Origin of the sequence: Roseobacter sinensis, from assembly GCF_025755255.1 — a bacterium.
GTDB lineage: Bacteria > Pseudomonadota > Alphaproteobacteria > Rhodobacterales > Rhodobacteraceae > Roseobacter > Roseobacter sinensis.
In genome coordinates, this window is record NZ_JALIEB010000007.1 from 1 (window position 1) to 206,145 (window position 206,145).

Below are 206,145 nucleotides of genomic sequence, written 5' to 3' on the forward strand. Positions count from 1 at the left end.
CATCGGCAAACCAGTTGATCGACACGCCGCCCAGGCTGAAATCCACGTCCCGCACCCGGCTGAACGGCTTCATCCACTCCAAACGACAACCATGAACACCCCAAAAACCATCAGGGTCCTCAATCGACTGGGCGTACATTCTTGTGTAATCTTCCGCTGTCACATGGGGCCGGCGAGGGGCCTCCGCAGCGGGTGAAACGTCTACTGCATCTAGCAACTCTTCTGTCGTCATGATGTCCTCCTCATGCTGCGCCCAGAGCGATCCCAACCCATGGAGATTTCTAGAGCTTGCAGAAGGATCATAGCTGAAATTGTAAATAGATGCGCTTTCTAGCTGGTTTGATTGACATTTTTTGTAAACTCATTTTCGATTTTGCGCCGAGCTTGTAAATACATTCTCAAATTGCAAAATTTTCCAATGTTTACCTTTCAGTAACTTTTTCACTTCCTAGCCTGCCAGGCTCTATCGGTATGCAATTGTATACGATCTGGTCCAGGCATTCGCATGCCACGACCTGCGACAAACTGTCAATCGGAGTTGACGCTTCCCGTTTTTGGCGAATCGATCTTCTTGATCAACCGCCCATCACGCGCGTGCTGCAGGGGTCGGTCTGCGGTCTCCGGCAGGGGCTAGAGCGCACTCGCCCATTGTCCCAAATCTGCCGGCTCAGGGATGCGACCAAGCCGCCGCCGCGGCATTGGGGGTGAGCCACGGGGACGTTGCGCGAGCGGACGATCGGCGCAGAACCGCCGCGCGCAGCTGTTCCAGACCGCTGTCATAGGACGGTCATCGAAGCGTCAGCAATACTTCATGCCAGATGCCGACTGGTGTCACAGACCCGTGCGAGGCTCGACGGCAATCAACCGAAGGAGATCTGAATGCTGCGTTTTCTCATCACACCGACCGCGATGGCCTTGGCCGGCGCCGCTTTGGCCAAAGACACCAGCTATATCGGTGCCGTCGAAACCATCGCCGGCGAAGCGGATGGGCAGGCGCGCGGAACGGTGTTTCTCGATACCAATCGCAATTCGGTGCTCGACGCGGATGAGACCGGCATCGCCGGAGTGATCGTCTCGAACGGGCGTGAGGTTGTCGTCACCTCGGACGATGGGACCTATGCGCTCCCGGCCTACGGCGACATGAACGTCTTCATCACCAAGCCGGCGGGATATGTCACGCCGGTGAATGCCCAGATGGTGCCCCAGTTCGCCTATGTCCATAAGGAGACTGGATCCCCTGATCTGCGCTTTGGCGGGCTTGAACCCACCGGTCCGCTGCCTGCGGCGATCAACTTTCCGCTGATCGAGGATGCCCAGGACGGCGTCTTCGACTGCCTCGTCTTCGGCGATACCCAGCCCTATACCAACCGCGAGGTCGGCTATGTGCGCGACACCCTGGGCACCATGCTGGCGCAGCGGGATATGAGCGACACCGAGTGCCTCATCTTCGCGGGCGACGTGATGGGCGACGACCTCTCGCTCTATGATCGGTTCAAGCAGATCATCGCCGTGGGCCAGACGCCGCAGTACTTCGTGGGTGGCAACCACGACGTCGATTTCGATGCGGCGTCCGATGCGGACAGCTTTGACACCTTCCGCCGCGAATGGGGGCCGGAGTATTGGGCCGCAGAGATCGGCGAAGTGATGTTCCTCGGTCTCGACAACGTCCGTTACCCCTGCAATGGCGTCGATCCACATCCCTTCTGCTCGACCGACAAGACCCACACCTACAATGGCGTGATCAGCGAACGACAGCTCGAATGGCTGGCGAACTTCCTACCAAATGTGCCCGAGGACCGTCTGATCGTGATGACGGCGCATATTCCGTTCCAGACCTTCACGGACAACACTGCCGCCAAACACCAGACGGACAATCTTGACGAGCTCGCCGATCTTCTGGAGGGTCGGCGCGTCCTGGCCTTGGCGGGACATACGCATACCACCGAAAACATCGAAGAGGGCGAGCATTTCCATGGCTGGGAGGAGAACACCAACGTCGCGGGCGCGCCCTTCCACCAGATCATAACGGGTGCGGTCTCGGGCTCGTGGTGGGCGGGTGATCTCAACGATCAGGGCGTGCCGCGCAGCACGCAGCGTCTCGGCAGCCCGCGCGGTTACTATCAGCTGTCCTTCGATGGCAATGAATACGTCGATACCTATCACGTCTTTGGCGAGGCGGGCGCACAGCTGCACGCCAGCTTCAACTCACCGCGGTTCCGGGAGTGGGCGGCGCGGCTGATTGCCTATCGCGATCTCTACCCGCGCACCTTCGATCAGGAGCCGCCGGTGATCAATCGCGATCTTGGCGATCTCTACATGCTGACCAAGGCCGATCTTGCCGAGGGCACCTGGGTTGCGGTCAACGTCTGGAACGGCTCCAAGAGCTCGACAGTCGCTGTCTCGATCAACGAGGCCACGCCGATTGCCGGCACGCGGACCCAGGCTGGTGAAGGCGAAGAGAAGCTGACAGGTCTGGATTACGCCGACCCGCTCGCGATCTGGCAGCAGTCGACGATCAGCTCTGTTTCGGCGCGATCCGTCGACGGCGGCTCCGATACGCAGGGCTACACGACATGGCAGGGCACCGAGTGGTACGGCAAGGCCGGGCCTTATCAGCGCTGGATGCTGACCGACAACAGCCAGCATCTCTGGCGTGCTGACCTGCCTGAGGACCTGCCCGTCGGGGTGCACATGCTGGAGGTGTCGACGACGGACCGCCACGGACGGACCTTCACCCGGAGCTATGCCTTCGAGGTTGTGGAAGAGCTGCCCAATCCGGATTGGCAGGCGGAATTCTGGGAGTAGAAGCCGCCTGTGGCCGCCGTATCCGGCCGCAAAAACACATCACTGGCGCGCTCAGGCGCCGCCGGTGATGTTCACCTTGCCGACGACCTTGGCACCGCTTTCGGTCGTCATGGTCTGGGCTGTCACATCCGCCTGCACATGAGACGAGGCCGCGAAGGTGAGGTCCTCGCACTTGAGGCTGCCCTTGTGCTTGCCTTCGATCGAGATCGTCTTGGCGGATAGCGCACCATCGATTGAACCGCTTTGCTGCACGACAAGCGCCTCGGCGGTGACGTCGCCCACGACGATGCCTTTGACCTCGACACTGCCCTTCTTGGACACCACATTGCCCTCGATGGTCATGTCCTCTTCGATGATCGAATCCGCCACGCTCTCAACCCTTTTCGTCCGATGTCGGCTGAACCTAGAGACGCCACGGTGTTTTGAACAGAGGCAGGGGGAAATGAATCGCCGGCTGAGCGATTGGCCGCCACACCGTACCCGACAGGACGCTGGCGGCGGATGATTATGATACGGGGGCGGCCGGGGGCCTTGCGAGCTTGTAGACCGGTTGCGGCCCCTCGAAGCCGCTGAGCGCATGATCGCCCGCATGCGCGGTGTGCCAACCCGGCTCCAGCCCATCGGCGGTGGCGCGATCCATCAGGATCGGTTCCTTCAACCTCTTGCTCAGCGCCTCGAGCCGCGCCGCGAGGTTTACCGAACTGCCGTATACGGTGAAGGACTGGCGGTCGTCGGAGCCCACCGTGCCGGAGACCAGTTCGCCCGTCGCCAGGCCGATCCTGATCTTGAAGCCATGCGCCGCGGCGACCTGGTGCAGCCGTTCGGCTGTCCTCATCGCAGCTGTCGGATGGTCGGGGATCCCGAGCGGCGCATTGAAGGTGACCAGAAAGCCATCGCCGAGATAGGTGATCACGACGCCGCGTTCTTCGGAGACTGCGCGGGTGGCGTCGGCGAAGAAATGATCGAGGATCTCGATCACGGCCGTCGGGCTGCGTTGCGAGGAGAAGCTTGTGAAACCGGCGATATCCATCACCAGGGTGGTCCCAACCGTTTGTTGCGGCGCCAAGGGGCTGTCGTCTGCGATGAGCCGCCGGGCAATTTCGGCCGGGACGTATTTCCCGAAGAGGGTGCTGACCCGGCGGCGCGTTGCGCGCTCTCTGCGCCATTGCACATCGGAGGCCACCTGCGCAAAGAAGACCGCGCGCGCCCGATAGACGGCCAGGGCAAGGCTGAGGGCGGCGAAGAAGATCATTGCGGTTTCCTCGATCCGATTGCCGCGGCCGATGAAGTCTATCGACAGGAACACCTCTTCATAGTCGCTTCGGGTCGCGTCGGGCGGGATATCTGACCAGGACAGGATGTTTTCCATGCCGCCGGCGACCCAGAGAAAGGCGCCCCACCAGCAGATGACGCAGACCGCACCGGTCCAGATCACCAGCCGCCAGGACAGGCTGAGGCAGGCGACCGCGATGATCGGAAAGAGGTAGTAGATCCCATAGGCGCGAAACGCGATGATCTGCGGCACGTCGTCGGCCCGACTGATCGGAACAAGCGCGAAGGTTGCGCAGATCGCGGCCGTGTCCAGCGCATAGACCGCGTATTTCATCCACCAGCGGTCATGCCGAGTGCCGATCAGCGACAGATGTGTGATCCCGATTGCGGTGAAGATGAGAAGCACAACGATAGCAGCGATGCGCGGCTCGAACCCGGCAAAGAGGATCGGGGTGCCGACGTACCAGATGAAGGCCGCCCCCGTCACGAGCGTGCGGCAGGCGATGGCCAGCCGTAACCCCTGCTCCTCGGCACGTTTAAGCCGCGCGGCGGACTCTCTGGCGAACTCTTCGGTGTCGGTATCGGTCATCTGTCTACTCCCGCGCGACAGATGTGTGGCAAAATGCGGTGCTGGCCAGCCCGCGTGTTGACCCAGGCGTTCAGTCGGGCCTCCAACCAGCCCCGAGAGGCTGATCTCAGGCGCGCGCGGCGATGTGCTGTGCCATGTCCTGCAAGATCGCTTTGGATTGTCTGCAATCGGACAGCCCCGGCTTGCAGACGAAATGCACCTCCTGAGCGGCTGTGGCACTCTGGATGATCACGAGCGTCAGCCTGCCGTATGGCCCGCCGCCGGGCCGGATCAGACAGTCGACCTCGTTGGTGCGCACCAGATCGACGTCGTTGGTTTCGACAAGATCGCGAATGTGATGCTGCAGCGTGCGGTCGTGATGGGGCCAGTTCGCCGGCAGCAGGGACCGCACCTTGGGAGACAAGCCTACCCTGAACTTCTTGCTGTTGATGTCGGGTGCAATCGCTTCGGTCGCGCGTGTCAGGTCCTCGAACACCTGGGTGATCTGAGGCAGATAGTCCTCGCCCTCGCGCGTCATCAGAAGCCCCTGCGGCAAGCGTCTGAAGAGCGCGACACCCAAGGAGCCTTCGAGTTTCTTGACTTGCTGGCTCACGGCACCCGGCGTCAGGCCGAGCTCATCGGCCGCGCCCTTGAAGCTCAGGTGCCGGCCAGCGGCTTCAAAGGCCCGAAGCGTGTTCAAAGAGGGAAGTCGGTAGGTCATGGCGGATCTCCTCACAGCAGACTGCCACGAAAAGAGGGCTTTGCAGACTCAGTATTTCTAGGCCTGCGCGAGAGGCATTCTGGTTTGAGGCGCGCCGCTTTGACGCCCTAGCTTAGGCCTGTGCTTGCAGAGGAGATGATGGTGGCGATCACACTTGAACACATATCAGCGCCGGATGCGCATGATCTCAAGACCGGGTATGCGCAATGCGTTGCCGCCTCGGACGTGCGCCGGACGGTCTATGTCAGCGGACAGATCCCGGTGCGTCCCGATGGGTCGGTGCCGGACACCTTCACGGGTCAGGCGGAGCAGGCGTGGGCCAATGTCGCGGCACAACTCAGGGCTGCCGGGCTTGGGCTCCAAAACATCGTCAGGCATACGACCTATCTCGCGGATCGGGCCCATACCGCCGAAAACAGCGCCGTGCGCCGTCGGGTTCTGGGTAGCCACGACCCCGCGCTCACCGTGATCATCGCGGGGATATTCGATCCGGCCTGGCTTCTGGAGATCGAAGCGGTGGCGGTGGAATGATGCCCGAGATCAGCCGGTCGCTTCACTATGGTGCCGTGCGTGACCGGGCGCGTATCTACCTGGCCATCTTTCGCGAAGTGTCTGCCCGCTACGGGCAGCCGGCCGCGATCAGCGCTCTCAGGGCTGCCAGCCGGGCCCATGGGCTTGAGGTTGGTGCCCGTCTCGCGCATCTGGCGCCGCGGGACTTCAGTGGCATGCTCGACAGCTATTTCCTTGGGCCGGGCAGCGAGACCTACTCGCCCGACGTCAGGGAGCTCAGTGCGACATGCCTTGAGGTGCAGTACATGACCTGCCCGCTCAAGGATGGCTGGCGCGAAATGGGATGCAGCGACGACGAGGTTTGCACACTTCTCAGCTGCGCAACCGGGTTCGATGACGGCGTCTGGCAGGCCGCCGGCTTCGACTACGAACTGGAGACCTGGGCGCCCGGTAAGATCGGATGCTGTCGCACGCGACTGACGGAAAAGCGCGGGACTTGAACGGTCCTCTCAGCGGTCCGCGGTCGAGCGGGCGGCTTGTCGTCCGGCGACTGAGAACGCGTTTGCGGATGCTGCATCCCTGGCCGGCCGAACTTGGGCATTCGTGAGCAACTGTTTGCGGCCGCAGCCTTGTCTACTTCCGGCGGCGCGTCAGCAGGTTGATGGCATCCAGAAGCTCGCCGGTATCGCAGGGTTTCGGCAGTGCCATGTCGGCCCCCAGATCCTTGGTGATCCGCAGAAGGTCCGACAGCCCCTGGTTGCGGATGGCGCCGGAGATCGCGATGATCGGCATCTCTTTCATCCAGGGCTGAAGGTTCCAGCTCAGCGCGCCGCGCAGCCGCGAGATCAAGGAGATGCCGCCGTCTGGAATCGTCTGGTCTTCACGGCGGACAATGATATCGGTGATGAGCAGATCGAAGCGGCCATTGGTAATCATGTCCATCGCTTGCGATGCCGTCGTCGCGGTGCGAACCGCGTGGCCACTCGAGGCCAGTACCTCGCTCAAAACGGAGGCGAAAAGCTCGTCGTCGTCCATGAGAAGTATTTTGGCCAAGTGTCGCTCCAGCAGGTTGGCCCGGTGCGGGCGGCGGCAACAGGTATCTGCCGAAATCGTTTGGCCTGCCACTATAGGAGTGTGGCGCGTGACAGGGAAGGCCCCTTTCAGCTTTTTCGTCCTGCGATCCCCGCGGCGAGCGCCTCTGTAAGGACTTCGGCAAGTTGCGCAGGCGGGCAGGGCTTTTGCAGCATCGGGCCCACGACATCCCCCATTTCGGTGGAGGTAAAGCCGGTGTAGCCGGACATATAGACAACCGGCAGCTCCGGGCGCAGATCACGGGCGCGGCGAGCCAGTTCAAAGCCGCTCATGCCATTCGGCATCACGATATCGGTCAGCATCAGGTCCACCGCGGCGCCACTTTCGATGAGATCCAGCGCGGCCTGGCCAGAACTGGCAGATCGGAACCGAAACCCGAGCTCCTGCACGAGATCCTCCATGACCCCAAGCAAGCTCTCTTCGTCTTCGACCAGCAAGATCGTTTGTCCATCGCCGCGACGCATCGGCAGCCGCGTCATTGGCTCCTCGCGCGCATTTTCGGAGGTGCCGCGGGGCAGAACTATGCGGATGGTACTGCCGAAACCGAGCTCGGAGTAGATGCGCAGCTCGCCATCGGACTTCTGGATGAACCCGTAGACCATGGAGAGGCCGAGGCCACTGCCGGAGCTCGCGTCCTTCGTTGTGAAGAACGGATCGAGTGCGCGGTCTTTCACCTCCTCCGACATGCCGGGGCCATCGTCGGTGACCGAGATCTCGACGTACCGATAGGCGCGTGCATCGTGCCGTGCGATATCCTCGGCGTGCGCCTCTTTCATACCGTCGGCGATGTATGCGTAAGGATCCTGTCGGCGCAGCGAGACATCCGCATCGATTTCATCGAGCGGGCGTGCCTTTACGGTGATGCGCCCACCTTTACCGCCGCGCTTGATCGCATCACGGCTGTTCAGGACGAGGTTCAGCAAGGCGTTGTCGAGCTGGCCGTGATCGCAGTAGATCAGCATGTCCGGATCGGGCGGCACGAAGGTGATAGCGACATCGGCTTCGATGGAGGGACGGACCAGCGCCTCGAACTCGGCGAATACCTCGGAGACCGGGCGCGATCTTGCCACACCTGGCTGCTGTTTGGCAAAGGCGAGCAACCGCCCCGTCAGCTCGCGCCCGCGCTCGACGGCACCCAAGGCGGTCTCCAGCACCCGGTCCGATCTCTCCGACAGGTTGTCTGCGCGCGTCAGTTGCATCGCATAGAGGATGGTCGCAAGCAGATTGTTGAAGTCGTGGGCGATGCCGCCCGTCAGCTGGCCGAGGGCATCCAGCCGCCCCTTGCGCTCGATCTGTTGGCGGTTCTTCTCGAGTTGCGAGACATCGTCCAGCACGATGACACAGCGCAGATCGCTCTTGGGGTCTTTCACCACCGCGCCAGAGACGCGGACATAGCGCTTTTCGATCTGGCCTTTCCGTGTCATCGCGTGGGTCTCGCCGAAAAGGGACTGCCCGATCAGCGCACGGTTGATCGGATCGTTGGAGGCGTCGAGCGGGTGCAGGTCGATCACGTCGAGAAACCTGATCTCTTCAGGCCAGTTAAAGGGGGTCGGGTCGGAGATGCCGTGCAGCATGTGGCGGGCGGCGGGGTTGATCACCTCGACGACGCCTTGGGCATTCAGGCCGATGATCCCGTTCATCGTCGTGTCAAGCACCAGGCGCAGCTGCTCGGAGGTCGCCGCGAGATCCCGGTTGACGTCCTGAAAGCGCTTGCGCGTGCTGTTGATCGCCGCCGCAACCGCGTCGAGATCGTCTTCGGGGGCGGTGCTCGGCCGGTCGAGCTGCAAAGGCGCCTCGACGGTCAGCCAGTCGGGCCTCGAGACATAGTCCGAGACTTGCCTGAGATGGCGGCTCACCAGTCTGAAAAAGATGATCAGGATCGCGATGGACGCGATCCCGGTCTTGGCCATGTTCGACAGGAAGAGCACCACCACCTGCTGGTAGAGGTTGGACCAGATGCCCGCGCGGCTCAGCCCGATCTCCAGTGTTCCCACAGTTGTGACGCCGCGGACGGGATCGCTGTGCACCAGATCGATGACAGTGATCTGGAGCTGTTCGTCCGGGTCCTTGGGTCCGCGGGTCCAGGTGGGCAATTGCTCGGCATAAAGGTTCAGTGCCCCGATGTCGGCGTTTGCGAAGATCCCGTCGATGATCTCGCCGACTTGCTGCTTGTCGAAGGACCACAGCGCCGAGCTGAGGCTTTGACCAAAGCCCTGTTCGATTTGCGAAGTTACTCGCTGCAGCGCCTCGTCCTGGCGTTGAAAGGTCAGGTAGAGCTGCAGCGAGGTGGCCAGCAGCGAAAGGAGCGCATTGATCGCCAGCACCAGCAGCAGAAGCCTGAGCGCCAGCCGATTGTTCCACCGCCGCGGCACGGGGTCAGTCCACAGCGTGTTTTTGCAACAGAACGGCGAGGGACCCGTCTGCCCTCATCTCTGAGAGCGCGGCATTGAAAGACGCGACGATCTGTTCGTGATCGGGCCGGCGCTTGGAGACCGCCATATGGATTTCCTGGTTCGCGAGCGAGGGGTCCAGAAACTCGATCTGCGCCAGCAGCTCGGGGTCTTCTTCGAGAATGGAATGCGTCACCACATGTGTGCTGTCGAGCGTCAGATCCACCCGGCCCGCCGCCACCATCTGCACGCCTTGCAGCGTCGTTGTGACTTCGAACTTGGTCAAGAACTCCGCCCTGTCGAATTCCGGCTCATAGAGAAACCCGGTGCCGACCGCGATAGTGTAGGGTGCGAGGCTCTGCAACCCGTCATAGGTGATCGCTGCCCCCTTCTTGCGAACGAATTTGACCTCTGTCCGGAAGAACGGTTCGGAATAGGTGAGCGCCTTCTGCATCTCGTCATCGAGAAAGAGGCTGGTCACCACATCGTAATCGCCGGCCCGGGCTCCGCTGACCACCCGTGACCAGGGCAAGATCGCAGTGTCGACCTCGAAGCCTGCGCGCGTCAGCACGGCACGCGTCACGTCGATCGAGATGCCCATCCCCGGCAGGCTCTCTCCGGAGAACGGCGGCCATTCATCCGCGACGACAGTGAGCCTCTCCTGCGCGAGAAGTGGGGGCATGCTCAGCATCAGGCTCGCGACGGCGCCGATGATGGCGTGTTTGACAAAGGACACGTTCGGTTTTTCCCGTTATCTCTCGGCGATGTTGTGTTGTGCACGGAAACGGTGGGCCATACAACCCAAGCGAGAGGAGAAATGACAGGCTTGATTCGGGTCGGCCGTGCAGATGTCTGATTAACGCGCGATGGCAGGCCCTGTGGGCAGTGGCCCGGTCAGAGCTGCCTCGCCTCGGCCAGCGTGGAGGATCAGATGAAGGTGTTGTCGCCTTCAGATGGCCCCAGCCAAACCCGTGTGCCCGTCAGCGGAGACGTAGCCGCCCGTCCGGAGCGCCTGCGCTGGACGAATTCCCGAGAGGATGTGGCGCGACTCGCTGTGTCGCGACGGGAAGCGTGGATCTGGCACACCGTTCAGTGCATCAACCCAGCCGTGCACAATTACAACCTATCGTATGGCGATGCATCGCGATACGCGAATCTTCCTTTAAAAAAAGCCATTTGCGCGCATTCGGACGCCACGCAACCCTTTCCAGCTTGTGACGGAGGCGTTAAATTTTGGGCGTGTAACAGAAGAGCTGCGTACGGTTAGGGTTGAATGGCGAATAGAAAATTGGAGCGCGTGCAAACCGGTGTTCGCATCGAAAAGCGCATCTTGAAGGTTCTCAAGGCAATCGCCGCTCAGCACGAGATGTCTCTTGGAGATCTGCTCGAAAACATACTGCTTCACAGCTTCGAAGGCACCTCACCCTTCGAGGCCGAAACGCTCGCTTTCATCGAACAGATGCGCACGGCCTATGGGCTCGATTTGACCTCGGAGGACAGCGTCCAGTTGAGCGACGCCTGACCGCGACCGCACGTCGGGCTTCGGACGCGCCCCCGCGATCACCCTGCTCGTGTCCAGATGTAGCGTCACTTTCTGAGACGGCATCGCAAGCTGTCTTGGGGAAGTGCCGCGGTTTCGAGCAAACGGCTGCCGATGGTCAAAAAACGGTTCGAAAACTGTAGGCCAATCGTTAACAACCCGTTACAAAACATCTCTACCGAAGGTAGAAGTGGGGGTCTGAACGGGCGGGCCGGGGTGGCCGCTGTGATCCCACTGTCTTGGTTTCAACAATGGGATTTGACATGCGCCGCCAAATATACGCGAATGATTTCAACGACTTTCTGGGGCTAGGGGTGAGTGAGACCCCGATTGCAGGCGAATTGGACGGCGCGCTGTGGACAGTCGAAGGGTTCAGCACCCTGTCGGATCTGTCGCGTGGCGAAACCGACGGTGGCGTATCGACGGGGGGCTTCTACGCTCTGAACCGCGCCGATGGTGACAACGCACTCTACCTGCAGCCGGGCGGCAGTGATTTCACGCCCGGCAGCCTGACCCTGGCCCTGGACAGCGGCGACACCGATCTTTCGGATGTGGTGGTCAGCTTTGAGCGTCTCGTCAACAACGATCAGGCGCGCAGCAACTCCTTCGATCTGTCGTTTTCGCTGGACGGTGTGACCTTCTCTCCGCTCGATACCTTTGCGAGCGGTGGCGCGCCAGATGTCAACGGGGTGGCTGCCTCGACCGTCGCGGTGCCGTTGCCCGACCTGCCCGCCAATTCCACCGTCTATCTGCGCTGGAGCGGTGATGATGTTGCAGGCAGCGGCGCGCGCGACGAATTCGGGCTCGACAACCTGCTTGTCGACGGTCTTGAGGCTACCGACGGCGAAGGCGGTGTCTTTACGCTGGAGTTGCTGCATATCGCCGACCAGGAAGCCTCGTCATCCGCCGTGGTCGATGCGCCGAACCTGTCCGCCGTGCTGAACGCGCTGCGCGACCAGGATCTGGGTGACGATGGGATTGCCGACAACACCCTGACCCTCTCCTCGGGTGATGCGATCATCCCGGGCGTCTTCTTCGATGCCTCCGAGGCGATTTTCGGGTCGGCGGGCATCGCCGATATCCAGATCCAGAACGAGCTGGGCATTCAGGCCATTGCCTTGGGCAACCACGAGTTCGACTTCGGCACTGAGGCGCTCGCCGAGCTGATCTCGGGAGATGCGCCGGGCGATGTCTTCGGCACTGATTTTGGCGGCACGGAGTTCGCCTATCTCTCCGCCAACCTCGACTTCTCGACCGACGCCAACCTCGCACCGCTCGAAGTGGCGGGCGGCGCGGCACCGATGGGCAATACGGTGACCTCCTCGGTGGTGCTGGAGTCGGGTGGCGAGACAATCGGTGTGATCGGAGCGACGACCCCGACACTTGGCCGCATCTCCAGCCCCGGCGATCTGGCCATTCTGCCCGGCGACTTCGACGACACGCCCACACCGGCGCAGCTGGATGCCCTCGCCGCGCAGATCCAGACGGAAGTGGATGCGCTGCTGGCGGCTGATCCGAGCATGAACAAGATCATCCTGCTGTCGCATATGCAGCGGCTGTCTATCGAGCAGGAATTGGCCGCGCGTCTCGAACATGTCGACGTGATTGTCGCGGGCGGCTCCAACACGCGGCTCTTTGATGAGACCGACCGTCCGCGCGACGGCGACAGCGTGCAGGGCGAGTACCCGATCTTCATCGAGAATGCGAGTGGGACGCAGACCGCGGTCGTGAACACCGATGGAAGCTACAAATATGTCGGCCGCCTGGTGATCGACTTCGATGAGGACGGCAACATCATCCCCGGCTCCTACGATCCCGACATCTCGGGTGCCTATGCCACAGATGCACAGGGCGTCGCCGATCTGAATGCCGAAGGGTTGGTCGATCCGGAGATCCAGGCCATCGCCGATGCGATCGAGGCGCAGATCATCGCAACCGAATCCAATGTCTTCGGCGCCTCCGAGGTCTTCCTGAACGGGAACCGCTCGGGCGCGGAGGGCGACCCGGACGGGGTGCGCACGCAAGAGACCAACCTTGGAAATCTGACCGCGGATGCCAATCTTGCCGCGGCGAAAGAGATCGACGATACGGTGGTCGTCTCGATCAAGAACGGCGGCGGCATTCGCGCCTCGATCGGTGAAAGCGTTGTGCTGCCGGGCGATACGGTCGCCACGCGCCTGCCCAATGGTGAGTTGGTCGACGGCGACGGCAATGTGATCAAGCCCGAGGGCGGGATCAGCCAGAACGATATCCAGACGACGCTCGCCTTCAACAATGGCTTGACCTTGCTGACCCTGACAAAGGCCGAACTGGTCGCCGTGCTGGAGCATGGTGTGGGCGGGTTGCCGGGGGTCGCAGGCCGCTTCCCGCAGGTGTCAGGCGTCGAGTTTTCCTTCGACCCCGACCTGCCTGCGGGCGGCCGTATCGTGAATGCGGAAATCGTCGATGAGACCGGCGGCCAGATCGCCGAGCTGGTCCGAGATGGCGCGATCAGCGGTGACGCGAGCCAGGAGTTTCGCATTGTGACGCTGAACTTCCTCGCCGGCGGTGGCGACGGCTTCCCCTTTCCGGAGGGTGACAGCGCCAACCGCGTGGATCTGGCCGAGGATGGCGGGCCGCGTACGGGCGAGGCGACATTTGCGGATGATGGCTCCGAACAGGATGCGCTGGCAGAATTTCTTGCCGATCTCGACACCCCCTTCGCAGAGGCCGATACGGACCCGTCCGGCGATGCACGGATCCAGAACCTGAACTTCCGCGACGACACGGTCTTTGAGGGTGGCGGCGGTGAGGAGAGCGTGGTGATCAACGAGGTCCTCTCGAGCACTGCGGGCACCGATTCCGAATATATCGAGCTCTTCGGCACGCCCGGCGCTTCGCTCGACGGGCTCAGCCTCATTGCGGTCGAAAGCGATGCCGGCACATCGAAAGGTACCATTGACTTCCGGCTCGACTTCGATGCCGGCACGGTTCTGGGCGACAACGGGTTTCTGCTGTTGGCCAACCAGACGGCCGAGGCCACCTATGGTGTGACAGCCAATATCGCCATCCCGGCAAATGCGCTGGAGAATGGCTCTTCGACCTTTGCTCTGGTGGAAACGGCCAGCCTTTCGGGCGACGCCCTCACCGGGTCGGAAGTGGTGATCGATTCCGTCGCCACGCTCGATGCGGATGGTGACACCGCCGATCTGGGCGCACCCGCCGTCGGCCCCGACGGAACGTTTTTGCCCGCGGGTCTCGGCCGCATCGAGGACGGGGTGGATACCGACACGGCGGCGGATTTCGAGATCTTGAGCTTTGGCAACGACCCAGAGGTGAACACCCCCACGGCGGGCACAGGCCTTGGGGGCGGTGGTGGCGGCGGTGGCAGCATCGACGATGCGCCGACGCTGATCAGTGACATCCAGGGCAGCGGCGCGGCCAGCGATCTCGTCGGCCAGACTGTCGTGGTCGAAGCCATTGTGACCGGCGACTTCCAGAACGGCGACGGCGACAGCTTCCGCGACCTGGGCGGCTTCTTCCTGATGGAGGAAACCGACGATCAGGACGACAGCACGGCCACCTCAGAAGGCATCTTTGCGTTCGAGGGCGGCGGCGATCTGCTGAGCGACGTGGAAGATGGCGACAAGGTCCGCGTGCTCGGCACGGTGATCGAACGGTTCGGCAAAACCACGATTGAAGTGCGCGAGATCCGGGTGGAAGAGGCCGGCGCGGTCGATCCACTCTCGCTCGCGCAGTCGATTGAACTGCCGGATCTCGATGACCGCGAGGCCTACGAGAGCATGTTGGTCACCGTTGACGAGGCGCTGACCTTCTCGGAAAGCTTCGACTACGAGGATTTCGGCCGCGCGGTCCTGACATCGGACGGTCCCGTCTACCAATACAGCCAGCTCAACACACCCGATGTGGCGGGCAACGCGGCGTACCTGGAAGAGGTCGCCAACCGCACCATCGCGATCGACGATGGCACCAACACGCAGCGGGGCGATTTCGACCCGATCACGCTGCCTGACGGCTCGCTTGTCGAAGGGCCGGTCGACGGTGTGCGCATGGGCCAGTCCGTCGACGGCCTGACCGCGATCATGGATTTCGACTTCGGCGAGTTCCGGTTGCGTCTGCCCGAGGGCGAGGAGTTCGATCTCGATGAAGACACCAACCCGGTCCCGACCGAGCCCGAAGATGTGGGCAGCGACTACAAGGTCGGTTCGCTGAATGTGCTGAATTACTTCACCACGCTTGGTGGCCAGATCGACAACGGTGAAAATGCGCGCGGGGCCGAGAACCCCGAAGAGCTTGCCCGCCAGACCGAAAAGCTGGTGCAGACGATCCTCGGGATGGACAGCGACGTGATCGGCCTCATTGAAATCGAGAACGATTTTGCCGGCGACGAGTTTGCCATCAAAACGCTGGTCGGTGAGTTGAACGCGGCGGTCGGCTCGGAGGTCTGGAGCTTTGTCGACCCGGGTCGCGAGTTTGTCGGTGATGATGCCATCGCAGTGGCGTTCATCTACGACACCACAACCACCAAGCTGGTCGGCGATGCGGCGGTGCTGGACACCGATGCCTTCCTCGATCCGCTGGGCGCGGGGCAGGGCGGCGACGCGTTCAACCGCGCCGCTCTGGCTCAGAGTTTCGAGCAAATCGAGACCGGTGGGGTCTTCACGGCATCCGTCAACCATCTCAAATCGAAAGGGTCCCCCACGGGCGCTGTCGAGGATCAGGATCAGGGCGACGGGGCAGGGCGGAACAACGCCACCCGCGAGTTGGCGGCGCAGGAACTTGCTGCCTGGCTCGAGACCGATCCCACCGGCGTCGATGACGAGGATGTCATGATCCTCGGCGATCTCAACGCCTACGCGCGCGAAACCCCGATCCAGGTGCTGGAAGCGGCGGGCTACACAGATCTCGCGCGGGAACTCGAAGGGGATGATGTCTATTCCTACCGCTTCAGCGGCCAGATCGGCACGCTGGACTACGTATTGGCGAACGACGCGCTGAAGGATCAAGTCACGGGCGCGACCACGTGGAATGTGAATGCCGACACGCCGGTCTTCTTCGATTACAATCTCGACGACACGTTCACCGATCCGAACACCCAGCGCCCGATCGATCAGGGGCTCTTCGATGGGTCGAGCCCGCTGCGTGGCTCGGACCATGATCCGGTGGTCGTCGGCCTCGATCTTGACCGCGACAGCCCGCTGCTCATTGCAGGAACGGAGAAAAACGACCGCCTGTTCGGAACCGATTCGGCGGAACGCATCGTTTCGGGGGGTGGCAGGCTCGACGTGATGTCGGGCGGCGGCGAGGCCGACACCTTCGTCTTCACCGACACCGACGACCGCCGCGACAGCCTGCGCATCCTCGACTTCGAGGCGGGACTCGACACGCTGGATCTCGACGGCGCTGTGATCGCCGCAGTGCGCACGCTGGGCCGCGACAACCTGCTGCTGCAGCTCGACGAGGATCGCGACAGCATTTTCCTGCGTGGCATCGACGATCTGGACGACATCACCATCATCAACGAAGGTGTCCTCGACATCGCATAGCGTTACCGGCTCGGCGGACCTCGCCGCGCCCTCTACCCCTGAAGGATTTGAAAATGAAACTATTGCATGCTCTTGTGGCGGGACTTCTGCTGTTGGCCCCGTTGTCGGTCCAAGCGGCCACCATTCTGGTGTACGAGGCCGATGGCGAAGGGGTCGTGACCGATGGCGCCACTACGGGCTTTTTCGGTGATTTCTTCGATCTCGACGCCGATGACATCGACATTGCCGCCAGTGCCGACACGACAACCGGTGATCTGGACGCCTCGCTGCTGGTCTCGACCTTGAGCGGCGCGACGCTGTTGGAGAGCACTACCGTTGTCAGCAGCAGCCTGACGATCAACGATCCGAACGACGATGGCTCCCCGAGCGAAGACTTTTTCACCATCGTCTTCGGCAACCTGTCGGGGGATGACACCGGGTTGTTCGGCGATGTGGCGACGGTGGTTTTCTCCTTCTTCGAAGAGACAGAGCAGGACGGCCTCTACGCGCCGGTGAATGCGCAAGTCTTTTCGGATCTGACGCCGATTCCGGCTCCAGCCTCTTTGCCCTTGCTCGCTGCGGGCCTCGGGGGGCTGCTTGCCCTCCGCCGCCACAAGATGCGTTGAGCAAGGGACAATGCGTCATCTTTCGGGGCGGCTGCGCGCCGCCCCAAGCCGTCCGTGTTTCGCGCATGTCACGCGGGGCTGGTGCCGCTGGCGCGCAGCATGTTCGGTAGGACACCTGAAACCGCGCCGCCTCATAGGCGAAGAACGGGAATTGTGGTAAACACGCGGTATTGGTTAACGAGATGTCCTGGATTTTTCGATGGGGCGGCATTTAGTACTGACGGTTCACGGTATTGGTGAACAGAAACCCGGCGAGACGGTCGATGCGGTCGTCGGCACCGCGACGACCCGGTTTCCTGGTGTCGACCGTACGCCCGTGACCGTCGAACGTGATTTCATCCCGCTCGGCGAGGCTCCGTTTGACGGAACAGAACGCCACGCGCAGCTGTTTCCGATGCACCTGCGCCGGGTGCGTCCCGTGGGCGGCGACGATGAAGCGCTCTTCGCAGAGGTCTACTGGGCCGACCGTTCGCCCGCCCCCACCGGGCCCTTCCGCACCCTCTTCGATCTGCTGAAGGTGGTTCTTGGGCTTGGCTACCTCGCCATGGATAACGTGGAGAACAACCGCGGCTGGGTCCCCATCGGGATCGTGCACTTCTTTACTTGGGTGTTCTATGGTCTCGTTGCACCGCTCAACGCGATGCTGGCTGTCGGTGCGGCGTTGCTCTTGGTCGATGTCACGCCGCTTGACATCGTGCCCAGCGACACGGCACCGGCTGACCGAAGCTGGACGGATGTGCCGCTGATTACGATGTTCTTCCTGCATGGCGCGCTGACCCTCGGGGTGGGGGCCGTGACAGCGGCGCGGGCCAGGACCTATCTGGTGCGGATTTTCGGGCGTGGGATGACGGCCCTCGGCGTGGTGATGCTGTTCTTGTGGGAGTACGGTGTCTTCGGCGGTGACTTCTGTACCCATGTCAGCTGCGACTTCCAGACAGAGAGCGGCTTTGCCAACCTCACGGCCTTTGTCCGCTACAGTGTCGCGGCCCTTGGCGTGGCCTGGGCTGGGGTAGTGGTGCTGGCGCTCGCAAGCTATGCAAGCCTGCTGTTTCGGCGGAATGCCCCTGAGCCACGTGAAGACAGAGGGCACCGCAACATCTATCCCAGCATCTGCACCGCCATGATTGTCTTCTGGATGGTGATCTCGAGCGCGATCTGGATGGGCTTTGTCGAGTTGGTCGAGACCACGGCAGAGAACACCACAACCACCGGGCTGACCCTGCTGGACGACTATTTCGCAGGGCCCATGAACGATGCGATGGGCACCCTGTCGATCACCTTTGCAGGTCTCATACTGATCGTGATCATCGGTGTGGCGCTCGTTGTGGTGCGGGTGATGAACAAGGAGTTGCTCTACAAGCAAAGCGAGCTTGCCTCGCGCGTCATCCTGAACCTTGGGCTGCAATGGGGGTTCTTCGTGGTACTGGTGATGATTGCCGGATTTATCGCCTATGATGTGCTCCATGGCACGCCCGCTGATACCGTCCCGGCGGAGTGTGTGCCCGCCCAGGCGACGCGATCTTTCGATCAGGCGGCGGCCTGTCTGCAAGCCGCCACACCTTATGTAACGACAGCCCTTCTGGGCCTCTTTGTTCTGATCTACAATTTCTCGGACATTGTGGCCGGCGGCTTGGGCGTTGTGCGGGACATCGTGACCTACGCGGTTGTCCGGAACTGCAAATGGCTGAGCTCTGTCGAGGAGCGCCGCCCCAATTTCCACGAGCGCAATGCCATCGACGCACGCTTTCGCCGCGTGCTTTACTACGGCATCGAGGCGCTGACGCCGGATCGGATCACGATCATCGCGCACTCGCAGGGCACTGTGATCGCCACCCAGATGCTGCAGAACGCATGGGTCAAGCGCCGGATTGCCGAACTCGCCGATGTTCTGCCGAGCGGACGGCCGCCCGAGGTCACGCTGGTGACCATGGGTTCACCCGTGACCCACATTTATCGGCGGTACTTTAAGCAGTTCTTCCAGGTTCCGCTGGAGAACATGCCCGACGGCATGGTTTGGCATAACATCCACCGCGCCGATGACTTCGTTGGTACCACAATCGACGGGGTGGAGGGGCTGGCTGGCAACTGGGCGGTGCCGGCGGGCGGGCACACGGGCTACTTCACCGATTTCCACGTCTGGGACCGGCTCTGGAACACCGTCGGCTTCCGCCTGGTCTGACCCTAGACAGTTCCCCCGAGGCTACCCTCGAGCTGCACCATCTCCTGGCCACCGGCCATCATGTCTTGCAACTCTTCGGGCGTGATCTCGCCCCGCACGGCCGTCCCAAGCGTCTGGCCGCGATTGAGCACCGTGAAGCGGTCGCCCACCGCCATCGCGTGACGCACATTGTGGGTGATGAAGACCACCGCGATGCCCTGCTTGCGGACCTTGTCGATGGTTGCCAGCACGTTCGCCGTCTGCCGCACGCCGAGCGCTGAGGTCGGCTCATCCAGGATCAGCACCTTGGCGCCGAAGTAGACCGCGCGCGCAATTGCCACCGTCTGCCGCTCGCCGCCCGAAAGCGTGCCCACCGCCTGATCCGGCCCGCGCAGGTTGATGCCCATCTTGCGCATTTCCTCCATGGTCACACGGTTGGCAAAATCATGGTCGAAAAAGCTGATCCCGGCGATCTTCTTCATTGGTTCGTTGCCCATGAAGAAATTCCGGCTCACGGACATCAGAGGGATCATCGACAGGTGCTGGTGTACGGTCGCGATCCCGGCGGCCATCGCATCCCGCGGGTCCGCGAAATCGAGCGGCTTGCCCTCGAAGATGATCTCGCCGGCCGTGGGTTTATGCACGCCGGACATGGTCTTGATGAAGGTGGATTTGCCCGCACCGTTGTCGCCCAGCAGGCAGTGACACTCGCCCGGAAACACATCGACCGACACGCCCGCGAGCGCGATCACCGAGCCGAAGTGCTTTTCGATGTTCTTCATCTGAATGATCGGATCGGACATCAGCGCTCTCCCGTGATGATGCGGCGGATATAGGTGTTCAGGATCACCGCAAAGAGCAGAATGACGCCCAGGAACACCCGGAAAAGGCTGGACTCAACACCTGCGAAGAACAGCCCCTGCTGCACAACGCCGAAGATCAGCGCCCCAAGCGCGGCCCCGATGACCGAGCCGTAACCGCCTGTGAGAAGCGCGCCGCCGATCACCACCGCGATGATCGCTTCGAACTCCTTGAGCAGCCCCCGGTCGGCGCCCGCCGAGCCGAATTCCATGACCTGGCACACCGCAAAGACCGTGGCGCAGAAGGCGGTGAACATGAACATCAGGATTTTCACCTTGTTCACCGGCACGCCCGAGTTGCGCGCGGCCTCAGCATCGCCGCCCGCGGCGAAAATCCAATTGCCGAAGCGTGTGCGGGTCAGCAGGATATGCCCGAAGATGATCAAAGCAATGGCCCAGACGATCAGCATCGGGATGCCATCAACGACCGGTTGCCCGGCGCGCGTGCCGCGTTCGAAGACACCGATCACACCCATGTCGCCCAGCCACTGAAAGATCGGCTGGCCGATCTTGCCGCCGAAGATCGGGGCGAGCCAGTCGCCCTCGGCTGCGTCGCGAATGCCACCGATGATCGTCTTCCGCTCGACCGTTTGCGGGATGTAGATCGTGAAGCCGCGCAGGATGAAGAGGAAGGCCAGCGTCACGATGAAGCTCGGCAGGCCGGTGCGCACCACGATCCAGCCGTTGAGCGCTCCGAGCCCACAGCAAATCACGAAGGTGATGAGGATCGCCATCCACATGGGCCAGGCCAGCACCACGCCGAAGACGGCGATCATCATGCCCGCAAAGCCGATCATCGAGCCGACCGAGAGGTCAAACTCTCCTGCGATCATCAGAAGGCAAGCGCCCACGGCGATGATCATGAATTGCGCCGAGACAATCGACCAGTTCATCACGCCCTGGCTGTTGAACATGCCGCTGTCGAAGGCGAAAAGCGCAAACAGCGTGAAGACCGCCACCGTGCCGACCATCCCGCCCAGCTCGGGCCGGATCAGCGCGCGGCGGAGCGGTGATATCTCTTTTATTCGCTCGTCGGTGTCGGTGGTGTCTGCCACGGCCTCATCCCCCGATGCATGCAGAAAGTGAGAAAGAGGGCGGCCTCCATCCGTCCGAGGGCCGCCCTGAGTTGTGTCAGAAGATCAGCGGTATTCGCCCGCAAACTCTTCGACCTTGGCCAGCGCGTCCTTGGTCACGAAGCCCGGGCCGGAGTTGATGTTGTTGCCCGGCAGCACGCCATAGCGGTCCCAGTTCGCCAGAATCACGACGGGCATATAGGCTTGCAGGAAGGGCTGCTGGTCGATGCCCCAGTTGATGGTGCCGTCCTGGATTGCCTTCACGATCTCTTCGCCCAGATCGAACGTGCCGAAATGGATCGCACCGGCCATGCCGTTTTCCTGCAGCGCCGCGATGGTCGGGTCGGCCGAGACCGGGCCCAGTGTCAGGATGCCGTCCACATCCGGGTTGGCCGACAGATACGCCAGCACCTTGTTCTTGATCTCCGAGGGGTCGGTGCCGCTGTCCATCATTGAATCGCCAAGGTCGATGCCCAGACCATCCGCATAGCCGCGGCAGCGCTCGCCCACGGTGGGCTGCTGGATCGCGTGGTTCACGCAGAGGAAGTTGGTCACGCCCTCATCCTTGGCGCGCAGCCCCGCAGCATAGCCTGCGTCATACTCCGGCTGGCCGACATACATCAGCGCGCCCACTTCGCGCGCCTGCTCCGGCGTGCCGGTGTTCATGATGATCACGTCAATGCCCTGATCCACGGCCGCTGAAATCGGCCCTTTCAGCACGTCGAAATCCGCCAGAGTGGTAATGATGCCATCGGGGCCGGACGCTGTCGCCTGCTCGATGATCCGCGCCATATCGGCGATGTCACCCGTGGGCGGGTTGCGGTACTCGACCTCGGCGCCCACTTGCTCGCCAGCCAGCGCAATGCCGTTCTTGATCGTGTTCCACCAGGTGTCGCTGTCCGGCGCGTGGCTAACGAGAATGTATTTCTCGCCCTCGGCTGCCGCGGTCTGCGCAACCGTAAAGGACGCGGCAGCCACTGCCGTGGCCAGCATCAGGTTCTTCATCAGTGATGTCATGTTTTCCTCCCAAGGGTTCACCGTTTTCGAGGCGCGCGGGTGAACTTCGTCACCTCTCCGAATCTGACTAAAGCACGGGGTCCGATTTTTTGCAACCGGTTGCAAAAAGAGGTAAGCTATTCCATGCTGCAAGACACCGACCCATCGGATACAAGAGATCGGACGCCATTCCACCGGACCAGACACCATGCCCGTCACACTGAAAGAGGTCGCAGAACGCGCGGGCGTCTCCCGCTCCGCCGTCTCACGCACCTTCACCGATGGCGCCTCGGTCTCGGACAAGATGCGCCGCAAGGTCGAGAAAGCCGCGCGCGATTTGGGTTACAGCCCCAACGCGCTGGCGTCCTCGCTGACCACAGGCCGCACCAAGCTGATCGGGCTGATCTCCAACAACTTTCACAACCCGATTTTCCTGGAAGTCTTCGACCTTTTCACCCGCGCGCTACAGGACCGCGGCTTGCGACCGCTGCTTGTGAACCTCTCGGACGAGACCGATCCGCAAGCCTCCGTGCGGATGCTGCGGCAGTATTCCGTCGATGGCGCGGTGGTCGCCTCCTCGACCCTGCCGCCGGGCTTCTCCAAGGCGTTCCGCGATGCGGGTGTGCCGGTGGTGCACAGCTTCGGGCGCTATTCCAGCACGCCCCAGGTGCATGTGGTGGGCATCGACAATGTGGAGTGCGGGCGCATGGCCGCGCGCACGCTGGTTGCCCGCGGCTACCGCAAGATCGCGTTCCTCGGCGGCCCCGAAAGCGCCACCTCCACGCAGGACCGCTACTCCGGCTTCTTCTCCGAACTTGGCGCGCATCGCGGCCTCACGACAAGCTACAGCTTTGCGGATGCCTATTCCTTTGACGCCGGCCGCCGCGAGATGCTGCGATTGCTACGCGCGGCCCCGGCCGAGGCCTATTTCTGCGGTGACGACGTGCTGTCCATCGGCGCGCTCTCCGCTATCGCCGACAGCGGGCTCAGCGTACCCGAGGACATCGGGATCATCGGCCTCAATGACATGGAAATGGCCCGCTGGGAGAACATCAACCTCACGACGATCCACCAACCCATCCGCCAGATAGTGACGTCTTCGATTGAGCTGATGGTCGCCATGCTCGACGAACCCGACCGCTACCCCGAGGCGCGTATCTTTCCCTGTTCGATTGTTGAGCGCGGCACGCTCAGGCCTTTGTGCTAGTTCTAATTTGCGTGCCCTCTCGGAGCGCTCTATTGACAGGCTTCGGAGTGTTGAAGATGCTCGCTTGGCGGCTCGAGGGTTGTCGCAATCACAGACCAGGAAAGCGGCCTTGGCCATGGACGAAGGAACGGTTGCAAGAAGCATCTACAAGTACAAAATCGGCGAACTCAATTTGTTGTTTACCCTTTTTGTTGCCGTTTTGGCTGGGTTTTCTGGATTATACTTAGCCTTGGCTACAATGATAATTGGGGCCACTGCGACAGCAGAAAGGGCGATTGGTGCGATCGTCTGTTTTGGTATGTTTTTCATCCTTTCGCATTGGATAAGGCGCGATCATCGCTCATCCAAAGAAGTTGTTCTCGAGGGGACAAAAGTTCAGCGTCCGATGACCAAAGGTGATAGAGATGATGATTTCGTTTTTTTCTCCGATGTGCGAAGCCTGGAAGTTGTCAATGACTATCAAGACAATGGTCCAGCGTTAGTCTTGGTGACAAGATCAGAAACTATCGCATACAGGAGTATGTACTTCGAAAGCCAAGCCAAGTTTTTGGAGTTCTCGAGACAGTTTGATGACGTGCTGAAGTCCGGCACCTTTACGGCTTCCTAGTTTGCCATACCCAGCTAGCGAAAGACCTCGCCTCACAAACCGCGTAGCCGAATCGGCGGGTCGACTCAAAGTTCGCTTTGTCTCGCTATAATGTCCATTAAGTCGTACCGATCACCGCAGTATCTGCGGTCGCGCATCCACCCAGGCGCCGTCTGCCTTTGCCGAGTCTACCGCTGCATAGACCGCCGCCATGGATCGTAGACCATCCATCGCGGAGGGCAGGGCGTTGCGGGTTTCGCCTCGGATCGCGGCAGCCAGATCGACGTAGATATTCGCCACTGCCAGCGGGAAGCCTTCGGGATGCGCAATCGCCACGCGGGAGAGCCGCGCCGCCTCATCGGACAACCCAGCCTCACCCTTCTCCATGATCTGGGTGCGCCCACCGACCGGCGTGTAGAACACCTGGTTCGGCTGTTCCGAGGCCCACCGCATCCCGCCGGTCTCACCAAAGACCTGAATGTCGAACCCGTGTTGCCGCCCGATGGCGACTGACGAGGTCCAGAGCCGCCCGACCGTGCCGCCTTCCATGCGGAAGTTCACCATCGCGTCATCCTCTAGCGTACGTGACGGTATGGTCGAGGCAAAATCGGCGGACAGGCTGCGCACCTCGTCGCCCGCAATGAAACTCGCCATATGCAGCGCGTGGATGCCACAGTCCGCGAACTGCCCCGACACGCCCGCCATCGCCGGATCATAGCGCCATCGCACGCGCGGATTGTCTGCATCGCCTGCATCCCCGTGGTGCCCGTGGCTGAAGTTGGCAACCACGAGGCGGACCTTGCCGATCTGTGCGGTCTTCACCATCTGCCGCATCTCACGCACCATCGGGTAGGCGGAATAGCAGTAGTTTACCGCGCAGATTTTCCCGGACGCCTCGGCCACGCGCACGATCTCCTCGCCTTCTTCGACGGTCATGGTCATCGGCTTTTCGCAGAGCACGTTGAAGCCCGCCTCCAGGAACGCCTTGGTGATCTCGAAATGCGTGCTGTTGGGCGTGGCCACCGTGACCAGATCCACGCGATCTTCACGCCCGCGCTCGCCCTCCAGCATCTCTTGCCAATTCGCATAGGCGCGATCCGCCGCGACCCCCAGCGACTCCGCATAGGCGCGGCCCTTCTCCGCATCCACGTCGAGCGCCCCCGCCGCCAGCACAAAGTTGCCATCCGCCTGCGCGCCCAGACGATGCGCTGGCCCGATCTGGCTGCCTTCGCCGCCACCGATCATGCCCCAGTTCAGCTTTGCCATGCTCCGCACCCCTTACCGAAAGCCGATCGATTCAAGATATTCCCGGTTCGCCCGCGCATCGCCCAGCGGGTCCGGGTCCAAAAGCGGGTCGCAGTCCTGTTCCACCGTGCACCACCCCTCGAAGCCTGCGTCCAGCAGCACCTGCCGCACTGCCGGGAAGTCCACGTCGCCTTGCCCGAGATTGCAGAAAATCCCCTGCCCGCAGGCGTCATAGAATCCGGTGCGCTTGGCGATCACGTCCGCCTTCACCGCCGGATCGATATCCTTGAAATGCATGTAGGAAATGCGCCCGATGTGCCGCTTCATGAAGGCCACCGGATCGAACCCCGCGTAGGAGTGATGCCCCGTGTCGAAACAGACCTTCAGAACGCTGTCATCGATCTCGTCCAGCAGCCGCTCCAGCTCCGGCTCAAAGTCCATGAAGCCCGCCGCGTGGGCGTGAATGCCGACGGTAAGCCCGTACTCCTCGGCGCCCATTTTCGCGATGGTCCCGATGCGGTCGCGATAGGCGTTCCACTCCGCGCTGTCCATCTGCTCGGCCTCCGCCGCGCGGCCGGCCGTCGGCGCACGGCGCGGCGAAATGGAATCGATCAGCACCATATGCTGCGCGCCATGGGCCACAAGCGCCTTGCAGGTGCGCACCGATCCATCCATCACGTCGTCCCAGGCGTCCGGGTCGTGGAACGGCCGGAACACCACCCCGCCGATCAGCTCCAGATCGTGCTGCGCCAGCGCCGCGCCCAGCTGCGCAGGGTCCTCCGGCATGAAGCCCACCGGCCCCAGCTCGATGCCTTTGTACCCCGCCGCCGCGCAATCCTTCAGCACCGACTGCCAGGTCGGGTTGCGCGCATCCTCTGCAAACTCCACGCCCCAGGAGCAGGGCGCATTGCCAATCCGTATCGTCATGAGTGCCCTTTCCCGGGTCAGAAATCGGAAATCGCCTTCCATGTCTTGTCGGTCGACGACACCATGGCCGCCGCGATCACGCGGTTGACCTCCAGGCCATCGCGGAATGTGGGCCAGATCGGATCGCCCGTCTCGATGGCCCGCAGGAAATCGCGCGCTTCGATTATGATCTGATCCTGGTAGCCGGTGCCATGCCCTGGCCCCTGGCAGAAAGGCTCATAGTCAGGGTGCGCCGGACCGGTCAGGATCTTGGTGAAGCCGCGCGTCGCCTCCGGCCCCTCAGCGCGGTAGAGCCAGAGCGCGTTCTGGTCCTCCTGATCAAAACGAATAGCCCCCTTGGTGCCGGTGACCTCATACGCATAGCCCATCTTGCGCCCGGTTGAGATGCGCGAGAAGTAGAGTTGACCCATCGCGCCGCGGACAAAGCGGCACATCATCTGGCCATGGTCATCGTTGGTCACGGTACCGCCGGGCCGCGCCTTATGCACGGTCTCGACCTCGGCGATCAGCCGGTCGATTGGACCAAGCAGCGCCAACGCTGCGTTGATCATATGGGGCGCGAGGTCGCCCATGGTGCCGTTGGCGTCGCCCACCGTGCGCCAGCTTGCGGGTGTCTCGGGATCGGCCAGAAAATCCTCTGTGTGCTCGCCGCGAAACCATGTGACATCGCCGATCACGCCATCGGCGATGAGCGCGCGGGCATATTGGCTGGCCGGGGTGCGGATATAGTTGAAGCCGGTCATGTTCGCGACGCCGGCCGCGTCGGCGGCGGCAACCATCGCCTGGCTGTCCTGCAGCGAAGCGCCCAAGGGTTTCTCACAAAAGACAGCTTTGCCAAGCGCAAACGCAGCCTCTGCAATCCCGCGATGGGTCTCCTGCGGGCTTGCAATCACAACCGCCTCGACCCGCGCGTCCTCGACCAGGACCCGCCAATCATCCGTTGCCCGGGCAAAGCCGTAGGCCGCCCGGTATCGCTCTGCGCTTTCGGGAGAGGTGGCGCAAATCATCTCCAGCCGGGGCCGCAAGCCTGTGTTGAACACCGCCCCCACCGCCGACATCGCCACCGCATGGGCCTTGCCCATGTACCCGCCGCCGACAATGCCTATCCCGATCTCAGCCATCGGCGTTCCTTTTGCGAGACTCCGGTTGCAACCGGTTGCAAAATTTGTATCGTGAGAGTCGGAGCTGTTCAAGACGCGAATTGATAAGGCCGCAACAAACGCCTGAAGGACCCCTGTTTCGATGACCTCTCACACCCTGACCACTGCGCAGGCCATCGTGAAATGGCTGGACAATCAGTTCATCGAAGTGGACGGGGCCGAGATGCGCGTCTGCGGCGGCGGCTTCGGCATATTCGGCCATGGAAATGTCCCCTGTCTGGGCGAGGCGCTTTACGGTGTGCAGGAGACGCTGCCGCTCTACCGCGGCCAGAACGAGCAAAGCATGGGCTTCGCCGCCGCGGGCTACGCCAAGCAATGGTTGCGCCAGCGGTTTATGTTCTGCACCGCATCCGCCGGGCCGGGCACCTCGAACCTCGTCACCTCCGCGGCGCTCGCCCATGCGAACCGCCTGCCGATGCTGCTGCTCTGTGGCGATGCCTATGTCACCCGCTTGCCGGACCCGGTACTGCAGCAGATGGAGCATTTTCACGACCCGACCCTCGGCGTGAATGATGCGTTCAAGCCGGTCAGCCGCTACTGGGACCGGATCACGCATCCCGCGCAGATCATCCAGTCGCTGCCCGCGGCGCTGGCGACGATGCTCGACCCAGCCGATTGCGGCCCAGCCTTCATCGGCCTGCCGCAAGATGTACAGGGCTGGGCTTACGACTACCCGGGGGAGTTCTTCGAGAAGCGCGTGCACCGCATCCGCCGTCAGACACCGGATGCGGCTGAAATCACCGATGCCGCGGCGCTCCTGAAAACCGCGAAACGCCCGATGATCATCGCGGGCGGTGGGGTTCAGTATTCTCGCGCGGTTGCCGAGCTGACCGCCTTCGCCGAGGCGCACCAGATCCCCGTGGTCGAGACCATTGCGGGCCGCGCGAACCTGATCGACACCCACCCGCTCAACATCGGGCCCATCGGCGTGACCGGGTCCGACAGCGCCAATGCCATCGCCGAAGAGGCCGATGTGATCTTGGCCGTGGGCACACGTCTGCAGGATTTCACCACCGGCTCCTGGACGGCCTTTGCCAAGGACGCGCGGTTCATCTCTCTGAATGCGGGCCGACACGACGCGGGCAAACACCGCTCCCTGCCCGTCGTTGGCGACGCGAAACTGGGGCTTGTGGCGCTTGACGCGGCGCTCGGTCCGTATAACGCACCCGAACCTTGGGTGGAGTCCGCCCAAGCCCACCGAGCTGATTGGGTGGCTTATGTCGCCGACAACGTGTCCTACGGCGACAACCGCCCCAATTCCTACGCCCAGGCCATCGGCGTGGTGAACGCGCTCTGCGACCCGTGCGACCGGGTGGTCGCCGCCGCCGGGGGCCTGCCCGCCGAGGTCACGGCCAACTGGCGCACGCTCGATCCCGGCACCGTGGATGTGGAGTTCGGCTACTCCTGCATGGGCTACGAGATCTCCGGGGCCTGGGGCGCGCGCATCGCGCAATCCCAGCGCGAGCCCGAGCGCGACACCATCACGTTCTGCGGCGATGGCTCCTACCTGATGCTGAACTCCGACATCTACTCCTCGGTGCTCACGGGCAAGAAGCTGATCATCCTCGTGCTCGACAACGGTGGCTTTGCGGTGATCAACAAGCTGCAGACCAACACCGGGAATGAGAGCTTCAACAACCTGATCGTCGACTGCCCCACGGTGGCCGCGCCCTTCGCGGTGGACTTCGAAGCGCACGCCGCCTCCATGGGGGCGAACGCCGAAACCGTCGAAAACCCCGCCGAGCTTGCCGAGGCCTTCAAACGCGCCCAAGCCGCCGACAAGACCAGCGTGATCGTCATGAAGGTCGATGCCTACGAGGGTTGGACGACGCAGGGCCACACCTGGTGGGAATGCGGCACGCCGCAGGTCTCCGCGTCCGAGAAAGTGCGGGCCGCTCATGCAGAGTGGGAAAGCGCGCGCCCCCGCCAGCGGAAGGGTGTCTGATGCTCAAAGAGGCCCTCGCCACCGGCAACTTCCTCGTAATCGGTCGGGTGGGGATGGATTTCTACCCCGACCCGCCGGGCACCCGCACGCGGCAGGCCACCACCATGCATGTGAGCATGGGCGGCTCGGCGGCGAACACGGCGGCGGGGCTGGTGAAACTGGGCTGCAAGGCGGCGCTGGTCACGGCGGTCTCGGATGACGCCGTGGGCTGGTACTGCGAAGGCCAGCTCGATCACTACGGGGTCGACCGCACCCATGTGAAACGCGTGCGCGGCGAGTATCGCACCTCGCTTGCCGTCTACGAGACGCGCATCGAAGAGCACCAGTCGGTCATCTACCGCAACAACGCGGCGGATTTCCAGATGAACACCGCCGACATCGACGCCATCGACGTCGCGGCCTACGGAGCCGTGCTCACCGCAGGCACGGTCTTTGCCGCCGAGCCTTCGCGCGCTGCGGCCTTCCGCGCCTTCGACAAGGCCAAGGCCGCAGGCCTTCCGATCCTCTTTGACATTGATTATCGCCCCTACAGCTGGCCCTCGGCGGAAGAAGCCGCCGAGGTGCTGACGCGCGCGGGCGATATGGCCGATGTGATCGTCGGCAATGACGAAGAATTCGGCTTCATGGCCGGTCACATCGACAAGGGCCTCGCCAAGGCCCGTGCACTGGCCGAGAGCACCGCGGAGATCGTGATCTACAAGATGGGCCCGGACGGCGCGATCACCTTCGCGGATGGCACCGAGACCCGCACGGGCATCTACCCGGTCGAGGCCGTGAAACCCACCGGCGCGGGCGACAGCTTCATGGCGGGCCTGCTCGCCAGCCTTGCGACAGGCCGCCCGCTGAAAGAGGCGGTGCTGCGCGGCTCCGCCTGCGCCTCCCATGTGGTGGCCCGCCCCGGCTGCGCGCCCGCCATGCCCGACACTGAGCAACTCGCGGCCTTCCTCGCCGCGCACCCCGGCCCGACCCCGGCCTAGGAAGGAGACATCATGCACATCGCCCCGCACGACAATCAGAACAAGCCCATCGTGGGCGCGGAGGACCCTACGGTTCCGCTGAATTACTTCAACATCGTCAAGCTGACCCAGGGCCAGAGTTTCGAGTATCAGGTGCCGGGCTACGAGACCTGCATCGTGCCCGCCACCGGCACCGTGGATGTTGAGGTCGCGGGCGTCACCTTCGACAGACTTGGCAATCGCGGCGAAGACGTCTGGGACGGCGAGCCCGAAGGCGTCTATGTGCCCGTCGGCGCGAAGGTCCGCATGACCTGCACCTCGGACGCCACCGAGACTTTCATCGCCGGAGCCAAGTATGACAAGGTGCTGGAGCCCTTCGACGTGCGCGTGCCCGAGCTCGACAAAGTGCAATACGGCTCCGACGACACCAAGACCCACCGCAAGATCAAGCACATCCTCGGCCAGAAACAGCACGGCAAGGTCGGGCGGCTGCTGGTCTCGGAGCTTTTCACGGTGGGGCAGGGCGGCTGGTCGGGGTTCCCAGCGCACAAACACGACACCGATAGGCGGGACGGGCCCGGGGGGGATATTATCGAGACGCGGCACGACGAGACCTACAACTTCCGCTTCCGGCCCAAGCACGGCTCGGGCGTGCAGATCTTGCAGCGCGAGGAGGACAAGCCCGGCGATGCCTATCAGCTGATGGACGGCTCCACTATCTGCATCGACAAGGGCTATCACCCCTGCGCGGTGATGCCGGGCTATGAGATGTATTATTTCACCATCCTTGGCGGGCTCAGCCAGCGCAGCCTGGTGCAGTATTTCCAACCGACCCACGCCTATCAAATCGAGACGATCCCGGGGATCAAGGACATGGTGGCGAAGTTCAAGTGACGCAGTTTGCAACGTCGCAAGATGCACGGAGGGCAACCCCCGGCCGCGGGCACGGGGCTGAAAGCCCCCGCCCGGGGGGGCGGTCGGGGGCTGCCCGGCGGTGCCGCCGGGCGATGTCTCTCAATTCGACGACCTGCGACGGGACATAGCCCATGCCCCTCGTCACCCTCGCCGACGTCCTGCAACCCGCTCTCAAGGACGGCTACGCCGTTGCCGGCCTCGTTACGCTCGGCTGGGAAGACATGCGCGCCTATGTGGCCGCCGCCGAAGCCGAAGACGTACCGCTGATCCTGCAGGCCGGCCCCTCCTGCCGGGCCCACACACCGCTGCCAATCCTCGGCAAGATGTTCCGTCACCTCGCCGAAAGCGCCTCCGTTCCGGTCGTCGCGCACCTTGACCACGGTTACACCGCAGAGGAGTGCCGCGAGGCACTGGACTCGGGCTTCACATCTCTCATGTTCGACGGCTCGCGCCTGCCGCTGCAGCAGAACATCGACGAAACCGCGGCCATTGCAGAGATCGCGCATAGTGCTGGCATCTCTTGCGAGGGCGAGATCGGCTTCGTGGGATACGCCCAAGGCGCCGCGTCGCAAGGCACCGACCCCGATGAAGCTGCACAATTCGCCCGCGAGACGCACGTCGATGCCATGGCCATCTCCGTTGGCAACGTCCACCTCCAGGAGAACAAGGAGGGCGGGCTCGACGAGCCGCGCATCCGCGCCATCGAAGCTCTGACGGATGTCCCGCTGGTGATCCACGGCGGCTCCGGCGTACCGCTCGCGCAACGCCAGCACCTCGCGCGCACGTCCCACGTCTGCAAATACAACATCGGGACCGAGCTGCGCATGGCCTTCGGCGCCGCTCTGCGTGACGCGGTCAACAGCGTCCCCACCCGCTTCGACCGCGTGGATATCCTCAAGGACACCCACGATCCGCTCGTCGCGGCCACCCGTGCGGTGCTGCGCGGGCTGAAAGGAGAGGTGCAATGCTGAACATCGGGATTCTTGGCTGTGGTCGGATCGGTGCAGTGCACGCGGGATCCATCTCCCGGATTGACGGCGCGCGCGTCAGCGCTGTTTCCGACGCTATCCCGGCCGCGGCGCAAACGCTGGCCGAGAAGACCGGTGCCCCGGTGCGCGACAGCGCCGCCCTGATCGATAGCGCCGAGGTCGACGCAGTCGTGATCGGCACCCCAACAGACACCCACTACGGTCTGATCCACGCAGCGGCCAAAGCGGGCAAGGCGATCTTCTGCGAAAAGCCCATCGACATGTCCGCCGATCGCATCCGCGACTGCATGTCGGCGGTCGCGGCGGCGGGCGTGCCCTTCATGACCGCCTTCAACCGCCGCTTCGATCCGAATTTCGCGCATCTGCACACCCGCCTGACTGCCGGTGACATCGGCGCGGCCGAGATCGTCACGATCCTCTCGCGCGACCCGTCACCGCCGCCGGTCAGCTACATCAAAAGCTCCGGCGGCATCTTTCGCGACATGATGATCCACGATCTGGATATGGCGCGGTTCCTGCTGGGCGAGGAGCCCGTCACCGTCTTCGCCGTCGGCAGCGCGCTGGTCGATGCGGAGATCGGTGCGGCCGGCGATGCGGACACCGCCGCCGTGACGCTCACCACCGCCAGCGGCAAGATCTGCCAGATCAGCAACTCGCGCCGCGCCACCTATGGCTATGACCAGCGGATCGAGGTGCACGGGGCTGCGGGCATGCTGCGCGCGGCCAACGTGCAGGAGCACACCATCGAAGTCGCAACCGCCGCAGGTTTCGCGACAGCGCCTGCGCAGCACTTCTTCCTCGAACGCTATGAGAGCGCCTATCTCGCCGAGATGGAGCATTTCGTAGAGGCGCTGCGCACGGGCAACCCGCCGTCGCCGGGAATCGTCGATGGGCTTCGCGCACAGGTGCTTGCCGACGCCGCGACCCGGTCCTGGGCGAGCGGGCAGCCGGTCAAGATCCCGCTCGACTGACATTCGAACCGACGCTGGTGATGGCGTGTGCTGTCGCGATGTCGTCGCGCAGCGCCTGATGCAGCCGCATCTGCGCGTTCCGATCCGGCGTGCGCAGAATATGCGCGGGATGCAGCGAGATCAGCACCGGTCCGCCATGTCGCCCCTGCTCGATCTGGCCCCGACGCGCCATGATGCGCGCGCCATCTCCGGTGAGCGCCTGCGCCGCGACAGCCCCCAGAGCGAGCACAATCCGGGGGTGCAGGCGGGCAAGCTCCGCGTCGAGCCACCAGCGGCAGTGCGCGATCTCGCTGCTGTTCGGCCGCTGGTGAAGACGGCGCTTGCCGCGGGTGACATATTTGAAGTGCTTGACCGCATTCGTAAGGTAAACCTCGGCCCGGGACACGCCCGCCGCCTGCAAAGCTGCGTCCAGCGCCTGGCCAGCGGGTCCGACAAAAGGGCGGCCCTGCAGATCCTCCTGATCTCCCGGCTGCTCGCCCACGATCATCAATTCGGCGGTCTCTGGCCCTTCGCCCTGCACCGCCTGCGTCGCACCGCTGTGAAGTGGGCAACGTGTGCATCCTGCTAGGGCCGCTGCAAACCCCGCCTTCGGCGCGCTCCAGTGATCCGGCGCTTCGGCCTGCGCTGCCGCCTGCACACGTGTGGTGCGTGCAGGCGGCAAGGTGGGGGCGGCCGCCGCCATGGCCCGGGCGCGGGCCGGGGCCCCGGCGATGAGCTCCGGAATGCTCGCAGCCTCGGGCATGTTGTGCCAGTACTTCTTGGGCATCTCGGAGGTCATCGCTTGCACCTTCAACCGCGCGGGGTTGAAGATGTTGCGGAAGTAGGTCACCCAAAGCCCCTCACTGGCATCCTCGGGCAACTCCGGGCGCGGCACATCCAGCGCAAAGCGCAAGCGCCCGTCCTCGAAGATCGCCGAAACATCCGGCGTGAAAATCCGCCAGTCCATATCCGCAAAACGCCGCGCGAAGAAGGTGGCGGTGAACTCCACCGTGTGGTGCGTGGGTTCGAACCAGGCGGCGAAACTGCGGCGCGTGGCGCCCGGGTCTCCGATCTCGCGGAACCGCACGAAGGCCTTCATCTTGTGTTTACAGCGGTGCACCGCCTTCTCCATCCGCCGCAGGTGAGCCAAGGCCGGGTCGCCCCGGTCAGCGATAAGCCGGGGCTCCTTTTGCAGCCGCCAGAGAAATGCGTAGAGCCGGTCGAACCGGTCGGCATCGCTGTGCCAGATCACCGCGTTGCTCATGGCCGCAAAGGCGCGCGGCACGCGGATCTCGCGGGTTGCAGGCGGCACCTGCGCCTCGGCATCGAACAGCCCCTGCGGTGCATCGCTGTCTGTCCAGCGCAAGTCTTCCGGTGGCACGCCCGCACTCAAGACCCCCCGCGCGGCGCGGCGCCACGCGGCCTCGGTTCCGATCCGGGGCAGGGTGACACGCTTGGTCAAAACAGGCTCAGCTGTTCCGGCGGTGGGGTGAAGCGCGCGCGCAGATCAGCTCTGTCGGTCAGCGCGCCGGGGGTCCACCCCTGCGCCGTGACGAAGGGCTGTGCTTTCTTCATCGACGCGCCGATGCGCAGCAGATCGTCATAGCGCAGCCGCCGGTGCCGCCGCGTGCCGAGGATGCGATTGACCGTCTTCACGCCAAACCCGGGCACGCGCAGCAGCATCTCGCGCGAGGCGCGGTTCACATCCACCGGGAACTGCGCGCGGTTGGCGAGCGCCCAGGCGAGCTTGGGGTCCACCTCCAGATCGAGGTTGCCGTTCGGTGCCACGCCGGTGATCTCATCCAGTTGAAAATCATAGAACCGCAGCAGCCAATCCGCCTGGTAGAGCCGATGCTCGCGTTGCAAGGGTGGGCTGACCAGCGGCAGCCGTGCGGACGCATCCGGGATCGGTGAAAATGCCGAGTAATAGACGCGCTTCAATCCATAAGAACCATAAAGCCGCGTGGACTGGCCCAGAATGGTTGCGTCATTGGCCCCATCTGCTCCGACGATCACCTGCGTCGATTGCCCGGCGGGCGCAAACCGCGGCGGGCGCTTGCCCGTGTGGCTGCGCTCCTTCGCCGCCTGCCGCCGGAGCCGCACATCCGCCATCGCGCGGCGGATCTGGTCCGGGCTCTTCTCCGGCGCGTGTTGCCTGACCGAGGCATCGGTGGGCAGCTCCACATTGATCGATAGCCGATCCGCCAGCCGCCCGGCCTCGTCAATAAGCTCTGGTGCGGCGTCGGGAATGGTCTTCAGATGAATATATCCTCTGAAATTCTCTTCCTCCCGCAGCTTGCGCGCGATCCGCACCATATCGGCCATGGTTGCATCGGGAGAGCGGATGATGCCGGACGACAGAAACAGCCCTTCGATATAGTTGCGCCGGTAGAATTCGATGGTGAGCGACACAACCTCCTCCACCGAGAAGCGCGCACGCTGCACATTCGAGGACACGCGGTTTATGCAATAGGCGCAGTCGTAGATGCAGAAATTCGTCATCAGGATCTTCAGCAGGCTGATGCAGCGCCCGTCCGGGGCGTAGGCGTGGCAGATGCCCGAGCCTTCGTTCGAGCCCAACCCCTTGCCGTCCCGGCTGTCGCGGCGGGTCGAGCCGGAGGACGCGCAGGAGGCATCGTATTTGGCCGCATCACTGAGGATCGCCAGTTTTTCTTTCAGGGATCGCTTTGCCATATGTTCTTGATATGTTCCATTGCTCGCCATGGCAAGCCTAGCGCCCTGCGACCTCTTGGCACCCTTGGGAAAATGCGCTCAAAAAATAGTCATATCGCCCTCCCGTCGTACTCCGAAATGCTGCAGAGCAGCGTCGCCCGTTTACAAAGCACGATGCGCGGCGCGATCTAGGGGCCAATGACGGGGAAGATGTCCATAATCGTGGTGGAGGCGGATCGGGATCGCGGGATGCAGATCGCCGAGGGGCTGCAACAGGCCGGCGAGTTCGATGTTCAGGTGATATCGGAGCTGACGCACCTCGCGCAGGAAATCGCCGCCCGGCAGCCTGATATCGTTCTGATCGACATCGCCAATCCGTCTCGGGACACGCTCGAGGAACTGGCCTTGGCGTCCGGCCCGATGGACCGGCCGGTTGCAATGTTCGTGGATCGCTCCGAGGCGGGGCTGTCGGACGCCGCGATCGAGGCCGGCGTCTCGGCCTATGTGGTCGACGGGCTGCACCCGGCGCGCGTGAAACCGGTGCTCGATGCGGCGATTGCGAGGTTCCGCATGTTCCAGCGGATGCGGGTGGAACTGGCCGAGACCAAGCGGGCCCTCGAAGAGCGCAAGCTGATCGACCGTGCCAAGGGCATGATCATGAAGGCGCGCGGTGTCGAGGAGGAGGAGGCCTACGCTATCTTGCGGAAAGCCGCGATGGATCAGGGCAAGCGGGTGGCCGACGTGGCCTCGGCGCTGGTCACTGCCGCCGGGCTTCTGTCATGAGAACCGCAGCGCTTTCGGTCGGGTTCATCCCCCTGGTGGACGCAGCGCCGCTGATCGTCGCGCAGGAGATGGGCTTTGCCGCACAGGAAGGCATCGCGCTCGAGCTGCGCCGCGCACCCTCGTGGTCAAGCCTGCGCGACATGCTGAGCTTCGGGCAGGTGGATGCCGCGCATATGCTCTCCACCGTGCCGGTGGCTGTGGCCATGGGGCTCGGTGGCGGCGGCACGCCACTCGCGGCGGTCTCGGTGATGTCGGTGAACGGCAATGTGGTTGGCGTCAACCGCGTACTGGAAGAGCGGCTGCGTGGCGCCGGCTTTGGGTTCGATTTCTTCGATGCCCGCGCCGCGGGAGTGGCGCTGTCTCAGGTCAGCGACACGCCGCTGCGCGTGGGTGTGCCCTTCCCCTTCTCCATGCATGCTGAACTGGTCTTCTACTGGTTGGCGAGCCTCGGCCCCGTCGCCGAGGGGCAGATCGAGATCAAGACCGTGCCGCCACCGCTGATGGCAGAGGCCATCGAGGCGGGCGAGATCGACGCCTTCTGCGTGGGCGAACCCTGGGGGTCCCGCACTGTCGAGAAAGGGGTTGGCGCGCTCCTGCTGCCCGGGGCCGCGATCTGGAATTTCGCCCCGGAGAAGGTGCTGGCCGTGCGGCAGGACTGGGCCGAGACAGAGCGCTCCTTGCTCTTTCGTCTGATCCGCACGGTGTGGCGGGCAGGGCGGTGGTTGGCGGAGCCGGGATCGATCCTGCTCGCGACCGAGCTGCTAAGTAGGCCCGCCTACCTCGACCTTGCGCCCGAGCTTATCGAGCGTGCGCTGACCGGGCGGCTCACGATCAATGCCACTGGAGAAGAGCGCGACACGCCGCAATTTGTTGAGTTCGCGCGCGGGGCGGCCAACTTTCCTTGGCGCAGCCAGGCGGAGTGGATCGGCCACCAGATGGCCTTGCGCACCGGCCATGACCCGGCCGCCGCTCGCGAGGCTGCCGCACAGGTCTATCGGACCGATCTGTTCCGGGCGGCTTTGAAGGGAACCAGCGCCGATTTGCCCGGTGCGTCGTCGAAAATCGAAGGCGCTCTGGACGCGGACACCGCCGTGGCCTCCGCCGCAGGCCGCGTGATTCTGTGCCGTGATCGGTTCTTCGATGGGCGCACATTTGAGCCGACGGGCTGATTGTGCACGAATTTTGTGCACATGCGGCGCCTCTGCTGCTGCGATGCAGAAAGTTTTCCGAAAATCGAAGCAAGCCGCTTGATCGCTTGAGGTGCCGGTCTGCATAACTCCGATACAGACACGCAAAGATGCGCGTCCTCGAAATATGCCCCTCGATCGGGGTTACACTGAGCAAAGCCGCTCGACCTTCACCGCCTCTCTCCTCCCCGGCGGTTCAGGTCGGCGGCTTTTTTTCTTGCCCGGACAGCCGGGCGCGAGAGCGAAAGGCTTTGATATGAAACACATTCTCCTCGGTCTGGCAGCGGCTGCCTTGACCACGGGACCGGCCCTGGCGCAGTCCTTGGAATTGGAAAAGGACGAGCTGACCTTCGGCTTCATCAAACTGACAGACATGGCGCCGCTCGCGGTTGCCTATGAGAATGGCTACTTCCTCGACGAGGGGCTCTTCGTCACGCTGGAGGCGCAGGCCAACTGGAAGGTGCTGCTCGACGGCGTGATCGACGGCCAGCTCGATGGCGCGCACATGCTCGCGGGACAGCCGCTCGCCGCCACCATCGGCTTCGGGACGGAGGCGCATATCATCACGCCTTTCTCGATGGACCTCAACGGCAACGGCATTACCGTCTCCAACGAGGTTTGGGAAATGATGAAGCCGAACATCCCGAAGATGGATGACGGCCGCCCGCAGCACCCGATCAGCGCAGAGGCGCTGGCGCCGGTCGTGCAGTCATTCAAAGACAAGGGCGAGCCCTTCAACATGGGCATGGTGTTCCCGGTCTCGACGCACAACTACGAGCTGCGCTACTGGCTTGCGGCAGGTGGTCTGCACCCCGGCTACTACAGCCCCGAGAATATCTCCGGCCAGATTGGCGCGGATGTCTTCCTCTCCGTAACGCCGCCGCCGCAGATGCCGGCAACCTTGGAGGCGGGCACGATCCACGGCTACTGCGTGGGCGAGCCCTGGAACCAGCAGGCCGTCTTCAAAGGCATCGGCGTGCCGGTGATCACTGACTACCAGCTCTGGAAGAACAACCCCGAGAAGGTTTTTGGCATCACCGCCGAGTTCGCCGAGCAGTATCCGAACACGACGCTGGCCATCACCAAGGCGCTAATTCGCGCGGCGATCTGGCTCGATGAGAACGACAACGCCAATCGTCCGGCCGCCGTGGAAATCCTGAGCCAACCGGAGTACGTGGGCGCGGACTATGACGTGATCGCCAATTCCATGACCGGCTTCTTCGAGTTCGAGAAGGGCGACAAGCGCGACATCCCCGACTTCAACGTCTTCTTCCGCTACAATGCGACCTATCCCTTCTACTCCGATGCGATCTGGTACCTGACGCAGATGCGCCGCTGGGGGCAGATCGACGAGGCGAAGGACGACCAGTGGTATCACGACGTGGCCAAGGACGTGTACAAGCCCGAGATCTATCTCGCCGCCGCGCGCCTGCTGGTGGATGAGGGCCTCGCCAACGAAGCGGACTTTCCCTGGGACAGCGATGGCTACAAGGCGGCAACCCCCGCTGAGGATATCATTGACGGCATTCCCTACGACGGCCGCAGCCCCAACGCCTACCTCGAAAGCCTGCCGATCGGCCTGAAGGGCGGCCAGACGGTGGTGGGCTCCGAGGTCCGCGGGTGACAGGGGCGGCGGTGCAAGGTGGCGTGAACACCACCTTGCCCCGCCGCGCGCTCCGCACCGACACATTCGCCCAGCACGCCAACACCCCTTAGATCCCCATCCAGGAGACCCCAGATGACCACAGTGGACCCGGATTTCGCCGCCGAAGAGGCTCGCGAGGCGCGCCGCGCCCGGCTCTTCACCCGCATCAACAAAGCCGATACCTGGTTTCAGGTTCTGGGGATCGCCTGGATCACCCCGATCGTAAAGGCCGCCGCCGGGGACAATCCGCGCGCCCAGATGAAGGACCTCTGGCGCCTCGCCGGCGTGCCGCTTTTGGCCATCTGCGCCTTCCTGCTGATGTGGGGCACACTGGCGCCGAAAGTTCAGACATCGCTGGGCGCCGTGCCCGGACCCGCGCAGGTCTGGGCTGAAGTGGTCAACCTGCACGAAGACGCCCAGGCCAAGGCCGCGAAAGAGGCCAAATTCAACGAGATGGTCGAGAAGCGGAACCAGAAGCTGATCGATGCGGGCAAGGCCGATCAGGTCAAGCAGGTCGCCTACACAGGTGCGCCGAGCTACTACACGCAGATCTGGACCTCGATCAAAACAGTGTTCTTCGGCTTCATGATCGCGACGGTTGTGGCTGTCCCGCTGGGGATCGCGGCGGGCCTCTCGCCGACTGCGAATGCAGCCCTCAACCCCTTGATCCAGATCTTCAAGCCGGTCTCGCCGCTGGCCTGGCTGCCGATTGTGACCATGGTGGTTTCGGCCGTCTACGTAACGCAGGACGGCTGGTTCGCCAAATCCTTCCTGATCTCGGCCATCACCGTGACGCTCTGCTCGCTGTGGCCGACGCTGATCAACACGGCGCTTGGCGTGGCGAGCATCGACAAGGATTTGGTGAACGTCTCCAAGGTGTTGAAGATGAACACCTACACCAAGATCACGAAACTGGTGCTGCCCTCTGCGCTGCCGCTGATCTTCACCGGTCTGCGCCTCAGCCTTGGTGTCGGCTGGATGGTCTTGATCGCCGCAGAGATGCTGGCGCAGAACCCAGGACTTGGAAAATTCGTCTGGGATGAGTTCCAGAACGGCTCCTCCAGTTCGCTCGCCAAGATCATGGTGGCGGTCTTCACCATCGGGATCATCGGCTTCCTGCTCGACCGGGTGATGTACGCGCTGCAGTCGCTCTTCACCTTCACGAACAACCGCTAGCCTGCGCTCAAGCACCGAAGCGATAGCGCAACAAGGAGTCACCCATGGGTATCCTGACATTCGACAGCGTTTCCAAATCCTACGGCGACACGGCTGTTCTGAAGGACATCAACCTGACCGTTGCAGAAGGCGAGTTCCTCGTGATCCTCGGGTTCTCCGGCACCGGAAAGACCACGCTGATCAACATGATGGCCGGTCTCGACACGCCGTCCCAGGGCAGTGTGACCTTCCGCGGCAAGCCCATCACCGAGCCCGGACCCGAGCGGGGCGTTATCTTTCAGAACTACTCGCTCATGCCCTGGCTGACGGTCACCGGAAATGTGCGGCTGGCGGTGGATACGGTCTTTCCTGACCTGACCGCTGCCGAGAAGGCCGACAAGGTGGCCCATTACGTCGACATGGTCGGACTTGGCCACGCGGCCACGCGCCGCCCGGCGGAGCTGTCGGGCGGCATGCGCCAGCGGGTCAACGTGGCGCGTGCTTTGGCGATGAACCCCGACGTACTGCTGCTGGACGAGCCGCTGTCGGCGCTCGACGCGCTGACGCGTGCGAACCTCGCAGACGAAATCGAGCATATCTGGGAGGCGGACCGCAAGACCTGTGTCCTCATCACCAATGATGTGGACGAGGCCATCGTGCTCGCCGACCGGATCATCGCGCTGACGCCTGAGGGCACGCTGGGTGCCGAGTTCAACGTGAGCATCCCGCGTCCGCGCGACCGCTCGGCGATGAACAACGACGCCACCTTCAAGGCGCTGCGGGCGGAGGTCACAGGATACCTCATGGACGTGGGCATCGAGGCCAAGGTGGAGGGCACCCGCGTGTTGCCCGAGGTAACCCCGATTCACGGCGTACCCACGGCTGTTGCCGATGCGCAGAAAGGCCTGATCGAGAACCGTTTTCTCGACTTCAGTCTGCTGCACAAGGTCTACCCGACACCCAAGGGGCCGCTCACGGTGGTCGAGGATTTCGACCTCAAGATCGACCGGGGTGAGTTCATCTCGCTCATCGGCCATTCGGGTTGCGGCAAATCCACCGTTCTGACCATGGCGGCCGGGTTGAACGAGATCTCCAAAGGGGCGATCAAGCTCGACGGCCGCCACGTGGAGGGCGCGGACCCGGAGCGCGCGGTCGTGTTCCAGTCGCCCAACCTCTTCCCCTGGCTTACGGCCAAACAGAACGTGGCGATTGGGGTCGACAAGGTCTACCCGAGCGCCAGCCAGGTCGAGCGTCAGGAGGTTGTCGAATACTACCTCGAGCGGGTGGGCCTGGCCGATGCGATGGACAAATCCGCAGCCGATCTTTCCAACGGAATGAAACAGCGCGTGGGCATCGCGCGGGCCTTCGCGCTCAGCCCCAAGTTGCTGTTGCTCGATGAGCCCTTCGGCATGCTCGACAGCCTCACCCGCTGGGAGCTGCAGGAGGTGCTGATGGAGGTCTGGTCGCGCACTAAGGTCACGGCGATCTGCGTCACGCATGATGTGGACGAGGCGATCCTGCTGGCGGACCGCGTGGTGATGATGACCAACGGCCCGCAGGCGACCATCGGCAAGATTACGAAGGTTGATCTCCCGCGTCCGCGGACCCGCAAGGCGCTGTTGGAGCATCCCGACTACTACACCTATCGGCAGGAGGTGCTCGATTTCCTTGAGGAATATGAGCACGGCAACACCCCAAAGGCGGCGCAGAAGACCGCGCCCAAGGCCATTGCGGCGGAGTGATTGGCAATGCTTGAACAAAACAGCAAGTGGCCGATCCGTTTCACATGGACGCAAGGGCTGCCCCGCGTTTCCGCCGGGCGGGACATGGGTATCAAAGGCGGTGCATTTGATACGCAAGGTGCGATCTTCGGAGGCCTTCAATGACACAGAAACTCATCGTCATCGGAGCGGGCATGGCGTCGGGCCGGGTGCTGGAGCACCTCACCGATGCCGACCCGGGCGCCTATGACATCACCCTCTTCAACGCGGAGCCGCGCGGCAACTACAACCGGATCATGCTGTCGCCGGTTCTGTCGGGCGAGAAGACCTATCAGGAGATCGTGACCCACGATGACGCCTGGTACGCGGCGGCAGGCGTCACCTGCCGCTTCGGCGAGCGCGTGGTGGCGATTGATACCGCTGCAAAGACCGTCACGGCAGAGACGGGCGAGGTGCTGCCCTATGACAAGCTGCTCTTCGGCACAGGCTCCAACCCGTTCATGATCCCATTGCCCGGGCATGACCTCGACGGTGTGATCGCCTATCGCGATCTGGAAGACACCGAGCGCATGATGGCCATGGGACCTGACAACAAGGTTGTTGTCATCGGCGGCGGTCTTCTGGGCCTGGAAGCGGCGGCGGGCATGGCGGCCCGCGGTGTGGATGTGACCGTGGTGCATATCATGGGCCACCTGATGGAGCGTCAGCTGGACGAAGCGGCGGGGTACCTGCTGCGCAAGTCCTTGGAAGCGAAGGGCATCACGATCCTCTGCGGCGCGAACTCCAAGGAAATCCTTGGGGAGAACGGTCGCGTGCGGGCGCTGCTGCTCGAGGATGGCACCGAACTGGCGTGCGATCTGCTGGTCATGGCAGTGGGCATCCGCCCCAACGTCGCCTTGGCGCAGGAGGCCGGGCTTGCGGTGGGGCGCGGCATTCATGTGGACGACCAGATGCTGACCTCCGTAGAGGACGTGCTCGCCGTGGGCGAATGCGTGGAACACGACGGCGCCGTCTTCGGTCTCGTGGCGCCGCTCTACGATCAGGCCAAGGTGGCGGCGGCAACCCTGTTGGGGCAGCAGGCGGCCTTCGTGCAAAAGAGCCTCTCAACCAAGTTGAAGGTGACGGGCTGCGACCTCTTCTCCGCGGGTGACTTCGCCGAAGGCGAGGGGCGGGAAGACATCGTCTTCCGCGATCCGGGCCGTGGTATCTACAAGCGGCTGGTGATCGAAGACGACAAGCTTGTCGGAGCCGTCATGTATGGCGACACCGCTGACGGCAGCTGGTTCTTCGGGCTGATCAAGGACGGCACCGACATCTCGGAGATGCGCGAGACGCTGATCTTCGGCCCGGCCTATCAGGGAGGGTCCCCCGTGGACCCCCTGTCAGCCGTTGCAGCCTTGCCGCCTGAGGCGGAAATCTGTGGCTGTAACGGCATTTGCAAATCCACCATCACCGATGCCATTGCGGGCGGCGCAACCGACCTCGGCGCCGTGCGCGCGACCACAAAGGCCAGCGCCTCCTGCGGCACCTGCACGGGGTTGGTCGAACAGCTTCTGCAGGTCACGCTGGGCGATGACTTCCAGATGCCAGCGGCGCAACCCATGTGCGGCTGCACCGATCTTACCCATGAGGACGTGCGGCGCCTGATCAAATCGCAGGAACTCAAATCCCAGCCCGCCGTCTGGCAGGAGCTGGGCTGGACCACCCCCAACGGTTGCCATGTCTGTCGCCCGGCGGTGAACTTCTACCTGCTCGCCGACTGGCCGCTGGAATACCGCGATGACCCGCAGAGCCGCTTCGTGAACGAACGCAAGCACGCGAACATCCAGAAGGACGGCACCTTCAGCGTCGTCCCGCGCATGTGGGGCGGGATCACCAACCCCACCGAGTTGCGGGCTATCGCGGATGCGGCCGAGAAATACGACGTCCCGACCGTCAAGGTCACCGGCGGGCAGCGCATCGATCTGCTGGGCGTGAAGGGCGAGGATCTGCCCTATATCTGGGCCGATCTGAACAAGGCCGGGCTGGTCTCGGGCCATGCCTATTCCAAAGGCCTGCGCACGGTGAAAACCTGCGTCGGCACAGATCACTGCCGCTTTGGCACGCAGGACAGCACCGGCCTCGGGATCAAGCTCGAACGGGCGCTGTGGGGCTCCTGGACGCCGCACAAGGTCAAGCTGGCTGTCTCGGGCTGCCCGCGAAATTGTGCGGAAGCCACCTGCAAGGACGTGGGTGTCGTCTGCGTGGACAGCGGCTATCAGGTGGGCGTCGCCGGTGCTGCGGGCATGGACGTGAAGGAGACCGAGCGGCTGGCTGATGTGCCGACCGAACAGGAGGCCATCGACCTCACCGTCGCTTTCATTCAGCTCTACCGCGAGAACGCGAAGTACCTCGACCGCCCATACAAATGGGTCGCGAAAGTCGGCCTCGATTGGGTCAAGGCACGCGTCGTCGATGATCTGGAAGAACGTGCACGCCTGATCGCGGCCTTCGAGCTTTCCCAGAGCATCTATCGCAAGGACCCCTGGGCCGAACACGCGGCCAAGCCCGCGCCCTTCGCGCCGCTTGCAAATCTGGAACTGGAGGCCGCGGAATGAGCTGGATCGACATTGGACATATCGATGACATCCCCCTGCGCGGCGCCCGCGTGGTCAAGACCCCGGTGGGCTGCGTGGGTCTCTTCCGCACAGGAGAGGCGGAGGTCTTTGCCGCTTCCAACAGCTGCCCGCACAAGGGCGGACCGCTGGCCGAGGGGATCGTGCATGGGCAAAAGATAACCTGCCCGCTGCACAACTGGGTGTTCGATCTGAACTCCGGTGAGGCAATCGGGGAAGACGCGCGGATCGCGACTTACCCGGTGCGCCTCGAGGCCGGGCGCATCCTGCTGGACGGAGCTGCCGTGGGCAAGCGGAGCGCGGCCTGATGGACGGCAGCGGCCTGCCCGAGACGCGCTCGACCTGCCCCTATTGCGGGGTCGGCTGTGGCGTGCTGCTGCGCCCGGACGGGCAGGGCGGCCTTGCGGTGCGGGGCGACCCTGATCACCCGGCCAACTGGGGCAAGCTCTGCTCAAAGGGCGCGGCACTGGGCGAGACCGTGGGGCTGGGCGAGCGGCTGCTGGCCCCGCAGATCGCGGGGCAGCAGGTTACATGGGATCACGCACTAGGGCAGGTGGCCGCGCGGTTCTCGAAGACCATCGCCCAGCACGGCCCCGACAGCGTGGCCTTCTATGTCTCAGGCCAATTGCTGACCGAAGACTATTACGTCGCCAACAAGCTCATGAAGGGTTTCATCGGCTCGGCCAATATCGACACAAATTCGCGGCTCTGCATGGCCTCCTCGGTCGCCGGGCACAAGCGCGCCTTTGGCACCGACACGGTGCCCGGCACCTATGAGGATCTGGATGAGGCCGATCTGGTCGTGCTCGTCGGCTCCAATCTGGCGTGGTGTCACCCGGTCCTGTACCAGCGGCTCTTGGAGGCGCGTCGGCAGCGGGGCACGCGGATCATCGTGATCGACCCACGCCGCACCGCAAGCTGTGATCAGGCCGATCTGCATCTTGCGCTGGAGCCGGGCAGCGATGTGGCGCTCTTCAATCACCTGCTCACCAGGATTTACGAGGGCGGTGCGCTCGACAAATCCTACCTGCGACATGTGTCCGGCTTCGATGATGCGTTGCACGCCGCCTATGCCGATGACATCGCGGTGACCGGGTTGGAGCCCGCTGCCGTCGCGCAGTTCTGTGCCGAGTGGATCAGATCGGAACGGGTCGTGACCGTGTACAGCCAGGGCGTGAACCAATCGACCTCGGGGTCGGACAAGGTCAATGCGATCCTGAACTGCCATCTGGCCACTGGTCGGATCGGCAAGCCGGGCTTGGGGCCGCTGTCGGTCACCGGCCAGCCCAATGCCATGGGCGGGCGTGAGGTCGGCGGCCTGGCCAATATGCTCGCCTGCCATCTCGATCTGGAAAACGCCGATCACCGCGCTGCCGTGCGCGGGTTCTGGGGCAGCGGGCCGCTGCCCATGGCGCCGGGGCGGAAGGCGGTCGACATGTTCCGCGCCGCTGAAGAGGGGCGGATCAAGGCGCTCTGGATCATCCACACCAACCCCGCGGTGTCGATGCCGGATGCGGATCGCGTCGCGCGCGCCATTGCGAATTGCGACTTTACCGTGGTCAGCGACATCACGGCTTCGACCGACACAGCGCGGTTGGCAGACGTGCTGCTGCCCGCGACGGCTTGGGCGGAAAAGAGCGGCACGGTCACCAATTCCGACCGCACCATCAGCCGTCAGCGCCCCGTCCTGCCCGCGCCGGAGGGCCCGCGCGATGATTGGGCGATCCTGGCCGATGTCGGCCGGCGCATGGGCTGGGCAGCGGCATTCGACTATACCAGCCCTGCCGAGATCTTTCGCGAACATGCAGCCCTCTCAGCTATTGCGGGCCGATTTGGCCGCGATTTCGATATCTCGGGCCTCTCGGATCTGGACGACAACGCCTATGACGCCCTGCCGCCAACCCGCTGGCCGGTCTCGCAAACGAAACGGGGTGGACGGTTTTTCGGTGATGGCGGATTTTTCCATCGTGACGGAAAGGCGCGGATGCTGCCGCTTCGCTGGCGCGAACCGGCAGCACGGACTGATCGACGCTATCCCTTCCGGTTGAACACCGGGCGCATCCGTGACCAATGGCACACGATGACCCGCACAGCGTTGTCGCCACGCCTGTCGGCGCATCTGGCCGAACCCTTTGTCGATCTGCATCCTGAAGATGCCGCACGCCTCGATGTCGCAGCCGCGGACCTCGTCACTCTGACCAGCGCGCACGGCAGCGCCATTCTGCGCGCCCGGATCACCGATGCCCAGACCCCGGGGCAGCTTTTCGCGCCGATGCACTGGACCGCCGAATATGCACCGAAGGGTCGCGTCGATGCGCTTGTGGCGGGGGCCACCGACCCGGTGTCGGGGCAACCCGAAAGCAAAGCGGCGGTGGTCGCCGCCGCGCGGTTCGATGCGGCATGGTACGCCTTCGCCGTTTCCGCCAACCAGCTGGCGCCGCGGGCGTCCTACTGGGCGCGGGCGCGTACGGCAACGGGCTGGCGGGCCGAGTTGGCCTGCACTGCGCCGGTGGCCAATTGGGAAGCGGAGGCGCGGGAGATGTTCGACCTGCCGGATGCGAGCTTGCAAATGGTCGAAGATGCGGCCCGTGGGACGGCGCGCTTGGCCTTTCACGACGGCGGCCGCCTGCGTGCCGCTCTCTTCGTGGCGCCAGAGCCCATTGCAGTGATGCGCGCGTATCTCACAGGGCAGATCGGCGAGCCCGGCCGCGAGGTTCTGACCGGTCGCACGGCGGCAGACCGTCCCGATCCCGGGCCTGTTATTTGTGCCTGCCTGAACGTGGGGCTGAACACGATCCTCACCGCCATCGAGTCGCAGGGCCTGATCTCGGTCGATCAGATCGGGGCCGCTCTGGGCGCGGGGACGAACTGCGGCTCCTGCCGTCCTGAAATCGCGACACTTCTTGCCGCCCGATCCATGCGGGAGGCGGCAGAATGACTTTGGCAGATTACGTCCGCATCCTTGGCAGAGGGCCTGGGCGATCCCGCGGGCTGACTGACTCCGAAGCTCATGCGGCGATGCAGCTCATGCTGTCGGGGGATGCAGCACCAGAAGCGGTGGGCGCGCTGCTCATGCTGTTGCGAATGAAGGGTGAAACCGCCGACGAGATTGCAGGTTTCGCCCGCGCCGCGCAGGAGGATGCGGCGGCGCTCCCCGCTGTCGATCTGGACTGGCCGAGCTATGCGGCCGGTCGGACAAGGGGGCTGCCCTGGTTTCTGCTGTCGGCAAAGCTGGTTGCCTCGGCGGGGCACCGCGTGGTGCTGCATGGCTGGAACGGAGCCGACGCGGCCGTTCGGGACGGGCTCGGATCCGCGGGCATCGGCGTTGCGGACACAGCCGAAGAGGCGCAGAGGCTCATCGCCCGGGACGGCATCGCCTATCTGCCGCTCGAGCAGCTCGCGCCAAACCTCTTCGCGCTGCTCAATCTTCGGGTTGTTCTGGGCCTGCGCTCCTGCATCAATACGGTTGCGCGCATGCTGAACCCGGCGAGTGCTCCGGCCAGTGTCCAGGGCGTGTTCCACCCGTCCTATAGGCTGTTGCAGGCGGATGCGGCCGCCCTGCTGGGGTGGCAATCCCTCACCGTGATCAAGGGTGGCGGCGGCGAGTTCGAGCGTCACCCCTCAAAGCCGACACTTGGTTTTGGCTTGCGCGACGGCAGCGCCTGGACGTGCGATTTGCCGGCCCAGTGCTCCACTTTGCGGCGTCTCGACGACGGGCAGCGCGGGGCAGACCGATTGGGCGAGATGTGGGCCGGTCGGCTGCGCGACCCCTTTGCGGAAGACATCATCATCGGCACCGCGGAACTCGCGCTCGACACGCTTGGGGTCGACGCGCCCCGCCGGACGGCCGAGCGGATCTGGGCCGAGCGCGATCACGCGGCGGCCGCCTGAAGGAGACGATTGCCATGAAGAGTTTTCCCATGTTCATCCGCACCACCGGCCGTCGGGTCGTGATTGTGGGCGGCGGAGAGCAGGCGGCCCAGAAGATGCGGCTGATCCTCAAGACGGATGCCAAGATCGACATCGCGGCGATGTCGCTCGACCCCGAACTGCTGGGCGTTGTCAAGGATGGGCGGGCCAGATGGCACCAGGGCGATATCACTGCAGCTTGCTTCGAAGGTGCTGCGATGGGGTTCATCGCGACCGGATGCCCCGGTCTCGATGCCAGCCTGCAGGCGATTGCGCAGGCGGCGGGGTGCCCTGTCAACGTGGTCGATCAACCGGACCTCTGCGATCTGACAACCCCCTCGATCGTCGATCGGGATCCGGTGGTTGTGGCCATCGGGTCCGAAGGCACGGCGCCTGTTCTGGCCCGGCAGATCAAGACCAGCGTGGAAGAGCTGCTGCCGCCGACCCTCGGCGGGTTGGCCGCAGCAGCGGGGCGGTTGCGCGCCGCGGTCGCGCAGCAAGTGGCCCGCTCGCAACGTCGCGCCTTCTGGCGCTGGGTCTTTGCAGATGCGCCGCGCGCGGCCTGGGTGCGAGGACAGGAGCGCGACGCGATTGAAAAAATCAAGCGTGCCATCGCGGCAGGCGGTGCACCCGACGTCTCGGGCAAGGGTATGATCTGTCTGATCGGGGCGGGGCCGGGCGCGCGGGATCTGCTGACGTTGCGCGCCGTGGCCCGGCTGCAGGAAGCCGATGTCATCTTTTACGACCGCCTGGTCGACCCCGATGTGCTCGAACTTGCGCGGCGCGATGCCGAGCGCGTCTATGTCGGGAAGGTCGTGGGGGCCAGCGCCTGGCCCCAGGACCGGATCAACGCCCTGATCGTGGCGGAGGCGCTCAAGGGCAAACGCGTGGTGCGCCTGAAATCCGGCGACCCCGGCATTTTCGGCCGCGCCGGCGAAGAGATCGCGGCGGCGGAGGCGCGTGGGATCGATGTCGAAATCGTGCCCGGTATCACAGCCGCCTGCGCTGCAGCGGCGAGCGCGGGAAGAAGCCTGACCGAACGGGGCCAGACCAATGCGCTCGTGCTTGCGACCGGGACGGGGGCGGAGGGCGGCGCGTTGCCGGACTCTGTCCGCCTCAGCGGGCCGGGCACCAGCACTGTCTTCTACATGGCAACCCGCCAAGCTGAAACGATCAAGACGGCTTTGCTCGATCGGGGACTTCCTCCCTCATCGACCTTCACGCTGGCGGTCGATGTCTCCAAGCCGACCGAGCGGATCCTGAGTGGCCGCATCGATGGTCTCGATACCGTCATCGCTGAGCAGGGTGTCATCGGATGCGCTGTCATTCTGGTGAGCTGGCCGCTGGGCGCTGCCGCCTCGGAAGATGTAATGCTGCCAGAGCATCGCGTGTCGGCGCAGATGGCCATTGCGTGAGCCGATCCGCGGCTGAGCAGGTCTTTCACACGCAGGCCGTGGGTCCCTGGCTGCCTAAACGACCGCCAGCGATCAGAGCTTGTTGACGGGCACCTTCAGGGACATGTTGCCATCCTTGTCGCGCGGTACTGCGCCGGCGCGGATGTTCACCTGCAAGGACGGGATGATCAGGCTTGGCATCGCCAGCTGTGCATCGCGTTCGGTGCGCATCTTCACAAAGGCTTCCCGCGTGGTCTCGCCGCCCACATGGATGTTGGCCGCCTTCTGTTCGCCGATGGTCGTTTCCCATGCAATGGCGCGCCCGCCCGGTCCGTAGTCGTGACAGACGAACAGACGCATGGCGTCCGGTAGCGTGAGAATGCGCTGAATTGAATCGTAGAGCTGCCCCGCGTCTCCGCCGGGAAAATCCGCGCGTGCCGATCCGCCATCGGGCATGAAGAGGGTGTCGCCTGCAAAGGCCGCGTCGCCGAAGATATGGACCATGCAGGCGGGTGTGTGACCGGGTGTGTGCAGGGCGAAACACTCCAGCGTGCCGACGTGATAGCTGTCGCCATCCTTGAAAAGCGCATCGAACTGGGAGCCGTCCCGCTGGAACTCGGTCCCTTCGTTGAAGATCTTCCCGAAGGTGTCCTGGACCGTCTGGATATGCTCTCCGATCCCGATCTTGCCGCCGAGCTTCTGTTGGATATAGGGCGCGCCCGACAGGTGATCGGCGTGCACATGGGTCTCGATGATCCAGTCAAGCTGAAGGCCGTTGGCCTCGATGTAGGCGATGATCTCGTCAGCACTGTCATGGCTCAGCCGGCCGGCGGCATAGTCGAAATTCATGACCGCATCGATCACCGCGCAAGCGGTGCTGTCTGGGTCGCGGACCACGTAGCTGATGGTGTTGGATTGCGCATCGAAGAAGGACTGCACGATGGGGTGCTTGTCCATGTGAACCTGGGGCAGTGTCATTCCAGCGTCTCCCGTTTGCAACAGCCTAGCACGCCTGCCCGGTCCCGCAACGGTCAACAACGACGCAGCGATCCCGCGCGCCAGACTGGATCTGAATGGACTCAAACGCTCTCGACAGCGCAGTCGCGCTTTGGATTTGCACCGATTGTCTCGAGCAGCGTCAGAACCTCCGCAACCCAGGCATCGCGCAGGGTTTGCGCGAGGATCGAGATCGGCCGGTATCGAGGCGCGAAAACCGCGTAGCGGTACCTGATTGCCTCGCGCAGGGGCCGAAATGCAATTGTCTTGCCGGAGGCCGCAGTTGCTTCGACATGCACCACCGTAAGCGGGTCGAGGATCGCGCAGCACTGACCGGCCGAGACGAACTGCAGGATCGGCAGGAAGGTCTGGCTCTCTACCATGCTGGAGAAGGCGAGATCCTGCGCCTTGAAATGAGCCTGCACATCCTGCTGATGCGCATGGGTGCTCTGCAGCGAACCCATGGCGACGCCGTCCAGTTGGGTGATCGACACCGCCGTGTTGGCGGTCAGGGGATGATCGGCCGGAAGCGCGAGAAAACAGTCGCCGTGGATCACGTCGGCGGTATAGAGCGTCTGCGTCTCGGTGTCTTGAGGCGCATCCGCAAAGCCGAAATCGATGCTCTGCGCGCGGGCCAGCTCGAGAATCTGAGCCGAGCTGCGCGCCATCATCGACACCGTGATATCACGATTGCCCGCGATCTGTTCCGCGACAAACCGCGGAAACAGCATCGAGACCGGCCCCGGCATTGCCGCGATGTTGAGCGCGCCGGCGCTGCCGTCGCTGAGGCTGCGCATGGTCTGCTGCACCCGCGACAGCTGGCCGAGGATGGCCTCGGCTTCGGTGAGCAGATATTGCGCCTCCGGAACCGGAACCAGTTTGCGCCCATCACGCAGGAAGAGTTGCAGGCCCAACTGGTCTTCCAGCGTCTTGATGGCGGCGCTTACGGCGGGTTGAGTCCGCCCGAGCTTGCGCGCGGCGTCCGACAGCGATGCGGAGGTCATGACCGCCTGAAAGGCTCTGATCTGCGAGATATTCATCACGCAAAGCATAAGAAAAATCTATCAAATAAAAAGATATTAAAATTTGTATTTATTTTTTGGTTGAGTACGATTTTCGCACGACTCACCCAACGGAAGTCGGTCAATTGGGAGACAATTCATGAAGTTATTTTCGAGACTGTCCGGAGCTGCCGTGGCTGCCGTGCTGGTCGCCGGAACGGCCGCTGCGCAAGACCCCACGTTCTTCCGTATCGGAACCGGTAGCGCCGGCGGCACGTACTTTCCGATCGGCGGAACCATCGCGAACGGCATTTCCGCGCCTCCGGGCTCGCGGCCCTGCGAAGAGGGTGGCCAATGCGGTGTGCCCGGCCTGATCGCCATTGCTCAATCCACCACCGCGTCGGTCTTCAACAATACGGCCGTGGAAAACGGCGAGCTGGAAGCGGGGCTTGCCGCCGCGGATGTGACACGCTCGATGTATCTGGGCGAGGGCAAGTTCGAGGGCAAGCCGCACCCGAAGCTGCGCATCGTCGCGAACCTCTTTCCGGAGGATCTGCATTTGGTGATGCCGAAGGGCACTCAGATCTCCAGTCTCGCGGATCTTGCGGGCAAGCGGGTTGGTATCGCGCAGGCCGGCTCGGGCACGCAGGTGGCTGTGGAGCAGATGCTCGCCGAGTGGGGTGTGACCCGTGACAATATGGACGAGGCGGAGTTGAACAACAGCCAATCCGCCGAACGGCTCGCGGATGGCCAGCTTGACGCGTACTTCTACGCCGCGGGCTGGCCTGTCTCTGCGATGGTGCAACTCGCCACCACCAAGGGTATGGACCTGCACAGCTTCAGTGACGAGGATCTGGCCAAGATCAACGAGATCATCCCGGCCTACATCCCGTCGTCGATTCCGGCCGGTGTCTACGAGGGTGTCGACTACGAAGTGAAAACGCCGGCGGTGTCGGCCTTGCTGGTCGTCTCCTCCGACCTCTCGGAAGAGCTGGTCTATGGCATCACCAAGGCGCTGTGGAACGACAACACCCGCAAGCTGCTCGACAACGGTCATGCGAAGGGGAAACAGATCACGCCCGATACGGCGCTCGACGGGATTGCCGCGCTGGGCGTGCCGCTCCATGCGGGTGCCGAGAAGTTCTACAAGGAAGCCGGGTTGCTGGAGTAAGGCCTCTCTTTCTGCCTTACCGGCCAGGAGCGGCGGGCGTAATCCGCGCGCCGCTCCGCTTTTTAGTCACATCACATGACGATGGGGATGCGCGATGAGCCGCCACCAAACAGATCCCGTGCGCGAGTTGAGCGAGCAGGAGCTTGCCGCCATCGAAAAGAAATACGACGAGGGTGCCGCCACACGCGCCGTCACGCCCGGGTTCGGCAAGTTCCTCAGATATGTGGCGCTGACCTTCGCCGTGTATCACTATCTGACGGCCGGCTTCGCGCTGCCGCCCGATTACTGGCACATGGGGTGGCACCTCAGCGGTCTCTTCATCCTGACCTATGCGCTCTACCCATTGGTGAAGACACCTACATCTTTCGATCTGAACACCGGGGCCTTGCGACTGGGGGGTGTGCCCTTTCTCGACCTGATCCTCATGGTGCTCGGTGTCGCCTCGGCCCTCTACCTTGGTCTCGCCTGGCGCGGGATCGAGTGGCTGGGCGTCGAGGAGATGACCTTCCGAATGGGCAACCCAAACGGCTATGACATGCTCTTCGGCTGCATCCTGATCGTGCTGGTGCTGGATATCGCACGCCGGACGCTGGGCTGGATCCTGCCGCTGATCATCTCCGTCTTCATCTGTTACGCCCTGTTCGGCCCCTATTTTCCGGGGCTGCTTCAGCATCCCGGCGTGAAGTTCAACACCTTCGTCTCGTCGATGTACTTCCCGCAGGAGGGGATCTTTGGCGTGACGCTCTGGGTGGTTTCGACCATCGTGTTCCACTTCGTGCTCTTCGGGGTGATCGCGCAGCGCACCGGGTTGGGGCAGCTCTTTATCGACAACGCAACGATCCTTGCGGGGCGCTATACCGGGGGCCCGGCCAAGGTGTCGGTCGTGTCCTCGGCCTTCTTCGGGACGATCTCGGGGTCGTCGGTGGCGAACACCGTCTCGACCGGCGCGCTGACGATCCCCAACATGAAGCGGCTGGGCTATCCGGGACATTTCGCCGGTGGTGTCGAGGCGGCAGCCTCCGCAGGCGGACAGATCACCCCGCCGATCATGGGGGCGGCCGCCTTCATCATGGCCGAGTTCCTCGAGCTGCCCTACACCACGATCGTGATCGCGGCGATCTTTCCGGCACTCCTGCACTACGTTGGTGTCTTTGCCGTGGTGCACCTGATGGCCCGCAAGCTGGGTCTGAAAGGGCTTGCGAAGGATGCGCTGCCGCGCCTCGGTGCTGTCTGGCGGGATGGTTGGGCGAACATCGTGCCGCTCGTGGGCCTTCTGGTCGTGCTTTTCTCGGGATACACGCCGTACATGTCCGCCTTCTGCGGCATCTCGCTGGCCATCATCGCGGGGATGAGCCGGGCGCGGGAGCCCGTGACGCTGATCTATGCGGCCGCCTTCATCGCCTTCGTCGTCTGGAAGTACACAGGAGGCGGGTTCGACCTGACGATGTCAGCGATCCTCATCGGCGGTGCCGTGCTGGCGACCCTGAACCCCCAGCGGCGCATCTCGATCTCCGAGATGGGAGATACCTTCGAGACCGGCGTGAAATACGCCCTCGCCGTCGGCGCTGCTTCGGCGGCGGTGGGGATTGTCATCGGGGTGATCAACACCACCGGCGTCGGCTTCCGCATCGGCTTCATGGTCACGCAGGCCGCCTCGAACCTGGGCAGCGATCTGGCGTGGCTGTTCACCTTCGGCAGTTGGACCTTGTTTACCGTCGAAGATCTCACATTGTTCATCAGCCTGGTGTTCATTGCCCTGGCCTGCATTCTGATGGGCGCGGGCGTCCCGACGACAGCACTTTACATCATGCTGGTCTCGGTTGCGCAGCCCGCGCTGGCGCAACTCGGCATTCCGCCCATCGCCAGCCATATGTTCGTGCTCTACTACGGTGTCGTGGCCGAGATCACGCCACCGGTCTGCACCTCTGCCTACGCAGCCGCAGCGATTGCGAATTCGAACCCCTTCCGCACCGGGATATCCGCCTTCACCCTTGGGCTGGGCAAGGTGGTGGCACCCATGGCCTTCGTCTATGCGCCGGTGCTGCTCTTCGTCTCCTCGACGGGCTTCGATCTTTGGGAGTTCACCTATACGGCGGCGAGCTGCATCGCCGGGGTCATTGCCCTGTCGGCTGCGGTCGTGGGGTATTGGCTTGTGCCGATGGGCGTCGTCTTCCGCTGGCTCATGGCCATCGCGGGGCTCGTGTTCATCGCGCCGTCACTCCAGGCCGACCTTGCGGCGCTGATCATCGCATCACCCGCAATTGCCTCGCAGGTCCTCGCCAAGCGCCGAGGGGCCCAACCTGCGGTCTAAGCGATGACGCACAAGGTCACCATACTGGGCGCTGGCATTGTCGGTCTTTGCACGGCGCTGTCTCTGGCCGAACGTGGCATCGCCACGCGCGTGATCGACCGCCGCGCGCCGGGCAGAGAGACATCCTACGGAAATGCGGGAGTGATCTCGCCCTGGTCGGTGATCCCGCAAGCCATGCCCGGCATCTGGCGGCAGATACCGCATTTGATGTTCGGCGCAGCCCGACCGCTTTCAGTCCACCCGAAGGTCTGGCCCCGCATGATCCCCTGGGGGCTGAGGTTTCTGTGGCAAGGCAGCGAGGCGCGGGTCAGGGCGAGTGCGGACGCGATGGAGCTGCTCTGCGGCCCTTCGATCGAGCTTTACAGGCGGCATCTGGCCGGCACGAAGGGCGCGCATCTGATCACCGATAGTCTCTACGTGCACGCCTTCCGGGATGGCAGCCGCGCGACCCTGGACAGCTTGGACTATGCCATTCGCCGCGAAAAGGGCGCCGAGATCGAGCTGATCGGCGCTGATCACCTGCGGCGGATCGAGCCCGCGCTCACTCGGGACTTCGCGGCGGCGATCCTCGTGGGCGGGCAGGCTCGTGCGCGCTCCCCGGGGCAGATCTGTGACTTGCTCGCCGAAAAGGCAAAGGGCCTGGGTGTCGAGTTTGTCACCGACAGCGCCCAACGGATCGAACGGGATGGGCAGGGCTGGTCGGTCATCGGTCGGACCGGGCGTTACACCAGTGAAAAGGTCGTCGTGGCGCTCGGCGTCTGGAGCGCATCGCTGCTGACGCCGCTTGGTCTGCGGCTGCCTCTGATGGCGGAACGGGGATATCATCTGGAGTTTTCCGAGCCGGGCGTCGAGGTCAACAACTCGGTGCTCGATGTCGATGCAAAGCTTGTTGCAAGCAGCATGACCGGCGGTCTGCGGCTTGCGGGTCAGGCGGAATTCGCGCCGATTGACGCGCCGGTCGATCCACGAAAGCAGCGCCTGCTGGAGCGGTTGGGCCGGGCGATGTTCCCCGAGTTGAACACCACACCCGCCCAGCTGTGGATGGGGCGGCGGCCCTCCTTCCCGGACAGCCGTCCGGCGCTTGGGGCCATCGCCGGCCTCGACGGCCTCTACGCCAATTTCGGCCACTCGCACTATGGTCTGATGATGGCGCCGAAGTCCGGTGAGATCCTGGCGGATGTGGTCGGGAACAGGCCGCTCAACGTCGATCTCGCACCGTTTTCGGTACATCGGTTTGCTTGAAACGGTTTGATCTTCGCGCGGGCCTAGGGGAGGCGCCGCACCGAACGCCGCGCGGCCATCTCGGTCTCGAGCTTCAGCGGGGCCGCGGCCTCTCCGGTCTCGATCCACCTGGCGAGCTTGGCCGCGGCACATGTTCCCATCCGCTTGACCGGCAGGTGCACGCTGCTCAGCGGCGGCCAGGTGCTTTGCGAGCTCGGCAGATCATCGACGCCGACAATCGATATCTGCTCCGGCACGCGCAGGCCCAGCCTTTGCAACCCGGCCAACACGCCCTGTGCAATGACATCCGACAGACACAGAAGTGCCGTGGTCCCGGATGCCTGTGCGACCAGCCCATCGACGGCGCGGGCCGCCGCCACAAAGTCGATCGGCACCTCGTGAAACGTCAGGGCCAGATCGCGCCGGCTGCGCAGAGCGTCGACACGCACACGCGTCCGGTCGTTCGTGGCTGTGGGCCCGGACAGCACCGCAATCGCCGTGTGGCCCATCTCCAGAAGGTGATCGAGCGCGCGCAAGGCAGCTTCGCCGTTGTCATATCCGACCGTCACGAGAGGGCTTTCGGGGTCGAAGTAGGAGGTCGCGATCACCGGCGTCCTGTAGCGCCGGATCAAGGCATCGAACGTGTCGCTGTGCGTGATCCCGGAGACGATGAACCCCTCAACACCGAGATTGAGGAGGTCCTGCGCCCGCTGGGCCTCTTTTTCGGGGTCGCTGTTCGTCGTCGCCACGACCAACGAAAACCCGTGCTCGGCCAGCGCGAGCTCCAGCGCGTCGAGAAAGCTGGAAAAAATGGCATTGTCCAGCGTCGGCACCAGCGCGCCGACCATATGCGTCCGGCCGGAGTTGATTGCGCGCGCCGCGGCGCTTGGCACGAAATCGAGGGCTTCGATGGCGCTGCGGACGCGCGCGTGAGTCGTGTGCGACACCGCCGAAGAACCGCTCATCACGCGGGACACCGTGGCGACGGACACACCGGCGCGACGCGCGACGTCACGCATATTGTGCCGCTTCTTCGATACTTTTTTGGGCAAGCGCCCCTCCCGATCATCGCCTTTGCGCGAGGCCTATTGACAGATGTAACTAGTTTCAAACATCATGAAACTAGTTACATGCTGCCAGTACAGGCCCAATATGCAAGACTTACTCCCCTTGCGCAGTTTCTCAAACATCGGACATATGGCTCATGGTCGCTATTTTGCCGGCTTCCCGCAGAGGACAACTGTCTCCCATCGGATCGACCCGCGTGGCAGCCTGTTGGTCAAGGCCGTCAAAGGCGATCTCATCCGGATCAGCCTTGAAGGGCCCGGGGCGGAGATCGCTATCCTGGCCTTTGATCCCAGCGGTGCGCGCCGCGAGGCCGATCTGGGGATCTCACCGCCCAAGGCCCTCTCGGCCGGCGATTTCGCTGCTGCTCCGTTGACCGGATGGCTCGGTGCGCATGGCGTGACGGGCGAGCTGAGCCTTGAGGCCAGTGCGGTCTCCTATCAGGCCGATGGGGTCGTGCTGCGGGTGCCTTCTGCACTGACGCTCTGGATCGTCAACCCCGCGGCCCCGGTCGATCTTGTCAACGGGACGGGGCGCGGTGTTGCACGCGTCGAGCACACGAAGCAGGCAGGCCAACTCGATCTGCCGGAGCCTCTGGGTGATGTGCGTGATGAATTCACTGTCGCGCGGGGCACGGCGCAGGCCTATCAGCTGCAGCGGGGCGAAGTGCTTCAGATCATCGATGTCGAGGGGCAGCAGTGTTCGGATTTCCAGGCGTTTGGACTGGCAGCCCTGGACCGCGCGCAGGAGCGGATGATCGACGGCACCGCGACGCGCAGCATGGTGCGTCGCTCCTTTCCGGGGCCGGGGCTCTTCGACAAGTTCTTCGATGCGGAGATGACACCGATGCTGCGGGTTCTCCGAGACACCTGCGGGCGCCACGATACCTTTGGTCTGGCCTGCACCGCGCGCGGATATGAAGAGCGTGGTTTTCCGGGGCATGTGAATTGCTCGGACAATATCTCTCGCGCGGTTGCGCCATTTGGCGTTGCACCCCGTACGGCGTGGCCGGCGATCAATTTCTTCTGGAACACTTGGATCGACGCGCATCATCACCTGCAGACCGAAGAGAGCTACTCGCGGCCCGGAGACTATGTGGCGATGGAGGCGCTCGACGATCTGACCTGTGTGAGCACCGCCTGCCCGGACGACATCGACCCCATCAACGGGTGGAACCCCACCGATGTTCACGTCCGCATCTATCGGCCCGAGACGCGGATCACGCGGTCGGTCGCTTATCGCAGCAAAGAGGATGCGCCCATGCAGATCAGTCAGGAATCTGCCTTTCACGAGCGGCTCGCGCCTCTCACCGACCATTTTGCCCCGGCGCGCGATTTGTGGTTGCCGGTCTCGTTCCCGTCTCACGGAACGCTGGGCGAGTACTGGGCCTGCCGGGAGGCGGCCACCCTTCAGGACATGAGCGGGTTGCGCAAGTATGACGTGATGGGCCCGGATGCCGAGCGGCTGTTGCAGCGCGCATTGACCCGCGACATCGCGCGCCTTGCGGTTTGGCGGGGCAGCTATGCGGTCATGTGCGATGACACCGGGCAGGTGATCGACGACGGGACGCTGTTCCGTCTGGCGCCGCATCTCTTTCGCTGGTGCTGCGGGTCCGAGGAAAGCGGCCGGGCGCTGACCGCACTTGCCGAGCGCGAAGGGCTTCAGGTGCGCATTCACGACTTGGGCGGTGCGCTGCCCAACCTTGCGCTGCAGGGCCCGAAATCGCGCGAGATCCTGAGGAAGCTCGTCTTTACGCAACCGCACGTCCCCAACCTCGACCAGCTGAACTGGTTCGGTGCCACCGTCGCGCGGGTCGCCCACCGGGAAGGGGCACCGTTCTTCCTGACGCGCAGCGGCTACACGGGCGAGCTTGGATACGAGCTTTTCTGTTCGAAGGAAGATGCCGTCGAGCTGTGGGATTCCGTGATGGAGGCAGGCGCGGAGTTCGGGCTGAAGCCCATGGGATCTGCGGCGCTGAACATCATTCGGATCGAGGCAGGGCTGGCCGCGGCCGGAGCGGAGTTCACCGCAGGTGTCGATGCCTTCGAGGCGGGGCTCGGCTTTGCCGTCAATCTCAAGAAGAGCGACTTCGTGGGCAAGCCCGCGCTGGAGCGCAACGCGACCGCCCAGCGGCATCAGCTGAAAGGGTTGCTGTTTGATTGTACCGACGTGCCGCCGCATGGCGCGCCGGTGTTCTGTACCGAGCGTCAGATCGGCACGGTCACATCCGCCACCCATTCACCGATGCTGGAGCGGTCGATCGCGATGGCGCGGCTCAATATCGAACACGCAGGCAACGGAACGGCAGTGCAGGTCGGGCAGATGGATGGTCGCATGAAGCGTCTGTCGGCAACGGTTACGGACATCCCCTTCGTCGACCCCAAAAGAGAAAGGGCGCGGGCGTGAGTGTCGTCGAACTGGAGAACGTCTGGAAGGTCTTTGGCAGCCGGGCATCGGAAGCCATGGCGGCAATCAGGGCCGAAGGGCTTGGCAAGGCGGAAGTGCTGGAGCGTTTCGAGGCCGTGGTGGGCGTGAAAGATGCCTCCTTCTCGGTCGAGGAGGGCGAGATTTTCTGTCTCATGGGCCTGTCGGGTTCCGGCAAATCGACGCTTGTGCGCCACATCAACCGGCTGATCGAGCCAACCTCCGGCACCATCCGGATCATGGGCGAAGACATCGGTGCGATGAAGTCGGAGCAGCTTCGGGCGACCCGGGCCGACAAGATCGGCATGGTCTTCCAGAACATGGCGCTGCTGCCGCACCGGTCCGTGCGCGACAACATCGGCTTCGCGCTCGAACTGCGGGGGATCGACGGCTACAGCCGGGCGCAGGCCGCGGACCGCGCGCTCGAGACGGTGTCGCTGCATGGCTATGGCGACCGACTGCCATCGGAGTTGTCAGGCGGCATGCAGCAACGCGTCGGCCTCGCGCGGGCTCTGGCGGCGGATCCGGAAATCCTGCTGATGGACGAGCCCTTTTCCGCGCTCGATCCGCTGATCCGGCGCAACCTTCAGGATGAGTTCCTGGGCCTCAGCCAGAACCTGAAGAAGACCACTGTCTTCATCACTCACGATCTCGATGAAGCAATCCGCATGGGAGACAGGATCGGGATCATGAAAGACGGCGAGATCGTGCAGATCGGCACGGCAGAGGACATCGTGACCGCGCCCGCCGATGACTATGTGGCCGACTTCGTCGCGGGGATCTCGCGGCTCAAACTGGTGTCGGCCTCCAAGATCATGGTCAACCCCGACGCCCATGCCGCGGCGCACGGGCCCATTGATCCGGCAAAGAGCTACCCCGTGGCCAGCCCCGAGGATGATCTGGATTCGCTCGTGGGCCTCAGCACCGGTGCGGATCTTCCGGTTCTGATCAAACATGACGACTCGATTGTGGGGATCGTGACGAAAGACACCCTTCTCAAAGGGTTGCAAGGAGGGGCAGAGGCATGAGCGGAGCTGTCATAGGCGGCGGTGCGGAGCAACGCGAGATTGATGATCGGGACGTCTCTGTCGGCACCTTCTTGCAGGAGAAGGTGCCCTACTACGCGCCGGTCTTCGAGAAGGTGCAACGTGCGACCCTGCCACGCTGGCACCTGAACATCTGGGCGCTGCTTGTGCCCTGGCTGTGGTCGGCGTACCGCGGTGTCTGGGTTCTGTTCTGGATCGCGCTGGCGATTGACGTGACCGCAATCGTCTGCCTGATGCAGGTGGTGAAGTTCAGCCCGCTCCTGGCCGAGGCGCAACTTAACCCGGAGGCCAACGCCACGCTGATCGCGCGCTATTCGCATTGGATCAACATCTACAGCTGGATCGGCGTGCTGCTGCTGATCGGTGGGCGGCTGTGGATGGCGAGTTCGGCCAACCGCCTCTATTACGCCCAATACGCCCGATGGCGGATCAACAGTGCGGTGCCGAGCGGCGTCAGCATGCAGCGGCTGGTGCTGGGCGTCATGGTCATCCTGATCGTCGCACCGCTCACCACCTATCGCGCCACCCAGCTGCGGCTGGATGAGCGAGCCTGCTTCAATCACATCCGCGCCGCGGAAGGCGTGGAGGCGCTTCTCGCCCGCTATGATGCCAGCGATGTGACGGATCTGATGTCCATCCTCTCGGGCGAGATCACGCAGCGGGAAACCCGCATGGAGGCGCTGAACGCGATCGAGACGCTGAGTGATGAACAAAAATCGGAGCGGGCCGCGCTGCGTAAAGAAGCGCGCGATCTGGGCCGGGATCTTGAGCTGACCGAGGATTTCACCAACATCACCGCGCGGGACAAGTTCGACTGCTATTTCATCGACGACTTCCCGACGCTCGCCCGGCTGGAGCCGCCAGAGGACATCACCTATCGTCGCGTGCCGGACGAAGAGGCGATTGCCGCGGGCCGGGAGGGGGCGACCAAGGTGATCGAGCAGATCAAGGACCCGGTCGAGGGCCGCAAGGTCACCATCTTCACCTATTCGGCCGAAAGCATCGACATCTCCATCAACTACCTCCGCGCCCAGTTTGCGGGCGGCTTTGATGCAATGACCAATGTGCTGCGGCAGTCGCTCATTCGGGTCGAGGTGGCCTTCATGCAGACCCCCTGGCTGGTGGTCGCGTTTCTCTTCATCGCGCTCAGTTGGGCCTTCGCGGGGCTCGGTACGACCATTTTCGTAGCGAGTTCCTTGGGTTTCCTTGCGCTCTTCGAGCTCTGGCAGATTGCGATGCAGACCATGGCGCTGGTGGTTGTCTCGACGGCTGTCTGCGTACTCGTCGGGCTGCCCATCGGTATATGGATGGCCAAGAACAAGTGGTTCCGATGGATCACCGAGCCGATCCTCGATGTGATGCAGACCATCCCCTCGCTCAGCTATCTGGTGCCTGCCGTGGCTTTCTTTGGCATCTCGCAGCCACCCGCGGTACTTGCCACCGTGATCTTCGCGATGCCGCCGATGATCAAGCTGACCGCACTTGGCATTCTGCAGGTGCCCGAAAGCACCAAGGAGGCGGCGCTGGCCTTCGGGGCCTCCGAAAAGCAGCTCTTGCGCAAGGTCGAGCTGCCCATGGCGATCCCCTCGATCATGGCGGGGTTGAACCAGACGATCATGCTGGCCCTCTCGATGGCCACCATCTCGGCGTTCATCGGCGCTGAAGGGCTCGGCGCCATCGTGACCTCTGCCCTCGGCGACGCGCAGGCGGGCAAGGGGCTTTTGGCGGGCATCGCCATCGCGCTCGTTGCGATGATGATCGACCGCATCCTCAAAGGGATCCGGAACTCGTTCAGCCGGATCTGACACCAACACCTCGAACACGTTCATAACAGGGAGACACAACATGAAACTTTGGACATCCACCGCCATCGCCGCCGCGCTGGCCTTCAGCGCCGCACCCGGTATCGCGCAGGAAAAGATCACACTCTCGGACCTCAGCTGGAACGGGGCGCAGGCCATCGGCCATGTGCTGAGCGCCATCATCGAAGGGGAAATGGGCGGCGAGGCCGAGATCGTCTCTGGTATGAACCAGGCCGCCGTGATCATGGCCGGCATGGACAAGGGCGACGGCTCGATCGACGTCTACACCGACCTCTGGATGCCCAACCAGCAGGCGCTTTGGGACGAATACATCGACGGGAACCAGACGGTTCTGACCAACAAGCCCTACAAGGGCACGTCCAACATCTATGTGCCGAGCTACATGGCCGACAAGGTTTCCTCCATCGAGGACCTCAACAACCCCGAGATTGCCGCGATGTTCGACACCGACGGCAATGGCAAGGGGGAATACTGGGCCGGGGACGTGACCTGGGCCTCGACCAAGCGCTGGCAGATCAAGTTCAAATCCTACGGTCTCGACGGGCTTTGGGAGCCGAACATCGTCTCTGCCGATACGTTCAAGGCTGGTCTTGAGGCCGCCTATACCGCGGGCAAACCGCAGCTCTTCTACTACTGGACGCCCGAGGCGATCCACGTGAAGTACGATCTGACCGCTCTCGAAGAGCCGGAGCGTTTTGATGGCTGCGAGGATGTCGATCTTGATGCGGAAGACTGGCTCGAAGTGTCCAGCTTTGAATGCGTGATCGCGGCCAACGACATCTTCGTCGCCTACTCCAAGTCGCTGGAAGAGCGGAACCCGGCCGTTGCCAAGATGCTGTCGAACGTGCAGTTCACCGGTGATGAGATCAACGGCTGGATCGTCGAGATGTTCGAGAACAAGCGCGACCCGCGCGAGGTGGCCGAGGACTGGATCGCGGACAACAAGGAAACCGTGAACTCCTGGATCAACGGCTGATCCCTGGGGACACGTGAACGGCCGCGTCAGATCCGGCGCGGCCTTTCACGTGCTCGAAGGCTTTCTTCCTTCGGGCGGTTGACCCGCGATCAGGCATCGGCACGGCATCGCAGACGGTCCCGAACCAGAGACGCATGAGTCGCAACTGCAACACTCTCGCACCGTTTGAAATCCCATGTTTTCAAGGCGTCGCCGGATTGCTACCGAGGAAGAACCAGTAAAACAGGGCAGTCTGACGGGCATATGAAGGCGGGCTTGAACGGCACGTTTGTAATCTCCTGGTCGCAAACCGAGATCGACGGTCTGGACAGCCCGCCGCTGGACGCGCTGCGCGTGGGGGCAGCATGGTCCTGGCGCGGCGATGCCCGCCGGGTAGTCGGTTCACAAAGTCAGCAGGACTTCCGGCCAGGCAACCCGCGGTGTCAGGTTAGCACCTCCAGGCGGGGGTCTCTTTCATCCCCGCTGCCGGAGCATGTTGGCCAGAGCCTGGCGCCAGCCTGTCCCAATCCACCAAGTGACGGCTGTTTTGTCGTGACCGATGGGGCGCAAAGCTACAGCGTGATGCTGCTGGAGACGGGCTCAGCCTCTGCACCGTACCTGATGTTTCAGGATGAGTTGCCGCCGCGGGGCACCGACCTTTGGGTGATGCGTCAAAGCGGGCAGGCGGCTCATACCGACGTCCGGCACTCGGGCGACAAAGCCATCATCTGCTTCACCCCGGGCACCCGCCTTGCGACCCTCTCGGGCCAGCGGCGGGTCGAGCAGCTGCGCATCGGCGATCTGGTGCTGACGCAAGACAACGGGCCGCAACCGGTGCAGTGGATCGGGCGGCGCCACATGAGCGAAGCGCGGCTTTTCGCCGAACCGGCGTTCCGGCCCGTGCGCATCCGCGCCGGGGCACTTGGGGTGGACCGGCCGGATCAGGAGCTGCTCGTCTCACCGCAGCACCGGATGCTGGTTTCGAGCGACGCCGCGCGCGACCTGTTCGATACCACGGATGTGCTAGTGGCGGCCAAGGACCTCATCGACGGCCGCGCGATCACTGTCGATCTCGCCGTGCGGGAGGTGACCTATATCCACGTGCTGCTGCCGGGGCACAATATTTTGTGGGCCAACGGCGTGCCGACGGAGAGTTTCCATCCCGCCAGCGCATCGCTTCACTTGCTGACTGCCGAAGACCGGTCCGCGCTCTTGGCGGCCCTGCCTGGGCTGGCGGGCGGTGCGGACTGCTACGGAGGCTACGCCCGCCGCAACCTCACGAAAGCCGAAGCCGCCGTGCTGCGCCACGCGGCCTGAGCGCGTTCAGCCCTCGGCTCCGATCACGGCGGCGATCACCGCCTTGGCGCTGTCACTCGACCAGTTCGCATCGCCCCGCAACCGGGCAATCTCGCGCCCCTCGGGATCGATCAGGACGGTGATCGGAAGGCCGAAGATGCCCATCTGGCTGGCGAGTGCCTGTTTCGGATCCTGATGCCGCGGCAGGTTGTCGACACCGATTTCGGCGAAGAACTTCTTGATGCCTTCGGGCGAATTTCGGCCTGTCGCGAGGGTGACGACCTCGAAACTGTCACCGCCGAATTCCGCCTGCAGCTCAGAGAGTTGCGGCATCTCCTTGCGGCAGGGCGCGCACCACGTGGCCCAGAAATTCAACAGGATGTATTTGCCGTGGTAGGCTTCAAGCGTCTGTTGCCCCGCGCCATCGGCGAGCTCGAACGCCGCGGTCGAGGTCGCCTCGGGCACCTCATGGAAGACAAGCTTCTTCATGTCGCCTTCCCGCAGAAGCGCCGCTGCCGCGAGATCGGCTTGCGCCGCGGCCGGAGCCATGATTGCGCCTGCGCCGAGGGCCGTGTAAACGAGCGCCGCAAGTATTCTTTTCATTCTCCCTCCGAAGGGTTCAGACCGATGACAGACACGCCCGGTTCTTCCTCTGGCGCCGCCTCCAACCAGATGTGGGGGGGGCGTTTCGCCGATGGTCCGGATGCGATCATGGAAGCAATTAATGCTTCGATCGGTTTCGACAAACGGATGGCGGCGCAGGATATCGCGGGCTCACGTGCTCATGCCGCGATGCTGGGCGCAACCGGCATTTTGGAACCTAGCGATGTGGAAGCGATCCGGGAAGGCCTGCTCACAGTCTTGTCAGAAATCGACGAGGGGCGGTTTGCTTTCTCGACGGCGCTGGAAGACATCCACATGAACGTGGAGGCCCGGCTCAAGGAAATCATCGGCGAACCGGCGGGCCGTCTGCATACGGCGCGGAGCCGCAACGACCAGGTCGCAACAGACTTCAAGCTCTGGGTGCGGGATCAGTTGGACGCCGCCGAGGGCGGGTTGATCGCGTTGATCCAGGCCCTGCTCGAGCAGGCCGAGGCCGGCGCGGACTGGGTCATGCCCGGCTTCACCCATTTGCAGACCGCACAGCCGGTCACCTGGGGCCATCACATGATGGCCTATGTCGAGATGTTCGGGCGCGATCTCAGCCGGATGCGGGACGCACGCGCCCGGATGAACACCTCACCGCTCGGGGCCGCGGCACTGGCCGGGACCTCGTTCCCGATCGATCGGCAGATGACCGCCGAGGCGCTCGGCTTCGACGCGCCCGCGGCCAATTCGCTCGATGCGGTGAGCGATCGTGACTTTGCGCTCGAATTTCTTGGCGCTGCAAGCATCTGTGGCGTGCACCTGAGCCGCTTCGCCGAAGAGCTGGTGATCTGGTCCTCGGCGCAATTCCGGTTCGTCACCCTGTCGGACCGGTTCTCCACGGGCTCGTCGATCATGCCGCAGAAGAAGAACCCGGATGCCGCCGAACTCATCCGCGCCAAGGTGGGGCGCATCTTCGGCGCCAATGCCGCGCTCACGATGGTGATGAAAGGGCTGCCGCTGACCTATTCCAAGGACATGCAGGAGGACAAGGAGCAGGTGTTTGACGCGGCCGACACGCTGATGCTGTCCCTGGCCGCAATGGTGGGGATGGTCGCCGACATGACCGTCAATCGCGATGCTTTGGCCGCCGCCGCCTCCTCGGGCTTCTCAACCGCAACCGATCTGGCCGACTGGCTGGTGCGCGAGCTGTGCCTGCCGTTCCGGGAGGCGCACCATATCACCGGAACCCTCGTCGCCCTGGCCGAGCGCAAGGGCTGTGATTTGCCTCAGCTCAGCCTGGAGGATATGACATCGGTGCACGCCGGCATCACCGCAGAGGTCTTCGACGTGCTCGGGGTGGAAAACTCCGTCAACAGTCGTACGTCTTACGGGGGAACGGCGCCTGTGCAGGTCCGGGCCCAGATCGCTCGGTGGAAGGAGATGATCGCATGAAACATCTGGCTTGGGCGGCTGCCCTCGCTCTGCTGGCAGGATGCGGCGCGGATGGTGAGCCCGTCACGCCACAAATCAACGGCGGAGTGACGATCAACCAGAATGGCATCTATCCCCGCGCGTCGGTGGGCGTGGGCAAGGGGCCGCTCTCGGTCTGGCTGGGGCTATGATCCGGGGGGTGGCCGTGCTGGTCTGCGTGACCGCGATTGGGGCGTGTACGGGGCAGTCGGGCCAGCGCGCGTTGGAGACGCCCGTGGCAAAGGACGCGGAGACCGACGCGGGCGTGCGCGTCTCCGGCTATGCCACCTTCGGATACATCAAGGGGCACTGAGTGGCACGGCTCCGGCTGATATGGCTGCTGCTGGCGATTTGGGGTGCAATCCACCCGATGAGCTATTTCCTGCAATGGTTTAACGAGAACAGCTACGACCTGATGGCGATGGTCGATGCCTGGCACGCCAACCCCGCCACCAGCGGCCTTGTCTGGGATCTGACCATCGCGGCGGTGACGCTGACCGTCTGGGTTTTGGTCGAATGCACACAGAAGCGGGCATGGCTCGGGCTGTTGGCGATTCCCGCGACGTTCTGCATCGGCGTCAGCTGCGGGCTGCCTCTTTATCTCTACCTACGGTCGAAGCCTGCGGCATAGGCACTCTCATAGCGATGAAATTTGCGCTAAAATTTGTGCGAATCTCCCCATTTTTTGCGTTTTTTGATCTTTTCAGTCTGTCTTTCGCTCCGGAAACATGGCAAAAAACATCGAGAGAACGGTGAGTGGCCGATTTCGGTCGAAGGGATACCGAGTAATTCTTGAAGGAGATGGGGATGAATACCTTTTTGAAAGCCGCTGCGATCGCAGCGACAACAGTTGTAGGGGCGCAGGCTGCGTCAGCCGCAACCTTGACGTTGGATTTTGAAGGTCTGACCGCGAACCAGGCGCTGACGTCGGTGACGGTGGGGACGACTACGTTTAACATCACAACTTCCGTCAGCGAGGCGATCCTGTTCGATACGCTGGACAACACAACCAGCGATCACGTCGGTGACCCGGACATCATTCCGGCCGTTCAGGGCGAAAATGGTGTTGGTGGCAATGTGCTGATCCTCCGGGAAGACGGCAGCAACCCGCTCGCGAATGACCGCGCTGGCGGTGGCACGATCACCTTTACTCTGGCGAGTGGTCCTGACCTGGCGCTGATTGGCGCGTCCGGTATCGATGATGACACATGGAATTTCGCTGAATCCTTCGCTGGTGCGCTCGGCACGCTAACCCTGGGCGGCGAGAGCGAAACCGGCACAGTGAGCTTCTTGCCCAGCTTTATGACCGTTGGCAGCTTCTTCACCATTGAATACGAAGGTTCCGGTGCCATTGACTCGCTGGTCTTTGACGATGGTCTCACGCCTGTACCGGTTCCGGCGGCGCTGCCGTTGATGCTGGCAGGTCTGGGCGGCCTTGGCGTGATGGCACGCCGCCGCAAGACACGCAAAAGCTGATAAGAACTGACATCCGGATTTGAAGGGCGGCTCCGGCCGCCCTTTTTCGTGGCAGATGACCAGACACTTCGGCAGATTGCGTCGCTGCGCCGGTCTGCTATAGGCAAGCACGATCAATCAAGGGCTGGTCATGGACCATTTTCTCTACCGCAACGGCGCTTTGCACGCCGAAGATGTTCCGGTCGCAGAGATTGCGGCCGCAGTCGGCACGCCGTTCTACGTCTATTCCACCGCCACTCTCTTGCGGCACTTCCAGCTCTTTGACGAGGCGCTTGAGGGGCTCGACCATCTTGTCTGCTATGCCATGAAAGCGGCGAGCAACCAGGCCATCCTGAAGACGCTCGCCAAGGCCGGTGCGGGCATGGATGTGGTCTCGGGCGGCGAGTACATGCGGGCCAAGGCTGTTGGCGTTCCAGGTGACAAGATCGTCTTCTCCGGCGTGGGCAAGACGGCGGCGGAAATCCGGCTGGCCCTCGAAGGCGGGATCCGCCAGTTCAACGTCGAATCCGAACCGGAGATGGAGGTGCTCGACGCCACCGCCCGCGCCATGGGCCAGGTGGCTCCGATCACGATACGGGTGAACCCGGACGTCGATGCCAGAACTCACGCGAAGATCGCCACCGGCAAATCCGAGAACAAATTCGGCATCCCCATCTCCCGGGCCAAAGAGGTCTATGCGCTGGCCGCGTCGATGCCGGGCCTCGACGTCGTTGGGATCGATGTGCACATCGGCAGCCAGCTGACCGATCTTGTCCCGTTCGAGCTGGCCTATCGGAAGGTGGCCGAACTCACCACGCAACTCCGCGCCGAGGGGCACGACATTCGCCGCCTCGATCTTGGTGGCGGGCTTGGCATCCCCTATGCGCGCGACAATCAGGCGCCACCGCTGCCGTCTGACTACGGCGCGATGGTCAAGCGCACGCTGGGGCATCTGGGCTGCGAAATCGAGATCGAGCCCGGACGGCTGATCGCCGGAAACGCCGGCATCATGGTCTCGGAAGTGATCTATGTGAAATCCGGCGAAGATCGCGATTTTCTCATCATCGACGGGGCGATGAACGATCTGATCCGCCCCGCCATGTATGAGGCCTATCACGACATCGTTCCCGTCGTCGAACCGGCGCCCGGAGCCGAACAGGCGACCTTCGATATCGTGGGCCCGGTGTGCGAAACCGGCGATACGTTTGCGCGCGGGCGCCAGATGCCGGCAGTAACTGCGGGCGATCTCGTTGCCTTCCGGTCTGCTGGCGCTTATGGCGCGGTTATGAGCAGCGAGTACAATTCTCGACCGCTCATCCCCGAAGTTCTGGTGAATGGGGATCAATTTGCGGTTATTCGCCGACGTCCGACCTTTGACGAAATGATAAATCGAGATACCATTCCAGAATGGCTTTGAGCCCGTATCCCCGGGGTCATGGACAATCGGAGACGAAGCGATGGCGTCATTTTCCCGGCACGATGCGAGTTCTGGCCTTTCGGCGGTGCGTTGGCCGTTGCGCCTGACGTGGCTGGGGATGCTCGCTGAGCGGCTCGTTCAAAGTCTTTGGCCGCTTATTACGGTGTGTCTGCTCGTTCTTGCAGCACTCATGCTTGGGCTCCAGGATACGATCTCGGTCGAGTTTGTCTGGGCTGTCACGGTTGCGTTCGGGCTTGGGCTGATCGGCACGTTCGTCTACGCGATCCGGCGCTTCCGGTTGCCGACTCATGCGGAAGCGCTGGCGCGTCTCGACGCGAGCTTGCCCGGACGGCCGTTGCAGGCTCTGCTCGATGAGCAGACCATCGGCGCCGACGATGCAGCGTCCACCGCCGTGTGGCGTGCTCACCAGGCGCGCATGGCCGAACGGGCCGCGGAAGCAGAGGCCGTCCCGGCCGACCTGCGCGTGTCCTCGCGCGATCCTTATGCGCTGCGCTACATCGCCGCGCTGGCGTTTGGTATCGCACTTCTCTTCGGCTCGGTCTGGCGCGTCGGCTCAGTTGCAGACATGGCCCCCGGCGGGGCCGGGCTTGCCGCTGGGCCCGTCTGGGAAGGCTGGGCGGAAAGCCCCCGATACACAGGCCGCCCGACGATCTACCTGAACGACATTCCCGAAGGCACGTTGCGGGTGCCGGTGGGCAGCCTGATCACTCTGCGTCTCTACGGAGAGATTGGCGCCCTGACGCTGTCCGAGACGGTCTCCGGGCGCACGGATGTGCCGCCCGCCTCGGACCCGGCACAGGATTTCACTGTGGTGCAGGATGGAACGGTGTCGATCAGCGGGCCGGGCGGGCGCAGCTGGGATATCGAAGTGATCGCGGACGCGCCGCCCCAGATTGCCGTGCTCGATGACCCGTCGGCCTCGGCTTTCGGCGAGATGACACTGCCGTTCGAGGCGAGCGACGACTACGGGGTCGAAGCCGGCGAAGCGCGCTTTGTGCTCGATCTGGCCTCCGTGACCCGCGCGCATGGTCTGACAATCGCCCCCGAGACGCGACCCGATCTCGTCGTGCCGCTGCCGACCCCCATCGCCGGGAACCGCCGCGCCTTCGAGGAGAACCTGATCGAAGACTTCTCCGAGCATCCCTGGGCCAATTTGCCCGTTCTGGTGCGGCTCTCCGCGCTCGATGGTGCGGAACAGGAGTTCGAAACCGACCCGCGCGCGATGGTTCTTCCGGGACGCCGGTTCTTCGACCCTGTCGCCGCCGCGGTGATCGAACAGCGGCGGGATCTGCTCTGGTCGCGGGCCAACAGCGACCGGATCAGCCAGATTTTGCGCGCCACGGCGTACCTGCCGGAGGAGCTCTTCCGCAAGGAGGTCGATGCGCTTCGGATGCGCAAGGTGATCCGGCAGCTTGAGACCTTCGCCAAATACGGGCTCAGCGACGAGATGCAGGACGAGCTGGCCGAGGAGATGTGGGATCTCGCGATTATTCTCGAGGAAGGTGATCTGGCCGATGCGGCCGAGCGGTTGCGCCGGGCGCAGGAACGGCTGAACGAGGCGATTGAAAACGGTGCCTCCGACGAGGAGATCGCCGAGCTGATGCGCGAGCTGCGGCGCGCCACGGAAGACTACCTGCAACAGATGATGCGTCAGGCGGAACGCCAGCGCCAGGACAGCGACGAGAACAACCTCGGCGCGCCGAACCAGGATTCCATGACGATGACGCAGGATGACCTGCAACGCATGATGGACCGGATTCAGGAGCTGATGGAGCAGGGGCGCATGGCCGAAGCGCAGCAGGCGCTTCAGGAACTTCAGGAGCTGATGGAAAACATGCAGATGGCCCAGGGCCAGCAAGGCCAGGGCGGGCAAAGCCCAGGCGAGCAGGCGATGGAAGGTCTGTCCGAAACGCTGCGCGAACAGCAGGGTCTTTCTGATCAGGCGTTCCGCGATTTGCAGGAACAGTTCAACCCCGGCGCGCAAGCGGGCGAAAGCCAGGACAATGAGGGCCGCAACGGAGGTCAGGGCCGGGGTGAAAACCATGAGGGCCAGGGCGGCGGGCCGGGCGAGCAGCAGGGTGACGGTTCCGCAGGGGATCCGCGGCCAGGTGACGACTCGATTGCCGACCGGCAGCGCGCCCTGCGCGAAGAGCTGCGCCGACAACAGGGCAACTTGCCGGGAGCCGGCACGCCCGAGGGAGATGCCGCGCGCGACGCGCTGGACCGTGCAGGCCGTGCGATGGACGGCGCCGAAGAGGCTCTGCGCAACGACGATCTGGCGGGCGCGATCGACGAGCAGGGTCAAGCCATGGAAGCGCTGCGCGAGGGAATGCGGGCGCTTGGCGAGATGATGGCGCAACAACAGCAGAACCAGCAGCCCGGGCAGGGCTCTCAGCCAGCAGATCGCCAGGCCGAAAACCGCGATCCGCTTGGCCGCGAATCCGGGAATTCCGGCGCGGATGGCGATACCGGGCCACTGGCGTTGAACGACGACGCTTATGGGCGCGCGCGCGAGCTGCTCGATGAAATCCGGCGGCGGTCTGGTGAAACAGCTCGACCCGAGGAAGAGCGGAATTACCTCAAGCGGCTGCTGGACCGGTTCTGATCGGTCCTACTGCCCGCCCGAGGTCGTCGTGGCATCGAGCCAGACCAAAACATCCTTGACCTGTCCGTCGAGCCACACGCGCCATCCGTCGACCAGCCCCACATAGGCGCTCAACCAGGGATCAGCCTGCGGCAGTGTCTCTGCCACTTGCGGGGCAAAGACGTAGACGAGGGCCAGGATCGCCACCAGCAGAAGCGTTGTGACGAAACCGCGCCCGAAACTCCGCCGCTCGCGCGTTTCGATCTGTGCCGTCTGACCGGGGTCATCCGCGGCTGATCGGTCGTTGTTCGATCTCAAGGTCGAATTGATCTCCTGGATATCGGGAAGCATGTCGCCGCTTGCGCCGGAGACGGCCGTCGCCTCCGCCACCGGCAGAGCGGCCTTTTCCCCACGCGCCTTCGCCTTGCGATCAAGCGTTTCGCGCGCGCGTCTGCGCGTCTCATCGTTGCCGCTGTTCTCGTCCAGGCCGAGGTCGGGCTGACTTTCGACGCTGCCTGCGATCTCGTTCTGCCGGGCCTTCTTCTCCAGCTCGGCCTCTTCGCGCAGCACGTCCACAACCGCGGGGTCAAGCTCGCGACGGGGCGCGGCCTCAACCTCCGCGTCGGTGTCGGTGTCTTCCGTGTCATCGTCCGGCTCGGGGGCGCCGTCATCTTCAGGCGCCGCAGCGGTTTCGCCCTCGACCTCCTCCGTATCCGCCGGCCCTTCTTCAGCGGCCTTGACCGTCTCGCTGCCCTGTTCCACCGCCTCCGATGGCTCTGACTGCTGTGTGTCGGGGTGCACCTGGAACCAGGTCTGTCCACAGTTCGAACACTGCACATCTCGCCCTTCGGGCGGCATCACGTCATCGGGCACTTCGTATTGCGCGTCACAATTCGGACAGATCAAGCGCATGTCAGGTCCTGCTTCATAGCTACCCCAGATTATCGTTTTCCCGCACCATATTGGCATCATGGTCGTGCGAAAAGCGTTAACTGCGGTCAGCGCCGGCACGTGATGGATTGAAACCGGGCTGGCGTTCAGGCAAAAAAGCGCAACAAAAAAGGGGGGCTGTGTGATCGAGCTGGAAAATGTCGCCTACAGCTACGGCGGCGGAGCATTGCTATCGGAGATTTCGCTCCAGCTGGCGCCCGGTTCGTTCTACTTTCTGACGGGCCCCTCCGGCGCGGGCAAAACCACCCTTCTGAAGCTCTGCTATGGCGCCCTGCAACCGACGTCCGGTGCTGTCACGCTCTTTGGTGACGACGTTTCGCGGCTGCAGCGGGATGGCATCGCGGCCTTGCGTCGCCGGATGGGCGTTGTGCATCAGGATTGCAGCTTTCTCGACCACCTGACCGTCACCGAGAACATTGCGCTGCCGCTGCGGGTCTCGGGGCGGCAGACAAAGGCCGCGCAGGAGGATCTGACGGAACTGATGGCTTGGGTCGGGCTGACCCATCGGGCCGAGGCCATGCCCCCGGAGCTGTCGGGCGGAGAACGTCAGCGCGCAGCGCTCGCGCGCGCTGTCATCATGTCGCCGGACGTGGTCCTGGCCGATGAACCGACCGGGAACGTCGATTGGGAGATGTCGCAACGATTGCTGCGCTTGCTGGTCGAGTTGAACAAGATGGGCAAGACCGTGCTGATTGCGACCCATGATCTCAGCCTGATCCGCGCCGCGAAGAGCCAGGTGCAGGCGCGTGTGCTTCGGATCGCCAACCGGCAGGTGCAATTGGCCGGAGCGGATCTGTGAAGATGCGGCTGGTTGATGTCAAACGACTGGTCTTCGGCGACCGGCAAGCCGACAAGGTCGTCCCGCCGTCGGGGTTCACCGCGCAGCTCACGGTGTTTGCGGCTGGCGCGATGGCTTTCCTTGCGGTCTTTGCCCTGGCTCTGTCTTTGGCGTCCGGACGTCTCGCGGCGCGCTGGGGGGATGAGCTGGCGCAATCCTCGACGATTCGCATCGTCGCTCCGATGGATCAGCGCGCGGCGCAGACGGAAGCGGCGCTTGGGATCCTGGAGACCACCGCGGGCGTTGCCTTCGCGCGCGCCCTTGGAGAGGACGAGCAGCAGGCACTCCTAGCCCCCTGGTTCGGCACGGAGCTCGATTTGCGGGCGTTGCCCGTCCCGCAGCTCATTGAAATCATAGAGGAAGACAGCGGCTTTGATGCGGCTGGCTTGCGGTTGCGCCTGGCGGCGGAAGTGCCCGGAGCGATCCTTGACGATCACAGCCAGTGGCGCGCGCCACTTGTCGATGCCGCCAACCGCTTGCGCCTTCTGGGCTGGATTTCGGCCGGGCTGCTGGGGGCGAGCGTCGCTGCGATGGTGACGCTGGCTGCGCATGCCGCGCTGGCCGCAAATGCGCAGGTGATCGCGGTGCTGCGGCTGGTGGGCGCGACCGATCGCTACATCGCGCAGGCCTTCATCCGGCGCTTCACCTTGCGCGCCTTTGGCGGTGCCATGGTCGGCGCGGTTGTCGCCATGGCGATGGTGGCGCTCCTACCGGATGCCTCGGAGCGTGCGGGGTTCCTGACGGGGCTGAGCTTTCAGGGCTGGCACTGGTTCCTGCCGTTCCTGATCCCGCTCCTCTCGGCGGTCGTCGCTTTTCTGGCAACCAGCGCCGCGGCGAACCGCACTTTGAAGAGGCTGGCCTGATGATCCAACACATCCGCTCGGTGCTGTTCATCTCGCAGATGTATGTGGCGATGCCGATCTTCGGCCTTGTCTTTGCGCCCTGGGCGCTCTTCAGCCGACGCGGTGCCTTTGCCGCCTGCAAATCCTATTCGCGCTACGTCTTCTGGACGGCGGGCTGGATGGTCGGGATGCGCTGCGAGGTGCGCGGCACCGTACCCCAGGATGAGGTCTTGATCGCCGCCAAGCACCAGTCTTTCCTCGACATCATGATGATCTTCACTGCGCTCCCGGCAGCGAAGTTCATCATGAAGAAGGAGATCCTGATGACGCCGATCATCGGGCAATACGCGCGCAAGCTCGGATGTGTCCCCGTCGACCGCGGCAAACGTGGTGCGGCAATCGAAAAGATGGTGGCCGACGTCAAGGCTGGCGGCGCCGCGCCTGGACAGCTTATCATCTACTCGCAAGGGACGCGGGTGGCTCCCGGGGCCAAGCTGCCTTACAAGATCGGAACCGGTATTCTCTATGAACAGCTCGGCCAGCCCTGCGTGCCCGTCGCAACAAACGTCGGCGTGCTCTGGCCGAAGCGCGGGCTCTTGCGCAAACCGGGTGTTGCCGTGGTTGAGTTTCTGCCACCGATCGAGCCGGGCGTGCCGCGCGAGAGGTTCATGGTTCATTTGGAAACTGTGGTGGAAGAGACATCGGATGCCTTGATGGCGGAAGCGGGGTTTCAGTATGACGGTCAAAGCACAGCCGATTGAGAGTCTAAAGGCGCTGCTGGCGCTCTATGGCACGCCGGGCGCGCCGTCGTTGCGGAAGGTCGCGCAGCGCCTCACACCCTTGTACCGGAAATGGATCATGGCCTCGCGGTTCTGCGTGCTGAGCACCGTGGGTGCCGAAGGCACGGACGCCAGCCCCCGTGGCGAAGACGGGCCGGTCGTTATTGAGCTGGATCCCGGCACCCTCGCGATGCCCGACTGGCGCGGCAACAATCGGCTGGATTCCTTGCGCAATATCGTGACCGATGGGCGCGTTTCCCTGATGTTCGTCGTCCCCGGCAGCAACAATGTCGTGCGGTTGAACGGTCAGGCATGGCTGACTGCAGACCTCGAGCTCAGGCGCCGATTTGCAAAGGGCGAGCGGCTGCCCGCGACCGTGATCATCATCGAGATCGGTGAGATCTACACCCAATGCGCCCGCGCCATGATGCGGGCCGAGCTTTGGCGCGGGGTGGGGCGCGCCGCGGATGTTCCGACCGTCGGCCAAATCCTCGCAGAGGTCTCCGACGGCGAAGAAGGCGGAGCGCCTTATGATGCCGCCTGGAGCGCCCGCGCCGCCAAAACCATGTGGTGAACCCGCGGTGGCCTGAAAGCCCACCGCGTCGATCACATATGGATCGGCCCGTCTCCGCAGGCAAGCGCGGCCTCGCGCACCGCTTCGGAGTAGGTCGGGTGCGCATGGCAGGTCATGGCCAGGTCCTCGGCGGAGGCGCCAAACTCCATCGCCACACAGATCTCGTGGATCAGATCGCCCGCGGCTGGGCCCATGATATGGGCGCCCAGAATGCGATCCGTTTCCTTGTCCGCGAGGATCTTCACGAAGCCGTCGGCGGCGAAGTTGGCTTTGGCGCGCCCGTTGCCCATGAAGCTGAACTTGCCAACCTTGTAGGGACGGCCCTGATCTTTCAGCATCTCTTCGGTGGCACCGACATTGGCGACTTCCGGATGGGTGTAGATCACGCCCGGGATCACCCCATAGTTCACGTGGCCGTGCTTACCCGCGACCTGCTCCGCCGCCGCCATGCCTTCGTCTTCGGCCTTGTGGGCGAGCATTGGTCCGTCGATCACATCGCCGATGGCATAGATCCCGGGCAGGTTGGTCTCCCATGTCCCGTTCACCGCGATCTGCCCACGCTCGGTCATCTTGACGCCGAGCGCGTCGAGCCCCAGCCCCTCGGTGTAGGGCTTGCGCCCCGTCGCCACGAGAACGACATCGGCCTCCAGCACATGCGCGCTGTCGTCCTTGCGCAGCGTATAGTGCACTTTTGCCTTCGTCTTCGTGGCTTCAGTCTTCTGGACAGCGGCGCCCATGATGAACTCAAGCCCTTGCTTCTTCAGCGTTCTCTGGAAGGTCTTCTGGATCTCCGCATCCATGCCGGGGGTGATCACCTCCAGGTACTCCACCACGGTGACCTCCGAGCCGAGCCGTGCGTAAACCGAGCCCAGTTCCAGCCCGATCACACCTGCACCGATCACCACCAGTTTCTTCGGCACCTTGCCGAGCTCCAGCGCACCGGTGGAGGTGACGACCACCTTCTCGTCGACCTCGACGCCGGGCAGCGAGGCGGGCTCCGACCCCGAGGCGATGATGATATTCTTCGCCTCGTGCACCTCATCGCCCACCTTGACCTTGCCCGCCTCGGGGATCGATCCCCAGCCCTTGATCCAGTCCACCTTGTTCTTCTTGAACAGGAATTCGATGCCGCTGGTGTTCTGACCGATGGTCTTTTCCTTGTAGGCCAGCATCTGTTTCCAATCGACCGAGGGGCTTTTGCCCTTCAGACCCATCTCGGCGAAGTTGTGTTCGGCCTCATGCAGCATATGGCTCGCATGCAGCAAGGCTTTCGACGGGATACAGCCGACGTTCAGGCAGGTTCCGCCCAGGGTTTCCCGGCCCTCGACGCAGGCCACCTTCAGCCCCAGCTGCGCGCAGCGGATCGCGCAGACATAGCCGCCGGGGCCGGAGCCAATGATGATCACGTCGTAGTTTGCCATGGGTCAGGTCCTTTGAGATTGGAAGATCGGTTGTGCCTGGGGTCGCCTGGCAGGCTGCTGGGTATGTCTCGCCATAGTTGCCCCGCTCAGACCAAAGCTGCAAGCAGCATCAGAAAGGTTGCGCCGAAGCCCACGAACCAGATGAGCGAGCGCCAGGGCACCCATCCAAAGGCGTAAGCCGGTACATAGAGCACACGCGCCGCCAGATAGACCCAGGCGCACGCGCGCGTCAGGGTGCTGGACTGATCGCCGAGGGTGACCACCAGCACGGCGATGGTGAAGAGGATCAGCGCCTCGAAGTGATTGCTGAGCGCCCGGTAGAGCCGCGCCGTTCGGGGCGAGAGCTTGTCGACCAGATCACCGCCGAGCTTGTCGCGATCTCGCGGGCTCAGCGTTTCGCCGGGTGCCAGCTCGATGTTGGCGGGCACGGCCATCAGAACGAACTGGACCGCCTGCAAGAGCGCCGCGAGCGCCAGAACCGTGAGTTCGGTGGTCACAGCGCCAGCAGGTAGAGCGTGACGGTCGCGACGATACCCACCGTCCAGGCGAGGCTGCGCAGACCGACGATCCCGAAGGCATAGGAGGGCAGGTAGACAATGCGCGCGATCAGGAAGGCCTGGGCGGCGAGCAGGGTTTCGTTGGTGCTGCTCTCGGTGACATGGATGAGCAGCACGGCAGGGGCAAAGAGCACCATGGCTGTGACTGAGTTGTTGAGTGCCCGCTCCAGCCGCCCGGCGATGCCGGAGACGGTGCGCCCCTCATCGCGGGAGCCCAGCAGGTAGCCCATTCCGAGCTGTGTGAGCCCGCCGGTCGCCTGCAGGATCAGGGTCAGGATGACCAGAAGGCCGTAGAGGGCGAGGATGGTGATTTCGGTCATGTCCGACTACTTATCTCCGTCTTGCTTCGAGCTGCTTTCGATTGAGCTCCCTACGTTTCTCAACATTACTCAAAAATAGCTCGCGGCGAGCGTCCAAACTCAGTCCGCTTGGAACGGCCCTATCGAGCATCTCAATTGTGAACGGCAAGTACGCCATTCCGAAGTATCGCCAAAGTGGTTCAAAATCTTTGCGGATTTCTCCAGTGAGATAAGGCGAGAGTTGTGCTAGCACCGTTCTTTCATCCGCGACCCTAGTGAAGACAGGGGCAAGAGCGTTTTCGAGATGGTTGACAAAATCACTAATGATAGATTTCAGAGCGACGGCTTGCTTTTCGCCCAACTTTCCGCTTGCTTCATCAAAAAATGTGTTCTGCTCTGCTTCCAGCCGATGAGACAATGCGAGTGTCACGACTGGTATCTTCTCATGCGAAACAGTTAGCTTCTTTTCTTTCCAAAGCTGACAGAAGTCTTTCTCACACAGCCCGCTTAGAATGTCGCCAAGTGAGTCAAATTCTGGGCGCATACCCTTGTTGAACTCACTTAAGACACTGAGCGCAGCAACGCGTTGTTGTCGGGCACTTTCGCGTTCGGCTTGTGCTCGTAGTGCCCCAAGTTGTATTCCCGCGAAAAGCGCGCCGAGGCCGGCGATTGCAACTGTGAAATACGCTAGCCAATAACTTTCTATTGGTCCTGTGAATTGCGCCGCGTCGGCAAGTCTGCTTGTTTGAGACACAAGTTCACCGAGCTTAGATGAAACACCCTGCAGATATACCTCGTCCATGCGTCACAAATCCATCAGCAGCCGCCGGGGATCTTCAAGCGCTTCTTTCACGCGCACCAAAAACGTCACCGCGCCCTTGCCGTCGACGATCCGGTGGTCGTAGCTGAGGGCGAGATACATCATCGGGCGGATTACGATCTCGCCGTTGACCACCATCGGGCGCTCCTGGATCTTATGCATGCCGAGAATGCCCGATTGCGGCGGGTTCAGGATCGGTGAGGACATCAGCGAGCCATAGACGCCGCCGTTGGAGATCGTGAAGGTGCCGCCCTGCATCTCGGCCATGCTGAGCTTGCCGTCCCGCGCCCGCGCGCCTTTCTCTGCAATCGCCTGCTCGATGGCGTGGAAGCTCATCGAATCCGCGTCGCGGATGACCGGCACCACGAGGCCCGTGGGCGTGCCCGCGGCGATGCCCATATGCACGAAGTTCTTGTAGACAATATCCGTGCCGTCGATCTCGGCATTGACCTCGGGCACCTCTTTCAGCGCGTGGCAGCAGGCTTTGGTGAAGAAGGACATGAAGCCCAGCTTCACCCCGTGTTTCTTCAGGAAGAGGTCCTTGTACTCACTGCGCAAGGCCATGACTTCGGTCATGTCCACCTCGTTGTAGGTGGTCAGCATCGCCGCCGTGTTCTGGCTGTCCTTCAGGCGCTTGGCGATGGTCTGCCGCAGGCGGGTCATCTTCACCCGTTCCTCGCGGGCCGCGTCGTCCGCCGGCACCGGGGCGCGCGGTGTCGGCGCCGGGGCGGGTATGTCGGCGCCCTTGGCGGCGGACCCGGCGGCCGCGATGGCGGCGGCCACGTCCTCTTTCATCGCGCGGCCGTCACGGCCCGTGCCAGTGACCTGATCGCGGCTGATGCCCGCTTCCGCCATCGCCTTCTTGGCGGAGGGGGCGTCCTCCACGTCCTTGCCCATGCTGGTGTCCTTGCCGGCGGCGGGGGTGCTGTATTGCGTGTCACCCTCGGGCGCGGCGGGCTCGCTGGCAGCGGGGGCCGCGCCTTCGCCTTGCGTCATGACCGCAAGCTTGGCGCTCGCATCCACGGTGGTGCCCTCGGGGGCGAGGATCTCGGTCAGCGTGCCGGCGGCGGGCGCGGGGACCTCGACGCTGACCTTGTCGGTCTCGAGCTCACAGAGCATCTCGTCGGCTGCGACGCTGTCGCCCACGGCCTTGAACCACGTGCTGACCGTCGCTTCGGTCACGCTCTCACCCAGGGTGGGCACCATCACGTCGATCGTCTCGCCGGTGCCGCCGGAGGCCGTGCGTGCGGCGGAGGAGGGCGCCTCCTCCTCCTTGGCGGCTTCCTTGCCCTTGGGCGCCGCTTTCGAGCCCGCATCGCCTTCGGCGATATTGGCGAGCAGCGCGTCGACGCCGACGGTGTCGCCTTCAGCGGCCACGATCTCGTCCAGCGTGCCTGCGACTGGGCTTGGCACCTCGACCGTCACCTTGTCGGTTTCAAGCTCGCAGAGCATTTCATCGACGGCAACCGTGTCGCCCGGTTTCTTGAACCAGGTGGCCACGGTGGCCTCGGTCACAGATTCGCCCAGCGTGGGGACGCGAACTTCGGTGGTCATGTGTTTTTTCCCTTCGGCGCTTATGACTTGAGCGTCAGCGCTTCGTCCACGAGCGCTGCCTGTTGTGCTTTGTGCTGGCTTGCAAGCCCAGTGGCGGGGCTGGCGGAGGTGGCGCGGCCGACATAGATGGGCCGCGGATGCTTGGCGTTGATCCGGCCCAGCACCCATTCGATATTGGGTTCGATGAAGGTCCAGGCGCCCTGGTTCTTGGGCTCTTCCTGGCACCAGACGACCTCGGCCTGTTTGAACCGCTCCAGCTCCTTGACCGCCGACTGCGCCGGGAAGGGATAGAACTGCTCAACCCGCAGCAGGTAGACGTCGTCGATCCCGCGGGCGTCGCGCTCCTCCAGCAGATCGTAGTAGACCTTGCCCGAGCACATCACGACGCGCTTGATCTTGCTGTCCGCCACCAGCTTGGTGTCGGAGTTGCCCTCCTGCGCGTCGTCCCACATCAGCCGGTGGAAGCTCGACCCGGTGGTGAATTCCTTCACCGTGCTGACCGCCAGCTTGTGGCGCAGCAGCGATTTTGGCGTCATCAGGATCAGCGGCTTGCGGAAAGAGCGGTGGATCTGCCGGCGCAGAATGTGGAAGTAGTTGGCCGGCGTCGTACAGTTGGCCACGATCCAGTTGTCTTGTCCACACATCTGCAGGAACCGTTCCAGCCGGGCCGAGGAATGCTCGGGGCCCTGACCCTCAAAGCCATGCGGCAAGAGACACACGAGGCCAGACATGCGCAGCCACTTCGACTCACCCGATGAGATGAACTGGTCGAACATGATCTGCGCGCCGTTGGCAAAATCGCCGAACTGCGCCTCCCAGAGCGTCAGCGCATTGGGCTCGGCCATCGAGTAGCCGTATTCGAAGCCCAGCACGGCGTATTCCGACAGCATCGAGTCGATCACCTCGTAATGGGCCTGCCCCGGCTTGATGTTGTTGAGCGGATAGAACCGCTCTTCGGTGTCCTGGTTCACCAGACCGGAGTGGCGCTGGCTGAAGGTGCCGCGCGTGCTGTCCTGCCCGGCCAGCCGCACCGGATAGCCTTCGGTCAGCAGCGAGCCGAAGGCCAGGGCCTCGGCGGTCGCCCAGTCGATGCCCTCGCCGGTCTCGAACATCTCCTTGCGCGCGTCGAGCAGCCGCCCGACCGTCTTGTGCAGCGGATAGCCCTCGGGCACGCTGCTCAGCGCCCGGCCCACCTCCATCAACGCCGCCCTGGAGATCGCGGTTCGGCCGCGCTGGTATCGCTTCTCCTTCATCTTGTCGAGATGCGACCACTTGCCGTCGAGCCAGTCCGCCTTGTTTGGGCGGTACTCCTTGCCCGCCTCGAATTCCTCGCTGAGGTAGGCTTGGAAGGCGGCCTTCATATCCTCGATCTCGCCTTCGGGAATCAGCCCGTCCTTGACCAGACGCTCGGTGTAGAGGCTGAGCGTCGTCTTATGGCTCTTGATCTTCTTGTACATGATCGGGTTGGTGAACATCGGCTCGTCGCCTTCGTTGTGCCCGAACCGCCGGTAGCAGAAGATGTCGATCACCACGTCCTTGCGGAACTTCTGGCGGAACTCGGTCGCGACCTTGGCCGCATGCACCACCGCTTCCGGGTCATCGCCGTTCACGTGGAAGATGGGCGCCTCAACCACCAGCGCATTGTCGGTGGGATAGGGGGAGGAGCGGCTGAAGTGCGGCGCTGTGGTGAACCCGATCTGGTTGTTCACCACGATATGGATCGTGCCGCCCGTCTTGTGGCCGCGCAGGCCAGACAGAGCGAAGCACTCGGCCACCACGCCTTGCCCTGCGAACGCCGCGTCGCCATGCAGCAGGATCGGGATACAGGAGGTGCGGTCAGGATCGTTGTTCTGATCCTGCTTGGCGCGCGCCTTGCCCAGGACCACCGGGTTCACAGCCTCCAGGTGGCTGGGGTTCGCGGTGAGGCTCAGGTGCACCTCATTGCCGTCGAACTCGCGGTCCGAGGAGGCGCCGAGGTGGTACTTCACATCGCCCGAGCCGTCCACATCCTCGGGCTTGAAACTGCCGCCCTGGAATTCGTTGAAGATCGCGCGGTAAGGCTTGGCCATCACATTGGCCAGCACGCTCAGCCTGCCGCGGTGCGGCATGCCGATCACGATGTCCCGCGCGCCCAAGGCCCCGCCGCGCTTGATGATCTGCTCCATGGCCGGCACCAGGCTTTCGCCGCCATCGAGGCCGAAGCGCTTGGTGCCCATATATTTCACATGCAGGAACTTCTCAAAGCCCTCGGCCTCGACCAGCTTCGACAGGATCGCCTTACGCCCTTCGCGGGTGAAGGCAATCTCCTTGCCGAAACCCTCGATCCGTTCCTTCAGCCAGCCCGCCTCTTCGGGGTTGGAGATGTGCATGTACTGCAGCGCGAAGGTGCCGCAGTAGGTGCGCTGCACGATGCTCAGGATCTCGCGCATCGAGGCCGTCTCCAGTCCCAGCACGTTGTCGATGAAGATGGGCCGGTCCATATCGGCCTCGGTAAAACCGTAGGATTTCGGGTCAAGCTCCGGGTGGGGCGTATTCTCGCGCATGCCCAGCGGGTCGAGATCCGCCACCAGATGCCCCCGGATGCGGTAGGCACGGATGATCATCAGCGCGCGGATACTGTCGAGCACAGCGCGTTTGATCTGATCGTCGGTCACCTCGACACCCGCAGCGGCGGCCTTCGCCTTGATCTTGTCGCCCGCGCCCTTGACTTCGGCCTCCGGCGCCCATTCACCGGTGAGCGCTTGCGTCATCTCATCGCCCGGTTGCGGCGGCCAGTCGCTGCGCGCCCAGCTTGGGCCCGAGGCCTCGCGTTTCACCGCAACCTCATCATCCCCCATCGCCTTGAAGAAGGCCCGCCAGGCATCATCCACCGCATTGGGATCACTGGCGTATCGCGCGTACATCTGTTCGAGGTACTCGGCGTTGTGCCCCTGCATGAAGGAGGAGGCATGGAACTGGTCGTTGGGGGTGTGTTCGGTCATGGGGTTACCTCATGTGGGTTGGGACCGTATTGGTTGGGGCCAGGATATGACGGGGCCACCCAGAGATATCGCGCTGCGAAGGTGGCTACACTGCCGACAAAAAAAGTTGCGGCAAAGAACTGTAAGGTAATCTTGTTGTGTTCAAGATGGACCAAATGGAGTATCGACATCGCCATAAAAAACAGTCCAGCGGCGCATAGACCACTCCGGCCATTCTGATTGGCAAACGGATTGGACGAGAAAATACTGAATGGATTAATCGGCGGGACGTGCAAAGGGCTAGTGTCGCGATGCCTTTTTGCTGCCACGTTGGCTACGACAAAAACAGCTATGGCGACGCCAAAAGCGCCTATGATTAGTGAAAGAGCGCCTGAAGCAAACAACGAAAGCGCATTGATCACGATCATCGTTGCCAAGCTGGTAAGATAGCCTGTTCTAAATCTCTGCGCAGGCATTCGCCCGTGTCTTGAAAAGAGATCAACAAGCAACTGCCTTGCATTTTGCTGAAGGGCGGTCATCTTGCGCGACCTCCCGCCCGGCGGCACTGCCGGGCAGCCCCCGACCGCCCCCCCGGGCGGGGGCTTTCAGCCCCGAGCCCGCGGTCGGGGGCTGCCCTCATTTCATAGGTCCAGCGGTTGATCACAGACCGGGGCTCGGCTTGTCGGGATGGCGTACTATGCCGTCGGGCTTTTACCGCACGCATGCTGAGACAAGGCCGGGGCTCCGCCCGTTCGGACCTCAAACGCTCCACTGGAGCGTTTGCCTCGCGTATGCTCGGATCGGACCTGCGCCGGGGCTCCGCCCGTTCGCCGCTCGAAAGCGCCACTGGCGCTTTCGCCTCGCTTATGCTCGGATCGCGGCTCACCCCCGTTCAATCGCCTCTTTTACGGCTTCGCCCAGCGTCGCGGGGCTGTCGGCCACCACAATTCCGGCGGCGCGCATGGCTTCGATCTTGTCTTCGGCGCCGCCCTTGCCACCGGCGACGATGGCTCCCGCATGGCCCATGCGGCGACCCGGAGGGGCTGTGCGGCCCGCGATGAAGCCGGCTGTGGGCTTCCAGCGGCCCTTCTTCTTTTCATCTGCCAGGAACTGCGCTGCATCCTCTTCGGCGCTGCCGCCGATTTCTCCAATCATGATAATGCTTTGCGTCTCATCATCGGCCAGAAACATTTCCAACACGTCAATGTGCTCGGTGCCCTTGATCGGGTCACCGCCGATGCCCACCGCCGTCGACTGGCCATAACCCAGATCGGTGGTCTGTTTCACCGCCTCATAGGTCAAAGTGCCCGAGCGCGAGACGACGCCGCAGGAGCCGCGCTTGTGGATGTGGCCGGGCATGATGCCGATCTTGCAGGCATCGGGCGTGATCACCCCGGGGCAGTTGGGGCCGACGAGCCGCGAGGCGGAGCCTTCCAAAGCCCGCTGCACCTTCATCATGTCCAAGACCGGTATGCCTTCGGTGATGCAGACGATCAGCTCCATCTCGGCGTCGATGGCTTCGAGGATGGAATCCGCGGCAAAGGGCGGCGGCACGTAGATCACGCTCGCATTCGCCTCCGTCTTCGCCTTCGCCTCATGCACCGAGTTGAAGACGGGCAGGTCGAGGTGCGTCTGGCCGCCCTTGCCCGGGGTCACGCCGCCCACCATCTGGGTGCCGTACGCAATGGCCTGTTCGGTGTGGAACGTGCCCTGGCTGCCGGTCAGCCCCTGACATATGACTTTGGTGGTTTCATCGATGAGTACGGCCATGATGTGTCCTTTTGACTTACAAATTTGAGGCGCCGCAGGCGGCGGGCGTTGGGGTGCGAGGGCTCATTGCTTGACCTCCGCGGGTTGCGCGAGAAATGTGATCTGGTGCAGCTTGGCACGGCCCGTAAGCGCGCTGAGCAGGGTCGGAATCGGGTACGCAAGCTCATAGTACGCGCGCTTGAGCTTTTGCCGCACCAGCGCCAGCCCCTTGGGCCGGAAGCGGGTCGCGGTCTGGAGTGCCACGCCCTCGGGCTCATTGCCCTGTTCGATGAGTGCGGGCTGTACCTGATAGACGCGCATCGTGCGCGCCACGGGCGAGGCATTGAAGTTGAAGAGCAGGTTGTCGATGGTGATGTCGAAGGGCCGTTCGGCCAGAAAGCGTTCCGCCGCATCGCGGGTCAGCATATAGCCCGCTGCCCCAACGTGCCGCGACAAAAGCCGCGTGATCCGCCGCCCGCGATAGCCTTGCCCCTCGGCGCCCAAGAGCACCTTGAGGCTGCGGGCGCGCCAGCGTTCGAGCTTGACCATATCCGCATCCGCCGGCCACCAGCTGAGATCCTCCAGCCAGGCGCCCAGCTCGGGCGCGATGAAGATATCGTCCTCCATCACCAGGCAAAGCACGGCGTCAGAGGCCAGAAACCGCTCCCAGACCTGCGCGTGGCTGATGGTGATCGCCATATTGCTGTCGTGGAAGAGGCCCCACGGCCCGTCGGGCCGACAGTGGCGCAGCATCTCCTCGCGCGGATGCTCCGCCATGTCGAAGGCGGGGTGGAACTGGGCCTCGACACCGGCCTGCGCCAACTCCGCCTGCATCCGTGCCCGGCGTTCCTCTGCGCGGGCGAGGTTGATCATCTCGATATGCAGCCGGGGTGCCATCTCTCAGAGCGCCTCCCAATCCGCGGGCAGCCGGTCGACGGCCATGAAGGTCTGGCCCGCGCGTGTGCCGACGTGCACGACCGCGACGCGTCCGCGCAGCAGTTCGCGGCCCTCGATCAGTGCCGTCCCCGGCTCCGCCTCATGGGTCGCGGGCAGGTCGATGGCAAACCCGAAGACCGGCGGCGTGGACATCTTTTCGCGCAGCGCGGCAATGGCGGCCTCGGTGTGATCGCCATCGAAGGCCACTTCGCAGCGCCGCTCGATCTCCTCGGGCATACCCGGCGCAGGCGCCAGCGTCTTGTCCCAGAAGATCAGCGTGTAGGGCAGCGGCGCGCCGTCGCGCGCCTGCATGTTCATCTGCACTTCTTCCGCAGTCTGTCCGGCGGTGAAGCAAAGCGTGGTGAAACTGGCAATCGCACTCTCTGCGACCGAGTTCGCTGAAGCCGCGCCGGCGAGGGCCAGGGGTATGAGCGCCGCCCGGATCATGTCGCCCCCGGCTGGAAGAGGATCAGCGCATAGCGGTACCAGCCAACGCTGACGGTGCGTTCGGTGGCGATGATGGCCGGCGGATCGGTGGGGATGGACCAGGCTTGTTCGATGTTTCGGCCAAGCGGTTCAGGGTCGATCGCGCGGGCGCCGGGGTAGGTGGCGGCGACATAGTTCTGAAACCGTGTCGTCTGACCAGTGCGGGATTCCGCCTGTACGAGGCACATGGTGTCGGAGACCGCCACCGCCGGGCGGCTGTCGTCGATCACATAGGCGCGGGCCCCGGGCGTGCGTTCGGGCAGCGGCACATAGCCCGCGGCGCGGAGCGCTGCATCGTCACGCGGGCCGGTGGTGCAAAACCGATCAAACGCATTGACCATGAGCGCCGGGCTCGACTTGGGCACCAGATTGCCGCGCCACGTGTTCCGCAACTCGGCAGTGTCGGGCGAGACGCCTTCGGCAGAGCAGGCCGCGAGACCGGCGCAGAGCGATATGGCGGCCAGCGCGCGGATCATACCCGATACGTGCTGTAGAAGACCGCTGTCCCGTTCTCGGCACAGCCCTGGTCGGTCGCGGAATTCACACCGATGGCGAGGCCGATCGGGTTGGTCGGGTCTTCGTAGGTCACGCAATCGGCGCCAGCGCCGGGGATCACGCGGCGCGCGAAACCAGGGAAGATCTGCGGTACCAGACCATCGAGAAGCGCGCTGCCTTGCGTCACGCCCATATGTCGGGTCGTGACAATGCAATGCTGCGGCATCTCGCCATAGTAGAGCTCGACTTCGACGGTATCGGCGGGTGCGGTGAAGATGTGCGTGGTGTCGGAGTTCACGCTGCTGCGCTCGACCCTTTCGCTGAAGCCGGCCTGCCGGAACCACGCGGCGCGCGTTGCCCCCGCGGCCCCTTCGGTGAGGCAGTATTGCAGCGCCAGACCGGTATTGGCCCAGACCGCCTCCTCGAAGGTCTGAGGCAGCGCGGGTGTCGCAATGGCCAGCGCGCCTGAAACGATCACAAGACGTGCCACACCAAGGCCGCGAGCCAGCAGATCGCGCGCAGGCCGTCCCCGTGGCGCGCCATCAGGATGGTGCTGCCGATATGTCAGCGTGCCGGGCGAGGGCCTATTCACGGCCGTCGGGCGCATCCCGATTGACACTGCAGAAGCGGTGCGGGGAAGTCCGGCGGTAGTCTTAGTGTCTCTCATGAGCTGCTTCGTGGTCCGCTCAGTTGTAGATCAACTCAGCGATGTCTTCCTTTGGGACGGGTGGAGAAATCAGAACGATACGGCGCGTCTGGCCGGCACTGCGCCGTACATCATGCGTGAACACGCTGCCGTTCCTCAGATGATAGGCGGAGTGAAAAAAGGAGCTTGTGAGTTTCTCCCGGGGCTGCCCGCCCGTTCGGCGGACGGCCTCGGTCAGAAACTGCGAGCCGACCGCCGCCGCATCGGGCGAGCCCAGAAAAGCGACGCCGCACGCATTCTTGAAACGGTCCGACGCACGCACGGAGGTCAGAGGCTTGTCGCCCGGCGCTCTGTAGATCGTGCCGACGCTTTCTCGTGTCGCGAGTTGAAGACCACGACGCGTGACCGCTGCTTCGTACCCGCTGAAGCTCGGCAGGGTCCGCAGACAGGTCTCCGAGAACAGATCGGCCGGCGTCGCGGTTTCGGCGACAGAGAACGTCGCCGCGGCAATCTGCTGCTCAGAAGGCCCGCACGCACCGAGGCCGAGGAGGCCCGCCAGGACCAGAGGGAAGGTCACGCGCATCGCTGCTCAGCCCTTCACGGCCTTCACGATTTTCTGGGCGCCATCTTTCAGATCGTCGGCGGCGATCACGTCCACGTCCGAATTGTTGATGATGTCTTTGCCCTGCTGTACGTTGGTGCCTTCGAGCCGCACCACAAGCGGCACCTTCAGGCCCACTTCTTTCACGGCGGCCACCACGCCCTCGGCGATCACGTCGCAGCGCATGATGCCGCCGAAGATGTTGACCAGGATGCCCTTCACGTTGGGATCGGAGGTGATGATCTTGAAGGCCTCCGTCACCTTCTCCTTGGTCGCCCCACCGCCCACGTCGAGGAAGTTGGCGGGCTCCGCCCCGTAGAGCTTGATGATGTCCATGGTCGCCATCGCAAGGCCCGCGCCGTTCACCATGCAGCCGATCTCACCGTCGAGCGCGATGTAGTTGAGGTCGTACTTGCTGGCCTCCAGTTCCTTGCTGTCCTCCTCGGTTACATCGCGCAACTCGGCAATGTCGGGGTGGCGGTAGATCGCGTTGCCGTCAAAGCTGACCTTGGCATCGAGCACCTTGAGATCGCCGCTGTCGGTCACGATCAGCGGGTTGATCTCGAGCATCTCCATGTCCTTTTCCAGAAAAGCGTTGTACAGCAGCCCCATCAGCGCCACGCATTGCTTGATCTGCTTGCCCTCCAGCCCCAGCGCAAAGGCGATGCGGCGGCCGTGATAGGCTTGGTAGCCGGTGGCCGGATCGACGGAGAAGCTGAGGATCTTTTCCGGCGTTTCTGCCGCGACTTCCTCGATGTCCATGCCGCCCTCGGTGGAGCAGACGAAAGAAATGCGGCTGGTCTGACGATCCACCAGCAGGGCGAGGTAGAGTTCGGTCTCGATCCCCGAGCCATCCTCGATATAGATCCGGTTGACCTGTTTGCCCGCGGGACCGGTCTGATGTGTGACCAGCGTGCGGCCCAGCATCTTCTTCGCCTCTTCGGCGGCCTCTTCCACAGATTTCGTCAAGCGCACGCCGCCCTTCTCGCCCGCGTCGGCCTCCTTGAACGAGCCCTTGCCGCGGCCGCCTGCGTGGATCTGTGCCTTGACCACCCACATCGGTCCATCCAGCGCACCCGCAGCCGTCTTGGCTTCTTCTGCCCGCAGGACCACCCGACCATCGGAGACCGGCGCGCCGTAGCTGCGCAACAATGCTTTTGCCTGATATTCGTGGATGTTCATGGAAAAGAGTCCCGTGCTGTTGGATCGGTGTCCCAGCCGGTATACGACAGGATATTACATCGAGGTAAAGGGTTTTTGCCTGATATCGCAGATGGGTGCGGGAAATCTGCTTTTTGTGATCACAGCATTTTTAGGTGTGATCACAAATTTTTCCATCCCGCGCCGACTCAGGCACCACCGGGGTGCGTATGAACCGGAACCGTCGCGTTTGCGTACACAGTCTCATACCCTCACTGCAACTCTTCAGACGTACAACATGGCAGACTTGGCCCAACTCAAAAAGCTTGACCCACGCACCAGTTGGACAGGGTTTCTTCTGGCCAGCGGTGCCGTTCTGACCGTTGTCTTCATCCTGCTGGAGCCCGGCCCCTCGCGAGGTCTGCCGAAAGCGAAGGTGGTGCTGTTCTGGCTGGCGCATGTGGTGGGGGCGCTCATCTGCCTGCAAGCCGCGCAGCTTGCGCTTCAGCGCAGCACATGGGTGCGGAGATGGCCGCCCGTGCCGCAAGTGTTTGTCGGAGGACTGACCGGCTCAATCCTCTTTGCCCCGCTGGCGCTCGGCCTCGATTGGCTGCTTGGGGTCGCGGTGCTGACCGATGACGCGCGTGAGCCGTTCGGGGCGGCGCTCGTTGGAGAACTGGCCGCTCTCACGCCCGTGGTCACGATCACATGGCTGGCGCTGAACGCGACGCGGCTTCTCAGGCTTCCGGCCCCCGCTGTGATGGCCCGCCCCGCCGCTGGCTTCTGGGCCAAGGTCCCCCCGCATCTGGGGCGCGATCTTGTCGCGCTCAGTGCCGAGCTGCATTACCTGCGCGTCTACACTGTGCGGGGTGAGGCGCTCATCCTCTACGGCTTCGGCAAGGCCATTGCCGAAGCGGATCAGGGGGTGCAGATACACCGGTCGCATTGGGTGGCGCTCGCCCATGTCGAACGGATCGGGCGCGAGGGGCGCGAGGGCGTCTGCCATCTCGCCGGCGGGCTGCGGCTGCCAATAAGTCGACGGTTTCGCCGTGCGATGGAGGAGAGAGCCGCGGGGGCCACCTGACCACTCGTGCATCCCGCAGCCCATTTGTGCAAAACCGCTGGTCCCGTCGATAGACCCGGCCATGCTCTGCCGCATCCCACGAGGCAACATGGAGGTCGGGACCTTATGACATCTTACAACACGATCCGGGCAGCGGTACTTCTGTCCTGCGCCGCCTTCGGCGCAGAGGCGCAGGAGGATGTGTCGGGCTTTTACGGAGGGCTCTTCGGCGGCCTCTCGGCCTTGCAGGAGGATGACTTCACCCTCGGCGGCAGCACGACGACGCTGAATTTCGACAGCGGTGCCATGGCAGGGCTGTCGCTGGGCTATGACTACGGCGGCAGCCCGTGGCGCTCCGAGATCGAATTCGCCTACCGAACGGGGGATGCCACAGATTTTTCGGGCGGGGCGGGAAGCGGCGGCGATCTGGCGTCCACATCGCTGATGATCAACGGGTACTACCAGTTCGCGACCCGGTCCGCCTGGCAGCCCTATGTCGGCGCGGGGCTGGGCGTGGCCACGGAAATCGATTTCGACATCGAAGGCGGAAGTGCTGCCGGTGAGTATTCCGACAGCGGTGTGTTCGCAGCGCAGATCATGGCGGGCGCGCGCTATGCGGTCTCGGACCGGGTGTCTCTTTATGGCGAGCTGCGTTACTTCACCGCCGGATCGCCCGATCTGGAAACGGATGCCGGGCAGGTGCTGGCGGTCGACTACGACACGCTGGATCTGCTTGCGGGTGTGGTCTTCCGGTTCTGACACAAAGGGGCGGGTCTCCGAGCCCGCCCTTGCTTCTGACGTCGGCGTGGTCAGGCCAGTGCGCTGTCGATCCCCTTGCAGGCCTCCACCAGGCCTTTGACGGCGCTCACGGAACTGTCGAACATCGCCTGCTCGTCCTTGTTCATGGAGATCTCGACGATGCGTTCCACGCCGCCGGCGCCGATCACGGTGGGCACGCCCACGTAGAAGCCCTTCAACCCGTAGGCGCCATCCACATAGGCGGCGCAGGGCAGCACGCGTTTCTGATCCTTGAGATAGCTTTCCGCCATCTCGATGGCGGAGGTCGCCGGGGCGTAGAAGGCGGAGCCGGTCTTCAGAAGGCCCACGATCTCGGCACCGCCGTCGCGGGTGCGTTGCACGATGGCATCCAGTTTCTCTTGCGTCGTCCAGCCCATCTCGACCAGATCGGGCAGCGGGATGCCGGCCACGGTCGAATAGCGCACCAGCGGCACCATCGTATCGCCATGTCCGCCCAGCACGAAGGCAGTCACGTCCTTCATCGAGACATCGAATTCCGTGGCGAGGAAGTGGCGGAAGCGCGCGGAATCGAGCACGCCCGCCATGCCGCAGACCTTCTCATACGGCAGGCCCGAGAACTCGCGCAGCGCCCAGACCATCGCGTCGAGCGGGTTGGTGATGCAGATCACGAAGGCGTTGGGCGCATGGTCGCGGATGCCTTCGCCCACGGATTTCATGACTTTGAGGTTGATGCCCAGGAGGTCGTCACGGCTCATCCCCGGCTTGCGCGGCACACCGGCGGTCACGATGCAGACATCGGCACCTGCGATATCCTCATAGGACTGCGTGCCGGAGAGGGCCGCATCGAACTTGCCGGCAGGGCCGCTTTCCGCGATGTCGAGTGCCTTGCCCTCGGGCGTGCCTTCGGCAATGTCGAACAGGACAACGTCGCCCAACTCTTTCAGCGCTGCCAGGTGAGCGAGCGTGCCGCCGATTTGACCGGCGCCGATCAGCGCGATTTTGGGTCTTGCCATGGAATATGCTCCGCAATTGGGTTGAGATTGCGCTCTCTGCTACCGATTCACGCGAGATAGCGCAAGTTTGCTCCGGCGGTTGTCTTCGCCGCCGGGGTGTCGTGATCTGTGCGAGCCGAATCGCGGGGCAAGAGCCTGCGGACAATGGCGGCGGGAAAGGCCGGGACAATTGACCCTCGACTGGATGTTCTTTGTGATCGCTGGCCCCGCCGTGATCTTTGCTGGCATATCGAAAGGCGGGTTCGGCTCTGGCGCGGCCTTTGCCTCGGCCAGCGTGCTGGCGCTTGTCGTTGAACCGGGGTTGGCACTCGGGGTCATGCTGCCGCTTCTGATGCTCATCGACGTGGCGACGCTTGGCCCGTACTGGCGCAAGTGGGACGGGCAGGGGGTTGTGCTGCTGATACTCGGAGGGCTGCCGGGCGTCGCGCTCGGCGCAGCTCTCTACAAGGTTGCCGAGCCCGATGTCTTCCGGGTGCTGATCGGCGGGATTTCCCTGGCTTTCGTGCTTTGGCAGCTTGTCTTTGCCAAGCGGGTGGTGGCGCGCCCCGCGCGGCACTTGCCGCGATGGGCGGGGCTTCTGGCGGGGGTGACGGCCGGGTTCACCAGCTTTGTCAGCCATGCAGGCGGGCCGCCTGCCGCCGTCTATCTGCTGTCGAAGGCTCTGAGCAAGACGCAATATCAGGCCACGACGGTTCTGGTGTTCTGGGTGATCAATATCGCGAAATTCATCCCCTATGCCTTTCTGGGGATGTTCACCTACGAAACGGGGCTCGCCAATCTCGTGTTGGCCCCTTTCGCGCTTCTGGGGGCCTGGTTGGGCGTGCGCGCCCATCGACTGGTGCCCGAAGGTCTCTTCTTCGGACTGACCTATGTGCTGCTCAGCCTGACGGGGCTGAAGCTGATCTGGGACGGGTTGACCTGACCGCGTAGGCTGCGCCTTAAAGAGCCCTGAATATCAGGCGGGCCGATGGCCCACCTTGGATCGCTCAGGCGTCGTTGCCTTTGGCCGGCAGGGCTTCTGCCAAGGTCTCGTAGGACTGGCCAGAGGCCACCAGGCAGGTCAGACCGTTGGGTGTGGTCACCGTGATGGTCCAGGTGCCGGTCTCATCGGAGGCAAAGACCTCCACCACGGCGTTGTTGGCGCCGAGCCCCATGGATTGACGGCTTTCGCCGTACCCTTCGGCGAGCCGGTCGATAACGGCGTCGCGCGGTGCGCAGTTGCGGGCGTTTTGCGCCGCGGCGTCGGTGGTCGATGCAACATAGAGAGCGGCTGCCGCGCTGAGTGCTCCCAAATGCAGGATCTTGGTTGTGCGTGTCATACTCGTGTCTGCCTTCAATTCAAAAGGCGGCACCCGCTGTCATCTGGCCCAACCGGTTTTACCGGTGATGACCGGGCGGCCCCGGTTCAGTTTTGTGTCGATCCTATCCCGAACTTGGATGCGATCAGCGGCCGAGCTGTCGCGGTATTTTCCCGAATATTCGACGCGGTCACCATCCGCCGTAGGTTTGAAGTAATGGTTAATCGGCCGTCCGGGGATGCAGATAATTCGAAATTTGCTGCATTGCGGCACAATTTCCCTTGCAGTTTGTTTCAAAAAATGCCCCATTCCGCGCAATTTTGTGATCATAGCGATGAACCGGATTCACACCGATGCCTCAGCTTCCGCGCCCGTTGCGCTCTGTTCTTTACATTCCAGCCTCCAGGTCGCGGGCGCTTGAAAAGGCCCGCACATTACAAACCGATGCGATCATTTTTGATCTTGAAGATGCCGTGGCGCCCGACGAAAAGCCGGCCGCGCGCACCACTCTGGCCGAGGCGCTGGCGGCCGGGGGCTATGGAGAACGCCTAAAAATTGTGCGGATCAACGGGCTCGAGACCGACTGGGGCGCGGACGACGCGCAGGCAGCTGCAGAGATGGCTGCGGATGCAGTCCTGTTGCCAAAAGTCGACGGCCCTGCACAGCTCGACGCGCTTGCGCAGATCACAGGGGATACCCCGCTCTGGGCCATGATGGAGACTCCCCAAGGCATGCTCGCGGCCGCCGAGATCGCGGCCCATCCGCTCTGTCAGGGCATGGTGATGGGCACAAACGATCTGGCCAAGGACATGGGCACCCGGTTCCGGGCCGACCGTCTGCCGCTGATGACGGGCCTTGGTCTCTGCCTGCTCGCGGCCAAGACACATGGGGTGGCCATCGTCGATGGGGTCTTCAACGCCTTCAAGGACACCGACGGGCTTGCCGCGGAATGCGCGCAGGGCCGCGACATGGGCTTTGACGGCAAGACGCTGATCCACCCCGCACAACTCGAGGTCGCCAACGCCGCCTTCTCGCCCACCGAGGAGGAGGTCGACCTCGCACGTCGGCAGATCGCAGCCTATGATGAGGCGATTGCCGCGGGGCAGGCCGTGGCCGTGGTCGACGGGCGGATCGTCGAGAACCTGCATGTTGCAACCGCGCGGGAAACACTGGCAAAGATGGACGCGATAGCAGCTCTTAGCGCGGAGTAAGCCCATGGCCCTCATCATTGCCGGATTGATCCTCTGGACCCTTGCACACTACTTCAAGCGCCTGGCGCCCGATCGCCGGGCGGCCCTGGGCGATCCGGGCAAGGGGCTGGTGGCGGTTGGCGTTGTTGCCGGGCTGGTGCTGATGATCCTCGGCTATCGCGGCGCCGAGTTCATCTATGTCTGGCAGCCGCCCACCTTCATGGTGCATGTGAACAACACGCTGATGCTGATCGCCTTCTGGGTCTATGGCTCCAGCGCGGCCAAGACGGCCAAGGCCTGGCCTGCGTCAAAGATCCGGCATCCGCAGCTCACCGGTTTCAAGATCTGGGCCGCCGCACACCTGCTGGTGAATGGCGATCTCGCGTCGATCCTGCTTTTCGGCGGGCTTCTGGGCTGGGCCGTGGGCGAGGTGATCCTGATCAACCGCGCCGAGCCTCACTGGACGCCGCCCGAGCCTGCCGGCACAGCCACCTATGTACGCCTTGCGGTCATCAGCCTCGTGCTCTTCGGCCTTGTGGCGGCCATTCACAACTGGCTGGGCGTCTGGCCCTTCCCCGTCTGAGACCCGGAGACTGTCATGATCCTCTACCGCTTCCTCTCCGAAGAGGACACCTCGGCCTTCTGTCACAAGGTGACGGATGCGCTCAACAAGGGCTGGGCGCTTTACGGCAGCCCGACGCAGACCTGGGATCACGGAGCGGGCGTGATGCGCTGTGGGCAGGCGGTGACGAAAGAGGTCGAGGGCACCTACACGCCAGACACCAGGCTGGGAGAGCACTGATGGGCGTGAAGACCAATGTGGGCCGGTTCTTCGAGGACTACTCGCTCGGGCAGGTGATCCACCACGCCGTCCCGCGCACGGTCAAGATGGGCGAGCGCGCACTCTACCACATGCTCTACCCGGCGCGCCACGCGCTCTATTCGTCGGATCAGTTCGCACAGGGCTGCGGGCTGCCGTTCTCGCCGCTCGATGATATGGTCGCCTTCCACGTGGTCTTCGGCAAGACCGTCCCGGATGTCTCGCTGAATGCCGTGGCAAACCTTGGCTACGCGCAGGGGCGCTGGATCACGCCCGTGTGGCCCGGCGACACGCTGCGCGCGGTCTCCGAGGTGATTGGGCTCAAGCAGAACTCGAACGGCAAGACCGGCGTCGTTTGGGTGCGCACGACGGGGCTCAACCAGCACGGTGAGACGGTGCTCGAATACGTGCGCTGGGTCATGGTGCGCAAGCGCGACCCCGGGGCCGCTGCGCCCGAGACGGTGGTGCCGGATCTGCCCGAGGCGGTGGCCGCGGAGGATCTGGTGATCCCCAAGGGCCTCGATTTCACGAACTACGACGTCACGCTGGCGGGCGAGCCGCACCGCTGGGGCGACTATACGGTGGGCGAACAGATCGACCATGTGGATGGTGTCACCGTCGAGGAGGCCGAGCACATGATGGCCACGCGGCTCTGGCAGAACACGGCAAAGGTGCATTTCGACACCTCCGCGCGGCCCGATGGGTCCCGCCTGATCTATGGCGGCCACGTGATCTCCATGGCCCGCGCGCTCAGCTTCAACGGGCTTGCGAACGCGCAGATGGTCGTGGGACTGAACGGTGGCGCGCACGCGAACCCCTGCCTTTCAGGCGATACCATCCGCGCCTGGTCGGAAGTGCTCGACAAGGCCGAGACACCGGCGCCGGGCGTCGGTGCCCTGCGGCTGCGGCTGGTCGCGACGAAAGGGGGCGACCCGTTCCGTCTGAAAGGGGGGGATGGCAAATACTTGCCGAATGTTCTGCTCGATCTGGACTACTGGGCGTTGTTGCCCATGTAAACCAGCGGGCCTTGGTGCCCGTCTGAAGGAAAGATTTGAGTATGCGGATCATTTTTCTGAGCCTTTTTTTCGCCTGTACCTCCCTCGTCAGCCCATTGCAGGCGCAGAGCCGTGAGGACACCTTTGTCGAGGCCAACGTGCTTGCCATTCTCTATCACGAGATGGGCCATGCGCTGATCGACATCCTGCAGTTGCCGGTTTTCGGACAGGAAGAAGACGCCGCCGACGTGCTTAGCGTGTTGCTGATCCATGATCTCTACGAGGAAGAGGCCGCGGCGGGCATCATTTATGACGCCGCCTTCGGTTTTCTGGGGGAGGCCGACTCCTACGAAGCGGCGCCTTGGGGGGTGCATGGCCTCGACCTGCAGCGGTACTACACTATGATCTGCCTCTTTTACGGCGCCAACCCGGACGCGCGGGAGGACCTCGCAGTCGAGTTGGAGTTGCCGGCCGAACGCGCGGAGACCTGCCCCGAGGAGTTCCAGCTCGCTTATGACAGCTGGGGGCCGGTGCTCGACGAGATCACCGCGGACGAGCCGGGCACGTCGATGACGCTGGAAGGCGCGGGCGACGATGTGATCGGGGTGCTGATGGTCGATGAGGTCGCGGCGCTGAACGAGGACTTCATCCTGCCGGTGGCGCTGACCTTCCGGGTCGAGGCCTGCGGCGAGGCGAACGGGTTTTATGATCTCGGCACCCGCGAGATCATCATCTGCAGCGAGTTGGACCCCTATCTGCGGAGCCTCGCAGGGTTCTAGACCAATTGACACCATGGGGATCGAACCAGAGGTCCCGCCCGACCCTGGCTGGGTGAGAAATGCGCTCCTCGTGCCGAACGCGCGCCTTTGGCGTGACGGGGAGGGCCCGAAGCGGGCCTCTCAAATCACGGTGCGCCGTTGTAGAAATTCGCCATATCAAATCGGGCCCGATTGCGTAATCTGGCCTCATGATACGCCTGCCCCTGCTCCTACCTCTTCTGTGCTGCCTGGCCGGAGGCCGCTCTGCGCTCGCCTGCCAGCTTGCGCTGGTGCTTGCGGTTGATGTCTCGGGCTCGGTCGATACGCGGGAGTATGACATCCAGATGCAAGGGCTGGCCGCCGCGCTGCGCGAGGGTGTGATCATCGACGCGCTGATCGAACAGGAGGCGCAGGTCGCCCTGATCCAATGGACCGGCTCGTCGCGCCAGCGCCAGACCATCCCCTGGACAGCCATCCGCACGGCGGAGGATGTGGCACGGCTCGCGGACGCTGTTGGTGGGAACCGCCGCGTCTGGCGCAACTACTCCACCGCCATCGGCGAGGCGCTTGTGGCCGCCGAGGAGGCCCTGCGCGCCGTGCCGCAATGCGCGCGCAAGGTCATCGACGTCTCGGGCGATGGCATCTCCAACGAAGGCATCCACCCGCGCGACCGTCATCCCGCCTTGGCCGAGATGGATGTGACGGTGAATGGGCTCGCCATCGAGACCGACGAGGAAGACCTGACGGGCTGGTTTTATGAAAACCTGATCCGTGGCGAGGGCGCTTTTGTTATGACCGCCAATGGGTTCGAGGACTATCCCGCGCAGATCCGGCGCAAGTTGCAGCGCGAGATCACCCGGCCGCTCAGCGGGTACAGAATTTGTGATCACGGCGCTTTCTCGTGTGATCACAGTTATCAGTTGATTAACGATTTTCGGTCAAACCGCGCCAAATAACCGCGGCTTTGCGGCGTTGCGGCACGTGACAAAGCCGTAATAAGCGGTAAAAAGAGCGGCAGGGAACCAAAAGGAATCTGCCATGGCCGATGTCAATCGGGGCAATCGCCCCTTGTCGCCACATCTGACGATCTATCGCCCCCAGCTGACCTCAATTACCTCGATTCTAACCCGCATCACCGGAAATGCACTGCTGATTTCGGCTTTGCTCGTGGTTTGGTGGTTCCTTGCCGCGGCCACCTCGCCAGAATACTTCGCCATCGCCAATGGCGTGTTGACCAGCTGGTTCGGCGATCTGGTGATGACGCTCTCGCTCTGGGGGCTGTGGTACCACACGCTCGCGGGTGTGCGGCATCTGATCTGGGATCAGGGCATCGGCCTCGATCTGGAGACCGCCTACAAGCTGGGCTACGGGGTGATCGGCGGCTCGGTGCTGTTGACGCTTCTGACCATCGCGATTGTTTGAGGAGGCTGCCATGAGCTATCTGACAGACCGCAAGCGCGCCGTGGGGATGGGCTCCGCCAAATCAGGTACTGAACATCACTGGTCGATGACCGTCAGCTCCGGCGCGCTGCTGATCCTGATCCCGCTCTTTGTCTTTACCTTCGGCCCGATGCTAGGCGCCTCCTACGAAGAGGTCACCGCCTATTTCAACCGCCCGTTCCCGGCGGTTGTGGCGGGCCTGACGATCATCGTGAGCTTCAAGCATTTCGCGGGCGGTGTGCAGGCGCTGCTCGAAGACTATGTGCACGGGCTCGCGCAGAAGATCTGTATCGTGGCGATGACATGCCTGTCCTACGCGGCCATGGCCGTGGGCCTCTATGCCGTTGTGCGCCTCGCGCTCTGACCCCAATGACGGGCGGTGCGCCGCTCAGATCCAGGAGACTGATCCATGGCTGAATACGAATATGAAACACATGAATATGACGTGGTGGTCGTGGGCGCGGGCGGCGCGGGCCTGCGCGCGACCCTGGGCATGGCCGAGCAGGGGCTGCGCACCGCCTGTGTGACCAAGGTGTTCCCCACACGTTCGCACACAGTGGCGGCCCAAGGCGGCATTGCGGCGTCGCTGAGCAACATGGGCCCGGACCACTGGCAGTGGCACATGTATGACACGGTGAAGGGCTCCGACTGGCTCGGCGACACCGATGCCATGGAGTACCTCGCGCGCGAAGCACCCAAGGCGGTCTATGAGCTCGAACATTACGGCGTGCCGTTTTCGCGTACCGAGGACGGCAAGATCTACCAGCGGCCCTTTGGCGGTCACACCACGGAATTCGGTGAAGGTCCCGCTGTGCAGCGCACCTGTGCGGCCGCCGACCGGACGGGCCACGCGATCTTGCACACGCTCTATGGTCAAAGCCTCAAGAACAATGCGGAATTCTACATCGAGTACTTCGCGATTGATCTCATCATGTCCGAGGACGGCATCTGCCAGGGCGTGCTGTGCTGGAAGCTCGACGACGGCACGCTGCACCTCTTTGCGTCAAAAATGGTGGTGCTGGCGACCGGCGGTTATGGACGCGCGTATTTCTCCGCGACTTCCGCGCACACCTGCACGGGCGACGGCGGCGGTATGACGGCGCGCGCCGGCCTCCCGCTACAGGACATGGAATTCGTTCAGTTCCACCCCACAGGCATCTACGGCGCGGGCTGCCTCATCACCGAAGGTGCGCGCGGTGAGGGCGGGTATCTCACCAATTCCGAAGGCGAGCGCTTCATGGAACGCTATGCGCCGCAGTACAAGGACCTCGCCCCGCGGGATTATGTCTCCCGCTGCATGACGATGGAGATCCGCGAGGGCCGGGGCGTCGGCAAGAACGGCGACCACATCCACCTCAACCTCAACCACCTGCCGCCCGAGACGCTGAAACTGCGCCTGCCCGGCATCTCCGAGTCCGCCCGCATCTTCGCAGGCGTGAACCTCAACAAGGAGCCGATCCCGGTGCTGCCCACCGTGCATTACAACATGGGCGGCATCCCGACGAACTACTGGGGTGAGGTGCTGGCCCCAACGAAGGACGACCCCGACCGCGTGTCGCCGGGCCTCATGGCCGTCGGCGAGGCCGGTTGCGCCTCAGTGCATGGGGCCAACCGTCTGGGCTCCAATTCGCTCATCGACCTCGTGGTCTTCGGCCGCGCCGCCGCGATCCGCGCGGGCAAGGTGGTCGACCCCGAGGCGCCCGTGCCGACGCCCAACAAGGCTTCGGTGGAGGCGGCACTCGACCGCTTCGACAACACCCGCCACGCCAAGGGCCACACGCCAACGGCCGAGTTGCGGCTCGAGATGCAGCAGTGCATGCAGAAAGACGCCGCCGTCTTCCGCGCCAATGACACGCTGGCCGAAGGCAAGAAGGCGATGGAAGAGGTGGCCGACAAATGGTCGGATGTGGGCGTGACCGACCGCAGCCTGGTGTGGAACTCCGACCTGATGGAGACGCTCGAGCTGGCGAACCTCATTCCCAACGCGGTCGCCACGATCGTCGGCGCCGAGGCGCGCAAGGAAAGCCGCGGCGCGCACGCCCATGAGGATTTCCCCGAGCGCGACGACCAGAACTGGCGCAAGCACTCGCTCATTTGGTTCAAGGGCAACAAGGCGTCCTTGGGCTATCGCGGCGTGCACGAACAGCCGCTCACCAGCCACAACGACGGCGGGATCGACCCCAAGAAGATCGCGCCCAAGAAGCGGACCTTCTGATGCGCTTTGCCCTCATCATTGGCGTCACCCTCGCGCTGACCGCTTGCGTCGAGGTGCAGCAAGCCACCGACCGCGCCGGCCGCGACACGGCGAAGACGATCCTGCCCGAGGCGCTCGCGCTCTACTTCCCGCAGGTGCCAAAGGCGCTGTTTACGCCCTTTACAAACTGCGTGGTGGATAATGCCGATGCCGCCGAGGTCCAGGCGCTGGCCGCCGACGCGATCACCGGGGTCGATCAGGGCACAGCGGACACGGTTCGCGCCGTGATCGCGCGCCCCGAGACCCAAAACTGCCTACGCGCTGCCGCTCCGGCCGCGCTTGGCACGTTCTAGACCGAACAGGAGACCCGAGACATGGTTCAATTGACCCTGCCCAAGAACTCCCGCATGACCAAGGGCAAAACCTGGCCCAAGCCCGAAGGTGCGAACAACCTCAAGAAGTTCCAGATCTACCGCTGGAACCCCGATGACGGCGAAAACCCCCGGGTCGACACCTACTTTGTCGATCTGGACAGTTGCGGCCCGATGATCCTGGACGCGCTGATCAAGATCAAGAACGAGATCGATCCCACGCTCACCTTCCGCCGCTCCTGCCGCGAGGGGATCTGTGGCTCCTGTGCGATGAACATCGACGGCATCAATACGCTCGCCTGCATCTACGGCATGGACGAGGTCAAAGGCGATGTGCGCATCTATCCGCTGCCGCATATGCCCGTGGTCAAGGACCTGATCCCCGACCTCACCCATTTCTACGCGCAGCACGCGTCGATCATGCCGTGGTTGGAGACCAAGACAAACCGCCCCGCGAAGGAGTGGAAGCAATCCATCGAAGACCGCAAGAAGCTCGACGGCTTGTATGAATGCGTGATGTGTGCCTCCTGCTCCACCTCCTGCCCCAGCTACTGGTGGAACGGCGACCGTTACCTCGGGCCAGCAGCCCTGCTGCACGCCTATCGCTGGATCATCGACAGCCGCGACGAGGCGACGGGCGAGCGTCTGGACGATCTGGAAGATCCGTTCAAGCTCTACCGCTGTCACACGATCATGAACTGCGCCAAGACCTGCCCGAAGGGGCTGAACCCGGCGGAAGCGATCGCGAACATCAAGAAGATGATGGTCGAGCGCGCCGTCTGACGACCGGCAAGATGGCGTCCCGGCCACAGGCGGTCGGGCGCCCGAAAGATGTTCAATTTTATCAACAAACCGTCTTGCGCTGAAGCGCAAAGCGTTCCATATGCGCCGCCAGACGCCAACGCACGCGCCTCTGTCCGGCGACCGGTTTACGTAGCGACGGTAACGTCTCCTTTTGGAACTCAGCGGCTTTTCGAAGCCGGGTCTACTGGAGATGACCATGAACGCCTACGTCACCGATTTTGCGGTGCGCATGCCTGCGCATGTGTCCCGTGCCGAAGCCTACATCGCAACCCGCTCGTTTGGCCGACCCACGCTTGTGCTGGATGTCGATGCTGTCGAGGCGCAGTATCGGGCGCTTGCGACCGGCCTGGGGCACGCGCGGATCCACTACGCCGTCAAGGCAAACCCGCAGGCCGAGATCATTAACCGTCTGGTGCGTCTGGGCTCGCATTTCGATGCGGCCTCCCGCGCGGAAATCGAGCTGTGCCTGGATCATGGCGCCGACCCTGCAAGGATCTCCTTTGGCAACACGGTCAAACGCCCGTCCGACATCGCCTTTGCTCATCGCGCGGGGCTCCGGCTCTTTGCGGCAGATGCGGAGGAAGAGCTTGAAAAGATCGCCAAGCATGCGCCGGGCGCGGAGGTCTATATCCGGCTGATCGTGGAGGCCTCGCAGGCCGACTGGCCGCTCAGCCGCAAGTTCGGCTGCAGCAAAGACAAGGCGCTGGACCTGCTGGGTGTCGCGAAGGCGCTCGGCCTGAACCCGCGTGGCTTCAGCTTTCACGTGGGCAGCCAGACCCGGCAGGCGGCGATGTGGGGCCCGACCCTCGATCACATCGCGCAGCTTTGGTCTGATGCCCAAGCCGCCGGGTTTGCGCTTGATCTGCTGAATATCGGCGGCGGGTTTCCCGCGTTCTATGGCGAGGCCATCGACGAGCCAACTGTGTATGCGGCCGCCGTGATGGACCAGATCCGCGCCCGCTTCGGCAATGTGCCCCATGTCATGGCGGAACCGGGGCGCGGCCTTGTCGCCGAAGCCGGGGTGATCGCCGCGGAGGTCCTTCTGGTCTCGCGCAAGTCGGATCGCGACCTGCATCGTTGGGTGTATCTCGACATCGGGAAGTTCTCGGGCCTGGCCGAGACCATGGACGAGGCGATCCGCTATCAGTTCGTGACCGCCCGCGGCGACGGCCAGACCGGCCCCTGCATCATGGCGGGCCCGTCCTGCGACAGTGCCGACGTGCTCTACGAGAAGAAGATGGTCGACCTGCCGCTCGATCTGGCCGGTGGCGACCGTATTCTGATCCGCAATTGCGGTGCCTATACCACCACATACGCGACCATCGGTTTCAACGGGTTCCCGCCGCTGGACGTGGTTGTCATTTGATCTTGAAGCGGCTTGCACAAACTGGCTGAATGGCGGGGCTCACCAGAATTGGTCCCGCCATGAACGCTCCTGCCGACGCTGACGCCCGCCGCGCCATCGCACCCGTCATCTGCTATCCGACCGAGGCCTTGCCAGGGCCGGATATGGCGCTGCTGACCGCGGCGCGACAGACGCTGACAAAGGTGGGCGAGGTCACAGTCCCGCCGCGGGAGGCCCGCTGTTTCGAGGTGCCGGCGGGCCATTTCTTCCGCATCACCAGCATCGAAGCGCCGCAGGTGGGTGACCTGAACCTGCACAACGCCGCCGACCCGACCGAGCGCTTCTACTCCGGCAAGGCGCGCGCGCTGCACGGCACTCATCTGAGCACCGGGGACCGGATGTGGTCCTCCTTCCCGCATCTGCGCCCGCTCGCGACGATCACGCACGACACCTTGGACTGGTATGGCATCGACGACTTCGGTGGGTCGGTCCATGACGTGATCGGCACGCGGTGCGACCCCTATACGCATGCGCTGCTGTCCGACGGCGCGCAGTATCACCACTGCTGCCACTCGAACCTGACGCGGTCGCTCGCGGCACATCTCGGCCTCCCGCGCGCGGACGCCGAGCCGCTTGTGCATGACGTGCTGAATGTCTTCATGTGCACCGGCTTCACCCGTGACACTGGGCAGTACTTCATGAAGGCCAGTCCCGTCAGGCCCGGGGACTATCTAGAGTTCTTTGCCGAGATCGACCTTCTCGGCAATCTCTCCGCATGTCCGGGTGGCGACTGCGGTTCTGAACACTCAAGTGATTTCGCACCGTGCGCGCCACTGCTGGTGGAAGTCTTCCGGCCTGCTGTGGACAGTCTCGCAGGTTGGTCGCCGCCGTCAGTCAATACTTACGACAGAAGCCACGGCCCCTGACGTTATCTTGCAAGACGGCTTGGATGCTGCGAGCCCGCCTCAGGCGATCATCAGATGCCTCGGCAGAACGGCGGCTGGTCCTTGCGGTTTGCCTGGGTCAGGGAAAGGCCGCCTCAAGAGCGATTTCCACCATATCCCCGAAGGTGCGTTCGCGGTCTTCAGATGGAAGCGCCTCCCCCGTTTTCAGATGATCCGACACCGTCAGAACCGCCAATGCGCGGCAGCCGTACCGTGCTGCGACGGCATACAATTCCGCCGCTTCCATTTCGACCGCGAGAACACCATGGCGGGTCATTTCCTCGTCGAGCCGCGGATGCTCGGAATAGAAGACGTCCGACGAATAAATCCCGCCGATATGAGTTGTGACGTTCTTCTTTTCAGATGCCACCGCGGCGGCGCGCAGCAATTCGAAATTCGCGCAGGGGGCGAAATTCAGCGGATGGAAGATATGCGTGGACGGAGTGGAGATCGTACTCGCCGTCATGGCGAGAATAACATCCCGAATTGCAACCGTGTCTTGCATCGCACCACAGGATCCAATTCGGATCAGCGTTTTGGCGCCAAAGTCGCGAATGAGCTCATTGGCGTAAATCGAGAGAGAGGGCATTCCCATCCCGGAGCCCTGGATGCTGACACGATGCCCCTTCCAGGTTCCGGTGAAGCCCAGCATGCCGCGCACCTTGTTGATGCATGAGACATCTTCGAGAAAGGTCTCTGCGGCCCATTGCGCGCGACTGGGATCGCCGGGCATCAGCACCGTTTCTGCGATATCTCCCGGCGAGGCTCCGATATGCGTCGTCATGGCGATCTCCCTTTCTTCGCGGCCTTGCCTGTACTGTCACCCAGCGGCCAGAAAAACAATATGACCCGGCGAGATACCATCGCCGGGTCGCACGCAATTCATCCGATAGGGGCTTCCTTGGATCAGAGCTCCATGGATTTTGGGTCTTTGCCTGCTGCTGTCGCCTCTTTGAACCATTTCGGCTGACGGCCTTTGCCGGTCCAGGTCTGAGTGCGATCAGCCGGATTGGCGTATTTCGCAACTCCGATCGGTTGCGAAGATTTCCTTTTTACACGCGTCGCGCGGGGTTTGCCATCTGTCAATTCGGACAGAGAGTATCCAAATTTCTGCGCCGCTTGCTCTGCCGCACGGCGGGCCTCCCGCATTTCTTTGTTGCGCAGGGTTTCCAGCGCCTTCTCAACGTCCTTTTGCAGCTTCTCCAGCTGCTTTTTCGTCATCGATTTCAGATCTTGGGGCATTCTGTTTCTCTTGAGAATTGAATGCCGCCGTGCTTAGAGCAAAAGGCTTGAGATGCAAAGGTCGCATTTTGTGTCTACTCGTTTAGGCGAATTAGCGTCTATTCCGCCGCGACAGCCTGCGGATCTGCAAGGGTCACAATGTCCATCATGATGGTATTGAGCTCGAAATCCTTTGGCGTATAGACTCGGGCGACGCCCATGGATTTGAGCCGCTCCGCATCGTCATCCGGAATAATGCCGCCGACAATAACGGGAATGTGACCGAGGCCCGCAGCGCGCATTTGGGTCATCACATCCTCGACCAGGGGAATATGGCTGCCCGACAGGATCGAAAGTCCGACCACATGGGCTTCGTCTTCCTGCGCGGCTGCCACGATCTCGGATGGTGTGAGGCGAATGCCTTCGTAGGCGATGTCCATGCCGCAATCGCGGGCGCGCACAGCGATTTGCTCGGCACCATTGGAGTGCCCGTCGAGGCCCGGCTTGCCGACGAGGAACTTGAGCCGGCGACCGAGCCTGTCGCTGACCGCATCAACGGCATCGCGCAGATCATCAAGCCCTTCGGTCTTGTTGGAACGCGCACCAGAGACGCCCGTCGGTCCACGATACTCGCCGTGCACCGCGCGCATCTCGGCAGCCCATTCGCCGGTGGTCACCCCGGCCTTGGCGGCGGCGATCGAGGGGGCCATGACGTTGCGGCCTTCCGCCGCCGCCGCCCGCAGATCGGCCAGGGCGCGGCGGACGGCATCGGCATCGCGTTCTGATCGCCAAGCGTCGAGGCGCGCGATCTGATCGGCTTCGACCGCCGGATCGACCACCATGATCCCGCCGTCACCCGTCATCAGCGGCGAGGGTTCGCCCTGCTGCCATTTGTTCACCCCAACGACGATGGTCTCGCCAGCTTCGATCCGGCCCAGACGGTCCGAATTGCTGTCCACAAGACGCGCCTTCATGTAGTCGATGGCCTCAATGGCGCCGCCCATGCCATCGAGCGTGGCAAGCTCATGCCGCGCGCCCGCCTTCAAGGCTTCGACCTTCGCGTCCACCGCCGGGTTGCCGTCAAAGAGGTCATCGAACTCCAGAAGATCGGTTTCATAGGCCATGATCTGCTGCATCCGCATCGACCACTGCTGGTCCCACGGGCGCGGAAGGCCGAGCGCTTCGTTCCAGGCCGGAAGCTGCACCGCCCGCGCCCGCGCCTTTTTCGACAGGGTCACGGCCAACATCTCGATCAGGATCCGGTAGACGTTGTTCTCGGGCTGCTGCTCCGTCAGACCCAGCGAGTTCACCTGCACCCCATAGCGGAAGCGGCGAAATTTCGGATCCTCCACGCCATAGCGCTCGCGGCAGATCTCGTCCCAGAGATCCACAAAGGCGCGCATCTTGCACATCTCGGTGACAAATCGGATGCCCGCGTTCACGAAGAAAGAAATACGCCCCACGAGCACGGGGAAATCCTCTGCCGGGACGCGCGGTTTCAGCGCATCCAGCACAGCCGTGGCAGTCGCCAGTGCAAAGGCCAGTTCCTGTTCCGGTGTCGCCCCCGCCTCTTGCAGATGGTAGGAGCAGACGTTCATCGGGTTCCATTTGGGCACGTTGGTATAGCAGTACTCGGCCACATCCGCGATCATCTTGAGGCTGGGCGCGGGCGGGCAGATATAGGTGCCGCGGCTGAGATACTCCTTGATCAGATCGTTCTGCACCGTGCCTTGCAGCTTGGAGACATCGGCGCCCTGTTCCTCGGCCACCGCGATATAGAGCGCCAGCAGCCAGGGCGCCGTCGCGTTGATTGTCATGGAGGTGTTCATCTGTTCCAGCGGGATCTGGTCAAACAGCGTGCGCATGTCGCCCAGATGGCTGATCGGCACGCCGACCTTGCCGACCTCTCCGCGGGCCAGCACATGGTCGCTGTCATAGCCCGTCTGGGTCGGCAGATCGAAGGCCACGGAGAGCCCCGTCTGGCCCTTTGCGAGGTTGCTGCGGTAGAGCGCATTCGACGCTTTCGCCGTGGAGTGCCCCGCATAGGTACGAATCAACCAGGGGCGGTCTTTCTGGACGTCGGACATGGCAACCTCATGAATCGCTCAAAGCAATTATATTACGCTGAGAGGTTGATATCTGGAACATTATGGCGTTGTCAATTCGCTGCGTTGCGGCGAGAGACTATTCTGCCGTCACGTGCCAGAGCATCTGCGTCGCTGACCGAAACCGGAACATCACCTCGAACACCCCGGTCTCTTCGACAGCGGTTGCCAGAAAGCCCTTTCGTTCATAGAGCGCCTTTGCCCGCGGGTTTGTATCGATCACATCGAGGCGAAGCGCGCGCTTGCCCAATCGCTGAACCTTGGCCTTCATCGCATCGAGCAAAACACCACCGATCCCCTGGCCGCGCGCATCGCTCCGCACGCAGATGCCATCCATGAGCAGGATGTCCGGGCTGACATCGCGGTCCACCACCGACAGGACGAGCCCGCGCCAGAGCCCGCCGACATAGCCGTATATGCGTTGAAGGTCGGGCAGATCGCCTCCTACAAGCGCGCCGTCTTCCGTCTTGAACCCGGCGATCCCGAGGATTCGTCCTTCGGCATCCCGTGCGACGAGGGCGAACCGCGGGTCCAGCACCGCCGCGAGGAACGTCAGGGCGCGCGCCTCGGGGCCCAGGTATCGCCCCAACTTGTGGCCGAAGGCCTGCCAGTAGAGCGCGGCGACCACCGGCCGTTCGTGCGGTTCAAATCCATCGCTCAGGGTGACATCCATGGATTTGATATTGTCCTCGCGGGCCGCTCCTGCAAGGGTCTGGCCATGACGCAGGTCGTTGAGATACCGCTTTGGCTCTTTGTGCTGATCGTGCTCTTTGCGGCTGTGACCTTAGCGTCGCACTTTCTTTTTCCTTCGGTGCGCTGGTTCTTCCGTCGCCGGTTGGAGCGCGCCGTCACCCGCCTCAACCAGCGGCTGACCCGGCCGATCGAGCCTTTCAAGCTCGCCCGCCGCTACGACATGATCCAGCGGCTGATCTATGATCCCGAGGTCAGCCGGGAGATTGCCAACCACGCAAGGACGAACAACGTCCCGGAGAATGTGGCCTTCGAGCGGGCCCGCGCCTATGCGCGGGAAATCGTCCCCAGCTTCAGCGCCTTTACCTACTTCAGTCTCGGAACGCGCATGGCGCGGCTGCTGGTCCGGTCGGTCTATACGGTCTGGACCGGGCCACGCAACGATGTGGTCATCGGCGAGATCCCGAAGGACGCAACGGTGGTCTTTATCATGAACCACCGGTCCAATATGGATTACGTTCTGGTCACTTATCTGGCCGCGCAGAGCTCGGCACTGTCCTATGCAGTTGGCGAATGGGCACGGGTCTGGCCGCTGAGCCAGCTTATTCGGATGATGGGGGCGTATTTCATCCGGCGTAAGTCGCGGGGGGGACTCTATCGCAAGATCCTGGCGCGCTATGTGCAGATGGCCATTGCCGGTGGTGTGGCGCAGGGGATCTTCCCGGAGGGCGGGTTGAGCCTGAACGGGCGCCTGATGCCACCCCGGCTGGGGCTGCTGTCCTATGTGATCGACGGCTATGATCCGGAGGGCCGGGACGTGGTGTTCGTCCCCGTCGCCATCAACTACGACCGGGTGCTGGAGGACCGGGTGCTGATCGCTGCGGGCAAGCGGGGGGACCGGCGGTTCGGGGCACGGATTTCGGTGGCCTTGAAATTCATCCTCAGCAAGTTCTGGCAGGGTTTGCGGGGGCGCGTTACGCGGTTCGGCACAGCAGCGGTGGTCTTCGGTGCACCACTTTCCTTGCGGGAGTTTGGTGCGGACAGACCCGTCGAGGAGCTGGCGGAGAGCCTGATGGACCGGATCTCCGATGTCATGCCGGTCCTTGTCGTGCCACTTGTCTGTCACGTCATCGGGGATCAGGAGGCGCCGGTGCCGGAAGCTGCGCTGGTCGAGGCTGTTCGTGATCTCGCCCGCCCGCTGTCCTCGCGGATGCCCGAAGGCGCGCTCGACACGTTGCCGGAGGCGGTGCGCGACGCGCTGCTGCAATTGCGCAAGCACGGGGTGCTGGAAGAGACAGCGGTAGGCTGGAAGGCGTCAGCGGATCAGGATGCGGTTGTGCAGTACTACGCCAATTCGGTTGCGCATCAGTTGGAGAACAGCGCAACTGCGGCATAAAATTCTGCGTTCGCGAAGTCATAAAATTACAAAAATGACGCTTCAGATGTTGCAATGTTGCGCAACACTGCATATCCAAGCCTCAGGCGCCGCGATTCTGCATCGCGGCATAGTTATCAGTATGTCGTTCAGCAGGAGGCTCATATGGCACTGGACACCACCATCGCGCACTACGAGGCGCCAGAGAAAGACCTATATGAGATGGGAGAGATGCCTCCCATGGGTTACGTGCCCAAGCAGATGTACGCTTGGGCCATCCGCCGCGAACGTCATGGCGAGCCTGATACGGCAATGCTGCAAGAAGTGGTCGACGTGCCGGAACTCGACAGCCAGGATGTGCTTGTCCTCGTGATGGCGGCGGGCGTGAACTACAATGGTGTCTGGGCCGCTTTGGGCGTGCCGATCAGCCCGTTCGATGGTCACAAGCAGCCTTATCACATCGCGGGCTCCGATGCCTCTGGGATTGTCTGGGCGGTGGGCGACAGGGTGACCCGCTGGAAGGTGGGCGACGAGGTCGTGATCCACTGCAACCAGGATGATGGCGATGACGAGCACTGCAACGGCGGCGACCCGATGTATTCGCCCAGCCAGCGGATCTGGGGATATGAGACCCCGGATGGATCGTTCTCGCAGTTCACCCGCGTGCAGAGCCAGCAGCTCATGCCGCGCCCAAAGCATCTGACCTGGGAAGAGGCGGCCTGCTATACGCTGACACTGGCGACGGCCTATCGCATGCTCTTTGGTCATGAGCCGCATGACCTCAAGCCGGGCCAGAACGTGCTGGTCTGGGGCGCCTCGGGCGGTCTTGGCTCTTACGCGATCCAACTGATCAACACAGCGGGGGCCAATGCCATCGGTGTGATCTCGGACGAAAGCAAGCGGCAGTTCGTCATGGATCTGGGCGCCAAGGGCGTGCTGAACCGCAAAGACTACAACTGCTGGGGGCAGCTGCCGACCGTGAACACACCGGAATATGGCGAGTGGTTCAAGGAAGCGCGCAAGTTCGGCAAGGCGATCTGGGACATCACCGGCAAGGGTGTGAACGTCGACATGGTGTTCGAGCATCCGGGTGAGGCGACCTTCCCGGTCTCCACATTCGTGGTGAAGAAAGGCGGCATGGTCGTGATCTGCGCCGGGACCACGGGGTTCAACCTGACGTTCGATGTGCGCTACATGTGGATGCACCAGAAGCGTCTGCAGGGCAGCCACTTTGCGCATCTGGCGCAAGCCTCGGCCGCGAACAAGCTGATGCTTGAGCGACGACTCGACCCCTGTATGTCCGAGGTCTTCACCTGGGCCGATCTGCCGCAAGCGCATATGAAGATGATGCGCAACGAGCATAAACCCGGCAACATGTCGGTTCTGGTTCAGGCGCCGACCACGGGACTGCGGACCTTTGAAGACGCGCTGGAGGCCGGTCGTTAACCCGCGATCTCTATGGTTTACCGAAGACAGGCGCTCGCGAATCACGTATGTGTTACGCGAGTGTTTCCCGTTATGGTTGTGACGCTGTTTAGTATCAACGACTTACGATTTTGGGTCTCACCATTTCTGGGGAGTACATAACCGCGAATTTTCAGCAGACGTTCATACATGTTAGAGTTGTATTAATCTTTCGTTAACCTTTAAGAGGCGAGTCTGCTATGCGAAGTGATTGGATTTTGGACGTTCTCACGGACTTGAAGACATTTGCGACTGCAAACGACCTGCCGGTGCTGGCCGAGCAGTTGGATGACACCGCGATTGTTGCTCTTGCCGAGATCGCCGCCCTTCACGAGAGGACGCAGGGCACGGCACATGGTAGCGAACACGACGGTGGAGGAAGTTTTGGCGGAGCTGGAGCGGGCGGACACGCTTGAATCCATCGAGGATGCCATCTTCACGCTCAGACAGCACTTCCAGGTTCAGAACATGGTCTACCACTGGGTGGACAGTGCCGGCGAACAGTACGGCTATGGCACCTACCCGCTGGACTGGGCCGCACGATATCAGGAGCAGAACTACATTCGGATCGATCCGGTCATCGCGGGCTGCTACAAGCGGTTCCACCCGGTCGATTGGAAAAAACTGGACTGGTCAGGCAAGGCGGTCCGGGCGTTCAAGGCAGAGGCAGTTGAATACGGCATAGGCAATCAGGGCTACTCCATTCCGATTCGTGGACCTAATGGGCAGTTCGCCCTGTTTACCGTGAATCACACCTGCGACGACGAGGAATGGGAGGCCTTTACGGAGAAGAACCGGCGCGAACTCATCCTGATCGCGCATTATTTTAACCAAAAGGCGCTCGAGTTCGAACCGAACCGGGCGCCGGAAGAATCGCAGCCGCTCTCGCCGCGCGAGATCGACGCCATGACCTTGCTTGCGATCGGGTACAGCCGTGCCCAAGTCGCTGAAACGCTTTCGATTTCGGAGCATACGCTGCGGGTCTACATCGAAAGCGCGCGGTTCAAACTGGGGGCGTCGAACACCACGCACGCGGTCGCACGCGCCCTCAGCCGCGGATTGATCGTCGTTTGAAACGGCCCTCGTCCCCGCCCTGATCCGTTAACGCCACGCGCGTTTCGGTTTGGTGGCGTTAAACAAGCTCAAGCTACTCCTTTGGTCACGCCTTGCACTGATCAAAGGAAAACACATGCTTCGTTACATCTACGCTGATCAACTCGCCCGTCATCCGAAACTCGCGGCTTCCATGTTCAAAGACCGCGCGGATCAGTTCAAGACGCGGTTGGGATGGGAGGTGAGCGTCGACGATACGGGTGCGGAGCGGGATGAATACGACGCGATGAACCCGCTCTACGTGATCTGGGAGCTTCCCGACGGCACCCACGGCGGTTCGATGCGCTTTCTGCCGACGACCGAGCGCACCATGGTCAACGATCATTTCACCCATCTGATCGGCGGTGGCACGATCACCAGCCCGCTGATCTGGGAATGCACGCGATTCTGCCTCAACCGCGAAGCGCCGAGCCGTGTCGCAGCCGCGCTGATGCTGGGCGGTGGCGAGATCATGAACGGCTTCGGGGTCAGGCACTTCGTCGGCGTGTTCGATGCGCGGATGGTGCGCATCTACCGCATGATCGGATCCTCGCCCGAGGTTCTGGGTACCGAAGGCAAGGGGCGTGATGCGATCAGCGTCGGTCTTTGGGAGTTTGCGCCGGAGGCACAGGCCAAGGTCGCGGCGCGGGCGGGTGTTTCGCTGGAACTCTCACGCCTGTGGTTCGACCGCGCTTTCGGCCGCGGCGTTGCGCGCCAACTGGCCTGCGCCGGCTAAACCAGCCAAGGTGACATCTGGCACCTGCGGCGCGGCCCCTGTAGGGTCGCGCCATGTCCGTTCCGACGCTCACTTTTTCCGACGACCAGGCCGGGGCTTATGACAGCGTCACGGAGGTGCTGCGCAGCGCCGGTGTCGATCTTGACGATCAACTCCTGACCCCGCCCAAAAGTGCCGCCACGGCGGTCATGGCCATCACCGGCAAGGCCGGATCGGGCAAGACGCTGCTTCTGGCCGAGCTTTACAAGGCGCTGAAGGCCGCAGGCGTCGAGGTCGTTTCGGGCGATTACGAATCCCGCAAACGCCGTGACAAGCGGACCCTTGCCATACTGGCGCCAACCAACAAGGCTGCGAGTGTTCTGAGGCTGCGCGGCGTGCCCGCGACCACAATCCACCGCATACTCTACACGCCCGTCTACGATCCGGAATACGAACGAATCGCCGAATGGCTGGCCTCCAACGGCGAACGCCCGGAGATCGAGGGGCTCACCGAACAGGCGCTGGACCGGGCCGCGGCCTTCTATGCAGCGAACACCTCGATCCCCGGCGCCTTGGCGGCGGCAGGTCTGCGTGGGTCGGATTTCATCACCGGGTGGAAACGCCGGGAGGAGCCGCTGGATATCGGCTTCGTCGATGAATCCTCGATGCTCGATGACAAGCAGTACGAGGATCTGCGCGAGATCTTTCCGACACTCCTGCTCTTCGGTGACCCGGCACAGCTCGCGCCGGTGAACCAGTCGGGCGCGATGGTGTTCGACAAGCTGCCGGAGCGCCGGGTGCTCTCGCTGAGCCGCATTCACCGGCAAGACGCGGACAACCCGATATTGGACCTCGCCCACGCGCTCGGCGACCCCAACCTCGGTTTTGAACAGTTCGAGCGGATGGTCGAACAGGCCGCCGCGCGGGACAGGCGCGTCGTCTGGGGGCACCGCGTCGAGGTGGATCTCATGGCGCGCAGCCCGGTGCTGGTCTGGCGAAATGCCACGCGCATCCGGCTCATCAATGCCTTTCGCCAGGTCTATGGCGCGCCGCCTGACGCGCTTCTGGAAGGCGAGCCGCTCATTTGTGACGGGTTAGAGCTGCCGCTCAAGCACCGCAAGAAACGGCTCGACCTCGAGGCGCGCGGGCTGATCAAGGGCGCGCAGGTGATCTATCTGGGCGAGGGTCGCAAACCCGGCTTCAGCCGCTTGCATGTGATGGGGGCGGAGGAGCCGCAGGTCTCGGCCGCATCCATCGTCAAGATCGAGAAACCGGACGAGGAAGAGCCGTTCATCCCCTTCGCGGCCCGGATGGGGGCGACGTTTCTGCACGGCGCGGCGGTCACCATCCACAAGGCGCAAGGAAGCCAGTGGAACACGGTGCAGGTCTTTGCGCCGGATCTCTACGCTGCAGCCCGGATGGGCCGCTCCGAAGCCGGTCAGCCGCTCTGGAAGCGCCTGGCCTATGTGGCGATCACCCGTGCGCAGGAGCGCCTGATCTGGGTGGTGCGCAACCGGCTCTCGATGCCGACAGGACCCTTGGGTGTGGACGATCTGCGCGCCAGCCCGGCGGCACCTTTGACCCTGGAACAACCGCAGCCGGAGGAGCTGTCATGAAATCGATCATCATCACCGGCGCAAGCTCGGGCATCGGCCACGCGACAGCCGAGGTTTTTCTGGACGCCGGTTGGCGTGTCGGTTTGATCGCGCGGCGGGCCGACCGCCTCGAGGCGCTTGCAGATCGGTATGACAGCGCCGTGCCGCTGCCCGCCGATGTGACCGATCCGGGAGGGATGCAGGCCGCCTTCGAGGCCTTTGGCCAGCTCGACGTGCTCTTCAACAACGCGGGTCTCTTTGGTCCCGCCGCAACGATTGACGAGGTCGACCTCGTCGATTGGGCGCAGGTGATGCAGGTCAACATCGGCGGGATGTTCATCGCAGCGCGGCTGGCCTTTGCTGCCATGCGCGCGCAGGACCCGCAGGGCGGGCGAATCATAAACAACGGCTCTCTGTCGGCCTATGTGCCGCGCCCCAACTCGGTCTGCTACACCACCACGAAACATGCCGTGACGGGGCTGACGAAGACGCTCTCGCTCGACGGGCGGCCCTTTGGCATCGCCTGCGGGCAGATCGACATCGGCAACGCCGAAACCGACTTGCTGATGCAGCTGAAGAAGACCCAGCCCGACACCGCCACCATGCAGGTCGAGAATGCGGCGCGCTCCGTTCTGCACATGGCGGAGATGCCGGCGGAGGCCAACGTGCAGTTCATGACGGTGATGGCCACCACGATGCCCTACATCGGTCGGGGGTGACCAAAGGTGGCCTGAAAGCCCACCTTACCTGCCTGTCCCGCCCGCCAGTGCTGGCAGGTAAGGTGGGCTTTCAGACCACCCCTTCGTCAGGCCCTGAACAGGCGGAAGACGGCTGAGGCGCTCCACCCTGCCGCGATGGCGATCGCGATCGACATGATGCCGTACAGCAGTGCGTTTTCGCGCGACAACCTGAAGAGCCAGCGCTCCAACCCGACCTTGCGCACATAGATGCTGGTTTCGTATTTCGAGACGACCTTGCCGCCGCGCGTCAGGAAGATGCGGGTCTGGTAGTCGCCCTCGGTCAGGGCTGCGGGCAGCTCGATTGCGGTGCGGAAGAGGGTCTGCTCATCCACGCTGACCGTCCCTTCATTCAGCTGGTACTGGTTGGAGCGTGACTTGATCCGGATCAGCGCCTCAGTGAACCGGGTGGCATCTTCGATCGTGTCCGGCGCCCCGACCGACCGGATCGCCCGAGGGATGGACACGCGGTGGCGCAGGTCTTCGGTCTCGCTCAGCGAGAGGCCCAGCAGCGTGCTGGTCGACACGGCGTAGAAGCTTGGGGCGCGGTCGATTTCGACCGCGTCGGTGTTCACCCAGATGCCCAGAACCTTTTCCTTGCGCCGCACGGTGAAGGTCTCGTCAGGGCCCGCCACGGTCACGATGACCTGCAGCCGCGGATCATCCGGGATCGGAGCTTCGCGTTTCACGGCGCCGAAGATCAGGATTTCCGACCCATCGAAGCTGGTGTCGATCGAGACGGTGTCCTTGCTCAGGCCCAGCACGATATCTTCCGCTGCGGCGGGGAGTGCGACGAGCAGGGTGAAAAGAAAAGCCAGGGCGCGCATCAGTGACCGTCCGCCGCACCGACGGAGTAAAGCTCCGACGGCATCAAAAGCAGATCAAGCGCGAGCTTTCCGCAGACCGCGAGCACCATGATTGCCAGCAGAATGCGCAGCTGTTCAGCCTTCAGCTTCACGCCGATGCGCGTTCCGACCTGCGCGCCGATGACCCCACCGATCAGCAGCAGCACGGCGAGCACGATATCCACCGTGAAGTTCGTGGTGGCGTGCAACAGCGTCGTGAAGGCGGTGACGAAGATGATCTGGAAAAGCGAGGTCCCGACGACCACCTTTGTCGGCATGCCCAGAAGATAGATCATGGCGGGCACCATGATAAAGCCGCCGCCGACACCCATGATCGCCGCCAGGATACCGACGCTGACGCCGACGAGCAGCGGCGGGATGACCGAGATATAGAGCCCCGAGACGCGAAACCGCATCTTGAAGGGCAGGCCGTGCACCCAATTGTGCTTCTTGCGCGCGGGCGCCTTGCCGGATTTCGTCTTGCGGATGGCGTTCAGGCTTTCGATGAACATCAACCCGCCGATCACGCCGAGGAAGACGACATAGCAGAGCTTGACGAGCAGATCGACCTGACCGAGCGCCTTGAGGTAGTTAAAGACCACAACCCCCAGTGCCGCGCCGACCAGACCCCCTATGAGCAGCACCGTGCCCATCCTGAGGTCGACCGTTTTTCGCTTCAGGTGCGCCAGCACGCCGGAAAAGGAGGAGGCAACGATCTGGTTCGCCTCGGTTGCGACGGCCACAGCCGGGGGGATGCCGATGAAGAACAACAGCGGCGTCATCAGGAAGCCGCCACCAACGCCGAACATACCCGAGAGAACGCCCACGATCCCACCGAGGCCAAGCAACAGGAAGGCATTGACCGAAACTTCGGCGATGGGAAGGTAGATCTGCATGTCCCCTGTTAGAGCAAAGGGTATTGCAAAATCAATGCCCGTTGCTGCTGTGCAGCAATCAGGACCGACACAATCTCGGCAACTGGCCTTATGCCTTTAGCGTTCTTTCACGTAGGGTTCGCCTCCCGCGCGAGGTGGGATCGCCTTACCCACGAATCCCGCGAGGATAATCACCGTCATGACATAGGGAAGCGCGCCGAGCAGGGCGCCCTGAACTCGGATGCCAAAGAGGGCCTCGATCACATCGGGGCGGGTTTCCAAAGCGCCGAACAGACCGAAGAGAAGCGTGGCGTAGAGCGCGTACCAGGGCCGCCATTTCGCAAAGATCAGTGCCGCCAGCGCGATGAACCCACGGCCGGCGGACATGTCCTTGACGAACCCGGCCTGCAGCGCTGTCGACAAATATGCCCCGGCCAGCCCGCAGAGCACGCCGCAGATGATCACCGCCGCATAACGCAGGCCGACAACCGATACGCCGGCGGTGTCGACCGCGGCCGGGTTCTCGCCCACGGCCCGCAGGCGCAGGCCAAAGCGCGTGCGGAAGAGGATCCACCAGGTCAGGGGCACCATGGCGAAGGCGACATAGACCAGGATCGAATGGCCCGAAATCAGCTCGCGGTAGATCGGGCCGAAGATCGGGATGGCTCCGAGGCTCTCGGCGAAGGGCAGGGTGATCGGCTCAAACCGCGCACCACCCATGAGCGAGGGCGTGCGCCCGCCCTGGCTGAACCAGTCCTGCGCGATCAGCACCGTGAGCCCCGCGGCCAGGAAGTTGATCGCCACGCCCGAGATCAGCTGGTTCCCGCGAAAGGTGATTGAGGCGACGCCGTGCAGCAAGCTGAACACCATGGACGACGCGATCCCGGCGAGCAGACCCAGCCAGACCGACCCGCTCAGCGCCGCAATGGCTGCCGAGAAGAAGGCGGCCGCCAGCATCTTGCCCTCGAGCCCGATGTCAAAGATCCCGGCGCGCTCTGAGAAGAGCCCGGCGAGACAGGCGAGCAACAGGGGCGTGGCCAGCCGGACCGTGCTGTCGAGCAGTTGGACAAAGGTCAGGAAGTCCATCAGGCTTCTCTCCGCCGCAGCATCAGGAACAACCGCTCCAGCGGCATGCGCACCATATTGTCGAGCGCGCCTGTAAAGAGGATGACCAGCGCCTGGATCACCACGATCAGCTCACGCGGGATCGACGTCCACAGCGCCAGCTCCGCGCCGCCTTGATAGAGGAAGCCGAAGAGGATGGCCGCGAGCAGCACGCCGAACGGGTGGCTGCGGCCCATGAGTGCGACGGCGATACCGATGAAGCCGGCACCTTCGACCGCATTCAGGACCAAGCGCTCCGCCTCGCCCATCACGTTGTTGATCGCCATCAAGCCAGCCAGCGCCCCAGAGATCAGCATGGCGATCATTGTGATGACCACGGGCGAGATGCCGGCGTATTTGGCGCCGGGCTCCGATTTGCCATAGCTGCGGATTTCATATCCGAGCCAGGTGCGCCACAGCAGGAACCACACCAGAACGCAGGCCAGAAGCGCTATGACAAAGGTCACGTTGGCCGGGGCGGATCTGGAGAAACTGATCCCCAGCGGCAGCAATATGTCATGTAGCGTTGGCAGATGTGTCACTTCGGGGAAGCGCGCGGTGGCCGGATCCATACTGCCGGGTGGGCGCATCAGGTTGACGAGAACATAGTTCAGCACCGCAGCGCCGATGAAGTTGAACATGATCGTGGTAATGACGATGTGACTGCCGCGCTTGGCCTGCAGAAATGCCGGGATTGCCGCCCAGGCAGCACCGAAGAGGGCGGCAGCCACGGAGGCGCCCAGCAGCGCCAGTGTCCAATGCGGCCAGGGGATGAACAGGCAGGCGAGCGCGACGCCAAGCCCGCCCAGCATGGCCTGACCTTCACCGCCAATGTTGAACAGCCCGGCGTGGAAAGCGACCGATACGGCCAGCCCGGTGAAGAGGAAGTTGGTCGCGTAATAGAGCGTATAGCCCCACCCATAGGTGCTGCCCAAGGCGCCGGTGACCATCAGGTTTACGGCCTCCACCGGGTCCTCGCCGATGGCCAGAATGACAATGGCCGAGAGGACCGCGGCCAGCACCAGCGAGATCAGCGGCACGAGGATGACCTCGGCCCATTTTGGCATCACGTCCACGCGCACGCTCCGTTCGTTGAAGGCCTGCTGCGCAGACGCGAAGTTTCAGGGGGTTTCACCCCCGGCGCTGCCGCGCCTCCCCCAGAGTATTTCGGGACGGGTGAAAGGGGGGTCATGCGCTGACCCCGGCCATCAGCAGGCCAAGTTCTTTCTCATCCGTTTCGGCGGAAAGACGTTCGCCCATGATATGGCCGTCGAACATCACCGCGACGCGGTCGGCGAGGGCGAGGATTTCTTCCAGTTCCACCGAAACCAGCAGCACCGCCTTGCCCTTGTCGCGCAGCGCGACGATTTGCTGGTGGATGAACTCGATGGCGCCGATGTCTACGCCACGTGTGGGTTGGCCGACGAGCAGCAGATCCGGATTGCGCTCGATCTCGCGGGCCAGCACGATCTTCTGCTGGTTGCCGCCCGAGAAGTTCTTTGCCGCAAGCGCCGGGTTTGGCGGCCGCACGTCGAAGCGGCCCATCTTGGCTTCGGTATCGGCCCGGATGGCGGCGTTGTTGAGCAGCACGCCCGACTGATAGCCGGGGTCGCGGTGATAGCCGAAGGCGGTGTTCTCCCAGGCGGAGAAATCCATGATCAGCCCTTCGCGCTGCCGGTCCTCGGGCACATGGGCGATGCCGCGTGCCCGGCGCGAACGTCCATCGGCATATCTGCCGCTCAGATCCAGCGGCTGGCCATTCACCCGGATCTCTCCGGTGGCCTCTGCGTAGCCGCCGAGCACCTCCAAAAGCTCGGACTGGCCATTGCCGGCGACGCCGGCGATGCCCACGATCTCGCCGGCGCGCACTTGCAGGTCGATGCCCTTGATGCGCTCCACGCCCTTGTCGTCAACGACGCGCAGCCCCTTGATGTCGAGCACCACATCACCGGGCTGTGCCGGTGTTTTATCCACACGCAGCAAGACCTTACGACCCACCATCAGCTCGGCCAGTTCCGCCGGTGACGTATCCGATGTCTTCACCGTCGCGGTCATCTCGCCGCGCCGCATCACGCTGACGGTATCCGTCGCCTCCATGATCTCGCGCAGTTTGTGGGTGATCAGGATGATGGTTTTGCCTTCCTGCCGCAGCCGGTCGAGGATGCGGAAGAGCTGATCGGCTTCCGCCGGGGTCAGCACACCGGTCGGCTCGTCCAGGATCAGGATGTCCGCCTGCCGGTAGAGCGCCTTGAGGATCTCGACGCGCTGCTGCATGCCCACGCCCAGCTCTTCGATCACCGCGTCGGGGTCGACGTTCAGCCCGTATTCATGCTCCAGCTCCAGCAGCGTCTTGCGCGCCTTGGCGAGCGAGGGGGTGAGCAGCCCGCCGTCCTCTGCGCCGAGGATGATGTTTTCCAGCACCGTGAAGTTCTCGACCAGCTTGAAGTGCTGGAACACCATGCCGATGCCAGCGGCAATCGCGGCCTGACTATCCGGGATTTCGGTTTTCTTGCCGCTGATGAAGATCTCACCCGCGTCGGCCTTGTAAAAGCCGTAGAGGATCGACATCAACGTCGACTTGCCTGCCCCGTTTTCGCCGATGATGCCGTGGATCGTGCCGGGCATCACGCGGATGGAGATGTTCTTGTTCGCCTGTACCGGCCCGAAGGCCTTGGAGATGCCCTTGAGCTCAATCGCTGGTGCTTGTTCGACCATGCACCCCCCTTTGATCTTGTACAGGCCGCACCTCCCACGGGTGCGGCCTGCGGATTTTCAGCCTTCAGAAGTCCAGCGCGGGGCAGCTGTCCGTGGCGTAGTAGGAGGCAACTTCAAGATCGCCGGCGATGATTTTCTCGCGCGCCGCATCCACGGCGGCCTTCATCTCGTCGGAGACGAGCGGGGCGTTGTTGTCGTCCAGCGCGTAGCCAACACCCTCTTCGGCCAGGCCAAACGTGAAAACACCAGTTTCCAGATCGGTACCCGCCTTCAGCGCGTCATAGACGGCCACATCCACTCGTTTGAGCATGGAGGTCAGCACCTTACCCGGGTGCAGGTGGTTCTGGTTGCTGTCGACGCCGATGGAGAGGATGTCCTCATCCGCCGCCGTCTGCAGAACACCCACACCGGTGCCGCCTGCCGCGGCATAGATCACGTCGGCGCCTTGGCTGATCTGCGCCTTGGTCAGCTCAGAGCCTTTCACCGGATCGTTCCAGGCGGCAGGGGTGGTGCCGGTCATGTTGGCCACGACAGTGGCCTCTGGGTCTACTGCTTTGACACCTTGCGCATAGCCGCAGGCGAAGTGACGGATCAGTGGGATGTCCATGCCGCCGATGAAGCCGACAGTGCCGCTTTCCGAGGCCATGCCCGCCATCATGCCAACCAGATAGGAGCCTTCATGCTCGGCAAAGCCGATCTGGCGCACGTTCGGCGCGTCGAGCCATGTCACGTCGATGGCCACGAATTTGGTGTCCGGATAATCGGGTGCCACGGTCGAGAGCGGATCGGCCATGGCGAAGCCCATTGTGATGATCGGGTTCGCACCGGCTTCGGCAAAGCGGCGCAGGGCCTGTTCGCGTTGCGCTTCGGACTGAAGCTCGATCTCGCGGTAGGTCTGGCCTGTCTCCTCGGCCCAGCGTTGCGCGCCATTGTGGGCCGCTTCGTTGAACGACTTGTCGAATTTGCCACCCAGATCGAAGATCACAGCCGGCTCGGCCAGAGCGGCACCAGCGGACAGGGCGAGCGCGGCCGCACCGCCGAGAAGTTTGTGCATGAAGGTCATTCAGGGGTCTCCCAGATTGTGATTTTGGGACATGCGGTTGCGGCAAGCCGCCCTGCGCCGTCCAATACGCACAAATTAGGACCCACCGCGCAGGCCGGGTCAACCGGTTTTTGAGGGTTTGGCGGGTGATTCAGCCAGCTGGCGCGGCGGTAATGCCGCCGTCATCAGCACCGCATCGACCGGAGCCGCGCCGTCGCGCCGATAATAGGCCTGTCGCCGGCCGCTCTCGGCGAATCCATGCTTGCTGTAGAGGGCGCGGGCTGCCTCGTTGTCGGCGGCGACTTCAAGGAAGGCTATGCTGGCTTTGACCGTCTTCAGCCAATCGGTCACAAGCGCGTCGGCGATGTTTTGGCGTCGGTGGTCCGGGTGGACAGCGAGGGTCAGTAGCTCGCTTTCGTCGGCAACGGTGCGGATCAGCGCGAAACCATGGTCGCGATGCAGAAGTCGGACATGCGCATCGGCAAGAAGATCGGTGAACTCGCTTGCGGACCACGGCCTTTCAGATGTGAAACTGCGCTCGTGCAGCGCCGCCAGGCCCTCTGGTGTCATGGCAGGATCACCGGCGCCGCGTCTCTTGCCGGTGCAGCATCCGCCGGCCGCAGATAGAGCGGGGCCGGCCGGGGCTGGGGTGTGCCGAGGCGCTGGGCGGCAAGGCGGGCGATGGCTTCGGCGGTGGGAGCCAAGGGCTGAACGCCCCCGACACCGATCAGCGGGCCGTCATGTGCTGGTATGGCATCTGACGCCACCATCGACGGCGCGCCCGCGCTCTTTCCGTCATGGACTTGCACGTAGAGATGATCGCGACGCGCGCTGATGGCTGTCGCGCAGGGCCCCGCGTAGCCAAACCGCAGCGCGTCGAAGCCAGAGAGGCCGATGGCAGGTACCTGCAAGCCAAGCGCAAGTCCGCGCGCCGCGGCAACCGAGATGCGAATGCCCGTGAAGTTGCCCGGCCCGATGCCAACGCCGATGGCCGCCAGATCCTGAAAGCTAAGTCCGGCGGAGGCGAGCACATCTTCGCAGAGACCCAGGAGGCGTTCGGCTTGGCCTTTCTGCATCGGTTCTTCGGCCTGCGCCGCAATCCGGTCGCCAACTAGTACCGCAGCGGCGCACCGCGGCGCGGAGGTGTCGAAGGCCAAAACGATCGGAGACGTGTCAGCCAAACCCGATCACCGTCCGCGCAGAGCGTCGCGCGCACTCTGCGCCTGTTGGGGTAGATCATCGTCAAGGTGCAGCCAGGGCAGGCGGGACTCGGCGTGCGAATGCAGGCTGGGCGGCAGCGCCGCGGCCTGATCGATCAGCCCCAGCGGGACGTAAACCTGACCAGGCAGGTAATCATAAGTGGCGGCGAGCGGCGAGCCGCAGCTGCGACAGAACCACCGCATCACACCCGGCGCGTGCGATACCGGCGGGCCCGGGTCGGGATCGAACCGGACAGCACCGTCACGGAACCCCGCGAACGCGGCGACCGGCGCACCCGAGACGCGGCGGCAATCGCTGCAGTGACAATAGCTTACGACCTCCGGCGCGCTGTCCGCCGATAGGGTTATGCCGCCGCAATAGCAGCGTCCGGTGATCGGCTCTGTGCTGGCCATAAGTTGCGGTCAGGTGGCGACCGGGCGCACCTCGGTCACTTCAGGGATGTAGTGGCGCAGGAGGTTCTCGATGCCCATTTTCAGCGTGAGCGTCGAAGACGGGCAGCCCGCGCAGGCGCCCTGCATATGCAGATAGACCACGCCGCGGTCGAAACCGTGGAAAGTGATGTCGCCGCCGTCCTGTGCCACCGCAGGGCGCACGCGGCTGTCCAGCAACTCCTTGATCTGATCCACGATGGGGCCGTCCTCACCGCTGTGCTCGGCATGCCCCGAGGCAGGTGCGTGATCGCCGGCCATGACCGGCTGACCCGACTGGAAGTGCTCCATGATCGCGCCCAGAAGAGCGGGCTTGATGTGATCCCAATCGACGGCATCGGCCTTGGTGACCGTGACAAAATCGGTGCCGAAGAAGACGCCTGTCACGCCCTCGACCGCGAAGATCCGCGTGGCAAGCGGGGATTTGTCCGCCGTTTCCGCCGTAGGAAAGTCGGCGGTACCCATTTCTAGCACGGTCTGACCGGGCAGGAATTTCAGCGTGGCGGGGTTCGGTGTCGATTCTGTCTGGATGAACATGGGCTCTCTCCTGAGGGTCCCTCAGATATGCGGACCGTGGCGGCACAAGTCAAGGTTTGGAATCGTTCTAAGTTGGGTGGCCTGCGGCGGGGTTGCATACTTTGGGGCCAGGTTTTCAGCCGTGCTCCCCCCCTGCTGACAACCAAAATTCGAGCTTGCGGGCGGACGCCGCTGGACGGCGCGCGCTTGGTCGGCGCGGGCCAAACGGCCTGCCCGACCTGCGGGTGCCTCAGGTGATCGCTTCGAGTTTTTCCCTGCTCAGATTCCCGGGGACGATGGTGATCGGAATCGGCAGGCTGCCCGCGCTCTTGGTAAGTTCCGTGACAAGCGGGCCGGGGCCCTTCTTGTCCGTGCCCGCCCCCAGCACCAGCACACCGATCTCGGGGTCTTCATGGATCTGCGCCAGGATCTCGTCAACGGGGCGGCCCTCACGGATCACCAGTTCGGGGTCGATGCCCTGCCGGTCGCGCATCCACTTGGCGAAGACCTCGTAATGCACCTCGATCCGTTCCCGCGCCTCTTCCCGCATGACCTCGCCCACGCCGATCCAATGGTTGAATTCTTCCGGCGGAACAACCGAGAGGATCTCGACCCCGCCGCCGGTATTCGCCGCCCGCATCGCCGCAAAGCGCATGGCGTTGAGGCATTCGCGACTGTCATCGAGTATGACAAGAAACTTCCGCATCTTCCGATGTCCCCCTCTTTGGGCGGATCATGACGACAGTTGCGGAGCGGCGCAATCGCAATCTCCGCAGGCTGGACAGCGCGACTTTCCCGCGCGATTGTGATAGGGTGTCGTGAGAGAGGGCCCTCGCATGAGTGTCTGGCAACTGATCTATACCTCGCGGCCGTTCGGCTATGATCTGAACGTGCTGGCCAATATCCTGGCCACATCGCGCAACCGCAATGCGCGGGACGACATCACCGGTGCGTTGATCTGCCGCCCGGATGTCTTCTTGCAACTTCTGGAGGGGCCGCGGGCCAAGGTGGAGGCGACCTATGCGCGCATCTGCGAAGACGACCGGCACGTGGAAGTCACGCCGCTGATCGCCGAAGAGACCCCTGACAGGCTCTTTCCGGACTGGGCGATGAAACACGATCCGGCGGTGTCTTGGCTTTGGTCCCCGGTCGAGGTGCACATGGGGGCGTTGCATTCCGCTTCGAAACTGGAAGTCCGCGAAGTCTTTGTCAGATCGGCGGAGTCATAGCGGCTGGCTTGCGGCCCAGTCCCAATACATCTCGCGCAGGCGCCGGGCGACGGGACCAACCTGATAGGCGGTGTCCTCGAAGCCGGTGACCGGGGTGATCTTGGACATGTTCCCGGTCATGAAGACTTCGTCTGCGGTCTCGAAATCCTCGAAGGTGAGCACCGTTTCATGGACCGCGATCCCCTCGGCGGCCATATTCGCCATATGTCGCGCGCGGGTGATCCCCGCGAGAAACGTGCCGTTGGGCACCGGCGTGAAAACTTCGCCGTCGCGGGTCATGAAGATATTGGCCGTTGCGGTTTCAGCCACATTGCCCATGGCGTCGGCCACCAGCGCATTACCAAACCCGCGTCCGCGCACCTCGGCCAACATCCGCGCATTGTTCGGGTAGAGGCAGCCGGCTTTCGCATTCACCACCGCATCTTCCATGACCGGCCGCCGAAAGCGCGTCCGCCCCAGCGTGGCGGTGGCTTCGGGTGGCGCCATGGGAACCTGCTCCAAGCTGACGGCAAAACCCGTGGCATCGGGGCGCGGCACGATCGCAGTGGCGTCGCCATGGATCGCCCAATACATCGGGCGGATATAGACGGCATCTTCCGGCCCGTAGTGCTTCAGCCCCTCGCGGATGATCTCGACCATCTCCTCGACGGTGATGGTGGGTGTGATCATCAACGCCTCGGCCGAGCGGTTGACGCGCGCGCAATGCGGCACGAGATCGGGCGCGCGGCCGTCGAAGTACCGTGCACCGTCAAAGACAGACGAGCCCAGCCAGGCACCGTGATCCGCCGCCCCGATCACGGCGAGGTCGCCTTTGTGCCAGCGCCCGTCGAAATAGGTATGGATGTCTGTGCCCAAGCTCATGGGATGGTCTCCGCCGTGGGCGCTTTAGGGGACACGATAGACGCCTTCCGGAAGATCAAGCGCCGCGGTCAGGTCGCGCCATTGCTCCGGAGACAGGGTGATCGAAACAGTGCGGTCGCTGCGCGGGTCATACTGGTTCAGCAGGATTGCGCTTTCCGTGACATGCACCGTCACATCCTCCTGCAGCGGCGTCTTCCCGTCGTCGACGAGGGTCACGACGGTGGCGTCGAATTCATGCTCGATCGTAAACATGCGCTCACCTTACGGGGTCCGTCTTGCGATGCAAGAGGGACAAAGCCGAGTGATCGGGGTGGCCGCGGGCGGGGAACCTGCTAAGATATCTGCTGATATCAGTGCGGAGGCGTCATTATGTCCTGGAAACCCCTCGTTGCGGCGATTGCAGCGATTGTTCTTGCGGGATGTGACGTGAGCGCGCCGTCCGCGCCGCTCAGCGTCGAGCCGATCGGAAACGTCCCACGCGCCTCGGCGTCGAATTTCAGCCAGGTGGTGCGCATCGTTGAACCGGTGGCCGAACGGGAGTGCCGCGCGCGCACGTCGGGCGTGAACTGCGATTTCAGGATTGTTGTCGATGACCGGCCGGGTCAGCCGCCCAATGCGTTTCAGACGCTTGATCGGGCGGGCCGCCCCATTATCGCCTTTACACAGACGCTGATCGACGATGCACGCAATGTGGATGAGCTTGCTTTCGTGCTGGGCCACGAGGCAGCCCATCACATCGCCGGCCATATTCCTCGCCAGCAGCAGAATGCAGTGGCCGGCGCGGTGATCGGTGGCCTGGGCGCCGTGCTTCTGGGTGGCAATGCCGATGCGGTGCAGACTGCGCAGGAGCAGGGCGCGCGGCTCAACGCACGCGCCTTTTCCAAGACCTTCGAGCTGGAGGCAGATGCTCTCGGTACGGTGATCACCGCGAGGGCGGGTTTCGATCCGCTGCGGGGGGCCGAGTTCTTTACGCGCATACCCGACCCGGGTGACCGCTTCCTCGGCACGCATCCGCCAAACGCGGAGCGTATCGAGATCGTACGGCGGACGGCCGCGCAGCTCTAGCGCGCTGTCCGCGCCTGCCGTCTCAGGTGGCTGCGGTAGAGCAGCGGCGCAAGAACGCCTTCATAAGTCCAGTGCGCGAGCCTGTAGATGCCAGGCAGGCTGACAAGCCGTGCCAGCCAGCGATACCGCGGCAGGCTCTGCCATAGTACGACAAAGGCAGGCACCCCGACGTAGAGCGTGCCGTTCTGGCGCACATGCAGTCGACGGGCCGCCTGATCCGCTGTCACGCCCCAACTGTGCAGCACCGATGCATCGTTCAGGTCGTCATAGCGCAAAGGCAGCGCCTGTGCTGCGCTCAGCTTCGCGTAGTGATCGATTTCGCGGCTGCACACGGGGCAGTCCGCATTATAGAGAACATCTGTATCTGCCATAAGCTGCATTTAGCCGCTGCACGTCGCGCGAACAGGGGCCAGAGTGTCGCAGATCAGCGCGGTTTGTTGCCGTCGATCCAGCGCGCCATCGTCTGCTTGTCGCGAAAGCACTCCTGCGGGATCTCCCGCCGTTTGATCCGCGCGATCCGCTCGGCAAAGGCGACCTGTTTCGACGACGGGTAATTCGCAAAGCGGCCCGTGGTGGCGCGCGACTTGTGCGCATCAATCCAGGCCGACAGGGCACGACCATCGCGTGCTCCCTCCTGCGGGATCACCGTTCCGGTCTTTGCCGCGATGGCACGCGCATAGTGCAGCTGTTTCGTGCTGGGCGGTCGCGGCGGCGCCAGCGGCAGGACTCCCCGCGCCGGGGTATCGAAGCTCGGAAACTGTGGTTCAACGGACATGATCGTGCCCCCCAATGTTCTCCAGATATAGAACATAAGAGGAACATTTTCAAGATCACACTGTCAGAGCTTGTTGTGGCTGCCATCACAAAGCGGTGGCTTCGAGGTTGCCTTGCATCCGCAGAAGAAGAGCGTCTTGTCGGCGCTGGCCTCGTATTTCATCGGAGTGAAGCGCGTTTCCTTATGTGATCCATCACAGAAGGGCTGGTTCGCAGACTGGCCGCAGGTGCACCAGAAGTAGGTCTTTCCGGCTGTCACCTCGACGGGATAGGGGGCTTTCTGGGCGATCTTGGGCGGGGTGGTCATGCGACGTGTCTTTCCTGGCAGAGTTGCGAGATGTCTTGCTGGGTGTCAGCGACCTCGCGTGAGGTCCACTTGCGACCTAGGCCGAAGGGGGCCGCTGACCAGCGAGCGGGACGGGAACGCCTTGGGTCGAGCTGGGCAGGCCCGCGCGCCCGGACCGGCCAAAAGCGCCTGTCCGGGCGCGCGGGCCTATCATCGGTTGCCTCTGGGGCTCGAACCGAGCCCCAGAGGCAACCGCCCCCAGAGGTCGTATTCGCCTGCCTCGTCGACCTCGACCGTGACGATGTCGCCGACGCGCAAGGCTTCGGTGCCTTCGTCAATGAAGAGATTTCCGTCGATCTCGGGCGCGTCCGCCTTGGTGCGGCAGGTCGCGATCCCGTCTTCGTCGATGTCATCGACGATCACCTCTTGCCGGGTCCCGACCTTGCGGGCCAGCTTGGCCTCCGAAATCGCTTGCGCCTTTGCCATGAACCGGTCCCAGCGGTCCTGCTTGACTTCCTCAGGCACGTGATCGGGCAGCGCGTTGGAGCGCGCGCCAGCGACGTTCTCATATTGAAAACAGCCGACACGGTCGAGCTGGGCGTCGTCCATCCAGTCCAGCAGGGTCTGGAACTCAGCTTCCGTCTCTCCCGGATAACCGACGATGAAGGTCGATCGCAGCGTTAGATCTGGGCAGATATCGCGCCAAGCGGCGATTTCGTCGAGCGTCCTGGCTGCGGCGGCGGGGCGGGCCATACGCCGCAGCACATCCGGATGCGCGTGCTGGAACGGGATGTCGAGATAGGGCAGGACCAGACCTTCGGCCATCAGCGGGATCAGCTGGCGCACATGCGGGTAGGGGTAGACGTAATGCAGCCGCACCCAAGCTCCCAGCGCGCCCAGATCACGGGCCAGATCGGTGATATGCGCCCGGTGGCCGCGATCTTCGATGTGCTTGATGTCGACCCCGTAGGCGGAGGTATCCTGGCTGATCACCAACAGCTCCTTCACGCCACTCTCCACCAGCTTGTCCGCCTCGCGCAGCACCGCTTGCGCGGGGCGCGACTGCAGCCGCCCGCGCATGTCGGGAATGATGCAGAACTTGCACTTATGGTTACAACCTTCTGAAATCTTCAGATAACTGTAGTGCCGTGGGGTCAGCGAGACGCCGGACGCGGGCAGCAGATCGATGAAGGGGTCCGGGTCGGGCGGCACCGCGGCATGCACCGCGTCGAGCACCTGTTCGTACTGATGTGGGCCCGTCACGGCGAGCACGGACGGATGCGCGCCGGTGATGTACTCGGGCTCGGCGCCGAGACAGCCGGTGACGATCACCCGCCCGTTTTCCTGCAGCGCCTCACCAATGGCGGCGAGGCTTTCGGCCTTGGCGCTGTCGAGAAAACCGCAGGTGTTCACGATCACCGCTTGCGCGCCCGCATAGTCGGACGAGATGCCATAGCCTTCGGCGCGCAGCCGGGTGAGGATGCGCTCGCTGTCGACCAGCGCCTTGGGACAGCCGAGGCTCACCATACCGATGCTGGGCTGGCCCGGACGCGCGACGCCGTCAAGCCGTGCCGCCGGTGCACGGTCCAGCCGCACCTCCGGTGCGAGATCCGGGCGCAGATTGGGTGGGTTTGTGCTCATGACTTGCGCTATAGTGGAACTGAGAGGCCCGGAAAAGGGGCCAGGAGCCATGGGTGAGGTGCGCAGATGAAATGGGTTCTCCGACTTTTGGGCGTTGTTGTGCTGCTGGTTGTGGCGGCGGCGGTCTCGGTGCTGTTTCTCCCAGCGGAGCGGGTGGCGAAGATCGCCGCCGAGCAGGTGCGCGGGATCACGGGGCGCGATGTGCAGATCACCGGCGACGTTTCGCTGACGCTCTGGCCGGTTTTGGGCGCGCGTGTGGACGGGCTGGAAGTCGGCAATGCGGATTGGGCCAGCGAAGGCCCGATGCTGACGGCGGCCAATGCGGCGATCGGCGTCGATGCGATGGCGCTGCTCGGCGGGGACATCCGCATTACGAACATCGAAGCGGAAAGCCCGACGATCCGGTTGGAGCAGAAGGCCGATGGCCGCGCGAGCTGGCAGTTCACGGATGCAAGCGGCACCGCGCAGATCGAGACCGAGACATCCCCCGATCAGCCGGCGCGTTCGGTCAGCATCGAGCGGTTGCAGGTGACCGATGCGACGCTGATCTATGACGCGGAAGGAAGCGATCTGATCTCTTACTCCGGCGTCGATCTGAGCCTCGACTGGCCCGCGCGGTCGGGCCCGGCGGAGATTGCCGCGACCCTGCGACCGACGGCGAACCCGGTGGAGGTGGCGGCGACCATTGACGGGTTTGCGGGCTTCATCACCGGCGAGACGCAGATGCTGCGGGCGTCCATCGACACGCAGGCTGGCGCGATCGGCTTTGACGGGCGTGCGAGCACGGCCGGGGCCGTAGCCGGTGATCTGACGGTCAAGACGGCGGATACGGGCGCGTTCCTGCAGGCACTTGGATTGCCCGGGGCCGATCTGCCGCCCGATCTGGGCCGCAGTATTGATCTCTCAACCGCGCTGACACTGACGCCCGACCGGCAACTGGCCTTGCGCGATCTGGTCGCGGGGCTTGGTGCGAACCGGATCACCGGGGCGGCAGATATCGCTCTGGGCGGCGTGCCGCATGTCAATGCACAGCTCGATGTGGGTGATCTGGATCTTTCAGGCGGCGACGCTTCCAATTCTGACGGGTCCAGCGGCGGAGGTGGCGGCACGGCGACCAGCGGCTGGCCGAAAGACCCGATCGATGCCAGCGGGCTGGCGGCCTTCAACGGCGACATTGCGCTGACCGCGCGCAGCATCGACCTGGGGCAGTTCAACCTAGGCGTCACGCGCGCGCTGCTGCGCAACGAGAATTCGCGGATGGTCTTCGAACTGCGCGAGGTGGCGGCCTATGGTGGCGGGCTGACGGGCGAGGTCGTGATCAACAACCGATCCGGGCTGTCCGTGGGGGGGGAGCTGGCTGCGAGTGCGATCCAGATGCAGCCTCTGCTGACCGACGCGGCAGCGCTCGACCGGCTGACCGGGCAGGGGGATGCGCGGCTGTCGTTCCTCGGTTCGGGCAATTCGGTCGATGCGATCATGAAGTCGCTGTCGGGCGATGGGTCGGTGCAGATCGGGCAGGGGACGATCCTCGGGATCGACCTCGACAGGCTGATGCGCTCGGGCGATACCTCACCGGGGACCACGGTCTTCGACAGCCTGGGTGGCACCTGGACCATCGCGGGCGGCGTGCTGAGCAACCGCGATCTTCTGTTGCAACTGGCGAACTACCGAGCCTCGGGCGACGGGGTCGTGGGCCTGGGCAATCAGACGGTCGACTACACCGTCACGCCCGTGGCTCTGCGCGCGAACAGCGGCCAGGGGGTGTCGATCCCGGTGCGCTTTGTCGGGCCGTGGTCGGATGTCTCGATCCGGCCCGATGTGGAGGCGGCGCTGAAGGCCGAGGCGGATGCGAAGGTGGACGAGCTGGAGCAGAAGGCAAAGGATAAGATCGGCGAGCGGCTGGGGATCTCCGGTGAGGAGGGCCAGTCGGTCGAGGATGCCGTGAAGGATCGGCTGCTGCGCAAGCTCTTCGACTGAGCCGGAACTGCGCGCCATTGCGCGACCAAGGGTGGCCTGAAAGCCCACCCTACCTGCCAGCACAGGGGGTCGGGACCGGCAGGTGAGGTGGGCTTTCAGGCCACCTCTCTTGATCTTTTCAGAAGGTGAGCGGGCGCTCCTTCGCAAGCCGGTCGAAGGTCATCAGCGTGTCGATCAGCTGGGGCATCTGGTCGAGGTAGATCATGTTCGGCCCGTCGCAGGGTGCGTTGTCCGGATCCTGATGGGTTTCCATGAAGACCGCGCCCACACCAACGGCCGCCGCCGCGCGCGCCATCACCGGGGCGAACTCGCGCTGCCCGCCGGAGGAACCACCTCGCCCGCCGGGCTGCTGCACCGAATGGGTCGCATCCATCACGACCGGGTAGCCCGTCTGCGCCATCTGCGGCAGCGACCGCATGTCCACCACCAGCGTGTTGTAGCCGAAGGTGGTGCCGCGCTCGGTCAGCAGGATGCGGCGATTGCCTGTGGATTCGATCTTGGTGACGATGTTCTCCATCTCCCAGGGCGCCAGGAATTGCCCCTTTTTCACGTTGATCGCGGCGCCCGTGTTGCCGGCAGCCAGCAGCATGTCGGTCTGGCGGCAGAGAAACGCGGGGATCTGGATGATGTCGACGGCCTCCGCCGCCAGCGCGCATTGCGCCTCGGAGTGCACGTCGGTGATGACCGGGACGCCGTTGGCGCGGCCCACGGATTGCAGCACCTTCAAACCCTCGTCGATGCCAAGCCCGCGCGCGCCGTCGAGCGAGGTCCGGTTGGCCTTGTCGTAGGAGGCCTTGAAGACATATTGCGCACCTGCGACTGCGCAGGCCTCTTTCATCTTGCCTGCGATCATCTGGGCATGATCTTCGCTTTCCAGCTGGCAGGGGCCGGCGATGATCGTAAGCGGGAGGTCATTGCCGATCGTCAGATCGCCGACGGACACGTGGGTCATATCAGGAGGTCACCTGTTCTCGGAGGATGGAGGCAGTCAAAGAGACCATCAGATATATACCGGCAAAGACAAAGAACGCCACCAGGGTGTTCTCGAATTTGCGTGGATAGCTCGGCTCCTCCGACGGAACGGGTTTCACGCTGACCGTCAGGTAGCGGACCTGGCGGTTCGCTTCCATCCGGGTCTGTTCCATCTGCTGCAGGGCCGACTGGAGCAGCATGTCGCGCGTCACAAGGTCTGCCTGCGCCATCTGAATGCGGACGTTGAGCTGTGCCAGCGAGTTCTCGCCCTGGCTGGCGTCTGTCATGCGCGCGTTCAACTCGTCAAGCTGGTTGTTGAGCCGGCGGACATCGCCGCGGGCGCCGTCGACCCGGCTCTGGTTCGGTCGTGCATTGTCGAGCAGCGCCGCCAGCTCCAGCTCTTTCTCCAGCAGCAGAAGCTCCACCTGGTTGATCTGGGCCCGCAGGCCCGCGATGACAGCTTCCGGGTCGAGCGTGTCGCCTTGCAATTGCAGCGTCACCAGCGCCTCCTGAGCCTCGCGCCGTTCAGCGGCGGCCTTTTCGAAGCTTTCCTGCGCATCTGCCATCTGGTCGTCGCGTTTCTCGGCGCTGAGCGAATTGACCCGCTCTTCGGCGTAGGCGATCAGCGCCCGGCTGATAGTCGCGCTCACACCCGGATCAGCGGCGATCACCTCCATGCGCAGCACGCCTTCGGTCGGGTCGTAGCCGACCTTCACGTTTCTCTGATACGTGCGGTAGGCCTGCTCGTTCGAGGGGTCGGCAGCCAATCGCTGGACCGGGTCGATGATCTCTTGCGTGAAGTGCGATTTGAAGCCCACATCGCCGTCGAGCCGCAGCATCGCGTCCTTCGATTGCAGATAGGACTGCACTGCGATGCTGTCCTGCGAGGTGGCGAACTGCGTGCCCGAGAGCAGGCCGCCCAGGCCGCTGCCCGTGCCGGCCCCGTCGGCCTGAAGGATCAGGAACTCCGACTTCGTAGAATACATCGGTGTTGCCACCGCGTAGAAATACCAGCCGGCGATCAGCGTGGGCAGAAAGACAAAGAAGCTCAACCGCGTGAGCAGCATCGCCATCTTGCGCTGACGGCGGCGCGTGATGTCGCGCTGGATCTCCGAGATCTGGCGGTCGCGCAACTCGGCTGGGCTGAGATGCTCTGTCGCCGGCAGCGTCTGCTCGCCCATGGGCCGGGTCTGCGGCAGCTGAATGCGGCCGACTTTCTCACCAGCGTCACCGACTGCAGCACTGGCCTGCGGCTGGCCGCGGCCGTCCTTCGGCACGACGAGCTCGAGCATGTTCGAACGCTGGAACGGGTCGATGCCGCGCTGGCGCAGCAGGCGCACAGCGTCAACGTCCGACGTTGGCGAAAGCCCGTTCTTGTGGGCCACGCGCCGCGCCATGCGCAGCTGACGGCCTGTCAGACCTTCGCGGCCGATCGCATCAAGCTCGGTTGCCGCGGCTTCGGGCGGCTGCGTGTCGGCCTTGTCGCGTACAGGCGGCTTGATCGGCGGCTGCTGGTGCTGCCCGGCGGCGGCGTCGGGTGCTGCGGGCCGCGCAGCCGGGTCCTGCACCGTGCGCCTGATGCGGAAGCGTCTAGCTGTCGGTTTCGTAGTCATAAAGCCGTTTCGCTTCTTCCAAGGTGTCGAACATGTGCAGCTTGCCGTTCAGCAGAACCGCGGCAGACCGGGCGAATTTCTCCAGCGTCCGGGCCTGATGCGACACGATGATGATGGTTGTGGTGCGCAGGCGCTCTTGCAGGATCTCACCCGCCTTGCGGTTGAACTCCACATCCGTGGTGCCGGGCATGCCTTCGTCGATCAGATACATGTCGAAGTCGAGTGCGAGCATCAGCGCGAAGGAAAACCGCGCCCGCATGCCTTGGCTATAGGTGCCGATGGGTTGATCGAAGTACTCGCCCAAACCGCAGAGCCAGCGGCAGAAGCTTTCCACGTAGTCGGGATCGAGCCCGTAGAGGCGCGCGATGTAACGCGCATTCTCCATCGCCGAGACCTTGGTGACGACGCCACCCATGAAACCCAGCGGGAAGGAGATGTTGCAGCCGCGGCGGATCTCGCCCTCATCGGGTTTTTCGAGGCCTGCGATCATATTGATCAGGGTGGTCTTGCCGGTGCCGTTGGAGGCAAGCACGCCGAGCGAGTTGCCGAGCTCCACCTTGAACGAAACCCGGTCGAGGATCACCTTGTGCTGCGATCCCGTCCAAAAAGATTTCGACACGTTCTCGAACGACAGCATCTGTGCTCCGGTTGCTCCGACCTCGACGGTCTGTCTGGCCGCTGTTCTGTGGGCTTATCAACGGATTACTTACCACGCTTGGCATAATTATGTCTTAAGTGGAAACAAAAGCACAATAAGCGCGGGGCCCGCCAAGGATAGCGCATGGCGGGAAATTGCCTTCTTGCCACAGTTTTCCGACGCGCTGGGGCTGTTATGATGCGTCTCGCGCGGGGTTCAGGCGATGGCCTGCCAGGCCAGACCGGCAAGCAGTGCGCCGACCAGCGCATAGGACAGATAGGCGGCAAAGACTCGGGGTTTCACCAGCGCCCAGACCGCGATGGCTGCGGGGATGCTGCTCACACCGCCTGCGATCACGAAAGACATCGCCGCACCCGGTGCCATGCCCTGCGCCAGCAGCGCATCGACAAGCGGTACGGCGGCATATCCGTTCAGATAGGCCGGTGCGCCCACCAGCGCGCCGAGGAAAATCGGCTTGAGACCGGTGCCGCCCAGCAGGCCTGCGATCAGCTCGGCCGGAACGTAGGTGAGCATCATCGCCTCTATGATGTAGGCCAGGGTCAGCCATTTCAGCAGGAAGAGCCCGTTCTCGAACGCGGTGTTGCGTAAGGTCTGACGGCGCGGCTTTTCTTGCCAGAAACGCCAGACCGGGTGACCGGAGAACGGTTTTTTCGAGCCACAGCAGCCACCCACGGCCGGGCGCGCGCGCAGCGGGTCGGCGAAGACAGGGGTGTTGGCGAAGAGCAGCGTGCCAAAGCCGCCGAGCAGACCCAGGCCCACGGCCGAGAGGGTCTTGGCAATGGCGAAATCCCACCCCAGCGTGCCCGAGGTAATCGCGAACATCGCAGGGTCCATCAGCGGCGAGGCCAGCCAAAAGGCCATCACCGCGGCAAGCGGTGCGCCGACGGCGAGCAGGGCGGCGATGAAGGGGATGACCTCGCAGCTGCAAAAAGGGGAGAGCCCGCCCAAAAGGGCTGCCATTACGATCATGCGGGCCGGATTGCCGGCGAAGGCTTGCGCCAGCAGCGTCTCGGCGCCCGATGCCTTGAGGTAGGCGACCGCGCCGACAGCGAAGAGAATGAAGGGCGCCGTGTGCAGCAGCGCCGTCGCGGCGAAGACCAGCGTGGGCGACAGTTCTTCCATGTCGAAGACAGCGATCAGCAGCAGGAGCAGCGCTGCCGCGCCCCAGGCGCCGGGCCGCGGCAGCTTGCGAGCGGGTTGCGCGCTTTGCGTGGTGTCAGCCATTGGTCTGTGCTCCGTGGGGGTGTGCGCTGTCAGCGCAGCATTCGTTCAGCAGAAACTCCGACAGCGCCCGAACATCGTCGTAGGCCACTGCGGCGCAGATCACGCTGCGCCCCTGCTTGGCTTGGGTGACAAGCCCGGCGGAGGCAAGGATTTTCATATGATGCGTGAGCGTCGAGCCGGTGACCCCGCTGCGCGCACCCAGCTCGCCGATGCTGAGTCCCTCAGGCCCCGCGCGGACCAGCACGCGCAGCACGCTGAGCCGCTGTTCGGAACCGAGGGCGGCGAATTGCGCGGCTGCGACAACCAGATCGGGGGTCTGCGATTTTATTTTCATGATTCTAGAAATATTGAAGAAACGGATGTGGTGCAAGATTTATTTCGAGAGATATCGAAATAACCTTCAGCTCACTCGGATCTGTTGCGCTGCGGTCGAGATGGATTAGGTGCAAACCTATGAAAGACATTCGTAATGATATTGCTGCCTGCACACTCTGCGCCGAGAGGTTTGCGGCCACTGAAACCGCCCATGCGCCGCGGCCGGTGGTCTGGTTCGCGCCCGGCGCGCGCATCCTGATCGCAGGGCAGGCGCCGGGGATGCGGGTGCATCAATCGGGCCGGCCTTTCACCGACCCGTCGGGCGACCGGCTGCGTGACTGGCTGGGTCTCGATGAGGACACGTTTTATGACAGGCGCCGCGTCGCGATTGTGCCGATGGCCTTCTGTTTCCCGGGCTATGACGCCAAAGGATCGGACCTGCCGCCGCCGCCCATTTGCGCAGAGACCTGGCGCGATGCGGCGATGCGGATGCTGGAGAAAGTGGACCTCACGCTTGTGATCGGCGGATATGCGATGCGTTATCACCTTGGCCGCAAGCGGCCTGTGACCGAGGCCGTGCAGGCGTGGCGGAGCCATGGGGAGGAGCTCTTCGTTCTGCCGCACCCGAGCTGGCGCAACACCGGCTGGCTGAAAAAGAACCCGTGGTTCGAACGCGAGGTGCTGCCGCGCCTGCGGGCACGCGTCGCCGAGGTGCTGGCATGACCGATGTGACCGCGCTGGATCAGGCGCATGGCGCGATGGAGGCCGCGCCCGAGGACGACACCGCACGGCTGCGGTTCTACGACCAACTGGCGCAGAGCGAGCTTTTCCTGATGCTGGCCAAGGATGCGGATGGCGGCGATCAGATCACGCCGGAGATCTTCGAGGTCGGTGCGGATCAATATGTGCTGGTCTTTGACCGCGAGGCGCGGCTCACGGGTTTTGCCGGGCGCGCGGTGCCCTATGTGGCGCTCTCCGGCCGGGCGATTGCGAGCATGCTCGCCGGGCAGCGGATCGGGCTGGGCGTCAACCTCGAAGTGGCGCCGTCGGCAATCCTGTTGCCAGCGACGGCGGTGACCTGGCTCAACGAGACGCTGGGCCACAGTCCGGATGAAGTCGAGGCCGCGGTCACGCAGGTGCACCCGCCCAGTGGCTTGCCCGAGGCGCTGATCACGGCGCTTGATGGCAAGCTGGCCACCGCCATGGGGCTGGCCCAGAGCGCCTATCTGGTCGGCGTTACCTATGACACCGGCGCCCGGGGGCACTTGCTGGCGTTCGTGGGCGCGGTCCCTGAGGCGCAGGACGCCTTGGCCCGCGCCGCCGCCGAGGCGCTGACCTTCTCCGGAATCGAGGCAGGCGCGATGGACGTGGGCTTCTTCCCCGGTGGCGAACCGGTGGTCGGGCGAATGGAGGCCGTGGGGTTGCGGTTCGATCTGCCGCAACCGCAGGAGCCGACAAGGGGCGCCGTGATCATGCCGGGGCGCGACCCGGACAAGCCGCCGCGCCTGCGCTGAAACAATCAGGGCGAACGCCTCACGGGCACATCACGCGCGGGCCCGTGATTTTCACAAGGGCGAGAGACACTGACACATGGGGTGCACAGGCGCAGATCCTACGTCTAAATCAGGGCAGGCGTTCGAACCCAGCCATACAGATCCTCTTGAAGAATTGGAGCCACTGATCATGAACCGCTTCCCTCTGAAAATCGCCGGCATCGCCGTTGCCCTGACCATGGCCTCGCAGGCCTTCGCGGGTGACCAATACGTCGACCCCACCGGCTATGCCGTGTCCGGCTATGATGTCGTCGCCTATTTCGATCTGGAGCAGACCCCCGTGGGCTCCGCGCAGCCGCAGGCGGTTCCGGGTGACAAGGACATCACCTCCACCTACAATGGCGCGACCTTTGCGTTCTCGACTGAGGAAAACAAGGCGAAGTTCGATGCCGATCCTGCGAAATATGCGCCGCAATACGATGGCCACTGTGCCTACGGCGTGTCCAAGGGCGGCAAGGTGCCGGGCAACCCGCATCTGTGGCGGATCGTGGATGACAAGCTCTATCTCAACATCACCGAGAACGTGGTCGGCTTCTGGGAAGAGGACATCCCGGGCAACATCGACTTGGCCGAGAACAACTGGGTCAGCATCGAGGATGATGCCGCCTCTGACCGCGCCATCCCGCAGTTCGAGAGCCCGGCTCCGGTCAACTGATCATGGCTGAGAAGGATCTGCCTTCTCGCAAGGCTCCGGCGCGGATGACGCGCCGGGGTCTTTTGGCTTTGGGCGGCATCGGTGTGGTGACGGCAGGGGCCTTTGCCACGCGCTGGTTCAACATCTGGGCAGAGACCGGCGAGAGCGCGCTGAGTGCGCCGGATGCCCATGCGGCGGCTTTGGCGGGGGATATCCTCCTCGTCGATATCCGGCGGCCGGACGAGTGGGCACGCACCGGCGTGGGCGAAGGGGCCCTGCCGCTCGACATGCGGCGCGGGGATTTCATCGAAGCGTTGCTGGTGGAGGTTGAGAACGACACGAAGCGTCCAGTGGCGCTGATATGCGCCCGCGGTGTGCGCTCGCGTCATCTAAGTGCCCGGCTGGTCGAAGCGGGCTTCAGCCGCATCATCGACGTCCCCGAAGGCATGCTGGGCTCCGGCGCGGGGCCCGGCTGGGTCAAGCGCGGGCTGCCGGTGGTGAAGCAGAGCTGAGATGAGAGCGCTGCTGGTGTCCCTTGTGCTGCTGATCTGCGCGCAGGCTGCGGTGGCAGGCTGTGGCGCCGAGGTGTCTGCCTGCGAGGTGGATCTCGGAAGCTATCACGCGCGGCTGCCTGAAGGCGAGATCAAGGGTGCGATCCTATATCTGCATGGCTTTGGCGGGACCGGCGAAGGGGCCTTGCGACCCCGCGGCTGGGTCACGACGGCGCTGGCGCGGGGCTACGTGCTGATCGCGCCGGATGGGCTGCCATACGCCGAGGGTCGCGGGCGCGGCTGGTCCTTCATTCCGGGCCGACCGGCGCGGCGCGACGAGCACACCTTCCTGACATCCGTGCGCGATGACGCGGCGGCGCGCTTCGGGTTTGACTCCGATCGGGTGATCCTGAGCGGGTTTTCGGTCGGCGGCTCCATGACATCCTACATGGCCTGCGCGGCGCCGGGCAGTTTTGCCGCCTACGCGCCGGTGGCCGGAGGGTTCTGGCGGCCGCATCCGACCAACTGCAGCGGCCCTGTGCGGCTCCTGCACACCCATGGTTGGACCGATGGCACTGTGCCGCTGGAGGGTCGTGTGTTGCGCGGTGGCGATGCCACCAACCCCGAGGCTCTGATGCAGGGCGATATCTTCTACACCCTGCGCCTGTGGCGTGAGGTCAACGCCTGCCACCAGCTGCGGGCCGACCGCTTCGTGACAGATGGCCCCTTCCTGCGCCGGTCGTGGGATCACTGCGCGACAGGATCCGCGCTGGAATTCGCGCTCTTCCCCGGCGGGCATGTGGTGCCCGAGGGTTGGGCCGAGATGATGCTGGACTGGTACGAGGGGTTGTGAGCGCTGCGGCGGATGTGCCATGTCTGAGGCGTTCATTTGCCTTGAGAGCCCGCCCCCTTGTCCAAATCCGCCGACCGCCGCGCCGCCCTGCTGGATCTGCTGGCGGATCACGTGCTGGCGCAGGGGATGGCAGGCTCTAGTCTGCGCGCTTTGGCCGCTGCGGGGCAGGTCAGCGACCGGATGCTGCTCTATTACTTCGAAGACAAACCCGAGATCATGGCAGCGGTGCTGCAGCGTCTGTCGCAGCGGCTGGTGGCGATCCTGGAGGCCAATGCCGTCGCCGAGCCGCAACCGGCCGACGCTTTGCGCGCCCAACTGACTGAGGTCGCGCTGGGCGCTGATGTCTGGCCCTACATGCGCCTCTGGCTGGAGATCGCGGCGGCCGCTGCCCAGGGCGATGCAGAGCTGCGGCAGGTGGGCGAGGGCCTGGGCCGCGGCTTTCTTGCCTGGGTGGCGTCGCAGCTCGACGGCCCCGAGGGGCCAGACAAGGACCGTGCAGCCGCGCAGGTCTTTGTCTGGATCGAAGGCACCGTGCTGCTCAAGAGCATCGGGCTTGAAGAGGTGAGCCGAGGCGGTCTCTGATCAGCCCACAGGCTGTCGGTTGAGCAGGCAGGCGAGGAAGATCCCAACGCCGGCCCCCCAGAGAATCGTGGCACCGGCCCCGGCGGCGGTCGCAAGGCCTTCGCCATAGATTTCGGGGGCCCAGGCCAGGGCGATGCCGTCACAGACAATCGCCATGGCAGTTACGATGGCGACGCCCAGGACGGTGTGCTCCGGCCCCAACCGGGCAATCCAGCGCACCAGGTAGATGAAGGGCACCGTGCCGGGGATGATCAGCACGTAGGTCCAGAGCCGCGCTGAACCCTCGTAGATGCCCAGCGGGCCGAGCAACCGCAAAAGCACGGCGGCCAGCAGCCAGAGCGCGACACCTGTGGCCAGCAGTTTCAGAACCTGCGGCGTGGTGATCGGCAGCCAGTTTCGGGTGGAGGAGGTCGAGGTCAGATCGGTCATGGTGCGAATCCTGTAGCAGTTGCTACATAAACGAATACAGAAATGTAGCGATCGCTACAAGAAAAAGTGATGACAAGAGTTAAGAGGCTGAGCCGCCTATTCCGCGGGAACGTTCGGAGCGTCCAGCAAGTTGCGCAAACGCCGCCGTTCGGAGCGTGCACGGCCGACAATGGCAGGCTCGCGAATGGTCTGCGGGCAGTGCATCAGCAGGCCGCGCGGGAGGCCCTGTGGCAGAGTCCAGCCGCTCAGCGCCGAGAGCGGCACGGCAAGGCAGAGGCTCGCAACGATGGGGATCAGCCAGAGCGAGACCATCCCTGTCGCGAGCCCGGTGAGGAGCACAAGCCCCAGCAGGGTTTCGGCCCAGTGAAAGCGGATGAGCGTGCTCAGCGGATAGCTTTGGGCGTGACGGCACTGTGCCGCCCAGGCGTCGGATTGACCGAGCAAAGCGCGCAGCACGGCACGGGTCTGCTGGATCATCAGGATCGGCGCGTAGGCGATCGACAGCAGGATCTCGACCAGAAAGGCGGTCAGGAAGGCGGCTCGTCCGCCATAGACCCGCGTGGCCTTGGGATGCAGGGCGATGATGCCGGCGCCGACCAGTTTGGGCGTCAGCAGCATCGCGTACATGATGATCAGGAAGACCGCGGAATCGATATGGCTCATCTCGGGCGGCCAATCGGGGAAGAGCGGATTGGCCTCATTAAAGTAGCGCACCACGTTGGTCTCGGGATCGACGCCGAGCAGCGCCCAGATCACCAGCAGGACGAACCACGCGGGCGAGAGCAGATAGGCCATGGCCCCATGAAAGAGGTGATAGCGCGACACCGGATGCAGCCCTTTGGTGCGCAGAAGCCGCAGGTGTTGCAGGTTGCCACGGCACCAGCGCTGATCACGCAGCACATAGTCGATCAAGGTGCCGGGGGTTTCCTCGAAGCTGCCCGCAACCCGCGGCAGAAAGCGCACCTGCCAGCCTGCGCGGCGCAGAAGACCTGCCTCCACAAAGTCGTGGCTGAGGATCAGCTCGGTCTTGCCGTGACGGCCTTGCAGATAGGGCAGGCCCGCGGACTCGGCGAAGGCGCGGGTGCGGATGATGGCGTTATGACCCCAGTAGTTGGCCTCGGTGCGAGCCCATTTCGCCAACCCTTCGGCCAGCAGCCATCCGTAAGCGATGTTCGAGAATTGTTGCAGCCGCGCAAAGACGGTTCGCGCGCCGATGAGCATCGGGAAGGTCTGGATGAGCCCCGTGTTGGGATTGACGCTGAGCTCGTCGGCCATGCGGTCGATGGCCCGGCCGGTCATCAGGCTGTCGGCATCAAGGACCACCATGGCCTCGTGCGCAGCACCCCAGCCGGTGATCCAGTCCATCAGGTTGCCGACCTTCTTGTCGGTGTTCATTGCCCGGCGACGGTAGTGCACGGCAAAGCCCTCCGGCGCCTGCGCCGTGAGGTCTTCATAGGCGCGCAATTCATCTGCGGCGATCTGCGCATCGCGCGTGTCGGAGAGGATGAACAGCGTATAGCGGTGCCGGCTGGAGCGGCGGGCGAGGTCATCGAGCATTGCCGCGGCATTGCCGAAGACGTCGCTCGGCACCTCGTTGTAGATCGGCACCAGCAGGGCCACGTCCATGGGTGTCACGTCGCGGGGGCTGCGGCGATCAGCGGTCTCGCGCGCGAGCAACCCGGCGACCGCCACGCCCACCGTGCTGACCGAAAGGCTGACCCAGACGAAGGTCATGCCAATGAGCGCCAGCAGCACCCATTCCAGATGAGTCATACCGGTTTCCGAGAGCCAGCCGTACATGGCCGAGACCAAAAGCCCGGTTCCGATGAGCGCGGGCAGAAAGAGCGCTACGCGCCAGGCGGTGGTGCGCGCCAGACCTTGGGTCGGCGCAGTTGGGGCTTCGGGAGATGCGGACAGATCCTGCACGCGCATCCGCAAGGGGGCGCGTGGTGGCATCGTATGCGATGCTGGCTGCGATATGTCAGTCAAATCGTTCAAGCCGTTGTCCACCTGTATAGCCACACCTCGCTCAGCGGCGCGCCGTCGAGACGCAACTGCGCCCGAAATTCGATGGCGCGCGCCTCGTCGGGCTCAAAGGTAAACGCGAGACGGGGGCCATTGGTTTCCGGGTTTCTCTGGACAAGACCGGGCGTGAGCGATCCTCCGCTGCTGCGCAGGACAATATCGAGGCGCGACAGGTCTTCAGGCACCAGCGCGCCACGTTCGAAATCGATGGTGACGACCTTGCCGCCTTCGGGCCGCCCGCCGATGGCGGTGCTCAGCACGCGCAACGGCCGGCCGCCATGCGGGGCAGGGTCGTGCCCCCAATCCATCAGATAGCTCATGCTGTGGCTGGCGCCTGCGGGGATGAGCTCTGCCGGGCGCCAGTAGGCAACGATATTGTCGTAGATTTCCAGATCGGCCGGGATCTCGACCAGCGTCACCGCGCCCTTGCCCCAATCCTCCTGCGGCGTGATCCAGAGCGCCGGGCGCTCGTGATAGAGCGCCTCGAGATCGGCGAAATCGCGGAAGTTGCGCGGGCGTTGCATCAAACCAAATCCGCGCGGGTTCTCGTCGACAAAGGCGCTGATCTGAAGGGTCAGGGGGTTGGCGAGCGGGCGCCAGATGGTTTCGCCATTGCCATTGTAGATCAAGAGCCCGTCGCTGTCGTGCACCGCCGGGCGGAAGTCGTCAAAGCGCTGGCGCATGGTTTCATCGAAGAGAAACATGGAGGTCAGCGGGGCGATGCCGATGTGTTCCAGATCGGTACGGGCAAAGATCTCGGCCGAGACGGCCATGCGCAGCGTATCGCCATGGGCAACGTCGAAGCGGTAGGCCCCGGTGCAGCTTGGGCTGTCGAGAAGCGCGTGCAGCACCATCGATCCCGCACCGGGCTGCGGCGTTTCGAGCCAGAAGGCGGTGAAATCGGGGAACTCCTCGCCCATCGGATCGGCGGTCTTGAGGGCCAGGCCGCGAGCGGAGAGGCCGTAGATTTCACCCGCGCCAATGCCGCGAAAGTAGCTGGCGCCCTGAAAGACCGCGTATTCCTGAAAGATGCCGGGCTGTTCCAACTCGGCGCGCAGACGCAGGCCCGAGTAGCCGAGCGTCGCGTCGATCTCGACCTGCGGAAACTTGTCGGTGCTGTCGAAAACGCCCATGTCGAAGGCGATCGGCCGTGTGGTGCCGTTCTCGACCACGTTGATCTCGACCGCCTGCGGGTAATAGAGCCCCGGCGGCAAGACATCGACGCGCTGCGGCTTGTCCGAGCCGTTCCAAAGCGCGTTGCGGCCGTCGAACCAGATCTTGCGGTACTGATCATAGCTCAGGTTGCGCCAGCTTTCGGGGATCATCGGGCGCGGCGTGTACTCTGCCTCGGCCAGCGCCTTGGCGCGGCTGCGCACCGTCATGGCATCGAACGGCTGCGCATCGCCCAATTGCAGCCCTGGCTCTTCTGCAAGACCGGCGCCGGGAACTGCGGCCAGGGCCACAAGGGATTTCAGAACGTCGCGCCGCAGCATCAGGCCTGCACCTTCTTGCGCCACGGTTGCGACTTGTACCAGCCCGCGCCATAGGCGACGAGCACCAGAATACCCATGCCGGCGAAATTCACCGCAACCACGGTCCAGGTGTCGCGGCCGATGTTGTCCATGACGAAGCCGCTGACCCGCGCAACAAACATGCTGGTGATGAAGACGGCGAGGGACTGTTGGCCGACCTTGAGGATGATTGCGAGAATGCGCTGCCAGATGCGGCCCAGCACGGTGACCCCGTCAGAGACAAGCCGCGCGCCCTTGTCGCCGGCTGCCACCCAGCAGAGATAGGCGAGCGCGAGGAAATGCACGTAGCGCAACACGCCGAAATCGGATTTGTTGATCAGCCAATTGTTGGCGGAGCGCCAGTCGCGGGCCCAGTCGAAGCCAAGCTCGCGGATACCGATGTGCGAGAGGGGGATATTGGCCAGCACCAGCGCCAGCGCGATCCCGATCAGCATGGGGTGCACGGGCGGCTTCGGCAGCCAGCCGCGCATGAAGGCGAAGCCGGTGAAGAAGACAAGCTGCCAGCCGAAGGGGTTGAAGTACCACCTGCGCTCGGACGATGGATCAGCGGGCAGGGCAAGATGCGCCGCTTCCAGCCCGACAGCGCCCAGCAGGCGGCCTTGCGCAAAGAGCCAAGTGAGACCGATGAAAGCGGCGACGAGACCCAGGTGGATGCGCGACAGCGCCATGATCAGCGGCATCATCATCAGCACGACCATATACATCGGCAGGATGTCGAAGTAATTGGGCACATAGGTCAGCGTCAGCAGCCCCACCAGTTGCGGCCCGGGATTTTGGAAGAAACTCCACAAATTGAGCGTGCCGATATAGACGGTCTCGTAGGCGCCCGTCATGTCGATGGCGGCAAGGAAGGTGGCGACGGCGAAGAAGAGCCCGATATGCGCCCAGTAGACCTGCCAGATCCGGAAACTCACGCGCGCCGTTCCGAGCCGCCAGCCGACGGTGTCATAGGCGCGGCCGAAGGCAATGGCCGAGGCCATGCCGGAGCAGAAAACGAAGATCTCGGTGGCGTCCGAGAAGCCCCAGCGCGCCGGGATCCAGGAAGTGAAGAAATTCCCCGGCGTATGCGCGAAGAGGATGATGAACATCGCGATGCCGCGAAAGAAGTCCAGCCGCACGTCGCGCTGGCGGACGTCAAGCCCAGACCGGGCAGCCGCGGGCGGCTTGCGGGGTGCCATTGCTATGGGGTCGGCAACTGTCATGGCGGGTAATTAGGGTGTCATTGGCAAATTGTCATCTGGACGCCGAAGTCATTGTGCGGGGATCCGCCGGGCTTCCTCGATCTGGGCCTGGCGTGTGGTGGTGAACCGGTCGGCGTTTCCGGCGCGGCGGGCCAGACGATCGGCCAGAACCGCCTCGGTCTGCTCGTAGCGCCCGGCGCGCAGCCCGGCGTCGATGGTGAGCCGCTCGAAGACGTCGCGCTGCGCATGACTTCCGCCGATGGTCTGCATGGCGGGCCGCGCAGCGACAAGATCGGCGAAGGCTGCATCATAGCGGCCTTCGGCAAAGGCATTCAGACCGGCAAGAGCGGCCACGCCCGGATCGGCGTAGCGGCTGGGCATTTCGCCGGTTTTCGCCGCGTCGCGGGCAAAGCGCGCGGTCATCGCGGTTTGCGCCTCGGGGCGGTTCGCACCGGTCAGCGCCAGCATATAGTGCAGATCGGCAAAGACCACACAGCCGTCATCGGTCCGGCTTTGAGCCAGATCCGCCAGTTCTTCCCACCGGGGGCCGACGTCGACACCCTCAAGCTCGAGCCTGGTCAGCAGGGATGTGGCATTGGAGATGTCGCGATAGTCATCCGTCTTGTCCGCACGGATCTGCGCATCGTAGAGCCCCATCGCCACATCCAGTTCGCCGCGGTCCATTTGCAAGAGCGCCTTGTGCCACCACACGTGGTAGCGGAAGTTGTTGCAATGGCTCCAGGCGCTGGTGTTCTGCTCAATGAGCTCGATGCCGAGATCGGGGCGCGCGGTCATGTCATAGACATGCGTGACCGCGTGCAGACCCCAGGAGTCGTCCGGCGCCAGCACAAGCCCCGCGCGACCTGCCGCCTCGGCCGCATCGTAGTCGCCTGTTTCCTCCAGCGCGAAGGCATGACACCCCAGCAGAAAGCCGCGGAGCGGATGATCGGGCCCATGCGCGTCGAGCACTCGTTCGATGGAGCGGCGCATGCCGGCCGCATCGCCCAGGATGAAGCGGATCGCGTGGCTGACCTTGGCCGAGAGCGTGTCCTCAGGATGGCGGCTCAGAACGCCTTCCATCGCGGCAACCGCTTTCGAGGGGTGGCCGTCCAGCCAGTGATCGAGCGCGCGGGTCCAGGCCTCCTCGCGGAAGCTGCAGGGCGTCTCGGATTTGGCGCGCCGCGCGGCGCTTGCGGCCTCGCGCGCGGTCTCGACCATCTCGGCGCGGCCCAGCATCAGGCAGAACAGCCCGCGGGCGGCGTGTCCCATGGCGAAGTGCGGCTGGCGGCCCAACACAGCGCCCAGATGGGTCGGCGTCGTGGCGCCATGGGCGAGAAAGGCGCGGATCATGCTGTTCCAGTCATCCAGCGCCTCCCTATCGGTCAGGGAAACGGGACAGTTACAGATATCGAACGTCATTGAGTGTGCGCCTTTTTTTTCGTACCCGGGCAAGTCTTTACTTCAATATTGACCGGGACGAAGGTTCTGTTCCACGTAAACACGTCAACGTGAACCCCTGTGTTGGGATTCTGCCCCTGTTTCAGGATTGACGCCCTGAATACCGGCGAAAACAAGCCGATATGGGCGATTTGTTTCAGTCTTCCTTGGGCGCGTTTTCCAAATCGCGCAGCACTGCGGCAGTGTCCTGTCCGAAGCGTGGTGGCGCATAGCGGTACTGGACGGGTGTGCGGGACAACTTGAGCGGGTTTGCAAGGAGTTGCACGGCACCTTTGTCGGTGCCTTCGGCGGGGATATCGACCACGGTCCCGCGGGCCCGCGCCTGATCGGAGGTCAGCGCCTCCGCCACCGTATGGATCGGCCCCGCGGGGACTTTCACGGCGTGGCAGCGGGCCAGCACCTGCGCGCGGGGCGTGTCCTTGAGCGTCTGTGTGATGATCTCGGTCAGCGCCACGCGGTTCTCGATGCGGGCGAGGTTGGTGGTGTAGGCGGGATCGGCCGCGACCTCCGGCATCCCGAAGGCATCGCAGAACCGCGCGAATTGCGCGTCATTGCCGACAGCGAGCAGCAGGTGCCCGTCCGCACAGGGGAAGGCGTCATAGGGCACGATATTAGGGTGCGCGTTGCCGCGCCGCTCCGGCAGTTTGCCGGAGGTGAGGTAATTTGTGCCCTCGTTGATGAGCCAAGCCATCTGCGCATCCACCAGCGCCAGATCGATGTGCTGGCCTTCACCTGTCGCATCGCGGTGGCGCAGGGCGGCGAGGACGCCAATGGCCGCATACATGCCGCACATCACATCGGCAATGCCCACCCCAACCTTGGTGGGCGGGCCGTCAGGGTCGCCGGTCAGCGACATGATCCCGCCGTAGCCCTGGGCCATGAGGTCATAGCCGGGCTGGTCGCGGTTCGGTCCGGTCTGCCCGAAGCCGGAAATGGAGCAGTAGACGAGCTGCGGGTGCCGGGCCAGCAGGGTGGCGTGGTCCAGCCCATATTTCTCAAGCCCGCCGGGCTTGTAGTTCTCGATCACCACATCGGCGCGCGCTGCAAGGCTGCGCACGGTCCGTTGACCCTCTTCGGTGGAGAGATCGACCGAAATCGACAGCTTGTTGCGGTTTGCGGCCATGAAGTAGGCGGAGAGGTCGGTCGGCGTACCGTCCTCGTTTCGCGCGTAGTTTGGCCCCCAACTGCGGGTGTCGTCGCCCTTGGTCTTTGGGTTTTCCACCTTGACCACCGTGGCGCCGAAGTCGCCGAGGATCTGCGTGGCCGTGGGGCCTGCGAGGATGCGGCTGAGGTCAAGGACCACGAGGCCGCCAAGCGCCATCGGCGTGTCAGATGCGGCCATCGTAGGCTCCCCTGTCGATCACGGCGGCGATGACGGTGAAGGTGTCGGCGGTCAGCGCGCTCTTGAGCGCCGCCTCCAGCTCGGCGCGGCTGGTCACCGTGTGACCCGCACCGCCGAAGGCTTTCCCGATGGCAGCGAAGTCGTGCTTTGCGAAATCCACGCCGCGGTTCTTCATCTGGCGCGAGCGCTGCTTGAGTTCGATCAAGGCGAGAGAGGCATCGACGAAGACGACGATGATCGGTGTCAGCCCCAACTCCGCGGCGGTCGATAGCTCGCCTGCGACCATCAGGAAGCCCGCGTCGCCGCAGAAGCCGACCACGGGGCGTTCGGGCGAGGCCAGCTTGGTCCCCATCGCAAGCGGGATCGCGCAGCCCATGGTGCAGAGCGCGGTCGATTGCGTGAGCCCGCGCGGCTCGTAGCACGCCCACATCTGACTAAGGAGGATGCGGTGTGCGCCGCTGTCCACGGTTGCCAGCGTATCTCGGGGCAGGACCTTGCGACAGGTGTCCATGATCGCCGCGGGCCCCCAGTCTTCGGCCGTGGGGAAGGCCTGTGCCAGCGCATCTTTCGTGGCCTGAAGCCTACCGTTTTCCCAGGTTTTCCGGGGCGTTACGCCGTCCGACAGCGCCCCGAGGCTCGCGGCGCAATCGGCGATGAAACTCAGGCTCGCCTGGTGCATGTAGTGATGGTTGGGTTCGGCTGTGATGTCGATCACGCGCTGGCGGGTCGGGTCCCAGATGTCGCGCCAACCGATGCGCATCTCGATCGGGTCATAGCCGAGGCAGAGGATGAGGTCGGCGTCTTGCAGCAGTGGCAGAAGGTGTGTGTCCGCGAGCGGGGAAAGGCCCGCACCGCCGAGGCTGAGCGTATGGTCCTCGGGCAGCAGGCCCTTGGCCTTGTAGGTGGTCACCACCGGGACGTTGTAGGTCTCGGCGAAGCTCTGCAGGGCGGGGCCTGCCTCTTCGACCATCGCGTCGAGCCCGACGACCATCACAGGGCGCTGCGCTTCGGCGAGCCACTGGCGTGCTGTTGCGAGATCGGGGCCTGACGGGGCCGTCGGCGCGGCCTTTGCCCGATGTGGAGGTGCAGCAGCAGGCACGGCGGCGTCAGCCACGCTGATCGGCACGTCGATATGCACGGGGCCAGGCCGACCCTCGGTGGCGATGCCCACGGCCTTGTCGGCGATGACATGGGCCGCGCCGGGCACCAGCGAGAAGCTGGCCTTTGTTATGGGCCGGAACACGGCCTGCTGGTCGAGCACCTGGTGGGTGTAGGTCTGTGCTTCATCCGCATCGACACAGCCTGCGAGCACGATCAGCGGCACCCGGTCCTGATGCGCGTTGGCGACGGCATTGATACCATTGAGCGCGCCGGGGCCGACGGTGGCGACGAGGATGCCGGGCGCTCCCGTGCGGTGATAGGTCCCTTCGGCCATGAAGGCCGCCGCATTCTCATGCTTGGCGAGCACAAACCGGATACCCGCGTCTTCCAGCGCATCGACGAGCGTCAGAACCTCGCCGCCCGGCATCCCGAAGGCATAACGGCAGCCTGCGTGATAAAGGCGGCGCGCCAGCGCATCCGCGGCCCGGATTGTCGATGATGATGTGGCCACTCAAACCCCTCCGCTGCGGTTCACCGTCTGGTCATAACCGATGCAGGCGGCCGTGCAATTCACCATTCCGTTTGACGTGGTTCAGAAACCGCCGTCTCAGCGGCGGCGGTCCCGGCGCGAGGACATTGGCTGGAAGGCCACACCCACATGCGCCTCGCAATAGGGTTTGCCCTGTTGCACCGGCAGGCCGCAGAACCAGAAATCTTCGGTGGCAGGGTCGCCTACGGGCCATTTGCAGGTGCGCTCGGTCAATTCCATCAGCGTAATCTTCTTGGCCTTCTTCTCGATCTCCGAGACTTTGGCGAGCGCTTCGGGGCTGATCTCATTGGCCGACGGCTGCGGCGGCAGCGGCTGTCCTGCCGGAATGATTTGCTTGCGCGCGGGCAGAGGTCTGGGCGCTGCGGGCTCGGCCTCGGCCTTGGCGGGCTCGGCCGGTTTGGGCGCAGGCTTCGGCTTGGCCTCTGTCTTGGGCGCGGGTTTCGCCTTGGGTTCGGCCTTGGCGGTGGCGGACGCAGCCGCGCGGTTCGACAGGCCAAGCCGGTGCACCTTGCCGATCACCGCGTTCCGGGTCACACCGCCCAGTTCCTTGGCGATCTGGCTGGCGGATTGACCTTCGCCCCACATCTTCTTGAGCAGTTCCACGCGTTCGTCTGTCCAGGACATCGTCCATTCCCCAAGTCAAAAGCGGCCCTGCTGGCTGCGGGCCGCTTGCTGTATCGCTAGAGCCCTATTTTAGTCACTGGGCGCGGAGTTACAAGCGCTGAGCCGTGCTTTGGCGAAAAGGCTGTCTGGGTCTCCCCAAGCCTGCGGTGTGCGCGAATTCAGGTATTGCATTTCCGGCAGGCTCGCGTATTGCGGAGGCATGACGAGCGCGCCAAACATCATCATCCGACGACGCCCAGCGATCTAGCGATCTTCGCTGCCCCGTTGTTGTGCGCCACGCACGTCTGTCCCAGTCCACCCATTAAAGCATTGACCTGTCTCAGCGGCTGTTGCACCTCTTGTGCTCCTGCTGCGGACCTTTGAAAGAGGACGATCCGATGATCCCGACCCTTCTTCCCACCTACGCACGTGCGCCCCTGAGCTTTGTGAAAGGTGAAGGCGCCTGGCTGGTGGAGGCGGACGGGCGACGCTTCCTCGATCTTGCGGCCGGCATTGCGGTGAATGCACTTGGGCACGCGCACCCCGCGCTCGTCGCTGCGCTGACCGAGCAGGCGGGTGCGCTCTGGCACACCTCGAACCTCTACCGGATCCCGAAACAGCAGGAGCTGGCGGACAAGCTGACGGCGCTGACCTTCGCCGATACCGTCTTCTTCACGAACTCCGGCACCGAAGCCTGCGAGCTCGCGGTGAAGATGGCGCGCAAATACTGGTACGAGAAAGGCCAGCGCGGCAAGACCGACATCCTCACCTTCAGCGGCTCATTCCACGGGCGCTCGTCTGCGGGGATTGCCGCTGCAGGCTCGGCGAAAATGACCAAGGGGTTCGGGCCGCTGCTGCCGGGGTTCGTGCATCTGGATTTCGGCGACCATGACGTGCTGACGGCGGCGATCACCGAGACCACCGGGGCGATTCTGATCGAGCCGGTGCAGGGCGAGGGCGGCATCCGCCCGGTGCCGGATCAATGCCTCAAGGGGCTGCGCGACCTCTGCGATGAGCATGGGCTGCTCTTGATCCTCGATGAGGTGCAATGCGGCGTCGGCCGGACCGGCAAGCTCTTCGCCCATGAGTGGGCTGGGATCACGCCCGACATCATGATGGTGGCCAAGGGCATCGGCGGAGGCTTCCCGATCGGTGCGGTATTGGCCACCGAAGAGGCGGCCAGCGGCATGACGCTGGGCACCCATGGCTCGACTTATGGCGGCAACCCGCTGGGCTGTGCGGTGGGCTGTGCGGTGCTGGATCATGTGGCGGAGCCGGACTTTCTCGCCGCTGTGAACCGCAAGGCAGGCTTCCTGCGGCAGAAGCTCGAGGGGCTCGTGGCCGCACATCCGGATATCTTTGAGAGCGTGCGCGGTTCGGGGCTGATGCTGGGACTGAAGTGCAAGGCCGCGAATGCCGATGTCGTGCAGGCGGGCTATGACCAGCAGGTGCTGACCGTGCCTGCGGCGGACAATGTGATCCGCCTGCTGCCGCCCCTGACCATCGAAGAGCCCGAGATGGCGGAAGCCGTCGAGCGGCTGGATGCCGCCGCCCGTGCACTCTCGGCGGCCTGACCCAGTTTGAGACCCCGGACACCAGAGCCATGAATCACTTTCTAGATATACATCTGACCGATACCAAGGATCTGCGGAAGATCATTGACCACGCTGCGGAGATGAAGACGGCCCGTCAGGGTCGCCCGCGCGGGGCGCTCGACGACGACCAGCCGCTGAAGGACCGCATGGTCGCGCTGATCTTCGAGAAGCCTTCGACCCGGACGCGCGTGTCCTTCGATGTGGGCGTGCGGCAGATGGGCGGGCAGACCATGGTGCTCTCGGGATCCGACATGCAGCTGGGACACGGCGAGACCATCGCCGATACCGCCCGCGTGCTGAGCCGCTACGTGGATCTGATCATGATCCGCACCTTCGATGAGGCGGTGCTGACCGAAATGGCGGAATTCGCCACCGTGCCGGTGATCAACGGGCTGACCGACCGGACGCACCCCTGCCAGATCATGGCTGATGTGATGACCTTCGAAGAGCATCGCGGGCCGATCAAGGGCAAGAAAGTGGTCTGGTCGGGCGATGGCAACAACGTCTGCGCCTCCTTCCTGCACGCGGCTGGCCAGTTCGGGTTTGATCTGACATTCACCGGCCCCCCCACTCTGGACCCGGAACAGGAGTTCATTGACCTGGCGCGGGCGAAAGGCTCGAACATCGTGATCGAACGGGACCCGGACAAGGCCGTCGACGGTGCGGACCTGGTGGTCGCCGACACCTGGGTGTCTATGCATGATGCGCAATCGGCGCGCGAGCGTCGGCACAATCAGTTGCGGCCCTATCAGGTGAACGCGGCGCTGATGTCGAAGGCCAAGCCCGATGCGCTCTTCATGCATTGCCTGCCCGCGCATCGCGATGAGGAGGCAACCTCCGACGTGATGGACGGGCCCCATTCGGTGATCTTTGACGAGGCCGAGAACCGGCTGCACGCGCAGAAGGCGATCATGCGGTGGTGTCTGGAGGTCTGAGCGGTCTCAGAAGTCGCGCAAGATCGCCTTGAGTTCAGGCTCACGCACCTTCTCCGCCGCTTCGGCGGGAGAGAACCATTCGCGCCTGCGCTGATGGCCCTCGGGATAGCTGTTGGCGAGCGCTTCCACTTCGGCGGCGTAGACCTCGGTCTCGACCGGTGTCTTGCCGCCGCGGGCATGGTACTTGTTGTACCGGTAGTGTCCGACGGGTTGCGGCTCCACCTCGGCGGATTTGACGCCCGCTTCCTCCCAGGCTTCTTGCAGGGCGGCTTCGGAATTCTCCAGCCCGTCCATCGGCCAGCCTTTCGGCACGATCCAGCGCCCGGTGCCGCGGCTTGTGATCAGGAGCACCCGCTTTCCCGCGCGCGTCTTGCGATAGCACAAGGCGGCAACCTGACGAGCCCGCGCCTGCGGAAAGATCAGGCGAAAGGCGCCTTCGAAATGAGATTTAACGTACCCAATCATCATACCTGCCATTGGCATTTTGCCGTATTTTTGATCACTATACCGATTTCCTTAGAGATATCAAATCTCTGCGGATGTGGATAAGATCTGCGACCGATCCGGCTCCACCCTAGCGGGAAAGTTCGAATTTTCTGTAAACAAGATCACAGAGGGCCGATATTCGGCTTCCCGGTCAGATCGGGCGGGCCGGATTTCCGACAACGCGGCCCATCGGAGGCACATCCTTGGTGACCACGGCACCGGCCCCGACAATGGCCCCCGCACCGATGCTGACGCCCGGCATCAGGATGGCGCCGCCGCCGATCCAGACGTCGTCTCCCAGCGTGACGGGCAGGGCGCGCTCGATCCCGGCGCGCCGTTTTGCGATGTCGCGGTGATGATCGGCGCAGTAGATCTGGACATTGGGGCCAAGCATGCTGCGGGATCCGATAGTCACGCGCGCACTGTCCAGAATGGCGACGCCGGCATTCAGAAAGACGCCGTCGCCGAGCACCGTGTTGCAGCCGTAGGCGGTGTGGAACGGCGTCTCGATCAGGCAATCCTCGCCAACCGACATGAAAAGTGCTGCAAGCTCCGGCACCATGCCGCCGCGCCGCTCGGGCGGGCAGCTGTTGTGGGCGAAGACCGCCTTACGCGCGGCCATGCGCAGATCGTCGAGCTCGGGCGTGAGCGCATCGTACCAGTCGCCGCTGATCATCTGCTCATAGGAACTTGGGGGCATGTGTCATGTCCTCGGTTTGGCGCGCAGGGTCGGGTCGGCCTGCGTCGGGTCTTCGGGCCAGGGGTGACGCGGATAGCGGCCGCGCATGTCCTTGCGCACATCCGCGTAGGAGCTCGACCAGAACCCGGGCAGGTCCTCCGTGACCTGAAGCGGGCGTTGCGCAGGCGAGAGCAGGGTGAGCTGCACCGGGGCGCCCGCCACCTTCGGGTGGTCTGTGACGCCGAAGAGCTCTTGCAGCCGAACGGATATGCGCGGCTGACCCTCCTCGTAGGTGATGGGCACCTTGCGGCCCAGCGGGGTGACGAACTGCGCCGGGACGGCCCGGTCAAGCGCCTGCTGCTGATCCCAGCTGAGCCGGGCCTGCAGCGCGGGCATGAGGTCGAAGGCTTTCCAGTCGGCGGTGGTCTTCACGCCGGTCAGATGCGGCAGCAGCCAATCCTCAAGCGTCTCCATCAGATGCGCCTCGGAGAAATCGGGCCAGTCGGGATCGCTCCGCCGCATGAGGGCTGCGCGCGCGAGGAAGCGCTGCGCCTTCGCATCGGGCAGCAGGCCAAGCTGGCGCACGCCGTCGAGCATGGCCCGGGCGATCTCATGCGCCGGTGCGTCGTGCCAGACCCGGTCGTCGAGGACCAGCGCGCCGAACCGCTCTTGCGTGCGGGTCTCGACGCGGCCGGTCCTGCGGGACCACAGACAGCTGTCATGCCATTCGATCTGGTCTGAGAACGTGGCGCGCAGCTCCGCAGCGGACAGGGGCGCGGCCAGCCGAATGCGCGCCTCCCGCGGATCACCGTCGAGGTCCGTGGCCACGAGGAAGGGCGTCTGGGCAAGCGGATCGCCCGCAGGCACCGCAGCGCCCTTGCCGCCGGAGAGCAGATAGCGCGGGGCCTCTCCGGGACGGCGCATCCCAATGCGATCCGGATAGGCAAGTGCGGCGAGGATCCCGGGGGCATCCGGCCCGGTCCCATGCGATGTCTTGGCGAGCCGTCGTGCCTCCTCGCGGATGCGCGCCACGGTCCCGCGATGCAGGTCGGCCCCGTGCTCAGCCTGAAAACGCCGCGGCGATCTGAGCGCGGCGACGCGCAGGCTCAGATCTGTGGAGTGATCCTTCAAAAAGTCGCGTTCGGATAAGATCGCAGCCAAAAGGGGTGCATCACCGCCACCTTTTGCCACCATATGGGCGAGGCGAGGATGCAGAGGCATGGTCGAGATCGCCTTGCCATGTGGCGTAATCCGACCCTGAGCATCCAGCGCGCCAATCATCTCGAGCACTGTTCGGGCTTCGTCGTAGCGGCCGGCGTGCGGGGGTGTCACGAAGGGCATCTGCTCGGGTGCGCTGCCCCAAGCGGCGAGCTCCAGCGCGAGACCGGTCAGATCCCCCGCCTCGATCTCGGCGGGCGGATGCGACAGCAGCGCGCCCTCCTCGCCGCGGGTCCAGAGCTTGTAGCAGTGCCCGGGCGCCACGCGCCCCGCGCGGCCCATTCGCTGGGTCGCCTCGGCGCGGGTGACGCGGGTGGTGATCAGCCGCGACATTCCGGAGGCCGGGTCGAATTCGGCCCTCCGCGAGAGCCCCGCGTCGACAACGATGCGGATGTCTTCGATGGTCAGCGAGGTTTCCGCGATGGAGGTGGCAAGCACCACTTTGCGGCCCGTCTCCACCGGCGCAATGGCTGCGCGTTGATCCTTGAAGGGCATGGCACCAAACAGCGGGCGCAGGCTGATGCCCGGTCCAATCTGCGCGCGGAGGACGGCTTCGGTGCGGCGGATCTCACCCTCGCCGGGCAGGAAGACGAGCGCGCTGCCGTCCGCCTCGGAGAGCGCTGTCATGATCAGATCGGCGACCGCGTGCTCCAGCCGCTGGGTCTTGGGCCGGGGTTTTGGCAGCCAATGCGGGGTGACCTCGAAGGCGCGGCCGTCCGAGGTGAGAACAGGGGCCTGCATCAACTTTGCGATGGGCGCCGCATCGAGCGTCGCGGACATCGCCACGAGGATCAGATCTTCGCGCAGCGCGTCCGCCACATCGAGGCAGAGCGCCAGCCCCAGATCCGCGTTGAGCGAGCGCTCGTGGAACTCGTCGAAAATCACAACGCCGACGCCCGGCAGGTCGGGTTGGGACTGGATCATCCGGGTCAGGATGCCTTCGGTCACCACCTCGATACGGGTCGCATCGGAAACCTTGGCCTGTCCGCGAATGCGGTAGCCGACGGTGCGTCCAACCCGCTCGCCCAGAGTTTCCGCCATACGCTCAGCGGCGGCCCGGGCGGCAAGGCGACGGGGCTCCAGCATCAGGATCCTGCCGTCGGTCAGCCCGGCCTCCAGGATCGCCAGGGGCACGCGGGTCGTCTTGCCCGCGCCGGGCGGGGCCTGCAACACAAGGCGCGGCATTTGGCGCAGGCTCGCCGTGACTTCGGCGAGGATATCGTCAATGGGCAGAGCGACCGACATGCGCCCGGTGTAGCGAATGCGTAGGGTGCCGCCAAGCACTGGACATTTCCCCACGCCTGCCGGAAAACCTGCGGAACAACGAGGGACAGGCTGCAATGGAAATCGGCGATCTGGCAAAGCGCGTGGCAGCGGGAGAACGTCGGGCCCTGGCGCGGGCGATCACGCTGGTCGAAAGTGCCCGCGCCGATCACAAGGCACAAGCGGCCGCACTCCTCGAGGCGCTGCCGAAAGACCGGCAGGCGCTGCGCATCGGGCTTTCGGGGACGCCGGGTGTGGGCAAGTCCACTTTCATCGAGAGCTTCGGCATGATGCTGGTTGAGCAGGGCCTCAAGGTCGCGGTGCTGGCGGTTGACCCGTCCTCGACCCGTTCGGGCGGCTCGATCCTTGGCGACAAGACCCGGATGGACCGGCTGTCGCGGGCGGAGGGCGCCTTCATCCGCCCGTCGCCCAGCCAGACCCACCTAGGCGGTGTCGCGCGGCGGTCGCGCGAGGTGGTGGCGCTCTGCGAGGGGGCCGGGTTCGATGTGGTCCTGATCGAAACGGTTGGCGTCGGGCAGTCCGAGACCGTGGTGGCGCAGATGGCCGATATCTTCCTGCTTCTTCTGGCGCCCGCCGGGGGAGATGAGCTGCAAGGCGTGAAACGCGGTATCATGGAGATCGCCGATGTCATCCTGATCAACAAGGCCGATGGCGACCTGAAAGCGGCCGCCACAAGGACCTGCGGGGACTACGCGGGCGCGCTACGCCTCTTGCGCAAGCGGCCGCAGGATCCGGACGGCTTCCCCAAGGCGATGATGGTCTCGGCGGCGGAAAACACCGGAATTGAAGCCGTTTGGCAGGATCTTCTGCATCTGCGCGACTGGCGCACCGCGCAGGGTTTCTGGGACAAGACCCGCGCGGAGCAAGCGCGATACTGGTTCGAGGAGGAGGTGAAGACCACGCTCCTGTCACAGCTGCAAACCCCGGCGGCGCGGGCCGCCCTGGCCGAGTTGGGCGCCGCCGTTGCGCAGGGCGACAAAGCGCCCACAGCGGCAGCGGCGGAGTTTCTCGCCAGCCTGCCTCGGCACAGCGCCTCAAAACCCTGATTTCCCCGCTCCGCTGGGTTGACCGGGCGGGCGATTCCCACTAAAGCCTGCGAACGAATTTCCGGGGCGTAGCCGATGGCTGCTCCCTTTTGTCGTCTTACGGAGCGCCGGGGCGACCTTAGCTAGAGGATAGACCCATGTCGCGCGTTTGCGAATTGACCGGAAAAGGCCCGATGACTGGCAACAATGTCAGCCACGCCAACAACAAGACACGCCGGCGCTTTCTGCCGAACCTGAACGACGTCTCTTTGCAGTCCGAAGCCCTTGGCCGCGCGTTCAAGTTCCGGATCTCGGCAGCTGCTCTGCGCACCGTGGATCATCGCGGTGGGCTCGACAAGTTCCTGGCCAAAGCCAAGGATAGCGATCTGTCGCCAAATGCGCTGAAGGTGAAGAAGGCGATTGCGAAAGCCTCCGACACGGCGGAAGCGCTGAGCTAAGTCTGTCACATCGCTGAAATGTCGCACCCTGCCCGGACCTGGGCAGGGTTTTTTGTCAGCGGGCCAGAAGCTCCTCGACCCAGCGCGGTAGGGTCTGGCTGGCGGAACCGATGCGGATATCGTCGAACTGGCTGCCGACCAGCGAGGGTTCGATGTTGAACTCCACGGTCCGCGCGCCCGATCGCCGGGCTTCCGCAACGAACCCCGCCGCAGGGTAGACGTTGCCCGAGGTGCCGATGCTCGCGAAGAGATCCGCGCCTGCCAGATGCTCGAAGATTTCGTCCATATCATAGGGCATTTCGCCGAACCACACGATGTCGGGCCGCGCGGTTGGCCGCTCGCAGGCGGGGCAGGCATCACCGGGTGCCATCACCAGAGGCGCGGGCCAACGGTGATCGCAGGTGGCACAGAGTGCCGATTTCAGCGCGCCGTGCATGTGCATCACCTTCCGGCTGCCCGCCTTCTCGTGCAGATCGTCAACATTCTGCGTGACGACCACAACCTCGCCGTCAAAGTCCTGTTCGAGCCGGGCGAGCGCGCGGTGCCCCTCATTGGGCGCAGCTTCGGCCGCTTGCGCGCGGCGGGCGTTGTAGAACTCCATCACCAGTTTCGGATCGCGCGCGAAGCCTTCGGGCGTGGCCACATCCTCGATGCGGTGCTGCGCCCAGAGCCCGCCTTCGGCCCGGAATGTCCCAAGCCCGCTTTCGGCCGAGATGCCAGCGCCTGTCAGGATCACGATTTTCCGCATGTCTATACTCCCCGCTGCTCGGCACAGTGATGACCCGCGCGTCGCAGGCTGTCAAAATCTTTGCCCCTCAAGGGGGCAGGATCTCAAGTTCGCCCGACAGGAACGGCAGGTCTGAAAGCGCGGGGTCGATCATATGGGTTTGGATCAGACGGCGCATGGTCTGGGCGATGTTGAGCGGGACGTCATCGGCCCAGTCCTCGCTGGCAAAGAGCGAGATCTGCCGGGCAAAGGGCGGCCCCGGCAACGGGAAGGCCTCGATCTGGGTGTGAAAGCGGTGCGCCCGCATGAAGCCGAGCGGCGTCGTGATCGTCCAGCCGATCCCGCGGGCCACCATCGCCATGAGCGCCAGGTGGCTGCCAATCTCGAAACGCTCGGGGTGCGCGCCAAGCTCCGAGGCCAGATGCGCTTCGATCTGCTGGCGGATGAGTTGGTCGTTGTCATAGCGCAGAAACGGCAGCCCGCCGGGATCCGGCAGTTCGGTTTCACTGCGCCCGGCACCGCGCGGCGCGACGCGCATAAACGGATCGCGCGCCAGCGCATGCTCGACCACGCCGTCAATCGGGCGGCCGGTGCTGGCCGAGATCGCCAGATGCAGTCGTTTTTCGGCCATGGCAGCGGCCAGATCGTTGCTTGAGGCGGTGATCATCTTGAACTTGCAGCCGGTCAGGCTCTCCGCAAGGATGGTGGCAAGGCGCGGGGTCACACTGTCGTCGAAATCGTCGATGATGCCGATGCTGAGCGCCTTGAGGTGGGCGAGGTCCATCACGGTGATTTCGCTACGGGCCAGTCGCAATTCGGTCAGCGCCGCCTCAGCGCGGTGCAGAAACAGCGTGCCTGCAGGTGTGAGCCGCATGGGCCGGCGCCTGTGGTCGACCAGTTCGACCCCGATGGCGGTCTCAAGGTTGCGCAGCTGCTGGCTCACTGCCGGTTGACTGAGACCGGTTCTGGCCGCAGCCTGTGCGACCGACCCGGTGCTGGCCAAGGCTTCGAAGACCTCGAGCCCGCGCAGGGTGATGCCTTTCATCATGGGTGCGCACCTTCTGATAGGTTTTCAATTTCTTGATGATGTTTTGCGTGAAGGTCAAGAAATATGGGACCTGGCCTCTGACAAATGTCAAAAATCAGAATACGCAGGCCGGCTTGCAGTAGAGGTTCAAATCCGCGACGGTGGTGGCGCAGATTGAGGGACCCCGCCAATGAAAGTCGCGACCGCCGCCTATTCGCTCGATGCTCTGACCTCCTGGGCCCAGTATGAAGACAAGATCAGCGCCTGGGTCGCCGAGGCCGCAGGGCAGGGGGCCGATCTTGCGGTCTTCCCGGAATATGGCGCGATGGAGCTTGCCACGCTTGCGGGTTTGGAAGTGGCTGCGGATCTGGAGGCGTCGCTCTTCGCCGTATCGGAGCGGCTGGCGGATGCGGATGCGCTGCACAGCCATCTCGCACAGCAATACGGTCTGCACATTCTCGCTGCCTCCGGTCCGGCGGCCACTGACACCCGGCCAGTCAACCGCGCGCGCCTCTTCGCGCCGGGCGGGCAGAGCGGCGCCCAGGACAAGCAGATCATGACCCGGTTCGAGCGGGATGTCTGGCGGGTGATTGGCGGCGGGCCCTTGCAGGTATTCGAGACCAACCTCGGCAAGATTGGCGTTCTGATCTGCTATGACAGCGAATTTCCCCTGCTTGGCCGCTCCCTGTCGGACTGTGACCTCATCCTCGTGCCATCTTGCACCGAGGCGCTTTCGGGCTACTGGCGCGTGCGGATCGGAGCGATGGCCCGGGCGCTGGAGAACCAATGTGTGGCCGTCATGGCCTCTCTGGTCGGGGAGGCATCTTGGTCGGAGGCGGTGGATGTGAGCACGGGCACTGGCGGCGTCTTCGGGCCGCCCGATACCGGCTTTCCCGCCACAGGCGTTCTTGCCGAGGGGACACTGAATGCGCCGGGCTGGACCTACGCAGAGGTCGATCTGGCGGCGATCGCGCATGCGCGGGCCGATGGGGTGGTGCTCGGGCGCGCCCATTGGCCGGAGCAGATCGGGCGCGATGGGTCCCCGCCAATCCTGCAAATGCGTTAATTCCCCTTGAAAAACCACCGAAATGCGCGCATTTAAGCGGCGTCCACAGTTGGGTGGGCGTGCAATGAAGGAGAAACCATGGCCAAGGAAGATACGCTCGAATTTCCCGGTGTCGTGAAGGAACTCCTGCCGAATGCGACGTTTCGGGTCGAGCTTGAGAATGGCCATGAGATCATCGCACATACGGCAGGAAAGATGCGCAAGAATCGCATCCGCGTTCTGGCAGGCGACAAGGTTCAAGTCGAGATGACGCCTTACGATCTGACCAAGGGTCGGATCAACTACCGCTTCAAGTAAGCCTTTGTTTATTCTGGGGTCTGGAAGTCCGCGCCGCAAGGAATTGCTGGCGCAAATCGGCGTTGTGCCCGACGCGATCCGCCCACCGGACATCGACGAAGACCCTTTGAAGGGTGAGTTGCCGCGCGCGTATTGCCAGCGGATCACGCGCGAGAAGGTCGGTGCGGTACAGGCAGGATCGGACGACATCGTGCTTTGTGCCGACACCACCGTCGCCTTGGGGCGCCGGATCCTCGGCAAGCCAGCGGACACGATAGAAGCGGAGAACTTTCTAAAGCTGCTTTCAGGGCGCCGGCACCGTGTCATCACGGCGGTGGCTGTCCGCCGTGGCGGGCGGGTCTGGGAGGCTGATGTCGTGAGCACCGTTCGCATGAAACGCCTGTCTGACGAAGAGCTGCGCGGCTATCTCGCCACCGGCGACTGGCAGGGCAAGGCGGGTGCCTACGGCATTCAAGGCCCGGCCGGCCGCCTGATCCCCTGGATCAGCGGCTCCTTCACCGGCATCGTGGGATTGCCGCTGGCCGAGACGGCGAACCTCCTCTCCGCGGCAGGTCTGCCGATGTGGCAGCACGCCTCATGAAGGGGCGCACAGTCGTTCTCGATCAGATCGGAGACCGTGAGGCGGCGGCGCTCATGGTCGATGGACAGTTGGAAGACCTGCTGATCGAAGCGGACGCCCCGCGCCCGGGCACGGTGTATCGGGCGATTGCTGACCGGCCGGTGAAGGGGCAGGGCGGCATGTTCCTCAGAACGCCGGCTGGTCCGGCCTTCCTGCGGCAGGTGAAGGGCCTTGCGCCCGGTCAGCCCTTGCTGGTGCAGGTCACGGGCTACGCCGAGCCGGGCAAGGCGCTGCCGGTCACGCAGAAGCTGCTCTTCAAAAGCCGCTATGCCATCGTGACCCCCGGCGCGCCGGGGCTGAACATCAGCCGGGCCATCAAGGACGAGACGCGGCGGGATCAGCTGCTGGAGATGGCGCATGACATCGTTTCGGAGGAGACACTCGGGCTGATCCTGCGGTCGTCGTGCGCCGAGGCCGAAGCTGACGACATCACCGGCGACATCACCCAGATGACCACTCTCGCGACGCAAATTCTGGGTGATGCGGGGCGGGACTGCGAGGAACTGCTCGAGGGCGACGGGCCGCACATTCTGGCGTGGCGGGAATGGGTCGCGCCTGCCGAGATCGTGATCGACCCGGGCGGTTTCGAAAGCCACGGCATCCTCGATGTCATCGACCGGGCCCGCCGCGCCGAGGTGCTGCTTGAGGGCGGTGGGTCTCTCTACATCGAGCCCACGCGCGCGCTGGTCGCGGTGGATGTAAACACAGGCCACGACACCTCGCTTGCGGCGGGCCTCAAGGCCAACCTGGCCTGCGCTAAGGCTCTGCCGCGCGCGCTGCGGCTGCGGGGCCTGGGTGGGCAGATCGTGATCGACCTCGCGCCGATGCCCAAGAAAGACCGGCGTGCCTTCGAAACCGCCCTGCGCCAGGCCTTCCGGGCCGATGACATCGAAACGGCCCTTGTCGGCTGGACGCCGCTGGGCCATTTTGAGTTGCAGCGCAAACGCGCGCGCCCACCGCTCGCCGAGGTCCTGACATGAACTGCCCGATCTGTGGAGACGAGACCCTGCCCGAGATGCGCCCCTTCTGCTCGAAGCGCTGCGCCGATCGCGATCTGGCGCGCTGGTTCAACGGCAGGTACGCAGTCCCGTCGAGCGATCCGGAAGATATCGACGCCCTGGAAGAGGCACTCGACGCCGCCGCGCAGGCGCAAGAGAGGCAGGACAAACCGCACTGATGGGCAGGCAGCTCCGGCGGGCTTTCAGGCCGCCGCCGCCCTAAAGTGTGAAGTCCGGCAGTTGGTCGAAGGCGGTGCGCAGTGCATCCCCCCAGCCGGTCGAGATGCTCTGATAGACGGCGTCATCCGCCTCGATCCGCCGTTCCAGCAGCGGGACAAAACCGTCGTTCTCATAGACCATCAGGTCGAAAGGCGGGGCCACCGAGAGGTTCGAGCGGACCGTGGAATCGAATGAGACCAGCAGAAGCTTCACCGCATCTTCGAACCGCATCGCAGGGTCATAGGCCCGCACCAGGATTGGGCGGCCGTACTTCGTCTCACCGATCTGGAAAAACGGTGTCTCTTCGGTCACCTCGATGAAATTGCCCTCGGGATAGACCAGAAACATGGTGGGTGCGCTGCCCTGGATCTGGCCGCCCAGAATGACCGTTGCCTGAAACGCACCGTCTCCGACCGGACCGACGGGTGCGCTCTGCGCGATGACCTCTTTCAGCGTCCGCCCCACCATGCGCGCCACCTGAAACATCGAGGGCGCATGCAGGATCGAGGGATCCCGCTCGCCCACGGCCTTCACGCGCTCTTCGATCATGCTCACGAGGGCCTGCGTGGTCGCGAGGTTCCCTGCCGTCATCAGCGTGATCAGTCGCTCGCCCGGCACGCCCCATTGAAACATCTTGCGCGTCTTGGCGAAGTTGTCGACACCCGCGTTGGTGCGGGTGTCGGACATGAACACTAGGCCGCGGTCGAGCCGCAGGCCCACGCAATAGGTCATGATATCCAGTCCATCATCTGTCTTGCTGCAGAGGCTTACTGCTGTATCTGCAGCGACACAATCATCGATTCTTTCGCAGCGCCCAGCCGCAGACCGGAAATCGGCGCCGCTCGGCGGTAGTCGCGGCCATGGGCCAGCCGCACGTAGCGTTCGTCAGGGCTGATGCCGTTCGAGACGTCGAACCCGACCCAGCCGAGACCGTCCAGATGCGCCTCGGCCCAGGCGTGGCTGGCGTCCTGATCGATGCGATCATCCATCAGTAGATAGCCCGAGACGTAGCGCGCAGGAAGTCCCGCCGCCCGGGCAGCGGCCACGAAAATCTGCGCGTGATCCTGGCAGACACCGCTGCCGCCCATGAGCGCCTCTTCGGCGGTTGTCGCAGCATAGGTCTCACCGATCTGATAGGGCGCGGCCATCAGGATCGAACTTGATAGCGCATGCAGGGCGGCCAGCTGATCGCTGCTCCCTACCAGATGCTTGGCCAGCGCCATAATGCCTGGGCCGGCTTCGGTGAGCGGGGTGGGCTGCTGGAAGTACCACAGGGGGGCGGGTCCGTAGACCTTGCCAAGAACGCCTGACGTGTCTGTTGTCTCGACCTCACCGGTTGCGGTGATCGCCACTTCTGTCGCACCGCGGTCCACACTAACCAAATGGACCTGTCCGCCGTTGTGGTCGCGGTACTTGGTCTCGATCCTGCCACCCTCGACCGTGATCTCCCATGTCAGCACCTGCTGTTGAGCGGTATTCGGCGGGCTCAGCCGGACCTGCTGCAGGGCATAGTCCACCGGCGCGTCATAGTGGTAGCGGGTCGTGTGGTTGATCGTGAGCTGCACCTGACGCCTCCTAGGCCATGAACCGGTAGTCCTGTTCGATCTGCGACCCGAGGGCGTTGTTGTCGCGGATGAACTCGGTCACCACCTCGTGCAGGCCAAGATCGAAGACGGTGTTGATGTCCGATTCGCGCACCCAGCGTTTCAGCCTGTCGGCCAGATCGTGGCAGGGGTGGCGCTGCTCGTACTCTTGTTCGAGATACCGCAGGTTCTCAGTGGTCTGCTTGACGCAGAAGGCGAGTGAGCGCGGCAGGCGCTTGTCGAAGATCAGAAATTCGGCAATCGCCGTCGCGGTCATGTCCTTTTCGTCGAGCCAGCGGAAACAGCGATGCGCCGAGACCGAGCGCAGGATCATTTCCCACTGCACGTTGTCGAGCGAGGATCCCACCGCAGAGGCCGACGGCAACAGTGTATAATATTTCACGTCGATGATCCGCGCGGTGTTGTCCGCCCGCTCGATGAAGGTGCCGATGCGGGCGAAATCATAGATGTCATTGCGCAGCATCGTGCCATAGAGCGCACCGCGCACCAGCGCGCTCTGCTTTCGGATCGTCGCCAGCACGCTTGGCAGATCGACCGTGGTGACAGGTTCTTTCAGCAGATCACGCAGGGTCATCCAGTTGTCATTGACCGCTTCCCATACCTCGGTCGTCAGTGCCGTCCGAACCAGCCGCGCATTGTCGCGCGCGGATTTCGTGACCGAGATTACGCTCGAGGGGTTGTCTGGGTCGCGCAACAGCCAGTCCATCACCAGCGTGTCGCTGTAGCTGTCGTATTTGGCCTGATATCCCATGGCCGCACCGGAGGTCGTAACCACCGATTGCCATTCGGACTCGGCATCCGAGGAACGGGTGAGCGCCATGCGGAAGCCGGCCTCCAGCAGGCGTGCGGTGTTTTCGCTGCGCTCGAGAAACCGGAACATCCAGTAGAGGCCACCTGCGGTTTTTCCCAGCATGTCAGTCCTCCAGCACCCAGGTGTCTTTGGTTCCGCCACCCTGGCTGGAGTTCACGACCAGCGAGCCTTCGGTGAGCGCCACCCGAGTGAGCCCGCCGGGCGTGATGTTCACCCCCTGCGGTGAGACGAGCACGAAGGGCCGCAGATCCACGTGTCGCGGCGCCAGCCCCTGATCGACGAAGATCGGCACGGTGGACAACGACAGCGTGGGCTGAGCGATGTAGTTCGCGGGCCGCGCCTCCAGCTTCTTGCGGAAGGCCGCAATCTCCTTCTTGCTCGCCGCCGGACCGACCAGCATTCCGTAGCCGCCGGAGCCATGCACCTCCTTCACCACGAGCTCGGAAAGATTGTCGAGCACGTATTTCAGCGCCTCCGGTTCAGCGCAGCGGTAGGTTTCGACGTTCTTCAGCAACGCCTTCTCGCCAGTATAGAACTCCACGATTTCAGGCATGTAGGAGTAGATCGCCTTGTCATCGGCGATACCGGCGCCGGGCGCATTGGCGATGGTGATCCCGCCTGCGCGGTAGATATCCATGATGCCCGGCACGCCCAACATGCTTTCGGGGTTGAAGCTCAGCGGATCGAGGAAATCGTCATCGATCCGTCGGTAGAGCACGTCGACGACATGGTATCCTTGCGTGGTCCGCATGGCGATGCGGCCGTCGACGACGCGCAGATCATGCCCTTCGACAAGCTCGGCCCCCATCTGGTCTGCGAGGAAGGAATGCTCGAAGTACGCCGAGTTATGGATGCCCGGTGTCAGGACGGCGACGCGCGGCTTGCCGGTACAGGCCGCCGGTGCACAGGCTGCAAGTGAGTGGCGCAGGTTCTTCGGATAGTCGCTGACCGGCTGGACGCGGATCTGCGCGAAGAGTTCGGGGAACATCTGCAGCATCGTCTCGCGGTTCTCCAGCATGTAGGAGACACCGGACGGCGTGCGGGCATTGTCCTCCAGCACGAAGAAATCCCCCTCACCGGTGCGCACGATGTCCGTGCCGACGATGTGGGTATAGACCTTGCCGGGTGGGGTGAAACCGATCATCTGCGGCAGGAAGGCATCGTTCTGCGCGATCAGCTCTTTCGGGATACGGCCGGCCCGGAGGATTTCCTGACGGTTGTAGATGTCCCAGATGAAGGCGTTGATCGCGCGCACGCGTTGCTCGATACCCTTGGACAGGCGGGTCCATTCCCGGTGTGACAGGATGCGAGGGACGAGGTCGAAGGGGATCAGTCGCTCCTGCGCCTCGGCGTCACCGTAGACGTTGAAGGTGATGCCGGTGCGGCGAAAGAAGGCTTCGGCCTCCTGAGACTTCGAGGCCAGGCGCCCGGGATCCTGGGACTTGAACCACGTATCGTATCGTTCGTAGGGGGGGCTGATCGATCCGTCAGATCGGATCATCTCGTCGTAAGTCGTCGGGCCTTTTGTCATTCGGTCATGATACCGAACAGCTATCGCCGCACAACCAATTGGTTGGCTTGACGGCGTCAGCGTCTCGATTTCGTCGAAACCGCCCCTTTTTTCAGCGGGTTAGGTCGGGTGTGCCGCACCCTTCCCTCCCTTGCAAAATGGCGCGGCGTGGCAAAGCCGGGCGGGTCTCCGACGTCCCGCGCGGTGCCGCCGACTGTCTGCGCGCTGGTGTTAACGGGCGCCTCTCTGAATCGTCAAAAAGCCTCTGGACACCTTTGCGGCAAACACCTAGAAACCGCTCACCCAGCCTGCAAAGGCGTCCCGTGCCCGGGTAGCTCAGGGGTAGAGCAGTGGATTGAAAATCCTCGTGTCGGTGGTTCGATTCCGCCCCCGGGCACCATCTAAGCCTCTTAAAATAAACGACTTTCTTAAAATGACAAAACGACCAGAAGGCCGTTGTCTCGTTTTTGTCTCAGGTTCAAGTTTTGTCCCAGTGGCATTTGGAGCACTAAATATTGTGGTTTCCCTTGCGTCCGATACAAGCCGCTCCTATCTTGAGAGTTGGGGGGAAGTGGCTTGCCGGTTCCTTAGCGCCCCGTTCAGCAAAACATCGGCAACTGGCCTGACGGGCGGTGACTTCCAAACCAATGGCACCCGTACGCGAAGAGAAAGGGTTCGCCATGCGCGCAACACTCCTCCTCGAAGCCAGCAAGTCGGATGGTGCGACATACCGCGTCCAGACGACTCTTGACCGAACGGTCGTCCGTTGGCTGATGCGGTCAATCGGATTGTAAGAGTGCGAGGAGAGGTCGGTCTCTTTACTTAGCTATGGCCATCCTCGTTCTGGAGGAACCGTTTGTCGGCGTTTGAATATCGCATTGCCAAGACAGCGCTGAAACTCACATTATCGACATGGTTCGGCTTGGCGAAGCTGAGGCGCGACCATTGAAACGGCCAAAATTCACGGCGCACCTACATCGAAACTTCAGTCGGGATCGACAATATGGCGAGAGAGCTGGGTGGGCCACTTTCCAATAACTGGACAGGTTCTGGCGTGGATTGGGCTACTTTTTGCCCGGTGACCGAGTTGGTTTCTTCTTGATCACTCGACCAAAGCCGAAGGGTCAAGAAATCGTGCTTGGTTTGACTTCATATTCAGGCAGGCCGAGAGCACTGGCCCCTCTCAACGATCAATGCGCCTCGGGCTTGCAGGTCGTCTATCTGCTCTTGCCCGTAGCTGTGCTCGGATAGGATCTCGCGTCCGTGCTGCCCAAGTGTCGGAGCCGGGATCACGACACCGCCGGGGGTATCACTGAATTTGATCGGCAGCCCAATCGCCTTGACCTGACCCGCCAGCGGATGAGTGGTTTCAACGATCATGTCGCGCGCGATGGCCTGCGGATCTCGGTGCATTTCGCAGATGTCCATGACGGGACCGGCTGGCAGACCCGCCTTCTCCATCCGAGTGATCCACTCTTCGGTGTTGCGCTGTTCGAGGTGGCTTTCAAGGATCGGAACGAGTTCCGCAAGATTGGTCATCCGATCCTGATTTGTGCCGAACCGGGGGTCGTCGTCGAGTTCGGGAACGCCGATCACCTCGAGAAGTCGCAGCCAATTGCGCTGGTTGGCGGCCCCGATGTTGATCCAGCCATTCCGCGTACGAAAGGATTGATAGGGGGCATTCAGCGGATGCGCCGACCCGAGCGCGCCGGGGGCCTGCCCGGTGGCAAAGGCAATCGCGGACTGCCAATAAGTCAGAGATATGCCCGCTTCGAAAAGTGATGTGTCCACCATTTGGCCCTCACCGGTTTTCCGTGCGTGGCTGTAGGCCGCGACGCAACCGAGGGCGGCAAGGAACCCGGCCGTGATATCTGCAATCGGCGCGCCGGGTTTGACCGGCGGGCGGCCCGGCCCCTCGCCGGTGATCGACATCAGCCCCGACATTCCCTGCGCGATCAGGTCAAACCCCCCTTTTTCGGTATAGGGACCGGTGCGGCCAAATCCCGAAATCGCGCAATAGACCAGCTTCGGGTTGCTCTTGCGCAGCGTCTCATAGCCCAGCCCAAGGCGTGCCATCGTGTCGTGCCGGTAGTTTTCGATGACGACATCCACGTCGTTGAGCAGCGTGCGCAAGACCTCTATGGCGGCTGGGTCTTTGAGGTTCAGGGAAATGCCGCGCTTGTTGCGGTTCATCATCATGAATGCGGCACTCTCGCCATGGATGTCCGGCGGCAGGAAGCGGCGGCTGTCGTCCCCGTCGGGCTTTTCCACCTTGATGACATCCGCGCCCATATCGGCCAGCATCATGCCGCAGGCAGGGCCTGCCATGATATGCGCAAGCTCGATCACCTTCATCCCGGTGAGGGGGCCTTTGGAGGTCATGTTCCGCTCCAATCCGGTTTTTCCTTCGCCAGAAACGCCTCAAGGCCGTGTTTGAAGTCGTTGCTCATGTAGCACATCGTGATCAGGTCGCTGTCTTCGACGGCTATCGCCTCGCGATTGCGGCGCATCGCTTCCTTTGTGGCGCGAAGTGTCAGCGGCGCCATCTCTCCCATGTGCTTGGCCAACGCCGTAGCCCGTCGCATCAGGCCGTCCTCGTCGGGCAAGACCTCGGACACAAGTCCCGCAGCAGCAGCCTCATCTGCGCCCATGAGACGGGCCGTGAAAATCAGTTCGCGCACACGGCCCGCGCCGAGCAATTCGCTGAGACGGGCGAGGTTTCCCGCGTTCAGGCAGTTGCCGAGCGTGCGGGCAATGGGAAATCCGAACTTCAGCCGCGCGCTTGCGATGCGGATATCGCAGGCCGCGGCGATGGAGGCTCCGCCCCCCGTGCAGGCACCGTGCACGGCCGCAATCGTCGGAAGCGGGCATCGGTCCACAGCCGAAAGAACGCGGGAGATCTCGTCTTCATAATCCAATGCGTCCTGTTCGGTTTCGAAAGCCCGGAACTGGGTCATGTCGGTGCCTGCCGCAAACGCCTTTCCGCCCGCACCGGCCATCACGACCGCGCGGACCGATCCATCCGTGGGGACGTTCTCGCAGAGCCTCGCCAGCTCTTTGTACATCGAAAAGGTCAGCGCATTGCGGGCATCAGGCCGGTTGAACCTGATCCAAAGCGTTTGGTCCGTGACCTGAGACGTGATTTCCGATGTCATGTCGCGATTTGCTCCAGTTCCTTGGGACGAGGTGGATTGATGCGTTGGCGCAGGAGAGATCTGGCCAAGGGGCGGGCAGGCACGGCCTTTCAACCTTCGCCGAGGTTGTCCGACCTGTCGTCGATCGCTTTGATGTGGGCCGCAAATTTGTTCATCATGTGCAATTTCATCAGCTGTCCAAGGCCGTCCGCGTCGCGGGCGCGCAGCTTCTGCATCATGCGCTCATGTTCGTCGATGGCTTCGGCCCATCTTTCATCCGAGAGGTTGACCATGAAGCGGGCGCGGCGGACACGTGCGGCCAGCAACTTGTGATGGCCTTCCAGAATGTCATTGTTTGCGCCACGGATCAGGGCCTGATGGATCTCTTGATTGGCCTGAAAATACGCCTGGCGATCGCGTGCCTGATAGGCCTGCACCATCTCTTGGTGACGCGCTTCGACCTTGGCGACCGCGGCTGCGTCCATATGGTCGCAGGCCAATTCACCTGCGAGTTGCTCCAGCCGGGCGATGACGGGGAACGTGTTTTCCAGCTCCTGACGCGTGACCGTGGCCACACGGGCGCCCCGGTTGGCCTGGAGCACCACAAAGCCTTCGGACGCAAGAACTTTCAGCGCCTCGCGCAGAGGTGTGCGCGACACGCCGAAGGACTCGCAGAGCTCTTTCTCGGGTACCTTTTCGCCCGGCTTGAGCGCATCTTCAACGACAAGGTTGCGCAGCCTGTCAACGAGTTCTTCGTGCAGCGTGGGACGTTTGATCGCCTCGGTCAGGTTCATGGTTCTATCCTATTCAGCTAGCGCCTGATCCAGCAAACGCGCGACATGCACAGCCCGACGCGGTGTGCCGTCGGCAATCTGATGACGGCAGGACGTACCGTCCGCGACCACAATCGCATCATCGGGCGCCGCATCGAGGGCCGGGAAAAGGTCGAGGTTGGCCATCTTGAGCGATATGTCAATCGTCTCAGGCGCATAGCCGAATGCACCGGCCATCCCGCAGCAGCTGCTTTCGATCATATTGACCTCGGCATCCGGGATCCGGTTGAGCAGGTCGAGCATGGGGCTCACGGCCGCATGGGATTTCTGGTGGCAATGGCCGTGCACATAGATCGGCGTGCCAAGCGGCTTCATCGGCAGGTCCGGCCGCCCGGCAAGAAACTCTTCAAAAGTGTGTGTCGCATGTGCCAGCGCTTGCGCGTCCTCTCCGGGGCACAAGGCAAGAAACTCGTCGCGGAACGTCAGGATCGATGAGGGTTCGAGCCCAACCACCGCGATCCCCTTTTTGACTGCCTCTTTCGTCGCATCGATGATCCGCTGGGCCTCCTCTCGGGCCTCATCGACACATCCGATGGCCAAAAGGGTGCGCCCGCAATCCAGGGCCGTTCCAGAGCCGTCCTGTGCGACGGCGATGCGCAGGCCGGCGGCGCGCAACACGCGCAGGGCCGAGCGCAGATTTTCCGGTTCGAAATAGCGGTTGAACACATCGGCAAAGAGCAGAACGTCCGGGTTCGTGTCCTGTGCTTCATCGTCGCGGAACGGGGTCGACGACCAGACCGGCAGATCGCGCCGATGCGAGACGCCGGTGAGCCTTTCGGTCAGCTTCCGCACCGGACCCATCTTGTTGCGCAGGTTCATGAGCCAGGCGAACTTTGCGGCCTTCGGCGCATAGCGTGGCAGGTAGCCGACGAGCTTGTCGCTGAAGGACAGACCGTTTGCTTTACGCCGCGCGGCCAGCACTTCGATCTTCATGCGGGCCATGTCGACGCCGGTTGGGCATTCGCGGCGACAGGCCTTGCACGAGACGCAATACTTCATGGTGTCTGCCATCGCATCCGAGGTCAGCCCGCCCGGCATCTGGCCGCTGATCGCAAAACGCAGCGTGTTGGCCCGCCCGCGGGTCGCGTCCCGTTCGTTCCGTGTGGCGCGGAAGGACGGGCACATCACCCCGTCCTTGAGTTTGCGGCAGGCGCCGTTGTTGTTGCACATCTCGACCGCACCCTGAAACCCTCCGGCAGCCCCGGGCCAGGCGGACCAATCAAGCGCGGTGTCAAACTCCGGGACCGAGTAATTCGGCCCGTAGCGGAACACCCGGCGATCATCCATGGCGGGCGCATGTACGATCTTGCCGGGGTTCATCAGCCCCTTTGGATCGAACCGGGCCTTCACGTCTTCGAAGGCCGAAACGATACGCGGACCGAACATCTTGTCGTGGAATTCGGAGCGGACGATCCCGTCCCCATGTTCGCCGGAATGCGAGCCCTTGTAGTGTTTGACCAGATCAAAACACTCTTCGGCGATGGCCCGCATGGTTTTGACGTCCTTGTCCTGACGCATGTTCAGGACGGGGCGGACGTGCAGGCAGCCCACAGAAGCATGCGCATACCAAGTGCCCTTCGTACCATGGCGTGCAAAGATGTCTGTCAGGCCCTGGGTATACTCGGCCAGATCCGGCAGGGCGACGGCACAGTCCTCTACAAAGGAAATCGGCTTGCCCGCCTGCTTCATCGACATCATCACGTTGAGGCCCGACTTGCGGTATTCCGCGATTGCGCCCTGCAAACCCGTGTTGATCACAGGCACGACGCCCCCCCAGCGGTCACCGCTTTCGGAGAATGCAAAGCCAAGGTCACCCATCAACTCCGTAAGCTCAGCCAGCTTGGCTGCATTTGCCTCTGCACTTCCGTTTGCGAATTCCACCAGCAGAAGGGCGGCTGGATCGCCTTCGACAAAGGCGTCGATTGTCTTTCGAAAGAGCGGAATGTCGCGGCCCAATGCGATCATCGTGTCGTCGATCAGCTCGACGGCTTGGGGGCCAAGCGTCACCAAATGCTGTGCGGCATCCATCGCCGCATAGAAGGTGGGGAAATGGCAGACGCCGATGACTTTTTCGCCGGGCAGGTTTGCAAGGCTCAGGTCGATCTCGGTGAAATAGGCGAGCGTGCCTTCTGATCCCACGAGAAGATGCGCCATGTTCACATCGTTCCCGGTCAGCGCGTCGAGGTTGTAGCCGCCCACCCGCCGTTGGACCTTGGGGAAGCGCCTGTCGATCTCGTCAGCTTCGCGACGACCCAGAGCGCGCATGTCATTGACCAGATCCGCATAGGTTCCGGGCTTTGGGTCCACGCCGTTGAAGCGAGCCTTTGTCCCGTCCGGCAGGATCGCCGATATGGCCCGCACATTGTCCCGCATGATGCCGTAGCGCAGAGACCTGCCGCCCGATGAGTTGTTCGCCGCCATGCCACCGAGCGTGCAGCGGGATGCCGTGGAGGGGTCGACCGGAAACCAGAGACCATGCGGCTTCAAAGCGTGGTTCAACTCATCCAGAACCACGCCAGGCTCGACCCGGGCGGTCAGATTTTCGGTGTCGATTTCCAGAATGCGGTTGAGGTGGCGCGTGTTATCCAAAACCACCGCCCGGTTGACGGTCTGACCGCACTGTGAGGTGCCGCCACCACGTGGCAAGATCGGGGTTTCCTGCTCTCGAGCTACCTCCATTGCGGCTTCCACGTCCTCTGTCGAGCGTGGGATAACAACCGCTTCGGGGACCATTTGGTAGATGGACGCGTCAGTCGCGTATCGGCCGCGCGAGGCGGCATCCGTCATGACCTCACCTTCAATGGCTGAAGACAAGCGATTGAAAAGACGTGTATTCTCGCGCATCAGCCTTCCTGTTCCTCCCGAAGTCGGAGCTGAGATCCGCGCCCGATCTTTTTGGTTGACTGAATTATGAATTCATAATTACGTTTTAGCAACAACTAATCGCGCCGAGTCAATGGCGCCGCTGGGAGGACGAAACAAGATGCGCCAGGCTGGCAGACATTTCCTGCAAATCCCGGGCCCGAGCGCTGTGCCCGACCGCATTCTCAAGGCCATCGGCCAACAGACGATCGACCACCGCGGTCCGGATTTTGCCGAAGTGGGCCTGAAGGCGCTTGACGGTATGAAGACGATTTTCAAGACCAAGCAGCACGTCTTCATTTTTCCGTCCTCCGGTACGGGGGCATGGGAAGCGGCCCTGGTGAACACCGTGTCGCCGGGCGACAAAGTCTTGATGTTCGAGACCGGCCATTTCGCGACGCTTTGGAACAAAATGGCGCGGAAGATCGGGATTGATCCCGAACTTCTGGAGGGGGATTGGCGCGGTGGTGCCGAACCCGATCGCATCGAAGCACGGCTGCGCGAAGACACAGGGCACGAGATCAAGGCGGTCTGCGTTGTCCACAATGAAACTTCGACCGGCTCGGTGTCCCCCATCGCGGAGGTGCGCAAGGCTATTGATGCGGCGGGGCACCCGGCGTTGCTGATGGTGGACTCGATCTCCGGGCTGGCCTCGATCGACTTCCGGTTCGACGAGTGGGGCGTCGATGTCTGTGTCTCCGGGTCGCAGAAAGGGTTGATGCTGCCGCCGGGTCTGAGCTTCAATGCCGTGAGCGAGAAGGCGCTGCAGCACGCCAAATCCAACACCATGCCCCGCAGCTATTGGGATTGGCACGATATGGTCGGTCCCAACAAGAGCGGCTACTTCCCTTACACGCCGGGCACCAACCTGCTGTACGGGCTGAATGAAGCCATCGACATGCTGCATGAAGAGGGGCTGGACAATGTGTTTGCGCGCCACGCCCGTCACGGGGCTGCGACGCGTGCGGCTGTACGCACCTGGGAGTTGGAGGTCCTGTGCGCGCGGCAAGGTCAGGAATCCGGTGTGCTCACCGCGGTGCTGATGCCTGCGGGCCATTCGGCTGACGCCTTTCGCGCAACGACGCTCGAGCACTACGATATCTCGCTCGGCAACGGCCTGTCCAAGGTCGCCGACAAGGTGTTCCGCATCGGACATCTTGGTGATTTCAACGATCTGATGCTGATGGCGACGCTGTCGGGGGTGGAGATGGGCCTGACGAAAGCGGGTGTTCCGCATCAGGCCGGTGGGGCGCAGGCCGCGATGGAGTATCTGAAGGAAACGACGAACGAGCGGGTGGCCGCTGAATAACGCCCCACGCGGGGCACCAAGGGAGGAAGACAAATGACAATCAAAGCAACCATTCTGGCCAGTGTGGCGGCGATCGCGATGCCGCTGGCGGCGACGGCTGCGGACCTGACACTGCGCTTCGGCCATGTCGGCAATCCGGGGTCGCTCTTCGAGGCGTCCGTGAACGCCTTCGCCGAATGTGCGAATGGCAAGCTCGGCGACCGCGCCGAAGTGCAGACCTTTGGCGCAAGCCAACTCGGCAAGGACCGCGAGCTGCTGCAGAAGCTGAAGTTGGGTCAAGTGCACTTCTCATTGCCCTCGTCGGTCATGTCGTCGGTGGCACCGGAGTTCGGGGTGTTCGAGATGCCCTACATCGTGCAGGACCGCGACCACATGCGCCGCATTCAGGCTGAACTTGGCGATGTGTTCCAGGAGGCCGCCTTGCGCGAAGGCTACCGGATCATCGGCTATTTCGAGAATGGCTTTCGCCATATCACCAACAACACCCGTCCGATCAACACGCCCGAAGACCTGCAAGGGATCAAGCTGCGTACTCCGAACGGCGAGTGGCGGGTGAAGATGTTCCAGCAGTACGGTGCAAACCCCACGCCCATGGCCTTCTCCGAGGTGTTCACCGCACTTCAGACCAACGTGATTGACGGGCAGGAAAACCCCTATGCCCAGATCGCGTCTGCCAAGTTCCAGGAGGTTCAGAAGTACCTGTCGATCACGGGCCACGTCTACACACCGGGATATGTTCTCGTGGCCGAAAGCCAGTGGCAGAAGTGGCCGGAAGACGTGCGCGCGGATCTCGAAGCCTGTGGTGCCGAGACGCAGGACTTCGTCTATGAGCATGCGGCCAAGCTCGAAACCGAACTGCTGGATGTGATCCGCGAGGCGGGTGTCGAAATCAACGAAGCCGACAATCAAGCCTTCATCGACGCGTCCGCTGCGATCTACGACGAGTTTGCCACCACGGTCGACGGCGGCGCGGAATTGATCGAGCGGATTCAGACCCTGGCATCCGGGTCCTGATCTAACCCACGTGGGGGGGCCGCTGGTCCCCCTGCTTTCAGCGACGCCGCTCTTTCCGGCACGTTCCTCGGACATCACCGGTGCAACACCACCGGCAGAGGTTTTTATGCTCAAAACGCTACGCAACTTCTTTGAGGTCGTTCTCGAGTATTTCGTGATCTTCCTCATGGTGATCCTCACAACCGTTGTGGTCGTCGCTGTAATCTACCGGCTCGTTGGATCAAGCCTCGCCTGGTACGATGAAATCGCTGCGATCCTGCTTGCGTGGATTACGTACTACGGCTCGGCCTTGGCAGCGCTGCGGCGCCGACATATCGGTTTTGACTCTGTTCTGCTGTCGATCCCCATGCCCACGCGCATGTGGGCTGTCGCGCTGGCCGAGGGTATCACCGCCGCTTTCTTCCTCCTTCTGGCCTGGGCCGGATACACGGTGATGGCGATCCTGGGCGGCATGTCCCTGGTCTCTCTCACCTGGGTGCCGATCAGCTTCACACAATCCGTGATCCCAATCGGGGCAGTGCTCTTCCTGATCTGTCAGGTCCTTAGCCTGCCGGACTACTGGCGCAAGACCGCCGCGGGTGTCTCGCTGGAACATGCTGAAATCGAGGAAGAGGTCGAAACCGAGATGAAGAAAGCGGGGAACGCCTGATGCTGATGCTGGGGATCTTCATCGCCATGGTCGCGATGATCTGTCTGAACGTCCCGATCGGCGTCGCACTCGCTGTTTCCGCTATCGGGGGCCTGCTGGTTCTGGAAGGCACCGGGTCGCTGGTGAACGTCGCTTTGGATATGTACGGCGGCGCGACGAAATTCTCTCTGATCGCGATCCCGATGTTCGTTCTGGCCGGTGCCATCATGAATGCAGGCGGTATCACGGATAGGCTGATCAACTTTGTCGCTGCGCTGATCGGCTTTATTCGGGGCGGGCTGGCCCATGTGAACATCGGCGTTTCGCTGTTCTTCGCCGAGATCTCCGGGTCGGCCGTCGCAGATGTTGCGGCGATGGGGTCTGTCATGATCCCGCAGATGAAGAAGCGCGGCTATTCGGGCGCCTTTTCGGCGGCGGTGACCTCATCTTCGGCCTCGCTTGCGATCATCATTCCGCCGTCGATCCCGATGATCCTCTATGCGACCTCGGCCAACGTCTCGGTCGAGCAGCTCTTCGTGGCGGGTGTGGTGCCGGGCCTGATGGGGGCCGCGGGCCTGATGGGTGTGGCCTACTATTTCGCGCGGCGCTACGACCTGCCGCGGGAGGATGCGTTCTCGGGCCGCAGGCTGTGGGAGGCTTTTGTCGACGCTTTGCCCACCTTCGCGCTTCCGGTGATCATCCTCGGTGGCATCTTCGGCGGGTATGTGACCGCCACCGAAGCGGCCGGGCTGGCAGTCTTGGCCGCGATCGCCATCAGCCTCTGGTATCGCCAGGTCGATCTGCGGCACCTGCAACGCTCCATGCTGGACGGCGGGATGCAGACCGCTGTCGTCATGCTGCTTGTGGCGGCCTCTGTGGTTATGGGCGGCTTCCTGACCCGGGCGCAATACCCTCAGGAGCTGGCGGCCGGTATCCTCAGCATCACCGAGAACAAGTGGCTGATCTTGCTCATCCTGAACTTCTTCTTCCTGATCATCGGCTTTTTTCTGCATTCGGCCGCCGCAATCATTCTGGTCGTCCCGATTGTCATCCCGCTGATCGACGCGGTAGGGATCAACCCTATTCACTTCGGCCTCGTGGTGACGCTGAACCTCGCCATCGGCCAGCAAACGCCGCCCGTGGCCAGCGTTCTGATCACCGCCTGTGCCGTGGCGCGCGCGAACATCTGGGATGTCACCAAGGTCAACATCTATTTCATCGCGGTCCTGCTGACCGTCCTGCTGATGTGCACCTACATCCCGTCCATCCCGCTCTTCCTGGTGGACTACTTCTACAACTGACGCTCCCCCGACCTGCTTACCGGTTCACAGCGGGCAGGCGCTGAAGTCCCTCTGGATTTCACGTGTGCCTCAAACCTGCCACTGCGCCGATCTCGGCCGCATTGAACAACTGCTCACGGTCCTTGTCCCCGGGTCGACACCGCTTTCGCACTCGAGGTTGGCAGGCTGTTTCGAAGACTGTTGCTGATCGGAGGCTTAGACAACCGTGACGGTCAACTCACCGACACCCTCGATGGACGCAACCATGACGTCGCCCCGCTGCACCGCATTCACCCCAGACGGCGTGCCCGCCATGATGACATCGCCCGCGGCAAGTTCGAAGTACTCCGAGAGGTACGAGATCATCTCCGGCACTTTCCAGATCATCTGGTTCAGATCGCCGTCCTGGCGCGGTTCACCGTTCACGGCGAGTGCTATGTGCCCATGATCGGGGTGACCGACGTCGGCAACCGGGCGCAAGGGGCCGACCGGGCCGGACCGTTCGAACGCCTTTCCGATCTCCCAGGGGCGGCCCATCTTCTTCATCTGGCCCTGCAGGTCGCGCCGGGTCATGTCGAGGGACACGCCGTACCCCCAGACGTGATCGAGCGCCTGGTCCACTGGGATGTTCCGGCCGCCCGACTTCAGAGCGACAAGCAGCTCCACCTCGTGATGGACATCCGATGTGTGCGGTGGGTAAGGAAACGCGCCCGACGGATCGAGATTGTTCGGGTTCTTCTGAAAGAAGAAAGGAGGCTCGCGGTCGGGGTCGTGCCCCATCTCCACCGCATGGGCCGCGAAGTTCCGTCCGATGCAATAGACACGCCGGACGGGGAACGTGCCGCCGCCCTCGGTGGGAATGACATGCACCTGAGGCGCGGGAATAACATGATCGGCCATTGCTCTCCTCCTGACCCCTGGGCTGGGCCAAATACCTTGCTTGGACAGCGCCCCATCCTCACCGGCGCGCGGCGGTAGGAAAACGACCCCATCCGCTAGCTTACTCGCAATGTCTGCGCGCAATTGGCAAGGGGGTGCGACATGCTTGACGCCAACCATTTTCGTAATTGGTTCAGGCCGCGGGCGATTTCACTCGGTGTCCGAGAGGCTGCCGGGAAGGACCCGGGAATAGACCGATCGCAGGTGACGCCGCATCGCCTCGGCGGCCCGTTGCCCGTCTTTTTGTGAGATGGCCGCGACGATCTCGTCATGCTCCCAGAAGCTCGAATAGCCGGGGGCGGGGCCGGTTGTCTTGCGGGGCTGGCCCCAGACGATTGACCGCCGAACCGAATTCAACGTTTCGAAGAAATAGAGAAAGAGCTGGTTTCTCGCGGCACGCGCTATGGCATGATGGAGGTGATTATCCCAAGCCTCGTAGGTACGCCAGTCTTCGGCACTCCGGCACCTTTGCGCACAAAGGCGCATTTGTTCGCAGTCGGATTTGCCCGCGTGCTGCGCGGCGAGGCGGCACAACTCCGGTTCGATCGTGAAGCGAACGGTTACGACCTGTTCCGGCTTGATCTGGTCGCGCAGGTAGGTCACGTCCTGCAGATTGAGGACGGGTCGCGCGCCGACAAACGTGCCCCGACCCACGTGGCGCCAGATACGGCCCTGGGCCTCGAGCTCCGACAGAGCCTTGCGCAACTGGTTTCGCGTCGTTCCGAGACGCTGGCACAATTCGCGTTCAGGCGGGATCCGATCATTGTGCCGATAGCCCGCGCTGTCGATCAGATCACGAAGCCTCTGTGTGAGATCAACTGCCATCGCCGCACTCCACCCAATTCGGTGATTGGTTGATTGATTGACGAGTCGAGTTCGTCAAACTGAACCATAGCAGGTGTGGCGGCGAGTCGCAGGTCACGCGTCCCGGCGCCGCAACCCCCAGCACGAGGGAGGAGAGCCGAGTGCGACTGGCAACGATATCCGTGGACGGTCGGAACCTCTGCGGAGCAGTTCTGGAAGATGGCAACATACTGAATATCGCTCAGGCGGCGCGAAATCTTTCGGACCCCGGTGCCAGCGCGCTTCGCACAGGGTCCATGCTGGACCTCATCGAATGTGGGCCGGACGCGCTGGCGGCAGTGCGGGCGCTGATGGCCGAGGCGGATGCGGGCCAAAACGCTGACGCCATCGTGCCGGCGGATACTGCCTTGAACGCCCCCATTCCCGCACCACGCAAGAATGTGCTCTGCGTCGGGCGGAACTACGCGGAGCACATTGCCGAAGGCGACCGCGCGCAAAAACAGAACGTCGGTGTGACGGAGTATCCCGTTTTTTTCACCAAGCCACCGACAGCAGTTGTGCCACCGGGCGGCGACATCCTGATTTTTCCAACTGTCTCGACGAACATCGACTACGAGGTGGAGCTTGCTGTTGTCATCGGAACCGCGGGGCGCAACATCACCAAGGCCGATGCCATGGCCCATGTCTTTGGCTACACGATCCTCAACGATATCAGCGCCCGCGACATCCAACGCCGCCACGGCGGCCAGTACTTCAAAGGCAAGGGGCTTGATGGCTCCTGTCCAATCGGCCCGTGGATCGTGACGGCCGATGAGATCGGCGATCCGCATGACCTTAACATCGGCCTGACAGTGAACGGCGAACAGCGCCAGGACGGAACCACGAAGGATATGATCTTCGATGTTCCGACGCTGATCGCGTCGCTCTCTGAAGGCATGACGCTGGAACCCGGCGACATCATCGCGACCGGTACACCATCGGGCGTCGGCTACGCGATGGAGCCGCCGCAGTTCCTCAAGAACGGCGACAGGATCGTCTGCGCAATTTCCGGGATCGGCACGCTCAGCAACACTGTGCGCACCGTATGACGCCCCTCCAGCGCCGAGACGCGCGGCGCACGGGGCAAACGCAATTGGGAGGAGAAGAACCATGATGAAGAGAAGAACGTTTACCGCATCGCTGCTGTCAGCGCTGCCGGCCACCAGCCTGATCGGAACGCGGGCTTTTGCGCAGGGCTTGCGCGATATCACATTTGTTCAGCCGAGCCCCTCGGCGATCAACTCGTTCCCGGTCTTCGTGGCGATCGGCGAAGGCTTTTTCGAGGAGGAAGGTCTGAATGTGACGGTCGAGGCGATCAATGGCTCTGGCGCTGTGCTGCAGGCCCTCTCCGCGGGCCAGGCGCATTTCGGACGCCCCGGCCCGGGACCGCTCATCGCGGCCCGGTCACGCGGTGTGGATGCCGTGCACATCTACAACGTTGCGGCCCGCAGCAACTTCGGGATCGCCGTACAGGAGGACTCCGAGTATCAGGCCATTGAGGATCTGCGCGGCAAGGTGATCGGAACCGGCACCGCCGATGGCGCCGAGGTGGGGTTCGCCCGCAACGTGCTGACGGGTGCGGGGATGACAGAAGGCGAAGACTTCCAGTTCCTGACCGTCGGCGATGGCGGACCGGCGACGGCAGCCTTCCTGAACGGCGAGATCGACGCCTATTCCGCCTCGACCGCGGACACGGCGATCCTCAATCAGCGCGGCATGAAGGTGCGTGACATCACGCCCGCAGAGTTCGGGCGCTTCTTCGGCAACGGCATTGCGACGATGGCAGAGACCATCGAAAACGACCGCGCGCTCGTCGAAGGCTGGAGCCGCGCCTTCGCCCGAGGCCATGCCTTCGCGCTGAATGATGCGAACCGCGAGGCGGTGCTGGGTCATCTTGCCGAGGGCAATCCGCAAGAAGGTGAAGACAAGGAATTTCAGTCGGCCTTGTTTGACGCCGTCCGGTCCAAGACCATCCCGCCCGAAGGAAGCCCCTACCTTGGCTGGTATCCGGCCGAAGTCTGGGCCGAATGGCAGGACGCGCTGGTTGCGGGTGGCGAAATCTCCGGGCCGCTCGATGATCTCGATGCCGCTTGGACAAATGAGTTCGCAGCTCTGGGAAGTGAGGCCGCAGGCGGATGATCGCAGCGGCCGAACAGGGCTTTTCCGGCGCGTCTGTGGGCGCGCCGGTCTACGAGCTGACCCGTGTCAGCAAGACCTATGCGCGCAACCTCGTGGTGGCGCTCGAGGATGTCACCCTGACGCTGCGCAAGGGCAGCTTCACCTCCGTGATCGGGTCCAGCGGATGCGGAAAGTCGACCCTGCTCAAGATTATGGCGGGCCTGATCCCGCCCTCCAAGGGACGCGTCATGCTGCAAGGTGAGCCTGTGACCGGCCCGCGCAGGGACATCGGCATGATGTTCCAGCAGGCGACCCTCTTTCCCTGGAAGACAGCGGTGGAGAACATCGTCCTTCCTATTGAAATTCGCGATGGCAAACCCGCCGCCGAGAAGGCGAAGGAGAAGGCCCACGCGCTTTTGGACATTGTTGGGCTCACCGGTTTTGAAAACGTCTACCCCAATGAGCTTTCCGGGGGCATGGCGCAACGCGCCTCGATCTGCCGGATGCTGATCACCGAACCGGCAGTGCTTCTGCTGGATGAACCGTTCAGCGCGCTGGATGAACTGTCCCGCGACATGATGAACATGGAGTTGCAACGGATCTGCCGCGAGCAGCAGGCAACGGCTTTTCTCGTCACCCATTCGATCCAGGAGGCGGTGATCCTCTCTGACGAAATCGTTGTGATGAAGCCACGCCCCGGGCGGATCGCCGAGGTCGTCCCGGTCGATCTTCCTCGCCCACGCACGCTCGACATGATGACGACCCCGAAGTTCGGCGAGATCGTCGACTACATCCGCGGCATGCTGGATAAGGGAGAGGACATGTGACCGACGACCGGACCAATGACGCAAACGCTCCCGAAATGATCGAGGATACCGTCTGGGAACAGGAAGTGGCCTTCATTGACTCGGTGCCGCGCTGGATCGCGATGACCTTCGTCTTCGTGGTCTTCATCGGTACCTGGGATCTGGTCACCCGGCTGGGTCTCGTCTCGCCGATCATCCTGCCGACCCCCTGGGAAACCTTCGCCGATATGGTTTTTGTCGGTCAGAACCTCGCAACCGGAGGCTATATGCTCGCAGCACTTTGGATCACCATCAAGGAGGTGATCTACGGCTTCGCACTCGCCATCGCCATCGGGTTCTCATTGGGCGTGCTGGTCGGCGAAACAGCCTTCGGAGAAAAGGCCGTCATGCCCTATCTCGTCGCCATCGATACGATGCCCAAAGTGGCCTTCGCACCGCTTTTCGTGGCCTGGTTGGGGTTCGGCATTGAATCCAAGGTGGCGCTCGCTGCCTTCATCGCAACCTTCCCGATTGTCGTGGGCACGGCCGCTGGGCTGCATGCCGCCGATGAAAACGCCCGCATGCTGTTCAAGACCATGGGAGCGAGCCGTATCCAGACGCTGATCAAGATGAAGCTTCCAAGCGGCCTGCCGCAGATCTTCACCGGCCTCAAGATCGGCGCTGTCGGTGTCATGGCCGGTGCGATCACGGGCGAATTTCTCGGCGGCGGAAAGGGCTTCGGCGAGTTGATCCGCGTTGCTGCGTCTCAGCTGAACACTCCGCGTGTTTTCTCTCTGATCCTCTATCTCAGCCTTGTCGGGCTGGCGCTCTATTTGATTGTGCAGCGAACGCAACGAACGGTCGTGTTCTGGCAGAAGGAAACAGTGGAATCCTACGATGCCGGATGACGGCACCATCGACGTGGGGACGCTCTGCGAATTCGTGGCTTGCGCACTCATGTCTCACGACGTCCCGGAGGCGGACGCCGGCAAGGTCGCAACCCTCATGGTCGAAGCCGACATATACGGCTACGAAACGCACGGTGTCTTCCGTCTTCGGCAGTATCTGGCGCGTCTGGCCGGAGGCGGATGCAACCCCAGGCCGGACATTTCCGTCGCGCAGGAAACCGTCGCCACCGCCCTGATTGACGGCGACAACGGCTTGGGCCACCTGGCCATGGCCACCGCGCGCGATTTGGCCATCCAGAAGGCGGGGGCGGCGGGGATCGGCTGGGTTGGCGTGCGGCGTGGCAATCATGCGGGACCCTTGGCGCTCTACGTCCGCCCGCAAGCCGAGGCGGGTCTTCTGGGGATGGCCGCGGCTGTCGGCAGCGCGAACCACGTGCCGCCCTACGGCGGCAGCGATCTTCTTCTTGGCACAAACCCGATTGCCTTTTCGGCACCCTCAGGTGGCGACGATCCTTTTGTCTTCGACATGGCCACGACTGTAGCGGCGATGGGGAAGATCAAGACACTGCTGCAACAGGGCAGACCGATGCCGGAAGGCTGGATGGTGGGCCGCGATGGGAAGCCGCTGACCGACCCGGCCCGAAAGTCGGAGGGCTTCCTTCTGCCGATCGGTGGCGCGAAAGGTTTCGGGTTGTCTGTGGCAATTGGCTTGATGGCCGGCGTCCTGAACGGTGCGGCATTCGGCTCGGACGTGGTCGATTTCACGAAGGACACGATCTCGCCCACGAACACAGGTCAGGTCGTGATGGCTCTGGACCCGAAAGCGTTCGGTGTCGGTGACGAGTTCGCCGAAGAAGTGGCGCGCGTCTTCGATGAGATGCGTGCGTCTCCCCCTCTGCCGGGTCATGACCCGGTCAGGCTTCCGGGCGACGGCAAATCTGCGCTTGCCGCGACGCGTCGTACCGAAGGTTTGACGCTCAATCCGGCGCTTCGCGCCGATCTCAACGCCCTCGCGATCGGTTGCAATCTGGCTCCGCCCTTTCCGAAATATGCCTGAATTGTGCAAAGGGAGCGGACCTGCGTCCAAAGCGCGCTTGTTTGGCCGCCCGCAGCAACCTGCCAGCCCCTCTTCGCGATAATGCCGCACCCATGTCATGTGGGTCACCTCCCAGCCCTCTCTGGCCGGACGGATGCCGAAGCAGTGATACTCGAACCGCGGGCGGGCGTAGGCCAATCCACGTCGCCGCTTTCGCAAGCCCTCATCCCCTGATCGTGTGTGTGATGCCGACGGGCTGACCGGTGCAAGCCCGCCGACTGGCATCGGACGTTCGCCATTTTTGTCGCGAAAGCCTCGAGCGCAGCGTTTCCGACCGGGCCGTCCGGCTACGAGGGGTGTTCTCGTTTACCAATGCGCACGACTTCTTTGCATCCGACGCGCTCGTGCCGCCCAGCTTTGCTTTGTGTTTGTGGAGCCCGGCATCGCTGATCCCGGACATGCCGCAGAGCGTCCAATCTTCAACCCCTGCCTTGAACTGCTTGAGCGCTCCAATGAGCTGTTCATCAAAATAACCTGCGATCCGCAACTCATCCCGTGCTCAGCCCCATCATCACCACCTTAACGGTCCTGCTTCGGGAGGATGCGTGGCCTCCAAATCCAACAAGGCCGCGCGCGCGGGCTGCATGACTGACGCTGCGTAGGGCACGCCGACGGGTAAGTTGCCCCCTTTAGGCCGGACATCCAAATTCACTACCGATTTGGCATGGATCGAACGAAGCTGAAGTTGCAAGGCTGATCGGCACGGGCGGAGGGCACCTCACGCAACATCAATACTGTTGTGAAGCTGCTGAAAACGGCGACCGCGTCGAAGATTGCTTTCCCGACTTGGAATTGCGCGGGAGTTGCCGCGCCGGTACATTTCTTCAAAACCACCTGCAGGAGCGCTCAGTGCCAAAAGTGATCGTCAATGACCTCCCAACATACGACGGGCCCGACGCCGCTGCAGCTTTTGCCGGCCCATTAGGTGACTACATTGGACGTGCGATTTCCAAACACCATGGGCTAAACCATCTTGGTGCGAATATTGAAACGCTGATGCCGGGAGCATCTTCCTCTCATCGTCATTGGCATGATCGCACCGACGAGTTGGTCGTTGTTCTCGATGGTCATCTGGTCCTCGAAGATGACGCGGGCAGCACTGATCTCGGCGCAGGTGATGTCGCCGTTTTTCCGGCAGGCGATCCCAATGGACACTGCATTACGAACAGATCGAATGCACCGGCCACATTCCTGGTCGTCGGCACCCGCGATGCGGAAGATCGCTGTTTCTACGCTGACATTGATCTCGTCTTGCACCCCGATGGAAGGCTGACGCATCGAGATGGAGAAGACCCCGCCCAGGGCAATCGTTAGGGCCGCGACCCGAAAGCGGGATGGGACAGTTGTTCGCGAAGGAGCGGTGAAGATGAGGTTTTGCGTTGAAAGCAGAAGCCGGAATCTCCCACAGCTAAACGAGGCCAAGACGCTCCGGATCAGCACTGTCATGCATCGCATGGGCCTGCCAGATTGGCCACTTCTGGACCGTCGACGCTCGATAAGCGACGCCAAACCCAGGCTATGGACATAGGCCAACGAAAGTCTCAACATGGCGATAGGCAGACCAGCCGCGAAACCACAATTGAGCGCAGTTTGACCTTGAAGGATGCCCCCGACGGTGGAGCGACGTCTTTGTCGCTGCTGTAGTGGGTGCGGCCCTCTCTCAGGGCCGAGTTCGACTGTCCGTATCCCGATCTGCGAAGACGCGTGCAACGAGTGATGCAACCAAAACTACTCTTGACCGGCAGCGCTGGCCGGGTCGGCCAGTTGATCCGCCCTCGCCTTGGCGCGCTTGGCGGTGCCCTACGCCTGTGCGATCTCCGGTCCGCCGCTCCACTGCGTCCTTGGGAAGAGGAGATCGTTGGCGATCTCTGCGCGATCGCTGATAAGGCGGTCGAGGGGTGCGACACCGTCATCCATCTGGCCGGCATCGCAACCGAAGACGCGTTCGATCCCCTGATCGATGCCAACATCCGGGCTACCTATGCGCTCTACGAGGCGGCGCGCAAAGCTGGTGTCAGGCGTATCCTCTTGGCATCGACCAATCATGTCTCGGGCTTCTATCCCGCGTCCGAGCGTGTCGGCCCTTCGTTGCTGCCGAGGCCGGACAGTCTTTACGCGCTGTCGAAGCTCTGGTGTGAGGGGCTGGCCCGGCTCTATTTCGACGCCCACGGCATCGGCAGCACGGTTGTCCGGATCGGTTCGGTCACCGAAAGCCCGGAAACCCCGCGACATCGCCATACATGGTTCGCGCCCGACGATCTGGTGACCCTGATCCAATGGGTGGTCGCGACACCCGAGCCCCGCTTCGATCTCTTCTACGGGGCGACGCCAATCGGTGACGGGTGTTTCTGGACGACCGAAGGACAGCCCGATGGCTGGGCACCGGCCGCAACGACCCGCCTCGACGGGCTGCCGGAGGGCGATACGGGCCCGTGGCAGGGCGGCGGCCTCGCGGATCGTTTCGAGCGGTGAGCGATGCGGTTCCCGTCGGCCGCTATCGGGCCGTGCTGGGCGAAAGCACACTCTGGCTGCCCGAGCGCAAGTGCATCGCCTGGGTCGACATCGAAGGGCGCGCCACAATCCTGACCGATGTCGAAACGGGAGAGGAGCAAATCAACAAGTTGCCGGACCGGCCGACGGCCCTTGCCGATCTCGGCTCCGGCCTGCTGGTCGCGCGGGACTGCGGGATCGTTGGTCCGGACGGGACCATCCTCGCAGCCAACCCGCAACGGCCGCCGGGACGGTTCAACGACGGGACGGCCGGGATCGGCGGCCAGTTCTGGATCAGTACCATCGGACCGGAGGGCGGGCGGCTGCATCGTCTGGGCCGGGACGGACAGGCGTGGCACCTGCGCCGCGATCTCGTGACCGGGCTGGGCACACCCAATGGCCTGGCGCTGTCGCCAGATGGCCAATGGCTCTATCTGTCCGACAGCCGGGCCGAGCGCCAGGGTATCTGGCGTTTCGCCCACGACCCGCGCACCGGTGACATCACAGACCGCCAGCCGTTCTTCGAAACCGCTGGCCATACCGGTCGGCCGGACGGCGCGACCACCGACACAGCGGGGAACTACTGGTTCGCAGGTATGGACGCTGGAGAGGTGGTCTGCTTGTCGCCGTCGGGCGACATCCTGCGCCGCGTTCCGTTGCCGGTGTCCAAGCCCACCCGTCCCGCCTTGGCCAGTGGCCGCCTTTTCGTGACATCCATCCGGATGCCCGACGAGCCCCTGTCGGGCCGATTGCTGGCCGTGACCCTCTAACCTGACGAGGCGCCACTTCAATCCGGCAGGGTATTGGCCGCGATGAAATCCCGATCGAGCGCGTCTCCGAGACCCGGTGCCTCGGAGAGATGCACGAGGCCATCCGCATCCATCGGATCCGGGATCGCCGTCAGATGCGGGGGCGGCGCATCATGATCGAGAAACGGGTGCAGAAGCCCCCTCTCGTAGTAGCGTCCCGCGCCTGTGCCTCCAATCAGGGCGAGGTTGCCGACACCGCCGCCATGCACCTCGATCTCCATGTTGAAGCTTTGCGCGAGATGGACGCATTTGATCGCAGGCGTGATGCCTCCGACGTCATTCACGCCGGTGCGCAGCACATCGCAGGCGCCGGACGCCGCCCATTCCGCCCGCGTGAAATGCTTGCCCGGCGCACTTTCCGGTCCGATCACGGGAATGCTCAACTGCTGCGACAGCCAGCGGTACGAAGATGTCGAGGCCTCCTCCATCGGTTCCTCGTACCAAAGGTAGCCAAGCGCCTCGATCCCCCGCCCTAGGGTCAGGGCCTCGGTGCGCGAATACCAATGGTTGGCGTCGAGCATGAGGGCAATGTCGGATCCCACGGCCTCGCGCACAGCCGCGCAGGCGGCGATATCCATCCGGACCGATGGTGCCCAGGAGACGGGCGGCATCCAGGTATGCAACTTGATCGCCTGATACCCCCGCGCAACAAGCGCCTCGGCAAAGTGCCCATAATCCTCGGGCGTCGCGAGTCCCTCCTTTCGCTCATCACCGCACATCGTGCTGCCATAGGCCGGCACTTTGTTGCGCGCACCGCCGATCAGGCGCCAGACCGGCAGGCCGAGCGCCTTGCCCGCAAGATCCCAAAGCGCATGGTCCACGTAGCCGATGGCCTTGTCCGTGAGTTGCTGGGCCGCGCCGCGCTGCCAGCGCGCCATTGCCTGCCAGAGCCGCTCCCGGTCGAACGGGTTCTGGTCAAGAAGAATCGGCCGGATGTACGCCTCAAGCAACTCTGCGCGCAGCACGCTCGGAGGGCAGAGAACCTCACCGGTCACACCCGCATCGGTGTCGATCGAGAGCAGGGCCAGCGTTGTCGGGCGCGGGGCGCAGGGGTGATCGTGACCGTCGCTGTCCTTTTCTTTGACCGTCTCGGTCCGAAAGCGGATCAGCCGGACGCTGGTGATCGCAAGCGCCTTCATAGGCGATAGTCCTTGTAGGGAGACCGTTCGAGCAGATCGTGGTTCAGCTCGACACCCCAGCCGGGACCATCGGGCGCCCGCGTCACCCCACCATGCACCTCGGGAAGCGGGGTGTAGATCTCTTCCGCCCAGGGCTGACGATCGAGCCGCCCGCGCCATTCATGGGCTTCCGTGTGGTCCGGCAGCGACGTCAGAAGGTGAAGGGTGAAGATCTGGAGCATCGACATGGTCGGGCAATGCGGCATCAGGGGCAGCCCTGCCTCTTGCGCGATCGTGGTCGCCTGAAGACAGCGCGACAGACCACCGATATAGGCCAAGTCGCATTGCAGGATATCCACCACTCCGTCGCGGGCCATGACGCGGAACTTCCCCATGTCATTGTCCTGCTCGCCACCCGACACGGCCATGGAGAGGGTCTTGGCCACGCGCGCCGTCCCGATCATATCATCGAAGGGGCATGGTTCCTCGAAGTGATAGAAGTCATGGGCTTCCATCAGCCGGCCCGTCACGATAGCGGCGTCCGGGTCGTATCCGCCGTTGGCATCGCCTGACAGGCGCATCTGCGGAAACGCAGCGCGCAACGCCGGGATCAGCTGTTCGGTCCGCTCTTCATGTCCTTCCACCGTGCCGCCCAGGCGCCAGCCGACCTGCACCTTGACCGCCGTGTAGCCGTTGGCGGCGACCTCGGCCCGGATGCCCTCGATTTCCTCCTCCGGAGTGGTCTTGCGCGTCCGGCGCGACAGGTAGACGGGAATGTCGCGGGCGGCAGACGCGCCCAACAAGGCCCAGACCGGTGCGCCCGCCCGCTTGCCCGCAAGATCCCAGAGCGCGGTGTCGACGCCCGCCAATGCGCGCGCCAGAAACGATCCGCGAAACTTGTAGGCGTTGTTCCAGACATGCTCCGACACCGCGCGGGTATCTGCTGCACGCCCCAGAACGCGCGGAATGACGAGCCGGTCGAGCGCAACGGCGGTCACCTCCGAGGCGAGAGCCGCCGTCTGGCCCCAGCCCGTCGCCCCGTCGCGGTCGGTAACTTTCACGACGAGGCATTCGGGAAGCGCCCATGTCTCGATCCGATCGATAACAGACGTGCCCATGCGCCGTCACCTTACTGCGGTCTGCGCCGCACCCAACCCGCGCATGTCGAGGAACGGGCGTTCCGAGTGATTGTCCGACATCTGGTTGGCGACCGACAACCGGTAGGCCGGATCATCCCACGGCGAGGGCAACTCGGCCGGTGCCGGACCGGCGGCGCCGTAGACCAGCATCTCGTTCTCGTCGAAGACCACGACTTCTTCGCGGTAGTCGCCGATCAGGTCGACGGCATGCATGTAGAGCCGCATGTCCTCCGCATGGTGGCTGAAGACGGCTGCCCTGTAGTTTTCGCGGATTTCGAGCTTGGCGTTGCTGGCGACGTTGACGATGATCCCGTACTCACCCTCGAAGACCTCGTCCACGCTGCGGTCGCCATCCCAGTCGATTGCATAGCCCGAGCTGAAGTGCTTGTCGCCCCGGAACAACTCCTCCCCTGTGCCCGAGAGGACCACCATCTGCTTTTCGTCGTCGCCGAGCGCCCATTCCACGGTCAGCTCCAGTCCGGGACTGTCGGGGAAGAACTCACCGGCGACGAGAAGCTTGGCGTCGTCATGAACGCCGGGGCTCTCCCAAAGCGTTTCCCCGGTGACCGGGTCGAGCACTTTGGCGTGGAGCCCCTCGTAGGACAGGGCGAGTTCCTCACCATCGCGATCCGGGATGAGATCCGCGACGATCACCTTGTCGAGATGGTCGTAGTAATGGCCCTCACCAAGCCAGGCCTCGGGGGTGAGCCGCATGCCCTGAGCGCCGTCCGGACCGAAGAGGTGACGGCCAATGACCTCCTGCGCGCCGTCCCCGTTCAGATCGTAGGCCCAGGGGTAATGCGCTGGGATGATCCCCGCATCATCGTCCGCCGTCGCCCACAGGAGCGTCAGATCCGCTGAGAAAGCGCGGAGCCTGCCATCGGAATTGCGCTCGTCGATCAGCAGCAGCTCGGACGGGGTGCCGTCGCCAGTCAGGTCTGCGACGATGGTCTTCACACGAAGAGAGCGTTTCGCGTGGTGCGATTTGGGATTCGCAATATCGAGCTCTGCTCGGTGCTTGACCGCGCCCGTCGCGCCGTCGACCACTCGCATTTCCATGCTCCCGCGCTCGGTGGCAAAGGCGCCCGCAACCTCCGACAGACCGTCGCCGTCGAGGTCCCAGATCACGTATTTGTAGAAGTACCGGTTGGAGGGCAAGGGCAGATCGAACCCTGCTTCATAGTCCCACAGCAACTCCACACCGTCACCGGTGAACCGGAACGCCTGCATGCGGTTCGAGTTCACATGGCGAATGAAATCGCGCGGATCTCCATCGTTGTCGAGGTCCCCGAAATGGGCGGATGATCCTCTGAAATAGGCGCCTTCGGGCGCGAAGGACGACAGGTCCAGGTGCAGTTTGAGTTCAGGTGCAGGCAGCTCTCCGGCCAAAGCAGGAGCGGCCGCCAGCACAAAGGCAAGCGATAGATAAGGCTTCATGTCTTTCTCCCTCGGTTAAGCTCCCAGCGCGATGGGTCGTCTCGCTGCGGAGCAGATGCGTCTGCTCATCAGGATGGCTGCGGCATGATCGCGCCGCGGCACGCGTTCAGTGGACCGGCACCGGAGCATGCGCGTGTTCACCAGCAGGTCTCCTCCGTTCCGGCAAGGCGCTGCAGCGCCTCGTAATAGTAGTAGTCGCCGTAGATCAGGCTTACATCGATCCACTGGTCCTGCGGCAGCTTGCCGGTCGCATGCAACAGCAGGCCGTCCTGCGCCGGATCGTCGAAGGCCGTGCAGCGCTCGGTCAGGGTCCGGATCAGGGCCTCGGCTTCACCGCGGGCCCGCGGGCAGCCGAGGCGGGCAAGTTCGAGAAGGCCGCAGGCGGTCACGGCGGCAGCTGAGCTGTCGCGCGGTGCCGTCACGGCGTCAGGCGCCCGGAAATCCCAGGGTGGGACCCCGTGCGGAGCATTCATCTCAAGAAACCTGTCCGCCACCGTTCGCGCCTTTTCCCGATAACCGGCGTGGCCAGTATACCGGGCAGCGATCGCCAGGCCGTAGACGGCCCAGGACTGGCCCCGCGACCAGGCGCTGTCGGCCGCGTAACCCTGACCGCCATGTGCGGCAACGCGCGCGCCACTTCTCTGGTCGAACTCCACGATGTGGTGCGTTGTGTCGTCCGCGCGAATGAATTCGGGGATCGCGCGGGACAGATGCCCCCGTGCCAGGTTCGCAAAGCGCGGCTCGCCCGTCACCTCGCTCGCCCAGAAGAGCAGCGGCAGGTTCATAAAGGTGTCGATGATTGAATAGCCACGCCGGTTTTCCGCGTTCCAGGCCTCGATCACCCCGCCGGCGACGTTGAAGCGTCCCATCAGCAGATTGGCCGCCACCAACCCGCGCCGCCGCGCATCCTCCGCGCCGGTCTGCTTGAACCGCATCACGGCCGTGGGCTGAAACTGGAACCCGACATCATGGTGCAGCTCGTGAAACCACGCATGATCGATGAGGGCAAAGAGCTGATCTTCGGCCTGACGCGCGAGATCGGCAAGGCGCGCGTCTGGGCCGTCGTTCAGCCTCAGCCGGATCAGGCCCGGCCAGAACCCGGACGTCCACCACCAGGCGAGATCCATCGGATACCGCCCGTCGACGGTGGCGTGCAGGAACGCGGCACCGGCCTTGGCGACCAGCTGGTCGAGCTTGGCGCGCGCGCCGCCGTAAGCGGTGGCCACCCAATCGGGCGGCGCGACCTCACGAGGCGCGAGGTTCATTGTGTGTCTCCTTGATACCGTGGGAGGAACGTGACGTTGATCTCTGTTGATCCCGTCGGCCCGGACGGCGACAGGCAGATACGCTGGAAGCGCTCGGTTCGACCGTCGCGCGTCGTGATCGGAGGCAACGCCTCGATCTCGACACCCAAGGCGGGATCGAAACTCACCAGGAGCGGCCCCAGCGCCAGGTGGCCCGGTCCGAGATCCTCGATCGTGGCCTGCGTGATGAGCACCGATGTCAGCTCTCCCGTTGCGACGAACTCAGCCTGATCACGCAAATGAACGGCACCCGCAGGTCGGTCGAGCACAAGCCTCCGGATCAGGCGCTTCACACCCGCCTGCCGCGGATAGGTGGCCGCGATATCCATGAGCAGCCGGTCGCCCTCGCATGTGACATCGCGGGCGGCAAACGCATGTCCGAACGCCTGCCGGTGGCCGTTCACCTCGGGCACCGAATGTCCGTGCGAGCCATAGTTCGGCATCTCGTAGCGCAGGGCGGGATCGAAGGCCTGCCGGCTGTAGAGCCCCGCTCCGATCTCGGCGACCGGCGTTTGCGTGCCGAGTGAAATCACGAATGAACCCACATCGTTGTGATTGTGCGGCTCGCCGTTCGTGCCGCCCTTCGCAGCGAGCGCCAATGCCCCAGATTTGCCCGGGTGCAGGCGCGCAACGAAGATCTGCGTGTCGGGAAGCCAGTCGCGCGGCGCCGGCTGGCACGTGGTATCCGCCTCCTCCCACCAGAGGAAATCGCGGATCTGTTCGGCCGGGTAGCGCAGCGTGTGCGTCCGCTCCGCATCGGTGCAGGGGTCCAGCGCGTGCAACTCCGGCAGCTCCAGTCGGGTTCCGAGATGACGCAGCAGGGCCGTCTGGACGATCCGGTTGGACACATTGTCCGAAAACAGCGGATAGCGCTGCGGTCCGAGCTGAATGCGTGCCGGGAAACGGGCGACCTGGCGCATGTGCGGGGCAAGCAAGGGGTCGATGCGCCCTTCGGTGCGGGCCGCGATCAGGTCTGCAAAGCACGCATAAGCGAAAACGCCCTTTTCCCAGTAGCCCACGCCCTCGGCGCATCCGCCATCCGGTGGGAAGCTGGCCAGATAATGCTCAAGCTCGCGAAGCGCTTTGGCCAGCACAGCGGCAAGCCTGTCGCAATCGGCCTCAAGGTAGATCGCAGCGGCCGCGGTCAGCCCGGCGCAGACCGGCGCCCAGTTGGGGCTGGATCGGCCCATCTCCCGCGCGCCCATCCAGAACATGTCGTCGCGCGCCAGCAACGGCGCGACCCCGCGGGCCTCTACCGCGCGGCGCAGGCGCGCGCGCGGGGCGGGGTGCAGGCTGTCGCCGAGCATGTGATCCACTTCAGCAACCAGAAGGCAGGCCATCGCCGACCACAGATCGATGACCTGAAGCTCCGGCAGCGGCAGGCCGTCGGTGAATTCGCCACCATGGGCCGGTACGACCCATGTCGGCTCGGTGAGGATCGCATCGAGCATGTCGTGAATGGGATCGAGGAAGCGCCCCTGTCCTTCGAGCCCCTCCGCCAGTGCCATCCAGGTCAGCCGGTCGCGGCGGGCGTCCATGGGGGCCTCGTACCCCTCCCGGCGCCCCGTGCGGTGGTAGTCGAGAAAGAGCGTCAGCGGCAAGGGCGGGATCGCTTTGGTCCGGACGGCCTCGGCCTTGGCGATGACCTCGCTCGCGATGTGCTGGCGGGCCAGTCGGGCCCAGGCTTGACGGTCAGCATGCACGGGCAGCGATGCCTTGCCCTTGGTTTCGCGCAGGATCCGTGCGATCTCACCGGCGGAACGGGGGCTGGACATGGCCGTCATTCCGCCGCGACCCCCAGGCTGTCGACCCCGTCGAGCGTCAGGTCTTCGGCGTGGTGGCACGCGACCAGTCCGCCATCGACGGTCCTCAGCTGCGGCGCCTCAATCTTGCAGATCTCGGACGCAAACCGGCAGCGCGGATGAAACGCGCATCCGGAGGGCGGGTTGATGGGGCTTGCGACTTCGCCCGGCAGGCGCACGCGCCGCCGTTTCGAGCGCATCCGCGGATCGGGGATCGGCACCGCCGACAGGAGCGCCTCGGTGTAAGGATGACGCGGCCGGGTGAAGAGCGCTTCGGTCTCCGTCAGCTCCACCATCCGCCCCACATACATCACCGCCACGCGGTCGGAGATGTGCCGGACGACCGACAGGTCATGCGCGATGAAGAGAAACGTCAGGCCGAACTCCTCCTTGAGATCGGCCAGAAGGTTCAACGTCTGCGCCTGGATCGACACGTCCAGCGCCGAGACCGCCTCGTCCGCGACCACAAGGCGGGGGTTGAGCGCCAGGGCGCGGGCGATGCCGATGCGCTGACGCTCTCCGCCGGAGAACGCGTGTGGATAGCGGGTCAGGTATTCGGGCCGAAGACCGACCTTGCCGAGCAGGTCGGACACGCGATCGTCCAGCGCACGCCCCGACAGCCCCTCGGCCATGCGGATCGGCTCACCGACGATATCGCGCACGTTCATCCGCGGGTTCAGCGACCCGTTCGGGTCCTGGAAGATCATGCGCACCTCGCGGTGGATCGCCTTCAGCGTCTTGCCGGAGGCCGCGGCCAGATCGACCTCTCGGCCGTCGCTCATGCGATAGAGCACCTCGCCGGAGGTGACGGCGTGCACGCGCATGATCGTCTGGCCGAGGCTGGTCTTGCCGCAGCCGGATTCGCCCACCAGGCTCAGCGTCTCGCCTTCCAATATGTCAAACGAGACATCGTCCACCGCCTTGACCGACGGCTGTGCAGCGCTGAACAGGCTGGGCTTCTTGAGATGATAGTGTTTCTTGAGGTGCCGTACGCTGAGGATCGGTGTCATTCCGCAGCCTCCTTTTGATCCTTGCTGTTCTCGAGCCGCAGGCAGCGCGCCACGTGCCCCGCGCCGAGATCGACCGGTTCGGGTTCGCGCCGGTTGCAAAGGCCATCGACGAAGCGGTGGCAGCGCGGATGAAAGCCGCACCCCGATGGCCGCGCGAAAGGATGCGGCACCATCCCCGGAATGGCCGGCAAACGGGTGCCCCTGCGCGCATGCACCGATGGCATCGCGTTCAGCAGCGCTTCGGTATAGGGGTGCGCCGGCGCATGAAAGATCGTGTCGACATCGCCGCGTTCGACGACGCGGCCCAGATACATCACCGCCACCTCGTCGGCGATTTCGGCCACCACGCCCAAGTCATGGGTGATGAACATCACCGTCATTCCGGTCTCGGCCTGCAGATCGGCGATCAGGTCCAGAATGTTGGCCTGTGTGGTCACATCGAGCGCAGTGGTCGGTTCGTCGGCGATCAGCAGTGCCGGCCGGCAGGCCAGTGCCATCGCGATCATCGCCCGCTGGCGCATGCCGCCCGAGAGCTCGAATCCGTATTGGTCGAAGCGGCGCTCGGGTTCTGGAATACCCACGCGCTGCAAGGCGTCGATCCCGCGATTGCGGGCTTCGGCCCGCGAACAGGCCTCATGCGTCAGAACGCCCTCGAGCAGCTGCGTCCCGATCGTGTGCACGGGCGATAGCGCGGCCATGGGTTCCTGAAAGATCATCCCGAATGCGGCCCCGCGCAGGCTGCGATAGAGCTGCCCGCCCGAGCGTTCCGCCGCGAGGTCGATCGGCACCACACCCGGCGCGGGGCGATAGAGCATCTGCCCGCTGACGATCTTGCCGGGCTCGCGGGTCAGCCCCATGAGCGCGCGCGCGGTGACGGATTTGCCCGATCCGGACTCGCCGACGATGCACAAGGTCTTGCCGCGCGGCAGATCGAAGGACGACTGATCAACGCTGCGCACCACCCCTTCCTCGGTGAAGAAATGGCAGGAGAGATCGCGCACTTCGATCAGGTTGTCGGCTGAGTCAGGCATCGGCATCACGCGTAGGGGTCGGCCGCATCGCGCAGACCGTCCCCGAAGAAGTTGAGCGCCAGCACCGTCACGACGACCGCGACGCCCGGCGCAAAGAGCCACGGCGCAGTGGCGATGGTGCGTACGTTCTGCGCCTCCTGCATGAGCACGCCCCAACTGACCACCGGCGGGCGCAGGCCGATACCGAGAAACGACAGCGCCGTCTCGGCAAGGATCATCGTTGGGACCGCGAGGGTCAGCGTGGCGATGATGTGGGACGAGAAAGACGGCACCATGTGGCGCAGGATGATCCGCAGCTCCGGACAGCCGTCGAGGCGCGCGGAGGTCACGAAATCCTCGGATTTGAGCGCGAGGAAGCGGCCGCGCACCTCGCGCGCCAGCCCGGTCCAACCGATGAGCGACAGGATCACCGTGACCATGAAATAGACCGCAATCGGCGACCAGTAGGCCGGGATCGCCGCGGCCAGCCCCATCCAGAGCGGGATCTGCGGGATCGATTTCAGAAACTCGATGCTGCGCTGGACGATATTGTCGACCCAGCCTCCGAAATAGCCAGAAATCCCGCCGAGCACGATCCCGAGCACGAGGCTGATGCCGACCCCCACAAGCCCGACGGTCATCGACACCTGGCTGCCATGAATGACGCGCGAGTAGACATCGCGCCCGAGACGGTCCGCTCCGAGCGGATAAAACGGCTGCGTGGCATCCGCCGGACCGAAGAGCACGCGGTTCATCGGCAACACACCCCAAAGCACATAGGGCTCCGGCGCCGGGGCGAAGAAGCGCAGATCGATCCGCACGTCGGGATCGGGCGCGAAGTTCTTCTGCAGCGTCAATGGGTCGGTCTCGACCTTCCAGCCATGGGTGTGAAAGCCGAAGGTCCGGTTGCCCTCCGAATCCCGGTCCATGAACGCGACCTTCATCGGCGGGACATAGGCGTAGCGCGCGGCGTAGGCATTGGGATCCTTGGGCGCGACGAAGGACGCGAAAAGCGCAATGACGTAAATGAACAGAACAAACACGCCGGACCAGAGCGCCAGCTTGTGCCGGCGGAACTTCCACCACATCAGCGTCCACTGACCGGCCACGTCCACGCGGCGTTCGGCGGCAGGGGGGTGCGTTGTGTCGCTCATGGCCCCCTCACATCAGACCGTGGCGGACCCGGGGGTCGAGCCAGGCCAGCAGCAAGTCGGACAGAAGCGTGCCGATGACGGTCAGCACCGACAGCATGAAGATGAACGACCCGGCCAGATACATGTCCTGCGCCAGCAGTGCTTCGAGCAGCAGCGGTCCGGTCGTCGGAAGGCTCAGCACGATGGCGGTGATCGTGGCGCCGGAGACGAGATCAGGCAGTTCCCAGCCGAGACGGGAGACGAAGGGGTTCAGCGCGACGCGCAACGGGTATTTCACGGTTGCACGGGTCTCACTCAGACCGCGCGCACGGGCGGCCTCGACATAGGGTCGAGGCAGTTCGTCGAGCATGTTGGCCCGCACGATGCGAATGAGGCTGGCCGTGCCTGCCGTGCCGATCACCACGACCGGGATCCAGATCTTGCCCATCATGTCCCAGAACCGGGCCCAGGACCACGGCGCATCGGCAAATTCCGGGCTGAAGAGACCGCCCGCCGAGGTGCCGAAGACGGTGAAGGAGACATACATCAGGATCAGCGCGATGAGAAAATTCGGCGTGGCCAGCCCCAGAAACCCGATGAAGGTCATCACATAGTCGCCGACGGAGTACTTCCGCATCGCCGAGTAGACCCCAATGGGAAACGCGACCAGCCAGACGAAGATCATCGACGCGAAGGCGAGAACGAAGGTCAGACCAAGCCGTTCCCAGAGCAACTCGTCCACGGGACGGTTGTAGATGAAGCTCTGGCCGAAATCCCCGCGCAGGACGATGCCGGAAATCCATTTCCAGTATTGGACGATCATCGGATCATCCAGCCCGTAGCGCTCCCGCAGCATGACCAGTTGCGATTGCTCCACACTTTCGCCGGTCGACCGCATCGAAGCCATCACCGCGGTCAGATAATCGCCCGGCGGCAACTGGATGATCGCGAAGGACAGCACCGAGGCGCCGAAGAGGATCGGGACTGCCCACAGGACCCTATTGAAGATGTAACCGCCCATGGCGTTGCGTCCTTCTGGAAAAGCCCCCGAGTGGCAGGACGCCACCCGGGACAGGTCGGGAGGTCAGGGTTGATACGGCATGATATCGCGCGGCTCGCCGTAGAAGAAGGTGAACGGGTTGACCGGCGCGGGATCGGGATAGGCGAAGGAGCCCGGGAAGACCGCCGGCACGTTGTAGAGGCGCTTGCTGGTGATGCCGTAGGCAACGCTCGGAAGGGCGATGCCGATCGCCCAGAACTCTTCCTTCGAGATCTCGAGCAATTCGCGCATCAGCGCCCGGCGCGCGTCCAGGTCGGGCTCTGCCTGAACCATGTCGAAGAGCTCCATCTGGCGCTGTGCCGGCGCGGGCGGCGCCTCTCCCTCCAGGCCACCGGCGGTGTACCAGTCCGACCACAGATCCGCGAAGGAGCTTTCGAAGTTGTAGGGGAAGTACCACCGCGGATCGAGCTCGATGCCCAGTCCGCCATCGCCATCCCACATACCGGCATCCAACTCATTGCCTGTCAGCTTGGTCTCGTAGAGGGAACGCTCGATCTCGCGCACTTCCAGATCGATGCCAACAGCCGCCAGCTGTTGCTCCAGAAGTGGGCCGAGATCCACGAAATCCTTGCCGGACGCGACTTCGAAGACGATGCGGATCGGCTTGCCGTCGGGCCCCAGCCGGGTGCCGCCGCTGTCGCGATCGGCATAGCCCAGCCCGTCGAGAAGCGCGTTGGCTTTCTCGAGATCATGCTCGGTGTACTGCTTTGCGAAGGCCTCGTCGTAATAGACGCTCTCGGGACGGGGAGCGACCTGATAGGGCTCGCCGAGGCCCGCATAGACCGTGTCGATGATCTCTTGCCGGTTGATCGCGTGGCTGAGCGCAATGCGGAAGTCGCGGTTGCGATAGATCTCGCGCTTGACCGGATCGGGATTGGTCAGGTTCAGGAAGAACACGCCCGTGTTCATGTTCGCGTTGAGACGCGCGTGGAAGTTGTAGCCCGCCTTCTCGGCATTCTCGAACAGGATCGGGCGCTCCTTGGTGCCGTTGATCCGCCTCCACTGGAAATCGATCTCGCCGGAAATCGCCTTAAGCAGCGTGACTTCGCGGTCCTGGGTGACCTGGAACCTGACCGCGTCGATATAGGGAAGCTGATTGCCGTCGGGGTCGACCTTCCAGTACCACGGGTTGCGTTCGAAACTGACGACCGCGGAGGAGCCGTCGTATGGGGTCAGCTGGCGCCAGGGAAACAGCGTCGGCAGCTCTGTGTTTCTCCACCCGAAGGACGGCGAGATATCGGAAACCTTCTGGTTGAAAAGGTCGACCCAGGTGCCCACACCCGCCTCGGCCACCTTCGCGTCGATATCCTCGGCGTAGGATTTGTGAAACGGTTTCAGGTAGTGCGATGGATACCGCGTGAACATATCCGCGTTGCCATGAGCCAGATGATCCAAAAGCAGCCCCTTCGGCTCGGTGAAGATCAGCCTGAAGGTATGCGCATCGATGATCTCCAGCGCCGGCGGCTGATCCCCGTCCATCAGGAACGAGGGCGGTGAGGCCAGTTCGGGGTTGGTCAGCACATCGGTCCAGGCAAAGGCGATGTCTTCGGTGTCGAAGAGATCGCCGTCCGACCAGCGGATGCCCTTCCTGAGATTGAATGTGTATTCGCGGCCATCTTCGGACACCTCCCAGGAATCCGCGACATTCGGGATGACCGATGTCCATTCCGGGTTCCAACGGACCAGGTTTTCGTAACCGACCGTCCGCGTCAGCCATACCTTGTCGCCGGATCCGGTCAGCACCGCGTTCCAGGTGCCTCCGTAGGTCCCGATGCGTTCGAGCGGCGTGACGACCAGCGGATTTTCCGGCAGGCGTTCCGCGACCGGCGGCAACTCGCCTTGGGCGACAAGTTCGGCCAACTGTGGGGCCTCTGCATAGTCCGCTTCGGCGAGGCTCGCCGACACGGCCAGCACCGCAGCTGAGGCCAGCGATCTTTCAAGCCACTTTGCGTACTGCATCATGTGTTCCTCCCTTGTGCCACCGGCCCTCCCGCCGGTTCGAATGATCCCGTTTCGACCCGGCTCAACGCGCCATCCACCCCCCGTCCACGGCTATGATCTGACCGTGAAGGTACGCTGCGGCCGGCGAGGCCAGAAACACTGCCGTTCCCGCGACATCTTCGGGCCGGCCCCATCGGCCCGCCGGAATCCGCTCGAGTATCTGCCGGCTGCGCGTCTCGTCGGACAGCAGAGCTTCGGTATTTGCGGTCTCGATGTAGCCGGGCGCGATCGCATTCACGTTGACCCCGGACGCGGCCCATTCGTTGGCCAGCGCGCGGGTCAGCCCAGCGACCCCGTGCTTCGCGGCAGCATAGGCCGGCACGCGGACCCCACCCTGAAAACTCAGCAGCGAGGCGGTGTTGATGATCGCGCCCTGACCCTGCGCCACCATCCGCCGCCCCGCCGCCTGACTTAGCTTCCAGACCGATGTCAGGTTCAGATCCAGCACATCGTCCCAGTCAGCCTCGCCGTAGTCGACCGCAGCGTCGCGCCGGATGATGCCGGCGTTGTTCACCAGGATCGACACCGGCCCAAGCGCCGCCTCCGTCGCCTGCACGAGCCCGTCCATTCCGGCGGCGTCCATTCGACCGAGATCAACGGAGATCGCCGTGCCGCGTCGCCCGGCGCTTCGAATGCTGTCCAGAACCCGATCGGGGCCGGAGACGTTCGCGGTCACCGCCACATCGGCGCCGGCATCGGCGAGGGCGATAGCGATTGCAGCGCCTATGCCCGTCGCTCCGCCGGTGACCAAGGCAACACGTCCCGCCAGTGCCCCCATCAGATCATACTGACGGTCTTCTGAACCCAACCGAGCTTCGGATCGAAGCTCGCCCCCTGCACGCGGTCCGGCCCCGCCAGGGCCCAGAGGTAATAGCTTTGCGCCCCCGGAGCGCCGACATACGTGTGGTAGCCATGCGGCATCGCGATCATGGTGTCGTCGACGACCCGATGCATATGGTCGTAGCCCTGCACCGGGCTGTAATGCTGGATGATCCCGAAACTGTCGGGAGAGGAGACGCGGAAGTAGTAGATTTCCTCATGCATCTTCTCGGCACCATTGTCGGTCTCGTGTTTGTGCGGAGGATAGGTTGACCAATTGCCCGAAGGCGTGATCGTCTCGCCCACGATCAGGCTGGCCGCTGGCAGGCCGTTAGGCGCAACCAGGATTTCGCGGAAGTGCCTTGTATAGTTCAGCGTGCCCCACCGACCGGTGTTGACCTCTTCGGGTGCGATCACGTAGGGCTCTGTGTCCAGATCCGAAGGTGCGGTCGGCAAGGCCGCTTCCATGGCGGTCTCGGCACAGATCGAATAGGTCGTGCCGCGCGGCAGATAGACACTGTGCGGCAGTCCTGAGAAGACATTTGCGCGTTCCCCGATGACACCAAGGTCGGTTTCCGCGACCTCCATGCGACATTTACCCGACAGGATCACAAGAAGACCTTCGCGCGCGCCCTCCATCGTACCGTCCAGCCGCTCGCCAGCACCGAGCCTGATCACCGAAAACTTCAGCAGCGCACAACTCTGATCCTGCGACGGGATCAGACCGCTACCCGCCTCCATATGGTGAAAATGATGTCCCACAACTCACTCTCGATAATTGCACTGACCGCAAATTTACGCAATTTTTGCAAAAAATCAAGAAAATTTTCAAGATTGCGCCTTTTGTGCAGGTGGCGCGGTTGAGTGACGTTCAACAAGCTCGGTGGACAATATTTGGCGCATCGCCGGTTCGGCGTGGTTTTCGATGCGCGCAAGAAGCTGGCGAAATGCCGCTCCGCCAAGCGCTTCGCGGTCGATCCGGATTGTCGTGAGCGGTGGCTGTGAGAGCGCCGCCGGTGGCAGATCGTCAAACCCAACGATCGAAACGTCACCGGGAACAGATAGTCCCAACCGCCCGAGCGCCTGCATCGCTGCGATCGCGGTGATGTCGTTCGAGCAGAGCAGAGCGGTAAAACCGGTCCTGTCCAGCAGTGCTTTCAGCTTTCCAGACAGATCATCGACGGACAGGCTCAGTGGGACGTATTCGCATGGGGCCCCATCTCCCAGTATGCTGCGGGCACCCGCAAAACGCTCCTTGATCGTCTCCCGTTCCGAATGCATCAGACACGCGATCCGATCATGCCCAAGCTCGGTGAGAAATCTGCAAGCCTTTGCGCCGCCTCCAAAATTATCAGGCAGGACAACGTCAACCGCGTCATCGTCAGCGTTGGCCAAGGCATTCAGCAGCACTACAGGTTTTGCGAGCCTCTGCGCCGCCTCAATTGTTTCCCGAGTATCGACCGACAGGAGTATCACACCATCGGCGCGCGCAAGCGCGCTCTCCGTCTCGACGGTGTCGCCGAGGGGCATACATGTCAGTGACACTCCAGCAGCGCCCGCCGCGCGACTGACACCGGACAGGATATCGGTGTGGAACTGTCCCGCGTGCGAGGACAGCACCGTCATCGGGGCAAGAACCAGGACGGAGGACGCTATTGTCCGAAGCGGAGTTTCAAGCTTCAAGCCCAGGCTTTCGGCTGCACGTTGAACGTGTTCACGCACTTCGGCACTGATCCCCGGCAAGCCATTCATCACTCGGGACACCGTCGAGACGGAAACCCCGCTGATCCTCGCGATCTCGCTTTGCCTGATCTTCCGTGCCATGCCTGTCTTCAGCCTTCTACTTCGTTTCTCAATGGTGCTGGCATACTGCAACTGCTGCAAATTTTTGCAAGGATCAAATATGTGTGTCGCAGGATGTATGGGGCTGGGACAAGCCGTCGAGAGCGCGAATTGTCGAAGCACGTCCCGGTAACACGGGTGCTTTCGGTCGCTTTTCGACAGCCATATTGGGCTGCTCGTGGATCGATCCCAAGCCGTTCATCAGAGGTCTTATGGTCAGTTTTGCCAGATACCCCCGGAGACGTGCCAAACCTGTCCCAAAACGGTGTGACCGCTTCGAGGTGTTCGGCTCGACCTCTCTGACCCATGCGGTGTCGCTCTCAAAGGCAAAGAGCTGTCTGGGTGCAGTCACGCGTCCCCGGTCCATCGCGTCAAGTTCCCGCTTGATCGTTTGGGTCTCACCCTGTGTCCGGCCGGTTCTTGCGGCGTTCTTTTCCAACAAGGAGGCAGGCGGTATCGGCTTGGCGGCGGTCACCTGAGCAATGGCTGCGGACCCAAGACACACAAGTGCGATCTGCCCGGCCCTTTTTGTCTTGGCCACTGATGGTGGGTTTCTCTGATGGGGGTTTTGGGACGTGTGGGCGCATATTG

At 63.5% G+C, this 206,145-nt stretch carries 194 protein-coding genes and 1 tRNA gene; 96 read left to right on the forward strand and 99 right to left on the reverse strand.

The window, feature by feature from the left end; genetic code table 11:
* The coding region (locus tag MUB52_RS11875; RefSeq protein ID WP_318527421.1) for an acetyl-coenzyme A synthetase N-terminal domain-containing protein at positions 1–232 on the reverse strand (232 nt) is incomplete at its 3' end.
* Between the two features lie 647 nt (positions 233–879).
* Here MUB52_RS11875 and MUB52_RS11880 point away from each other — a divergent pair.
* Positions 880–2,805: a calcineurin-like phosphoesterase C-terminal domain-containing protein gene (locus tag MUB52_RS11880; RefSeq protein WP_263844446.1), complete on the forward strand. Its 1,926-nt coding sequence runs from the start codon at positions 880–882 to the stop codon at positions 2,803–2,805.
* Between the two features lie 51 nt (positions 2,806–2,856).
* Here MUB52_RS11880 and MUB52_RS11885 read toward each other — a convergent pair whose 3' ends face one another.
* The 3 genes from MUB52_RS11885 to MUB52_RS24000 form a co-directional block, all read right to left on the reverse strand.
* A complete protein-coding gene (locus tag MUB52_RS11885; protein WP_263844447.1) occupies positions 2,857–3,174 on the reverse strand; it encodes a bactofilin family protein in 318 nt (105 codons plus the stop codon).
* Positions 3,175–3,310: 136 nt separating this feature from the next.
* Entirely contained in the window at positions 3,311–4,666 is a 1,356-nt protein-coding gene (locus tag MUB52_RS11890; protein ID WP_263844448.1) for an adenylate/guanylate cyclase domain-containing protein, read from the reverse strand.
* A 106-nt stretch (positions 4,667–4,772) separates the two neighbouring features.
* Positions 4,773–5,366, reverse strand: a complete 594-nt coding sequence (locus tag MUB52_RS24000) for a LysR family transcriptional regulator (RefSeq protein ID WP_318527422.1) — start codon at positions 5,364–5,366, stop codon at positions 4,773–4,775.
* Between the two features lie 141 nt (positions 5,367–5,507).
* On the opposite strand from MUB52_RS24000, the gene MUB52_RS11900 reads away from it, so the two are divergent.
* The gene (locus tag MUB52_RS11900; protein ID WP_263844449.1) at positions 5,508–5,897 is read left to right on the forward strand and encodes a RidA family protein; all 390 of its coding nucleotides are present in this window, start codon (positions 5,508–5,510) and stop codon (positions 5,895–5,897) included.
* On the forward strand, positions 5,894–6,376 hold the full coding sequence (locus MUB52_RS11905) for an L-2-amino-thiazoline-4-carboxylic acid hydrolase (RefSeq protein ID WP_263844450.1): 483 nt from the start codon (positions 5,894–5,896) through the stop codon (positions 6,374–6,376). The genes MUB52_RS11900 and MUB52_RS11905 overlap by 4 nt, the downstream gene beginning before the upstream one ends.
* 133 nt (positions 6,377–6,509) lie before the next feature.
* On the opposite strand, the gene MUB52_RS11910 is transcribed toward MUB52_RS11905, so the two are convergent.
* The 3 genes from MUB52_RS11910 to MUB52_RS11920 form a co-directional block, all read right to left on the reverse strand.
* On the reverse strand, positions 6,510–6,929 hold the full coding sequence (locus tag MUB52_RS11910; RefSeq protein ID WP_263844451.1) for a response regulator transcription factor: 420 nt from the start codon (positions 6,927–6,929) through the stop codon (positions 6,510–6,512).
* A gap of 107 nt (positions 6,930–7,036) precedes the next feature.
* Entirely contained in the window at positions 7,037–9,340 is a 2,304-nt protein-coding gene (locus tag MUB52_RS11915) for an ATP-binding protein (RefSeq protein WP_263844452.1), read from the reverse strand.
* Positions 9,341–9,344: 4 nt separating this feature from the next.
* Positions 9,345–10,094, reverse strand: coding sequence for a substrate-binding periplasmic protein (locus MUB52_RS11920; protein ID WP_263844453.1), 750 nt, complete (start codon positions 10,092–10,094; stop codon positions 9,345–9,347).
* Between the two features lie 537 nt (positions 10,095–10,631).
* Between MUB52_RS11920 and MUB52_RS11925 the strand changes: the two genes are divergently transcribed.
* The 4 genes from MUB52_RS11925 (at position 10,632) to MUB52_RS11940 (ending at position 19,228) form a co-directional block, all read left to right on the forward strand.
* On the forward strand, positions 10,632–10,880 hold the full coding sequence (locus MUB52_RS11925) for a hypothetical protein (protein WP_263844454.1): 249 nt from the start codon (positions 10,632–10,634) through the stop codon (positions 10,878–10,880).
* 281 nt (positions 10,881–11,161) lie between these two features.
* Positions 11,162–16,444 (forward strand): ExeM/NucH family extracellular endonuclease, encoded by a 5,283-nt coding sequence (locus MUB52_RS11930; protein WP_263844455.1) that lies wholly within the window; start codon positions 11,162–11,164, stop codon positions 16,442–16,444.
* A 53-nt stretch (positions 16,445–16,497) separates the two neighbouring features.
* Entirely contained in the window at positions 16,498–17,049 is a 552-nt protein-coding gene (locus tag MUB52_RS11935; protein ID WP_263844456.1) for a PEP-CTERM sorting domain-containing protein, read from the forward strand.
* A gap of 199 nt (positions 17,050–17,248) precedes the next feature.
* Positions 17,249–19,228, forward strand: a complete 1,980-nt coding sequence (locus tag MUB52_RS11940) for a hypothetical protein (protein WP_263844457.1) — start codon at positions 17,249–17,251, stop codon at positions 19,226–19,228.
* 2 nt (positions 19,229–19,230) lie between these two features.
* On the opposite strand, the gene MUB52_RS11945 is transcribed toward MUB52_RS11940, so the two are convergent.
* The 3 genes from MUB52_RS11945 to MUB52_RS11955 all read right to left on the reverse strand — a co-directional run bounded on the left by MUB52_RS11945 (position 19,231) and on the right by MUB52_RS11955 (position 22,157).
* Positions 19,231–20,010 (reverse strand): ATP-binding cassette domain-containing protein, encoded by a 780-nt coding sequence (locus MUB52_RS11945; RefSeq protein WP_263844458.1) that lies wholly within the window; start codon positions 20,008–20,010, stop codon positions 19,231–19,233.
* On the reverse strand, positions 20,010–21,122 hold the full coding sequence (locus MUB52_RS11950) for an ABC transporter permease (RefSeq protein ID WP_263844459.1): 1,113 nt from the start codon (positions 21,120–21,122) through the stop codon (positions 20,010–20,012). The genes MUB52_RS11945 and MUB52_RS11950 overlap by 1 nt, the downstream gene beginning before the upstream one ends.
* 84 nt (positions 21,123–21,206) lie before the next feature.
* Positions 21,207–22,157 carry a sugar ABC transporter substrate-binding protein gene (locus MUB52_RS11955; protein WP_263844460.1) on the reverse strand — a complete coding sequence of 317 codons (951 nt, stop codon included), beginning with the start codon at positions 22,155–22,157 and terminating at the stop codon, positions 21,207–21,209.
* Between the two features lie 187 nt (positions 22,158–22,344).
* On the opposite strand from MUB52_RS11955, the gene MUB52_RS11960 reads away from it, so the two are divergent.
* Both MUB52_RS11960 and MUB52_RS11965 read left to right on the forward strand, forming a co-directional pair.
* The gene (locus tag MUB52_RS11960; RefSeq protein WP_263844461.1) at positions 22,345–23,343 is read left to right on the forward strand and encodes a LacI family DNA-binding transcriptional regulator; all 999 of its coding nucleotides are present in this window, start codon (positions 22,345–22,347) and stop codon (positions 23,341–23,343) included.
* A gap of 109 nt (positions 23,344–23,452) precedes the next feature.
* Positions 23,453–23,950, forward strand: a complete 498-nt coding sequence (locus MUB52_RS11965) for a hypothetical protein (RefSeq protein ID WP_263844462.1) — start codon at positions 23,453–23,455, stop codon at positions 23,948–23,950.
* 111 nt (positions 23,951–24,061) lie between these two features.
* Here MUB52_RS11965 and MUB52_RS11970 read toward each other — a convergent pair whose 3' ends face one another.
* Genes MUB52_RS11970 through MUB52_RS11980 form a run of 3 tightly spaced genes read right to left on the reverse strand, consistent with a single transcriptional unit; the run spans position 24,062 to position 27,222 of the window.
* A complete protein-coding gene (locus tag MUB52_RS11970; protein WP_263844463.1) occupies positions 24,062–25,195 on the reverse strand; it encodes a Gfo/Idh/MocA family protein in 1,134 nt (377 codons plus the stop codon).
* A 12-nt stretch (positions 25,196–25,207) separates the two neighbouring features.
* The gene (locus MUB52_RS11975) at positions 25,208–26,101 is read right to left on the reverse strand and encodes a sugar phosphate isomerase/epimerase (protein ID WP_263844464.1); all 894 of its coding nucleotides are present in this window, start codon (positions 26,099–26,101) and stop codon (positions 25,208–25,210) included.
* Between the two features lie 17 nt (positions 26,102–26,118).
* Entirely contained in the window at positions 26,119–27,222 is a 1,104-nt protein-coding gene (locus MUB52_RS11980; RefSeq protein ID WP_263844465.1) for a Gfo/Idh/MocA family protein, read from the reverse strand.
* A gap of 121 nt (positions 27,223–27,343) precedes the next feature.
* Here MUB52_RS11980 and iolD point away from each other — a divergent pair, with 121 nt between their 5' ends.
* The 5 genes from iolD to iolG all read left to right on the forward strand — a co-directional run bounded on the left by iolD (position 27,344) and on the right by iolG (position 33,037).
* Complete coding sequence (gene iolD, locus MUB52_RS11985) at positions 27,344–29,206, forward strand: 3D-(3,5/4)-trihydroxycyclohexane-1,2-dione acylhydrolase (decyclizing) (RefSeq protein WP_263844466.1); 1,863 nt, start codon at positions 27,344–27,346, stop codon at positions 29,204–29,206.
* Complete coding sequence (gene iolC, locus MUB52_RS11990; protein WP_263844467.1) at positions 29,206–30,183, forward strand: 5-dehydro-2-deoxygluconokinase; 978 nt, start codon at positions 29,206–29,208, stop codon at positions 30,181–30,183. Before iolD ends, iolC begins: the two co-directional genes overlap by 1 nt.
* Before the next feature lie 12 nt (positions 30,184–30,195).
* Positions 30,196–31,056: a 5-deoxy-glucuronate isomerase gene (locus tag MUB52_RS11995; protein ID WP_263844468.1), complete on the forward strand. Its 861-nt coding sequence runs from the start codon at positions 30,196–30,198 to the stop codon at positions 31,054–31,056.
* Positions 31,057–31,208: 152 nt separating this feature from the next.
* Positions 31,209–32,048, forward strand: coding sequence for a class II fructose-bisphosphate aldolase (locus tag MUB52_RS12000; RefSeq protein WP_263844469.1), 840 nt, complete (start codon positions 31,209–31,211; stop codon positions 32,046–32,048).
* Complete coding sequence (iolG, locus tag MUB52_RS12005) at positions 32,042–33,037, forward strand: inositol 2-dehydrogenase (protein WP_263844470.1); 996 nt, start codon at positions 32,042–32,044, stop codon at positions 33,035–33,037. The genes MUB52_RS12000 and iolG overlap by 7 nt, the downstream gene beginning before the upstream one ends.
* Here iolG and MUB52_RS12010 read toward each other — a convergent pair.
* Both MUB52_RS12010 and MUB52_RS12015 read right to left on the reverse strand, forming a co-directional pair.
* Positions 33,018–34,478, reverse strand: coding sequence for a UdgX family uracil-DNA binding protein (locus MUB52_RS12010; protein ID WP_263844471.1), 1,461 nt, complete (start codon positions 34,476–34,478; stop codon positions 33,018–33,020). The genes iolG and MUB52_RS12010 overlap by 20 nt on opposite strands.
* A complete protein-coding gene (locus MUB52_RS12015; protein WP_263844472.1) occupies positions 34,475–35,710 on the reverse strand; it encodes a putative DNA modification/repair radical SAM protein in 1,236 nt (411 codons plus the stop codon). The genes MUB52_RS12010 and MUB52_RS12015 overlap by 4 nt, the downstream gene beginning before the upstream one ends.
* Before the next feature lie 177 nt (positions 35,711–35,887).
* On the opposite strand from MUB52_RS12015, the gene MUB52_RS12020 reads away from it, so the two are divergent.
* The 10 genes from MUB52_RS12020 (at position 35,888) to cysG (ending at position 50,119) form a co-directional block, all read left to right on the forward strand.
* On the forward strand, positions 35,888–36,472 hold the full coding sequence (locus MUB52_RS12020; protein WP_263844473.1) for an ANTAR domain-containing response regulator: 585 nt from the start codon (positions 35,888–35,890) through the stop codon (positions 36,470–36,472).
* Positions 36,469–37,641, forward strand: a complete 1,173-nt coding sequence (locus MUB52_RS12025; protein WP_263844474.1) for a CmpA/NrtA family ABC transporter substrate-binding protein — start codon at positions 36,469–36,471, stop codon at positions 37,639–37,641. The genes MUB52_RS12020 and MUB52_RS12025 overlap by 4 nt, the downstream gene beginning before the upstream one ends.
* Before the next feature lie 274 nt (positions 37,642–37,915).
* Complete coding sequence (locus tag MUB52_RS12030) at positions 37,916–39,283, forward strand: CmpA/NrtA family ABC transporter substrate-binding protein (protein WP_263844475.1); 1,368 nt, start codon at positions 37,916–37,918, stop codon at positions 39,281–39,283.
* A gap of 114 nt (positions 39,284–39,397) precedes the next feature.
* On the forward strand, positions 39,398–40,480 hold the full coding sequence (locus tag MUB52_RS12035) for an ABC transporter permease (protein ID WP_263844476.1): 1,083 nt from the start codon (positions 39,398–39,400) through the stop codon (positions 40,478–40,480).
* 44 nt (positions 40,481–40,524) lie between these two features.
* On the forward strand, positions 40,525–42,201 hold the full coding sequence (locus tag MUB52_RS12040) for an ABC transporter ATP-binding protein (protein ID WP_263844477.1): 1,677 nt from the start codon (positions 40,525–40,527) through the stop codon (positions 42,199–42,201).
* Between the two features lie 140 nt (positions 42,202–42,341).
* Entirely contained in the window at positions 42,342–44,777 is a 2,436-nt protein-coding gene (nirB, locus tag MUB52_RS12045) for a nitrite reductase large subunit NirB (RefSeq protein WP_263844478.1), read from the forward strand.
* Positions 44,774–45,103 (forward strand): nitrite reductase small subunit NirD, encoded by a 330-nt coding sequence (gene nirD / locus MUB52_RS12050; protein ID WP_263844479.1) that lies wholly within the window; start codon positions 44,774–44,776, stop codon positions 45,101–45,103. The genes nirB and nirD overlap by 4 nt, the downstream gene beginning before the upstream one ends.
* The gene (locus MUB52_RS12055; protein ID WP_263844480.1) at positions 45,103–47,733 is read left to right on the forward strand and encodes a nitrate reductase; all 2,631 of its coding nucleotides are present in this window, start codon (positions 45,103–45,105) and stop codon (positions 47,731–47,733) included. The genes nirD and MUB52_RS12055 overlap by 1 nt, the downstream gene beginning before the upstream one ends.
* Complete coding sequence (locus tag MUB52_RS12060) at positions 47,730–48,686, forward strand: glycosyl transferase family protein (RefSeq protein ID WP_263844481.1); 957 nt, start codon at positions 47,730–47,732, stop codon at positions 48,684–48,686. The genes MUB52_RS12055 and MUB52_RS12060 overlap by 4 nt, the downstream gene beginning before the upstream one ends.
* Before the next feature lie 14 nt (positions 48,687–48,700).
* The gene (cysG, locus tag MUB52_RS12065) at positions 48,701–50,119 is read left to right on the forward strand and encodes a siroheme synthase CysG (protein ID WP_263844482.1); all 1,419 of its coding nucleotides are present in this window, start codon (positions 48,701–48,703) and stop codon (positions 50,117–50,119) included.
* A gap of 72 nt (positions 50,120–50,191) precedes the next feature.
* Here cysG and MUB52_RS12070 read toward each other — a convergent pair whose 3' ends face one another.
* Entirely contained in the window at positions 50,192–51,076 is an 885-nt protein-coding gene (locus MUB52_RS12070) for an MBL fold metallo-hydrolase (RefSeq protein WP_263844483.1), read from the reverse strand.
* A gap of 101 nt (positions 51,077–51,177) precedes the next feature.
* A complete protein-coding gene (locus MUB52_RS12075; protein ID WP_318527423.1) occupies positions 51,178–52,146 on the reverse strand; it encodes a LysR family transcriptional regulator in 969 nt (322 codons plus the stop codon).
* A 109-nt stretch (positions 52,147–52,255) separates the two neighbouring features.
* Here MUB52_RS12075 and MUB52_RS12080 point away from each other — a divergent pair, with 109 nt between their 5' ends.
* The 3 genes from MUB52_RS12080 to MUB52_RS12090 all read left to right on the forward strand — a co-directional run bounded on the left by MUB52_RS12080 (position 52,256) and on the right by MUB52_RS12090 (position 56,819).
* A complete protein-coding gene (locus tag MUB52_RS12080; protein WP_263844485.1) occupies positions 52,256–53,266 on the forward strand; it encodes a TAXI family TRAP transporter solute-binding subunit in 1,011 nt (336 codons plus the stop codon).
* 94 nt (positions 53,267–53,360) lie between these two features.
* Positions 53,361–55,577 (forward strand): TRAP transporter permease, encoded by a 2,217-nt coding sequence (locus MUB52_RS12085; protein ID WP_263844486.1) that lies wholly within the window; start codon positions 53,361–53,363, stop codon positions 55,575–55,577.
* Between the two features lie 3 nt (positions 55,578–55,580).
* Positions 55,581–56,819, forward strand: a complete 1,239-nt coding sequence (locus MUB52_RS12090) for an NAD(P)/FAD-dependent oxidoreductase (protein ID WP_263844487.1) — start codon at positions 55,581–55,583, stop codon at positions 56,817–56,819.
* A gap of 23 nt (positions 56,820–56,842) precedes the next feature.
* On the opposite strand, the gene MUB52_RS12095 is transcribed toward MUB52_RS12090, so the two are convergent.
* Positions 56,843–57,850: a LacI family DNA-binding transcriptional regulator gene (locus MUB52_RS12095; RefSeq protein WP_263844488.1), complete on the reverse strand. Its 1,008-nt coding sequence runs from the start codon at positions 57,848–57,850 to the stop codon at positions 56,843–56,845.
* A gap of 100 nt (positions 57,851–57,950) precedes the next feature.
* Between MUB52_RS12095 and MUB52_RS12100 the strand changes: the two genes are divergently transcribed.
* The 5 genes from MUB52_RS12100 (at position 57,951) to MUB52_RS12120 (ending at position 65,428) form a co-directional block, all read left to right on the forward strand.
* Positions 57,951–60,269 carry a DUF1989 domain-containing protein gene (locus MUB52_RS12100; protein ID WP_263844489.1) on the forward strand — a complete coding sequence of 773 codons (2,319 nt, stop codon included), beginning with the start codon at positions 57,951–57,953 and terminating at the stop codon, positions 60,267–60,269.
* 56 nt (positions 60,270–60,325) lie between these two features.
* Positions 60,326–61,315 (forward strand): quaternary amine ABC transporter ATP-binding protein, encoded by a 990-nt coding sequence (locus MUB52_RS12105; protein WP_263844629.1) that lies wholly within the window; start codon positions 60,326–60,328, stop codon positions 61,313–61,315.
* Entirely contained in the window at positions 61,312–63,138 is a 1,827-nt protein-coding gene (locus MUB52_RS12110; RefSeq protein ID WP_263844490.1) for an ABC transporter permease, read from the forward strand. Before MUB52_RS12105 ends, MUB52_RS12110 begins: the two co-directional genes overlap by 4 nt.
* 40 nt (positions 63,139–63,178) lie before the next feature.
* Positions 63,179–64,132, forward strand: coding sequence for an ABC transporter substrate-binding protein (locus MUB52_RS12115; RefSeq protein ID WP_263844491.1), 954 nt, complete (start codon positions 63,179–63,181; stop codon positions 64,130–64,132).
* Positions 64,133–64,663: 531 nt separating this feature from the next.
* Positions 64,664–65,428: a Hint domain-containing protein gene (locus MUB52_RS12120; RefSeq protein WP_318527424.1), complete on the forward strand. Its 765-nt coding sequence runs from the start codon at positions 64,664–64,666 to the stop codon at positions 65,426–65,428.
* A 6-nt stretch (positions 65,429–65,434) separates the two neighbouring features.
* Here MUB52_RS12120 and MUB52_RS12125 read toward each other — a convergent pair whose 3' ends face one another.
* Positions 65,435–66,010 (reverse strand): TlpA family protein disulfide reductase, encoded by a 576-nt coding sequence (locus tag MUB52_RS12125; RefSeq protein ID WP_263844493.1) that lies wholly within the window; start codon positions 66,008–66,010, stop codon positions 65,435–65,437.
* A gap of 24 nt (positions 66,011–66,034) precedes the next feature.
* Here MUB52_RS12125 and argH point away from each other — a divergent pair, with 24 nt between their 5' ends.
* From argH to MUB52_RS12160, 7 genes are all read left to right on the forward strand, one after another.
* The gene (gene argH / locus MUB52_RS12130) at positions 66,035–67,447 is read left to right on the forward strand and encodes an argininosuccinate lyase (RefSeq protein WP_263844494.1); all 1,413 of its coding nucleotides are present in this window, start codon (positions 66,035–66,037) and stop codon (positions 67,445–67,447) included.
* Positions 67,444–67,617 carry a hypothetical protein gene (locus MUB52_RS12135; protein ID WP_263844495.1) on the forward strand — a complete coding sequence of 58 codons (174 nt, stop codon included), beginning with the start codon at positions 67,444–67,446 and terminating at the stop codon, positions 67,615–67,617. The genes argH and MUB52_RS12135 overlap by 4 nt, the downstream gene beginning before the upstream one ends.
* Complete coding sequence (locus MUB52_RS12140; RefSeq protein WP_263844496.1) at positions 67,614–67,778, forward strand: hypothetical protein; 165 nt, start codon at positions 67,614–67,616, stop codon at positions 67,776–67,778. The genes MUB52_RS12135 and MUB52_RS12140 overlap by 4 nt, the downstream gene beginning before the upstream one ends.
* Positions 67,779–68,096: a DUF2834 domain-containing protein gene (locus MUB52_RS12145; protein ID WP_263844497.1), complete on the forward strand. Its 318-nt coding sequence runs from the start codon at positions 67,779–67,781 to the stop codon at positions 68,094–68,096.
* Between the two features lie 176 nt (positions 68,097–68,272).
* Complete coding sequence (locus tag MUB52_RS12150; RefSeq protein WP_263844498.1) at positions 68,273–68,941, forward strand: VPLPA-CTERM sorting domain-containing protein; 669 nt, start codon at positions 68,273–68,275, stop codon at positions 68,939–68,941.
* 130 nt (positions 68,942–69,071) lie between these two features.
* A complete protein-coding gene (gene lysA, locus MUB52_RS12155) occupies positions 69,072–70,337 on the forward strand; it encodes a diaminopimelate decarboxylase (RefSeq protein ID WP_263844499.1) in 1,266 nt (421 codons plus the stop codon).
* A 40-nt stretch (positions 70,338–70,377) separates the two neighbouring features.
* On the forward strand, positions 70,378–72,963 hold the full coding sequence (locus MUB52_RS12160; protein WP_263844500.1) for a TIGR02302 family protein: 2,586 nt from the start codon (positions 70,378–70,380) through the stop codon (positions 72,961–72,963).
* Positions 72,964–72,969: 6 nt separating this feature from the next.
* On the opposite strand, the gene MUB52_RS12165 is transcribed toward MUB52_RS12160, so the two are convergent.
* Positions 72,970–73,854 carry a zinc-ribbon domain-containing protein gene (locus MUB52_RS12165; RefSeq protein WP_263844501.1) on the reverse strand — a complete coding sequence of 295 codons (885 nt, stop codon included), beginning with the start codon at positions 73,852–73,854 and terminating at the stop codon, positions 72,970–72,972.
* A 160-nt stretch (positions 73,855–74,014) separates the two neighbouring features.
* On the opposite strand from MUB52_RS12165, the gene MUB52_RS12170 reads away from it, so the two are divergent.
* Genes MUB52_RS12170 through MUB52_RS12185 form a run of 4 tightly spaced genes read left to right on the forward strand, consistent with a single transcriptional unit; the run spans position 74,015 to position 76,926 of the window.
* A complete protein-coding gene (locus MUB52_RS12170; protein ID WP_263844502.1) occupies positions 74,015–74,692 on the forward strand; it encodes a cell division ATP-binding protein FtsE in 678 nt (225 codons plus the stop codon).
* A gap of 2 nt (positions 74,693–74,694) precedes the next feature.
* On the forward strand, positions 74,695–75,594 hold the full coding sequence (locus tag MUB52_RS12175; RefSeq protein WP_263844503.1) for a cell division protein FtsX: 900 nt from the start codon (positions 74,695–74,697) through the stop codon (positions 75,592–75,594).
* The gene (locus tag MUB52_RS12180) at positions 75,594–76,334 is read left to right on the forward strand and encodes a lysophospholipid acyltransferase family protein (RefSeq protein ID WP_263844504.1); all 741 of its coding nucleotides are present in this window, start codon (positions 75,594–75,596) and stop codon (positions 76,332–76,334) included. Before MUB52_RS12175 ends, MUB52_RS12180 begins: the two co-directional genes overlap by 1 nt.
* Positions 76,309–76,926: a pyridoxamine 5'-phosphate oxidase family protein gene (locus tag MUB52_RS12185; protein WP_263844505.1), complete on the forward strand. Its 618-nt coding sequence runs from the start codon at positions 76,309–76,311 to the stop codon at positions 76,924–76,926. Before MUB52_RS12180 ends, MUB52_RS12185 begins: the two co-directional genes overlap by 26 nt.
* A 32-nt stretch (positions 76,927–76,958) precedes the next feature.
* On the opposite strand, the gene lpdA is transcribed toward MUB52_RS12185, so the two are convergent.
* The 14 genes from lpdA to sucC form a co-directional block, all read right to left on the reverse strand.
* Positions 76,959–78,347 carry a dihydrolipoyl dehydrogenase gene (lpdA, locus tag MUB52_RS12190; RefSeq protein WP_263844506.1) on the reverse strand — a complete coding sequence of 463 codons (1,389 nt, stop codon included), beginning with the start codon at positions 78,345–78,347 and terminating at the stop codon, positions 76,959–76,961.
* A gap of 86 nt (positions 78,348–78,433) precedes the next feature.
* On the reverse strand, positions 78,434–78,844 hold the full coding sequence (locus tag MUB52_RS12195; RefSeq protein ID WP_263844507.1) for an MAPEG family protein: 411 nt from the start codon (positions 78,842–78,844) through the stop codon (positions 78,434–78,436).
* Positions 78,841–79,224, reverse strand: a complete 384-nt coding sequence (locus tag MUB52_RS12200; protein WP_263844508.1) for an MAPEG family protein — start codon at positions 79,222–79,224, stop codon at positions 78,841–78,843. Before MUB52_RS12200 ends, MUB52_RS12195 begins: the two co-directional genes overlap by 4 nt.
* 10 nt (positions 79,225–79,234) lie before the next feature.
* On the reverse strand, positions 79,235–80,005 hold the full coding sequence (locus MUB52_RS12205) for a hypothetical protein (protein ID WP_263844509.1): 771 nt from the start codon (positions 80,003–80,005) through the stop codon (positions 79,235–79,237).
* A gap of 3 nt (positions 80,006–80,008) precedes the next feature.
* Positions 80,009–81,577, reverse strand: coding sequence for a 2-oxoglutarate dehydrogenase complex dihydrolipoyllysine-residue succinyltransferase (odhB, locus tag MUB52_RS12210; RefSeq protein ID WP_263844510.1), 1,569 nt, complete (start codon positions 81,575–81,577; stop codon positions 80,009–80,011).
* A 20-nt stretch (positions 81,578–81,597) separates the two neighbouring features.
* Positions 81,598–84,558, reverse strand: a complete 2,961-nt coding sequence (locus MUB52_RS12215; RefSeq protein WP_263844511.1) for a 2-oxoglutarate dehydrogenase E1 component — start codon at positions 84,556–84,558, stop codon at positions 81,598–81,600.
* Positions 84,555–85,076 (reverse strand): DUF805 domain-containing protein, encoded by a 522-nt coding sequence (locus MUB52_RS12220; RefSeq protein ID WP_263844512.1) that lies wholly within the window; start codon positions 85,074–85,076, stop codon positions 84,555–84,557. Before MUB52_RS12220 ends, MUB52_RS12215 begins: the two co-directional genes overlap by 4 nt.
* 343 nt (positions 85,077–85,419) lie before the next feature.
* Positions 85,420–86,307, reverse strand: a complete 888-nt coding sequence (gene sucD, locus MUB52_RS12225) for a succinate--CoA ligase subunit alpha (RefSeq protein WP_263844513.1) — start codon at positions 86,305–86,307, stop codon at positions 85,420–85,422.
* Positions 86,308–86,370: 63 nt separating this feature from the next.
* Positions 86,371–87,183, reverse strand: a complete 813-nt coding sequence (locus MUB52_RS12230) for a glycosyltransferase family 25 protein (protein WP_263844514.1) — start codon at positions 87,181–87,183, stop codon at positions 86,371–86,373.
* A gap of 3 nt (positions 87,184–87,186) precedes the next feature.
* Positions 87,187–87,669 (reverse strand): hypothetical protein, encoded by a 483-nt coding sequence (locus MUB52_RS12235; protein ID WP_263844515.1) that lies wholly within the window; start codon positions 87,667–87,669, stop codon positions 87,187–87,189.
* Positions 87,666–88,184, reverse strand: a complete 519-nt coding sequence (locus tag MUB52_RS12240) for a hypothetical protein (RefSeq protein WP_263844516.1) — start codon at positions 88,182–88,184, stop codon at positions 87,666–87,668. Before MUB52_RS12240 ends, MUB52_RS12235 begins: the two co-directional genes overlap by 4 nt.
* Entirely contained in the window at positions 88,181–88,795 is a 615-nt protein-coding gene (locus MUB52_RS12245; RefSeq protein WP_263844517.1) for a hypothetical protein, read from the reverse strand. The genes MUB52_RS12240 and MUB52_RS12245 overlap by 4 nt, the downstream gene beginning before the upstream one ends.
* A gap of 94 nt (positions 88,796–88,889) precedes the next feature.
* Entirely contained in the window at positions 88,890–89,432 is a 543-nt protein-coding gene (locus MUB52_RS12250) for a hypothetical protein (protein WP_263844518.1), read from the reverse strand.
* A 6-nt stretch (positions 89,433–89,438) separates the two neighbouring features.
* Positions 89,439–90,632: an ADP-forming succinate--CoA ligase subunit beta gene (gene sucC / locus MUB52_RS12255; RefSeq protein WP_263844519.1), complete on the reverse strand. Its 1,194-nt coding sequence runs from the start codon at positions 90,630–90,632 to the stop codon at positions 89,439–89,441.
* Positions 90,633–90,888: 256 nt separating this feature from the next.
* Between sucC and MUB52_RS12260 the strand changes: the two genes are divergently transcribed.
* Positions 90,889–91,674 (forward strand): LytTR family DNA-binding domain-containing protein, encoded by a 786-nt coding sequence (locus tag MUB52_RS12260; protein WP_263844520.1) that lies wholly within the window; start codon positions 90,889–90,891, stop codon positions 91,672–91,674.
* Between the two features lie 105 nt (positions 91,675–91,779).
* Positions 91,780–92,412 (forward strand): outer membrane protein, encoded by a 633-nt coding sequence (locus tag MUB52_RS12265; RefSeq protein WP_263844521.1) that lies wholly within the window; start codon positions 91,780–91,782, stop codon positions 92,410–92,412.
* Between the two features lie 50 nt (positions 92,413–92,462).
* On the opposite strand, the gene mdh is transcribed toward MUB52_RS12265, so the two are convergent.
* A complete protein-coding gene (gene mdh / locus MUB52_RS12270; RefSeq protein WP_263844522.1) occupies positions 92,463–93,425 on the reverse strand; it encodes a malate dehydrogenase in 963 nt (320 codons plus the stop codon).
* A gap of 184 nt (positions 93,426–93,609) precedes the next feature.
* Between mdh and MUB52_RS12275 the strand changes: the two genes are divergently transcribed.
* Positions 93,610–94,347 (forward strand): sulfite exporter TauE/SafE family protein, encoded by a 738-nt coding sequence (locus tag MUB52_RS12275; protein WP_263844630.1) that lies wholly within the window; start codon positions 93,610–93,612, stop codon positions 94,345–94,347.
* Between the two features lie 64 nt (positions 94,348–94,411).
* Here MUB52_RS12275 and MUB52_RS12280 read toward each other — a convergent pair whose 3' ends face one another.
* Both MUB52_RS12280 and MUB52_RS12285 read right to left on the reverse strand, forming a co-directional pair.
* Complete coding sequence (locus MUB52_RS12280; RefSeq protein ID WP_263844523.1) at positions 94,412–94,744, reverse strand: hypothetical protein; 333 nt, start codon at positions 94,742–94,744, stop codon at positions 94,412–94,414.
* A 39-nt stretch (positions 94,745–94,783) separates the two neighbouring features.
* Positions 94,784–95,053, reverse strand: coding sequence for a hypothetical protein (locus tag MUB52_RS12285; RefSeq protein ID WP_263844524.1), 270 nt, complete (start codon positions 95,051–95,053; stop codon positions 94,784–94,786).
* 23 nt (positions 95,054–95,076) lie between these two features.
* On the opposite strand from MUB52_RS12285, the gene MUB52_RS12290 reads away from it, so the two are divergent.
* From MUB52_RS12290 to MUB52_RS12350, 13 genes are all read left to right on the forward strand, one after another.
* The gene (locus MUB52_RS12290; protein ID WP_263844525.1) at positions 95,077–95,934 is read left to right on the forward strand and encodes an HpcH/HpaI aldolase/citrate lyase family protein; all 858 of its coding nucleotides are present in this window, start codon (positions 95,077–95,079) and stop codon (positions 95,932–95,934) included.
* A gap of 4 nt (positions 95,935–95,938) precedes the next feature.
* A complete protein-coding gene (locus MUB52_RS12295; protein ID WP_263844526.1) occupies positions 95,939–96,496 on the forward strand; it encodes an NnrU family protein in 558 nt (185 codons plus the stop codon).
* Positions 96,497–96,511: 15 nt separating this feature from the next.
* Positions 96,512–96,715, forward strand: a complete 204-nt coding sequence (locus MUB52_RS12300; protein WP_263844527.1) for a DUF1737 domain-containing protein — start codon at positions 96,512–96,514, stop codon at positions 96,713–96,715.
* Positions 96,715–97,749 carry a MaoC family dehydratase gene (locus MUB52_RS12305; protein ID WP_263844528.1) on the forward strand — a complete coding sequence of 345 codons (1,035 nt, stop codon included), beginning with the start codon at positions 96,715–96,717 and terminating at the stop codon, positions 97,747–97,749. The genes MUB52_RS12300 and MUB52_RS12305 overlap by 1 nt, the downstream gene beginning before the upstream one ends.
* A 41-nt stretch (positions 97,750–97,790) precedes the next feature.
* Positions 97,791–98,507, forward strand: coding sequence for a DUF4344 domain-containing metallopeptidase (locus MUB52_RS12310; protein WP_263844529.1), 717 nt, complete (start codon positions 97,791–97,793; stop codon positions 98,505–98,507).
* Positions 98,508–98,695: 188 nt separating this feature from the next.
* Complete coding sequence (locus tag MUB52_RS12315; RefSeq protein ID WP_263844530.1) at positions 98,696–99,442, forward strand: DUF1194 domain-containing protein; 747 nt, start codon at positions 98,696–98,698, stop codon at positions 99,440–99,442.
* Positions 99,443–99,524: 82 nt separating this feature from the next.
* Positions 99,525–99,908: a succinate dehydrogenase, cytochrome b556 subunit gene (sdhC, locus tag MUB52_RS12320; protein WP_263844531.1), complete on the forward strand. Its 384-nt coding sequence runs from the start codon at positions 99,525–99,527 to the stop codon at positions 99,906–99,908.
* 10 nt (positions 99,909–99,918) lie between these two features.
* A complete protein-coding gene (gene sdhD, locus MUB52_RS12325; RefSeq protein WP_263844532.1) occupies positions 99,919–100,290 on the forward strand; it encodes a succinate dehydrogenase, hydrophobic membrane anchor protein in 372 nt (123 codons plus the stop codon).
* Positions 100,291–100,335: 45 nt separating this feature from the next.
* Positions 100,336–102,141, forward strand: coding sequence for a succinate dehydrogenase flavoprotein subunit (sdhA, locus tag MUB52_RS12330; protein WP_263844533.1), 1,806 nt, complete (start codon positions 100,336–100,338; stop codon positions 102,139–102,141).
* On the forward strand, positions 102,141–102,473 hold the full coding sequence (locus MUB52_RS12335) for a hypothetical protein (protein WP_263844534.1): 333 nt from the start codon (positions 102,141–102,143) through the stop codon (positions 102,471–102,473). Before sdhA ends, MUB52_RS12335 begins: the two co-directional genes overlap by 1 nt.
* 21 nt (positions 102,474–102,494) lie before the next feature.
* Positions 102,495–103,274, forward strand: a complete 780-nt coding sequence (locus MUB52_RS12340) for a succinate dehydrogenase iron-sulfur subunit (protein WP_263844535.1) — start codon at positions 102,495–102,497, stop codon at positions 103,272–103,274.
* 217 nt (positions 103,275–103,491) lie between these two features.
* Entirely contained in the window at positions 103,492–104,661 is a 1,170-nt protein-coding gene (locus MUB52_RS12345; RefSeq protein ID WP_318527425.1) for a type III PLP-dependent enzyme, read from the forward strand.
* 59 nt (positions 104,662–104,720) lie between these two features.
* Positions 104,721–105,566 (forward strand): urea carboxylase-associated family protein, encoded by an 846-nt coding sequence (locus MUB52_RS12350; RefSeq protein WP_263844536.1) that lies wholly within the window; start codon positions 104,721–104,723, stop codon positions 105,564–105,566.
* A 97-nt stretch (positions 105,567–105,663) separates the two neighbouring features.
* On the opposite strand, the gene deoD is transcribed toward MUB52_RS12350, so the two are convergent.
* From deoD to MUB52_RS12370, 4 genes are all read right to left on the reverse strand, one after another.
* The gene (deoD, locus tag MUB52_RS12355; protein ID WP_263844537.1) at positions 105,664–106,368 is read right to left on the reverse strand and encodes a purine-nucleoside phosphorylase; all 705 of its coding nucleotides are present in this window, start codon (positions 106,366–106,368) and stop codon (positions 105,664–105,666) included.
* A 122-nt stretch (positions 106,369–106,490) separates the two neighbouring features.
* A complete protein-coding gene (locus MUB52_RS12360; RefSeq protein ID WP_263844538.1) occupies positions 106,491–106,826 on the reverse strand; it encodes an H-NS histone family protein in 336 nt (111 codons plus the stop codon).
* 98 nt (positions 106,827–106,924) lie between these two features.
* Positions 106,925–108,892: a protein meaA gene (locus MUB52_RS12365; protein ID WP_263844539.1), complete on the reverse strand. Its 1,968-nt coding sequence runs from the start codon at positions 108,890–108,892 to the stop codon at positions 106,925–106,927.
* 97 nt (positions 108,893–108,989) lie between these two features.
* The gene (locus MUB52_RS12370) at positions 108,990–109,583 is read right to left on the reverse strand and encodes a GNAT family N-acetyltransferase (protein ID WP_263844540.1); all 594 of its coding nucleotides are present in this window, start codon (positions 109,581–109,583) and stop codon (positions 108,990–108,992) included.
* A 45-nt stretch (positions 109,584–109,628) separates the two neighbouring features.
* Here MUB52_RS12370 and MUB52_RS12375 point away from each other — a divergent pair, with 45 nt between their 5' ends.
* The 6 genes from MUB52_RS12375 (at position 109,629) to MUB52_RS12400 (ending at position 116,560) form a co-directional block, all read left to right on the forward strand.
* A complete protein-coding gene (locus MUB52_RS12375) occupies positions 109,629–110,996 on the forward strand; it encodes a 1-acyl-sn-glycerol-3-phosphate acyltransferase (protein ID WP_263844541.1) in 1,368 nt (455 codons plus the stop codon).
* 144 nt (positions 110,997–111,140) lie between these two features.
* Positions 111,141–112,421 (forward strand): crotonyl-CoA carboxylase/reductase, encoded by a 1,281-nt coding sequence (gene ccrA, locus MUB52_RS12380; protein ID WP_263844542.1) that lies wholly within the window; start codon positions 111,141–111,143, stop codon positions 112,419–112,421.
* 372 nt (positions 112,422–112,793) lie between these two features.
* Positions 112,794–113,513 carry a helix-turn-helix transcriptional regulator gene (locus MUB52_RS12385; RefSeq protein WP_263844543.1) on the forward strand — a complete coding sequence of 240 codons (720 nt, stop codon included), beginning with the start codon at positions 112,794–112,796 and terminating at the stop codon, positions 113,511–113,513.
* Positions 113,514–113,628: 115 nt separating this feature from the next.
* Complete coding sequence (locus tag MUB52_RS12390) at positions 113,629–114,267, forward strand: acyl-homoserine-lactone synthase (protein ID WP_263844544.1); 639 nt, start codon at positions 113,629–113,631, stop codon at positions 114,265–114,267.
* 53 nt (positions 114,268–114,320) lie between these two features.
* On the forward strand, positions 114,321–115,862 hold the full coding sequence (locus tag MUB52_RS12395; RefSeq protein ID WP_263844545.1) for an ATP-dependent DNA helicase: 1,542 nt from the start codon (positions 114,321–114,323) through the stop codon (positions 115,860–115,862).
* Positions 115,859–116,560: an SDR family oxidoreductase gene (locus tag MUB52_RS12400; protein ID WP_263844546.1), complete on the forward strand. Its 702-nt coding sequence runs from the start codon at positions 115,859–115,861 to the stop codon at positions 116,558–116,560. Before MUB52_RS12395 ends, MUB52_RS12400 begins: the two co-directional genes overlap by 4 nt.
* An 86-nt stretch (positions 116,561–116,646) precedes the next feature.
* On the opposite strand, the gene MUB52_RS12405 is transcribed toward MUB52_RS12400, so the two are convergent.
* The 11 genes from MUB52_RS12405 to MUB52_RS12455 form a co-directional block, all read right to left on the reverse strand.
* Entirely contained in the window at positions 116,647–117,405 is a 759-nt protein-coding gene (locus tag MUB52_RS12405; RefSeq protein WP_263844547.1) for a TIGR02186 family protein, read from the reverse strand.
* Positions 117,405–118,319 carry a sulfite exporter TauE/SafE family protein gene (locus MUB52_RS12410; protein WP_263844548.1) on the reverse strand — a complete coding sequence of 305 codons (915 nt, stop codon included), beginning with the start codon at positions 118,317–118,319 and terminating at the stop codon, positions 117,405–117,407. Before MUB52_RS12410 ends, MUB52_RS12405 begins: the two co-directional genes overlap by 1 nt.
* Before the next feature lie 96 nt (positions 118,320–118,415).
* Positions 118,416–119,384 carry an ABC transporter permease gene (locus MUB52_RS12415; RefSeq protein ID WP_263844549.1) on the reverse strand — a complete coding sequence of 323 codons (969 nt, stop codon included), beginning with the start codon at positions 119,382–119,384 and terminating at the stop codon, positions 118,416–118,418.
* A complete protein-coding gene (locus MUB52_RS12420; RefSeq protein ID WP_263844550.1) occupies positions 119,384–120,478 on the reverse strand; it encodes an ABC transporter permease in 1,095 nt (364 codons plus the stop codon). Before MUB52_RS12420 ends, MUB52_RS12415 begins: the two co-directional genes overlap by 1 nt.
* A gap of 112 nt (positions 120,479–120,590) precedes the next feature.
* On the reverse strand, positions 120,591–122,117 hold the full coding sequence (locus MUB52_RS12425; protein WP_263844551.1) for an ABC transporter ATP-binding protein: 1,527 nt from the start codon (positions 122,115–122,117) through the stop codon (positions 120,591–120,593).
* A gap of 64 nt (positions 122,118–122,181) precedes the next feature.
* Complete coding sequence (locus tag MUB52_RS12430) at positions 122,182–123,180, reverse strand: BMP family lipoprotein (protein WP_263844552.1); 999 nt, start codon at positions 123,178–123,180, stop codon at positions 122,182–122,184.
* A 99-nt stretch (positions 123,181–123,279) separates the two neighbouring features.
* Complete coding sequence (locus MUB52_RS12435; RefSeq protein ID WP_263844553.1) at positions 123,280–123,729, reverse strand: GNAT family N-acetyltransferase; 450 nt, start codon at positions 123,727–123,729, stop codon at positions 123,280–123,282.
* A complete protein-coding gene (gene tsaB, locus MUB52_RS12440; protein WP_263844554.1) occupies positions 123,726–124,340 on the reverse strand; it encodes a tRNA (adenosine(37)-N6)-threonylcarbamoyltransferase complex dimerization subunit type 1 TsaB in 615 nt (204 codons plus the stop codon). The genes MUB52_RS12435 and tsaB overlap by 4 nt, the downstream gene beginning before the upstream one ends.
* A 6-nt stretch (positions 124,341–124,346) precedes the next feature.
* Entirely contained in the window at positions 124,347–124,772 is a 426-nt protein-coding gene (locus MUB52_RS12445) for a GFA family protein (RefSeq protein ID WP_263844555.1), read from the reverse strand.
* 9 nt (positions 124,773–124,781) lie between these two features.
* A complete protein-coding gene (locus MUB52_RS12450; RefSeq protein WP_263844556.1) occupies positions 124,782–125,345 on the reverse strand; it encodes a NifU family protein in 564 nt (187 codons plus the stop codon).
* Between the two features lie 229 nt (positions 125,346–125,574).
* Positions 125,575–126,030 carry a universal stress protein gene (locus MUB52_RS12455; RefSeq protein ID WP_263844557.1) on the reverse strand — a complete coding sequence of 152 codons (456 nt, stop codon included), beginning with the start codon at positions 126,028–126,030 and terminating at the stop codon, positions 125,575–125,577.
* Positions 126,031–126,160: 130 nt separating this feature from the next.
* Here MUB52_RS12455 and MUB52_RS12460 point away from each other — a divergent pair, with 130 nt between their 5' ends.
* Positions 126,161–126,553 carry a BLUF domain-containing protein gene (locus MUB52_RS12460; RefSeq protein WP_263844558.1) on the forward strand — a complete coding sequence of 131 codons (393 nt, stop codon included), beginning with the start codon at positions 126,161–126,163 and terminating at the stop codon, positions 126,551–126,553.
* On the opposite strand, the gene MUB52_RS12465 is transcribed toward MUB52_RS12460, so the two are convergent.
* On the reverse strand, positions 126,548–127,414 hold the full coding sequence (locus MUB52_RS12465; protein WP_263844559.1) for a branched-chain amino acid aminotransferase: 867 nt from the start codon (positions 127,412–127,414) through the stop codon (positions 126,548–126,550). The genes MUB52_RS12460 and MUB52_RS12465 overlap by 6 nt on opposite strands.
* A 24-nt stretch (positions 127,415–127,438) precedes the next feature.
* Positions 127,439–127,666 (reverse strand): hypothetical protein, encoded by a 228-nt coding sequence (locus tag MUB52_RS12470; protein WP_263844560.1) that lies wholly within the window; start codon positions 127,664–127,666, stop codon positions 127,439–127,441.
* A 117-nt stretch (positions 127,667–127,783) separates the two neighbouring features.
* Between MUB52_RS12470 and MUB52_RS12475 the strand changes: the two genes are divergently transcribed.
* Positions 127,784–128,479, forward strand: coding sequence for a M48 family metallopeptidase (locus MUB52_RS12475; RefSeq protein WP_263844561.1), 696 nt, complete (start codon positions 127,784–127,786; stop codon positions 128,477–128,479).
* On the opposite strand, the gene MUB52_RS12480 is transcribed toward MUB52_RS12475, so the two are convergent.
* The 4 genes from MUB52_RS12480 to rimO form a co-directional block, all read right to left on the reverse strand.
* Positions 128,476–128,859: a thiol-disulfide oxidoreductase DCC family protein gene (locus tag MUB52_RS12480; RefSeq protein ID WP_318527426.1), complete on the reverse strand. Its 384-nt coding sequence runs from the start codon at positions 128,857–128,859 to the stop codon at positions 128,476–128,478. The two genes, MUB52_RS12475 and MUB52_RS12480, sit on opposite strands and share 4 nt — an antisense overlap.
* A gap of 44 nt (positions 128,860–128,903) precedes the next feature.
* Positions 128,904–129,254 (reverse strand): hypothetical protein, encoded by a 351-nt coding sequence (locus tag MUB52_RS12485; protein ID WP_263844562.1) that lies wholly within the window; start codon positions 129,252–129,254, stop codon positions 128,904–128,906.
* 63 nt (positions 129,255–129,317) lie between these two features.
* Entirely contained in the window at positions 129,318–129,560 is a 243-nt protein-coding gene (locus MUB52_RS12490; protein ID WP_263844563.1) for a CDGSH iron-sulfur domain-containing protein, read from the reverse strand.
* Between the two features lie 189 nt (positions 129,561–129,749).
* Entirely contained in the window at positions 129,750–131,180 is a 1,431-nt protein-coding gene (gene rimO, locus MUB52_RS12495; RefSeq protein ID WP_263844564.1) for a 30S ribosomal protein S12 methylthiotransferase RimO, read from the reverse strand.
* A 66-nt stretch (positions 131,181–131,246) separates the two neighbouring features.
* On the opposite strand from rimO, the gene MUB52_RS12500 reads away from it, so the two are divergent.
* On the forward strand, positions 131,247–133,157 hold the full coding sequence (locus tag MUB52_RS12500; protein ID WP_263844565.1) for an AsmA family protein: 1,911 nt from the start codon (positions 131,247–131,249) through the stop codon (positions 133,155–133,157).
* 118 nt (positions 133,158–133,275) lie between these two features.
* On the opposite strand, the gene kdsA is transcribed toward MUB52_RS12500, so the two are convergent.
* The 5 genes from kdsA to MUB52_RS12525 all read right to left on the reverse strand — a co-directional run bounded on the left by kdsA (position 133,276) and on the right by MUB52_RS12525 (position 137,958).
* Positions 133,276–134,109 carry a 3-deoxy-8-phosphooctulonate synthase gene (kdsA, locus tag MUB52_RS12505; protein WP_263844566.1) on the reverse strand — a complete coding sequence of 278 codons (834 nt, stop codon included), beginning with the start codon at positions 134,107–134,109 and terminating at the stop codon, positions 133,276–133,278.
* Position 134,110: 1 nt separating this feature from the next.
* Positions 134,111–135,742 carry a capsule biosynthesis protein gene (locus MUB52_RS12510; RefSeq protein ID WP_263844567.1) on the reverse strand — a complete coding sequence of 544 codons (1,632 nt, stop codon included), beginning with the start codon at positions 135,740–135,742 and terminating at the stop codon, positions 134,111–134,113.
* On the reverse strand, positions 135,720–136,379 hold the full coding sequence (locus MUB52_RS12515; protein ID WP_263844568.1) for an ABC transporter ATP-binding protein: 660 nt from the start codon (positions 136,377–136,379) through the stop codon (positions 135,720–135,722). The genes MUB52_RS12510 and MUB52_RS12515 overlap by 23 nt, the downstream gene beginning before the upstream one ends.
* Before the next feature lie 216 nt (positions 136,380–136,595).
* Positions 136,596–137,624, reverse strand: coding sequence for a permease (locus MUB52_RS12520; protein ID WP_263844569.1), 1,029 nt, complete (start codon positions 137,622–137,624; stop codon positions 136,596–136,598).
* Positions 137,617–137,958 (reverse strand): ArsR/SmtB family transcription factor, encoded by a 342-nt coding sequence (locus MUB52_RS12525; RefSeq protein ID WP_263844570.1) that lies wholly within the window; start codon positions 137,956–137,958, stop codon positions 137,617–137,619. Before MUB52_RS12525 ends, MUB52_RS12520 begins: the two co-directional genes overlap by 8 nt.
* Positions 137,959–138,077: 119 nt before the next feature.
* Here MUB52_RS12525 and MUB52_RS12530 point away from each other — a divergent pair, with 119 nt between their 5' ends.
* The 6 genes from MUB52_RS12530 (at position 138,078) to MUB52_RS12555 (ending at position 142,052) form a co-directional block, all read left to right on the forward strand.
* A complete protein-coding gene (locus tag MUB52_RS12530) occupies positions 138,078–138,662 on the forward strand; it encodes a uracil-DNA glycosylase family protein (RefSeq protein ID WP_263844571.1) in 585 nt (194 codons plus the stop codon).
* Complete coding sequence (locus MUB52_RS12535) at positions 138,659–139,453, forward strand: SseB family protein (RefSeq protein WP_263844572.1); 795 nt, start codon at positions 138,659–138,661, stop codon at positions 139,451–139,453. Before MUB52_RS12530 ends, MUB52_RS12535 begins: the two co-directional genes overlap by 4 nt.
* Positions 139,454–139,622: 169 nt before the next feature.
* Entirely contained in the window at positions 139,623–140,147 is a 525-nt protein-coding gene (locus MUB52_RS12540) for a YHS domain-containing (seleno)protein (protein WP_263844573.1), read from the forward strand.
* Between the two features lie 2 nt (positions 140,148–140,149).
* Positions 140,150–140,638: a rhodanese-like domain-containing protein gene (locus MUB52_RS12545; protein WP_263844574.1), complete on the forward strand. Its 489-nt coding sequence runs from the start codon at positions 140,150–140,152 to the stop codon at positions 140,636–140,638.
* Position 140,639: 1 nt separating this feature from the next.
* Entirely contained in the window at positions 140,640–141,470 is an 831-nt protein-coding gene (locus MUB52_RS12550) for an alpha/beta hydrolase family esterase (protein ID WP_263844575.1), read from the forward strand.
* A 57-nt stretch (positions 141,471–141,527) separates the two neighbouring features.
* Complete coding sequence (locus MUB52_RS12555) at positions 141,528–142,052, forward strand: TetR/AcrR family transcriptional regulator (RefSeq protein ID WP_263844576.1); 525 nt, start codon at positions 141,528–141,530, stop codon at positions 142,050–142,052.
* On the opposite strand, the gene MUB52_RS12560 is transcribed toward MUB52_RS12555, so the two are convergent.
* From MUB52_RS12560 to MUB52_RS12595, 8 genes are all read right to left on the reverse strand, one after another.
* Positions 142,053–142,481, reverse strand: a complete 429-nt coding sequence (locus MUB52_RS12560; protein ID WP_263844577.1) for a hypothetical protein — start codon at positions 142,479–142,481, stop codon at positions 142,053–142,055.
* 96 nt (positions 142,482–142,577) lie between these two features.
* On the reverse strand, positions 142,578–144,503 hold the full coding sequence (gene mdoH / locus MUB52_RS12565) for a glucans biosynthesis glucosyltransferase MdoH (RefSeq protein WP_318527427.1): 1,926 nt from the start codon (positions 144,501–144,503) through the stop codon (positions 142,578–142,580).
* Positions 144,476–145,999 (reverse strand): glucan biosynthesis protein, encoded by a 1,524-nt coding sequence (locus MUB52_RS12570; RefSeq protein WP_263844578.1) that lies wholly within the window; start codon positions 145,997–145,999, stop codon positions 144,476–144,478. Before MUB52_RS12570 ends, mdoH begins: the two co-directional genes overlap by 28 nt.
* Positions 145,999–147,240, reverse strand: coding sequence for an OpgC family protein (locus MUB52_RS12575; protein WP_263844579.1), 1,242 nt, complete (start codon positions 147,238–147,240; stop codon positions 145,999–146,001). The genes MUB52_RS12570 and MUB52_RS12575 overlap by 1 nt, the downstream gene beginning before the upstream one ends.
* A 48-nt stretch (positions 147,241–147,288) precedes the next feature.
* On the reverse strand, positions 147,289–148,638 hold the full coding sequence (locus tag MUB52_RS12580) for a tetratricopeptide repeat protein (protein WP_263844580.1): 1,350 nt from the start codon (positions 148,636–148,638) through the stop codon (positions 147,289–147,291).
* A gap of 175 nt (positions 148,639–148,813) precedes the next feature.
* Positions 148,814–150,019 (reverse strand): CaiB/BaiF CoA transferase family protein, encoded by a 1,206-nt coding sequence (locus MUB52_RS12585; protein ID WP_263844581.1) that lies wholly within the window; start codon positions 150,017–150,019, stop codon positions 148,814–148,816.
* Entirely contained in the window at positions 150,006–151,631 is a 1,626-nt protein-coding gene (locus MUB52_RS12590; RefSeq protein ID WP_263844582.1) for a thiamine pyrophosphate-binding protein, read from the reverse strand. The genes MUB52_RS12585 and MUB52_RS12590 overlap by 14 nt, the downstream gene beginning before the upstream one ends.
* A gap of 96 nt (positions 151,632–151,727) precedes the next feature.
* Positions 151,728–152,294, reverse strand: coding sequence for a GcrA family cell cycle regulator (locus MUB52_RS12595; RefSeq protein WP_263844583.1), 567 nt, complete (start codon positions 152,292–152,294; stop codon positions 151,728–151,730).
* A 377-nt stretch (positions 152,295–152,671) separates the two neighbouring features.
* On the opposite strand from MUB52_RS12595, the gene MUB52_RS12600 reads away from it, so the two are divergent.
* The gene (locus MUB52_RS12600) at positions 152,672–153,847 is read left to right on the forward strand and encodes an aspartate aminotransferase family protein (RefSeq protein WP_263844584.1); all 1,176 of its coding nucleotides are present in this window, start codon (positions 152,672–152,674) and stop codon (positions 153,845–153,847) included.
* 29 nt (positions 153,848–153,876) lie between these two features.
* Positions 153,877–154,803 carry an ornithine carbamoyltransferase gene (gene argF / locus MUB52_RS12605; RefSeq protein ID WP_263844585.1) on the forward strand — a complete coding sequence of 309 codons (927 nt, stop codon included), beginning with the start codon at positions 153,877–153,879 and terminating at the stop codon, positions 154,801–154,803.
* A 6-nt stretch (positions 154,804–154,809) separates the two neighbouring features.
* On the opposite strand, the gene MUB52_RS12610 is transcribed toward argF, so the two are convergent.
* The 3 genes from MUB52_RS12610 to hrpB form a co-directional block, all read right to left on the reverse strand.
* Positions 154,810–155,268 carry an NUDIX hydrolase gene (locus MUB52_RS12610; RefSeq protein ID WP_263844586.1) on the reverse strand — a complete coding sequence of 153 codons (459 nt, stop codon included), beginning with the start codon at positions 155,266–155,268 and terminating at the stop codon, positions 154,810–154,812.
* Positions 155,269–155,440: 172 nt separating this feature from the next.
* Positions 155,441–155,989, reverse strand: coding sequence for a sugar O-acetyltransferase (locus MUB52_RS12615; protein WP_263844587.1), 549 nt, complete (start codon positions 155,987–155,989; stop codon positions 155,441–155,443).
* 3 nt (positions 155,990–155,992) lie between these two features.
* Positions 155,993–158,431, reverse strand: coding sequence for an ATP-dependent helicase HrpB (gene hrpB / locus MUB52_RS12620; protein WP_263844634.1), 2,439 nt, complete (start codon positions 158,429–158,431; stop codon positions 155,993–155,995).
* 95 nt (positions 158,432–158,526) lie between these two features.
* Between hrpB and meaB the strand changes: the two genes are divergently transcribed.
* Both meaB and rpmB read left to right on the forward strand, forming a co-directional pair.
* A complete protein-coding gene (gene meaB / locus MUB52_RS12625; RefSeq protein ID WP_263844588.1) occupies positions 158,527–159,516 on the forward strand; it encodes a methylmalonyl Co-A mutase-associated GTPase MeaB in 990 nt (329 codons plus the stop codon).
* A 137-nt stretch (positions 159,517–159,653) separates the two neighbouring features.
* Positions 159,654–159,953, forward strand: coding sequence for a 50S ribosomal protein L28 (rpmB, locus tag MUB52_RS12630; protein WP_263844589.1), 300 nt, complete (start codon positions 159,654–159,656; stop codon positions 159,951–159,953).
* 55 nt (positions 159,954–160,008) lie between these two features.
* Here the strand turns inward: rpmB and MUB52_RS12635 are convergent, their stop codons facing one another.
* Positions 160,009–160,701, reverse strand: coding sequence for an NAD-dependent deacylase (locus MUB52_RS12635; protein ID WP_263844590.1), 693 nt, complete (start codon positions 160,699–160,701; stop codon positions 160,009–160,011).
* 67 nt (positions 160,702–160,768) lie between these two features.
* Positions 160,769–161,725, reverse strand: a complete 957-nt coding sequence (locus MUB52_RS12640) for a LysR family transcriptional regulator (RefSeq protein ID WP_263844635.1) — start codon at positions 161,723–161,725, stop codon at positions 160,769–160,771.
* A 172-nt stretch (positions 161,726–161,897) separates the two neighbouring features.
* Here MUB52_RS12640 and MUB52_RS12645 point away from each other — a divergent pair, with 172 nt between their 5' ends.
* The 5 genes from MUB52_RS12645 (at position 161,898) to MUB52_RS12665 (ending at position 164,866) form a co-directional block, all read left to right on the forward strand.
* Positions 161,898–162,773 (forward strand): carbon-nitrogen hydrolase family protein, encoded by an 876-nt coding sequence (locus MUB52_RS12645; protein WP_263844591.1) that lies wholly within the window; start codon positions 161,898–161,900, stop codon positions 162,771–162,773.
* A gap of 78 nt (positions 162,774–162,851) precedes the next feature.
* The gene (infA, locus tag MUB52_RS12650; protein WP_005978431.1) at positions 162,852–163,070 is read left to right on the forward strand and encodes a translation initiation factor IF-1; all 219 of its coding nucleotides are present in this window, start codon (positions 162,852–162,854) and stop codon (positions 163,068–163,070) included.
* A gap of 4 nt (positions 163,071–163,074) precedes the next feature.
* Complete coding sequence (locus MUB52_RS12655) at positions 163,075–163,650, forward strand: Maf family protein (RefSeq protein WP_263844592.1); 576 nt, start codon at positions 163,075–163,077, stop codon at positions 163,648–163,650.
* A complete protein-coding gene (locus MUB52_RS12660; RefSeq protein WP_263844593.1) occupies positions 163,647–164,669 on the forward strand; it encodes a ribonuclease E/G in 1,023 nt (340 codons plus the stop codon). Before MUB52_RS12655 ends, MUB52_RS12660 begins: the two co-directional genes overlap by 4 nt.
* On the forward strand, positions 164,666–164,866 hold the full coding sequence (locus tag MUB52_RS12665) for a DNA gyrase inhibitor YacG (RefSeq protein WP_263844594.1): 201 nt from the start codon (positions 164,666–164,668) through the stop codon (positions 164,864–164,866). Before MUB52_RS12660 ends, MUB52_RS12665 begins: the two co-directional genes overlap by 4 nt.
* Positions 164,867–164,906: 40 nt before the next feature.
* Here MUB52_RS12665 and MUB52_RS12670 read toward each other — a convergent pair whose 3' ends face one another.
* Genes MUB52_RS12670 through MUB52_RS12685 form a run of 4 tightly spaced genes read right to left on the reverse strand, consistent with a single transcriptional unit; the run spans position 164,907 to position 168,852 of the window.
* Positions 164,907–165,638 (reverse strand): peptidase, encoded by a 732-nt coding sequence (locus MUB52_RS12670; protein ID WP_263844595.1) that lies wholly within the window; start codon positions 165,636–165,638, stop codon positions 164,907–164,909.
* A 35-nt stretch (positions 165,639–165,673) separates the two neighbouring features.
* The gene (locus MUB52_RS12675) at positions 165,674–166,471 is read right to left on the reverse strand and encodes a transglutaminase family protein (protein WP_263844596.1); all 798 of its coding nucleotides are present in this window, start codon (positions 166,469–166,471) and stop codon (positions 165,674–165,676) included.
* Between the two features lie 10 nt (positions 166,472–166,481).
* On the reverse strand, positions 166,482–167,423 hold the full coding sequence (locus MUB52_RS12680) for an alpha-E domain-containing protein (RefSeq protein ID WP_263844597.1): 942 nt from the start codon (positions 167,421–167,423) through the stop codon (positions 166,482–166,484).
* A gap of 1 nt (position 167,424) precedes the next feature.
* Complete coding sequence (locus tag MUB52_RS12685; RefSeq protein ID WP_263844598.1) at positions 167,425–168,852, reverse strand: circularly permuted type 2 ATP-grasp protein; 1,428 nt, start codon at positions 168,850–168,852, stop codon at positions 167,425–167,427.
* A gap of 304 nt (positions 168,853–169,156) precedes the next feature.
* Here MUB52_RS12685 and MUB52_RS12690 point away from each other — a divergent pair.
* Positions 169,157–169,231 (forward strand) — tRNA-Phe (locus MUB52_RS12690).
* Positions 169,232–169,986: 755 nt separating this feature from the next.
* Here MUB52_RS12690 and MUB52_RS12695 read toward each other — a convergent pair.
* The 4 genes from MUB52_RS12695 to MUB52_RS12710 all read right to left on the reverse strand — a co-directional run bounded on the left by MUB52_RS12695 (position 169,987) and on the right by MUB52_RS12710 (position 175,642).
* Positions 169,987–171,213 carry a CaiB/BaiF CoA transferase family protein gene (locus MUB52_RS12695; protein ID WP_263844599.1) on the reverse strand — a complete coding sequence of 409 codons (1,227 nt, stop codon included), beginning with the start codon at positions 171,211–171,213 and terminating at the stop codon, positions 169,987–169,989.
* Positions 171,210–171,986 (reverse strand): enoyl-CoA hydratase, encoded by a 777-nt coding sequence (locus tag MUB52_RS12700; RefSeq protein ID WP_263844600.1) that lies wholly within the window; start codon positions 171,984–171,986, stop codon positions 171,210–171,212. The genes MUB52_RS12695 and MUB52_RS12700 overlap by 4 nt, the downstream gene beginning before the upstream one ends.
* Before the next feature lie 89 nt (positions 171,987–172,075).
* Positions 172,076–172,759, reverse strand: a complete 684-nt coding sequence (locus MUB52_RS12705; RefSeq protein WP_263844601.1) for a GntR family transcriptional regulator — start codon at positions 172,757–172,759, stop codon at positions 172,076–172,078.
* Between the two features lie 9 nt (positions 172,760–172,768).
* Positions 172,769–175,642, reverse strand: coding sequence for an FAD-binding and (Fe-S)-binding domain-containing protein (locus MUB52_RS12710; protein ID WP_263844602.1), 2,874 nt, complete (start codon positions 175,640–175,642; stop codon positions 172,769–172,771).
* A 139-nt stretch (positions 175,643–175,781) separates the two neighbouring features.
* On the opposite strand from MUB52_RS12710, the gene MUB52_RS12715 reads away from it, so the two are divergent.
* The 4 genes from MUB52_RS12715 to MUB52_RS12730 all read left to right on the forward strand — a co-directional run bounded on the left by MUB52_RS12715 (position 175,782) and on the right by MUB52_RS12730 (position 179,912).
* Positions 175,782–176,969: a pyridoxal-phosphate-dependent aminotransferase family protein gene (locus tag MUB52_RS12715; protein ID WP_263844603.1), complete on the forward strand. Its 1,188-nt coding sequence runs from the start codon at positions 175,782–175,784 to the stop codon at positions 176,967–176,969.
* Between the two features lie 33 nt (positions 176,970–177,002).
* Positions 177,003–177,983 carry a TRAP transporter substrate-binding protein gene (locus MUB52_RS12720; RefSeq protein ID WP_263844604.1) on the forward strand — a complete coding sequence of 327 codons (981 nt, stop codon included), beginning with the start codon at positions 177,003–177,005 and terminating at the stop codon, positions 177,981–177,983.
* Positions 177,984–178,089: 106 nt separating this feature from the next.
* Entirely contained in the window at positions 178,090–178,632 is a 543-nt protein-coding gene (locus tag MUB52_RS12725; RefSeq protein ID WP_263844605.1) for a TRAP transporter small permease, read from the forward strand.
* On the forward strand, positions 178,632–179,912 hold the full coding sequence (locus tag MUB52_RS12730; protein ID WP_263844606.1) for a TRAP transporter large permease: 1,281 nt from the start codon (positions 178,632–178,634) through the stop codon (positions 179,910–179,912). The genes MUB52_RS12725 and MUB52_RS12730 overlap by 1 nt, the downstream gene beginning before the upstream one ends.
* Positions 179,913–180,107: 195 nt before the next feature.
* Here the strand turns inward: MUB52_RS12730 and MUB52_RS12735 are convergent, their stop codons facing one another.
* Together MUB52_RS12735 and MUB52_RS12740 are read right to left on the reverse strand one after the other, a co-directional pair.
* Positions 180,108–180,791 (reverse strand): fumarylacetoacetate hydrolase family protein, encoded by a 684-nt coding sequence (locus MUB52_RS12735; RefSeq protein ID WP_263844607.1) that lies wholly within the window; start codon positions 180,789–180,791, stop codon positions 180,108–180,110.
* 189 nt (positions 180,792–180,980) lie between these two features.
* A complete protein-coding gene (locus tag MUB52_RS12740; protein WP_263844608.1) occupies positions 180,981–181,655 on the reverse strand; it encodes a FadR/GntR family transcriptional regulator in 675 nt (224 codons plus the stop codon).
* A 275-nt stretch (positions 181,656–181,930) separates the two neighbouring features.
* Between MUB52_RS12740 and MUB52_RS12745 the strand changes: the two genes are divergently transcribed.
* The 8 genes from MUB52_RS12745 (at position 181,931) to MUB52_RS12780 (ending at position 189,840) form a co-directional block, all read left to right on the forward strand.
* Positions 181,931–182,722 carry a fumarylacetoacetate hydrolase family protein gene (locus MUB52_RS12745; protein WP_263844609.1) on the forward strand — a complete coding sequence of 264 codons (792 nt, stop codon included), beginning with the start codon at positions 181,931–181,933 and terminating at the stop codon, positions 182,720–182,722.
* Positions 182,723–182,783: 61 nt separating this feature from the next.
* Complete coding sequence (locus tag MUB52_RS12750) at positions 182,784–183,812, forward strand: ABC transporter substrate-binding protein (protein WP_263844610.1); 1,029 nt, start codon at positions 182,784–182,786, stop codon at positions 183,810–183,812.
* Entirely contained in the window at positions 183,809–184,618 is an 810-nt protein-coding gene (locus MUB52_RS12755; protein ID WP_263844611.1) for an ABC transporter ATP-binding protein, read from the forward strand. The genes MUB52_RS12750 and MUB52_RS12755 overlap by 4 nt, the downstream gene beginning before the upstream one ends.
* Positions 184,619–184,653: 35 nt before the next feature.
* Complete coding sequence (locus tag MUB52_RS12760; RefSeq protein WP_263844636.1) at positions 184,654–185,484, forward strand: ABC transporter permease; 831 nt, start codon at positions 184,654–184,656, stop codon at positions 185,482–185,484.
* Positions 185,474–186,541 carry an Ldh family oxidoreductase gene (locus MUB52_RS12765; protein ID WP_263844612.1) on the forward strand — a complete coding sequence of 356 codons (1,068 nt, stop codon included), beginning with the start codon at positions 185,474–185,476 and terminating at the stop codon, positions 186,539–186,541. The genes MUB52_RS12760 and MUB52_RS12765 overlap by 11 nt, the downstream gene beginning before the upstream one ends.
* Before the next feature lie 888 nt (positions 186,542–187,429).
* Positions 187,430–187,894 (forward strand): cupin domain-containing protein, encoded by a 465-nt coding sequence (locus MUB52_RS12770; protein WP_263844613.1) that lies wholly within the window; start codon positions 187,430–187,432, stop codon positions 187,892–187,894.
* Between the two features lie 402 nt (positions 187,895–188,296).
* Complete coding sequence (locus MUB52_RS12775) at positions 188,297–189,052, forward strand: NAD-dependent epimerase/dehydratase family protein (RefSeq protein WP_263844614.1); 756 nt, start codon at positions 188,297–188,299, stop codon at positions 189,050–189,052.
* Complete coding sequence (locus tag MUB52_RS12780; protein ID WP_263844615.1) at positions 189,049–189,840, forward strand: SMP-30/gluconolactonase/LRE family protein; 792 nt, start codon at positions 189,049–189,051, stop codon at positions 189,838–189,840. Before MUB52_RS12775 ends, MUB52_RS12780 begins: the two co-directional genes overlap by 4 nt.
* A 17-nt stretch (positions 189,841–189,857) precedes the next feature.
* Here MUB52_RS12780 and MUB52_RS12785 read toward each other — a convergent pair whose 3' ends face one another.
* From MUB52_RS12785 to MUB52_RS12845, 13 genes are all read right to left on the reverse strand, one after another.
* The gene (locus MUB52_RS12785; protein WP_263844616.1) at positions 189,858–191,018 is read right to left on the reverse strand and encodes an enolase C-terminal domain-like protein; all 1,161 of its coding nucleotides are present in this window, start codon (positions 191,016–191,018) and stop codon (positions 189,858–189,860) included.
* Positions 191,015–192,115: a mandelate racemase/muconate lactonizing enzyme family protein gene (locus MUB52_RS12790; RefSeq protein WP_263844617.1), complete on the reverse strand. Its 1,101-nt coding sequence runs from the start codon at positions 192,113–192,115 to the stop codon at positions 191,015–191,017. The genes MUB52_RS12785 and MUB52_RS12790 overlap by 4 nt, the downstream gene beginning before the upstream one ends.
* 6 nt (positions 192,116–192,121) lie before the next feature.
* The gene (locus MUB52_RS12795; RefSeq protein WP_263844618.1) at positions 192,122–193,573 is read right to left on the reverse strand and encodes a rhamnogalacturonan lyase family protein; all 1,452 of its coding nucleotides are present in this window, start codon (positions 193,571–193,573) and stop codon (positions 192,122–192,124) included.
* Positions 193,574–193,710: 137 nt separating this feature from the next.
* Positions 193,711–194,838, reverse strand: a complete 1,128-nt coding sequence (locus MUB52_RS12800) for a glycoside hydrolase family 88 protein (RefSeq protein ID WP_263844619.1) — start codon at positions 194,836–194,838, stop codon at positions 193,711–193,713.
* The gene (locus tag MUB52_RS12805; protein WP_263844620.1) at positions 194,835–196,652 is read right to left on the reverse strand and encodes a hypothetical protein; all 1,818 of its coding nucleotides are present in this window, start codon (positions 196,650–196,652) and stop codon (positions 194,835–194,837) included. Before MUB52_RS12805 ends, MUB52_RS12800 begins: the two co-directional genes overlap by 4 nt.
* A 5-nt stretch (positions 196,653–196,657) precedes the next feature.
* The gene (locus MUB52_RS12810) at positions 196,658–197,689 is read right to left on the reverse strand and encodes an ABC transporter ATP-binding protein (protein WP_263844621.1); all 1,032 of its coding nucleotides are present in this window, start codon (positions 197,687–197,689) and stop codon (positions 196,658–196,660) included.
* Positions 197,686–198,720: an ABC transporter ATP-binding protein gene (locus tag MUB52_RS12815; RefSeq protein ID WP_263844622.1), complete on the reverse strand. Its 1,035-nt coding sequence runs from the start codon at positions 198,718–198,720 to the stop codon at positions 197,686–197,688. Before MUB52_RS12815 ends, MUB52_RS12810 begins: the two co-directional genes overlap by 4 nt.
* Before the next feature lie 5 nt (positions 198,721–198,725).
* Positions 198,726–199,853 (reverse strand): ABC transporter permease, encoded by a 1,128-nt coding sequence (locus tag MUB52_RS12820; protein WP_263844623.1) that lies wholly within the window; start codon positions 199,851–199,853, stop codon positions 198,726–198,728.
* A gap of 7 nt (positions 199,854–199,860) precedes the next feature.
* The gene (locus MUB52_RS12825) at positions 199,861–200,853 is read right to left on the reverse strand and encodes an ABC transporter permease (RefSeq protein ID WP_263844624.1); all 993 of its coding nucleotides are present in this window, start codon (positions 200,851–200,853) and stop codon (positions 199,861–199,863) included.
* Between the two features lie 63 nt (positions 200,854–200,916).
* The gene (locus tag MUB52_RS12830; RefSeq protein ID WP_263844625.1) at positions 200,917–202,854 is read right to left on the reverse strand and encodes an ABC transporter substrate-binding protein; all 1,938 of its coding nucleotides are present in this window, start codon (positions 202,852–202,854) and stop codon (positions 200,917–200,919) included.
* Positions 202,855–202,915: 61 nt separating this feature from the next.
* Positions 202,916–203,671 (reverse strand): SDR family oxidoreductase, encoded by a 756-nt coding sequence (locus MUB52_RS12835; RefSeq protein WP_263844626.1) that lies wholly within the window; start codon positions 203,669–203,671, stop codon positions 202,916–202,918.
* Positions 203,671–204,474, reverse strand: coding sequence for a 5-deoxy-glucuronate isomerase (gene iolB, locus MUB52_RS12840; RefSeq protein ID WP_263844627.1), 804 nt, complete (start codon positions 204,472–204,474; stop codon positions 203,671–203,673). The genes MUB52_RS12835 and iolB overlap by 1 nt, the downstream gene beginning before the upstream one ends.
* Positions 204,475–204,540: 66 nt before the next feature.
* Entirely contained in the window at positions 204,541–205,587 is a 1,047-nt protein-coding gene (locus MUB52_RS12845) for a LacI family DNA-binding transcriptional regulator (RefSeq protein ID WP_263844628.1), read from the reverse strand.
* Positions 205,588–206,145 lie beyond the last annotated feature (558 nt).

Coding starts and splice junctions, on each gene's coding strand:
- MUB52_RS11880 (WP_263844446.1), top strand. CDS start 880: ATGCTGCGTTTTCTCATCACACCGACCGCGATGGCCTTGGCCGGCGCC.
- MUB52_RS11890 (WP_263844448.1), bottom strand. CDS start 4,666: ATGACCGATACCGACACCGAAGAGTTCGCCAGAGAGTCCGCCGCGCGG.
- MUB52_RS24000 (WP_318527422.1), bottom strand. CDS start 5,366: ATGACCTACCGACTTCCCTCTTTGAACACGCTTCGGGCCTTTGAAGCC.
- MUB52_RS11905 (WP_263844450.1), top strand. CDS start 5,894: ATGATGCCCGAGATCAGCCGGTCGCTTCACTATGGTGCCGTGCGTGAC.
- MUB52_RS11925 (WP_263844454.1), top strand. CDS start 10,632: ATGGCGAATAGAAAATTGGAGCGCGTGCAAACCGGTGTTCGCATCGAA.
- MUB52_RS11930 (WP_263844455.1), top strand. CDS start 11,162: ATGCGCCGCCAAATATACGCGAATGATTTCAACGACTTTCTGGGGCTA.
- MUB52_RS11935 (WP_263844456.1), top strand. CDS start 16,498: ATGAAACTATTGCATGCTCTTGTGGCGGGACTTCTGCTGTTGGCCCCG.
- MUB52_RS11940 (WP_263844457.1), top strand. CDS start 17,249: ATGGGGCGGCATTTAGTACTGACGGTTCACGGTATTGGTGAACAGAAA.
- MUB52_RS11945 (WP_263844458.1), bottom strand. CDS start 20,010: ATGTCCGATCCGATCATTCAGATGAAGAACATCGAAAAGCACTTCGGC.
- MUB52_RS11955 (WP_263844460.1), bottom strand. CDS start 22,157: ATGACATCACTGATGAAGAACCTGATGCTGGCCACGGCAGTGGCTGCC.
- MUB52_RS11960 (WP_263844461.1), top strand. CDS start 22,345: ATGCCCGTCACACTGAAAGAGGTCGCAGAACGCGCGGGCGTCTCCCGC.
- MUB52_RS11970 (WP_263844463.1), bottom strand. CDS start 25,195: ATGGCAAAGCTGAACTGGGGCATGATCGGTGGCGGCGAAGGCAGCCAG.
- MUB52_RS11975 (WP_263844464.1), bottom strand. CDS start 26,101: ATGACGATACGGATTGGCAATGCGCCCTGCTCCTGGGGCGTGGAGTTT.
- MUB52_RS11980 (WP_263844465.1), bottom strand. CDS start 27,222: ATGGCTGAGATCGGGATAGGCATTGTCGGCGGCGGGTACATGGGCAAG.
- iolD (WP_263844466.1), top strand. CDS start 27,344: ATGACCTCTCACACCCTGACCACTGCGCAGGCCATCGTGAAATGGCTG.
- iolC (WP_263844467.1), top strand. CDS start 29,206: ATGCTCAAAGAGGCCCTCGCCACCGGCAACTTCCTCGTAATCGGTCGG.
- MUB52_RS11995 (WP_263844468.1), top strand. CDS start 30,196: ATGCACATCGCCCCGCACGACAATCAGAACAAGCCCATCGTGGGCGCG.
- MUB52_RS12000 (WP_263844469.1), top strand. CDS start 31,209: ATGCCCCTCGTCACCCTCGCCGACGTCCTGCAACCCGCTCTCAAGGAC.
- iolG (WP_263844470.1), top strand. CDS start 32,042: ATGCTGAACATCGGGATTCTTGGCTGTGGTCGGATCGGTGCAGTGCAC.
- MUB52_RS12015 (WP_263844472.1), bottom strand. CDS start 35,710: ATGGCAAAGCGATCCCTGAAAGAAAAACTGGCGATCCTCAGTGATGCG.
- MUB52_RS12020 (WP_263844473.1), top strand. CDS start 35,888: ATGACGGGGAAGATGTCCATAATCGTGGTGGAGGCGGATCGGGATCGC.
- MUB52_RS12025 (WP_263844474.1), top strand. CDS start 36,469: ATGAGAACCGCAGCGCTTTCGGTCGGGTTCATCCCCCTGGTGGACGCA.
- MUB52_RS12030 (WP_263844475.1), top strand. CDS start 37,916: ATGAAACACATTCTCCTCGGTCTGGCAGCGGCTGCCTTGACCACGGGA.
- MUB52_RS12035 (WP_263844476.1), top strand. CDS start 39,398: ATGACCACAGTGGACCCGGATTTCGCCGCCGAAGAGGCTCGCGAGGCG.
- MUB52_RS12040 (WP_263844477.1), top strand. CDS start 40,525: ATGGGTATCCTGACATTCGACAGCGTTTCCAAATCCTACGGCGACACG.
- nirB (WP_263844478.1), top strand. CDS start 42,342: ATGACACAGAAACTCATCGTCATCGGAGCGGGCATGGCGTCGGGCCGG.
- nirD (WP_263844479.1), top strand. CDS start 44,774: ATGAGCTGGATCGACATTGGACATATCGATGACATCCCCCTGCGCGGC.
- MUB52_RS12055 (WP_263844480.1), top strand. CDS start 45,103: ATGGACGGCAGCGGCCTGCCCGAGACGCGCTCGACCTGCCCCTATTGC.
- MUB52_RS12060 (WP_263844481.1), top strand. CDS start 47,730: ATGACTTTGGCAGATTACGTCCGCATCCTTGGCAGAGGGCCTGGGCGA.
- cysG (WP_263844482.1), top strand. CDS start 48,701: ATGAAGAGTTTTCCCATGTTCATCCGCACCACCGGCCGTCGGGTCGTG.
- MUB52_RS12070 (WP_263844483.1), bottom strand. CDS start 51,076: ATGACACTGCCCCAGGTTCACATGGACAAGCACCCCATCGTGCAGTCC.
- MUB52_RS12075 (WP_318527423.1), bottom strand. CDS start 52,146: ATGCTTTGCGTGATGAATATCTCGCAGATCAGAGCCTTTCAGGCGGTC.
- MUB52_RS12080 (WP_263844485.1), top strand. CDS start 52,256: ATGAAGTTATTTTCGAGACTGTCCGGAGCTGCCGTGGCTGCCGTGCTG.
- MUB52_RS12085 (WP_263844486.1), top strand. CDS start 53,361: ATGAGCCGCCACCAAACAGATCCCGTGCGCGAGTTGAGCGAGCAGGAG.
- MUB52_RS12090 (WP_263844487.1), top strand. CDS start 55,581: ATGACGCACAAGGTCACCATACTGGGCGCTGGCATTGTCGGTCTTTGC.
- MUB52_RS12100 (WP_263844489.1), top strand. CDS start 57,951: ATGCAAGACTTACTCCCCTTGCGCAGTTTCTCAAACATCGGACATATG.
- MUB52_RS12105 (WP_263844629.1), top strand. CDS start 60,326: ATGGCGGCAATCAGGGCCGAAGGGCTTGGCAAGGCGGAAGTGCTGGAG.
- MUB52_RS12110 (WP_263844490.1), top strand. CDS start 61,312: ATGAGCGGAGCTGTCATAGGCGGCGGTGCGGAGCAACGCGAGATTGAT.
- MUB52_RS12115 (WP_263844491.1), top strand. CDS start 63,179: ATGAAACTTTGGACATCCACCGCCATCGCCGCCGCGCTGGCCTTCAGC.
- MUB52_RS12125 (WP_263844493.1), bottom strand. CDS start 66,010: ATGAAAAGAATACTTGCGGCGCTCGTTTACACGGCCCTCGGCGCAGGC.
- argH (WP_263844494.1), top strand. CDS start 66,035: ATGACAGACACGCCCGGTTCTTCCTCTGGCGCCGCCTCCAACCAGATG.
- MUB52_RS12135 (WP_263844495.1), top strand. CDS start 67,444: ATGAAACATCTGGCTTGGGCGGCTGCCCTCGCTCTGCTGGCAGGATGC.
- MUB52_RS12140 (WP_263844496.1), top strand. CDS start 67,614: ATGATCCGGGGGGTGGCCGTGCTGGTCTGCGTGACCGCGATTGGGGCG.
- MUB52_RS12150 (WP_263844498.1), top strand. CDS start 68,273: ATGAATACCTTTTTGAAAGCCGCTGCGATCGCAGCGACAACAGTTGTA.
- lysA (WP_263844499.1), top strand. CDS start 69,072: ATGGACCATTTTCTCTACCGCAACGGCGCTTTGCACGCCGAAGATGTT.
- MUB52_RS12160 (WP_263844500.1), top strand. CDS start 70,378: ATGGCGTCATTTTCCCGGCACGATGCGAGTTCTGGCCTTTCGGCGGTG.
- MUB52_RS12165 (WP_263844501.1), bottom strand. CDS start 73,854: ATGCGCTTGATCTGTCCGAATTGTGACGCGCAATACGAAGTGCCCGAT.
- MUB52_RS12175 (WP_263844503.1), top strand. CDS start 74,695: ATGCGGCTGGTTGATGTCAAACGACTGGTCTTCGGCGACCGGCAAGCC.
- MUB52_RS12180 (WP_263844504.1), top strand. CDS start 75,594: ATGATCCAACACATCCGCTCGGTGCTGTTCATCTCGCAGATGTATGTG.
- MUB52_RS12185 (WP_263844505.1), top strand. CDS start 76,309: ATGACGGTCAAAGCACAGCCGATTGAGAGTCTAAAGGCGCTGCTGGCG.
- lpdA (WP_263844506.1), bottom strand. CDS start 78,347: ATGGCAAACTACGACGTGATCATCATTGGCTCCGGCCCCGGCGGCTAT.
- MUB52_RS12200 (WP_263844508.1), bottom strand. CDS start 79,224: ATGACCGAAATCACCATCCTCGCCCTCTACGGCCTTCTGGTCATCCTG.
- MUB52_RS12205 (WP_263844509.1), bottom strand. CDS start 80,005: ATGGACGAGGTATATCTGCAGGGTGTTTCATCTAAGCTCGGTGAACTT.
- odhB (WP_263844510.1), bottom strand. CDS start 81,577: ATGACCACCGAAGTTCGCGTCCCCACGCTGGGCGAATCTGTGACCGAG.
- MUB52_RS12215 (WP_263844511.1), bottom strand. CDS start 84,558: ATGACCGAACACACCCCCAACGACCAGTTCCATGCCTCCTCCTTCATG.
- MUB52_RS12220 (WP_263844512.1), bottom strand. CDS start 85,076: ATGACCGCCCTTCAGCAAAATGCAAGGCAGTTGCTTGTTGATCTCTTT.
- sucD (WP_263844513.1), bottom strand. CDS start 86,307: ATGGCCGTACTCATCGATGAAACCACCAAAGTCATATGTCAGGGGCTG.
- MUB52_RS12230 (WP_263844514.1), bottom strand. CDS start 87,183: ATGGCACCCCGGCTGCATATCGAGATGATCAACCTCGCCCGCGCAGAG.
- MUB52_RS12235 (WP_263844515.1), bottom strand. CDS start 87,669: ATGATCCGGGCGGCGCTCATACCCCTGGCCCTCGCCGGCGCGGCTTCA.
- MUB52_RS12240 (WP_263844516.1), bottom strand. CDS start 88,184: ATGATCCGCGCGCTGGCCGCCATATCGCTCTGCGCCGGTCTCGCGGCC.
- MUB52_RS12250 (WP_263844518.1), bottom strand. CDS start 89,432: ATGCGCGTGACCTTCCCTCTGGTCCTGGCGGGCCTCCTCGGCCTCGGT.
- sucC (WP_263844519.1), bottom strand. CDS start 90,632: ATGAACATCCACGAATATCAGGCAAAAGCATTGTTGCGCAGCTACGGC.
- MUB52_RS12260 (WP_263844520.1), top strand. CDS start 90,889: ATGGCAGACTTGGCCCAACTCAAAAAGCTTGACCCACGCACCAGTTGG.
- MUB52_RS12265 (WP_263844521.1), top strand. CDS start 91,780: ATGACATCTTACAACACGATCCGGGCAGCGGTACTTCTGTCCTGCGCC.
- mdh (WP_263844522.1), bottom strand. CDS start 93,425: ATGGCAAGACCCAAAATCGCGCTGATCGGCGCCGGTCAAATCGGCGGC.
- MUB52_RS12275 (WP_263844630.1), top strand. CDS start 93,610: ATGTTCTTTGTGATCGCTGGCCCCGCCGTGATCTTTGCTGGCATATCG.
- MUB52_RS12280 (WP_263844523.1), bottom strand. CDS start 94,744: ATGACACGCACAACCAAGATCCTGCATTTGGGAGCACTCAGCGCGGCA.
- MUB52_RS12285 (WP_263844524.1), bottom strand. CDS start 95,053: ATGATCACAAAATTGCGCGGAATGGGGCATTTTTTGAAACAAACTGCA.
- MUB52_RS12290 (WP_263844525.1), top strand. CDS start 95,077: ATGCCTCAGCTTCCGCGCCCGTTGCGCTCTGTTCTTTACATTCCAGCC.
- MUB52_RS12295 (WP_263844526.1), top strand. CDS start 95,939: ATGGCCCTCATCATTGCCGGATTGATCCTCTGGACCCTTGCACACTAC.
- MUB52_RS12300 (WP_263844527.1), top strand. CDS start 96,512: ATGATCCTCTACCGCTTCCTCTCCGAAGAGGACACCTCGGCCTTCTGT.
- MUB52_RS12305 (WP_263844528.1), top strand. CDS start 96,715: ATGGGCGTGAAGACCAATGTGGGCCGGTTCTTCGAGGACTACTCGCTC.
- MUB52_RS12310 (WP_263844529.1), top strand. CDS start 97,791: ATGCGGATCATTTTTCTGAGCCTTTTTTTCGCCTGTACCTCCCTCGTC.
- MUB52_RS12315 (WP_263844530.1), top strand. CDS start 98,696: ATGATACGCCTGCCCCTGCTCCTACCTCTTCTGTGCTGCCTGGCCGGA.
- sdhC (WP_263844531.1), top strand. CDS start 99,525: ATGGCCGATGTCAATCGGGGCAATCGCCCCTTGTCGCCACATCTGACG.
- sdhD (WP_263844532.1), top strand. CDS start 99,919: ATGAGCTATCTGACAGACCGCAAGCGCGCCGTGGGGATGGGCTCCGCC.
- sdhA (WP_263844533.1), top strand. CDS start 100,336: ATGGCTGAATACGAATATGAAACACATGAATATGACGTGGTGGTCGTG.
- MUB52_RS12335 (WP_263844534.1), top strand. CDS start 102,141: ATGCGCTTTGCCCTCATCATTGGCGTCACCCTCGCGCTGACCGCTTGC.
- MUB52_RS12340 (WP_263844535.1), top strand. CDS start 102,495: ATGGTTCAATTGACCCTGCCCAAGAACTCCCGCATGACCAAGGGCAAA.
- MUB52_RS12345 (WP_318527425.1), top strand. CDS start 103,492: ATGAACGCCTACGTCACCGATTTTGCGGTGCGCATGCCTGCGCATGTG.
- MUB52_RS12350 (WP_263844536.1), top strand. CDS start 104,721: ATGAACGCTCCTGCCGACGCTGACGCCCGCCGCGCCATCGCACCCGTC.
- deoD (WP_263844537.1), bottom strand. CDS start 106,368: ATGACGACGCATATCGGAGCCTCGCCGGGAGATATCGCAGAAACGGTG.
- MUB52_RS12360 (WP_263844538.1), bottom strand. CDS start 106,826: ATGCCCCAAGATCTGAAATCGATGACGAAAAAGCAGCTGGAGAAGCTG.
- MUB52_RS12365 (WP_263844539.1), bottom strand. CDS start 108,892: ATGTCCGACGTCCAGAAAGACCGCCCCTGGTTGATTCGTACCTATGCG.
- MUB52_RS12370 (WP_263844540.1), bottom strand. CDS start 109,583: ATGGATGTCACCCTGAGCGATGGATTTGAACCGCACGAACGGCCGGTG.
- MUB52_RS12375 (WP_263844541.1), top strand. CDS start 109,629: ATGACGCAGGTCGTTGAGATACCGCTTTGGCTCTTTGTGCTGATCGTG.
- ccrA (WP_263844542.1), top strand. CDS start 111,141: ATGGCACTGGACACCACCATCGCGCACTACGAGGCGCCAGAGAAAGAC.
- MUB52_RS12385 (WP_263844543.1), top strand. CDS start 112,794: ATGGTAGCGAACACGACGGTGGAGGAAGTTTTGGCGGAGCTGGAGCGG.
- MUB52_RS12390 (WP_263844544.1), top strand. CDS start 113,629: ATGCTTCGTTACATCTACGCTGATCAACTCGCCCGTCATCCGAAACTC.
- MUB52_RS12395 (WP_263844545.1), top strand. CDS start 114,321: ATGTCCGTTCCGACGCTCACTTTTTCCGACGACCAGGCCGGGGCTTAT.
- MUB52_RS12400 (WP_263844546.1), top strand. CDS start 115,859: ATGAAATCGATCATCATCACCGGCGCAAGCTCGGGCATCGGCCACGCG.
- MUB52_RS12405 (WP_263844547.1), bottom strand. CDS start 117,405: ATGCGCGCCCTGGCTTTTCTTTTCACCCTGCTCGTCGCACTCCCCGCC.
- MUB52_RS12410 (WP_263844548.1), bottom strand. CDS start 118,319: ATGCAGATCTACCTTCCCATCGCCGAAGTTTCGGTCAATGCCTTCCTG.
- MUB52_RS12415 (WP_263844549.1), bottom strand. CDS start 119,384: ATGGACTTCCTGACCTTTGTCCAACTGCTCGACAGCACGGTCCGGCTG.
- MUB52_RS12425 (WP_263844551.1), bottom strand. CDS start 122,117: ATGGTCGAACAAGCACCAGCGATTGAGCTCAAGGGCATCTCCAAGGCC.
- MUB52_RS12430 (WP_263844552.1), bottom strand. CDS start 123,180: ATGACCTTCATGCACAAACTTCTCGGCGGTGCGGCCGCGCTCGCCCTG.
- MUB52_RS12435 (WP_263844553.1), bottom strand. CDS start 123,729: ATGACACCAGAGGGCCTGGCGGCGCTGCACGAGCGCAGTTTCACATCT.
- MUB52_RS12445 (WP_263844555.1), bottom strand. CDS start 124,772: ATGGCCAGCACAGAGCCGATCACCGGACGCTGCTATTGCGGCGGCATA.
- MUB52_RS12450 (WP_263844556.1), bottom strand. CDS start 125,345: ATGTTCATCCAGACAGAATCGACACCGAACCCCGCCACGCTGAAATTC.
- MUB52_RS12455 (WP_263844557.1), bottom strand. CDS start 126,030: ATGCGGAAGTTTCTTGTCATACTCGATGACAGTCGCGAATGCCTCAAC.
- MUB52_RS12460 (WP_263844558.1), top strand. CDS start 126,161: ATGAGTGTCTGGCAACTGATCTATACCTCGCGGCCGTTCGGCTATGAT.
- MUB52_RS12465 (WP_263844559.1), bottom strand. CDS start 127,414: ATGAGCTTGGGCACAGACATCCATACCTATTTCGACGGGCGCTGGCAC.
- MUB52_RS12470 (WP_263844560.1), bottom strand. CDS start 127,666: ATGTTTACGATCGAGCATGAATTCGACGCCACCGTCGTGACCCTCGTC.
- MUB52_RS12475 (WP_263844561.1), top strand. CDS start 127,784: ATGTCCTGGAAACCCCTCGTTGCGGCGATTGCAGCGATTGTTCTTGCG.
- MUB52_RS12480 (WP_318527426.1), bottom strand. CDS start 128,859: ATGCAGCTTATGGCAGATACAGATGTTCTCTATAATGCGGACTGCCCC.
- MUB52_RS12485 (WP_263844562.1), bottom strand. CDS start 129,254: ATGTCCGTTGAACCACAGTTTCCGAGCTTCGATACCCCGGCGCGGGGA.
- MUB52_RS12490 (WP_263844563.1), bottom strand. CDS start 129,560: ATGACCACCCCGCCCAAGATCGCCCAGAAAGCCCCCTATCCCGTCGAG.
- rimO (WP_263844564.1), bottom strand. CDS start 131,180: ATGAGCACAAACCCACCCAATCTGCGCCCGGATCTCGCACCGGAGGTG.
- MUB52_RS12500 (WP_263844565.1), top strand. CDS start 131,247: ATGAAATGGGTTCTCCGACTTTTGGGCGTTGTTGTGCTGCTGGTTGTG.
- kdsA (WP_263844566.1), bottom strand. CDS start 134,109: ATGACCCACGTGTCCGTCGGCGATCTGACGATCGGCAATGACCTCCCG.
- MUB52_RS12510 (WP_263844567.1), bottom strand. CDS start 135,742: ATGACTACGAAACCGACAGCTAGACGCTTCCGCATCAGGCGCACGGTG.
- MUB52_RS12515 (WP_263844568.1), bottom strand. CDS start 136,379: ATGCTGTCGTTCGAGAACGTGTCGAAATCTTTTTGGACGGGATCGCAG.
- MUB52_RS12520 (WP_263844569.1), bottom strand. CDS start 137,624: ATGGCTGACACCACGCAAAGCGCGCAACCCGCTCGCAAGCTGCCGCGG.
- MUB52_RS12525 (WP_263844570.1), bottom strand. CDS start 137,958: ATGAAAATAAAATCGCAGACCCCCGATCTGGTTGTCGCAGCCGCGCAA.
- MUB52_RS12530 (WP_263844571.1), top strand. CDS start 138,078: ATGAAAGACATTCGTAATGATATTGCTGCCTGCACACTCTGCGCCGAG.
- MUB52_RS12535 (WP_263844572.1), top strand. CDS start 138,659: ATGACCGATGTGACCGCGCTGGATCAGGCGCATGGCGCGATGGAGGCC.
- MUB52_RS12540 (WP_263844573.1), top strand. CDS start 139,623: ATGAACCGCTTCCCTCTGAAAATCGCCGGCATCGCCGTTGCCCTGACC.
- MUB52_RS12545 (WP_263844574.1), top strand. CDS start 140,150: ATGGCTGAGAAGGATCTGCCTTCTCGCAAGGCTCCGGCGCGGATGACG.
- MUB52_RS12550 (WP_263844575.1), top strand. CDS start 140,640: ATGAGAGCGCTGCTGGTGTCCCTTGTGCTGCTGATCTGCGCGCAGGCT.
- MUB52_RS12560 (WP_263844577.1), bottom strand. CDS start 142,481: ATGACCGATCTGACCTCGACCTCCTCCACCCGAAACTGGCTGCCGATC.
- MUB52_RS12570 (WP_263844578.1), bottom strand. CDS start 145,999: ATGCTGCGGCGCGACGTTCTGAAATCCCTTGTGGCCCTGGCCGCAGTT.
- MUB52_RS12575 (WP_263844579.1), bottom strand. CDS start 147,240: ATGACAGTTGCCGACCCCATAGCAATGGCACCCCGCAAGCCGCCCGCG.
- MUB52_RS12580 (WP_263844580.1), bottom strand. CDS start 148,638: ATGACGTTCGATATCTGTAACTGTCCCGTTTCCCTGACCGATAGGGAG.
- MUB52_RS12585 (WP_263844581.1), bottom strand. CDS start 150,019: ATGGCCGCATCTGACACGCCGATGGCGCTTGGCGGCCTCGTGGTCCTT.
- MUB52_RS12595 (WP_263844583.1), bottom strand. CDS start 152,294: ATGTCCTGGACAGACGAACGCGTGGAACTGCTCAAGAAGATGTGGGGC.
- MUB52_RS12600 (WP_263844584.1), top strand. CDS start 152,672: ATGATCCCGACCCTTCTTCCCACCTACGCACGTGCGCCCCTGAGCTTT.
- argF (WP_263844585.1), top strand. CDS start 153,877: ATGAATCACTTTCTAGATATACATCTGACCGATACCAAGGATCTGCGG.
- MUB52_RS12610 (WP_263844586.1), bottom strand. CDS start 155,268: ATGATTGGGTACGTTAAATCTCATTTCGAAGGCGCCTTTCGCCTGATC.
- MUB52_RS12615 (WP_263844587.1), bottom strand. CDS start 155,989: ATGCCCCCAAGTTCCTATGAGCAGATGATCAGCGGCGACTGGTACGAT.
- hrpB (WP_263844634.1), bottom strand. CDS start 158,431: ATGTCGGTCGCTCTGCCCATTGACGATATCCTCGCCGAAGTCACGGCG.
- meaB (WP_263844588.1), top strand. CDS start 158,527: ATGGAAATCGGCGATCTGGCAAAGCGCGTGGCAGCGGGAGAACGTCGG.
- rpmB (WP_263844589.1), top strand. CDS start 159,654: ATGTCGCGCGTTTGCGAATTGACCGGAAAAGGCCCGATGACTGGCAAC.
- MUB52_RS12635 (WP_263844590.1), bottom strand. CDS start 160,701: ATGCGGAAAATCGTGATCCTGACAGGCGCTGGCATCTCGGCCGAAAGC.
- MUB52_RS12640 (WP_263844635.1), bottom strand. CDS start 161,725: ATGAAAGGCATCACCCTGCGCGGGCTCGAGGTCTTCGAAGCCTTGGCC.
- MUB52_RS12645 (WP_263844591.1), top strand. CDS start 161,898: ATGAAAGTCGCGACCGCCGCCTATTCGCTCGATGCTCTGACCTCCTGG.
- infA (WP_005978431.1), top strand. CDS start 162,852: ATGGCCAAGGAAGATACGCTCGAATTTCCCGGTGTCGTGAAGGAACTC.
- MUB52_RS12660 (WP_263844593.1), top strand. CDS start 163,647: ATGAAGGGGCGCACAGTCGTTCTCGATCAGATCGGAGACCGTGAGGCG.
- MUB52_RS12665 (WP_263844594.1), top strand. CDS start 164,666: ATGAACTGCCCGATCTGTGGAGACGAGACCCTGCCCGAGATGCGCCCC.
- MUB52_RS12670 (WP_263844595.1), bottom strand. CDS start 165,638: ATGACCTATTGCGTGGGCCTGCGGCTCGACCGCGGCCTAGTGTTCATG.
- MUB52_RS12680 (WP_263844597.1), bottom strand. CDS start 167,423: ATGCTGGGAAAAACCGCAGGTGGCCTCTACTGGATGTTCCGGTTTCTC.
- MUB52_RS12685 (WP_263844598.1), bottom strand. CDS start 168,852: ATGACAAAAGGCCCGACGACTTACGACGAGATGATCCGATCTGACGGA.
- MUB52_RS12695 (WP_263844599.1), bottom strand. CDS start 171,213: ATGACCTCCAAAGGCCCCCTCACCGGGATGAAGGTGATCGAGCTTGCG.
- MUB52_RS12700 (WP_263844600.1), bottom strand. CDS start 171,986: ATGACATCGGAAATCACGTCTCAGGTCACGGACCAAACGCTTTGGATC.
- MUB52_RS12705 (WP_263844601.1), bottom strand. CDS start 172,759: ATGAACCTGACCGAGGCGATCAAACGTCCCACGCTGCACGAAGAACTC.
- MUB52_RS12710 (WP_263844602.1), bottom strand. CDS start 175,642: ATGCGCGAGAATACACGTCTTTTCAATCGCTTGTCTTCAGCCATTGAA.
- MUB52_RS12715 (WP_263844603.1), top strand. CDS start 175,782: ATGCGCCAGGCTGGCAGACATTTCCTGCAAATCCCGGGCCCGAGCGCT.
- MUB52_RS12720 (WP_263844604.1), top strand. CDS start 177,003: ATGACAATCAAAGCAACCATTCTGGCCAGTGTGGCGGCGATCGCGATG.
- MUB52_RS12725 (WP_263844605.1), top strand. CDS start 178,090: ATGCTCAAAACGCTACGCAACTTCTTTGAGGTCGTTCTCGAGTATTTC.
- MUB52_RS12730 (WP_263844606.1), top strand. CDS start 178,632: ATGCTGATGCTGGGGATCTTCATCGCCATGGTCGCGATGATCTGTCTG.
- MUB52_RS12735 (WP_263844607.1), bottom strand. CDS start 180,791: ATGGCCGATCATGTTATTCCCGCGCCTCAGGTGCATGTCATTCCCACC.
- MUB52_RS12740 (WP_263844608.1), bottom strand. CDS start 181,655: ATGGCAGTTGATCTCACACAGAGGCTTCGTGATCTGATCGACAGCGCG.
- MUB52_RS12745 (WP_263844609.1), top strand. CDS start 181,931: ATGCTGGACCTCATCGAATGTGGGCCGGACGCGCTGGCGGCAGTGCGG.
- MUB52_RS12750 (WP_263844610.1), top strand. CDS start 182,784: ATGATGAAGAGAAGAACGTTTACCGCATCGCTGCTGTCAGCGCTGCCG.
- MUB52_RS12755 (WP_263844611.1), top strand. CDS start 183,809: ATGATCGCAGCGGCCGAACAGGGCTTTTCCGGCGCGTCTGTGGGCGCG.
- MUB52_RS12760 (WP_263844636.1), top strand. CDS start 184,654: ATGATCGAGGATACCGTCTGGGAACAGGAAGTGGCCTTCATTGACTCG.
- MUB52_RS12765 (WP_263844612.1), top strand. CDS start 185,474: ATGCCGGATGACGGCACCATCGACGTGGGGACGCTCTGCGAATTCGTG.
- MUB52_RS12775 (WP_263844614.1), top strand. CDS start 188,297: ATGCAACCAAAACTACTCTTGACCGGCAGCGCTGGCCGGGTCGGCCAG.
- MUB52_RS12785 (WP_263844616.1), bottom strand. CDS start 191,018: ATGAAGGCGCTTGCGATCACCAGCGTCCGGCTGATCCGCTTTCGGACC.
- MUB52_RS12790 (WP_263844617.1), bottom strand. CDS start 192,115: ATGGGCACGTCTGTTATCGATCGGATCGAGACATGGGCGCTTCCCGAA.
- MUB52_RS12795 (WP_263844618.1), bottom strand. CDS start 193,573: ATGAAGCCTTATCTATCGCTTGCCTTTGTGCTGGCGGCCGCTCCTGCT.
- MUB52_RS12800 (WP_263844619.1), bottom strand. CDS start 194,838: ATGAACCTCGCGCCTCGTGAGGTCGCGCCGCCCGATTGGGTGGCCACC.
- MUB52_RS12805 (WP_263844620.1), bottom strand. CDS start 196,652: ATGTCCAGCCCCCGTTCCGCCGGTGAGATCGCACGGATCCTGCGCGAA.
- MUB52_RS12810 (WP_263844621.1), bottom strand. CDS start 197,689: ATGACACCGATCCTCAGCGTACGGCACCTCAAGAAACACTATCATCTC.
- MUB52_RS12815 (WP_263844622.1), bottom strand. CDS start 198,720: ATGCCTGACTCAGCCGACAACCTGATCGAAGTGCGCGATCTCTCCTGC.
- MUB52_RS12820 (WP_263844623.1), bottom strand. CDS start 199,853: ATGAGCGACACAACGCACCCCCCTGCCGCCGAACGCCGCGTGGACGTG.
- MUB52_RS12825 (WP_263844624.1), bottom strand. CDS start 200,853: ATGGGCGGTTACATCTTCAATAGGGTCCTGTGGGCAGTCCCGATCCTC.
- MUB52_RS12830 (WP_263844625.1), bottom strand. CDS start 202,854: ATGATGCAGTACGCAAAGTGGCTTGAAAGATCGCTGGCCTCAGCTGCG.
- MUB52_RS12835 (WP_263844626.1), bottom strand. CDS start 203,671: ATGGGGGCACTGGCGGGACGTGTTGCCTTGGTCACCGGCGGAGCGACG.